This window comes from Gorillibacterium timonense (assembly GCF_001457415.1).
Lineage (GTDB): Bacteria > Bacillota > Bacilli > Paenibacillales > NBRC-103111 > Gorillibacterium > Gorillibacterium timonense.
In genome coordinates this window covers 57,672-288,357 of sequence record NZ_LN881724.1, presented here as the reverse complement: position 1 = coordinate 288,357, position 230,686 = coordinate 57,672, and the positions used below count along the sequence as shown (strand labels likewise).

General features: G+C 55.0%; 192 protein-coding genes, 1 tRNA gene, 2 pseudogenes, 1 CRISPR repeat array and 2 riboswitches (2 of these 198 only partly in view). Of the genes and pseudogenes, 40 read left to right on the top strand and 155 right to left on the bottom strand.

Annotated features, from left to right (window positions below):
- On the bottom strand, positions 1 to 247 hold the beginning of the coding sequence (locus BN2684_RS14040) for a polysaccharide deacetylase family protein (protein ID WP_058302803.1). The gene continues 956 nt to the left of window position 1, outside the view; only the first 247 of its 1,203 coding nucleotides appear in the window; the start codon lies at positions 245 to 247; its stop codon lies off the left edge, out of view.
- A 299-nt stretch (positions 248 to 546) separates the two neighbouring features.
- Between BN2684_RS14040 and BN2684_RS14035 the strand changes: the two are divergent.
- Positions 547 to 2,989, top strand: a pseudogene (locus tag BN2684_RS14035) (DNA topoisomerase 3).
- 209 nt (positions 2,990 to 3,198) lie between these two features.
- Here the strand turns inward: BN2684_RS14035 and BN2684_RS14030 are convergent.
- The 5 genes from BN2684_RS14030 to BN2684_RS14010 all read right to left on the bottom strand — a co-directional run bounded on the left by BN2684_RS14030 (position 3,199) and on the right by BN2684_RS14010 (position 8,056).
- A complete protein-coding gene (locus tag BN2684_RS14030; protein ID WP_058302802.1) occupies positions 3,199 to 3,414 on the bottom strand; it encodes an IS3 family transposase in 216 nt (71 codons plus the stop codon).
- 82 nt (positions 3,415 to 3,496) lie between these two features.
- Positions 3,497 to 4,627 (bottom strand): homocitrate synthase/isopropylmalate synthase family protein, encoded by a 1,131-nt coding sequence (locus tag BN2684_RS14025; RefSeq protein WP_058302801.1) that lies wholly within the window; start codon positions 4,625 to 4,627, stop codon positions 3,497 to 3,499.
- 267 nt (positions 4,628 to 4,894) lie between these two features.
- A complete protein-coding gene (locus BN2684_RS14020) occupies positions 4,895 to 5,419 on the bottom strand; it encodes an IucA/IucC family C-terminal-domain containing protein (RefSeq protein WP_148449973.1) in 525 nt (174 codons plus the stop codon).
- Between the two features lie 266 nt (positions 5,420 to 5,685).
- Positions 5,686 to 6,618 (bottom strand): ABC transporter ATP-binding protein, encoded by a 933-nt coding sequence (locus BN2684_RS14015; RefSeq protein ID WP_082651971.1) that lies wholly within the window; start codon positions 6,616 to 6,618, stop codon positions 5,686 to 5,688.
- A gap of 298 nt (positions 6,619 to 6,916) precedes the next feature.
- A complete protein-coding gene (locus BN2684_RS14010; RefSeq protein ID WP_058302799.1) occupies positions 6,917 to 8,056 on the bottom strand; it encodes a metallophosphoesterase in 1,140 nt (379 codons plus the stop codon).
- Positions 8,057 to 8,244: 188 nt separating this feature from the next.
- Here BN2684_RS14010 and BN2684_RS14005 point away from each other — a divergent pair, with 188 nt between their 5' ends.
- Both BN2684_RS14005 and BN2684_RS14000 read left to right on the top strand, forming a co-directional pair.
- Complete coding sequence (locus BN2684_RS14005) at positions 8,245 to 9,303, top strand: LacI family DNA-binding transcriptional regulator (protein ID WP_058302798.1); 1,059 nt, start codon at positions 8,245 to 8,247, stop codon at positions 9,301 to 9,303.
- Between the two features lie 139 nt (positions 9,304 to 9,442).
- Positions 9,443 to 11,878 carry a glycoside hydrolase family 94 protein gene (locus BN2684_RS14000; protein WP_058302797.1) on the top strand — a complete coding sequence of 812 codons (2,436 nt, stop codon included), beginning with the start codon at positions 9,443 to 9,445 and terminating at the stop codon, positions 11,876 to 11,878.
- Between the two features lie 65 nt (positions 11,879 to 11,943).
- On the opposite strand, the gene BN2684_RS13995 is transcribed toward BN2684_RS14000, so the two are convergent.
- From BN2684_RS13995 to BN2684_RS13955, 10 genes are all read right to left on the bottom strand, one after another.
- A complete protein-coding gene (locus BN2684_RS13995; RefSeq protein WP_058302796.1) occupies positions 11,944 to 12,480 on the bottom strand; it encodes an SMI1/KNR4 family protein in 537 nt (178 codons plus the stop codon).
- 192 nt (positions 12,481 to 12,672) lie between these two features.
- Positions 12,673 to 13,437: a class I SAM-dependent methyltransferase gene (locus BN2684_RS13990; protein ID WP_058302795.1), complete on the bottom strand. Its 765-nt coding sequence runs from the start codon at positions 13,435 to 13,437 to the stop codon at positions 12,673 to 12,675.
- Between the two features lie 242 nt (positions 13,438 to 13,679).
- Positions 13,680 to 15,659: direct repeats of the CRISPR family, unit length 33 nt; unit sequence ATTTCAATCCACGCACTCCATACGGAGTGCGAC.
- A gap of 647 nt (positions 15,660 to 16,306) precedes the next feature.
- Complete coding sequence (locus BN2684_RS23950) at positions 16,307 to 16,489, bottom strand: epoxyqueuosine reductase QueH (RefSeq protein ID WP_082651970.1); 183 nt, start codon at positions 16,487 to 16,489, stop codon at positions 16,307 to 16,309.
- A gap of 75 nt (positions 16,490 to 16,564) precedes the next feature.
- Positions 16,565 to 17,200 (bottom strand): LysE family translocator, encoded by a 636-nt coding sequence (locus BN2684_RS13985; protein WP_058302794.1) that lies wholly within the window; start codon positions 17,198 to 17,200, stop codon positions 16,565 to 16,567.
- A gap of 165 nt (positions 17,201 to 17,365) precedes the next feature.
- Positions 17,366 to 17,824: a chemotaxis protein CheX gene (locus tag BN2684_RS13980; protein ID WP_058302793.1), complete on the bottom strand. Its 459-nt coding sequence runs from the start codon at positions 17,822 to 17,824 to the stop codon at positions 17,366 to 17,368.
- Between the two features lie 84 nt (positions 17,825 to 17,908).
- A riboswitch (cyclic di-GMP riboswitch) is annotated at positions 17,909 to 17,994 on the bottom strand.
- A 240-nt stretch (positions 17,995 to 18,234) separates the two neighbouring features.
- Entirely contained in the window at positions 18,235 to 19,095 is an 861-nt protein-coding gene (locus BN2684_RS13975) for an inositol monophosphatase family protein (RefSeq protein WP_108722250.1), read from the bottom strand.
- A 296-nt stretch (positions 19,096 to 19,391) separates the two neighbouring features.
- Positions 19,392 to 20,366: a UV DNA damage repair endonuclease UvsE gene (uvsE, locus tag BN2684_RS13970; protein WP_058302791.1), complete on the bottom strand. Its 975-nt coding sequence runs from the start codon at positions 20,364 to 20,366 to the stop codon at positions 19,392 to 19,394.
- A 67-nt stretch (positions 20,367 to 20,433) separates the two neighbouring features.
- Positions 20,434 to 20,757: a hypothetical protein gene (locus BN2684_RS13965; protein ID WP_058302790.1), complete on the bottom strand. Its 324-nt coding sequence runs from the start codon at positions 20,755 to 20,757 to the stop codon at positions 20,434 to 20,436.
- Positions 20,758 to 20,761: 4 nt separating this feature from the next.
- A complete protein-coding gene (locus BN2684_RS13960; protein WP_058302789.1) occupies positions 20,762 to 21,943 on the bottom strand; it encodes a D-alanine--D-alanine ligase in 1,182 nt (393 codons plus the stop codon).
- A gap of 22 nt (positions 21,944 to 21,965) precedes the next feature.
- Positions 21,966 to 23,147, bottom strand: a complete 1,182-nt coding sequence (locus BN2684_RS13955; RefSeq protein WP_058302788.1) for an amidase domain-containing protein — start codon at positions 23,145 to 23,147, stop codon at positions 21,966 to 21,968.
- Positions 23,148 to 23,321: 174 nt separating this feature from the next.
- Between BN2684_RS13955 and acnA the strand changes: the two genes are divergently transcribed.
- Entirely contained in the window at positions 23,322 to 26,033 is a 2,712-nt protein-coding gene (gene acnA, locus BN2684_RS13950) for an aconitate hydratase AcnA (RefSeq protein ID WP_058302787.1), read from the top strand.
- Between the two features lie 120 nt (positions 26,034 to 26,153).
- Here acnA and BN2684_RS13945 read toward each other — a convergent pair whose 3' ends face one another.
- From BN2684_RS13945 to BN2684_RS13910, 8 genes are all read right to left on the bottom strand, one after another.
- Positions 26,154 to 26,903, bottom strand: coding sequence for a metallophosphoesterase family protein (locus BN2684_RS13945; protein ID WP_058302786.1), 750 nt, complete (start codon positions 26,901 to 26,903; stop codon positions 26,154 to 26,156).
- Between the two features lie 334 nt (positions 26,904 to 27,237).
- Positions 27,238 to 31,428 (bottom strand): cadherin-like beta sandwich domain-containing protein, encoded by a 4,191-nt coding sequence (locus BN2684_RS13940; RefSeq protein ID WP_058302785.1) that lies wholly within the window; start codon positions 31,426 to 31,428, stop codon positions 27,238 to 27,240.
- A 320-nt stretch (positions 31,429 to 31,748) separates the two neighbouring features.
- Positions 31,749 to 39,374, bottom strand: coding sequence for an S-layer homology domain-containing protein (locus BN2684_RS13935; protein ID WP_058302784.1), 7,626 nt, complete (start codon positions 39,372 to 39,374; stop codon positions 31,749 to 31,751).
- A 112-nt stretch (positions 39,375 to 39,486) separates the two neighbouring features.
- The gene (locus BN2684_RS13930) at positions 39,487 to 44,406 is read right to left on the bottom strand and encodes an S-layer homology domain-containing protein (RefSeq protein WP_159065803.1); all 4,920 of its coding nucleotides are present in this window, start codon (positions 44,404 to 44,406) and stop codon (positions 39,487 to 39,489) included.
- Positions 44,407 to 44,548: 142 nt separating this feature from the next.
- A complete protein-coding gene (locus BN2684_RS13925) occupies positions 44,549 to 45,613 on the bottom strand; it encodes a glycoside hydrolase family 130 protein (protein WP_058302782.1) in 1,065 nt (354 codons plus the stop codon).
- 82 nt (positions 45,614 to 45,695) lie between these two features.
- Positions 45,696 to 47,246: an extracellular solute-binding protein gene (locus BN2684_RS13920; protein WP_058302781.1), complete on the bottom strand. Its 1,551-nt coding sequence runs from the start codon at positions 47,244 to 47,246 to the stop codon at positions 45,696 to 45,698.
- Positions 47,247 to 47,318: 72 nt separating this feature from the next.
- A complete protein-coding gene (locus BN2684_RS13915; RefSeq protein WP_058302780.1) occupies positions 47,319 to 48,197 on the bottom strand; it encodes a carbohydrate ABC transporter permease in 879 nt (292 codons plus the stop codon).
- Positions 48,198 to 48,207: 10 nt separating this feature from the next.
- Positions 48,208 to 49,146: an ABC transporter permease gene (locus tag BN2684_RS13910; RefSeq protein ID WP_058302779.1), complete on the bottom strand. Its 939-nt coding sequence runs from the start codon at positions 49,144 to 49,146 to the stop codon at positions 48,208 to 48,210.
- Between the two features lie 238 nt (positions 49,147 to 49,384).
- On the opposite strand from BN2684_RS13910, the gene BN2684_RS13905 reads away from it, so the two are divergent.
- Positions 49,385 to 51,721 (top strand): helix-turn-helix domain-containing protein, encoded by a 2,337-nt coding sequence (locus BN2684_RS13905; protein ID WP_082651968.1) that lies wholly within the window; start codon positions 49,385 to 49,387, stop codon positions 51,719 to 51,721.
- A 179-nt stretch (positions 51,722 to 51,900) separates the two neighbouring features.
- Here BN2684_RS13905 and BN2684_RS13900 read toward each other — a convergent pair whose 3' ends face one another.
- The 4 genes from BN2684_RS13900 to BN2684_RS13885 form a co-directional block, all read right to left on the bottom strand.
- Positions 51,901 to 52,623 (bottom strand): amino acid ABC transporter ATP-binding protein, encoded by a 723-nt coding sequence (locus tag BN2684_RS13900; RefSeq protein ID WP_058304551.1) that lies wholly within the window; start codon positions 52,621 to 52,623, stop codon positions 51,901 to 51,903.
- A gap of 15 nt (positions 52,624 to 52,638) precedes the next feature.
- Positions 52,639 to 53,292: an amino acid ABC transporter permease gene (locus BN2684_RS13895; protein ID WP_058302777.1), complete on the bottom strand. Its 654-nt coding sequence runs from the start codon at positions 53,290 to 53,292 to the stop codon at positions 52,639 to 52,641.
- A 103-nt stretch (positions 53,293 to 53,395) separates the two neighbouring features.
- A complete protein-coding gene (locus BN2684_RS13890) occupies positions 53,396 to 54,178 on the bottom strand; it encodes a basic amino acid ABC transporter substrate-binding protein (protein ID WP_058302776.1) in 783 nt (260 codons plus the stop codon).
- A gap of 326 nt (positions 54,179 to 54,504) precedes the next feature.
- On the bottom strand, positions 54,505 to 55,257 hold the full coding sequence (locus BN2684_RS13885) for an IclR family transcriptional regulator (RefSeq protein ID WP_058302775.1): 753 nt from the start codon (positions 55,255 to 55,257) through the stop codon (positions 54,505 to 54,507).
- 165 nt (positions 55,258 to 55,422) lie between these two features.
- Between BN2684_RS13885 and BN2684_RS13880 the strand changes: the two genes are divergently transcribed.
- A complete protein-coding gene (locus BN2684_RS13880) occupies positions 55,423 to 56,637 on the top strand; it encodes a superoxide dismutase (RefSeq protein ID WP_058302774.1) in 1,215 nt (404 codons plus the stop codon).
- Between the two features lie 65 nt (positions 56,638 to 56,702).
- Here the strand turns inward: BN2684_RS13880 and BN2684_RS13875 are convergent, their stop codons facing one another.
- The 10 genes from BN2684_RS13875 to BN2684_RS13830 form a co-directional block, all read right to left on the bottom strand.
- Positions 56,703 to 58,979, bottom strand: coding sequence for an ABC transporter permease (locus BN2684_RS13875; RefSeq protein ID WP_058302773.1), 2,277 nt, complete (start codon positions 58,977 to 58,979; stop codon positions 56,703 to 56,705).
- A complete protein-coding gene (locus BN2684_RS13870; protein WP_058302772.1) occupies positions 58,979 to 59,683 on the bottom strand; it encodes an ABC transporter ATP-binding protein in 705 nt (234 codons plus the stop codon). The genes BN2684_RS13875 and BN2684_RS13870 overlap by 1 nt, the downstream gene beginning before the upstream one ends.
- 363 nt (positions 59,684 to 60,046) lie before the next feature.
- The gene (folE, locus tag BN2684_RS13865; protein ID WP_392389014.1) at positions 60,047 to 60,610 is read right to left on the bottom strand and encodes a GTP cyclohydrolase I FolE; all 564 of its coding nucleotides are present in this window, start codon (positions 60,608 to 60,610) and stop codon (positions 60,047 to 60,049) included.
- A gap of 64 nt (positions 60,611 to 60,674) precedes the next feature.
- The gene (locus tag BN2684_RS13860) at positions 60,675 to 60,932 is read right to left on the bottom strand and encodes a YneF family protein (protein ID WP_058304550.1); all 258 of its coding nucleotides are present in this window, start codon (positions 60,930 to 60,932) and stop codon (positions 60,675 to 60,677) included.
- Positions 60,933 to 61,169: 237 nt separating this feature from the next.
- Positions 61,170 to 62,198 (bottom strand): HD-GYP domain-containing protein, encoded by a 1,029-nt coding sequence (locus BN2684_RS13855; RefSeq protein ID WP_058302770.1) that lies wholly within the window; start codon positions 62,196 to 62,198, stop codon positions 61,170 to 61,172.
- 50 nt (positions 62,199 to 62,248) lie between these two features.
- Entirely contained in the window at positions 62,249 to 63,589 is a 1,341-nt protein-coding gene (gene queG, locus BN2684_RS13850; protein WP_234340242.1) for a tRNA epoxyqueuosine(34) reductase QueG, read from the bottom strand.
- A gap of 174 nt (positions 63,590 to 63,763) precedes the next feature.
- Positions 63,764 to 64,009: a hypothetical protein gene (locus BN2684_RS24545; RefSeq protein WP_058302769.1), complete on the bottom strand. Its 246-nt coding sequence runs from the start codon at positions 64,007 to 64,009 to the stop codon at positions 63,764 to 63,766.
- An 18-nt stretch (positions 64,010 to 64,027) separates the two neighbouring features.
- Complete coding sequence (gene rnhA / locus BN2684_RS13840; RefSeq protein WP_058302768.1) at positions 64,028 to 64,471, bottom strand: ribonuclease HI; 444 nt, start codon at positions 64,469 to 64,471, stop codon at positions 64,028 to 64,030.
- Positions 64,468 to 65,022 (bottom strand): DUF402 domain-containing protein, encoded by a 555-nt coding sequence (locus tag BN2684_RS13835; protein ID WP_058302767.1) that lies wholly within the window; start codon positions 65,020 to 65,022, stop codon positions 64,468 to 64,470. The genes rnhA and BN2684_RS13835 overlap by 4 nt, the downstream gene beginning before the upstream one ends.
- Positions 65,023 to 65,120: 98 nt before the next feature.
- A complete protein-coding gene (locus tag BN2684_RS13830; RefSeq protein ID WP_058302766.1) occupies positions 65,121 to 65,549 on the bottom strand; it encodes a GNAT family N-acetyltransferase in 429 nt (142 codons plus the stop codon).
- 450 nt (positions 65,550 to 65,999) lie between these two features.
- Here BN2684_RS13830 and BN2684_RS13825 point away from each other — a divergent pair, with 450 nt between their 5' ends.
- Positions 66,000 to 66,611 (top strand): superoxide dismutase, encoded by a 612-nt coding sequence (locus BN2684_RS13825; protein ID WP_058302765.1) that lies wholly within the window; start codon positions 66,000 to 66,002, stop codon positions 66,609 to 66,611.
- 91 nt (positions 66,612 to 66,702) lie between these two features.
- Here BN2684_RS13825 and BN2684_RS13820 read toward each other — a convergent pair whose 3' ends face one another.
- The 5 genes and pseudogenes from BN2684_RS13820 to mutY all read right to left on the bottom strand — a co-directional run.
- The gene (locus BN2684_RS13820; RefSeq protein ID WP_058302764.1) at positions 66,703 to 68,106 is read right to left on the bottom strand and encodes a zinc ribbon domain-containing protein; all 1,404 of its coding nucleotides are present in this window, start codon (positions 68,104 to 68,106) and stop codon (positions 66,703 to 66,705) included.
- Positions 68,107 to 68,120: 14 nt separating this feature from the next.
- Positions 68,121 to 68,840, bottom strand: a complete 720-nt coding sequence (locus BN2684_RS13815) for a hypothetical protein (protein WP_058302763.1) — start codon at positions 68,838 to 68,840, stop codon at positions 68,121 to 68,123.
- A gap of 219 nt (positions 68,841 to 69,059) precedes the next feature.
- Complete coding sequence (locus BN2684_RS13810; RefSeq protein WP_148449971.1) at positions 69,060 to 69,770, bottom strand: hypothetical protein; 711 nt, start codon at positions 69,768 to 69,770, stop codon at positions 69,060 to 69,062.
- Positions 69,771 to 69,884: 114 nt separating this feature from the next.
- Positions 69,885 to 70,262 (bottom strand): NUDIX domain-containing protein, encoded by a 378-nt coding sequence (locus BN2684_RS25000; RefSeq protein ID WP_234340315.1) that lies wholly within the window; start codon positions 70,260 to 70,262, stop codon positions 69,885 to 69,887.
- Positions 70,249 to 71,247, bottom strand: a pseudogene (mutY, locus tag BN2684_RS13805) (A/G-specific adenine glycosylase); the annotation flags it as partial. The pseudogene mutY and the gene BN2684_RS25000, both read right to left, overlap by 14 nt.
- A gap of 181 nt (positions 71,248 to 71,428) precedes the next feature.
- On the opposite strand from mutY, the gene BN2684_RS13800 reads away from it, so the two are divergent.
- Positions 71,429 to 71,959 carry a hypothetical protein gene (locus BN2684_RS13800; RefSeq protein ID WP_058302761.1) on the top strand — a complete coding sequence of 177 codons (531 nt, stop codon included), beginning with the start codon at positions 71,429 to 71,431 and terminating at the stop codon, positions 71,957 to 71,959.
- Between the two features lie 482 nt (positions 71,960 to 72,441).
- The gene (locus BN2684_RS24995; RefSeq protein WP_234340241.1) at positions 72,442 to 72,621 is read left to right on the top strand and encodes a RidA family protein; all 180 of its coding nucleotides are present in this window, start codon (positions 72,442 to 72,444) and stop codon (positions 72,619 to 72,621) included.
- 212 nt (positions 72,622 to 72,833) lie between these two features.
- Here the strand turns inward: BN2684_RS24995 and glpK are convergent, their stop codons facing one another.
- From glpK to BN2684_RS13770, 4 genes are all read right to left on the bottom strand, one after another.
- A complete protein-coding gene (gene glpK, locus BN2684_RS13785) occupies positions 72,834 to 74,312 on the bottom strand; it encodes a glycerol kinase GlpK (protein WP_058302759.1) in 1,479 nt (492 codons plus the stop codon).
- Between the two features lie 138 nt (positions 74,313 to 74,450).
- Positions 74,451 to 74,894 (bottom strand): holo-ACP synthase, encoded by a 444-nt coding sequence (acpS, locus tag BN2684_RS13780; protein WP_058302758.1) that lies wholly within the window; start codon positions 74,892 to 74,894, stop codon positions 74,451 to 74,453.
- A gap of 62 nt (positions 74,895 to 74,956) precedes the next feature.
- Positions 74,957 to 75,208 carry a hypothetical protein gene (locus BN2684_RS13775; protein WP_058302757.1) on the bottom strand — a complete coding sequence of 84 codons (252 nt, stop codon included), beginning with the start codon at positions 75,206 to 75,208 and terminating at the stop codon, positions 74,957 to 74,959.
- Positions 75,209 to 75,511: 303 nt separating this feature from the next.
- On the bottom strand, positions 75,512 to 75,949 hold the full coding sequence (locus BN2684_RS13770; RefSeq protein ID WP_058304548.1) for a BrxA/BrxB family bacilliredoxin: 438 nt from the start codon (positions 75,947 to 75,949) through the stop codon (positions 75,512 to 75,514).
- A 472-nt stretch (positions 75,950 to 76,421) separates the two neighbouring features.
- Between BN2684_RS13770 and BN2684_RS13765 the strand changes: the two genes are divergently transcribed.
- The gene (locus BN2684_RS13765; RefSeq protein WP_058302756.1) at positions 76,422 to 77,765 is read left to right on the top strand and encodes a BaiN/RdsA family NAD(P)/FAD-dependent oxidoreductase; all 1,344 of its coding nucleotides are present in this window, start codon (positions 76,422 to 76,424) and stop codon (positions 77,763 to 77,765) included.
- 5 nt (positions 77,766 to 77,770) lie between these two features.
- On the opposite strand, the gene BN2684_RS13760 is transcribed toward BN2684_RS13765, so the two are convergent.
- The 11 genes from BN2684_RS13760 to BN2684_RS13710 form a co-directional block, all read right to left on the bottom strand.
- Positions 77,771 to 78,190 carry a hypothetical protein gene (locus BN2684_RS13760; protein ID WP_058302755.1) on the bottom strand — a complete coding sequence of 140 codons (420 nt, stop codon included), beginning with the start codon at positions 78,188 to 78,190 and terminating at the stop codon, positions 77,771 to 77,773.
- A gap of 206 nt (positions 78,191 to 78,396) precedes the next feature.
- Positions 78,397 to 78,822 (bottom strand): HIT family protein, encoded by a 426-nt coding sequence (locus tag BN2684_RS13755; protein WP_058302754.1) that lies wholly within the window; start codon positions 78,820 to 78,822, stop codon positions 78,397 to 78,399.
- Positions 78,823 to 78,884: 62 nt separating this feature from the next.
- Positions 78,885 to 80,153 carry an ABC transporter permease gene (locus BN2684_RS13750; protein WP_058302753.1) on the bottom strand — a complete coding sequence of 423 codons (1,269 nt, stop codon included), beginning with the start codon at positions 80,151 to 80,153 and terminating at the stop codon, positions 78,885 to 78,887.
- A gap of 5 nt (positions 80,154 to 80,158) precedes the next feature.
- Positions 80,159 to 80,866: an ABC transporter ATP-binding protein gene (locus BN2684_RS13745; protein ID WP_058302752.1), complete on the bottom strand. Its 708-nt coding sequence runs from the start codon at positions 80,864 to 80,866 to the stop codon at positions 80,159 to 80,161.
- 72 nt (positions 80,867 to 80,938) lie between these two features.
- Positions 80,939 to 81,751: a phosphotransferase family protein gene (locus BN2684_RS13740; protein ID WP_058302751.1), complete on the bottom strand. Its 813-nt coding sequence runs from the start codon at positions 81,749 to 81,751 to the stop codon at positions 80,939 to 80,941.
- Between the two features lie 131 nt (positions 81,752 to 81,882).
- Positions 81,883 to 82,551, bottom strand: coding sequence for an HD-GYP domain-containing protein (locus BN2684_RS13735; protein ID WP_082651964.1), 669 nt, complete (start codon positions 82,549 to 82,551; stop codon positions 81,883 to 81,885).
- 344 nt (positions 82,552 to 82,895) lie between these two features.
- Positions 82,896 to 83,111, bottom strand: a complete 216-nt coding sequence (locus BN2684_RS13730; protein WP_058302749.1) for a hypothetical protein — start codon at positions 83,109 to 83,111, stop codon at positions 82,896 to 82,898.
- Complete coding sequence (locus BN2684_RS13725) at positions 83,108 to 84,130, bottom strand: TIR domain-containing protein (RefSeq protein WP_058302748.1); 1,023 nt, start codon at positions 84,128 to 84,130, stop codon at positions 83,108 to 83,110. Before BN2684_RS13725 ends, BN2684_RS13730 begins: the two co-directional genes overlap by 4 nt.
- Before the next feature lie 139 nt (positions 84,131 to 84,269).
- Positions 84,270 to 86,438 (bottom strand): LuxR C-terminal-related transcriptional regulator, encoded by a 2,169-nt coding sequence (locus BN2684_RS24990; protein WP_058302747.1) that lies wholly within the window; start codon positions 86,436 to 86,438, stop codon positions 84,270 to 84,272.
- Positions 86,423 to 86,680: a hypothetical protein gene (locus BN2684_RS13715; protein WP_058302746.1), complete on the bottom strand. Its 258-nt coding sequence runs from the start codon at positions 86,678 to 86,680 to the stop codon at positions 86,423 to 86,425. Before BN2684_RS13715 ends, BN2684_RS24990 begins: the two co-directional genes overlap by 16 nt.
- A gap of 221 nt (positions 86,681 to 86,901) precedes the next feature.
- Positions 86,902 to 87,903 (bottom strand): inorganic phosphate transporter, encoded by a 1,002-nt coding sequence (locus tag BN2684_RS13710; protein ID WP_082651963.1) that lies wholly within the window; start codon positions 87,901 to 87,903, stop codon positions 86,902 to 86,904.
- A gap of 316 nt (positions 87,904 to 88,219) precedes the next feature.
- On the opposite strand from BN2684_RS13710, the gene BN2684_RS13705 reads away from it, so the two are divergent.
- The gene (locus BN2684_RS13705; protein ID WP_058302744.1) at positions 88,220 to 89,320 is read left to right on the top strand and encodes an NAD(P)H-dependent flavin oxidoreductase; all 1,101 of its coding nucleotides are present in this window, start codon (positions 88,220 to 88,222) and stop codon (positions 89,318 to 89,320) included.
- A 227-nt stretch (positions 89,321 to 89,547) separates the two neighbouring features.
- On the opposite strand, the gene BN2684_RS13700 is transcribed toward BN2684_RS13705, so the two are convergent.
- Complete coding sequence (locus tag BN2684_RS13700) at positions 89,548 to 90,942, bottom strand: NAD-dependent malic enzyme (protein ID WP_082652167.1); 1,395 nt, start codon at positions 90,940 to 90,942, stop codon at positions 89,548 to 89,550.
- Positions 90,943 to 91,109: 167 nt separating this feature from the next.
- On the bottom strand, positions 91,110 to 91,688 hold the full coding sequence (locus BN2684_RS13695; RefSeq protein ID WP_058302743.1) for a thymidine kinase: 579 nt from the start codon (positions 91,686 to 91,688) through the stop codon (positions 91,110 to 91,112).
- Positions 91,689 to 92,324: 636 nt separating this feature from the next.
- Here BN2684_RS13695 and BN2684_RS13685 point away from each other — a divergent pair.
- Complete coding sequence (locus BN2684_RS13685) at positions 92,325 to 93,245, top strand: cation diffusion facilitator family transporter (RefSeq protein WP_058302741.1); 921 nt, start codon at positions 92,325 to 92,327, stop codon at positions 93,243 to 93,245.
- Positions 93,246 to 93,380: 135 nt separating this feature from the next.
- Here the strand turns inward: BN2684_RS13685 and BN2684_RS13680 are convergent, their stop codons facing one another.
- The 9 genes from BN2684_RS13680 to BN2684_RS13645 all read right to left on the bottom strand — a co-directional run bounded on the left by BN2684_RS13680 (position 93,381) and on the right by BN2684_RS13645 (position 101,351).
- The gene (locus tag BN2684_RS13680) at positions 93,381 to 94,367 is read right to left on the bottom strand and encodes an ABC transporter ATP-binding protein (protein ID WP_058302740.1); all 987 of its coding nucleotides are present in this window, start codon (positions 94,365 to 94,367) and stop codon (positions 93,381 to 93,383) included.
- 27 nt (positions 94,368 to 94,394) lie between these two features.
- Complete coding sequence (locus BN2684_RS13675; RefSeq protein WP_058302739.1) at positions 94,395 to 95,186, bottom strand: ABC transporter permease; 792 nt, start codon at positions 95,184 to 95,186, stop codon at positions 94,395 to 94,397.
- Positions 95,183 to 95,959, bottom strand: coding sequence for an ABC transporter permease (locus BN2684_RS13670; RefSeq protein ID WP_058302738.1), 777 nt, complete (start codon positions 95,957 to 95,959; stop codon positions 95,183 to 95,185). The genes BN2684_RS13675 and BN2684_RS13670 overlap by 4 nt, the downstream gene beginning before the upstream one ends.
- Before the next feature lie 271 nt (positions 95,960 to 96,230).
- On the bottom strand, positions 96,231 to 96,401 hold the full coding sequence (locus BN2684_RS24540; protein WP_159065802.1) for a hypothetical protein: 171 nt from the start codon (positions 96,399 to 96,401) through the stop codon (positions 96,231 to 96,233).
- A gap of 135 nt (positions 96,402 to 96,536) precedes the next feature.
- A complete protein-coding gene (locus BN2684_RS13665; RefSeq protein WP_058304546.1) occupies positions 96,537 to 97,799 on the bottom strand; it encodes a voltage-gated chloride channel family protein in 1,263 nt (420 codons plus the stop codon).
- 125 nt (positions 97,800 to 97,924) lie between these two features.
- A riboswitch (Fluoride riboswitch) is annotated at positions 97,925 to 97,989 on the bottom strand.
- Positions 97,990 to 98,106: 117 nt separating this feature from the next.
- Positions 98,107 to 98,553, bottom strand: a complete 447-nt coding sequence (locus BN2684_RS13660) for a DinB family protein (protein WP_058302737.1) — start codon at positions 98,551 to 98,553, stop codon at positions 98,107 to 98,109.
- Between the two features lie 28 nt (positions 98,554 to 98,581).
- On the bottom strand, positions 98,582 to 99,199 hold the full coding sequence (locus BN2684_RS13655; RefSeq protein ID WP_058302736.1) for a TetR/AcrR family transcriptional regulator: 618 nt from the start codon (positions 99,197 to 99,199) through the stop codon (positions 98,582 to 98,584).
- Positions 99,200 to 99,215: 16 nt separating this feature from the next.
- The gene (locus tag BN2684_RS13650; protein ID WP_058302735.1) at positions 99,216 to 100,331 is read right to left on the bottom strand and encodes an aminopeptidase; all 1,116 of its coding nucleotides are present in this window, start codon (positions 100,329 to 100,331) and stop codon (positions 99,216 to 99,218) included.
- Between the two features lie 318 nt (positions 100,332 to 100,649).
- Positions 100,650 to 101,351 carry a pirin family protein gene (locus BN2684_RS13645; protein ID WP_058302734.1) on the bottom strand — a complete coding sequence of 234 codons (702 nt, stop codon included), beginning with the start codon at positions 101,349 to 101,351 and terminating at the stop codon, positions 100,650 to 100,652.
- Between the two features lie 112 nt (positions 101,352 to 101,463).
- On the opposite strand from BN2684_RS13645, the gene BN2684_RS13640 reads away from it, so the two are divergent.
- Both BN2684_RS13640 and BN2684_RS13635 read left to right on the top strand, forming a co-directional pair.
- Positions 101,464 to 101,811, top strand: a complete 348-nt coding sequence (locus tag BN2684_RS13640) for a winged helix-turn-helix transcriptional regulator (protein WP_058304545.1) — start codon at positions 101,464 to 101,466, stop codon at positions 101,809 to 101,811.
- Positions 101,812 to 102,000: 189 nt separating this feature from the next.
- Complete coding sequence (locus BN2684_RS13635; RefSeq protein WP_058302733.1) at positions 102,001 to 102,636, top strand: FMN-dependent NADH-azoreductase; 636 nt, start codon at positions 102,001 to 102,003, stop codon at positions 102,634 to 102,636.
- Positions 102,637 to 102,792: 156 nt separating this feature from the next.
- Here the strand turns inward: BN2684_RS13635 and BN2684_RS13630 are convergent, their stop codons facing one another.
- The 3 genes from BN2684_RS13630 to BN2684_RS13620 form a co-directional block, all read right to left on the bottom strand.
- Positions 102,793 to 103,221 (bottom strand): PH domain-containing protein, encoded by a 429-nt coding sequence (locus BN2684_RS13630; protein ID WP_058302732.1) that lies wholly within the window; start codon positions 103,219 to 103,221, stop codon positions 102,793 to 102,795.
- A gap of 164 nt (positions 103,222 to 103,385) precedes the next feature.
- Positions 103,386 to 104,120, bottom strand: coding sequence for a polymer-forming cytoskeletal protein (locus BN2684_RS13625; protein WP_058302731.1), 735 nt, complete (start codon positions 104,118 to 104,120; stop codon positions 103,386 to 103,388).
- Positions 104,113 to 104,751, bottom strand: a complete 639-nt coding sequence (locus BN2684_RS13620) for a YhbD family protein (protein ID WP_392389013.1) — start codon at positions 104,749 to 104,751, stop codon at positions 104,113 to 104,115. The genes BN2684_RS13625 and BN2684_RS13620 overlap by 8 nt, the downstream gene beginning before the upstream one ends.
- A 146-nt stretch (positions 104,752 to 104,897) precedes the next feature.
- Between BN2684_RS13620 and BN2684_RS13615 the strand changes: the two genes are divergently transcribed.
- The gene (locus BN2684_RS13615) at positions 104,898 to 106,121 is read left to right on the top strand and encodes a multidrug effflux MFS transporter (protein WP_058302729.1); all 1,224 of its coding nucleotides are present in this window, start codon (positions 104,898 to 104,900) and stop codon (positions 106,119 to 106,121) included.
- A gap of 77 nt (positions 106,122 to 106,198) precedes the next feature.
- Here BN2684_RS13615 and mscL read toward each other — a convergent pair whose 3' ends face one another.
- The 6 genes from mscL to BN2684_RS13585 all read right to left on the bottom strand — a co-directional run bounded on the left by mscL (position 106,199) and on the right by BN2684_RS13585 (position 110,890).
- Positions 106,199 to 106,603: a large conductance mechanosensitive channel protein MscL gene (gene mscL / locus BN2684_RS13610; RefSeq protein ID WP_058302728.1), complete on the bottom strand. Its 405-nt coding sequence runs from the start codon at positions 106,601 to 106,603 to the stop codon at positions 106,199 to 106,201.
- 56 nt (positions 106,604 to 106,659) lie between these two features.
- Complete coding sequence (locus tag BN2684_RS13605; protein WP_058302727.1) at positions 106,660 to 106,968, bottom strand: hypothetical protein; 309 nt, start codon at positions 106,966 to 106,968, stop codon at positions 106,660 to 106,662.
- Between the two features lie 48 nt (positions 106,969 to 107,016).
- Positions 107,017 to 108,192 (bottom strand): cation:proton antiporter, encoded by a 1,176-nt coding sequence (locus BN2684_RS13600; protein WP_058302726.1) that lies wholly within the window; start codon positions 108,190 to 108,192, stop codon positions 107,017 to 107,019.
- Positions 108,193 to 108,328: 136 nt separating this feature from the next.
- A complete protein-coding gene (locus tag BN2684_RS13595; protein ID WP_058302725.1) occupies positions 108,329 to 108,652 on the bottom strand; it encodes a hypothetical protein in 324 nt (107 codons plus the stop codon).
- Between the two features lie 13 nt (positions 108,653 to 108,665).
- On the bottom strand, positions 108,666 to 109,946 hold the full coding sequence (locus BN2684_RS13590; protein WP_058302724.1) for an ArsB/NhaD family transporter: 1,281 nt from the start codon (positions 109,944 to 109,946) through the stop codon (positions 108,666 to 108,668).
- 173 nt (positions 109,947 to 110,119) lie between these two features.
- Positions 110,120 to 110,890: an SDR family NAD(P)-dependent oxidoreductase gene (locus BN2684_RS13585; RefSeq protein WP_058302723.1), complete on the bottom strand. Its 771-nt coding sequence runs from the start codon at positions 110,888 to 110,890 to the stop codon at positions 110,120 to 110,122.
- A 173-nt stretch (positions 110,891 to 111,063) separates the two neighbouring features.
- Between BN2684_RS13585 and BN2684_RS13580 the strand changes: the two genes are divergently transcribed.
- Positions 111,064 to 111,666, top strand: a complete 603-nt coding sequence (locus BN2684_RS13580) for a TetR/AcrR family transcriptional regulator (protein WP_058302722.1) — start codon at positions 111,064 to 111,066, stop codon at positions 111,664 to 111,666.
- Positions 111,667 to 111,715: 49 nt separating this feature from the next.
- Complete coding sequence (locus BN2684_RS13575; protein ID WP_058302721.1) at positions 111,716 to 112,891, top strand: serine hydrolase domain-containing protein; 1,176 nt, start codon at positions 111,716 to 111,718, stop codon at positions 112,889 to 112,891.
- 102 nt (positions 112,892 to 112,993) lie between these two features.
- On the opposite strand, the gene BN2684_RS13570 is transcribed toward BN2684_RS13575, so the two are convergent.
- The 14 genes from BN2684_RS13570 to BN2684_RS13510 all read right to left on the bottom strand — a co-directional run bounded on the left by BN2684_RS13570 (position 112,994) and on the right by BN2684_RS13510 (position 133,850).
- The gene (locus BN2684_RS13570; RefSeq protein WP_058302720.1) at positions 112,994 to 113,707 is read right to left on the bottom strand and encodes a dihydrofolate reductase family protein; all 714 of its coding nucleotides are present in this window, start codon (positions 113,705 to 113,707) and stop codon (positions 112,994 to 112,996) included.
- 201 nt (positions 113,708 to 113,908) lie between these two features.
- The gene (locus BN2684_RS13565; RefSeq protein ID WP_058302719.1) at positions 113,909 to 115,378 is read right to left on the bottom strand and encodes an MFS transporter; all 1,470 of its coding nucleotides are present in this window, start codon (positions 115,376 to 115,378) and stop codon (positions 113,909 to 113,911) included.
- A 295-nt stretch (positions 115,379 to 115,673) separates the two neighbouring features.
- Entirely contained in the window at positions 115,674 to 116,246 is a 573-nt protein-coding gene (locus BN2684_RS13560) for an HAD-IIIA family hydrolase (RefSeq protein ID WP_058304544.1), read from the bottom strand.
- Positions 116,247 to 116,353: 107 nt separating this feature from the next.
- Positions 116,354 to 116,578, bottom strand: a complete 225-nt coding sequence (locus BN2684_RS23935; RefSeq protein ID WP_234340240.1) for a DUF3732 domain-containing protein — start codon at positions 116,576 to 116,578, stop codon at positions 116,354 to 116,356.
- A 19-nt stretch (positions 116,579 to 116,597) separates the two neighbouring features.
- Positions 116,598 to 117,509 carry an RHS repeat protein gene (locus tag BN2684_RS13555; RefSeq protein WP_058302718.1) on the bottom strand — a complete coding sequence of 304 codons (912 nt, stop codon included), beginning with the start codon at positions 117,507 to 117,509 and terminating at the stop codon, positions 116,598 to 116,600.
- A gap of 382 nt (positions 117,510 to 117,891) precedes the next feature.
- On the bottom strand, positions 117,892 to 118,527 hold the full coding sequence (locus tag BN2684_RS13550; RefSeq protein ID WP_058302717.1) for a hypothetical protein: 636 nt from the start codon (positions 118,525 to 118,527) through the stop codon (positions 117,892 to 117,894).
- 13 nt (positions 118,528 to 118,540) lie between these two features.
- On the bottom strand, positions 118,541 to 125,335 hold the full coding sequence (locus BN2684_RS13545; protein ID WP_159065800.1) for an RHS repeat-associated core domain-containing protein: 6,795 nt from the start codon (positions 125,333 to 125,335) through the stop codon (positions 118,541 to 118,543).
- A gap of 75 nt (positions 125,336 to 125,410) precedes the next feature.
- Entirely contained in the window at positions 125,411 to 127,498 is a 2,088-nt protein-coding gene (locus tag BN2684_RS13540; protein WP_159065799.1) for an S-layer homology domain-containing protein, read from the bottom strand.
- A 626-nt stretch (positions 127,499 to 128,124) separates the two neighbouring features.
- The gene (locus tag BN2684_RS13535) at positions 128,125 to 129,438 is read right to left on the bottom strand and encodes an ABC transporter permease (RefSeq protein WP_058302714.1); all 1,314 of its coding nucleotides are present in this window, start codon (positions 129,436 to 129,438) and stop codon (positions 128,125 to 128,127) included.
- Positions 129,435 to 130,334 carry an ABC transporter ATP-binding protein gene (locus tag BN2684_RS13530; protein ID WP_058302713.1) on the bottom strand — a complete coding sequence of 300 codons (900 nt, stop codon included), beginning with the start codon at positions 130,332 to 130,334 and terminating at the stop codon, positions 129,435 to 129,437. The genes BN2684_RS13535 and BN2684_RS13530 overlap by 4 nt, the downstream gene beginning before the upstream one ends.
- 442 nt (positions 130,335 to 130,776) lie before the next feature.
- Entirely contained in the window at positions 130,777 to 130,959 is a 183-nt protein-coding gene (locus BN2684_RS13525) for an anti-repressor SinI family protein (RefSeq protein ID WP_058302712.1), read from the bottom strand.
- A gap of 289 nt (positions 130,960 to 131,248) precedes the next feature.
- The gene (locus BN2684_RS13520; RefSeq protein WP_058302711.1) at positions 131,249 to 131,596 is read right to left on the bottom strand and encodes a helix-turn-helix domain-containing protein; all 348 of its coding nucleotides are present in this window, start codon (positions 131,594 to 131,596) and stop codon (positions 131,249 to 131,251) included.
- Positions 131,597 to 131,818: 222 nt separating this feature from the next.
- The gene (locus BN2684_RS13515; RefSeq protein ID WP_058302710.1) at positions 131,819 to 133,258 is read right to left on the bottom strand and encodes a nicotinate phosphoribosyltransferase; all 1,440 of its coding nucleotides are present in this window, start codon (positions 133,256 to 133,258) and stop codon (positions 131,819 to 131,821) included.
- 55 nt (positions 133,259 to 133,313) lie between these two features.
- Positions 133,314 to 133,850 carry a cysteine hydrolase family protein gene (locus BN2684_RS13510; protein ID WP_058302709.1) on the bottom strand — a complete coding sequence of 179 codons (537 nt, stop codon included), beginning with the start codon at positions 133,848 to 133,850 and terminating at the stop codon, positions 133,314 to 133,316.
- 278 nt (positions 133,851 to 134,128) lie between these two features.
- Here BN2684_RS13510 and BN2684_RS13505 point away from each other — a divergent pair, with 278 nt between their 5' ends.
- The 3 genes from BN2684_RS13505 to BN2684_RS24980 all read left to right on the top strand — a co-directional run bounded on the left by BN2684_RS13505 (position 134,129) and on the right by BN2684_RS24980 (position 136,489).
- Positions 134,129 to 134,770, top strand: a complete 642-nt coding sequence (locus BN2684_RS13505; RefSeq protein WP_058302708.1) for a TetR/AcrR family transcriptional regulator — start codon at positions 134,129 to 134,131, stop codon at positions 134,768 to 134,770.
- A gap of 160 nt (positions 134,771 to 134,930) precedes the next feature.
- Positions 134,931 to 135,611 carry a helix-turn-helix domain-containing protein gene (locus BN2684_RS24985; RefSeq protein WP_058302707.1) on the top strand — a complete coding sequence of 227 codons (681 nt, stop codon included), beginning with the start codon at positions 134,931 to 134,933 and terminating at the stop codon, positions 135,609 to 135,611.
- Between the two features lie 20 nt (positions 135,612 to 135,631).
- On the top strand, positions 135,632 to 136,489 hold the full coding sequence (locus tag BN2684_RS24980; RefSeq protein ID WP_082651959.1) for an IS3 family transposase: 858 nt from the start codon (positions 135,632 to 135,634) through the stop codon (positions 136,487 to 136,489).
- A 108-nt stretch (positions 136,490 to 136,597) separates the two neighbouring features.
- Here the strand turns inward: BN2684_RS24980 and BN2684_RS13490 are convergent, their stop codons facing one another.
- The gene (locus tag BN2684_RS13490; protein ID WP_148449969.1) at positions 136,598 to 139,510 is read right to left on the bottom strand and encodes a response regulator; all 2,913 of its coding nucleotides are present in this window, start codon (positions 139,508 to 139,510) and stop codon (positions 136,598 to 136,600) included.
- Positions 139,511 to 139,618: 108 nt separating this feature from the next.
- Entirely contained in the window at positions 139,619 to 140,494 is an 876-nt protein-coding gene (locus BN2684_RS13485; RefSeq protein WP_058302705.1) for an aldose epimerase family protein, read from the bottom strand.
- Between the two features lie 482 nt (positions 140,495 to 140,976).
- Between BN2684_RS13485 and BN2684_RS13480 the strand changes: the two genes are divergently transcribed.
- The 4 genes from BN2684_RS13480 to BN2684_RS13465 all read left to right on the top strand — a co-directional run bounded on the left by BN2684_RS13480 (position 140,977) and on the right by BN2684_RS13465 (position 145,403).
- Positions 140,977 to 142,707: a proline--tRNA ligase gene (locus BN2684_RS13480; protein WP_058304542.1), complete on the top strand. Its 1,731-nt coding sequence runs from the start codon at positions 140,977 to 140,979 to the stop codon at positions 142,705 to 142,707.
- Between the two features lie 107 nt (positions 142,708 to 142,814).
- Positions 142,815 to 143,771, top strand: coding sequence for a helix-turn-helix transcriptional regulator (locus BN2684_RS13475; RefSeq protein ID WP_058302704.1), 957 nt, complete (start codon positions 142,815 to 142,817; stop codon positions 143,769 to 143,771).
- A 1-nt stretch (position 143,772) separates the two neighbouring features.
- The gene (locus BN2684_RS13470; protein WP_058302703.1) at positions 143,773 to 144,459 is read left to right on the top strand and encodes an AlkZ-related protein; all 687 of its coding nucleotides are present in this window, start codon (positions 143,773 to 143,775) and stop codon (positions 144,457 to 144,459) included.
- 56 nt (positions 144,460 to 144,515) lie between these two features.
- Positions 144,516 to 145,403 carry a hypothetical protein gene (locus BN2684_RS13465; RefSeq protein WP_058302702.1) on the top strand — a complete coding sequence of 296 codons (888 nt, stop codon included), beginning with the start codon at positions 144,516 to 144,518 and terminating at the stop codon, positions 145,401 to 145,403.
- Positions 145,404 to 145,483: 80 nt separating this feature from the next.
- On the opposite strand, the gene BN2684_RS13460 is transcribed toward BN2684_RS13465, so the two are convergent.
- The 16 genes from BN2684_RS13460 to BN2684_RS13385 all read right to left on the bottom strand — a co-directional run bounded on the left by BN2684_RS13460 (position 145,484) and on the right by BN2684_RS13385 (position 158,700).
- A complete protein-coding gene (locus BN2684_RS13460; RefSeq protein WP_058302701.1) occupies positions 145,484 to 145,801 on the bottom strand; it encodes a rhodanese-like domain-containing protein in 318 nt (105 codons plus the stop codon).
- A 189-nt stretch (positions 145,802 to 145,990) separates the two neighbouring features.
- Positions 145,991 to 146,560: a peroxiredoxin gene (locus BN2684_RS13455; RefSeq protein WP_058302700.1), complete on the bottom strand. Its 570-nt coding sequence runs from the start codon at positions 146,558 to 146,560 to the stop codon at positions 145,991 to 145,993.
- Between the two features lie 59 nt (positions 146,561 to 146,619).
- Positions 146,620 to 146,874, bottom strand: a complete 255-nt coding sequence (locus BN2684_RS13450; protein ID WP_058302699.1) for a glutaredoxin family protein — start codon at positions 146,872 to 146,874, stop codon at positions 146,620 to 146,622.
- 122 nt (positions 146,875 to 146,996) lie between these two features.
- Entirely contained in the window at positions 146,997 to 147,938 is a 942-nt protein-coding gene (trxB, locus tag BN2684_RS13445) for a thioredoxin-disulfide reductase (protein ID WP_058302698.1), read from the bottom strand.
- A gap of 328 nt (positions 147,939 to 148,266) precedes the next feature.
- Complete coding sequence (locus BN2684_RS13440) at positions 148,267 to 148,980, bottom strand: winged helix-turn-helix transcriptional regulator (protein ID WP_058302697.1); 714 nt, start codon at positions 148,978 to 148,980, stop codon at positions 148,267 to 148,269.
- A complete protein-coding gene (locus tag BN2684_RS13435) occupies positions 148,950 to 149,354 on the bottom strand; it encodes a Fur family transcriptional regulator (protein ID WP_058302696.1) in 405 nt (134 codons plus the stop codon). Before BN2684_RS13435 ends, BN2684_RS13440 begins: the two co-directional genes overlap by 31 nt.
- A 320-nt stretch (positions 149,355 to 149,674) precedes the next feature.
- Entirely contained in the window at positions 149,675 to 150,439 is a 765-nt protein-coding gene (locus BN2684_RS13430) for an adenosylcobinamide amidohydrolase (protein ID WP_058302695.1), read from the bottom strand.
- Positions 150,436 to 151,848: a pyridoxal phosphate-dependent aminotransferase gene (locus tag BN2684_RS13425; protein WP_058302694.1), complete on the bottom strand. Its 1,413-nt coding sequence runs from the start codon at positions 151,846 to 151,848 to the stop codon at positions 150,436 to 150,438. The genes BN2684_RS13430 and BN2684_RS13425 overlap by 4 nt, the downstream gene beginning before the upstream one ends.
- 146 nt (positions 151,849 to 151,994) lie before the next feature.
- A complete protein-coding gene (cbiB, locus tag BN2684_RS13420; protein WP_058302693.1) occupies positions 151,995 to 153,080 on the bottom strand; it encodes an adenosylcobinamide-phosphate synthase CbiB in 1,086 nt (361 codons plus the stop codon).
- Positions 153,081 to 153,141: 61 nt separating this feature from the next.
- Entirely contained in the window at positions 153,142 to 154,212 is a 1,071-nt protein-coding gene (locus BN2684_RS13415) for an ABC transporter substrate-binding protein (RefSeq protein ID WP_058302692.1), read from the bottom strand.
- Positions 154,209 to 155,015, bottom strand: coding sequence for an ABC transporter permease (locus BN2684_RS13410; RefSeq protein WP_058302691.1), 807 nt, complete (start codon positions 155,013 to 155,015; stop codon positions 154,209 to 154,211). Before BN2684_RS13410 ends, BN2684_RS13415 begins: the two co-directional genes overlap by 4 nt.
- Entirely contained in the window at positions 154,990 to 155,817 is an 828-nt protein-coding gene (locus BN2684_RS13405) for an ABC transporter permease (protein WP_058302690.1), read from the bottom strand. The genes BN2684_RS13410 and BN2684_RS13405 overlap by 26 nt, the downstream gene beginning before the upstream one ends.
- A complete protein-coding gene (locus BN2684_RS13400; protein ID WP_058302689.1) occupies positions 155,807 to 156,916 on the bottom strand; it encodes an ABC transporter ATP-binding protein in 1,110 nt (369 codons plus the stop codon). The genes BN2684_RS13405 and BN2684_RS13400 overlap by 11 nt, the downstream gene beginning before the upstream one ends.
- Positions 156,917 to 156,973: 57 nt before the next feature.
- On the bottom strand, positions 156,974 to 157,516 hold the full coding sequence (locus BN2684_RS13395; RefSeq protein WP_058302688.1) for a helix-turn-helix domain-containing protein: 543 nt from the start codon (positions 157,514 to 157,516) through the stop codon (positions 156,974 to 156,976).
- Positions 157,517 to 157,733: 217 nt separating this feature from the next.
- The gene (gene murI, locus BN2684_RS13390) at positions 157,734 to 158,522 is read right to left on the bottom strand and encodes a glutamate racemase (RefSeq protein WP_058302687.1); all 789 of its coding nucleotides are present in this window, start codon (positions 158,520 to 158,522) and stop codon (positions 157,734 to 157,736) included.
- 105 nt (positions 158,523 to 158,627) lie between these two features.
- Positions 158,628 to 158,700 (bottom strand) — tRNA-Lys (locus tag BN2684_RS13385).
- Positions 158,701 to 158,910: 210 nt separating this feature from the next.
- On the opposite strand from BN2684_RS13385, the gene BN2684_RS13380 reads away from it, so the two are divergent.
- Both BN2684_RS13380 and BN2684_RS13375 read left to right on the top strand, forming a co-directional pair.
- On the top strand, positions 158,911 to 159,684 hold the full coding sequence (locus BN2684_RS13380; RefSeq protein ID WP_058302686.1) for an AAA family ATPase: 774 nt from the start codon (positions 158,911 to 158,913) through the stop codon (positions 159,682 to 159,684).
- Positions 159,685 to 159,915: 231 nt separating this feature from the next.
- A complete protein-coding gene (locus BN2684_RS13375; RefSeq protein ID WP_058302685.1) occupies positions 159,916 to 160,659 on the top strand; it encodes an MBL fold metallo-hydrolase in 744 nt (247 codons plus the stop codon).
- A gap of 114 nt (positions 160,660 to 160,773) precedes the next feature.
- Here the strand turns inward: BN2684_RS13375 and BN2684_RS13370 are convergent, their stop codons facing one another.
- Together BN2684_RS13370 and BN2684_RS13365 are read right to left on the bottom strand one after the other, a co-directional pair.
- Positions 160,774 to 161,664, bottom strand: coding sequence for an apurinic/apyrimidinic endonuclease family protein (locus BN2684_RS13370; RefSeq protein WP_058302684.1), 891 nt, complete (start codon positions 161,662 to 161,664; stop codon positions 160,774 to 160,776).
- Positions 161,665 to 161,700: 36 nt separating this feature from the next.
- Positions 161,701 to 162,498 (bottom strand): nitroreductase family protein, encoded by a 798-nt coding sequence (locus BN2684_RS13365; RefSeq protein ID WP_058302683.1) that lies wholly within the window; start codon positions 162,496 to 162,498, stop codon positions 161,701 to 161,703.
- A gap of 85 nt (positions 162,499 to 162,583) precedes the next feature.
- On the opposite strand from BN2684_RS13365, the gene BN2684_RS13360 reads away from it, so the two are divergent.
- A complete protein-coding gene (locus tag BN2684_RS13360) occupies positions 162,584 to 164,050 on the top strand; it encodes a sensor domain-containing diguanylate cyclase (RefSeq protein ID WP_058302682.1) in 1,467 nt (488 codons plus the stop codon).
- A 256-nt stretch (positions 164,051 to 164,306) separates the two neighbouring features.
- Here BN2684_RS13360 and BN2684_RS13355 read toward each other — a convergent pair whose 3' ends face one another.
- The 11 genes from BN2684_RS13355 to BN2684_RS13305 form a co-directional block, all read right to left on the bottom strand.
- A complete protein-coding gene (locus BN2684_RS13355; protein ID WP_058302681.1) occupies positions 164,307 to 165,233 on the bottom strand; it encodes an ABC transporter ATP-binding protein in 927 nt (308 codons plus the stop codon).
- On the bottom strand, positions 165,206 to 166,300 hold the full coding sequence (locus tag BN2684_RS13350) for an ABC transporter ATP-binding protein (RefSeq protein ID WP_058302680.1): 1,095 nt from the start codon (positions 166,298 to 166,300) through the stop codon (positions 165,206 to 165,208). The genes BN2684_RS13355 and BN2684_RS13350 overlap by 28 nt, the downstream gene beginning before the upstream one ends.
- Before the next feature lie 12 nt (positions 166,301 to 166,312).
- Entirely contained in the window at positions 166,313 to 167,332 is a 1,020-nt protein-coding gene (gene opp3C, locus BN2684_RS13345; RefSeq protein ID WP_058302679.1) for an oligopeptide ABC transporter permease, read from the bottom strand.
- Entirely contained in the window at positions 167,325 to 168,266 is a 942-nt protein-coding gene (locus BN2684_RS13340; protein ID WP_058304541.1) for an ABC transporter permease, read from the bottom strand. The genes opp3C and BN2684_RS13340 overlap by 8 nt, the downstream gene beginning before the upstream one ends.
- A gap of 120 nt (positions 168,267 to 168,386) precedes the next feature.
- The gene (locus BN2684_RS13335; RefSeq protein ID WP_058302678.1) at positions 168,387 to 170,066 is read right to left on the bottom strand and encodes a peptide ABC transporter substrate-binding protein; all 1,680 of its coding nucleotides are present in this window, start codon (positions 170,064 to 170,066) and stop codon (positions 168,387 to 168,389) included.
- Positions 170,067 to 170,313: 247 nt separating this feature from the next.
- The gene (locus tag BN2684_RS13330; protein ID WP_058302677.1) at positions 170,314 to 171,096 is read right to left on the bottom strand and encodes a DUF1361 domain-containing protein; all 783 of its coding nucleotides are present in this window, start codon (positions 171,094 to 171,096) and stop codon (positions 170,314 to 170,316) included.
- Positions 171,097 to 171,158: 62 nt separating this feature from the next.
- Positions 171,159 to 171,755 carry a TVP38/TMEM64 family protein gene (locus BN2684_RS13325; RefSeq protein WP_058302676.1) on the bottom strand — a complete coding sequence of 199 codons (597 nt, stop codon included), beginning with the start codon at positions 171,753 to 171,755 and terminating at the stop codon, positions 171,159 to 171,161.
- A gap of 80 nt (positions 171,756 to 171,835) precedes the next feature.
- Positions 171,836 to 172,681 carry a formamidopyrimidine-DNA glycosylase gene (locus BN2684_RS13320; RefSeq protein WP_058302675.1) on the bottom strand — a complete coding sequence of 282 codons (846 nt, stop codon included), beginning with the start codon at positions 172,679 to 172,681 and terminating at the stop codon, positions 171,836 to 171,838.
- A 66-nt stretch (positions 172,682 to 172,747) separates the two neighbouring features.
- Positions 172,748 to 172,888 carry a hypothetical protein gene (locus tag BN2684_RS13315; RefSeq protein WP_159065798.1) on the bottom strand — a complete coding sequence of 47 codons (141 nt, stop codon included), beginning with the start codon at positions 172,886 to 172,888 and terminating at the stop codon, positions 172,748 to 172,750.
- Between the two features lie 102 nt (positions 172,889 to 172,990).
- Positions 172,991 to 174,742 carry an aminodeoxychorismate synthase component I gene (gene pabB / locus BN2684_RS13310; protein WP_058302673.1) on the bottom strand — a complete coding sequence of 584 codons (1,752 nt, stop codon included), beginning with the start codon at positions 174,740 to 174,742 and terminating at the stop codon, positions 172,991 to 172,993.
- Positions 174,743 to 174,784: 42 nt separating this feature from the next.
- The gene (locus BN2684_RS13305) at positions 174,785 to 175,633 is read right to left on the bottom strand and encodes an AraC family transcriptional regulator (protein WP_058302672.1); all 849 of its coding nucleotides are present in this window, start codon (positions 175,631 to 175,633) and stop codon (positions 174,785 to 174,787) included.
- 398 nt (positions 175,634 to 176,031) lie between these two features.
- Between BN2684_RS13305 and BN2684_RS13300 the strand changes: the two genes are divergently transcribed.
- Positions 176,032 to 177,348 (top strand): deoxyguanosinetriphosphate triphosphohydrolase family protein, encoded by a 1,317-nt coding sequence (locus BN2684_RS13300; protein ID WP_058304540.1) that lies wholly within the window; start codon positions 176,032 to 176,034, stop codon positions 177,346 to 177,348.
- Between the two features lie 248 nt (positions 177,349 to 177,596).
- On the opposite strand, the gene BN2684_RS13295 is transcribed toward BN2684_RS13300, so the two are convergent.
- From BN2684_RS13295 to BN2684_RS13165, 27 genes are all read right to left on the bottom strand, one after another.
- On the bottom strand, positions 177,597 to 180,152 hold the full coding sequence (locus BN2684_RS13295) for a glycoside hydrolase family 2 protein (RefSeq protein ID WP_058302671.1): 2,556 nt from the start codon (positions 180,150 to 180,152) through the stop codon (positions 177,597 to 177,599).
- A gap of 172 nt (positions 180,153 to 180,324) precedes the next feature.
- The gene (locus BN2684_RS13290; protein ID WP_058302670.1) at positions 180,325 to 181,434 is read right to left on the bottom strand and encodes an SGNH/GDSL hydrolase family protein; all 1,110 of its coding nucleotides are present in this window, start codon (positions 181,432 to 181,434) and stop codon (positions 180,325 to 180,327) included.
- A 20-nt stretch (positions 181,435 to 181,454) separates the two neighbouring features.
- Entirely contained in the window at positions 181,455 to 182,495 is a 1,041-nt protein-coding gene (locus BN2684_RS13285; protein ID WP_058302669.1) for a glycosyl hydrolase, read from the bottom strand.
- Positions 182,496 to 182,571: 76 nt separating this feature from the next.
- Positions 182,572 to 184,833 (bottom strand): DUF5060 domain-containing protein, encoded by a 2,262-nt coding sequence (locus BN2684_RS13280; RefSeq protein ID WP_058302668.1) that lies wholly within the window; start codon positions 184,831 to 184,833, stop codon positions 182,572 to 182,574.
- 141 nt (positions 184,834 to 184,974) lie between these two features.
- A complete protein-coding gene (locus tag BN2684_RS13275) occupies positions 184,975 to 185,970 on the bottom strand; it encodes a carbohydrate ABC transporter permease (RefSeq protein WP_058302667.1) in 996 nt (331 codons plus the stop codon).
- A 24-nt stretch (positions 185,971 to 185,994) separates the two neighbouring features.
- On the bottom strand, positions 185,995 to 186,891 hold the full coding sequence (locus BN2684_RS13270; protein WP_058302666.1) for a carbohydrate ABC transporter permease: 897 nt from the start codon (positions 186,889 to 186,891) through the stop codon (positions 185,995 to 185,997).
- On the bottom strand, positions 186,888 to 189,461 hold the full coding sequence (locus BN2684_RS13265) for a DUF5696 domain-containing protein (RefSeq protein ID WP_058302665.1): 2,574 nt from the start codon (positions 189,459 to 189,461) through the stop codon (positions 186,888 to 186,890). Before BN2684_RS13265 ends, BN2684_RS13270 begins: the two co-directional genes overlap by 4 nt.
- Before the next feature lie 15 nt (positions 189,462 to 189,476).
- Entirely contained in the window at positions 189,477 to 190,097 is a 621-nt protein-coding gene (locus tag BN2684_RS13260; RefSeq protein ID WP_058302664.1) for a YIP1 family protein, read from the bottom strand.
- The gene (locus tag BN2684_RS13255) at positions 190,087 to 191,550 is read right to left on the bottom strand and encodes an NHL repeat-containing protein (protein WP_058302663.1); all 1,464 of its coding nucleotides are present in this window, start codon (positions 191,548 to 191,550) and stop codon (positions 190,087 to 190,089) included. Before BN2684_RS13255 ends, BN2684_RS13260 begins: the two co-directional genes overlap by 11 nt.
- Positions 191,551 to 191,556: 6 nt before the next feature.
- On the bottom strand, positions 191,557 to 192,432 hold the full coding sequence (locus BN2684_RS13250) for a carbohydrate ABC transporter permease (protein WP_058302662.1): 876 nt from the start codon (positions 192,430 to 192,432) through the stop codon (positions 191,557 to 191,559).
- Between the two features lie 3 nt (positions 192,433 to 192,435).
- On the bottom strand, positions 192,436 to 193,308 hold the full coding sequence (locus tag BN2684_RS13245; RefSeq protein WP_234340314.1) for a carbohydrate ABC transporter permease: 873 nt from the start codon (positions 193,306 to 193,308) through the stop codon (positions 192,436 to 192,438).
- Between the two features lie 107 nt (positions 193,309 to 193,415).
- Complete coding sequence (locus tag BN2684_RS13240) at positions 193,416 to 196,355, bottom strand: extracellular solute-binding protein (protein ID WP_058302660.1); 2,940 nt, start codon at positions 196,353 to 196,355, stop codon at positions 193,416 to 193,418.
- Between the two features lie 116 nt (positions 196,356 to 196,471).
- Complete coding sequence (locus BN2684_RS13235; protein WP_058302659.1) at positions 196,472 to 197,827, bottom strand: ABC transporter substrate-binding protein; 1,356 nt, start codon at positions 197,825 to 197,827, stop codon at positions 196,472 to 196,474.
- 433 nt (positions 197,828 to 198,260) lie between these two features.
- Positions 198,261 to 199,292, bottom strand: a complete 1,032-nt coding sequence (locus BN2684_RS13230; RefSeq protein ID WP_058302658.1) for a LacI family DNA-binding transcriptional regulator — start codon at positions 199,290 to 199,292, stop codon at positions 198,261 to 198,263.
- Positions 199,293 to 199,656: 364 nt separating this feature from the next.
- Complete coding sequence (locus tag BN2684_RS13225) at positions 199,657 to 200,685, bottom strand: LacI family DNA-binding transcriptional regulator (RefSeq protein WP_058302657.1); 1,029 nt, start codon at positions 200,683 to 200,685, stop codon at positions 199,657 to 199,659.
- 187 nt (positions 200,686 to 200,872) lie between these two features.
- Positions 200,873 to 201,805 (bottom strand): manganese-dependent inorganic pyrophosphatase, encoded by a 933-nt coding sequence (locus BN2684_RS13220; protein WP_058302656.1) that lies wholly within the window; start codon positions 201,803 to 201,805, stop codon positions 200,873 to 200,875.
- Between the two features lie 150 nt (positions 201,806 to 201,955).
- Positions 201,956 to 202,834, bottom strand: coding sequence for a sugar phosphate isomerase/epimerase family protein (locus BN2684_RS13215; protein ID WP_058302655.1), 879 nt, complete (start codon positions 202,832 to 202,834; stop codon positions 201,956 to 201,958).
- Between the two features lie 162 nt (positions 202,835 to 202,996).
- Positions 202,997 to 203,371: a hypothetical protein gene (locus tag BN2684_RS25265; protein ID WP_058302654.1), complete on the bottom strand. Its 375-nt coding sequence runs from the start codon at positions 203,369 to 203,371 to the stop codon at positions 202,997 to 202,999.
- A gap of 59 nt (positions 203,372 to 203,430) precedes the next feature.
- Positions 203,431 to 204,261 (bottom strand): 1,4-dihydroxy-6-naphthoate synthase, encoded by an 831-nt coding sequence (locus BN2684_RS13205; protein ID WP_058304539.1) that lies wholly within the window; start codon positions 204,259 to 204,261, stop codon positions 203,431 to 203,433.
- Between the two features lie 2 nt (positions 204,262 to 204,263).
- The gene (locus BN2684_RS13200) at positions 204,264 to 204,941 is read right to left on the bottom strand and encodes a futalosine hydrolase (protein WP_058302653.1); all 678 of its coding nucleotides are present in this window, start codon (positions 204,939 to 204,941) and stop codon (positions 204,264 to 204,266) included.
- Positions 204,941 to 206,002: a LacI family DNA-binding transcriptional regulator gene (locus BN2684_RS13195; RefSeq protein WP_058302652.1), complete on the bottom strand. Its 1,062-nt coding sequence runs from the start codon at positions 206,000 to 206,002 to the stop codon at positions 204,941 to 204,943. The genes BN2684_RS13200 and BN2684_RS13195 overlap by 1 nt, the downstream gene beginning before the upstream one ends.
- A 311-nt stretch (positions 206,003 to 206,313) precedes the next feature.
- On the bottom strand, positions 206,314 to 207,393 hold the full coding sequence (locus tag BN2684_RS13190; RefSeq protein ID WP_058302651.1) for a M42 family metallopeptidase: 1,080 nt from the start codon (positions 207,391 to 207,393) through the stop codon (positions 206,314 to 206,316).
- Positions 207,394 to 207,443: 50 nt separating this feature from the next.
- Entirely contained in the window at positions 207,444 to 208,328 is an 885-nt protein-coding gene (locus BN2684_RS13185) for a GNAT family N-acetyltransferase (protein WP_082651956.1), read from the bottom strand.
- A gap of 156 nt (positions 208,329 to 208,484) precedes the next feature.
- Positions 208,485 to 209,111, bottom strand: coding sequence for a TetR/AcrR family transcriptional regulator (locus BN2684_RS13180; RefSeq protein WP_058302649.1), 627 nt, complete (start codon positions 209,109 to 209,111; stop codon positions 208,485 to 208,487).
- Between the two features lie 273 nt (positions 209,112 to 209,384).
- Positions 209,385 to 209,843 (bottom strand): MarR family winged helix-turn-helix transcriptional regulator, encoded by a 459-nt coding sequence (locus BN2684_RS13175; RefSeq protein ID WP_058302648.1) that lies wholly within the window; start codon positions 209,841 to 209,843, stop codon positions 209,385 to 209,387.
- A gap of 17 nt (positions 209,844 to 209,860) precedes the next feature.
- On the bottom strand, positions 209,861 to 210,895 hold the full coding sequence (locus BN2684_RS13170) for an NADH:flavin oxidoreductase/NADH oxidase (protein ID WP_058302647.1): 1,035 nt from the start codon (positions 210,893 to 210,895) through the stop codon (positions 209,861 to 209,863).
- A 448-nt stretch (positions 210,896 to 211,343) separates the two neighbouring features.
- Complete coding sequence (locus BN2684_RS13165; RefSeq protein WP_058302646.1) at positions 211,344 to 212,108, bottom strand: MerR family transcriptional regulator; 765 nt, start codon at positions 212,106 to 212,108, stop codon at positions 211,344 to 211,346.
- A 304-nt stretch (positions 212,109 to 212,412) separates the two neighbouring features.
- Here BN2684_RS13165 and BN2684_RS13160 point away from each other — a divergent pair, with 304 nt between their 5' ends.
- The 7 genes from BN2684_RS13160 to BN2684_RS13130 all read left to right on the top strand — a co-directional run bounded on the left by BN2684_RS13160 (position 212,413) and on the right by BN2684_RS13130 (position 218,848).
- Entirely contained in the window at positions 212,413 to 212,841 is a 429-nt protein-coding gene (locus tag BN2684_RS13160) for a MarR family winged helix-turn-helix transcriptional regulator (protein ID WP_058302645.1), read from the top strand.
- A gap of 5 nt (positions 212,842 to 212,846) precedes the next feature.
- A complete protein-coding gene (locus BN2684_RS13155) occupies positions 212,847 to 214,049 on the top strand; it encodes an MFS transporter (protein ID WP_234340239.1) in 1,203 nt (400 codons plus the stop codon).
- Positions 214,050 to 214,263: 214 nt separating this feature from the next.
- On the top strand, positions 214,264 to 214,992 hold the full coding sequence (locus BN2684_RS13150; RefSeq protein ID WP_058302643.1) for an ABC transporter ATP-binding protein: 729 nt from the start codon (positions 214,264 to 214,266) through the stop codon (positions 214,990 to 214,992).
- Positions 214,989 to 215,816 (top strand): ABC transporter permease, encoded by an 828-nt coding sequence (locus tag BN2684_RS13145; protein ID WP_058302642.1) that lies wholly within the window; start codon positions 214,989 to 214,991, stop codon positions 215,814 to 215,816. Before BN2684_RS13150 ends, BN2684_RS13145 begins: the two co-directional genes overlap by 4 nt.
- 34 nt (positions 215,817 to 215,850) lie before the next feature.
- Entirely contained in the window at positions 215,851 to 216,618 is a 768-nt protein-coding gene (locus BN2684_RS13140) for an ABC transporter permease (RefSeq protein WP_058302641.1), read from the top strand.
- 32 nt (positions 216,619 to 216,650) lie between these two features.
- A complete protein-coding gene (locus tag BN2684_RS13135; protein WP_262360925.1) occupies positions 216,651 to 217,346 on the top strand; it encodes a response regulator transcription factor in 696 nt (231 codons plus the stop codon).
- Positions 217,325 to 218,848 (top strand): sensor histidine kinase, encoded by a 1,524-nt coding sequence (locus BN2684_RS13130; protein ID WP_058302639.1) that lies wholly within the window; start codon positions 217,325 to 217,327, stop codon positions 218,846 to 218,848. The genes BN2684_RS13135 and BN2684_RS13130 overlap by 22 nt, the downstream gene beginning before the upstream one ends.
- Before the next feature lie 200 nt (positions 218,849 to 219,048).
- Here the strand turns inward: BN2684_RS13130 and BN2684_RS13125 are convergent, their stop codons facing one another.
- Positions 219,049 to 219,687, bottom strand: a complete 639-nt coding sequence (locus BN2684_RS13125; RefSeq protein WP_058302638.1) for a bifunctional 2-keto-4-hydroxyglutarate aldolase/2-keto-3-deoxy-6-phosphogluconate aldolase — start codon at positions 219,685 to 219,687, stop codon at positions 219,049 to 219,051.
- Positions 219,688 to 219,945: 258 nt separating this feature from the next.
- Between BN2684_RS13125 and BN2684_RS13120 the strand changes: the two genes are divergently transcribed.
- Together BN2684_RS13120 and BN2684_RS13115 are read left to right on the top strand one after the other, a co-directional pair.
- Positions 219,946 to 220,896, top strand: a complete 951-nt coding sequence (locus tag BN2684_RS13120; protein WP_058302637.1) for a sugar kinase — start codon at positions 219,946 to 219,948, stop codon at positions 220,894 to 220,896.
- Positions 220,897 to 221,032: 136 nt separating this feature from the next.
- Complete coding sequence (locus BN2684_RS13115; RefSeq protein WP_058302636.1) at positions 221,033 to 221,416, top strand: RidA family protein; 384 nt, start codon at positions 221,033 to 221,035, stop codon at positions 221,414 to 221,416.
- A 224-nt stretch (positions 221,417 to 221,640) separates the two neighbouring features.
- Here BN2684_RS13115 and BN2684_RS13110 read toward each other — a convergent pair whose 3' ends face one another.
- The gene (locus BN2684_RS13110; RefSeq protein WP_058302635.1) at positions 221,641 to 222,687 is read right to left on the bottom strand and encodes a LacI family DNA-binding transcriptional regulator; all 1,047 of its coding nucleotides are present in this window, start codon (positions 222,685 to 222,687) and stop codon (positions 221,641 to 221,643) included.
- Positions 222,688 to 223,035: 348 nt separating this feature from the next.
- Complete coding sequence (locus BN2684_RS13105) at positions 223,036 to 224,952, bottom strand: hypothetical protein (protein ID WP_058302634.1); 1,917 nt, start codon at positions 224,950 to 224,952, stop codon at positions 223,036 to 223,038.
- Between the two features lie 122 nt (positions 224,953 to 225,074).
- Between BN2684_RS13105 and kduI the strand changes: the two genes are divergently transcribed.
- The 3 genes from kduI (at position 225,075) to kduD (ending at position 227,585) form a co-directional block, all read left to right on the top strand.
- On the top strand, positions 225,075 to 225,908 hold the full coding sequence (kduI, locus tag BN2684_RS13100) for a 5-dehydro-4-deoxy-D-glucuronate isomerase (protein ID WP_058302633.1): 834 nt from the start codon (positions 225,075 to 225,077) through the stop codon (positions 225,906 to 225,908).
- Positions 225,909 to 225,941: 33 nt separating this feature from the next.
- A complete protein-coding gene (locus BN2684_RS13095; protein WP_058302632.1) occupies positions 225,942 to 226,700 on the top strand; it encodes a DeoR/GlpR family DNA-binding transcription regulator in 759 nt (252 codons plus the stop codon).
- Between the two features lie 129 nt (positions 226,701 to 226,829).
- Positions 226,830 to 227,585: a 2-dehydro-3-deoxy-D-gluconate 5-dehydrogenase KduD gene (kduD, locus tag BN2684_RS13090; protein ID WP_058302631.1), complete on the top strand. Its 756-nt coding sequence runs from the start codon at positions 226,830 to 226,832 to the stop codon at positions 227,583 to 227,585.
- A 134-nt stretch (positions 227,586 to 227,719) separates the two neighbouring features.
- On the opposite strand, the gene BN2684_RS13085 is transcribed toward kduD, so the two are convergent.
- Both BN2684_RS13085 and BN2684_RS13080 read right to left on the bottom strand, forming a co-directional pair.
- Entirely contained in the window at positions 227,720 to 228,877 is a 1,158-nt protein-coding gene (locus tag BN2684_RS13085; protein WP_058302630.1) for a glycoside hydrolase family 88 protein, read from the bottom strand.
- A 15-nt stretch (positions 228,878 to 228,892) separates the two neighbouring features.
- On the bottom strand, positions 228,893 to 230,686 hold the 3' portion of the coding sequence (locus tag BN2684_RS13080) for a heparinase II/III family protein (protein ID WP_234340238.1). It continues 27 nt past the right edge of the window; only the last 1,794 of its 1,821 coding nucleotides appear in the window; its start codon lies off the right edge, out of view — the gene reads right to left on this strand; it ends in the stop codon at positions 228,893 to 228,895.

Sequence of the window (230,686 nt, the reverse complement as noted above, 5' to 3'; positions counted from 1 at the left end):
CGCCGTCAGCGGAATGCTCCTGCTGCTTGGCGACAGGGGTCCAGGATACATCCAGACCAAGGGTCTGCTTCAGGAACGATGCCGGGACATACAGCTCGCCATGCTCGGTTTCAAGCTTCGGCTTGGCAATGTCGACTCCATCCACGGAAAACTGATAGGAACGGGACGTAATCCCGCATGAGCCCAGAAGCAAGGAAACCGCGAGAAGGGCAATGAGCGATGAAAGCGGCGATTTACGAAATTTCACTTGCATGATCCTCCCTTATTCCAAAAGACAAGTATACGAGATTCCCCGATTTCCGTAAAGAACGAAAACGGCGATAATCGAGCACAGAGCAGTGGGCCATGCGCTCATTGAGAATCTCCGTATAAAGGACGTTCAACGCCGGAGAAAGGTTGCTGCATTCACCTCCTTGTTTGACGGTTTACTTGTGCCTCATCCCTGCGGTTTGGTTTATTTCGGTCTGGTTTACTCCCCGATCCTCCCATTCCGGGATATCCCCCGCTGCCTCAAATCTGCTATACTTTCGGATGGGAGGTTCGTACATGAAAACCCTCGTGATCGCCGAAAAGCCCGACATGGGCCGAAATATCGCATCCGCCATCGAGCCGAAGGCCGTGAACAAACGGACGCATCTGGAAGGCGAAACCTACATCATTACCTGGGCAATCGGCCACCTCATCACGTTGGCCGAGCCCGATAAATACGACGACAAATACAAGAAGTGGAAGATGGCCGATCTACCGATCATTCCCGAGCGGTTCAAGCTGATTCCCGTCTATCGGACGAAGGATCAGCTTAAAGTGATCGGCGAGCTTGCCAAGCAATGCGACCGGATCGTCAACGCTTGCGATGCCGGTCGCGAAGGCCAGCTCATCTTCGCTTACATCCAGCAGCATCTTCGGCTCATTCAGCCCGTCGATCGCCTGTGGATCTCCGACCTCACCGCCGAGACGATTCGCCGCGGCTTCCGCGAGCTGAAGAGCGGCGCGGACTACGAGAATCTGACCCGAGCGGCGCGCGCCCGCAGCGAGGCCGACTGGCTCGTCGGCATGAACGGCTCACGGGCATTCACCGTGAAGCATAACGTTCTTCTGTCGGTCGGCCGCGTTCAGACGCCGGTTCTCGCTCTGATCTATGATCGGCAGAAGCAGATCGAGGCGTTCGCTTCTAGCAAGTTCTACGAAGTGGAGGCTTTCTTCCGGCAACAGGATACCCGTTACCGAGGGCTTTGGCAGGGCGACCGCCTCACGGATGCGCAGAAGGCGCAAGAGCTCGCCGCAAAGGTGAACGGGAAGCCCGCCGCCATCGCCTCTTATGAGGTGAAGGAAACGAAGGAATACCCGTACAAGCTGTACGATCTTACCCTCCTGCAGCGCGAGGCGAACGCGAAGCTTGGCTTCTCCGCGAAAAAGACGCTTGATGTGGCTCAAGCCCTTTACGAGAAACACAAAGTCATCTCCTACCCCCGTACCAACTCCAATTACGTGACGGAGGAGAACATTCCGGAGATGCACAAATCGCTCGAGATGCTGAAGGGAACGTCATATACCGATCTGGCGCAAGGGGCCGATCCGGGGCGCGTTCACAAGAACAACAAAGCGGTGTGCAACCCCGCCAAGGTCGAGGATCACCACGCGATTCTTCCGACGCGCAAGAAGCCGGGAGCCCTCTCTGCCGATGAGCAAAAGGTCTATGACCTCGTCGTTCGCCGCTTCATTGCCCAGTTCTATCCTCCGGCGGAGTACAAGGTCCATACCGTGCTGACGGAGGTAGAGGGCGAACGCTTCAAGACCACCGTCAAGGAAAGGCTGGCGGAGGGCTGGAAGGCGGTCTATGCCGGTGAGGAGACCGCGAAAGCCAAGGCGCGGAAAGGCGCAAAGGGCAAGGACGCGGAGCAGGAACAGGAGGATGAAGAAGAAACCTCCTCCCCATTCGTCCTGAACCGGGAAGCCCCCGTGCGCTGTGAGGAAGCGAATGCCTTGGAAAAGGAAACGCAACCGCCGAAGGCGTACACAGAGGGAACTCTGCTGCGGGCGATGGAAAGCGCAGGCAAGCAAGTCGAGGACGAAGAATTGCGAGACGCGATGAAGGACTCGGGGCTCGGAACGCCTGCCACCCGGGCGGCAACCATCGAGCGGCTGAAGCAGGTCGGCTACATCGACATGCAGGGCAAGAAGATTCTGATCACGGCGAAGGGCCGCATGGCGGTGGAATTGATCCGGGGAGCGGGCGTCGATCTCCTCGCTTCCCCGGAAATGACCGGCCACTGGGAGCGCCGCCTCAATGATATCGCGCGCGGGCAAGCCGACGGTGACGCGTTCATGGAGAAGGTCAAGCAGTTCGCGCGGCTGATCGTCGACAAGGTCAGCGGACAGGCGGCAGCCGACAAGTCCCTCTTCGGCGAGACAGCGGAAGCGGGCCGCCCGGGCGGACGCGGACGAGCCGGCCGAGCTGCCGCTGGCAGCAGAAGCGCCGCTGGAAAGCGCGCGGGAGCGAGCGCTGCTGCGGACGGCGGCAGCGGGCGGACGGCGGCGGCAACCGCAGACGACAAAATCACCGCCCGGACGCGCAGCAATCCAAGCGGTGGGCGGGCACCGCGATGGAGCCGCCTCCGCACGAAGCAGCGCGCCAAGCGCCGATGTCCCTGGCGGCGGAACGGCGCACGGCGCGGCGCAATCGGCAGCGAAGCCGCCCGCTCCGGAAGGACGGGCGTTCGTCGCCCGTTGTCCGCGTCCCGGCTGCGGCGGACAGCTTTTCATGGGCCGCAAGGGATATGGCTGCAGCCATTACAAGGAAGGCTGCGGCTTCGTCATCTGGAAGGACAGCTACGGCAAGAAGCTGTCCGACAGCATGGTGCGCCAACTGGCCGAGAAGGGACAGACCGGCAGGCTCAAATTCGCCGACCCGGACGGCAGCTCCTATGAAGCACGCTTGGTGCTTCTTGATCCCGTCAAAGGTTCGCTCGGCTTAGAGAGAAACAGCTAGTACGCCACCAGCTTAGTAACCGTGGTCTCTGCACCCTCTTGCATACCCATGGATGAGGTTCCATATCCATACGTTTTCATTCCCCGCTAAGAGCGGGCGAAGAACGTTCAATCCCAACATTCGCTGCTCTCGCTTGAAACAACGAAAAGGGCTCCAAACCGGGTGCTACCCGTTTGGAGCCCTTTTTAGCAGGGTGCGAAAACGCTCGCTCATGCCTCTTCCGCTCGCCTCCATAGCCCGCGGCCGTCCTCGAAGGAGAGGCCGCTCTCATGCCGCTTCACCCAGCCGATGATCTGAGTATCGCTGCGGATGTTCAGCCGCAGACGAATTTCTCGCAGAGACGCCTTTTCCTCGATGCGGAGACGAACCGCCTCCGCCTTGATCTCGGGCGAATAGCTTGCGAACGATTGTCCTCTTCGCGCCACGGCGTCTCTCTCCTCTCCTATCCGATTTGAATCTTTCTCTCTATAGGTTTGAATCTGTTTGACTCTGCTGGGTATCGATTAATTAGTTCCCCACTTCCAGCCTGCGGGCCATGTCGGCCACCTCGTGCGGGGCGATCGGCCGCTTGAGCTTCTCGGCTTCCTTGCGCACTTGACTCAGCAGGTTCATCCCACCGACGCGATTCATGTCGAGCCCTTCTAGGCTGAGCACATGCTCCAAGGAATGAAGGCCGGAATGCTTGCCGAGCAGGAAACGATGCTCGCGGCATAGCTCTTCCGGCTCAAAGCATTGGTAGACCGAACGATTCTTGATCAGACCGTCCACATGGATACCGGATTCATGCGCATAGACCATGCTGCCGACGATCGGCTTCGCTTCCGGGGTTTTCCGGCCTGAGGCCTGGCTAACGTAGTCAGCCAGAGGCTGGAACCATTCTGCCCTCAACCAGTCGCAGCCTTGATACAGATGGCGCCAAGCCATCGAGACCTCCTCCATGGCGGCGTTCCCCGCTCGTTCACCGAGGCCGGTGATCGTCGTGCTGGCAATGGCCGCACCCGCGGACAATGCGGCGAGCGTATTGGCTGTCGCCAAGCCAAAGTCGTTGTGGCCGTGGAATTCCAGTTCCACGTCGGTAGGCACCGAATCCATCAGCGTGCGAATCCGTTCCTCGGCCGTCACGGGATTCAGCGCGGACACCGTATCCGCATATCGGAAACGGCGAATTCCGTCCTCGTACAGCGTATTGATCACAACGGCCAAAAAGGAGGTGTCTGCGCGCGAAGCATCTTCTAGCCCGACCGAAACCTGAAGCCCCCGCTTCATGCCGTATTCGGCGGCGCGCCGGATCAGGGAAAGCGCACCGGTCTTCGTGAGGCCCAGTTTGTCGCGGATATGGAGCTCCGAAGCGGGAAGCGTGACATGGGCCCATTTCGCCCCTGTCCGCAGAGTAGCGTCGATATCTTTGGCAAGCGCCCGATTCCAGGTAGAGACAACGACGGGCAGATCGAGTTCGACAATGCTGCGAATGGCAGCCTCCTCGTCCGGCCCCATAGCCGGGGTTCCGACTTCGATCTGTTCAACTCCGGCCTGAGCCAGCAGTTGGGCGATCTTTCTCTTCTCCTCTGCCGTAAAGGCTACTCCGGCCGCCTGTTCCCCGTCCCTCAACGTCGTATCGCAATACCCGATCCGTTTCATCGCGCATCCCCGTTCCCGTTCGATATAATGTCAATATTCTTAACAATGATCTTATTATACGGTTAAAACCGTTCTTTTCCATACGTATTTTTCGATGCGATTAATCTAATTTCAAGATCATTCGGCCATCTTTTCGTCACATTATTCGATAAATCACGGAGTGAATCACATCATCTTTACATCATCATCTATGCATCGAAGTATTCGACAATTTAATTAGGTATAGCATCATCAGCATTGCATCGGAAATTGGTAAATCGCCCGTTACTATGCATGGGCTTTTGCACGAATTTTACGATAGTGCTCTGCGCGTTCCGCCTGACTCAGCTTCGGGCAGTTATAGCAGTAGCCGTACTCCGTATCCGTCTTGTATGCCAGACAGCACGTTGCGCGGATAAGGACTTTTTTTCCCGGCTCATAAGGGCTATCCGCGTAACGAAACCGAACATCGAACGGATTTCGCTCCCCCGTACCAGTCACGGTCCCGGGCATTTCCTTCATCAGATAGGCGAAATCACGAGCAAAATTATTACGAAGCAGGCTTGGCAGCTCTTGTTCGTCCAAGCGGTCTTGTGCATACTTCAGGTTGGTCGCAAGAGTTGCCCAGAGCGTCCGGGCGGGAACACCTGCTGCGGCGGCAACTGCCTCCAGCACCGGACGGATGATCTCACCATAGAACGAGTCCATCGCTAGTCGAACGGCTCGATTCCGCTCTTCCCCTTCCGGCAAAGGCAGCAAGTCGGCTTCCCCGATGACAAAGGCAAGCTCGAACCATTCGCCGCTTTCTCCCATCTGCAGAGAAATAAGCTCTTGCCGCAAAACCAACAAACAGGAATATAGGCCAAGCGCCTCCTGAAACGCTCCGCACAAGCGAGACAGCCAGGAAGCGAAATAGGTTCCGGTGACATCCAGCGAGAGAGCCTTGATGCGCGGAGCGAAGGCTTGCGTGAATGCAGCAGCCTCATCCGGATGCGTTAGCCCCTCAAAGGATGCACGATAGAAGCCCGAGGGCAGATCTTCGCGAATAACGCCATACTTGGCGGCGAGCGACGATCGGATTATTTCCGTATCGATGCCAATCCCCCCTCAGCCGTATCCTTATCGGCAAGTGATTCGCGGTTACGAGCGGACAAGCTCCGAGAATCCGTCCCCGGCGCGGCATGTGAATCGCGATTGTCGCTCTGCCCTATGCCGCTTCCGTCATCGTTGCCCACCAATTCATACGGCAGGCAGAGCGGCACTCCCGTACGCGGGTCCGCTACGAGATCCGCTTCTATGCCGAATACCTTGCGCAGCACATCTCGGGTTACCACTTCAGTAGGCGTTCCCTCGGCAATCACCTTCCCTTGCCGTATCGCCACCATATGCTGCGCATAACGGGTGGCATGATTGAGGTCGTGGACGACCATGACGACAGTGCGCCCCTCTTCCTCGTTCAGCTTTTGCAGCAGCTTCAACACCTCTAGCTGATGAGCCATATCCAGATACGTGGTCGGCTCGTCCAGGAACAGAATATCCGTCTCCTGGGCAATCGCCATCGCAATCCAGGCGCGCTGCCGCTGACCGCCGGACAATTCGTCTAAGGCGCGAACGGCAAAATCAGCCATTCCGGTGACGTCGAGCGCCCAGCGAATCGCGTCGGTATCCTTCTTGGTCAAGGTACCGAAGCCGCGCTGATGGGGGAATCGGCCGAAGGATACCAGTTCGCTGACGGTAAGCCCCTCAGGCGCAACCGGATTTTGCGGCAAAATCGCCAGCTGGCGGGCGACCTCTACGGTCGATTGGGAATGGATCGACTTCCCATCTAAGTAGACTCCGCCTCTCAACGGCTTTAAGATCCGAGCCATCGTCTTGAGCAGGGTTGATTTGCCTGACCCATTGGCTCCGACCAAAGCCGTTATTTTTCCTTCGGGTATCGAGAGATTCAATCCTTCCACGATCAGCCGATCCGCATACGCGATGTCGAGCGCTTTTGTCTCCAAGGTATTCATCGGGTTCCCTCCATCTGTCTTCTTATCTCCGGCCTGGATCACCGGCAGCTTCTATCGGCCTTTAATCCCGTCATCCATATCGATAAACGGCTCTTCATCCGATCTTCATCTTTGTTCTCAATGATAATCGTTATCAATTAGATTCGTCAATGTGTTTTCTCCGCCTGAATTCTCAGCCTGAGTTCTCACCGCCTCCTCCGAGCGGCTTCGTCTCTCTCAGGAACGTGACGGCTTCCTTTCGCCGAATGAACCGTTAAAAAAGCTCCCGGCTCTCCTCGTGGGAGAACCGGAAGCTCGATTACGGCTTAAAGCGGATATTCAGCTCGATGATCTCCGAGCGGCTGGCCAGCCGGATCGCTGGCCCCCAAGTACCAAACCCGGACGAGACTACCACATGCATTTTGTCCTTCTGCATATAGCCCCAGTCCAGCTCGAACAACCGCTTCGTCACCCAGTGGTTTGGAGCGAACTGCCCGCGGTGGGTATGCCCGCACAGCAGAACATCCGCCCCCGCTTGAGCCGCCGCCTCGAAGCGGTAAGGCTGATGGTCCATGAGCAGGACTGGACGCTTCGCGTCAAGCCCTGCCAGGAGCTCCGATACGGGCAGCCTCCCCTCGGACTCCATCGTTTCAGCGGTCTTATCCTTGCGTCCGACAACATAGAACGAACGATCGACGAGGACGGCTTCGTCCCGCAGCACCGGAATCCCGATTTCATTCATGCGCTTGACGTATTCCTCGATATGTCCGCCGTAATACTCGTGGTTCCCCAGAACCGCGTATGTTCCGAGCGTCGTCTTCAGCCTCTGGAGGGTCTCGTCCATTCGATTGCGGATGAACGGTTCAATGTCTTCGTCGATCACGTCTCCTGGCAGCAGCACCACATCCGGCTTAAGCTCATTCATCCGGCTCACCATCCGCCCGAGATGGCGGTTGCCGACGATGTTGCCCAGGTGGATATCGGACGCCATGACAACCTTGAGCTGTTCTCGATCCCCGGCCCGTTTGTCCACTTCAAGATCGTACGTGCGAACGACCGGAGACCACGCGTTCCAAGAGCCGTAGGCCAGAATGAAGGCCAGAACAAGCAGAACGGCCAAGCCGAGAAGCGTAATCGACTTTGTCGTATCGAACCCGGCCTCTACGAGCAAGTACGCGAGCAGATCGGCGATGGGAAGCAAAATCAGCAAATACTCCAGGATGCCGAAATAATACGACCCGACCACTTTAAGAAACCGGGTAACCCTACCCTGCCAAAAAGGCATTCTTCCGATCACATAGGAGATGCTAATAACGGCTAGCGCGATCCAGTAAGCCCAGCCGTTCACCGTTATCCCCACGGCATCGAGTAAGACAAGCCCGTTCCAGCCAATATAATAGGTAAGTCCCGCATACACGCACAAAGCGAGCAAAGCCAATCCAACCATGCGCAGTTTCACTTGAAGGAACTCCTTTGTCCGAAAAAATGCCGAGCTTGAACCCGATTATACCACATTCGCCGCCCACTTCTCTCGGAACGAGGCGATGCGGCGAAGCTCTGGTTTGTTGGCGCTTTCTTTTCCCATTGCCAATTGGGCTCCCATGCACTACAATAAGTGTGAACACGCGTTTACAAGAGGAGTCCACTATGCGCAGCGAAGACATTGCCAAGCTCGCGGGAGTATCCCGCAGCACCGTTTCCCGCGTTATCAACCAGTACCCCAACGTACCGGAGGAGACGCGGCGGAAGGTCATGAAGGTGATCGAGGAGCATCATTACGAACCGAACACCAATGCCCGGGTTCTAGCGGGCAAGGGCACCGACACCATCGGCCTCTTTGTCATCAGCACTGCCGAACAGACGCGAAGCAACCGGATCTACCAGAACAGTTACTTTGCCCCGTTCGTAGACGCCTTGGTCGATACAGCCAATGCACTCGGTTACTATGTGTTGATTCATACCGTGTACTCCGAAGAAGATTTTCAGAAGATCCGCCAAGCCTTTTCCCAGAAGCGGATCGACGGTGGAGTTATCGTCGGCACACAGAAGAATCTTGAGGAAATCCGCAGTATCGCGCAGCTCGGTGAGCCGCTCGTTCTGATCGATTACGATCCCGCAGAGCTTGCCTTGCATCACATGGACAGCAACACCGTCTCCGTGATCAACTCCAAGGACTACGCCGGAAGCTGCGAGGCGGTCCGGCATCTGATCGGACTCGGCCACCGCGACATCGCCTTTATCAGCGGCAGGCTCAATACGCATTCCGGCCGGGAGCGGTTCCGTGCCTACGAGAACACCCTGAAGGAGCACGGCATCCCGTACCGGGAAGAGCTCGTCATCGACGGAGATTTTCGGCGCAAGCCCTCCTACGAGGCCATCTCCGCCTTTCTCGCAAGTGGAGCCAGGCCCAGCGCCTTCTTCGCAGCCAACGACGAGATGGCGCTCGGCGCACTTGACGCCTTCCGCGAATTCGGCCTCCGGGTCCCCGAGGACGTCTCGCTTATCGGATTTGACGACTCGCAGATCGCATCGCGGCTCACCCCGGCGCTCACGTCGGTCCGGGTGCCCATCGCGGATATGTCGCGGACAGCGGCGGAGACCATCGTGACCATGTGCCGCAAGCCGAATTCCGCCTTCAGCGCAGTGAGCTTCCCAACCGAGCTCGTCGTCCGCGAGTCCTGCAGCGACGCGCCGAACGGCCGCTGATCCCGGGACCTATTCGCCCCCAGCCGTTCATCGGCTCACTATTTCCCGCAAATGCCCCCATTCGGGGTTCATTTGACGCGTTGTGAACGCGCGTTTATACATGGGCTTATGCTTTTCATTATGAGAGGAGTTGGATTCGTTGAAATTCGGACATTTTGATGACGCCCGCAAGGAATATGTCATCACAACCCCGCAAACGCCTTATCCCTGGATCAACTACTTGGGCAACGAAAACTTTTTCGGACTGATCTCCAATACGTCCGGTGGCTACTGCTTCTATCGCGACGCTCGGATGCGCCGCCTCACCCGCTACCGCTACAACAACATCCCGGTAGACAACGGAGGCCGCTATTTCTACGTTCATGACGAAGGCGACTTCTGGACCCCGGGCTGGATGCCGGTGAAGCGCGACCTCGACTTCTACGAGTGCCGCCACGGCCTTGGCTATACCTCCATCACGGGCGAACGGAATGGCGTCCGCGTCAACCAGCTCGCCTTCATTCCGCTCAACTACAACGGTGAAGTCTACAAAGTTACCGTGAAGAACACCTCCGACAAGAAGAAGAGCGTGAAGCTGTTCTCGTTCGTGGAGTTTTGTCTGTGGAATGCGCAAGATGACATGACGAACTTCCAACGCAACCTGAGCATCGGCGAAGTGGAACTTAAGGACTCCGTCATCTACCACAAAACCGAATACCGCGAGCGCCGCGACCACTATTCCTTCTTCTCCGTCAACCGTGCCATCGACGGCTTCGACACCGACCGCGAATCCTTCCTCGGCCTCTACAACGGTCTGGATAACCCGCAGGTCGTGGCCAAGGGCGAACCTTCGAACTCCGTAGCAAGCGGCTGGTCCCCGATCGCTTCGCACCACCTGAAGCTCGACCTCGCACCAGGCGAAGAGCAAACCCTCGTCTTCGTTCTCGGCTATGTGGAAAACCCGCAGGAAGAGAAATGGGAAGCGCTCGACGTCATCAATAAGACCCGCGCTGAAGCCATGATCGCCAAGTTTGCCGAACCGGCTCAAGTCGATGCTTCCCTGGCTGAGCTCGCCGCTTACTGGAACAACCTGCTGTCCAAGTACATGATCGAGACAGGCGACGAGAAGCTCGGCCGCATGGTCAACATCTGGAACCCGTATCAATGTATGGTTACATTCAACATGTCCCGTTCGGCTTCCTACTTCGAATCCGGCATCGGCCGCGGCATGGGCTTCCGCGACTCCAACCAAGACTTGCTCGGCTTCGTGCATCAGATTCCGGGGCGCGCCCGCGAACGGATTATCGATATTGCCTCCACGCAATTCGATGACGGCAGCGCTTATCACCAATACCAACCGCTCACCAAGCGTGGGAACACCGAAGTCGGCATCGGCTTCAACGATGACCCGTTGTGGCTGATCAGCGGTACGGCAGCTTACGTGAAGGAAACTGGCGACTTCAGCATTCTGGATGAAGACGTTCCGTTCGATAACGACACGAACAACTCCGCCACGCTGTTCGAGCACTTGAAGCGCTCCTTCTACCACGTTCCGAACAACCTCGGTCCGCACGGGCTGCCGCTCATCGGCCGCGCCGACTGGAACGACTGCCTCAACCTGAACTGCTTCTCCAACACGCCGGGCGAATCGTTCCAAACGACGGAGAACATCGAAGGCAAAGTTGCGGAATCCGTCTTTATCGCTGGTCTGTTCGTCTTCGTAGGTCCGGACTATGTGGAAATCTGCCGCCGTCGCGGCCTGGAAAAGGAAGCGGCCGAAGCCGAAGCCCTCATCCAAGGCATGAAGGAAACGACGATGAAGCATGGCTTCGACGGAGACTGGTTCCTCCGCGCGTATGACCACTTCGGCGACAAGATCGGTTCGAAGGAATGCGCCGAAGGCCAGATCTTCATCGAGCCGCAAGGCATGTGCGTCATGGCGGGCATCGGGGTAGAATCCGGCGATGCCGAGAAGGCCCTCGACTCCGTTATCGAGAAGTTGGAAACGAAGCACGGCATCGTGCTGCAGCAGCCGCCTTACTCCAAGTACTACATCAACCTGGGCGAAATCTCTTCCTACCCGCCGGGCTACAAGGAAAACGCCGGGATCTTCTGCCACAACAACCCGTGGATCATGATCGCTGAAGCCGAAATCGGCCGCGGCGACCGCGCGTTCGAGGTGTACAGCCGCATTGCTCCGGCTTACCGCGAAGACATCAGCGACCTGCACCGCATGGAACCGTACGTCTACTCGCAAATGATCGCAGGCCGCGACGCCGTCCGCCACGGGGAAGCCAAGAACTCCTGGCTGACCGGTACGGCTTCCTGGAACTTCGTCGCCATCACCCAAGCGATCCTCGGCATCAAGCCGGACTTCGACGGGCTGAAGGTGGATCCTTGCATTCCGAAGGCATGGGACGGCTACACGATCACCCGCGTCTTCCGCGGAGACACGTACCGCATCAAGATTACGAACCCGAACCATGTCTCGAAGGGCGTGGCCAAGCTGACCCTGGACGGCCAAGAAATCACCGGCCAAGTAATCCCGGTTGTCGGCGACGGCAAGACGCACGAAGTCGAAGTGGTTCTCGGCTAATCGGATTCAAAGGAAACACCCGAGCGGATTTCTCCCGCTCGGGTGTTTTTGCGTTGATTAGTTGGTTAGGATTCGTCCTCTTCCTTCAGGCACAGCTCCACAAATTCAAACAAGCCGGAGGCTTCCGGTACCCGATACCCCCAGTCATGATAGAACATAAGCACCTGCCCAAACTTGCCGGATTCGGCCGGATCCGTATCAATGCAGAGGTGGTCCCCTCCCCCATTGCTGGCGATCGGAACCCACTTGGGATTCCACAGAAGAGGCTTCACCTGCGGAGCAATCTTCTCGACCTCCATGTCATCCGGGTCAAACTCCTCATTTAAAAACTCCCAATCTTCCACTATTTGTTCAATGGGAGAAAGCGTCAAGTTACGGAGAAAGCATGTGCTGCCCAGATCCCACACTTGTCCATTATGAACGCTGTAGAAGTCTTTTAGCTCTCCGGGAAGTTCCACCGCCAGATGGTTCTCCAGCTCCTCCAGCTCTTCCTTCGTAGCACCGGGCTGCACATAGAGCTTTTCTCGAAAGTCAGGATGTTCCAGGCTTCCTTTTTCAAAGATTCGCTGCCACAATTGTTGGGCTATGGTGCATTCGCTCATGGGGTATACTCCTTTCGTATGAAGAGACTGCTGTACTCGCACACCACGCGATGGCTGTAAAGATCAACTTGCTAGGAATCGACCAACCTGCATCCCGCTAGTACGCTGTCAGCCCTAATCGTATGGATATGAATCGGCGTCAATGGGTATGGAAAGTTGTGCGAAGACCACGGCTTTTATGCTGACAGCGTACTAGAACCACTTTTGCGCCACAATCAAATAACGGTGGATCGTTCCCTCCATAAAGCCGTTAGCCTCCACGATTTGATGTGCTTGTAGCAGCCTTTCGAAACAAGCATCAACCGAAAAGCCAGGAAACTCCCATTCGATAATTCTAGCAAACCAAACCAATGCCCCAACATCAAAAAAACGGATCGGACGAAAAGCTTCCTCTGCTTTCAAAAGAGTGAACCCCGCTTCGTGAAATCTCGCTCTCTGCTCAGACAGGTTTAGCCCGTGAAATGGCTTAGGGGCCTCGGGCAGCAACAAGTCAACAAACTCACGATCGTTATTCTCCCCCACTTGTTGGGTAATGAATAGCCCGCCTGGCTTCAAAATGCGATCCAATTCGGGAATCGCGTAGCTTCCATGCCGATTGATGACCACATCAAATTCCTCATCGTCAAAAGGCAAATCCGCATCGCTACAAGCTTCTCGAAAGTCAATCCCAAGCGGAAGCAGCACATCTCTGCACAGCTGCACGTTGGGCGGATAAGCCTCCGTAGCATGGGTTCTCTGATGGGGATGATTCAAAGACAGCAGGAATTCACCGCCCCCGGTGTCCATATCCAGCAGAGCATCGGTTTCTTTCAAGTAAGAGCGGAGGATGCTTTCGTAGTCCCAAGGCAAGTCCGATTCCTCGGTATATCTTCCATTAATAGGAGAAAAATCCCAGCCGCGAATGTGAGCCTGGGTTTCTTCCGCTTTCCAGTATTCATTTAGGTTTTCGATGTTCATGTACCCTGCTCCCCTTTCAAAACAAAATGATGATTGGTTTTGAACGGCGCAGTTTACTGACAACACAACTACGAGTCCCCCCGATGCAATCTGTTGCCAGATTCAAAACTGCACCGAGTCGTTACCCCGAATATACCCCGTCATGAGTACACCGCCTTTCATAATAACCACGGCCCAGAGGTTAATAAGGTAGCCTGATGAGCTCCCAGGGAGTGCGACGACTAATGTTGTCCCCTATTTGGATTAATATCTACGCGCTCCGTACGGAGTGCGACGCAAAGCGGGACGCGCTCAAAGCCGAGCTGGACGAATTTCAATCCACGCACTCCATACGGAGTGCGACTCCCTTCTATACATTTTCTTTTTAGCCCGTGTTACATTTCAATCCACGCACTCCATACGGAGTGCGACGAGCAATACGAGCGCGGCCGACGCAAACAAGTGGACATTTCAATCCACGCACTCCATACGGAGTGCGACTGAGGACTTTGGATTTTACCTGGATCACATGCTATTTCAATCCACGCACTCCATGCGGAGTGCGACAAGATCCACTTAGTGCCATAACATCCAGCATGACATTTCAATCCACGCACTCCATGCGGAGTGCGACATATAGATAAAAAGTATCTTCAAACCGGAGTTAATATTTCAATCCACGCACTCCATGCGGAGTGCGACGCCCGTTCCCGGTATTTTGTACCCCCGTGTTACTATTTCAATCCACGCACTCCATACGGAGTGCGACCGGTAGCGAGCCATCTTTTTGTGAGTCGCCAGCCATTTCAATCCACGCACTCCATACGGAGTGCGACAACCTTGGGCGTCTGCTTCAAACCATACCCAATATTTCAATCCACGCACTCCATACGGAGTGCGACTCGTCAACATACGTCCAATCCGGTTGCGACTTGGTATTTCAATCCACGCACTCCATACGGAGTGCGACGTTTTTGTGGTTCTGCCCGAAGCACCATTTGCAATTTCAATCCACGCACTCCATACGGAGTGCGACCCGCTTCCTGATCGACCTTCCGGTTTCGCTCAACATTTCAATCCACGCACTCCATACGGAGTGCGACATATTTCTTATCTATATCAGCCCAGGGGATAGTAATTTCAATCCACGCACTCCATACGGAGTGCGACTTCCAAACGATCATCGTAATCAATTTTATCTTTAATTTCAATCCACGCACTCCATACGGAGTGCGACTTTGGCCAGAAGGACAACCGGGGCAATGGTTCGCATTTCAATCCACGCACTCCATACGGAGTGCGACTACTGCCGACAACGTTGGGTTAGCTCGTCGAAATATTTCAATCCACGCACTCCATACGGAGTGCGACGTAACTATTACAATGTCAGTTAGTTATGTCAATGATTTCAATCCACGCACTCCATACGGAGTGCGACCCCCAGCGCCACCGAATTACCTTGGATCGCTGACATTTCAATCCACGCACTCCATACGGAGTGCGACTTGGTAACATAAAAATGCCCGTTTATTGTGAGCTATTTCAATCCACGCACTCCATACGGAGTGCGACCCGCCGCCGAATCATACACGCTCATGCCAACGTCGATTTCAATCCACGCACTCCATACGGAGTGCGACTAACAAACATCAGGGGTGCTGCGCTATCGAAAACATTTCAATCCACGCACTCCATACGGAGTGCGACACCATGTAATCTTCAAGAGTGCTATGGGGAAAGATTTCAATCCACGCACTCCATACGGAGTGCGACGGCATGGCTTACGAGGTAATGACGGCTGCCGATATCATTTCAATCCACGCACTCCATACGGAGTGCGACTCTACCTTTTTCTCAACTTTCGGAGGATTCCATTATTTCAATCCACGCACTCCATACGGAGTGCGACCGTGTAAATATCCAATTGCCCCGGCAAATCATCCATTTCAATCCACGCACTCCATACGGAGTGCGACCTCCGGGATATGTACAAATAAATTCAAATGGTACATTTCAATCCACGCACTCCATACGGAGTGCGACTGGTCAAGATCCACCCGACAAACCCGGATATGCAATTTCAATCCACGCACTCCATACGGAGTGCGACGTTAACGCCTGAAGAGCATGATCAACTGGTAGAATTTCAATCCACGCACTCCATACGGAGTGCGACGTTCCAGCCCACCGATTGAGGTCAATCCCGCAATATTTCAATCCACGCACTCCATACGGAGTGCGACAGCGGATAAGCGCAAAACCCATGCTAACAAAGCATAAGTTTATCGCTTTTCTAATTATTCCAATCTCTTCTCGGCATGATGAATAGCTTGACAAAAAAGCATCTACTGATTTTCCTTCTGATTTCGACAAACTTTGAGGTGCGAAGGAGCCGGGGTTTTTATGGGAGCTTGGCATTCGCACTAGTCGATAATTTAACTCGCGCCTTTATTTCTTTATCCCTAGCATTGACTATCGACCTATCCTTGTCAAGTTAATCCAGCTAACAAATGGGACACCCCCATAACTTCGGATTGTAAAAAGAAATTCAAGGAGTAGCACTTTGCTTATCTTACATAGAAAAAAAGCGCTTGAAATTGACGTTTAATCCACGGACTTTTCCTGTACTCTTTGATTTGCCTTTTCTCTCCCTTTTCCTAGTTGTCCAACGCGATCCCTCTATCCTATATAGTAGGCAGTCATTCCATAAAACCGTATAACCGTTTCCATTTAAAATGCACCCGCTAGAATGGTCATCGGAGTTTCCCATAAGGGTTTTCCAATGATTATTCCATGGGTGCACGTGAGCTTTTAATTACCCGTTCGGGTGTATTAACTATTTGAATTCCATGCTTGAAGGCCGTTCGTTCTGCTATATCGCTACCAAGTCTTACTTTTGATACGGACTGACAAGCAGGGTTGTACAGAAGTTGCCGAAGCCGTTTTGAACGGCACAACGTGCAGCGGCTTCCATTCGAACCGTATAACAATATCCACAGTGGTTTTCAATATCTTCCGCAACCTTTTGAACAAATGGACGAAGTCCGTATTCATCCTCCATGATCACTTGCATCCCGATGAGTTGGGCATTAAACGAGCGTATTCTTCCGATTTCTGTACTCCGTACATGGGTGATCGTTCATTGGTTTTACAAAAAAAGAACTTGTATATCGAGAATAAACTTGAACAGGAAATAGACGGCAAACCCGATCAACGTCACCCCAGCTCCGACTGATACCCATTTGATAGCGGTTCGGTTCATTACTTTCCTGGTTGTCGCGACTATTGACATCAGGCCAAGATCATGGATAAGAATACCGCATATAATTCCTAACCCGACGATCAAGAAAGCGCTCGGATTGGACTTATCGAATGAACTTGAGAGCACCGTACCAAACACACTGACCCAAAATACCAGATTGCCCGGAGAAACGGCTACGAGAAGTCCATTTTTGTAGGAGGATACTAGTGACTTTTTCTTTTTTTCACCGGCTAAAGCAATGTCATGATCGGCATTCTTGATGCTGTCATAGCCCACATAGAATAAAAACAATGCCCCAAACAACCACATGAAAACTTGGACGACAGGCATCGATAAAACGGAAGCAAGCCCCAGATATAAACTGATGATGAGCAGGAAATCAATGGTCATTCCCCCGAGGCCAACGGCCCATCCATACATAAACCCATTTTTCAATCCTTGCTTCGTCATTTCGATCGTAACGGTTCCAACAGGCAGTGCGATGGATAAACCGAGTAAAACATAGGTAAAAACCAAGCCCATTTTGAAACTCCTATTTTTCCATTGAATTTTGTACACGAATTCTCATTCTATACGAGGAAAAATCAGAAATCAATTCATATCAAGCATGGACCACTGGCAGCCAATAACAGGGTATTGCGGCCAACAAAAAAAGCCCTTGCTCTAAGGGCTCTCTCTCCACATTATTTATTTCGTAATTACGTAGATATCGAATGCTCCGTAGGATTGCAAATTCAGCGGGATGGACAAAGCCTTCAGGCCTGCATTCCCCACTTGCTTGCCAAGGTCCATAAAGGATGGCGGGGTGATGTCCACACAGATGCCCTGGTTATACAAGAGCGTGCTGGCGTTGCCGCTGATCATATTAGCCAGCTCCGATATGGCGCTTCGGCTGATTTCGTCAAATTCGGTGAGGGAGAACCCTCCCATCATGGCTGAAGCAATCTTCAGGGCGACGGGCTCGGGAAATCCGAATACGACCTCACCAGTCATCCCACCGACGATACCGATCTTCAACCAGACATGATTATCCTCAATCTCGATCTGCTTGATGGTCAATTCGCCTAGTGTCGGCTTGACTTGAATCAAAGACTCGATCACCGTACAGGAGGACATCAGGAATGGATTGATATAAGCTGCTTGCATTTTTTCGCCTCACTCACGTAGCTAGAATCGTGCGAAACCAAGCAATAGCGGTTTTCCCTCATGTGGCGAAAGCAACCTCTTTTGTTCGGCAACCCGGCCGCCGTGGGAGTTGGTCCTTTAGGCCCGAGGCTTTGCGTCCCTGCCTTTCGACAGGTTTGCCTTTTCGCATCATGCTGCTAGGACCACAGTCCTGCTGTTACGTTAAGTATAGCGGGAGTAAGCCTAATTATCAATACAAACCTACGTTCTTGAAGGGGACTGCAGCCCCCTTCGCGCGCTTGAAGCCGGTTTCTGTCTGGCGTTGTCAGGTCCTCTCGCATTCGCCGGTTGGCCCCATACGAAAGAAGGAACAAGCGAACGCATCGCTTGTTCCTTCGAATTGGCAGGATTCATTTTTTGCGATTCAAGGCTCAGAGCCCAACCGCATCCGCTTCTTTCAGGACATCAATGAATTCCTGATGAACGTGCCCATTGGTCGCGGCAACATTTCGGACGCCGAGATGATAAGGTTGTCCGGCCGTATCCGTGACCTTCCCCCCCGCTTCCTGAACGAGAAGCGAGCCAGCCGCCAAATCCCAGGCGTTGAGGTTGATTTCCCAGAAGCCGCTCAACCGTCCGGCAGCAACGTAGGCGAGATGAAGCGCAGCCGACCCGCCGTTGCGAATGTTGCGAACCTTGGGCAGAACCGCAGTCAGTCCTCTCATGTTCGTGGGCAGGGCCGTGACTGGATCGATGGGAAAGCCGGTTGCGAACAGGCTTTCAGCGAGCACTGGCTCGGGAGATACATGAATCGGCTTCCCGCGCAGATACGCCCCTTTTCCCTTTTCCGCTACAAACAGCTCATCTCGGGACGGGTCATAGACGACGCCCACTATCACTTCTCCCTTAAAGGCGAGAGCGATCGACACGGAGAAAAACGGAAAGCCGTGCACGAAATTCGTGGTCCCGTCAATCGGATCGACAATCCACAGGTAATCCGCATCCTTGACGTTTTCGAGCGCTTGCGCCGATGCCAAAGGCCCCGGCTCTACTCCTTCCTCACCCAGGAAGGAATGCTCGGGAAAATGGGTCATGATGAGGTTCTTGATCAGCTTCTCCGACCCTTTATCGATTTCAGTCACCAGATCGCCAGGCGACGTCTTTTGATTTAATGAGGTATAGGCCCCCAGCTTGCTCTTAATCCATTCTCCAGCCTTGGCTGCCGTGTTGATCGCAACTGCCGTAAAGCTCTTTCCACTCGCGGAATAATGGACATTAATTGGCTCAGCCATGTCATCACTCATTTCGTTGATCTCATAGTTTTAAGTATAGTAGAGTTGCCTCCCAAAAACCACCGGAGCTTCCCCCAAAAATCATCGTAGGTTCTGACAAACCCTCCTGAACCCCAACCGCATCCGTAGATTTGTAGTAAAAAACCCACCGGCTAGAGGTGGGAAAACGGGGCTCCCGAAAAATCGTGTATTCAAACCGTTGAGAGAAACGAAACGGACGAACATGACGATTGAAAATAAGCCGCAGAAAGCTTCATGTCCAACCATTCGGAATCGGATTCTGATAAGACGACCGATTATATCCGCCTAACCACTTCAAGCGTCGCCCCATCGATACGACGAATTCCCTTCTCCCGGGCTAGATCGTCCACAAGCTTGAACAGCGCTGCATCCTTCTGCTTGGCTTCGATCATGATGTCGAGCTGCGGAGCAAAGCCTGCGATGGAATGCAAAAAATGCAGGAGCGGCGCTGGCTCCACGTAATCGGCATGTGCCCGGATGTCGCGCTCGCTCCTTGGGCTCGAAACATGGATTTTCGGTGGAAGGGAAGTCCCTTCCCACGTTCGTTGTACTCGAGGCCACAGCTCCTCTGGAGGTTCACCTTCTCCCGGATTCACCTGGTGATGATGCAGATCAAGCACCATCGGTACCCCCAGCTCTTCGGCGAACTGCAAGGTCTCCAGAGCGGTATAGGTCTTGTCGTCGTTCTCCAGGGTGAGCCTGCTCCGAACGGCGCTCGGCAGCTCCGGAAACCGGGAGCGGAAGCGTGCAAGTGCGGTTACCTTGTCCCCATAGGTCCCACCGATGTGAATGTTGCATTTGGACCGATCATCCAGTCCCATCGCTTCCAGCATTCGCGTCTGTTGGGACAAATCGAACAGAGACGCGCGCAGCACTTCCTCGCGCGGCGTCGTCAGCACAGTAAAGTGATCGGGATGAAAGCTGGTCCGCATCGCATGCTTGATCGCGTAATCACCCAGCTCCGTGAAGCTTGGCGATAGATGTGGGAACGGGTCCCACCCCTCCGTCGCCGGATGGGTGAGGAGCGGGATCAGCTTGGAGGAGAACCGAAAAACATGGATATCATGCGCCCGGTTGTGCTTAAGCAAGCGCAGCGTGTTATGAATATTCTCCTCCGCAATCCGCTCCAACTTCCGCAGAGCCGCCTCCCGGTCCGCAAGCTTGGCAAACTGGGTGGCGGTCATCGTCTTGGAAGGGGATGCGTTCGCCACGTTCACAGACATGGCCACGTAACCGAAACGGACAAGCATCGGGAATCATCTCCGGCAGTTAGGCTCTAACCTATCTCCAGTATTCCCCAGTGCCGAGCAGGTCCAATCACTGTCCCGCATGATCGCGGAAAAACATCTCGTCGGCAAGCGCCGTTTCAACCTCCGACTCCTGCGGCGTCAAGCGGCGGACCAGATCCATCTCGACGAGCGTGATTTCCCGGTCTTGAAAGTCGATCTCGGCGATGGAAGCCTTGATCTTCACGATGGCCACCGCCTGGTTGTCGGGATCGAACGCGATCACCTTCATCCCGGTCGGATAGATGCGGAAGCCGCTTTTGCGCATCTTGGTCTTGCCGTATTCGAACAGATCCTCCAGCTCACGGGCGGATTTGAATTTGCAGACCGAATTGAATTCCGTTGAGAACCCCATCTAATCACCTTCCGGCGTCAAAAGTGAATTGCAGTTTTTGTTTCTCCGCATGCCGTTCGACGGCGAGCGCGATCAGGTCATCGAGCAATTCGCTGTAGGATTTGCCGCTTTCCTTCCACAGCAGCGGGTACATGCTGAATGGAGTAAAGCCGGGCATCGTATTGATTTCGTTGATCATGACAGAGCTATCCTTGCGGCTCACGAAAAAGTCGACCCGCGACAGGCCGCTGCCGTCAATGGCACAGAAGGCCCGCACCGCCAACTCCCGAATGCTATCGGCCAACTCCGGGTCCAAGTCAGCCGGAATGACCATCGACGACTTGCCATCCAGATATTTGGCCTGGTAGTCATAGAAATCCGCGGATGCGACGATTTCTCCCGCCACAGATGCTTGCGGATCGTCATTGCCAAGGACGGCCACTTCGATTTCGCGAGCGTCCACGAACTCCTCGACAATCACCTTGCGGTCATATTTAAAGGCGGTCTTGATGCCGTCAATCAGCTCATCCCGGTTGTTCGCTTTCGAAATCCCTACACTCGATCCGAGGTTCGCGGGTTTAATGAAGCAGGGGTATCCGAGGGCGATCTCGATCTCCATCAGAAAAAAGACTTGGTCCTTCTCCCACTGGGCGCGGGTAAAATGGCGATACATACACTGCGGAAGCCCCTCTTGGGCAAACAGCTTCTTCATGGTCACCTTATCCATCCCAGCCGCGGATGCCAGCACCCCTCCGCCCACGTAAGGGACGTCCGCCATTTCCAAGAGGCCTTGAATGGTCCCGTCCTCCCCGAAGGTTCCGTGCAGCAGCGGGAACACCACATCCAGCCCGCGCTCTCCGCTATCTGATGCGAACATGTGAGCAAGCGGCAGCGGTTTCACGGATTCATTCGCATGAGCAACTACCTGTGTCCCAGTCTGAGCAGCACCCGTATCGTCCCCGGCACTGACCTTTTCCGCGAGCCGTGCCTGCACCTCGGAGTCAAACTTAAGCTCTGCGATAGAATTCACCGGCCCTGCCAAAACGGGGCCTGACTTCCACCCTCCCCTGCGATCGATATAAAAGGGATGAATTTCGTATTTGGTGTGATCAAACGCCCGTATTACGGCAAGAGCCGTCTGCAGGGAAACATCATGCTCCCCGGAACGACCTCCGTATACAAGCCCTACCCGAACTTTGTTCGCCATGGAAACCTCCTGCAATATGGAATCAGAACCGATCCGTAATATGAAAAAAGAGATACTGGGTATTCTCCGTCCAAGCATAGGAATCCCGGTAATCCCAATACCGGTGCTTGCTGCTCACCGTATGGGCATTGACGAGAGGCATCCCGTTCTTATCCCGGGCTGCAACGACCGTGCTGTGCCCGTACCGGCCGTCACCCTTCCAGCAATAGCTGATGACGTCGCCCGGCTCCAGCTCCTGCGGGGTTTCGACGATCTTCGCCCGAAGCCCGTGCGATCGGCCGACTGACAAGTATCGGCGCAGGCTGTCGGCAACGGCCCAGCTGTAGCTCCAATTCTCGCGATTGCCGCTCATTCCGCGGTACCACCAGCCGGAATCTCTTCTATCAGTATAGTTCATCGGCGCTCCGCCTGCAAAGATGCACTGGGAGACATAATTCGAGCAATCCACTTCAAATTCAAGATAGGCGGGATTCGCCGACTCCCAATACCGGTCAGCGTACTCTGCGGCGCGTTCCCGGTCGTAGAAGGGGGTTTTGCGAATGTCAGCGCGGGGATCGAGCATCGGCTCCGGTCGGCTCTCGATTCTTGCATCCGGAGTAAGAAATCGTGTTGGATATTCCCTAGATCCCTGAAGAAGCGACAGCTCCTCGCGCATATCCGGCTCAACCCCGGCGATCATCCAGTCCCTCTTGCGGGCCGAGAGGAAGAGGCATTCCTGCTCCATCCGCTCTTCCACATGCAGTTCACCTTGAATGCGATAAGCGAAACGGCTGTGGAGGCGAACATCGGCAAGCATCCCGTCCCGGACTGGCCGCAGGGCAAGCAGTCTCATGCGGACTTCCCGATTGATGGGCTCAAGCCCGCGCTCCCGATGCTGGACGTTCAACCGGTCGATTTTGCCTTTTTGCCTATCCCAATAGTGAGTGTCGTCTACCAGCGATTCCAACACGGCCGGATCGTAATCCGCTTCCATCCGGTTGCGCCCATAGGCATATTCGTAGATGAGTGCTTTCCAATCCATCGCCATCCCCCCATCCGTTCCACTATATGAAAAATCAGCTTGGCTCATGTTAGCTTCCAGCTTGCCGAGGGACCGTGTATGACGGACGAGCGCTCCCTGTCGGATCATAACGGGACTGCAAACCGCCTTCCCTTCTTGGGTATCGGGAGCTGCCTTTTGGCCAATTCTTTTGAGTAAGCCCATTTTCTCCCTGCTGTCGGAAGCGGTTGCGACTCCATTTGTTGTGTGAAAAAGCAGTTTACTCACGGGAGCAGAATCGGTATACTTACCATGATAGCATAATGAAATCGGGTTTCAACCTGTGAAACTACCAGTTTTGCCCCGATCTATTTCCGACTGGGACAGGAGGCTTGTAGGATGGCGAGAAAGGATCATTTCAATGTAAAGAGCACGCTGCAGTCCGGCGGGCAGGAGTATGTGTATTACAGCTTGCAAAAGCTGGAGGAACGGGGTCTCGGCCAGATCGACCGCTTGCCCTATTCGATCAAGGTGCTGCTGGAGGCAGCGGTAAGGCAATTCGACGGACGGGCGATCACGAACGAGCATGTGAAGCAGATTGCCGGATGGGCGGATAACCGGGATGCAAGCAAGGAGATCCCCTTTATTCCAGCGCGGATCGTCCTTCAGGACTTTACCGGCGTGCCCGTCGTCGCCGACCTTGCGGCGATGCGCTCCACCATGAAGCGGATGGGAGGCGATCCGAAGAAGATCAACCCGCTCGTTCCCGTCGATCTGGTCATCGACCATTCGGTTATGGTCGATCAATTCGGAACGAAGGAGGCTCTCGCGTACAACGAGGCGATCGAATTCGAGCGCAATGAAGAACGCTACCGCTTCCTCCGCTGGGCACAGACCGCGTTCGATAATTTCCGCGCGGTGCCGCCCGACACAGGCATCGTGCACCAAGTCAACCTGGAATACCTCGCATCGGTGGCGGCGACCCGCACCGTGGACGGCGAAGTCGAGGTGTTCCCCGATTCTCTCGTCGGGACCGATTCCCACACCACCATGATCAACGGACTCGGCGTCGTCGGCTGGGGCGTAGGCGGGATCGAGGCGGAAGCCGGAATGCTCGGCCAACCGCTCTATTTTGTTACGCCGGAGGTGATCGGCTTCAAGCTGACCGGCAGTCTGGTTGAAGGCGTCACAGCGACCGACTTGGCTCTTACCATCACCGAAATTTTGCGCAAGAAGGGTGTCGTCGGCAAGTTCGTCGAGTATTACGGCCCCGGTCTCGACTCGATCAACCTATCCGACCGAGCTACCGTGGCCAATATGTCTCCGGAATACGGGGCAACCATCGGCTTTTTTCCTGTCGACAAGGAGACACTGAAGTACTTGCGCAGCACCGGACGCAGTGAGGAGCAGGTCGCTCTGGTGGAAGCCTATTACAAGGCTCAAGGGCTGTTCCGCGAGGAAGATAGCTCCGATCCGATCTACAGCGATACGATTGAACTCGACCTCTCCACCGTAATGCCGAGCCTCGCCGGCCCCAAGCGCCCGCAGGACCGGGTGGAGCTGACCAACATGAAGAGCGCCTTCGACTCCATCATCCGCACTCCGATCGACAAGGGCGGCTACGGCCTCAGCGACGAGAAGATCGAGCAGGCAGTGGACGTCGCCCATCCGAATGGCAAGACGACCTCTCTGAAGACGGGAGCCGTCGTCATCGCAGCGATCACGAGCTGCACGAATACGTCCAACCCGAGCGTGATGCTCGGTGCGGGGCTGGTCGCGAAGAAAGCGGTGGAGCTCGGCCTGACGGTGCCGGAATACGTGAAAACCAGCCTGACACCCGGCTCTCTGGTCGTCACGGAGTACCTCATGAAAGCGGATCTGCTCGCACCGCTTGAAGCTCTCGGTTTCCACGTTGCTGGTTACGGCTGCGCCACCTGTATCGGCAACAGCGGACCGCTTCCGCAGGAAGTGGCGGAGGCCATCGCCGAGCACGATATGACCGTGGCGGCGGTGCTCTCCGGAAACCGCAACTTCGAGGGACGCATTCACGCACAGGTGAAGGCCAACTATCTTGCTTCCCCCCCGCTCGTCGTTGCTTATGCTCTTGCCGGAACCGTCAACATCGACTTGACGCAGGAGCCGATCGGTTACGACAAGGAAGGAGCACCTGTCTATCTGAAGGACATTTGGCCGACCTCTCAGGAGATCGCCGAAACCATCCGAATGGCCGTAAACCCCGGCATGTTCCACGAAAAGTACAAAAATGTCTTCACCGCCAACAAGCATTGGAACGGTCTCACGGTTCCTCTCGGAGAGCTCTATGAATGGGAGGATTCCTCCACCTACATTCAGGAGCCCCCCTTCTTCACCGGCTTGTCCGAGGAAGCGGGCGATATCGTCAGCTTCTCCGGCATGAAGGCTTTGGCCATGCTTGGCGATTCGGTGACGACCGACCATATCTCCCCGGCAGGCAACATCAAAGCCGACAGCCCCGCCGGACTCTACCTGCAGGAACATGGCGTGGAGCGGAAGGACTTCAACTCCTACGGTTCCCGCCGCGGCAATCATGAAGTGATGATGCGCGGTACCTTCGCCAACATCCGCATCCGCAACGCCGTTGCTCCCGGAACCGAAGGCGGCGTGACCAAATACCTCCCAACCGACGAGGTCATGCCGATCTATGACGCATCTATGAAATACCAGGAGCAAGGAACCCCGCTCATCGTGCTTGCCGGCAAGGAATACGGCACCGGCAGCTCCCGAGACTGGGCCGCAAAGGGGACCTACCTGCTCGGCGTCAAAGCGGTCATCGCCGAAAGCTACGAACGCATCCACCGCTCCAATCTGGTGGGTATGGGCGTGCTGCCGCTGCAGTTCCCGGAAGGCTTCGGCTGGCGAACGCTTGGGATTACCGGCACGGAGACGTTTGAAATCTCCGGCCTCGACAATGCCGTACAGCCGGGGCAAAAGCTCCATATCTCGGTAACCCGCGAGGATGGCTCCGACTTCTCCTTCGAAGCGGTCGTTCGCCTCGACAGCATGGTCGAAGTCGATTATTACCGCAATGGCGGCATCCTTCAGACGGTTCTGAGGCAGATCACCGCGGGATAAGCTAACGGACCCTCGGTGTAAGCCGAAACGTACAAAAAGGACCTTCATCTCCACTTTTCCAGTGGTTTTGAAGGTCCTTTTGTGTGATTCGTTAGGCTTGCTCGTTCGTGCGAATCCGGATTACCTCACCCGTCCGGGATATCCATGAAACACCTGAAGGATGAACTCGCGATCAGGAACCTTTAGCCGTTCGTACGAACGCAGAAAATCCGCCTTATCGTAATCGGCCTCTTCCAAGCGGATATCCACGGAACCCTTCCCCACCTCAACGATCGCATAAGGAGCGGACGGCTTCTCTCCGCAGCCCAACGAGCCGGGATTGAGGTAAACGGCTTTGCCGCCTCTCAAACAAAGAAGCGGATGATCGTGCCCAAAGCAGATCACGTCCTCCCGGCTGTCTTTGAACAGCGCTTCCAGGTTCTCGCGGGTCGGCTTCACAATCGGCGCAAACGGTTCGCCGGCAATGGGAGCCCGTTCCTTTCCCTTTACCAGTGAATAATGGGTAAACCGGAACGAGGTGCCCTCAAGCGTTCGCAAGATCGTCCGCGGCAGCTGTTCCAATCGTCTTCGAAAAGAAGGGTCCATCCGATCGGCAATCCATTTGTGATGCACTCTCACGTGGGAATGACTCTCCGGATATCCTTCTCCGCGGATCAGGGCCAGGACCGCCTCATCATGATTTCCTGTTACGAGAGAAACGTCGTTTCTCGAGAACAGCGCGTCCAAGACTTCATTGGTGTCAGGACCAATCCCGACCATATCTCCTAGCACATAAATGTGCTCCACATCCCGCCTTCGGTCCACCTCCCGAAGAAAAGCGCGCAGAGCGGGAGCGTTTCCGTGAATATCCGCAATCACTGCCAGTTTCATGTTATCTCACACATCCCCGACGCCTAATTTCTTATGACATACTTAGTACGCTGTAAACTCACAAACCGTGGTTATCGCACCACTTCTCATACCGATTGACGCCGCTTCGTATCCACACGATCAAGGTTGACAGCGTACTAACATCTTCATACGATGAATTCCCCCATCGGATCCATAGGGAGCAACGCTGTTCCGTATCCCCTCGTTCAAGGATGCACCGTACTAGTTTAGCCTCATGGGGGGATAGAGTCCATCCCTATCCATAAAAGAACCGGCTCCCGGGCAATCCGGGAACCGGTCTTCAGCTGCTTGATTTCTCGATTGTTCCTCAGCTTCAGATGAGGTTGGACTTTTGCAGCAGCCGCTGTACGATTACGGCCACTTCGGCGCGGGTGATGCTGGAGGCCGGAGCCAGCTTGCCAGCTCCCCGACCCGAGACCACTCCACTCTCGACACAGGCTGCAATGCTGCTATACGCCCATGAGGCGATGGCGGAACGATCCTGATAAGCGGAGAGGACCGCGTCCGTACCGCTCAGCTTCTCGGTCAAACCCGTGATTTTCATCGCCTTGGCGATGATCGTCATCGCTTCCTGGCGGCTGATCTTTACCGTGGGCCGGAAGCTGCCGTCTTCATAGCCGGTGATCAGACCGTAGCTGTAGGCGGTCTGAACCGCTCCGCTGTACCATGCATCCGCCGACACATCGGTGAACGGCGCGGTGTCATAGGCTTGCGGTCGAAGTCCCAATCCTTTGACGAGGATAGCTGCGAACTCTGCCCGCGTGATGTCCCGGTCCGGCTCGAACAATCCGCCGCCTACTCCCTCCACGATCATCCGCGAGCCCATGTCGTTCACCGCGTTTTTGCTCCAATGGCTGGCTACGTCGATAAACTCCACCGGATTCCCTATTACGGAATAGGTACTGTTGGTCAAACTGTTGATCGTAGCGTAGCTGTTTCCATCTGTTTGTGTTACCTGAGTCGGCACATGACGCACCGTTCCGTCCGCTTCCACGACTACACCTGTCGTGATCCTGCTCGGATCTACACCTGCGGGAATGGCGATTGTCCGCTGCACGTATGCCGAATACGAGGTGATTTCCACCACATTCGTTCCATAAAACGCACTCACACGGAAGTCATAGGACGGTGCGGTCAAGGTAAAGCCCTTGTTTTGCGCAGCCGCTTCGAGGAGGTTCTGCATGGTGATTCCGGTCTTGGATATTTCGATTCGCAATTTGACCTGCTCGGGGTTCACGCCAAGCTCACTCGCAAGCTTCTGGATATCGATCTGCGGGGCAGGCACCCTGTAAGAAGCCTGGCTCGTCTTCAGCTCCAACGAAGCGTTCTGCCGCTCCATCTTCCGCACGAGATCGCCGTTCAATTCACCTACCAAGACATCGGCATCTCTCGTGAACAGGACCGTGATGACGGCATTCGGACCAGCGGCTGCCAAACGAGCATCCAGCTTTTGCGGATCGACGTCGATGGTGACCGTCCTTCGGTTATCCACCATCGTGGTGGTAGCCGTACCCGCGCTCTCCGCTTTGCCGTTCACGTATACTTCGACTCCACTGTCCGCAGGCGGCGTTGTGGTCGAGCCCCCCGTCGGAGCCGTTTCCCGTGTTACTGTGATCGTGTACGGCTGCGTCGTCGTGCCGTCCTCCGCTGTCACGACCACCGTCACGGTGTTCGCGCCTTCGCTCAGCGTGATCGCGCCGGACGCAGAGCCGCTCGCCACGGGCGTTCCGTTCACCGTGACCGTCGCATGCGCTTCGTTCACCGTCGGCGTCACCGTCAGCGATGTTACCGCGTTGCCCACGCTCGCCGTGTAGCCCGTCGTACCCGACGCGAATGCCGGGGCCAACGTACCTTCGCTTAGCGTCAGCCCGCTCAGCGTTGCGTCGTTCGACGCTACAGGCGGCGCCGAATCACGAGTTACCGTGATCGTGTACGTCTGCGTCGTCGTGCCGTCCTCCGCTGTCACGACCACCGTCACGGTGTTCGCACCTTCGCTCAGCGTGATCGCGCCGGACGCAGAGCCGCTCGCCACCGGCGTTCCGTTCACCGTGACCGTCGCATGCGCTTCGTTCACCGTCGGCGTCACCGTCAGCGACGTTACCGCGTTGCCCACGCTCGCCGTGTAGCCCGTCGTGCCCGACGCAAACGCCGGGGCCAACGTGCCTTCGCTCAGCCTCAGCTCGCTCAGCGTTGAGTCGTTCGACTTAGCAGGTGTGCTGTCGCCAATCGACACCGTCAGCGTCGGATTCACTCCACCGCTCATGCCCAATGTGAAACTATGCGTGCCCACTGCCAATCCAGTCAGGTACTCCTTTTTCAAGATGAGCATGCCTGTTTGAGCATCAAACGAATACGCACTGCTGCTGATGGCAGCTCCGTCGAGCTCCAAGCCAGACAATGAGTTGCCTTTCAGCGTTACGGTCACCGCGACATCGGCATAGTGGCCCGCGCTCGGATCAGCCGTATTTTTGTCGAAGGTGGCGCCAGTCGGATTAACCGTACTGTTTTGTACCACCGGTGCAACTGAAGATATAACGAGTTTGGACGACCCCGCGAGAAGAATGGCTCCGTTCGCCTCCAGAAGATCACCGACCTCCGAGTTCGCCACGTTTCCTGGAACCTCCTGCCAGGTGTTCCCTTCATCTGCAGAATAATAGAGAGCCGGCGCATTGCTGGAATTCGTCCCTAGCAAATAGAGAACGCCATTTTTCTGTTGCAAGGATTGGAGAGAGGAATAAGACAATGAGGCCCCCGTCACGAACGAAGGTGCGCTCCAGGATGCCAAGTCGGCGCTGCTTCTTGTAAAAAGTTGATAGCTGCTGTCGCTGCCGCTCGCGATGTATTTCGTTCCATCGTAGAGGATATTGGCCAGCGTGTCGGTTTGATTCGAATAAGCTGCGGATCGATCGGTCCACACCAAGCCATCCGGCGAAGTCCATAGGCTCACCGTATCGACCTCATAGGTAGCGTCGTCATACCCATAACCGATGACAATGAATTGATTGTTAGCATACGTCACCGAAAAGAGGGCTTCCGCATTCGACGCAGGAAGCGTCGGCTTGTTCCAAAGGACCCCATCAGAGGAGGTCGCTAAGAAAGGATTGTTCGCACTCCCGGAATACTTCGAGCCGACCGCGACAAAGGTGCCGTTGCCGAAGGCCACATCCCCCAACGATTCCGATTGAGTAAATGGAGACTGAATCGTCCAAGATGCTCCGTCAGCGGAGGTCAGCAGCGCCGGTTTGGATTGATAGACGTCTCCCACCGCTACATAAGCGCCATTGCCGTATGCCGCTGCTTTCAGGGAGCGCACATGCGGAGAGATCGTCCTTAACGTCCAATCGGACAGATCGGGAGAGGTCCAGACCGTCCCGTCGTTTCCTTGCGCTCCCACAGCCACGTACTGAGAACCGTCATAAAGGATATCCCGGAACGTCCCACTCCATTTATACTCCCAATTCGAGCCGTCCGTGGATACCTGCAGTCCCTCATTCCCTACCCGGATGTATTTTCCATTCAGGTAAGCAGACTTCTGCGCAACGAATTCGCTCTTGAACGGCTGCATCGTCCAGGAGGTTCCCGTCGTCGACATATATACAGCGCCATATCCATACGGGCTTTGATTGCCGAACAAATAGAAGAACGTCCCGTCGTAAAATCCATTGAACATCTGATTGTCGGTTTGGCTCAAGCTTTGCTTAAACGGACTGCCTGCAAGGGTGAACGACGACAGGTCCGTTGACATCCAGATATACCCGTAAGCGTCAGAGATAAAATAGCGATCCTTCATCCAGCTCAGCATGTTGATCGACAATGAACCCATGTGATCCGGGTTCTGGGGCTGAGAGGCAGACCAAGTCGTTCCGTTGACCGTGGAGTAGATCTTGCCGTCTCCTCCGCCAAAGGCCAGTCGGGTGCCTCCGTTCCCTACCGTCACGGTAGTGAGGCCATAGATTCCCGGGAAACCCGCCGGGTTATGCTGGGTCCAGGTAATGCCGTCGGGAGAGGTAAGGTAAGTGCCCTGAGTCAGAGCATAAAAAGCGGAGTTTCCATTTAACGTCAAGTAGCGAACCGAGCTAATGTCGCTTGTCACACCGGATGCTTGCTGCGTCCAGGTGATGCCGTCGGGAGAAGTGAGAATGACTCCCTTCGACCCCGTAACAACAAAGACTCCATTGCCGAAGGATGCCCCATAAAACATAAACTGGTTCGGGTCGGTGACGCCGTTGTAATGAGAGTCAGCGGAGGTTTTCACAGCCTGCCAGTGGTCTGCATCCGTTGATCTCACTATAGTGCCGTAATATCCTACTGCCACGTATGTACCGTTCCCGTAAGTCACATCGGTCATGGGTTTATTGGGTATAGAGTCGTAGCTCTTGGTCGTGAACGTTTCCGGTCCAGATGCTGCGTATGTAGCAGCCATCCATTCTCCCGGAATGAACTGTAGCAGCATAGCCAAAATGACCAGATGCGCGATTCGAAGCTTGCGGACTGCTTTCTGCATTTTGTTGCCTCCCCAAAGTCGGTAATCTCCTCGATGCTGTCGAGTGCTTGTTCATAAATTCGACAAATAAACTGAGAATTCCTCTCAGCAAATAATAATTTTTGTTTAATAATGATAAAGACTTTTCCTATAGGTGACGCAAGAGATGGAGAGGCTAGACAGGTGTTACTTGAAGGTGCTGTTAAATAAGAGGTGTTAATCAAGAGTTTAAAAAGAACTTCTCGAAGAATCCTTCCTCTAGGAACAAGCCAAACTCTCCTTCCGCACGCAAAAAAACCGGCCCTCCCCATCTGGGAGAACCGGTTTACAAGAATCGTTATTTACTTCGTCGTTTCTATATTTTCCAGCACTCGCATCAGCATGGTGACGGCTTCCGCTCGGGTTGCCGTATCGTTCGGAACGAACTTGTCACTGCTACGGCCATTCACGATGCCCAACTGGTACATGGCTTCGACCGCAGCCTTCGCCCACTGTGGAATGGCTGCGTCATCCGCGAAGCTGGTTGCGACTTGCGCTTCCAGCGGCAGCTTGAGCGCTCTCGCGATCATCGTCGCCATCTCTGCGCGTGTGATGCGCTCGTTCGGACGGAAGCTGCCGTCCTTGTAGCCGCTGACGATTCCGGCTTCCATCGCCTGCGCCACCGCTTCCTTCGCCCACGCGCCGATCTTCGCTTCATCCGCGAAGGAGAGCGTCGAGCCCGATGCCTTCAGCCCAAGCGCCTTCGCCAACATCACCGTGAACTCCTCACGGGTGATCGCGCCGTTCGGCTTGAATGTGCCATCCGGGTATCCGGTGATCAGCTTCTTGCCTGCCGCGTTCCGAATGGCATTCTCGCCCCAATGTCCGGCAATGTCCGTGAATGTTACAACAGGCTGCTCCGGCTCCGGTTCAACGGTCTTCTCACCGACCGCCAACACCGCAAACTTCGTAAAGTGATTCACCACAGCCGTAATCCACTCTCCGTTCACCACTCCGCCTACTTCTACCCACTCTTTCTTCTCTTCGTCATAGTAGAAGATGGCGGCTCTCTGATCCGCACCCACCCGGGTCGGATCAAACTTCATCGTGATGGTGACCGATTTGCGGAACAGCCCCGGAACGTTCTTCGTCATCTCATAGACGGAGCTGACGAAGGCTCCCTGATCGGCTTGCGGTACGGCTTCCGCCGCGAGCCTCTCGATGATCACACGCAGCTCACCATTTGCTGCTCCAATCGGAAGCGAAACCGTGACTTCACTACCGAGGCTCACCTCGCCAGATTTGCCGTTCGGGATGACAATGCTTCCGTTCGTAGAGGTAACCGTAGACGATTCGCTGCTTCCCGTACCTGTGCCGCCGGTATTGCCTCCATTATCCGGCGTTACCGGAGCTGCTGGAGCCACGACCGCCATGTTCGAGAGCACGCTCTCCCCAGCCGCATTTACGGCAGTCACGGCGAACGCGTAGCTCGTGCCGTTCGTCAGTCCGGTTACGGTGTAGCCGGTGGCGGTAATACCCGCCTGGATAAGCTCCCATGATCCGGGATCAGCCGGAACTCCCCCCTTGTAGCGGTAAACGGAATAGTGATCCGCCCCCGCGATGGCATTCCAAGTCAACGCCGCGCTTCCGTTCCCCGCCGTACCGGTCAGGTTCTGCGGCGCTGCCGGTGCTTCCGGTTGTACAGCCGCTTCCGGCACGGCAACCGTCACATTGGAGAAGTCGCTCTCCCCGGCCGCATTCACGGCTTTCACCGCGAACGCATAGCTCGTGCCGTTCGTCAGTCCGGTTACCGTATAGGTAGCCGCTGTTACGCTGGAAGTCAGCAGCGTCCAGTCGGCTGGATCAGCCGGAGCCGCTGTGCCTTCGTACTGGTAGACAGCGTAAGATACTGCATCCGCCGAGGAATCCCAGCTCAGCTTCACTTCGCCGTCCCCTGCCGCTCCCGTCAAGTTCACCGGAGCCGCCGGAACCGGCGGTAGATCGGCTGACGGAGTCACTTCGTTCGACGGAGCGGACGCAGGCGACTCACCCTGTGCGTTGACTGCCGTCACGGTGAAGGTGTACACTTCTCCGTTCGTGAGACCGGTGAAGGCGATCGGACTCGCCGTCCCCTCCACTTTTCCAACCTCGGCACCGTCGTGCCAAGCGGTTACGACGTACTTCACAATCTCGCTGCCCCCGTTATCTTCCGGAGCCGCAAAACCGATCATCGCCATTCCGTCTCCACCCGCCGCATGAACGCCGATCGGCGCTTGCGGAACGGTCGGCTGAGGCTCTTCATCCAGCACAACCGCAGGCAGCGCGGTCAGCTCGCTGATGGAGAAGCCTTTGCCTTGGCCTCCGGCTGCATACAGCATGAAGGAGAAGGTGCGTTGCCCCTTCCAGCCGCTGATCTTACGCAAATCGAAGCTCAGTTCTCCGGACTGATCGGTATCCGCCTGAAGGACGATGTCTTTATTGAAGCTGTAGCCGGTGTTCAACTTGATCGCCCATTTCGCCCCGCTGTCCACGGAATCGACCTTGACTCGAATGATCGGATAATCCGTGACATTGTAGGACATGAGCTTGCCCACATATCCATAATCACTTCCGGTCACCGTGACTCGACCCGCGCCGTCCGCCGTCTCCACCTTCGCATTTTTTTCCGTCCAGTCCGACAGTTGGGTCCAATCGGTTAGCGGAATTGGCTGTAGACCTGGCCCCGGCAGCTCATCCTCGACATACGCCAAAGATTCGAACCCTTTGGTTCTCGAGTAGGCCAGAATGCCGACAGCTCCATCGGGTATCGGGGTTTCCGGCAACTCGATGCTGACAGCGCCATCTGCTCCCGGAATAACCGCGACCGGAGGCAGTTCAGTCAGCCGGCCTGCAGGTCCACCCCAGTACAGAACGTAGTCTTCCACATAGGTCAAGTTTTGGGGAGGCGTGACGGTAACCTTACCCTTCATCCACCCTTTGCCCGATACGCCGACACGCAGTTCCACTTGGCTGGGTGCATTCGGTTCAAACAGCTTGAACGGCGCCGTTGCAACCACCGCATAGCTGTTGCCCTCCAGCAGGACCACTCGATAATCTCCCGGCGGCAGATCGACGGTAAAGCGAACCGTTCCGCTCAGGAGGTTCCCCGCGTTCTCGACGACGAGCGGTTCATTGCTCTCACTCGGGTCGATTCCGTCGTCCTTCATAATGCCAATTCGGTATTGCCCTTCTGCAGCCACTTTGTAAGAAATCTGAATCGGCTGCCCCAGAACATACCCTTGTTTATCCGGGATGAGCTCGGATGTGGGCAGCTTATCAGTCGCCAGATAGTCGATCTGGAACGACTTGCCCTTTCCGCCGGCCGCAAACAGCCTGACGGTGAACAGCTTGCTGCCGCTCCATCCGGTCAACGCCTTCAGGTCGTAGGTGAACTCTCCAGACTGGTTCGTATCACCCTGCACCGTGATGTCGTCGCCTCCATCCGACACCTTGAGCGCCCATTTACCACCGTCGCTCACTTTCGTTACTTTCACCGTGAGGGTCGGATGGTCGCTGACATTGTAGCTCAACCTCTTCGCCACATGGCCCCAGTCTTCCGTAGCATTCGGCAAGACCGTAATAGTGCCGATTCCATCTTCAACGGTGAGGGAAGCATTCTTCCCCATCGTCCAATCGCTTCCGTATGTGAAATCCTCGACGTCCGGCAATGCCGTCTCGCCCCACGATGTCCCGAGGTCAATCGCACGCGGTTCACCAGTGTAGGTTTCCAACTGGTTCGCCATCAAGGTGAAGTCGATCATGGCCGCTGCGGTGAACGTACTGGGGCTAACCCCTTCGACGTTTCCGCCCGCTTGGATATTTTCCGAGAAGTTTCCTGCCTTGATCGTATCGCGAATCGCCGTATAGACGATCTGCCGCGCGTCACCCTTGAGTCCCTTGTTCAACATGGTGTACACGTTGACCGACATGACCCCGTACTTGAACAGCTGTCCGTTGACCGGAGCATTCGCATTTGCCATGCCTCTCCAGAAGTCCATCAGCATGCGGGTCTCCGCCGTTGTCAGGCTGTTCGAATAGAGCGCATTGAGAATCGATTCGTTCTCGCCAAGCCAAAAGCTCTTGCTGTTCAGGAAATAGTATTGGTTGAGCTTGTTCGGATTGGTCAGGAACCATTCGCGGATATCCTTTTCCACGTGGGTTTTGTGCGCTTCCCACATGGCGATCTCGGAATCCGGCATTCCGATCTCCCGCGCGATCCGGATCGCGAAGTCGGCATCGAACAGGAAGGATGCCATGAATTCGACGTCCTTCTCATCGGAATTGTCATGGCCGATATAGATCCAGCGCGGATTCTGCTCCAGCCAGAGCAGGTTGCGCCGAATAGCGGGATACTCCTGGGCCAGCTCTTCCTTCGCAGCGCCGCCGTTCTGATAGATCACCCAAGCGGCTTGCGCCTTCCGAGCGGGCAGCACCTCTCCCGGAATGTAGCCGTCTTCGCCTACCAAGGACATCGTCCCGACATAGGCTTCCCATGCTTGCCGCGGCATCATATAAGACAGCCACTGCTGACCGAGGAAGCTCTCCCAGGCGACGGACCCCTTGTTGTAAGGAGCGCCGAAGCCCCAGGTCGAAGCCTTGCCCAGCACCACTTGAGGATAGTTAAAGTAAGCCGTATTCTCCGGAAGAACATTCATGTAGTTGTTCAGGAAGAAGGCAAAGGCTCCATAATAGAACATCCGATGCTGAGCAGCCGTCACGCCTCTGCTGTCGATACCGGCGGGAATGCCGAAGGTTTGCGGCGCCGGAACCTTGCGCAGGTACGTATCGAACACCTGCTTCGTATCAGCAAGCGAACTTTTCACGCTCCGCTCGAAATTCCTCGCGGATCGGGTTACCGCCGTATCCGTCCCTTCCTCGACAGGAGCGAAGCCGAAGCCGACGGCAAACGTGCGGCCGCTAACGGTTCCGACCGGAATGCGCAACGACCATGTATTCCCACTGACAACGGGGGCAAGGCCAAGGGGGGAAGCCGTCAGGTCTTCGCCTGTCAGTTCAGCGAACGTGAGCGCATAAGCGTAGCTCGGACCAGTAACGACGAGCGCTTGCTTCGCTGCATCCCAGCTTGCCGTTCCGTTGTTATCGACGGTTCCGCCGAGAATCAAATCCATGTCCCCGGTTCCGTTTACCTGCAGGACCCGAACGACCGAGGAATCGGCGTCGGTAAAATAATCGTAGCCCTGCACCTTCACGCCGGAAGGCGTGGAATAAGAAGCGTTGAAATCGATCTTGTACGGGTACCACGTCGTGCTGACCGAAGCCGCTGCGCTGCCGGATTGCCCGCTCGCAGCGATTTGGGCATTCATCAGACCAAAATACTGAATCTGCTCCGGTCCGAGGAAGCCGCCGATGTTGAACGCAAGGTCCTTCGACATCGGAGCTTTATTGGCATCGATACCAACGCCGCTTTGGTTCGGATTGAGCGAGAAACGTGCGCCAGGATAGCTGAGCCATCTCCACTGGTTGCTCAAGCTGTTGGCGATGCTGTCGCTGTCAAACATCGGGTCGCCGGATAGATTAACCGTGCCGATCACCTTGTCCGTCTCCCGCAGCATGATCGCAGCCGCATTGGAGAGCGCACTGCTTCCGTTTGCATTCACAGCCTTCACCGCGAAGAAATAAGGCTTTCCGTATTCCAGCCCCTCGACGGTGCTGGAGGTGCCCGTTACCCCCGATTGAACTTGAGTCCATGCAGTGGGATCGGTCGGCGCCGATTCACCTTGATATCGATAGATTTCGTACGTCTCTGCGGAAAGTACAGCGTTCCATTTGAGCTGAACCCGACCGTTATCGGCCGACGCGGTCAGCCCCGACGGAGCCGAAGGCGCCACCGCCTGCGGACCGTATACCTCAAACTCGTAAAGCGAATACCCGTAGTTGGTGCCTCTCTTCGTTCCCAACATTCTTACATACTTCGCTTGTACGGGATCAAAGGAAAGGTCGTCGATGCCGCCGTTGCCATTCTCAACGGTATAGACATCCTTCCAGGTTGCGGCGTCGTCCGAAACTTGAATTTTGTACATCTTCCCGTAGGCCGCCTCCCACTTCAACCGCACGCGATCGATCGTGTAGGTTCCGCCAAGATCGACACTTATCCATTCCGAATCGGTTCCCTTGGAGGCCCAGCGGGTCGAGTCGTTGCCGTCCACCGCATTGCTGGCGGTAAAGCCATCGTTTGAGGAGACGGAGGCCGTCTTCCCAAGGGCAAGATTCGTATCCAGATCGGCATAGGCGACTACCTTGTCATTGATGAGCGTTTTGCTGCCGTCATAGCGGAGGCTGCTAGCAGCCGGTGCTACGACCAGCACGACGGAATGCCCCGCCGAAACGGTAAAGCTCTGCGTTCCGTTCACTCCCTTGGCGACATACTGACCGGAAATGACATCGAACAGGTCCGAGCTAGAATCAAGAGCAATCTCTACGCTCTTGTTCTCGCCATAAGGATTGTAATAGAGATAGGTCGGATAGCTTTCTTTCTTGTAAAAGTCGAGTGTGTTCAAGTCGATCTGCAGAATCTTCTCGACATTCGTCTTTTCAAACAGGGCTCCGAAGAAACCGGCCCAACCGCTGCCGTATAGCCCCAAATTCGTTGTGGTATCGCTTACACCCCATTGCTGCCAAAACTTTTCCGGATCTCCCGTCGCGCGCGGGGACTGGCCGTTTTCGGATTTCCGGAGCCCCTCGTAGGCGATGACATGCTCGGGAGCATTTTGGTATTGAGTGCCGTAATATTGCTTGTCTTGCGGCATCTGGTCCGCATAGAAGAAGCGGGCGGCATTGCTGACGTTCAGAAGCCACTTCCCAACGGTATCCGCATATCGCGGATCATATTTGACCGTGGGCGCAAAGAAGGCCGTCGCGAAGGTGTTCATCAAAAACGCATACCCTCCGCCGTCATTTCGGCTTCCCTGAAGGCCATAGACATCATAGCCGTTCCATGACTCCTGGAGGGTTCCCCAGCCGCCGCGCACATTGGAGCCGGACAGGATCCATTGAAAGAGGTGGTTCAGGTCATAGTCGGTACCTTGCTCCGCATTCATCCGCGCGGCGATATAGGGAGCAAAGACGGCCCCTACCTCGTAATAAGGGTTGCTTCCGATATCATTGAAGTAGTTCATGCCCCATTTGGCGGCATCCAAGTATTTGGAGTCTCCTGTTCGCATGTACTCCCAGTACTGAACGAGCGAGCTGATCACGCCGCCTTCGGGAACCGTCCAGCTGCTGTCGACAGGAGTTTGCTTGTCATGGTCGAAGGATTGATGCCAGAAATTCGCATTCTCTCCTCCCAGACTGACCGTCATTTTGTACAAGGCATCGGCGATCTTGGTGCGGTATTCATCGGCATGCGGTTCATTCGGATACTGTTCTGCAATGATGTAATAGAGCAGGTTGGGGGCGAGGTCATACCACCAGTCGGTCTGGTTGCGGGTATGATCGGACTTGGCCCAATTGAAGAACAGGTTGCGGTTGTTATCCGTCTGCATAAATGTGCGAATAAGATCGACGTAATTGTTGCCGTCTTGATTGGATTTGTCCACGCCGACGAGTGTCGCCCCCGCCACGCTCCCCATCAGGTTCACTGCTTCCTGATCCCCATCCAGCTCCAGCCGGTCATCCCCGTAATACGAGGGCAGCTTGAACGTGTTGTAAGGAAGATTGTAATGGGTGGTATCCCATTTGATAGTGGGAAACTCGCTGGTTTTGTTCCAATCGTAGACGAAGGCGTCGTAATCGCGCGCTCTCTGCTTCCAGTCCATGTACTGATAGGGAGCGGGTTGATTCGGAAATGCACTTATACCTGGAATGCTGATTTGGGAGATAGTCCTGGCCGGAATGGATACCGGCTCTGCTGCCGCTCTCTCTGGCATAACGGGAACAAGAGAGCCAGCCAATGCGGTGACGCATACGAGTGAAAGCCACTTTTTGCGCATAAGATCTCCTTTCGAAATGTCATTCCTGTAATCCTAACTTAAGCTCCCCCTAATCTCGATTCTCGGAAAGTGGAAAAGGATCGCGATCAGGGGGAACGTCAGCCTCAACTTCTTACAGATTGCTTGGTTCCATGGCTCTCAACAGCATCGTCACAGCTTCCGCGCGGGTTGCCGTGTCGTTCGGAACAAACTTGTCACTGCTGCGGCCATTCACGATCCCCAACTGGTACATGGCTTCGACCGCAGCCTTCGCCCACTTCGGAATGACTGCGTCATCTGCGAAGCTGGTGGCCGATTCCGCATCCAGCGGCAGCTTAAGCGCTCTCGCGATCATCGCCGCCATCTCTGCGCGCGTGATGTGTTCGTTCGGACGGAAGCTGTCGTCCGTGTAGCCGCTGACAATTCTGGCTTCCACCGCCTGCGCTACCGCTTCCTTCGCCCACGCGCCGATCTTCGCATCATCCGTGAAGGAGAGCGTCGAGCCCGTTCCTTTAAGCCCAAATGCCTTCGCCAGCATCACCGTGAACTCCGCCCGGGTGATTGCCCCATTCGGCTTGAATGTTCCATCCGGGTATCCGGTGATCAGCTTCTTGCTCGCCGCGTTCCGGATGGCATTCTCGCCCCAATGTCCGGCGATATCCGTGAACGTGACAGCAGGCTGCTCCGGTTCTGCTTCGGTAGTCTTCTCATCAACCGCCAATACCGCAAATTTCGTAAAATGGTTCACCACGGCGGCGATCCAATCGCCGGTCACGACACCGCCTACTTCCACCCAGGTCTTCTTCGCTTCGTCATAGTAGAAGATCGCAACCCGTTGATCGGCCCCTACCTTAGCCGGATCGAACTTCATCGTGATCGTAACCGGCTTGCGGAACAGCCCCGGAACATTCTTCGTCATCTCGTATGCGGAGCTGACGAAGGCTCCCTGATCGGCTTGAGGTACCGCTGCCGCTGCGAGCTTCTCAATGATCACGCGCAACTCGCCGTCTGCTGTACCAGCCGGAAGCGAAACCGAAACGTCTCCGTTCAAGCTCACCTCGCCAGATTTGCCGTTCGGGATGACAATGCTTCCGTTCGTAGAGGTAACCGTAGACGATTCGCTGCTTCCCGTACCTGTGCCGCCGGTATTGCCTCCGTTATCCGGCGTTACCGGAGCTGCTGGAGCCACGACCGCCATGTTCGAAAGCACGCTCTCCCCAGCCGCATTTACGGCCTTCACGGCGAACGCGTAGCTCGTTCCATTTGTCAGCCCGGTTACAGTGTAACCGGTGACGGTAACACCCGCCTGGACAAGCTCCCATGATCCGGGATCAGCCGGAGCTCCTCCCTTGTAGCGGTAGACGGAATAGTGATCGGCACCAGTGGCCGCGCTCCAGTTCAGAGCCGCGGTTCCATCCCCTGCCGTACCGGTCAGGTTCTGCGGCGCTGCCGGAAGCTCTGGCGCTTTCGCAACCGGCACCGTGATCGTCACATTAGAGAAATCGCTCTCTCCGATCGCATTCGCGGCCTTCACGGCGAACGCATAGCTCGTGCCGTTCGTCAGTCCGGATACCGTATAGGTAGCCGCTGTTACGCTGGAAGTCAGCAGCCTCCAGTCGGCTGGATCAGCCGGAGCCGCTGTGCCTTCGTACTGGTAGACAGCGTAAGATACTGCATCCGCCGAGGAATCCCAGCTCAGCGTCCCTTCGCCGCCCCCCGCCGATGCCGTCAGGTTCACCGGAGTCGATGGAACCGCGAGTACTTCTCCAGTCGGGGTCGCAATCTCGGCGGGGGAGAAGTCGCTTTCCCCAACCAGATTTACCGCTTTGACTGCAAAGGCGTAGTGCGTACCATTCGTCAGACCCGCAGCCGTAAAAGTCGTCGCTTTAATGTTCGCTTCTACAAGCTGCCAAGCGCTCGGATCGGTTGGAGCCGCGCCGCCTTCGAAGCGATACACCTGGTAGCTGTCCGCATTCGGAACGGCATCCCAGCGAAGCGTAACCTTTCCATCTCCCGCAAGCGTTGACAGATTTGCAGGCGCTGCCGGAACAGCCGGTTCCTCATAATTCGTTCCCCATTGAACGGTCACGCCGGTCTGAGCCGTAATCTTGGAATAAGCGCCGGGAAGCTCCGTCGCTTCTCCGGTCATCCGGATGGTCGAACCGTCAATGTCCGCATCGAAGCCTTTGCCCATCCAGGTGAGTCCCTTGATTCCACCGGTCGATTCGGGCAGCCGGACGAATGCGGGAGCGCCCAGGTCCATCCGATAGCCATTGGCTATCCACAGGTTATCGATCAGATGAATGTTGCCGAAGATGGATGGATAGATGCTCGTTGCAATAGGAATCGCCGTGATATCCTCCGAGGACTTTTGGTAAACCTCTGCGAAGGTCTTCGTCCGCACGATATCGCGGGTGAACGAATGGATCAGCACGGTGGCCTCTTCAACCTTGCCCTGATCCAGAAGTCCGTAAGTCATGAATTGAGCGTCAGGCGCTTTGAGCGATTCATTACCCAAGCCCGCCAACTGCATGGCCGGATTGTATTCGGAGTGGAAGCGATCGACCAGTTCGTTGACGTAATATTCGGGAAGCTCAGGCACATGAAGCCCCGTTGTCACATACATGGTCAACCCGGTATCGTCTGGTCGGCTGCCGTCCAGCCAATGTTTATAGAGAGTGGTGCCTTTCTTCGGGAAAAACCAGTTCTTGTAGTCTTCCTTCAGCTTCAGCGCCGAGTCTACCCACTCTGCTGCATCCGCCGTTTTGCCAAGCAGCTCGGAAATTTGACGCGCATACCCGTAATCGATGATGAGGGAGATGACGAACTCTCCGTCCCGTTCATTCGGGCCGCCGTCGCCGAAGCTCCAGCGCAGATTTTTGGCTGCCCACCGCAAATGCTTGACCAGATTGTCGTAAATTCCAGCAAGTCGTTCTTTGTCTCCGGTTACCTCATAGAGAATCCAAGCGGTTTGCGCCTTCCGGGCGGGGAGCGACTCGCCTCCAAGTTTCCCGTCCGACTCGACTCCCGCCATCATGCCCTCGAAGGTCTCCCATGCGATATCCGGCTCGACATAAGCCATGAACTGCATGCCGAAGAGTGAATCCCAGCTTGCCGAAGCTTCCGCTCCGCGCGGTCCGGACGTGTACATCGAAGGTTTCCCGGTCGCGATCTGCCGATGCGATCCCCCGCGCTCGGGCGTTGGCGGCAGGATGTTCTGAGAAAGCCCGATCCATGCCATATAGTACATTTGCTTCACATCTTCCGGGGTAACGCCGACCTGATTGACATGAAGGATATTGAAATCCTCCACAACCGGAACCTTGGCGAGGAAGTTATCCCAATACTCAGCATAGTGAGCTCGGCTGGTCGCCGCTCCCTCAAGCGTTGCCGCCGCTCTTGCTCTCTCGACAGCTGTGTTGGCGGCGTTCGCATCTCCACCGACGGCATAACCGACGCCGACGGCATAGTCCCCTTTGCCAGGCAAGGTCGCAACCCAGTAACCCGAGCCCGAAGAAGGCGTCTCCATCGCGTTGCGACCCAGACGCACGTCATTGGCCGAAGAGAAATAGAGCGGAGTCGTTCCTTCCGGCAAAGCAATCGCAAACGTGTAATCCCGATCCTTGTCAACGACCGTCAGAACGCTCCGATCGGCTGCAAAGGCTGCGGAGCCGGTGTACTCGCCAGCGACCGCGACAGCTCCAGAAGACAAGTCGGAGTGGATCGTCCGCGTCGCCGATTCGGTGTCATAGAAGAGATCGGAGCCCGTAACCGTGCCTGCCGCATAGGTCCCGCTGTAATCGATCGCTTCGGGGCGCCACGTCGTCTGCGACGTAGATGCCGTGTTCAGCCAACGGTCATCGGCGTGAATCGTTAAGCGGTCGAGCTTCGTCCAGGAGCCCTGAGCGCCAACCTGGAAAATCTTGATCTTGAAGGTTTTGACTCCCGACCAGCCCGTGATTCCGGCAAGGTCGTATGTAAAGACGCCCGTTGCCGAAGTGTCGTTCTGAAGGACATACGGTTCATACGATCCTCCGGTATTGAGCTTGATGGCCCACTTCCCGGTGGTCTCCGGAACTTTGATGCTGAGCGACGGAGTCTCGCTGAGATTGACCGTCACTTGACGCTCGATAGCGCCGTAGCCGGCATTCGAGCCGATCGTCATTTTGCTGAGCCCGTCCTCGAAGGTCATAACGGTATCGTTGCCGGCGCTTTCTGCCGTTTTCCACAGCTTATACGTAAAGGAATCGAATTCATCCAGGAAGCCGATCTCCTTGCCCTCATCGGGGTTTGCAGATCCCCCCGTTGCCGGGGCCCCTTGAAATTGCAAGGAATCGAATTCGGCCGTGTTCCCGCTTCCTCCGCTGACAAAGAGCATGACCTTGAAGGTCTGGTCTCCCGTCAGCTCCTTCGTCTCAGACAAGGTCCTGAGGTCAAACAGAAAGGAGCCTGTATCGGTCGTGTCCGACTGGACCATCCGCTGATAGCCTTTGTCGATTTTGAGCGCCCATTTGCCGGTCGCTTTCGGCACCGTCACCACCAGGTAAGGCGATTCGGTAAGGTTCAGTGTGATCTCCTTGGAGGTGATGCTCCCCCAGTCACCTGTTGTCGTGACCACAGCACGGCCATCCACTGCGGAGGCGGTTACACCGGAAGTCTTCCAGTCATTGGTCGAGAGATTGTCGAACGGCTCATCAAACTTGACAGGTCTTTGTTCACCGCCCTTGGGAGGTACCATCCCACTTGCCTGGAAGGTCTCCAGCAGCCGATCCTGCCCCTTGGCTTTTCCTTGAACATAATAACCGCTTCCGAGCGGAAAATGAGCGCCGCTATCCGGATGATTGCCCGGGTTTAGCACAATGCGGGAATCTGGAACAGACAGCCATCGCTGCTGAGTGGCCGTGCTGTCCGCAAGCTGAGCCGAGGTCATCGCAACCGCTGCATTCGTCCCTCCATCCTGCGGCGGTGACGCGTAAGCGCTGTCAACATGATTTACAGAAAATACAGATGCGACCAAAGACAAGATTAATGAGGCACATATCCATTTTTTCATTCGATTCATCGTCCTCCAATGCTTAGAGTCTTAACGTTGAAGCAAGTCTTCTATCTACACTTTTCACATAGGGAAACTGCGATAATTTGCAGGGGCAAGCCATTTCGTGTGAAATGGCTCCCCTCTTGTCTGACACAGAAACTTAAACCAACGGTTCTTCGTAGGACAACGTATCGAAAATCTCGGCCAGCGGAATATCCGCCACTGCCATCACTTCGTCGGCAGCTCCATAATACATACGGATGGTATCTCCGATCAGCAGAGCGCCGCAGGAGAACACGACTCCACCGAAGAAGCCGTTCACCTCATAATCCGCTTCCGGCTCCATGAAGGGACGCGTCGACCGCGCCACCACCTTGCCCGGATCGTCAAGATCGAGCAGTACGGCTCCCATGCAGTAGCGGTGCTTGGTATCCGCCCCGTGGTACAGGGCGAGCCAGCCGCGATCTGTACGAATCGGCACCGCGCCTCCGCCCATCCGTCCGCCATCCCAGGACTGTTGACGGAGCCCCATCAGGAAGCGGTGATTACCCCAATGCTTGAGATCCGGTGATTCGGCGATCCACATCTCCGGAGCTCCGAAGGAATGGGGAACCGGACGAGTGAGAGCAAAGTAGTTGTCCCCGATCTTCTCCGGGAACAGCATGACATCCTTGTTCTCGGGCGCCATCATGATCCCGTGCCGCTTGAACGTGCGGAAGTCGCTCGTCTCCGCTAGGCCGACGCCGACTCCACGGACCGATGCCGCACTGTAGGTGATGTAATACTTGTCTCCGATCTGAGTGACGCGCGGGTCTTCGATTCCCCAGGCTTCCAGGGCGGTCTGCGGGAAGAGGGCGGGAGTATCCTCCACCGTAAAATGATAGCCGTCCTTGCTCCGCGCGACACGAAGATGGGACATCGAGGTGAGCATAACCATTTGCCCATTCTCCGCGACAAAGCGGGAATCCGCAAAGCTGTATCTCGGATCATTCAACGATACCCGGACGAGCTCGACTTCGCCCGTCCCTTCATTCAGCTTGGGAATGAGGATTTCGTCATCGCGATCGGATACCGGCGCTTCGGCTACCCGAAGCAGAAGAATGGTTTCATCCCCGTAAGTAGCTACTCCGGCATTGAAGGCTCCGAGCACTTTGAAATCGGGGCGGGACGGCTTAACGTCGGCGGTCTTCACCACCGGATTGCATTCACTGCGTACGACTGGCATGCTATCTCCTCTTTCCTCTTGTTGTCAGGAAAAAACAGGGCCGGCAGTGCTTCTTGAACCGGCCCATGCTTCTGCCAAATGGTTAGTTTCCGGCTACAATCGCGTCGATTTGCTTTTGAATCTCGTCGATGACCTTTTGGCCGCCGACTCCCATGACCTTGTCTTTCAGCGTTTTCTTGCCGGTGTCAGCCGGAAGGACGCCTTGAACGAGCGGCAGGAAGACGGAGTCGAAGAACGGCGTGGTCTTGGCGTATTCCGTCTTCACCTGCTCCGCATTGAAGCTGAAGCCGGCGATCGGGCTGAGCGTAAAGCTATCGGATTTGCTCGCTTTTTCAAAGAATGCTTTGTCGTCCGGCAGCATGTTGTCGGGGGTGCGCACGAGGCCCGGACGCCAGGTCAGCACGTAACCCGGGAAGGAATAGTTGGATAGCGCCTTGTAGCTGGTATCGCCAACAGCTTCCCAATCCTTTCCTTCGATGCCGTATTCCAGAAGGTCATGATTTTCTTTGATCGAAAGCCAGTTGGCTACGTCCATGACCAGATCGGCATGCTTAGAAGCTTTGGGGATCGAAAGGAAGTTCCATTGTTGGAATGTGGAATACGGTTTGGCGGCATCATCACTGTTCGGAATTACGGCTTCCAGCTGAACGCCTTCGTTTTTCATGGCATCCAGGTACTTCAGCCCTTCCACTCCGTCAGCCGTATAGTACGTAGCTGCATACTTCCCTTGGTTGAACAAAGTTTGAGCATTTTGCTCCTGGGCGATATTCTTGGACAGGATGCCGTCCTTGTAATACTTCGTCACCCGTTCCAGTGGCTGGTTCAGAGACGCATTATCCCAGGCCCCAACTACCTTCTTATCCGTCAAGGAATAGTAGAACATCGAGACGGTGGTTTCCAGGTCGCTGTCCTTGCTCGTGTTTACGTTATCGTTAAAGATAAGGGCCAGTTTATCCGCTTTGCGACCGTCGATAACAAAGGGCTTGATCGTCGTTTCCTTTTCCTTCACGGTATAAAGGAACTTCTCGACATCGGCAACCGTCTTCAGCTCCGACATGCCGTATTTCTCACGCAGGTCCTTGCGGATCAGGAAACCGTTCATCGGTCCCTGGGTCGTTCCGAGCGGAATCCCCATGATCTTGCCGCCGAATTTGTTGGATTCCCACATTTGATCCGGAATCGATTCCTTCAGTTCCTTACGCGCTGCAACCAAGTCGTCCAGCGGAATGATGGAACCGCTCGCAATCATCTGCGACATCGAGAGCCACGGAGCGTCCAGGTACATATCGAAGGCTTCGCCTGCCGACATCTTGACCGATACCGAGTTGCCGTAGTCCGACCAGGGGAGGAAGTTGATGTTTAAGGAAGCGCCTACGTTATCTGCTTTTAATTTGTCATTAACCGCTTTCAGAACATCTTCGAAACCGGAAGGCTTATCTCCCGGGAAATACGCCTTCAGCTCCACAACTTCCTTCGGTGCCGTCGATGTGGCGGCGGGACTCGCACTGTTCGTCGCGTTAGCGTCCGAGGCGCTCGGGGAAGCGCTGCTTCCGCCTCCCCCGCATCCCGTCAGCAGCAAAGACATCGATAGTCCTCCGGCCAAAACGGTGCTGATCATTTTGTTTCGAGCCATTTCATAACCCTCCTCAAATGTGTAAGGCTTCTATGCGATAACCGGTTTCCCGGATATAGCTGCAATTGGCATTCATCCTTTTACTGCGCCGACCGTCAAGCCTTTGACAAAATATTTCTGCAACATCGGATACAGCAGAATGATCGGTCCGATCGTGAGCACAGTGGTTGCCATCCTCACGCCATAGGTGGGAGCCTGCGTCGAGATCGCCGCAGAAGCCGGAATCAGATTCTTCGCCGCTTCCATGTTGGAGACCATCCGGCGCAGGATCAGCTGCAGCGGGAACAGCTTTTCGTTGTCGACGAACATGAGTCCCATAAACCAGTCGTTCCAATAGTTTAGCGCGTAGAACAAGCCTACGGAAGCGAGAATCGGCTTGGAGATCGGGAGGATGATCTGGAAGAACACCCTCATCTCATTGGCGCCGTCGATCCGCGCCGCTTCTTCCAGTTCCTCCGGTACCGTCCGGAAGAAGCTGACCAGAAGGAAAACCAGGAACGGCTGGCAGAGCAGCGGCAGGATCAGTGCCCAGATGCTGTTCTGCAGGTGCAGCCACTGGCTGACCACGATGTAGAAGGGAATGATCCCTCCCGAGAATAGCATGGGCAGGTAGCAGAAGAGCAGAAGCGGCGTTTTCAGCACATTGCGCTTGTTGGAGATCGAATAAGCAAGCATCGCCGAAATCGTCAGTGCAGAGAGCGTACCGATAATCGTGATGAGAATCGTAATTTGATACCCCTGCGACAGCGCGCTGGAATGGAGCAGAGCTTCATAAGCCGCCGTGGAGAAGTGCTTCGGGAACAAGCTGTATCCGTTCACGATGAGTTCGCTCTCTTGAGTGAAGGAGCCGATGATCATGAGCAGAAAAGGAACGATGCAGAACAGCGTGAACAAGCTCAGAATCACATAAGCCATCGCGGTAAAGGCCCGGTCAGACGTAGTCTCTCTCATGGTTTCCCTCCTAGAACAAAGCAGATTCTTTGGACATCTTGCGGGTAATCGCGTTGGCGCCGATGACGAAGATCAATCCCATCACCGATTGGAACAAGCCTACCGCTGAGGACATCCCGAAGTCGTGAAGCTGTCTCATCGAGCGGAAGACGAAGGTGTCGATGACATCCGTTGTCGGATACAAGAGTGAGTTATCTCCGATAATGGCATAGATCATCGCGAAGTCTCCGTTAAAGATCCGGCCTACCGAGAGAAGCGTCATGATTGAAATGGTAGGAACGAGCAGCGGCAGGGTGATCTTCATCATGATCTGCATCTTAGAGGCCCCGTCAATGCGCGCCGCTTCATATAGCTCTTCGGAGATGCCCGTTATCGCAGCCAGGAAGATGATCGACAGATAGCCGGCTCCCTGCCATACCCGGATGACGGTCAGCAGCCATGGCCAGATGTGAGGCTCAAACATCCAGTTCACCGGCGCAATGCCCAGGTTCTGCAGCCAGGTGTTCACCGGAGGCTGCTCGCCGCCGAAGAACGACTGGACCAGCATCCCGATGACAATCCAGGACATAAAGTAGGGGAGAAAGATGAGCGATTGCGAGATGCGCTTGAAGTATTTGTTGCGGATTTCATTAAACATGAGCGCGATCAGAACAGCTGCCGCCGTTGTAAACACGATGAACAAAACGTTCAGAAGCAGCGTGTTGCGCAGGATCACCCAGAAATCGTTCGACGTAAAGAAATAATTGAAGTTTTTGAATCCCACCCATTTGCTTCCCGTGATGCCGAGCGAATAGTCGTAATCCTTAAACGCGATCATAATGCCGTAGATCGGAAAATAACTGAATACAAGAAAAAACAGCAGCCCCGGTAACGCCATCCCATATAGAAAAGGACTCCGCGCAATCTGTTTCAGCTTGTAGCGCATCCCCCTTCTTTGGACCTGTTGCATGTCTTGCTACCCCCTCGTCAATTGATTTCGTGATGGCCTTTCGTCTGACAACACCATAGCAAGCTCCAGCTTCCCCCGCAATTTCAGCATGTAACGATGCTTCCTACATGCATAAATCCGCCGATTTCCCAAAAGCATCACACTTGCAGGAACCATCAAAGTGGCTTTACGGAAAGCGCTTCTATGCTACAATGAGTTCTGCAAACACACGTATATAGACAATCGGGGGACCTCCACAATGGCATTACTTAAACAATCCCGGTGGAAAACGATGAAGCAGCGCACGACCTTCATGAAGCTCATCATTTATTTTGTCAGCGCCAATGTCTTTGTGTTGGCCATTTCTTTCGTTGCCCTGTACGGGTTGTACGCCAAGACCTTGCTGGGCGAGATTGGGGATCATTCGGAATCCCAACTGATCAATGGCGCCAAAAACACGACACAGCTCATGGAATGGTCCATGAATTACGCTTACTCTTCCAGCTCGGACGGTCAAATGGAATCCTACGCCTTGTCCGAGGAGCACTCCGATTTCGAAACTTATACGGTATGGACCCGGTTAATGAATGTGAAGAACGGCAATCCCTCCATCGATTCGGTTTATTTGATCAACGACTATACCCGCAGCGTCATCGATTCCCGGCTCGGCTTAACGACCTTTGATGACTTTTACGATCAGGAAGTGCTTGATCGGCTTCGCAGCCGCAAGATAACGGACGGGGTGTTCCTGATTCCCCGGACCATTCATCTTCCATTGAGCTCCGCAAAAGACAAGAGGGTCATTACTGCCATCGTCCCTTACGAAACCGGCAAATCGATCTCGGCCTTTGTGCTGAATGTGGATGCCGACAGCATCATGACCCTTCTCGAAAATAACGGAAGCTCTCCGGAGACCGACCTTTTCGTCCTTAACGACAAGAATGAGCTGGTCTTCAGCACGGTTCGATTGAATGACGAGCAGATCCGGGAAATCAGCGGCGCGGGCAAGGACGGCACAAGCACAAGCGGCTGGCGGTTATACAAGCCGAGTAACGGCCCAGAGCAAATGATGGTCTATACCCACACGTCCATCAGCGGCATTCAAACCTGGCGTTTTTTTGAAACGACACCGAAATCACTGATCTTGGGCAAGGTCGACTTTCTGAGGAACTTGACTCTCCTCCTGTTTGTCTGCCTCTTCTTCGTCTCGCTCGGGGTCATCGTTCTCCTGTCCAGAAGGGTCTATTCTCCGATCCAGGAGCTCGTGCAGAACGTCATGCGGCAGCATCATGCGGAAAAGCAAGACGAACAGAGAGAATCCGATGAGCTCGCTTATTTGTCCAACGTGTTCGTCTCCCAGTATGAAAAGATCAATGAACTGACCGAATTTGGAAGAGAGCACAAGTTCATCGCACGGGAGCGAATTTTACGCGAGCTTTTGGGAGGGCTTACACAATCGATTGCGGAAGCGCGTGAGTCCTACCGCAAGCTCGAAATCAACATTCCGGAGGAGAACTTGTCCATCGCGATCTTCCGGATCGATCGGTTTCCCGCTTTCGTGCAAAACTACTCCGAGAAAGACCGGCGCTTGTTGCGGTTCGCGATGTCCAATATTATCGAAGAATCGCTTGTCCCTCTCTTCCCGAAGGGCATTCTGGCCGTGGACATGGGAACGGATCATGTCGCCGTTTTGCTGCCGGTGGAGAAGGGTGAATCAGCGGCCCGCTATGCCGATAACCTGAAGGAGTCTCAACAGCTTGTCCGGCAGTACTTGTCCATCGGGACGACGGTCGCATGCGGCGGATCCATCGAAAGCTTGGCGGAGCTTCATGAGGGCTATCTGACGGCCTATGAAATGACTCAGGAGAGGTTCCGGCTGGGCCATGGAGCTTTGGTGAAGGAAGACCAAATCAACCGGAACCCGGATCAGCTCTATAACCTGCCAATCGAGTTGGAAAGGCAAATCATCCAAGCCATTCAAAAAGAGGATGCCGAAGCGCTCATGAAGCTGATCGTTTCCTCGCTCGCTCTGCTTGGCGAAAGACCTTATTTTGAATCGAAGATGTCCTTCATCACCTTTTTCATGCTCGTTCGCCGCTCCTTCCAAGTCGCCATTCCGCAGGTGATCCTGTCCAGCTCATGGGGGCTGACCTCGGTGGAGAATCAAATCATCAAGCTGGAAACTCTGGAAACGGTCGGAGACTGGATGAAGACCACGACTCTCCAAACCTTGGAGGCCATATCCGCCGCACACAGCGGCTCCAAGAAAGCCAGCCTGGTGAAGGAAGTCGACAACATGATCGATGCCCAGTTGACCGATCCCAATCTGACCACGAAGATGCTTGCGGATGAGCTCGGGCTCTCGATCAACTATTTGCGAAACCTGTATAAGCTGGAGACCAATCGCTCCATCACGGAGACGATCTCCGAGAAGCGTCTGCATATCATCTGCGCAGAGCTGCTGTCGAGCGATGATCCGATCGAGCCCATCATCCAGAAGTACGGCTTCACTTCCTTAAACACGTTCTATGTCGCGTTCAAGAAGAGATATGGCGTGACTCCGGCGATGTATAGAAAGATGAATAAAGTGGTTTAAAGATAAGTTCAGTTGAAATGAAAAACGAAGCCATCTGCTCGGTTGCAGATGGCTTCGTCGAACATGTGCCCCCTCCTCCGGAAAGAGAGTGGTTCTGGAGGGCTGATTTCGGCCTGACCATAAAAAAGCTGCCGATTCGAGTCCCTCACTTCTGGACTCGAATCGGCAGCTTTATTCTGTTATAGCACCTTCGACAGGAAGGCGCGAGTGCGTTCTTGCTTCGGGCTTCCAAACACTGCGTCGGGCGGCCCCTCCTCCACAACGAAGCCCTGCTCCATGAACAAGACGCGGTCGCCCACTTCGCGGGCGAAGCCCATTTCATGGGTGACAACGACCATTGTCATGCCCTCGCGGGCAAGCTGCTGCATGACGCCGAGCACCTCGCCGACCATCTCAGGGTCGAGCGCCGAGGTTGGTTCGTCGAAGAGCATGATCTTCGGCTCCATGGCGAGTGCGCGAGCGATGGCGACCCGTTGCGCTTGTCCGCCAGAGAGCGAAGGCGGATAAGCATCGGCCTTGTCCGCCAAGCCTACCTTGTCGAGCAGCTCTAACGCCTTGGCGCGGGCTTTATCCTCCGGCCATTTGCGAACGAGCATCGGGGCCAGGATGATGTTGTCGATGACTTTCTTATGAGGGAACAGGTTGAACTGCTGGAACACCATGCCGACCTCGGAACGGATCTCGGTGATGCTGGTCTTCTTGTCCATCAGGGACTGGCCGTCGATGATGATCTCTCCGCTGTTCGGCTGCTCCAGCAGGTTCAAGCAGCGCAGGAACGTCGATTTGCCGGACCCGGAAGGGCCGATGACGACAACGACTTCGCTCGGCTTGACGTTCACGTTGATATCCTGCAGCACTACATTGCTCCCAAAGGCCTTTGCCAGGTTGCGCACTTGAATGATCGCTTCTTCCATCACTCACACCCTCCTTTCGATAAAGCCAAGCAGCTTATTGAGGGAGTAAGTGAGGATGAAATAGATCAGCGAAGCCGCGAGATACGGCTCCCAGATGCGCATGTACTGACCGCGCATGGCATTGGCCCAATACATGATCTCCGGCGCAGCCACGATGGCGATGAGCGAGGAATCCTTCACCAGCATGATGAACTCGTTGCCGAAGGCGGGAATCATCCGCTTGATCGCCTGCGGCAGAATGATATGCCGCATCGTTTGTCTCGGGTTCAAGCCGAGGGACAAAGCCGCCTCCGTCTGCCCTTTGTCGATCGACTGGATGCCAGCGCGGAAAATTTCCGCCGAATAGGCCGCCGAATTAAGGGAAAGGGCTGCGATCGCCGCGACGATCGAGTTCGTCGAGCCAAGGAAGAAGGGGACGAGACCGAAGTGGACCATCAGAATCTGAACGTACAACGGAGTCCCCCGGAAGAAGTTCACATAGCATAGGGCTGGCCAGCGCAGGAACCACCTTCGGGACATCTTGGCGAAGCCCACTCCGAGCCCGAGGATCGAACCGAGCAGAATGGATGCCGCTGATAAGCCGATGGTGAGCAGCGCGCCTTTGAGCAGCAGAGGCGCATAATCAAGGATGATGTCAAAGCGGAAATCGCTGAACATGATGCTCTTCCTTCCTTTGCAAAAGCCCCGCTTCCGAGGCGGGGCTTTATCTGATCGATGGCCGGAGAATCGGTTCTCCGTGGGCTAGCAGCGGACGACCTGCTTACTTGGCATTCAGGAGGACTGCCGTATTCGGCTCTTCACCGAACCACTTCTTGTAGATTTCCGCGTACTTGCCATTCTCGATAACCGCCTTGATCGCCGGATCGAGCTTCGCCTTCAGCTCGCTGCCCTTCGGGTAGAGGATGCCGTAGAATTCCGCTCCAAAGTTCGCCTTGTCTTCAATGGTAACGAACTTCTTGTTCGGGTTGTTCTTGGCGTATTCCTTCACGATGGCGATGTCCGCAACCGCGGCGTCCACTCCGCCTTTGTCCAGCTCCAGGAATGCGAGCGTGTTGGATTCGAATTTCTTCAAATCCAAGTTCGTCGCTCCCATGATGTCGCTCATCAGCGTATCGGCCGTGGTCGAGCTTTGTACGGCGACCTTCTTGCCCTTCAGGTCGAGCGCGCTCTTGATGTCGCTGCCTTCTTTGACGAGGATCATGTTCGTCGATTCAAAATAAGGAACAGAAAAATCATAGGTCTCCTTGCGTTCGTCCGTGATCGATACGGAGGAAAGACCCGCGTCATAGTCCCCCTTGCTCACGGTATCGAGCATCGGATCCCATCCGGTATTGGTCAATTTGTACTTGAGTCCGGCTTGCTTCATGACCGCGTCGAAAAAATCAACGTCAAAGCCGACGATCTTGTCCTTGTCCATGCTCTCCATCGGAGCATAGTTGGCATCGGTCGCGATTTTGTACACATCTCCCGATCCACTCTTCCCACAAGCCGTAACCGATAGTGCCATCAAACCTGCAAAAGCTAACATGACTACCTTTTTCATTGTCTTCGGCTCCCCTCCGCGCTTATCATAGCGAAATCATTATTGTGATTTTACCAGCATTACGGAGAAAGGACAATGGAAAATTTCATGAATTGTCAGGTAAGATGACGTCATTTCACTACCGAATTGAAGAATAAAAGGTGCATTTCTTCTAACACTTGGTTCTATTAGAGGCGCAACACCACTTGTTCGAGCAGGATTTTATATAAATCGAAACGAGCAAGTCACAATCGATGACATTTGTTTGTCCGATCTTGTGACTTGCCCGCTAATCGTCGCGAAGCTTATTCTGATTCGATTGCGCTGTCGCGGCGCTCACCGCTTGACTAGGGCTTAAGCATCTTGCCCATCCGCTTGGCTGCTTCCATGATGAACGCCGCATCCTCGCCCATCTTGTCCGCCGACAGCCGATTAATTGGCCCCGATACGGCGAGAGCCGCCACCATGCGGTGGGCTCGATTGAAGATCGGAGCCGCAACCGCTGCAGCACCTGTTTCGCGTTCCTCCAGGCTGGTCGCATAGCCCGCCCGCTTCGTCTCCTCCAGCTGCCGCTCGAAGGCCTCGCGCTGTCCCGCATCGGACCAAACCTCCGATGCCAGAAGCTCCTGCCGCAGCTCGGCCGCTCCGAAAGCGACGAGAACCTTCCCCGATGCTCCCACATGAAGCGGCAGCCGCGCTCCGACCGGCGCAACCCTGCGAATCGCCTGGCTGCTCTGAACCGCTTGAACGCGGATTCGCTCCAGACCATCCCGGACATAGAGGCTTACCGTCTCTCCCAAGAGATCGCGCAGCCGCTCCATCTCCGGCAGGAGAATCACGGCCGGCTCATCATCCTGCGACAGATTGGCGGACAATTCCCACATTCGATACCCGAGCCGATATCTCTCCGATGCCGGGTCCCGCCGAACGAAGCCCTTCCCCTCCAGGGAAGCCAGTAGACGATGGACGGTGCTCTTATGTAGACCAACTCGCCCAGACAGCTCCGTCAAGCTGAGATCGCTGTCGTCTGTAAAGCACAGCAAAAGATCGAGAGCCCGCTCCACTGCCCGCACGGTCAATTTGGAATCTTCCGTAGCCATTTCGGCATCCCGCCTCTCGTTTCAAAGAGTGAAACCTTGTTACGCTTAGTATAAACCAGAACGATCGGCACCGCCAAGGAAATTTCCTCGTTTTTCATAGGATTGGAAGACATCGAATAAAGTTAAAAGGATGAATCCTATCGATCTGGAGAGGAGTTGTATCTGATGTCGGAGAGCTACGGGGTGCTTCCCCCGCTCTACTTGCTGGAAACGATTCGTACCTGGAAGGCCCGGGAGAAGGAGCATGTCCGAATCGTGCGGTCACTTGCAGCCGAACCTGCTCCGGAAGTTACCGAATGGCTGGACCATTGGGAGAAAGTGCTCGAACGGACGGAGCTGGCGGCGGCTCAACTCATCAAGAGGGAACAGCTCCCCCCCACTCAAGAATTGCGGCCCTCACCATCTGATTACCTGTTGCCCATCTCAGACCTGTTATCCATCTCCTTGCTTCAATCCCGCGAGTTAATATCCCATCTCGAGCAGGCGTCCGGCATCGACCGGGAGGAAAGCGACCGGCCCTCTTATTCCGCCGAGAATCCGGCTGTCTTGACGATCCGCCAGATCGTGAACGAGTCCGCATTGTATGCCGACGCTTTGGAGCCCTACCTCCCCGCGCTCTTGGAGGAATCGGAGCGGGAGGAAACCGGCTTCCGCAGCGCCGTGGACCGGAACGGGATTTCACAAGAAGTGCTGGATGCCGCTATCGCCACCAATGAAGGGCTCTGGTCGCGTCCGCCCATCCCGGATCAGCCTCCTGTCCCCATCGGCGGCCATACCCTTCCCCCGCTTCCGTATCCATACAACGCTCTCGAACCACATATCGATACGAAAACGATGCAGCTGCATCACGACATCCATCACAAAGCCTACGTGGATGGACTTAACAAAGCCGAGCTGGAGATGAAGAAAGCCCGCGAATCGGGAGACTTCTCCCTCATTAAGCATTGGGAACGGGAAGCCGCCTTCAACGGGGCGGGGCATTACCTTCACACCCTCTTCTGGAACATCATGAGTCCGAAGGGCGGCGGCAAGCCGAGCGGGCCGATCGCCGCGCAGATCGATCGGGATTTCGGCAGCTTCGATGCCTTCAAGAAGCATTTCACCCAAGCGGCGGAAAAGGTGGAAGGCGGCGGGTGGGCCATCCTCGTCTGGAGTCCTCGAAGCCACCGGTTGGAAATCCTGCAGGCGGAGAAGCATCAGAATCTATCCCAATGGGACGTCATCCCCCTACTCGCCCTCGATGTCTGGGAGCACGCTTATTACTTGAAGTACCAGAACGAACGGGCCAAATACGTTCAGGCGTGGTGGAATCTCGTAAATTGGCCGCATGTGAACGAGCGGTTCATCGCTGCTCGCCAAGTCAAATGGTATCCGTATTGAATAGAAGGAAAGAGAGGAAGCTCCCCCTCCCGGGCCGGCTTCCTCTTTGCTTCTCCTAGGGTGTGTTAATCAACGCCCTTCAGCGATCCGACCATGTCCACACTCCGGATTTTCCTGGAAAACATCCGGTTAACCGTCACCGAGACGATCAGGGTAAGGAGTATGCTGAGCAAATAGGTTTTCCCCTGAATGACGATCATCATATCGAAGGAGTCTCCCGCTGTATGGATCATCAAGGCCAACAAGCCGATACCCGCTGGAATGCCGAGCAGAATGCCAAGAACGGACAACCAGATATTCTGGGTCAGCAGCAAGCCGCGAATCCATCTGGAGGAAAAGCCAATCACCTTCAGCGTAGCCAGCTCTCGTTCCTTCTCCGTGAAGGACAACAAACCTAGATTATAGAGGACGACTATCGCAAGCAGCACCGCGAAGAAAATCAGCAGAACCACCATGATGTTTATGGAATCGGTCATCTGATCCCAACCATCGATCAAATCGGACTTTGACCATACGGAAGCGATGCCCAGATAGGCTCTATCGACCTGTTCGGCCGTAAGCAGGGCGGTAGGACGAAAATCACTGCCCTGCTGCTCATAAAAGGCGCGGGACATCGTGATACCTTGCGCGACAGGCGTTCGGTAGATTGCTGCGATCTTTGCGGTATTCCATTTTTCCTGGCCGTACAAATGCCATTCAATCTCATCGCCCATCCGGACATTCAACTTCTTGGCCAGCTTATAGCTAATGGATATCCCGTCCGCAGGGAGCTTCATTTCGTTTCGGGAAGGATCGGTCGCTCCGAGAAGAGTCACCTGATCGGTGATCGATGCGAGTCCGGAGCTTTTGACTCCCTTCACTCTCAGTTCGACCGGACTCTCCATGATCGCTTCCCCGCTCACCGCCGTTTGCACTGCCGCAATCTGCTCCGGCGTCGCTTTCTCTTCGACGGTCAATTGCGCCGTGAAGCGGTTGATCTCATCGTATTGCCATGTCTTCACATCGTTCATGCTGTCCCGCATGCCGAAGGCACAGACGAGCAGCGCCATGCAGCTGAGGACTCCGACAACCGCCATCAACGAGCGTATGCGGCTGCGGCTCATGTCGCGGATGTTCCACCGGGTGTTAAAGCCGACTTTCCCCCATACAGCAGCCTTCTCAAGCCATCCTCGCTTCACAGGGAGCGGAGCCTTCGGCCGCAGCGCTTCCGCTGTCGTGCCTTGAAGGAGCTCCCGGCAAGCGAAATAGGTCGTTAGCGTGCTGACCAGCACGGTCATCAACGCCATACCGTAGAAGAGCGGAGATTGTGCCGGCTCCCAGCGTGGGAGGGTGTAAAAGGCCGACATGGAGGGATAAAACAAACGCGGTAAGGTCAAGGGACCCAATAAAGCACCAAGAAGAGAACCGATAAGGGATAACCAGAACCCATAGGAAACATAATGCAGCAGAATGGATCGCTTGGAGAAGCCGATCGCCTTGAGCGTCCCGATTTGAATACGCTGGATGCTGACCATGCGGGTCATCGTGGTGAGAATCGTGAGGAGAGCAATGGCGAGGAAAGCAATGGGTAACACCGAGCCCATCGCTTGATGCTGTTTGATTTCATTCTGGAACTGGGCGTAGCTCTCCAAGCTTGTTCGTGGCAGGTATACGCTATACTTCCCTCCGAGAGCGTCGGCGATTTCCTTCTCCAGCGCTGCGTCATCCGTTCGCTTCGTGTCCACAAGCAGCTCCGTTGCGGGCAGCTCTCCTTCATGCGGGAGCGAATTCGCTGGCAGATAGGCGTAACCGAAATTGCCGAAATTCGGGGACAGGTCTCCATTGCCCGACGAGTATACCGACTCCGGACTCATGACCGTTCCCTTGATGATCTTCGTCAGGGTCGTCCCCTCATACGACAAGGTCAGGGAGTCGCCCGGCTGCAGGCCTTTCGCCTCGGCAAACCGGTCGCTTAGCCAAACCCCATCTTCGGCAGTTGAAAAGGCAACTCCCCGGATTCGTTCCGGCTTTGAAATCGTATTGTCCCGAATCACGATCAGAGCGATCACGGGTTTGTTGTCAAACTGCTCTCCTACCGTCTTCACGGAAAGCCGCGGTTCGACCTCGGTGACGCCGCCGACTGCCTTCACCGCTTCCGCATCCTTCCGAGAGAATCCTTGACCATAGAGCCATACATCCGCCAGATTGGTATCGCGGTAGAAGTCGTCCGACGCCATCTTCAACCCGTACCATTCTCCTCCGATGCCGGTAAAAATGAATACCCCGAGAAAGGACATGAGAAAGATGGAGACGAACTGCATCTTGCCGCGGTGCATATCACGCAGCATTTTCCGCAGAAGCATCATTCCTTCACCTCGCTGACGTTCAGAGGCGTTTCATTGATCTCGACAGCCTGCACTTTCCCATTGCGGATTCGGATCACTTTATCGGCCGCTTTAGCCAGAGAAGTGTTGTGCGTCACGATAATGACGGTTTTCCTCCCTTCCCGGCTCAGCTTCTGCAGCAGGGTGAGGATGATCGTCCCCGTCTCAGAATCTAGCGCTCCCGTCGGTTCATCGCAGAGGAGCATCGTCGGATTTTTGCAGATGGCTCGGGCGATCGCTACGCGCTGCTGCTGCCCTCCCGAGAGCTGGGAAGGAAATTGATCGCGATGCGACGCAAGCCCTACCGAGCCCAGCACTTCGTCTGCATCGAGCGCATTCCTGATGACCTCCTTGGTCAAGGCGACATTTTCCCATGCGGTCAAGGTCGGAATCAAGTTGTAAAACTGAAAGACAAAACCGACGTTCTCCGCCCGGTACCTGGTCAATTGTTGCTCCGAATACCCCGCAATGTTCTGTCCCTTGATCCGGATCTCTCCGCTTGATGCTCGATCCATCCCCCCGAGCAAGTTGAGAACGGTCGATTTGCCCGCTCCGCTCGGGCCGAGAATGACGACAAAATCCCCTTCTTGGATGGAAAAGCTCACATCATCGACAGCGCGAAGCGTCTCTTCTCCCAGACGATACTCCCTCGTGACGTGAAGGAACTCAATGATCGGTTGCAAGAGGAATCCCCTCTCTTTTCTTGAAATATGATTGATTATTCATATGTTCATGCTATCAAGAAACAACAGCGACCGTCAATAAGTACATGAACTTTTTTTCACATTCCTTGTTCCCATCAAGCGGACTACCTATTAGAACAGATTCCGATTTGGATTACAGCGTGGTGAAGAAGCCGATCATCTTAATGATTGTTGATTTGTCCGCCGAAGATTTACCCAAACCAAACCGCATCCATCAACGACAAAAACACCCTTGCGACGGGTCTGATCAGGTTGAGGCGAATGCCTTCCTGCTTCCCGTACAAGGGTATTCTTGGTCTATTGGCCGTTACCGGTCCTATCTTCGATTAGCGAAGATTTCGTTTATTCCTTAATCAGCGACATGAATTCCGTTCGAAGCGCGACATCCCGCCGGAAAATCCCACGGACCCCGGATGTGACGGTTTTGCTGCCGTACTTCTTGACGCCTCGCGAGCACATGCACAGATGCTCGCCCTCCACGACGACGATCACGCCTTGAGGCTTGAGCACCTGCATGATGATATCGGCGAGCTCGGACGTAATCCGCTCCTGCACTTGCAAACGGCTCGTCACCGCATCGACGAGACGGGCGAATTTGCTAAGTCCCGCGATCTTGCCGCTCGGAATATAACCGATGTGAACCTTCCCGAAGAACGGCGCCATATGATGCTCGCATTGACTGTAATAGACGATGTCCTTCACCACGACCAGCTCTTCATGCCGCTCGTCGAAGGTCACACCGAGGATGTCCTCGTAATTTTTGCCGTAGCCAGCGAAAATTTCCTCATACATTCGGGTGACGCGGGCCGGCGTCTCCCGCAGCCCTTCTCGATCCGGATCTTCCCCGATAAGCCGGAGGATCTCGCGGACATGCTCCTCAATCTTCTCCCGGTTCTCTTCCACCAATTCGTTGCGAAGCTGCTTCGAAAGAATGACGCTCTCCCCCTCAACTTCCGGGTCTAACCCGAATTTATCTGAATTTGCCGTTTTTGCCCGGCGGCTTCATGCCCGGATTTTTCCCTTGCTGCTTCATCATCTGCTGAGCCTTCGCAAGCTGCTGGCGGTTCATGTTATACCCCATCTGCTTGGCCATCTTTTGCAGCATGTCCGGATCGCTCTGCATCTTTTCCATCTGTCTCTTCAGGTAATAGACCCCGATGACGAAGCCGGCGATCAGGCCGACGATCAGGGTGAGGGTGGGAATCAGCCAATCCCATACATTGTTCATACGTTCTGCTTTCACCTCGTTCAAATAATCAAAATCTTCTCCATGATACCATGTCCTTGAGAGGCGTACAAACCGCTTTTGCTAGTTCGATGCCAACTCAAAACCCGTGGTTATCGCACCACTTCTCATCCCGATTAACGCCGCATCGGATCCGCACGATCCAGGCTGACGGCGTGCTAGACCGTGTGTGCAAATCCAAACCACGGCTGACAAGCGGGTTAACCCCACCTGATGAAGTCACTGCTGAACCGATTCGACGAACAAGGTGGTGTGCTTCGCCAGGTCCACTTCCTTGACCTCCACTTCGCCGTCAAATTCCTGACGGATGACGCGTACGACTGGACGTCCGGGCAAGCCGCGGTGCTGCCCGACCACTACGCCGACCTCCTTCGAGGACAGGCGAACCGAGATACCGGTCGGATAGATGGACACGATGCGTGTGAACTGGACGAGCGCTTCATGATCGAGCTCGCTTCCCGCCATGGCCATCATCTGCTCGCACGCTTCATGTGGAAGCATGCGCTCTCCGCTTTCATTGTAGAGCAGATTGTCATAAGTGTTGGCGACTTTGACAATCTTGGCATAGGGGTGAATCTGGTCATCGGTCAAGCTGCGCGGAATCCCGAGACCGTCCGGACGTTCGTGATGCTGGAAGGCGACATGCGCGATCAGCAAACTGAACTCCCGCTTGCTCTTGAGCAGCTCAAAACCGCGCCACGTATGATGCCGCTTCGGATCGGCGGAGGCATCGTCGGTGATGGACTCCACCTTGCCGATATCATGGAGAAGCGCGCCGATCGTGAGCTCCTTCAGTTGAACCTGACTGTAGCCCAGATTCACCCCGATCAGCGCGCTGATGGTCGCAACATTTAACGCGTGGACGAATTGGGCATTGTCGTGGGTGCGAATGTCCGAGAGCTGGAGCAGGACCTCCTGGTTGTGGGAGATATCCTCCAGAAGCCGGTCGATGCTGATGCTGACGGCTTTGCTGGAGAAATCCTTGCCGGAGCGGATCGCTTCCAGCGCTTCCCCCATCCGGTGCATGACGAGACGCTTGTTCTCCTCGGATACAGGGTCTTCCGAAACCGCATCCTCGAAGAGAGGATCATGGATGTACAGCATGGATACGCCGATACGGCGTAAAGTATTGATCATAAAAACGGTCAGTTGGACCCCTTCCGCGAGGAGCACGGCGCCGCTGCCGGCGAAAATCGTTTTCCCCAAAAACTGACCGGGTTCAACGGTATCGAGACTTACATATTTCATGAGGCACCACCCGGATCAAAGGTTGACTGTCTGTCCCTGCCGTACAGGGTTTATACTATTGTATCGTCAGCTTGAGAGGAACGCATTACTTTCTCGCGAACCGCAGCTAGAACTTCTGCAGCTTTCACACGCACCGCCCCCTCGGGATCGCCGAGGCTGGCCGCGGACAGCGCTTCGGCAGCTTCCTCTCCGCCGATTTGTCCGAGCGCCCATGCGGCGGTCGAACGAATGTCGGGCCGAGGATCCTCGGCCAATACGCGCTCAAGGAGCGGAACGGCCTCCTTGTCGCGGAATTTACCCAAGCCGATGATCGCGTTGCGTTGAATCGGCTTCTTCCCGCGCCAAGCGGCGGCTCCCGAGCCGAACCGTTCCTTGAACTCACGGTTGCCAATGGTGAGAAGCGGCGCGAGCAGCGGCTTCACCGTCTCCGGGTCGGGCTTGAACTCCTCGTGATGGGTCCAATTCATCCCTTTGTTCTTCGGACAGACGACCTGACAAGTATCGCAGCCGTAGAGCCGGTTGCCCATCTTCTCCTTAAGCTCGTCGGGAATCTCCTCCTTCGACTGGGTGAGGAAGGAGATGCAGCGATTGGCGTCAAGCACGAAGGGAGCGGCGAATGCGGATGTCGGACAAGCGTCGAGGCATAGGGTGCAATCGCCGCATCCCTCCGTTACCGGCACATCCGGCTCGAAAGGCAGGTTGCTGATCATCTCGCCCAAGTACACGTACGATCCGAACTCCGGCGTGATGACCGAGCCATTCTTGCCGCTGAAGCCGATACCGGCGCGCACGGCTACCTCCCGATCGACGAGAGCCCCGGTGTCGACCATGCTCTCCATCCGGGCCTCGGGCACCCGCTCCCGGATGAAGGCCTCCAGCTTGCGCAGCCGATCGCGCAGCACGGTATGGTAATCGTCGCCCCAGGCGGATCGGGCCATGATGCCGCGGGTCACACCGGGAGCCGATCGGGGCGGGTCGGACAGCTTGGACGGATAAGCTACGGCGATGGCCAGGATCGACCGCGGGCCATCGAACAGCAGCTCCGGATGCGTGCGCTTGTCGATGTCCTTCTCCTCGAAGCCGCACTCGAAGCTCCGCTCGCGCCGCTTCACCAGCCGATCCTTCAGCGTGAGAAAAGGATCGGCTGAGGCGAAGCCGATTTTGTCGATGCCCATACCGGGGGCAGCAGCCTTGATCTCTTGCTTGAGGCGAAGCCAATCTCCGGCAGGCGCGTCTAAGGTGAGCTGGTCGGCGATTGGTCTCGCCTCCTTTCCTATAATAAGCAGCCGTCCGGAACAAGGACGGTACTGCAGCATGCTTGTCCAGCAGCAGGTGATACGTCGCGCGGATGCTGCCAATCCGTAGGCGATAAGCCGCCCGGGTGTTGCCAATCCGCAGGCGATACGCCGCGCGGGTGCTGACCGGACGGATCTTATCCCTATCACTCGAAAATGTTGCATTTTGTGCATCATTTTCCTACTCTAGCAAGGCTAAAACGTTTAAATGTTGCATAAAAGGCAACATTTTCGTTCAATAAAGCCAAAATCAGCCAGAAATCATGCATTTTATGCAAGATTTCTCGATCGCTTACCCATTTTCACCCGAAATGTTGCATTTTCTGCAACATTTTCGCGCAACCACTCAACCGCAAGCTTAAGTAGCAAGCTTTTGGTCGCGGAAGCAACTGAGTTCAAGGCTTTCAAGGCTTTCAAGGCTTTCAAGGCTTTCAAGGCTTTCAAGGCTTTCAAGGCTTTCAAGGCTTTCAAGGCTTTCAAGGCTTTCAAGGCTTTCAAGGCTTTCAAGGCTTTCAAGGCTTTCAGCGCCGTTCGCTACCGAGCGGCAGCGCTCTTTGCGGCGGCGCGGGCCAGCTCGTCACATCGGTTGTTCCACCGATCGTCGGCGTGGCCCTTCACCTTCGCGAACTCGAGCTGATGGATCTCTTTTAGCGCAAGCAGCCGTTTCCACAAATCCTGGTTTTCCACGGGCTGCTTTTTGCTGTTCAGCCAGCCGTTCTTCTGCCAACCGCGGTACCAGCCCTGCTGGAAGCAGTTGACCAGGTAGGCCGAGTCGCTGTGCACCTTCACCTTGCACGGCTCCTTTAGCTTGGACAGCGCTTCAATGACAGAGAGCAGCTCCATGCGATTGTTGGTCGTATGAGCCTCTCCTCCGGACATCTCCAGCTGATGCTCGCCGTAAAACAAAATTGCCCCCCAGCCGCCGGGACCCGGATTGCCGGAGCATGCTCCATCGGTATAGACGATGATCTCTTTCATGCTTCGTCTCCCCACTCTTTCCGCCACCAGTCGTAATAAGCCAGCACCTGCTCGCTGTCGAAGGGAGCCCGCTTCTTGTCCGCCCTCTCGGTGAGCTGCTTGAGCCCTTCTCGGACTTTCTTTTCCACGATAGAAGAATAATGATAGCTCTGCTTGTGGCGCTCGTATTCATCCTGATCCACGAGAATGCGTTCGCCGCTAGGCGTTACGATCAAATCCAGGTCATAGTCGATATAGGTGATGACATTGCCGTACATATAAGGCGGAGAGGCGACGTTGCAGTAATACCGGACTCCTCCGTTCTCAATGAGCGCCACGATGTTATACCACATCCCGGGAATGAAAAAGGTAACGCCGGGACTGCGGCTGAACCACTCGCTTCCCGCCGCTTCGACGATCTTGGTGCGGCAGTTGACGGTGACGACCATATTCTGAGCCGCATGTTCGGGATGCAGCAAGTGATCCGGAACCCGGCGATTCTCCAGCCACATGCGGTGAAGATGGCCGTTATGTTTAAAGCTTTTGATGACAACAACGTCGGTATCGTTCATCGCAACCGTCCTCTTTCTCTCTCTTTGCTCCAGTATACAAGAAAAGCACACCGACACGCCAACGGGCGTCCGATATGCTTTAAAGGGTAACAAGCCGGTCAATTCATGCTTGCGATGCTGAGCGCCATTCTTCCCTTCGGCAAGAAGCGGTTAAAGTACCTTACCGCATCGAATACGAACAACTCCTGTTCTTCACCGTGCTCGTCCACCGCGATCAGAATATCGCTTACATTTCGGTGAATGAAGCGTTTTTCCAAGGTGCGGATCAGTTCTTTGCCGATACCTTTGCGGCGGTGAAGCGGGTCGACAGCCAGGCGGTAATAATAGCCTTGGTTGTTGTCGATCGTGCCGATGATAATTCCCAGGAGGTCTTCGCCTTCCTCTGCCACCAGAACGAGCTCGCTGTCATAGGACAATTGCCGGGCAAGCGCGTGGTTTGTTTCTTCATAGCAGGCTTCGGTCAGGGCTTCAGCCAGCAGTCGGTTTACAACAAGATAGTCCGACAGCCGAAAAGAACGAATGATCATGAAGGTCTCTCCCTAGAAGATTTGAGATACGGTACCTCCTATATATTACGACAAAAATGCGCAAATTACTTCTGTTTTGGGATGAAATTTTTAAATTTCATTAACTTTTCACCGTTTTTCTTCTGAAAACGCTTTATTTAAACCGCTTTCATCATTTTTCTTACTTTTTCCAGATTGTCCTGGATTCTGTATAATGATTCCTTGTCCTGTAAAAACACAGCTTCGTGCATTCCCAATAAACCGCCTACCTACGGGCTTCCGTCCATCCTGTCCTCTCTTATTATTGAGCAAGATCCCCTTCTCATCAAGCAAAAAAACGATTGCAATTCGACAAGGAATTTAACGGCTTTCCTACTTGTCAATGATTTTTGCAACACTCCGTAAAATTGTTTATAATAAAGCCATGGATAGATTCAATTCCAAATTTTACATACCTGGAGGGATACTCAAATGGCACATCAATTACCGTCGCTTCCTTATTCGAACAACGCACTGGAACCGCATTTCGATGAAAAGACCATGGAAATCCACCATGACCGCCATCACGCTACGTATGTCAACAACCTGAATGCCGCTCTCGAAAGCGCACCGGAGCTGCAAAATAAAACCGTGGAAGAGCTGGTTGCCGATCTGGATTCCGTTCCGGAAGCCATTCGCACCGCTGTCCGCAACAACGGCGGCGGCCACGCCAACCACTCCCTGTTCTGGCAAGTCCTCAGCCCGAATGGCGGCGGCGAACCGACTGGAGCCATCGCGGCAGCCATCGACGCCGAGCTGGGCGGCTACGCCAAGTTCAAGGAAGACTTCGCCAAAGCAGCTACGACGCGTTTCGGCAGCGGTTGGGCATGGCTCGTCGTGGACAAAGCCGGTAAGCTGTCGATTACGAGCACGCCGAACCAAGATACTCCGCTGAGCGAAGGCAAAACTCCGGTTCTCGGCCTTGACGTATGGGAACATGCTTACTACTTGAAATACCAAAACAAACGCCCGGACTACATCGGCGCGTTCTGGAATCTCGTCAACTGGGACGAAGTCAACAAACGCTACGCCGCAACGAAATAAGCTTACGAGACAGCAAGAAGCGCGAACCGTTCATTCGGTTCGCGCTTTTCTTATGCATGATTTCGGTTTATGAGGACGAACGTTTCCCGGGTCAGGTGGAGGTCCCGGCTTGATCCTTGGAGATGGCATGGCTGTCATCAAACCAAGTGGAGCTGTAAGAATCGAGCCACCACCCGGTTCCGTCTCCTGCCTTTTTCATCGTATAGGAATAATCTTTGGTGACTTCCTGAGTCCCAAACCAGGAGTCGGGAGGATTATCGAAACGGTACATCTCTCTGACGCTGATCTGCAAGGTATCTCCGTCCCATTCGATGCTGTCTGGATCTACCAGGACCTTCACCAGATGAATCGCATTTTCTGCAGGTTGGGAAATGTCACCCGCGGCATTTTTCGAATAAGAGGATGCGGGATCCGCCGCTTTCAAGAGAGACGGATTGCCGCGATTGAAGGCTTCGGTCCAGGATAACGCCCCCTGATAAGCCGTCTCCAGGGCGATTTCAGCCATCTGCCCATTTAGGAGTCCGTTCAAATCGACATCCGGCTTCTCCTTCGTATTCACCTCCAGGCTCTCCTGAAAATCGGTACCGAGAACGGTCGCCTTCACCATGAAGGCCGCCTTTTCGGGAGCGGGAGATAGACGGACATAACCGTTGTCGGAGGGCAGTTCCTTGCCGTTCAACGTTACGGTAACCCCCTCTTCTTCAGGCATTCGCAGATTGAGCGAGGTCTTCATGTCGTAAGCCGGATTTATCTCCCTGTTTAATCTAATTAGCAGGTTGGCGGAGCCTTTTACCTCTTCCTTGGCATAGTGATTGCTGACAACGGCCGTATACCCATAGATCGAGGGCCACAACCCTTTGAATGCGCCATCGACAGGCTTTACATCCCCAACGTCTAGCTGCCCTTCTACTTGGAGTCCCTCTTGTCCGACAAAAGACAGCTCAGCCGGTTGGACCGTGAAGTACCATCGGGTGCCTCTCCAGGATTTCTGCTTATCGAAAGAGATGTCTCCAGCCCCATCGATCAGTCCACCAAAAAGGCTGATTTTGCTTTTAGCGGCTTCAGCGGCATCCTCAAGCTCATCTAAATAGTAGTCCTTCACATCCGATTCACCCAGCGTTTTTTGAAAAGCGGCGAGCGCGCCCGCTGTCCTCAGCTCCGATTGGTCCGGATCCAGCAAGGCTGAAAGAGCGTTCGCATCTCCCGCTTTAACGGCTTTACTGGCCTTTACCAGCAGCTTTTGGGGTGTGGAGGGTCCATAGGTGAAATGAGCGATTCCATAAGAAGCTCCCGCCAGGAGCAAAACGCCTGCTGCCGAGGCTAAGATGATTTGAGCTCTGCGTGACAGGGGCTTGCGAGGCTCTTGCCGCTTTGCTGCTTTCGAACCGAAAGGCGATGCCGCAGCAGGAACAGCGCGGCTTGCCAGAGCCGTCCCGCAACTCGCGCAGTACTTATCGCCTTTCTGAGCGGGGTGCCCGCAATTTCCACAAAACATGATTTTCCCTCCGTTTACAGCAGGACATTTCCAAAGTCCTTGATGAGCAGATTGATCGAAATTAAAATTACGATTGCATACACGGCGGCAAACCCGCCGAGCACGACCAGACGTTTATCGGAAGGGACCGCAAACAAATCGAGTGCGGCGGCGGTCGTCATCAGCAAGGTCAGAAGCAGGAAAATACCGACAATGACCGAGGAACCCGGAACCCAAACCAGAGCGACAACTCCAGCAACGACGAACCCTGCGCCGGACAGCAGCTGCATGGCCCCCAGATAAATGGCCGCATCCATCAAGCTTCGCTTCGCCGTTCCCTTCCCATTACCGAAAAACCAGAGAAGGACGATAAACGCAGCAAGCGAGAGAATTCCAAGCAGGAGCAGATGGGACGCAATCGGCATCTTTTTCACCGTGTTTCCGAGGAAATCACCCAGCAGCCCGTCTTGATCATCGTACGCCCAAATGAGCTTAAGCTTCAGCATCAAGCCCCACAGGAAAAAGCCGAGCAGCGATGCTCCGAGTCCGATGATTCCGTAAATCTTGTCCTTGGCAGGATCAAGCGATAATGCGGCTTGCGGGTTCTTTACTAGCAAGAGCAGAGCGTTCTTGTCGATTTGAATCGACTGCCGGGAAAAACCGCTTTGTAAAACCTCAGGCTGATTCTGAGCTGCCGGGCAATCATGCTGCACGCCCTCCTCAAGAGCAATGCCGCATTGGGTGCAAAAAGCCATTATCATTCTCCTCCTTTGATCATTCGTACGAAATGCCTATGTCATTTCGCCTACTCTATTCGACATAATCCTGGCACATCCTTCCTTATCTTCTAATGTTTTCATTTCTTCACAAATGGAGATTCATTCCCCTCCTCCCCAGTCGAAGTGGCGATTCTTGTGCAAAAAAACAGCCCTTGCTTGTGGCAAGGGCTGTTCGTCATTGAACAGAGGCGGATCTCATCGATTTTCTTGGCGGGGAGAGCTGGACGCCGCAGGAGGCCCAGAGGGCATCTGCTTGTGGTCGATGAGCTTTTCCAGCGTTGGAGTCAGCTGCTCCTTAAGCATAGCGATCAGCTGCTCGCGGGACATTCCGTGCTTGGCGGCGATCTCAGCGAGAGATTTACCGGAGGCCAGCTCCATTTGCAGGCCTTCCTTGGTCATCCCAAGAGCGGCAGCCAGCTCGGGGAGACGAGCGGTGAGCAAGCCGCGAGGAGCGGAATGCGGCCCTCCTTCCCTTCCCGGGAAGGCAAGTCCCTTCACATCGACAAACCAGGGCAGCTTCTCGCCCACCCGCTCCTTGATCCGTTCGGCGGCTTGCTTGGTCAACTCTCCGCTCTTCACTTCCTTGTCCAGAAAGGCGGAAGTTCTGGCCGACAGATCGGCGATGAGCTGCTCGCGGGATTTCCCCTTCGCTTGGGCGACGTCGGCTAGACTTTTGCCTGCGGTCAGCTCTTTTTTGAGGTCCTCCTTGCTCATGCCGAGCACGGAAGCCGCTTCCGAGTAGATGCGCTCCGCGCCGTAGCCCGGATAAGTTCGCCGATTTTCATGCGATGGTTCCGATTTGCCGGGAGTGGCCGAAGCCGCAACCCCCGTGCCTGTTCCGAATGCGGCTCCTACGAGCAGCAGGGTCAACCAGCAGATCATCCATCGGTTACTTGGATGCTTCATCTCGTCTTCATTCCCTTCAAGGTTAGGTTGGAACAGAGCTTCGCTCAAGGAAACTCCTGTTTAGAATGCCCCAACCGGAAGGAAATGATTACCTTTGGTTGCCAACTTGTGATATCAATTCGGCTCAGCTGCAGACAGCTTGCCGAAATCGCGGATCAGCCGAACGAACAAATTCGGGAACGGATAGCGGCTCTCCTCGTCCGCCGCCATCCAGGCGTAGCCCGGCGGAAGCTGCTCCCCCGCGCCGGGAGCGAGGCGGCAGCGGAACACGCGCATGTCCCAGCGCAGGTGGCTGAACGTATGCTCCGCATCGGTCAGCCACTCCTCCGGGACGATGCGCAGCCCGTCCGCTGCCGCGAGCTCCGCCGCGAGCGCCTCCGCATCCGCCGCCGGATAGCCGCCGGCGCCTGCCGGGACGGGCAAGGAAGCGGCGGAGACCGCTTCCTTGCCTCCGGCCGGCAGGAGCGCGTGCGGCAGCTCCCAGAGGGCCATCCGCCGGGCGGCGGCGGATGAGCAGGCGGCCGGACTCGTCCGCCACGAGCGCGGCGGCGCGAGCCTCCGGCCTCGGCGGCTTCGCCTTCGCCTTGATGGGGAGCTCGTCCACCCGGCCCTCCAGCCGGGCGCCGCAGCGTTCCATCACCGGGCAGGTGAGGCACTGCGGCGACTTCGGCGTGCAGACCGTCGCACCGAGCTCCATCAGCGCCTGGTTGAAATCGCCAGCCGCGCCTTCTGGGATGAGCGAGCGTGCCAGCCGCTCGATGGTGACGCGGGTTCCCGGCTTCGCGATATCCTCCGTAAGGAGGAAGAACCGCGACAGCACCCGCATGACATTGCCGTCCACCGCAGGCTCCGACCGCTCATAGGCGATGCTCAGGATGGCTCCCGACGTGTAAGGCCCGACCCCCTTCAGCGACCTCACCGCTTCGGGATCGTCCGGGACAATACCGCCGTATTCCTCCTTCACCTCCCGGGCTGCCGCCTGCAGGTTGCGGGCGCGGGAATAATACCCGAGCCCTTCCCAAGCCTTCAGCACCTGCTCCTCGGGGGCATCGGCCAAAGCCTCGATCGTCGGAAACTGCTCCATAAACCGGTGGTAATACGGAATCACGGTCTCCACCCGGGTCTGCTGGAGCATGATCTCCGACACCCAGATGCGGTACGGATCCCGGCTCCGCCGCCAGGGCAAATCCCGCTTGCAGCGGCGGTACCAGGCAAGGAGCTCCCGGGCGTAAAAGGCTTTACGCTCCCCTTCAGCGTCCGAGCCGTGAGAACCGCCAGAGGAACTTGCTTCTTTTTCTGATGCTCCAGCTTTTGTTTTACCAACTGTTTCGCTTTTTGCTACATCTATCGCTTTCGCCGTTGCCCCAGCTTTTGTTTTACCGACTGTTTCGCTTTTTGCTTCATCGACCGCTTTCGCCGTTCCTTCATCTATTGCTTTTACATTCGCCTCGTCATGTTTCGCATTATCTATCGTCATCGCATCCCGTACTGCTCTCTTGCGGCTCATCTTCTGCCCCTTCCTGCCCTGCGGTCTTGCCGAAGGAAAAAATCTGATATAATGAGAGTTGGTGTTTCTCATTATACGGATATTGCACCGAAGAGCAAAAGCAATCCTTACCTGCTCTCTCGTCCAATCGACAACTGACCGGAGGTTCGCTATGTCTTCTTTGACCAATCGAGCATCCCGCCTGCAAGCCGGAGACCGCTCAAGCTCCCTCTTTTGGCGTTTCGCTCTCCTCATCTGGGGCTTACAGTGGATTCTCTCCTCGGCGTTCGGCCAGCTTGAGCTTTTTGGCGCGCCTGCGTGGCTCGTCCCCGCTTCCTTCTGGGCGGCGATGCTCGCCACCGCCTTCTGCTTGCTGCCCCTTCGCAAGAACCGGTTTTCGCTGCCCCTCCGTTCGACAGCGCAAGGTTGGCGCATGTGGGTTCTGCTCCTGCTGCTTCTATTCGCGGCCCTTCTTCCCTTCATCATACCGGGGATCTACCTTGCGGAATTCTACCGAACGACGGCGCTGGCCGCTTTCTATTTGATGCTGGGCGAGCCTGCCTCTTCTAAAGCCGGAAAGCTCGGTCTTTGGCTCATCCTGCTGATGGCCGCTACTCTCGTGTTCTATTTAGGCTTCGCCCCGTTTCTACTCGGTGTGCTCGGTGGCTGCAGCCTGATCGCATGTGCTGTCATCATTTTGTAACAAAACAGTAATCCAATTTTCAGGTTCAATTAAGGTTCAGCGGGTAATCTATAACTAGCCCCCCTAATGATATAGATTCGGAACAAAACCTTCCGGGTTGACCGCCGGAAGGTTTTTTCCTGTCTTCGGACAACCCTAGCACCGTTAAGGTCAAAGTCACATTCCCGCCGAACCTGAGCGAAGAGTCCCTCCGCCAAAGAAGAGAAGCCCGCCATCGAGTAGTACCGGGCACCCCATTGAGGCACAACATAAATCTGGAGCTTGATGATCACGAACATTTGTTCCATTATGATGAGTAGTGTTAATCATATCCATTTTTCTTGAGGAGATGAAATGCCCATGAGTGAGATCATTCGATATGAAGTTAACGAAGATAATGCTTATTCTGGTTTTGTCGAAGCAGGAGATTTTATTTTTTAAGTTTCTGCGTTGGAAATGTTGGAGGCTCAATTGAGGAACAAGTAGAAGGCGCTCTCCATAACATGAGCGAGAGATTAGAACAAGTTAATCTGACTCTGGACTCCGTAGTTAAAGTAGATGTACTGCTCAGAGATGTTTGGGATATCCCTGTAATGGAGAAGGTTTTCCAGCAACGATTTAAAGGAAATTATCCTGCGAGAAAGACGATTTCCACGGAATTTTGGATACAAAGGCGGTCCTAATGGGCTTAAAGTTCAAATGGATGCGATAGCATATAAGGGAAAATAATAGAATCCAGCAAGTTAAAAAAGACAGCGATCGCTGTCTTTTTTGATCAATAACGCCCAACCTTTGTGTCAATTACATGGTCCATTTAGTTGTTGCACCCGAAAGGAGAACCCGTTACATCGAGTAGGCGGGGCATCTCTCTATCACAATCGCTGCTGGCAGCAGTTCAGCGCAGCTGCCGCTTGACGGCCCGCTCCCATTCCGCGTACAGCCGCTCCCGCTCGCTCGCTTCCATGCGGGGCGTGTAGCGCTCGCGCTCCGTCCAGCGCTGGCGGATCTCTTCCCGCCCGCTCCAGAATCCGGCATGAAGGCCGGCCAAGTAAGCGGCGCCAAGCGCCGTCGTTTCAGCCTCCTCCGGCAGGCTGACGGAGCGGTTCAGAATATCGGCCTGGAACTGCATGAGGAAACGGTTCCGGACCATGCCTCCGTCCGCCCGGAGCTCGTTTAGGGCGATGCCGGATTCGCGTTCCATCACGCGGATGACATCCGCCGTCTGATAGGCGACTGCTTCGAGGGCGGCGCGGACGATATGCTCCTTCCGCGTTCCCCGGGAGATGCCGGTGATCATGCCCCGCGCGTCGGGGTTCCAGTAGGGAGTGCCGAGTCCGTTGAAGGCCGGGACAAAATAGATGCCGTCCGTATCCGGAACCGACAACGCCAGCGCTTCCGTTTCACCGGCCTCGCGAATGAGCGACAGGCCGTCCCGCAGCCACTGGACTACGGCTCCCGCCGTAAACACACTGCCCTCCAAGGCATATTCTGTCCGCCCCTCCACCTGCCAGGCTACCGTCGTGAGCAAGCCGTGACGGGAGTCTGCAGGCCGCTCTCCCGTATTCATCAGCAGGAAGCAGCCCGTTCCGTAGGTGTTCTTCAGCATGCCTTCCTCGTGGCAGGCTTGTCCGAACAGAGCTGCCTGCTGGTCTCCGGCTGCCCCCGCGATGGGGATTCCTTCGCATTCCGGGATGCCGGTTACCACGCCGAAATCTCCCGATGAAGGCCGTACCTCCGGCAGCATCGCGGCGGGAACGCCAAACAGGCGGCACAGCTCCTCGTCCCACTCCAGCTTATGGATGTTGAACAGCATCGTCCGGGAAGCGTTGCTGACGTCTGTGGCATGCACCCTGCCGCAAGTCAAATTCCAGATCAGCCAGCTGTCCACGGTTCCGAATAACGCCTCTCCCCGCTCCGCTTTCTCACGCAGACCAGGAACCTCCCGGAGCAGCCAAGCGAGCTTCGTCCCCGAAAAATACGGATCGATCAGAAGCCCGGTCTTGGCCCGGATCATGTCCTCCAAGCCATTCGCCTTTAATTCGGCGCATTGCTCCGCTGTCCGGCGGCACTGCCAGCCGATGGCCGGATGCAGCGGCTTACCGGTGAGCTTGTCCCAGACGATTACCGTCTCACGCTGGTTCGTGATACCGATCGCCGCAATGGCTCCGTCCGCCCGGGAAGCGGCCTCCCGCATCACCTCGCGCTGAAGGCTCCAAATCTCCGCAGCATCCTGCTCCACCCAGCCGCTTCTCGGATAGCTCTGGGCATACTCTCGCTGGACCGTTCCCGCCGCCTGCCCTTCCTGATTGAACCATATCGCCCGGCAGCTCGTCGTTCCCTGATCCAGTGCGAGAATATACTGCGGTCTTTCCATTCCGACCCCTCCATCAATAACCTAAAATGACCCTGTTCTTCGTCCGCGAGCCCACTGCTAGAGCTCGGAACCGTTTTGGAGCGTTAAATCAAGTTTGGGCATTTGTCGAGGCTTGAAGATTCGCTCGAATTAGCCGCATCAACCACGCGAAGCAGAAATGCCATTCTCGCGCTCCACAACCGCAAAGGCCCCCGCGGTCGTCTCGGTGTGTGTGATGCTGATATGAACCCGAATGGCCGCCGGCTCCAGCCCAAGCCGAAGCAGAGCTTCCTCCGACACCCGGCAGACCGGACGCCCCGAAGGCTCCGATAAAACCCGGATGTCATGAAAGCCGATGCAGCCTCCAATTCCGCTTCCGAAGGCTTTGGACACCGCTTCCTTGACCGCGAAACGACCTGCGGCATGCTCCGCTGCGCGCTTGTTCCAAGCCGGGTCTCCCTCCCCCCAGCCATGCTTTGCATAGAAGCCTTCCCTTTCGCTCTCGGACAAGATCTTCTCAAGAAATCGCTTCCCGATTGCCCTGCTCAGAATGGCTTCCATTCGCCCAATCTCCGTCATGTCTGTGCCGATTCCAATAATCACCGATTCAACCGCCTGCGCTTTCGTTTTCTACGGATTCGCAAATCCGTTCTATTCATATCGTATTATTTTTTGAACAAATCGATGTAACAGAACACTCCGTCCATGGAGTTGTCATAGCCGATGCTGCGGATCGAGCTGAGCGGGATGAAGTGATAGCTTCCGCCTTCACTCATGTCCTTGTAGGTAATCACCTGTTGCGCCTGATCGAACGCAGTGATCATGCCGTGCAGCTCGCTGCCGCTCGTCCCAACCGTGACAAAGGTGCGTTCGTCGATCAATCGAGCCACCAGATTCGTAAACGTTAAGCCTTCCATTCGGGTCCGCCTCCCTGAACCTGCCTAGAAATCATCCGTGTATCCCGCAGCTCTTCTCCATACGCTGAGAGCGTTGCTCATGCTGCCTATTATACCAAAAAACTCCGTCGTTAGCTTTCCGACACAGGCATGCATGAAGCTGCGACTACAGGCGACTCCGGGAAACAACCAGAGCATACGAAGGGGGAAATTCACCCTCACGCAAAAAACGGCTGGCCGCAGCGTCAGCCGGGCCAGCCGTTCCCTATTCGCGATACTCGTTATCGAGTGTCTGCAAAGTTCTGTACAGCGACAGCTGTATTTTCAATCGCAAAAGGTTTGGAAAGCGGTGGTCAGGTCGTTCGCGATCATATCCGCGCTGCGATCTTCGATCTGGTAGCGTTGGATAAAATGCACGAGCTTGCCGTCCTTGAACAGCGCGATGGAAGGCGAGGATGGCGGATATTCCGCGAGGAATTGCTCGCGAGCTGCAGCCGTCGCTTCTTTGTCTTGCCCGGCAAAAACCGTGAAGAGATGGTCCGGCGTGACCTCTCCCTCCAGAGCTTTGGCTACTCCGGGGCGACATTGCCCGGCGGCGCAGCCGCAGACGGAGTTAATGACGAGCAGCGCCGTGCCTTCCGCACTTCCGAGCTTTTCCGCTACCTCTTCGGGAGTTCTCAGCTCCTTCACTCCGATTCGAGTCAGTTCGTCCCGCATCGGCTGGACCGTATCCCGCATGTATTGGTCAAAGGACATGATCATGATCATCCACTCCTCTTATCACATTTTCTTAGATATGTCTGTGATCTATTATACACATGAATCGATCATTCGAAAAGAAAAGTCATCCGATATAAAATGAAAACCGGCTGCGGCATGTACTATCCGGCAACCGGTTCGATTTTGTTAGGTCATGAATAGACGAGATTCCTTCTCCGCCTTATTCAACTTTGGCATTGTCCGTACGGCTCTCCGTATTGGCAACGGAAGCCGTCGTTTTGTTCGCCTTCTGCTGCTTACGGTTTTGATCCTTGTTTTTTGCCATGATTCCCACTCCTTTCCGTGGAATGACCTTAGCTTATCCCGCCGCCGCAATTCCTATACGCTTGGTGACGTTTTTTTCGTCGCTTCATAATCGATGCGCTTACGGGAGCTTTTTCATTTGATCGGGGAATCGGGTACAATCAATTCATCAATAGCTACCCATCACGCGACATGGAACAGGAGCAGGATAATGGCAGGCAAAAACCACTATGATATCGTGATTGTCGGAGCAGGACCCGCCGGCCTCATGGCGGCGATCGCAGCCTCCGAGGCAGGAGCCCGCACCCTCGTCATCGACAAAGGAAACAAACCCGGACGAAAGCTCGGCATCTCGGGAGGCGGACGCTGCAACGTCACTAACGCAGCGGATCTCGACACGCTCATTCGCCACCTGCCCGGCAACGGCCGCTTTCTATACAGCGCGCTGTCCCGCTTTGGCAGCCGGGAAATCATCGCGTTCTTCGAAGGGCTCGGCATCCGCCTGAAGGAGGAGGATCGCGGCCGGATGTTCCCCGTAACCGATAAGGCGAAGACGGTTGTCGATGCGCTCGTCGCCGAGGTGAAGCGACGGGGAGCGGAGCTGAGGCTTCAGACTCCCGTCCGCCGCATCCTCTATGAGAATGGCGCCGCAGTTGGAGTCGAGCTGACCACAGACGAAGTCATCCGAAGCCGCGCCGTCATCCTCGCTACCGGCGGCAAGTCCGTTCCGCAAACCGGCTCCACCGGCGACGGCTATCCTTGGGCGAAGCAAGCGGGCCACACCGTCACGGAGCTGTTCCCGACCGAGGTTCCCTTGCTTTCGGAGGAGCCATATATCAAGAGCAGGGAGCTGCAAGGCTTGTCACTGAGAGACGTCGGGCTCACGGTATGGAATGGCAAAGGGAAGCCTGCAATCACACATGTCGGTGACCTCTTGTTCACCCACTTCGGCCTATCCGGCCCTATCGCGCTTAGATGCAGTCAGTTCGTGGTCAAGGAGCTTCGAGGCTCCCGTAAGGCCGAAAGCGGCCGGACAAGTCCTAACGAGGGGGCTGGCGAGGCATCCGGCAGCACTCCTTCCGTCCGCCTGACGTTGGACCTGTTCCCGAACAAAACCCGCGACGAGGTCAATCGGGAATTCCTGAAGCTATCAGAAGCCGAGCCGAAAAAGGCGATCAAGAACGTGCTGCGCGGCTCTCTTCCCGAGCGCCTCATCCCCCTGCTGCTCGGACAGACGGGTTTAGCAGGAGACACGACATATGCGAACCTGCCTCGTCAAACGCTCAGCGATCTCGCCACTCTCGCCAAAGCTTTTCCGATTGCGGTCACAGGGACTCTCTCCCTTGAGGAAGCCTTCGTCACCGGCGGCGGAATCCACCTCAAGGAGATCAACCCCTCCACCATGGAGTCGAAGCTCACGGCAGGCCTCTATTTTTGCGGGGAAATTCTTGATGTTCACGGCTACACCGGAGGTTATAACATCACGGCGGCATTCTCTAGCGGATTCGCAGCCGGCTCTGCAGCCGCCGAACGTTCCTGCGAAGACCGGACCTAATCGATTTACAGATGGACACCCGGATCCACGTGGTCAAAATCATCTCCCGAAGGATCGAAGGAAGCCTGCGCCTGCAATGAATCCACTGCATCGGCCGCATCAGCTGCGGGCGGATGAAGGTAGGTCTCCGGCATATCCTCCGTCACGATATGGGCAGGAACCGACAGCTCCGCCACATTCTCAAGAGTATTCAATGGATAAGCCTCATCAAACGCCGCCTGCTCGGATACCGGCATGCGAACAGGCGGTTCTTCGTGTTCAAGCGAACCGCCGTAGGCTTGGGCGATCTCCAGCGCGCTGGTCAGATCCCCCCGTTCAAAAGCCACATGCAGCACCGGTTTGACCCGAAACCCAAGCTCGATCAGCATCTCCATCGCAAGCTTGGCGGATCGGGAATCGGGAAAGCGGAAGTCTAGGCTATTCATGAGCGAGTTCCTCCTTTATTACGCCGAAGCACACGGTCGTGAGCGAAGAACATAACCGCATGCTTGTTCCTTTAGAGTCTCCAGCCCGCATGCAGATCATGCTCACGCACATGTCCATAGGCCCGCACTTCGACGAGACAAGCTGACCGATAGGAAAGAAGACTCCCCAAAAGGGAGTCTCTCTTTATGGATGCCGCTATTTGATTTCAGGGCAGCTCCAGGTACTTGATCAGCTTCTCGATCATGGCCTGGTACTGCTCATCTTGGAAATAAGTCCGATTCGGGTTGAAGTCGAAGGCGTTGCCCCAGTTCTCTCCGTCTTTGTATTTGGGCACCACATGGAAGTGAATGTGGGGCATCGTGTCCCCGTACATGGCATAGTTGATCTTATCCGGCAAAAATGCCTTTTCGATCGCCGCCGCCACCCGGACGATATCCTCCATCAGCTTCGCCCGCGTCTCTTCCGGGAGATGGAACAGCTCCCGCTGATGGTCGTTCAGCGCAACCACACAGCGTCCGAAATAGGATTGCTCTTTGTACAGATACAAGGTCGAGACGCTGAGCTCGCAAATCTCGATCATCAAATGGTCCAACCGCTCATCACGGCTGCAAAACACACACTCGCGTTGCATGTCTTTCTAGCCCCTCCTTGCCGCATGTCTTGCTTCTCTGTTGGTCATACCGTCTTCTTATCTTAGCGATTTGCCGCCTGCCTGTCCATTCTCATCGCCGCTACCGAGCTGTAGACGGTTGAGATGACATAGGCCACTCCAACAGCGACAGGCAGCAGCAAAACCGCTTTTCCGACGGAAAGGACAGGCAGCCAAATCGCCGCTCCGATCACGAGAAAACCGGGCAGCATGGCCGTAAACACATAGGTTCGAAGAGCATTGTACCAAGAGCCGAACGTCCAGGAAAAGAGGCCAAGGAACGCATTCTTCTGGAATTCCCCCCATTGCAGCCGAACATAGTACGAAAGAATGAAGCCGGAGATCAACCATATGATGGTGAATAAGGCCTGATCCTGGGCTCCAATCCGGGTCAAAAGACTCCCGAAAGCGAAGATGCCGGTAAGCATCAGGTAGGACTTGACCTGTTGTCCATTCCGAAACAGGCTCTTCAGTCCGGATTCGGCCAGTACATTCGCAGCGGTTCTCTTCCGAAAAATCCGCCCGGATTTTCGAAAAAGTATCGGCTTGCGGCGCGGATAGGCCGGTTTTTTCACCACTTGGTCACGCAGGATAAAGGCGACGAACTTATACTTCTCCTTGCTGTCGCGTCTGACATCCTGGAGGAACGCGGCTTTCGCCTGGAGTCGCAAACGGAACAGACAGCCGACAAGGACAGCCGCGATCACGCAGCATAACGCCCCCATCCACCAGCCTTCCCGAAACAAGCGGGTGGTGACGGCGAATCCGGCGCCTAAGGTGGCGACCAGCAGCGTCTTTGCTCCATACAGCCTCCATCCAGCGAGCCGGATATCCGCAAATTGCAGGATCAGTTGAACAGCCAGTTTATACAGCCAAATATAGACGAACAGGAGAAGAAATCCGGCGAGCGTCAGGCGATGGTTCAGAAGCAGAACCGGCGTGAGGAGAATAGCCACCGCCCCGACGGAAACCGCGCATGCAACAGCCGAATAGATGGAACCGGATCGGCGGAAGCGATCCGCCCAGCGCTCCCCCTGCAAAAAGTGAAGCTGATCCGCCTCCTCCAGAAAGTACCGCACGGTTCCCTGCAGGATGAAGAGGAACAAAGCCGCCCGAACAAGATCAAAGCTCACGTAAAAGAACCAATCGGGCGGCTCGATCCACCATTTTACATAGTTGTACCCGACAACCCCCGCAACCGGCAGGATGACGTAGACGGCAATCGTCCAATCGACGATGAGCCGGAATACTCTCCATTGAAAAGCCCAATTGGCACGGAGCCTTCCGCGAAAATAATCTCCAGCCTCCCTCATCCCGCTCACTCTCCTTCCGTCAGCGCGGTGAAGCATTCAAAAAGAGAAGCTCCCGGAATCCCACATGCCTGGCGGATATCCTCCAGCGTTCCCGAGGCTACAATGCCGCCCTCGGACACAAGCAGGAAGGAACTGCAGATCTTCTCCGCCGTATCGAGGACGTGCGTGCTCATCAGGACGCCCGCGCCGCGCTCCCTTTCCCGGTCCAGCATCGCCAAAAAGTCGCGGATCGCCTTGGGATCAAGGCCGATGAACGGCTCATCGACGATATAGAGCTCAGCCCGGTGGAGAAAGCCAAGGACGAGCATGATCTTCTGTTGCATGCCCTTGGAGAAGCTCGAAGTCAGATGATGCCGGACCTCCGTCAGGCGATATCGGACGAGCAGCTCCTCCGCCCGTTCGCGGAAATCCTCATCGGACAGCCCCATCGCGCTTGCCGCCAGCTCCAGATGCTCCCACAGGGTCAGATTCTCATAGAGGACGGGGTGTTCCGGTATGTAGGCATAATGCGCCGCCCCTTCTCCGAATGAGATGTCCCCCTTCACTTCGGGCAGAAGTCCGAGCAGAGCCTTGATTGTCGTGCTCTTGCCCGCTCCGTTCGGCCCGATCAACCCCACGAGCTCGCCCGGCTCGACTTCAAAATGAATGTCATGGATCACATCGGCCCTGCCCTTATACCCCGCCGATTCAATGCTTGCTTTCACAACCGCCATTTCCGCATGCCCCCGATGTTCTCTTGGTATTGCTGTCCCGCTATGTACGTACGTCTGGGCCGCTTATCCGTTTCAGCTTAACGAGCTGTCGACACGCTCGCGGATCAAACCGAGCAGCCATTCGCGCTCTCCCGGCACCTGCTCTCTCAGCCTGGCCGCAGCTACCGGCAGCATCCATGCCTCGATATCGGCAAGAGGCATTCCGCTTATTCTCAGATACTCGTTCAAATAGACGCTTTCCAATCGGCTCTTGAACGCTTTCGAGAGCTTTCCGGTCAGCCAATTCGTTCCCGGAGGCATGTAAGGAGAACGCAGCATGATCAAAGTTCGAGCGACGTCCCCCGCCGGATTCCCCGATTCCGCATTCGTCCAGTCGAGAACCATCCAATTCCCGTGATCCTCCATCAGATTGCCGGGATGAAAGTCGCCATGGCAGACCGAATCCCCTTGCGGTAGCTTGTCCAGGTAACGGATGATGCTCTCGGCATGCTCCCCAAGGAATTCGGCGCCGTGCCGGATTCGTTCGGGAAGATCCTCCTTTTGCAGCGGAAGATGTTCCGTATGCGAAGCGTGCATCTGGGCGTGCAGCCGCGCCAGCGTTCGAGCCGATTGCTTCAGCTTCCATGGAGCTTTCTGCATGAGATCGAACATGCTCTCCCCCGAAACCTTGGCAAAGACGATGCCTACTCCCTCTTCCGTCTCTACAAGCTCGTAGACTTCCGGGGATGAAACTCCAACCTCATGAACGTTTTTGGCCATCCGGTATTCCCGTTCTATCCAATCTTTGTTGAAGCCTTCGTGAAAAAGCTTGATTACCTTGCCCTCTTCCCAATCGAAGACATTTGCCGTCCGGCCTTGGCCGATCATCTTGTCCGGGTGACTCATCCGTTTAACCCGCCTTCACCTCAAACTAAAATACCCCCCACCTCGACAGGTGCGGGGTTATTCGGTTCTTTAATCCTATCACAGGTTTCCTGAAAAAGGTAGAAAGGAGCGGGAGGAGTTCGGATACCCGGTTAATGGTTGATGAGCTTAATGACGCGGGTTTTGACCGAATCCTCTTTCCTGCCAAAGTCGTTCCCGTAATAATGACAGAGCAGTTCCACAAGGTCTGCATCATAGTGGATGTCGCTCCAGCGATATAATTCTCCCAGAGCGTTGTCAATACCAGTCAATGAACGGCTGCGCGCATCATGTGCGGTCAGAGAGGCGAAGCTGTCAGCAACGCGGAGGATCCGGGCGTGAAGGGAGATGTCCTCCCACATGAGCCCATAGGGATACCCGGTACCGTCCAGATTCTCGTGATGGGCGAGAATCGCATCTCGATCCACAAGACCGGCTTTGGCCATGGCGGATATAGCCTGAACCGTCAGTCTCGGGTGATCCAGCACGGAATGTCCATCCGGTTCAGATTGTCCCTTTCTCTTGTTGGAGGGAACGATTTGCAGCTTCCCGAAGTCCATTAGCAAGGCGGAGCGGTATACGATCTCCTGTTCCCGCGCCGAGAGCCCGAGACCTTGGGCCAGCAGAAGACTGAAATAAGCGGCGCGAAGCGAATGCTCATATAGAAATTTGTCATGGGCCTTCAGCCGCTTCAACAAAAAAGAAGTTTCCCCGTTCTCCAAGCAAAAGCTCCAGGCCAGATCATGGTGCTCGCTCGGATTCATTCTTGTGCGATTTATCATTTGAATCCACCCTTCCGTATCCTCCCGCCCCTCATGGCGAGCGATCCCTTATACGGAGTATTTTCTTATTATTTGGACAAAAAATCGATCACCGAAGCTTCTTATTTTCCCTTTTTTATGCAAGTGCGAAGAATCACACTTTCTTCCTACTCCCTTATTCGACAGGATCCTCTATGTTTCGCAATGGCTTCTTCGAAGCGCCTATAAAACCTCGTTTGCCGACAGCTCGCCGGGAAAGCATCCCTATAGCCGGAGAGCCTCATTCTTTCCGCATCCGATACCCGGACGACCTCTCCTAACAGAAAAAACCGCCCTAGGGCGGTTTCTTACGCGAAAATAGGCGATTAAGCGAATGAGGGCTTGCGGTCAGTTACCCTTCCGCTCACGACCTTCACATACTCTTTATCGTCGCCTTCCAGAGAAGGGCCGATATAGACATGAGCGGGACCTTCCGGGTTCCCCCATGGGGAGGGCCTATAGGAAGGGACTGCCTCCTTGCCTTTTCGGCGATCTGCGGATCCGGCGGATTCCGACGCACGCCTTGTTGAACGTTTGATCATCTCGAATCCCCTCCGATCAGATTGCGGATCGTATTCAAGAGCTCGTCGTTTGCTGCGACAATCTCTTCAAGCCGGTCGTCGTGGAGAGTTTCATCTCCGGATATATGCACGGAAAGCACATGTTCTTTTCCTAAAGGATAGCACAGGATATACACTTCCTCAATCTCTCGCCGGTTAAAAAACGACCAGACCTTGCTGTTCAGAGCCTCCAGCACATAAATCTGCTCACTCGTTCCTTCGCCTGCCCCATCCAACGGAAAACTGCGCCCTCGCCCCACGTTGCCTCCAACCTGGCGAATGCTCCCGTCGGAGGCTCTCCAGATGGCAGCTCCCGTCGTGCGGAATCCCGGCGGTGGGAGAATGGAGTTGCGGATTGCTTCGGCATAAGCCGAATAACGTTCCGTTGGGTCGGGCTCGGAGACATTCTTGATATAACTCCAAAAAAACCGAAGAATGCTCTGCTTGCGTTCCAGCAGCTCAGCCTTCTCCCTAAGCAGATAAGCGGGATCGGAAAAGGCTTTCTCGCGGCGGATGACCGCTGCGATCTCTCCGCACGGGACGTCCATCGCGGCGGAATAACGCCCGTCGCTCCTGCTTCCATAACGCAGAAGCGTCAGCCCATCCAGATCGGAGGGAAGATGGAATTCGGCGGCAGGCTTGCCGGGTATGAAAGGACTGGCTTCGGGGAGGTCGCGTGGGACCAGGCAGAAAACTCGCCCTCTCCTCAACCTTCCCCAGAACAGCCCCATCTCAAACAACGTGTTATCGCGAGTGATGAAGACCGGCTTCTCCCGGATCAAGGCCAGATCTTCGGCGGCAAAGACGAACACGCCGAAGTCATTCGTGTCAAGCTCCCGCTCCAGTGCCTCCATGGTATAATCGTTCGATCCGAAAGTGCCGGCGTACCAGGGATTTACCTGTGCCACCCGCTCCAGATGGGAGACGGCGGCACGAGCGTAGTCAATTGCTTCCCGGGAACACCCGAGAAAGACATTCGGTTTCCGTTCCGTGGCAGTCATGGGCAGAGTGTCACGCTCTTTTCGGCGGTCGGCTTCAATGCTCCGATCAGTTTCTTATGATTCAGTATACCTTCATTTTCCATATCAGGGAAGGGCTGATTACCGATGAGCCGCTCGCTTTTTTTCAGAAAGGCAAAGATTACTCGGGGTCATACGCATGGTTATACCCAAGCTGGTAGACCATCGCGATCAGCTGCGAGCGGTCGTTTACTCCAAGTTTATGAAAGATATTCGTCATGTGATTCTTCACGGTATGCTCGGAGATAAATAACGTCTCCGCCACATCCCGGTTGCTTGCTCCGGTCGCCACGAGGCTGAGCACCTCCTGTTCGCGGGAAGACAGGGAATGCATATCCCGGATGGCTTGAAGCGGATCTCCGCGAAACGCCAGATCATCCCGAGCAGCCGCTGTCTCTCCCAAGGTGACCTCCAGATCGACCGTTTCCTTGCGGGTGAGGAAGGCCGTGAATGCCGCGAGCAGATCGGCCCGGATGCGGGCGGTCCCAAGCTTCGGCTCGGCCTGCACGCTCCCGAGCGCCAGAGCGGCGATCTGGCTCGTTTCCTTGCGTGGCTGAGTTTGCTCCGGCTGAGGCGGCTCCGGAAGATCGAGCTCTCCATCCGCCGCGGTGAGGCCGCTGAGCTCGTCCAGTATGACGGCAAGCTCCGGCTCCACCTCATTCTTCACGAGCTCGGGATCATAGCCCGAGAGCATGCAGGCCTCTCCGGTCAGCCGTTCCTCCCGCTCCGTCAAACCGCGGCTGCGTGCGAATTCCGCAGCCAGATCGCGGGCTTTGAGCGTCCGCTCGTAGGCATCCGCATCCCACTGCTTCATGGCGAGATGCAGCAGCGCCGGTGAATCATAGCCGCGCGGCCGTTCATCCTCCCGAATCCGGTGGATGGCGCCGCTGACCGCGATCGAAAGAGCCATCATGAAGTCGCGGTATTCCTCGAAATGCCCCCGATGGCGGAGAGCCACCAGAAGAACGCCGAGAAGCTCGTAGCGGTAGACCAATGGGCATTCCAGAACCGGGACTCCTTGAATTTCCGTAAGTACAGCTCTGCCGTAAAAAGGATCCTCCGGCTCAAAGGTCTCATAGCGTTCCGATAGCTCCAGGATGGAAGCCTCCACCTGCGAATGGGACAAGCCGCGCGATACCATCTGAGCCTTCCCGCCCGTTCGCGTTAGAAGAGCCGCCGCAAACGGTCCTTCAACCAGGCTCAGGCTCATGTCAATCAAGATGAATAGCACGCGCTTGAGGTCCTGCACCATCGTCACGGTGCGGCTGATCTCCATCAGCATCGACAGCCGCATAAAGTGCGCGTTGCGATCCTCCCGGAGGCTGCGCAAAACAAACTGGGAGCTGAGAATCGAGCACAGCGTCTGTCCGAAATCGTACATGGCGTCGGGAATGTCCGTCAGGCTGCGGCTGCCCCCGAACAGAATGCCGATGATTTCCCCCTCCCTGACCAGCGGGTAGCTGAACAAGGCTTTTACCTGTACGTTGTTTTGCCGAAAAAAGAGGATGCGCGGATCCCGGGAGACATTGCCCCACCTGCCGGCTTGGCGCGTCGCCGCCGTCTGCCCGAGAAAGCCTTCGCCAAGCGAAAAACTTGAACCGGACAGGCTAAAGCCTTCGCCAAGCACTTCGACAACCTGAAAGCGGGTTTCATCCTGCTTGAATGCAAGCCCCAGGAAATCGAGCCCGTCGCCGAGCGCAAAGAACGGCTGCAGGCTATCCTTCAGCCGGTTCTCCGGACGGTCCAAGCCCGCCGATATTTCTCTTATTGCAGCAAGCTGCCGCTTCCCGGTCGTTTGCTCCGTGTCGGTTTGCATGAGCCTACCTGTAATGGAGGCCATTGCGCCGAGCTTTGCAGACAGTTGGCGTTTGCGCTCGCCGTTCAGCTCCGGTACGGAATCCCTGAGCTCCCGGTATAGCGCTCCCTCGCTCTCTTCGCCTTCATAATAGCTCTGCAGGAGGAGCCGGGCCCGTGAATCGGTGAAGAACGCCGCCCACAGGTAGAAGCGGCGGGGAGCTCGTCCCGGTATCGGCATCGCCATGAGCTTGATGCCTGGACGGAACTCATACTCGATCGGGCGACTCAAGCCTTCAAACGAGCCGGTCAGGGCCATCGCCTCCGGTGACAGCCTGCCCGCTTCATTTCGGTCTTCCAGTGGACGGAGCCACTCCGCTTTTCCCGAGGGCCGCGTTAACCCCCGTCCTTCTCCGTCCGTGACCAGGAGGCAAATTCCCGTGTCCGATGCATAAGTATCCTGGAGCTGCTGAAGCAGCGCTATGTATTCGTCCATGACGATTCGTCCCGTGTCGTCAGTTTGGGGAGCTTGTAACGGTAGACGGAACGCGGACCGTCCTCCACCAGCTCCAAAATATTCAGCTCAATGAGTCTGTCAAGAATCGCGGTCAGATGCTCGGGTCGGCTTCTCAGCAACAAAGCCAGCCCTTCGCAGGTTTCCTCGGCATGAGGATGATCGCGGAAGTAATTCGCGCATTCGATCTGCAGCTTCATCTCAAGCTTGTCGGCCTCGCCCATATCGATTCTCCCCCTCACCTCTCGTTCATGGGCTTCCTCGCCCCTTTACCCTTTTATACCCACTCTCGAACCAATTGCACCCGAAAAATAAATAATTTTATAACAGGTGAAGAAACCATTGTTTTTAAGTTAGCAATGCACACCACCAAACAAAAAAGCCTCCGCTGATGGCGGAAGCCTTTTCATCCGGTATACCCGATTTTATCCCAAGGAAGCCTCGATTAAAGAATGAGGGTGAAGATCAAATGGTACATCAGGAATCCGATCACCATGGAGATCGGGATCGTGATCACCCAGGTCATGATCATGGTGCCGACGACTCCCCAGTTGATCGATTTCGCTCGGATTGCCGTCCCCGTCCCGATGATAGCCGACGTCACCACATGGGTCGTGGAGAGCGGCAGACCGAAATGGGTGCCGACAGACAGGACGGTCGCCGAGGTGAGGTCGGAAGCGAAGCCGTTCATCGGCTCGATCTTGATGATCTTGCTGCCGACGGTCTGAATGATCTTCCACCCGCCGACGGAGGTTCCGAGCCCCATCGCTGTAGCGGCGGCCAGCTTGACCCACAACGGAATGTGGGCGTCTGCGCTCAGATAGTTCCCTGAGACTAACGCGAAGAAGATGATCCCCATCGCCTTCTGGGCGTCATTCATGCCATGAGACAGCGCTTGCCAGCCGGCGGACAAAATCTGCAGGCTGCGGAAGCCCTTGTTGATCGTGCCGGGAGAAGTCTTACCGAACCAGCTGAGCAGCTGGCGAATGATCTTCAGGATGATGAAGCCGGCCACGAAGGCGATGACCGGAGAGATCAGAAGTCCGCTCAAAATTTTGCTGAAGCCCCCCCAATGCACTTCATTCATTCCCGCTCCGGCGATGACCGCCCCAACCAAGGAACCAATCAGCGTATGAGAAGAAGAGGACGGGATACCGAAATACCAGGTCAGCAGATTCCAGACAATCATCGAGACGAGAGCGGCGATGACAATGCTTAACCCGTTATCCAACGCAGCGGGGTCCGCAATGCCCTTGCCGATGCTGTGGGCGACCCCTTCGGCGATGATGGCACCCAGGAAATTCAGAATAGCCGCATAAAAGATAGCGACCCGGGGCTTCAGCGCCTTGGTGGAGACGGAGGTGGCGATGGCGTTGGCTGTATCATGAAAGCCGTTGATGAAGTCGAATAGCAGCGCCAGAATGACAATGATGACGATCGATGTCACGAAGATCCTCCTAGATGGGTATTAGAAATGATGTAGCCCCGCCAAATGGACAGCTGTCCGTCAGGCATAAACCTTCCATTCGAAGGAATGTTATAGGCAGTTGGCAACATGAAAAATAATATCACAATCCCCGACAAATGTTGAGGAATTTTTAAGACGAACGCCTAAAGAAAACGCTTTAAAGATTGAACAAATCGTTTGAAATTTTCCCTTGCTTTTCTTAGCATCCCCAACTTTCGCAGCCGCACCCTGATATACGCAAAGGTGAAACCGACGTGTTGTGCCATCGGATGGATCCCATAAGGAGGATTTCTGAATGTGGACGAAGACAGCCGTAACCGAGCTTCTCGGGATTCGCTACCCGCTCTTGCAGGCGGGGATGATCGGTGCCGCGCGAGCGGATTTGGCAGCGGCCGTCTCGATGGCCGGAGGACTCGGCACCCTAGGCGCTGCAGGAATGAATGCCGATGAGCTTCATCGGGAGATGAAAGCGATCCGTCTTAAAACGAACTGTCCCTATTCGGTGAATCTCCATATTCCCATGAAGGAAGTACTACCGGATGAGGGCCGACTTGAGGAAGTCTGCGAGCTTCTCCAGCCCTATTGGGAGGAGCTGGGGCTGCAACCGCTGAACGCCCTCGCATCCGTCCGCAGGGAGGCTGCTTACAAACAGGCGTTGTTTGAAGAACAGCTCGCCGTCATTCTTGAAGAGTCGGTGCCGATCGTCTCCTTCTCCTACGGAGTTCTGGACAATGACTGGATTGACCGGCTCAAGCATCGCGGAATCAAGCTCATCGGCACCGCGACGACGGTGTCCGAGGGAGCCCATCTCGAGCATCAGGGCGTCGATCTCGTCGTCGGCCAAGGCAGCGAAGCAGGCGGCGAGCGAGCTACCTTCCTCGGGGCAGCCGAGCAGGCGGCCGTCGGCACGATCGCCCTCACCCCTCTCCTCGCGGATGCCCTGCATGTCCCTGTCATCGCCGCCGGGGGCGTGATGGACGGCCGTGGAATCGCCGCGGCGCTCGCTCTCGGAGCTGCGGGCGTCCAGCTCGGCACCGCCTTTCTTACCTGTCCGGAAAGCGACGCTTCCCGCCGCACGAAGGAAGCGCTGCTCACCAGCATGGAGGAGAGCACCGTGCTCACCCGCTCTTATACCGGACGGTATGCCCGGACCATCCGCAACAAATTCATCGCGGACTTGTCCGATGAGGATCACCGCTTGCTTCCTTATCCATATCAGGAAGCCTTGACCCGGCCCATCCGGGAAGCGGCAGAGGAGCAGGAACGGGTAAGCTGCATGGCAGTTTGGTCGGGCCAGGCTTCCCGTCTTTTGACACGCGAGCTGCCCGCAGGCGATTTGGTGCGGAGGCTCGTAAAGGAAACCGATGTGGCCTTGGATCGGCTGCGACGGCTTTGATGATGGAACAGATGCGCGGCTACTCGCGTAGAAGGGACGGCGAGCAGGCGGCTCCCCTGCCCGCAACGAAAAAGGAGCCTCTCCTTCGGCCGCTAGTTGCTACCTTCGGATTGGCTCCAGCTCATTTATCGATTGATGACCGCAGCAGCAGCGAACGGATCATTCAACTTCGCGCTTGTGGCTTGCCGATGCCTGCAGGTGCTCCCGCTTCCCTGAACGCTATAGTTCTAATCGAGATAGCTTCTGCGACGGGCGACGCCTTCCTCATAAGCCGCGTACAAGACGGCCTGGCGTACTTTCTCGGCTACGGACGTATCAAATACGCTCGGAATGATGCAGGTTTCGGAAAGCTCGCTGTCCTTGACGGAGGAAGCGATCGCGCGGGCGGCAGCCAGCTTCATCCCTTCCGTGACCCGTTCCGCCCGGCAGTCCAGAACTCCACGGAACAGACCGGGGAAGCATAGCACATTGTTGATCTGATTCGGATAATCGGATCGCCCGGTCGCCATGACACGGACGCAGCCCTCAGCCTCCTCCGGCGTAATCTCCGGATTCGGATTGGCCATGGCGAAGACGATCGCATCCTTCGCCATCCGGCATACGTCCTCCCGCTTCAGCAGCCCCGGGGCGGATACGCCCACGAAGATGTCGGCTCCCTCGATGACCTCGGAGAGAACTCCTTCCACTAGCTGAGGATTCGTTCGAGCGGCATACTCGTTCCAGGCATCCCGGTCGTACGACCGGGTGCGGACAAGCGCCCCCTCGCGGTCCACCCCAATGATGTTCGTAACGCCAGCCGACAGGAGAATGTTCGTACACGCCGTTCCGGCCGCCCCGACTCCTGAGATGACCACCTTGCAATCGGCCAGCCGCTTGCCGACAAGCTTAACGGCGTTTAGAATTCCCGCCAGCATGACGACCGCCGTTCCGTGTTGATCGTCGTGAAAGACGGGAATGTCCAATTCCTCCACGAGCCGGCGCTCAATTTCGAAGCAGCGGGGAGCCGAGATGTCCTCCAAGTTGATCCCGCCGAAGGACGGAGCAATCTGTTTGACGGCCTTAATGATCTCTTCGGTGTCCTGGGTGTCCAGGCAGATGGGGAAAGCATCGACGCCGCCGAGCTGCTTGAACAGCACCGCCTTGCCCTCCATGACCGGCATCGCCGCGAGCGGCCCGATATTCCCGAGTCCCAGGACAGCGGAGCCGTCGGAGACGACCGCAACGGTATTGCGTTTGATGGTCAGATTATGCGCCCGTTTCGGGTCCTCATGAATGGCCATGCATACCTTCGCAACGCCCGGCGTATACACACGCGACAGATCGTCGCGGTTGCGGATCGGCAGCTTCGGCGTCGTCTCCAGCTTGCCTCCCAGATGCATCAGGAAGGTCCGGTCAAACACATCCAGCATATGAACGCCCGTCAGCTTCCGAACCGCTGACGCCACGCGATCGGCCACCGCCGGATCGGTCACGCTGACGGTGAGCTCGCGAACCGTGGCGTCGGCTTGGTAGCGGGCTGCTTCGACGCTGACGATATCGCCGCCGGCCTCGCCGATAGCAGTAGCCAATCGGCCGAAGCTCCCTGTATCCTTCGCCATCTCTACGCGAAGCATCACGGTCATTTGCCCGGAAGGAGCCGACGCAGTCTTCACTTCCATCTGCAGAAGGCCGATTCCCGGTTTCCCCTCCTGCTCCTTACCCCCAACCGGCTGCTCGCTGTCCAACCGGTTTCGATCCTCCATCTCCAGCCACTCGCTTGATCTCTTCGCCATCTCCCTGTCCTTCCCGACTATCCGTTCAAACGCTCGGATTTCTCTTTTTCCTTGCGATAGCACTTCCGGCAGAGAGGCCGATACTTGTCGTTTCCGCCGATATCCAGCTGCTCGCCCGTAAAGACGGCCCTCTCCCCTTGAAAACGGGTATTAAAACGCGCCTTGCTGTTGCAGTACCAGCAAACCGTCTTGATCTCCTCGATCCGGTCGGCCAGCTCCAGGAGGCGCTTGCTTCCTTCGAACATCTTTCCTTGAAAATCCGTCATGAGCCCATATGCGATCACGGGGATATGAAGCCGATCAACGATCTCCGCCATGGCGTCGATCTGCTCGGGACTCGCAAACTGCGCCTCGTCCACGACCACGCAATCGGGCCTATTTTTCTCCACAATGTCCATCATATGTTCATCCAGAAGCAGAGCTTCTCTTTGAAAACCGACCCTGGAGGTCACCTTGCCGATTCCGTGCCGGGTGTCCAGAAGGGATGTGAAAATTAAAACCGACTTGCCTTGTTCCTCATAATTGTTGGCGATCTTGAGGATATCCATCGATTTGCCGCTGTTCATGGTTCCGTATCGGTAATAGAGCTTAGCCAAGGTGTTCTAGGTTCCTTTCCCTTAGGTTGCCTTTGCATCGTTACGCAAAGCATGTCCCCCCAAAATTTCCTCCCTATTGTACTCCGAGCCTGCCGGAAAAGAAATACACTTTGTCTCGATTTGAATATGGAAATTCATTGTCGCTTTGATAAATTGCCCCATGAAAGGGCTTGAGCATGCTTTCAAACCGGATCCCAGACGGCTTACCCTGTAGATTGCGCTTGTATTTCGCTCATCAGGCTCGTATTTAGCAGGTATATACCATCCCTTTCGTTCGTCACGGGGGCTTGAAACCATACTCTTCCCGTTCTTGCCCGTTCGAATGTTCGAAAAATGTCATCGCATTCGTTTGCCCATTTGTGGTATGGTAATACTGCTGTTTTGAAAACTGCGGCCCGTTTCGGGGCCGTTTCTTGCGGAAGCGTGCGGCCGAGGGTTCGGCGAACGCTTCCTTCTCTTGTCCCGTTACCTGCCCGGGGCGTACCCGAATAATCCGGCGGACAAGCCGATGAAATGTGGGGATTGGAATGAATCGATCGTTGCGGAATGTGAAAAAAATGGCATACCAATAAACCTTCAACCACCGTTGAAGGTTTTTGTTTCCTTATGGCAAGAAGTTTATAGGAGGGAAAAATTGTGTCCAGTCAGACCGCTAAGCCTGCGAAGAAGTTCAGCCCCGCGATATGGGGAGCATGGATCAGCCTGCTCAGCAACCTCGCCTTAACCGTCATGAAGCTCGGAGTTGGCATGCTCTTTGGCAGCCAGGTGCTTGTCGCCGATGGCGTGCACAATGCAGGAGATGTCATCGCCTCCGGCGCCACGTTAAGCTCCATGCGAATCTCCAACCGCCCGGCTGATGAGGATCATCCCTACGGACACGGGAAGGCCGAGGTGCTGGGTGCCGCCCTCGTCGCCATCATTTTGGCGCTGGCTTCGGTTTATATGGCCGTCCACTCCATTCAGATGCTTTTTCAAGAACCGGCCGCGCCTCATATTCTTCCGCTCGTCGCGGCTTTCGTCTCTCTATTCTGGAAGCTGATCCTGTACTTTTATACCATTCGCATCGGAAGAGAAGCCGGCAGCAAGGGCTTGATCGCGACGGCGAACGATCACCTGGCGGATGTGTACGCTTCGGCGGCTGCGGTGCTCGGCATCATGCTTTCGCTGATCGGCGAGCAAATTAGCTCGCCCTATCTGGCTTATGGAGACCCCATTGCCGGAATCATCGTCTCCCTGCTCGTCATGCGGCTCGCCTATACGATGGGCCGCGAATCCCTCGATGTCTTGATGGAGCACAGCGTCGACCTCGACATTCTGAAGGATTACGCCGCGCTGATCCGAACCATTCCGGAAGTGAAGCGGATCGATCGTCTGCGCGGGCGCAATCACGGACACTATATCATTGTGGACATTCGCGTCTCCATTCCGGGCTACCTGACCATTCAAGAAGGGCATGACATCGGCCGCGCCATCAAGAAGGTCATTACCAAGGCCCATCCGGATGTAGGGGAAGTGCTCGTCCATCTCAATCCCTGGTATGAAACCGATGTGACCTGACCACTGACCGAGGGATCAATCTCGCGACACGTTATACGCTCTGGAGCGGTTCCGTCAAACAGGATGGAACTCGAAACGAAACAACGCTCCAGAAAAAAAGTTGTCCCCGCCGAATAGGAGTCAGCGTGCAGCGTACTAATAGATCCGGCGAACGATCTCTTCAAAGTCAGGCTCCGCCATGTCGACGTCTTCGATCTCGCCCCATTCGCTTACGATGCGGAGCACGCCCATGGCGGTGATGTCGCTGCGGTTGCATTCGAGGGTCAGCTCCCGCTCCGAGGCTTCCCGGATACGGAAGAGCCGACCGCCGACTTCCCCGCTAACCGCATTCGCCGGGGCCTGAATTTCGCTGCGATAACGCACGCGGATGACGGTTGGCAGCCCGATCCGCTCGCGGAGGTCGGGGATGGAGCCGTCATACCGAAGGCTTCCGTCGTTGATGACCAGCACGCGGCTGCACAGCTGCTCGATATCGTCCATATCATGCGTCGTCAGCAGTACCGTCTTGCCGTACTCCTTGTTGAGCGTCCTGAGAAATCCGCGGATGCTCTCTTTGGCGTTGGCGTCAAGGCCGATGGTCGGCTCATCCAGGAACAGGATGTCCGGATCATGCAGCATCGCCGCCGCCAGGTCGGCCCTCATCCGTTGGCCGAGGGAGAGCTTCCGCACGGGGGTATCCAGAAACGATGCCAAGCCGAGCAGCTCGATCAGCTCCGACTCCCGCTTGCGCCTCACGGCATCCGGTATGCCGTACATGGCTCCCAGAATCTCGTACGATTCCTTCACCGGCAGGTCCCACCAGAGCTGGCTGCGCTGGCCGAAGACGACGCCGAGCCTCCTCGCTACCTTGCGCCGCTCCTTGTGCGGGTTAAGCCCGCCGATGCGGACCGTCCCAGAAGTCGGCCGAAGGATGCCGGTCAGCATCTTGATCGTCGTCGATTTGCCGGCCCCATTCGGCCCGATGTAGCCGGCGAATTCACCGTCCGGAAGGGTGAAGCTGATGTCCGTCACCGCTTCCTTTTCCCGATAATCCCGGGAGAACAGGCTGCGCACTCCCGAGAAGGCTCCCTCCCGCATGACCGGCGTTCGAAATACTTTGCGAATGTTCTCTACCTCTATCATGGACCTATCCCCGCTTTCGTCGTTTTATTAACTCCCCGTGCTCTGATAGCGCGACATGCCGACTCTCCAGAAGCCGAGAGCGGCCGTCAGGCAGAATACCGCGACGGCTGTCGTCGCGAAGAGAACCCACAGTCCGTACTGATGCCGAAGAACGTACAGAGCGGGAACATAGTTGGCGAAGGCGACCGGGATTACCGTGAAGAACAGCGACCGGAGCCACTTTGGATATAACGTAAGCGGATATTGGGCCGCGCTGCGCGAGGCGTCCTCGGTCAGCGTCTGAAGCACGTCGACCTTGGTGATCCAGAAGCCGATCGTCGAGGTGGCGAGCCCGATGGAGAACAGGATCATCGCTCCGGTGAGCACGATCCACAGCGTGAGCGGAACAGCGATCCAATCCATCTGACCGGAGCCGATCAACTTGTACAGGCAATAAAGGAGAATGCCCCCGCCCTGAAGAGCTTCTCCGAGCATGATGCGGAAGTTTTGAGACATGAGCGCAAGCAAGAGAGGAAGCGGCCGGATGAGCAGCTGATCGAGATCGCCGCTGACCAGGTAGCGGTCGAGGTTATGGACATCGCTCGCGAGACTGCGGTACACGACCCGCGACAGACTGATTACCGAATAGAGATAGCCCACCTCGTACAGAGACCAGCCCTGAATCCCTCCGAACTTGGCTAATACTACCGCAACCATGAGAAATTCGGAGACGTTGACCAAGGTAGCGAGCAAGGAGGACAGCCAGAAATTGAACTTGTATTGCATGCGGCTGCGAATGCTGGCACGAATCAACATGACGTATAAACGGAGCAGATTCATCCCCCCTGCACCTCCACCTTCTGCCTCGCAAGAACGGTGAGTCCCGCGCAGACGATCGTAAACAGGAGACACCACAAGAGACCTCCGCCCAATACCCGGAAGGATTCGTGTTCCATGTAGATTTTGACCGGATGGTATTGCAGGTAGGGATAAAAGGAGTTTAGGCTGAGCGGCCTCAACCAGGAGGGGAGCCATTCGATCGGGACGAAAAAGCCCGATAGCAGCATCGAGAACGCATAATGGACCCAATGAAACCAGGTGGATTCCGTTGTCCAGAGGGAGACGATACCGACGAGGTACTGAATGCAAATGGATAGATAAGCTCCCACGATGAGAGCAGCCAGTGTTCCGGCATACGTGCTGATCCGGGTCGGCAGCGGAAGAGAAAAGACGAAGAAGTAGATGAGGTAGATGGGGATCGTTTTGTAGACAAATTGATAGGCGACTTGCCCCCACTCGCGAATCGCCGTCTGGTAGAAGAGACTGACCGGCCGCATTAGATCGAGCGAGATTTGCCCGGTTCTCACCCGCTCAGGGATACCGAGCCCGAAGGTAGCGAAGGTCGTGACCCAGAGAGCCGCTTGGGTGAACCCGACGTAGCTGACCATTCCTTTGACGCCGTAGCCTTCCAGCTCATGATCGGCACCGATGCCCATCCAGATGAAGATGTACATAAACCCGAAGAGCGAGCTCGCCAAATTGTGAATCAGATGGGAGCTTCGGTACTGCAGATTGACCCGGTACGCTTTGCGTACCAGCACGGCAAATAACATGTTGCACCTCCATGATTTGAGTTACACGCAGCTTGAATCCATCCTTGCGATCCCGTCTTATGCCAGCCTATTTGGAGCTTGTCAAATCCGGCGGCGGAACCTTGCGTACACTTTCAAACCAACTTGCAGCGGAGAAAAATGCGAGAGCTATCAATCATAGCAAACACCGTAAATTGTGGCAATGATAAAATGCATCTGACCTCTTAGCAGGCGGCACCGCTTGGACAGACACAAAAAGAGCGCCTTCCGCTTCGGGAGGACGCCGCCTTCTTTACAAGTCTCTCTGATTACGGTCTTCCTTACGTCGAGCCTTCTCCCACTCCTCGTAGCCTTCCGTCTCAACTGCTTCCTTCCTATGAAAATGCAGAGACAGCTTGGCGTCGATTCGAATCAGTAAAATACTGTTCAAGAGAAGCAGCAGCACAATAACAATGGTAATCATGGACTCGGGTGTCCTCCCTGGCGGCACGAGGGATTGGAGGCGAATGTGCCGCATCAAGAGTTAGACGCATCAACTGGGAAAAAGTTCAAGTCCCATGCAGGTAGACACATCAACTGAAAGAGGATTCCACATCCATTACCGCTTCTTCTGGCGCACGAACGACAGAGTCGAATTCTCCGGAATGTCGATGCCGGTCGTCTTCGCGGTGCCGATGCGTTGGGAGAGATAAATGCCGGTGTGACCGGAGAAGAGGTAGCTGACCGCGCAGGCGATGAACAGGTACGGCAGAAATCCGGCGCCGAACAGCTCCACGCCCATGATGAAGCAGGCGATCGGGGTGTTGGCCGCTCCGCTGAACACGGCTACGAACCCGAGAGCTGCGAGAAAGGGAACAGATACCTGCAGCAGCCCGGCCAAGGTGCTCCCCAACGTGGAGCCGATGACGAACAGCGGAGTGACTTCCCCGCCCTGAAAGCCAGCTCCCAAGCTCAGAGAGGTGTATAAGCTCTTCCACAGGAAAGCGAAGGTTGGCGCGTCTCCCTTAAAAGCTTCCTCGATGAGCGGCAGACCGAGGCCAAGATAATCTCTCGTCCCGCCGATATAGACGAGCGCGATGATCACGAGGCCGCCCACGAAGCTTTTCAACGGGGCATACGGAATCAGCTTGGTGTAGAGCGCTTTGAGCCAGCGGGTCGATTCGCTGAATAATAGCCCGGCCAAACCGAACGCAACGGATGCGACCGCCACCTTGAGCATAACGGGTCCGGTGATGGCGGGGACCTCGCTCACTTGATAGAGGTGATGCTGAATGCCCCAGGCGCGGGTGACGATATCGCCGACAAGACTGGCGATGAGACAGGGGACAAGCCCTTCCGAGCGCAACAGGCCGATGGCCAGCACCTCCATGCCGAACATGGCTCCGGCGAGAGGCGTTCCGAAGACCGCCCCGAAGCCGCTGGCGATGCCGCACATCAGGATCAGCCTGCGATCCGCAGCGTTCAGCCGGACCACCGTGCCGAGGCCCTCCGCCAGGCTGCCGCCCATCTGAACGGCCGTCCCTTCGCGTCCCACCGAACCCCCGAAGAGGTGGGTTACCACCGTGCCGAACAGGACGAGTGGAGCCATACGCAGCGGAACCCTGCCCTCTCCGCCGTGAATTTGATCGAGAATCAGGTTGTTTCCCTTGGAGGAGTCCCCTCCGATCTTCCCATACAGATAGCTGACCACCGCGCCGCCGAGCGGCAAAAACAAGAGAAGCCAAGGGTGCGAAAGCCGCGCGTCCGTCGCCCGGTCCAGTGCGGCCAGAAACAGTGCAGCAGCCGATCCTGTCAGCATGCCGACAATGCCCCCCAGCACCAGCCACTTCAGCAGGAATCTCCCTGCCGCGATCGGCCCCATCTCCCTGATCTCTCGAATGCTGTCCCTCCCCAGCCTCATCTTCATCTGCCGTTTGTCCATGCTCATTCCATCCCCTGCCATAAAAGTCACTCCTGTAAAATAAACAGACCCCTACCAGCACATAGGTACTGGTAGGAGTCATCAGCCCGAGATTTAGGCGGTTGTGGCGAACTCCATCGCCGTCGTTGTCGAAATCTAATCTTGAGAATACGGTAGAACTTGAAGGTTGTCAAGCTCGTGAAATGAGCTTGTAACGGTGGGTATGTCGTAACGGTGGGTAGTGAAGACCTGCTCCCATTTCCACACATCACACGCCGAACTGCCGCAGATGATGATCAAAATGCTTGTACAGCAATCGCCCATATTCGCGCGCAGAGAGCGGACCGAAGGCGGGATGCTCACCTTCGCTAATCGTCAGGCTGTCGAACAGAGCGAGGAGCTCCTCCTTGTCCTGCAGAAAGGCCGACGGTTTCGTCCCTGCTCGCATCGCGTCAAACTCGGGAGCCGTCGGCAGAAACCCACCCGGCCAGCGAGGCAACAGGTAAAAGGCGACCGGTTTAGCAGCCCGCTCCATGAAGAAGCTCCTCTTCCCCGGTACGGGACGGATGCCCGCCACATCCCTCAGTTGATCGCTCAGATGGCAGAGCATCTGACCTACGGTCATCTTTCCGAAGCGGCGGGCCGAATCCGGCGCAAGCCGTTCGATCCGCGCACGAATCTCCCCGCGCACTTCCGGATCGTTCAAGCGTTTCACCTTCGATTCCCCCCGTCTTCCCGCCGGATTATTTACCGCTTTGGAGCAGGCTGCCGAGCAGCGTCCGCTCCATCGCCTCCATCCGCTTCCGGTAATCGGCATCTTCCCCGCCTCCGACAAACTGCAGGGCGATGCCATCGCGGGTTGCCCAGAACAACGCGGAGAAATCGGCGGGATCGGCATCTGGACGGAACTCTCCCGAACGGATGCCTTCCTCGACTATACTCGCGATGAAGTCTTCCGCATACGTGCTTTGCCGGTCCATAACTGCCTTCAAATCCTCGCGGCGGGACGATTCCAGCCAAAACTCCAAGTAGAAGGCGAGCAGCCGCTTCAGCTCCGGGAGAGACTGATTTCGGAACGCATGGAAAACCTGCCGCAGCTTGTTCTCCGCTCCGTCTTCCGGCCGAAATCGTTTTTTCATTCCGGTGATCGACTGCTGCATGCGCTCTTCCATCACCTGCTTGTACAGCTCTTCTTTCCCAGCAAAGTAGAGGTAGACGACTCCCTTGCTCACCCCGAGCCCGGCTGCGATATCGTCGACGGTGGTGGAGCCGTAGCCTTTTTCGGCAAAACAGCGAAGAGCGACGTCCAGAATGGACTGCCTTCTCTCTTCCTTATAGGCGTCGGATACTTTCGGCGACATCCTTACCTCCTTCTGCTTACTTCAGGTTTTCTGGGTTGAGGATTTCAAGCTCCGGAACGACGAAACGGCCGTCCTTGCGGATGAGTCGGTCATCGAACCAGATTTCCCCTCCGCCGTATTCAGGGCGTTGAATGCAGACCATATCCCAGTGAATGGCCGATTTGTTGCCGTTGTACGCCGCGTCATAACATTGCCCCGGGGTAAAGTGGAAGCTGCCATCGATCTTCTCATCGAACAGCGTATCCTTCATCGGATCCTTGATGTACGGGTGGAAGCCGAAGGAGAATTCACCGATGTAGCGCGCGCCTTCGTCCGTGTCGAAGATCTTGTTGATCCGTTCGTTGTCGTTCGCTTCCGCCTTCACGATCTTGCCGTTCTCAAAGGTCAGCTTGACATTCTCGAAGGTGAAGCCCTGGTACGGAGAAGGGGTATTGTAACTGAGCACGCCGTTTACCGAATCTCGCACGGGAGCGCTGTAGACTTCGCCGTCGGGAATGTTCCGCTTGCCGCAGCATTTGACTGCGCCGATGTCTTTGATCGAGAAGGACAGATCAGTGCCGGGTCCGACGATGCGTACCTTGTCCGTCTTCTTCATGAGCTCTTCCAGCGGGTCCATAGCCTTTTCCATCTTGCGGTAGTCCAGCGTACAGACGTCGAAGTAGAAGTCTTCGAACTCTTCGGTGCTCTTGCCGGCGAGTTGGGCCATGGCCGGGGTCGGGTAGCGGAGAATGACCCATTTGGTCCGCTTCACGCGGTTCTCGCTGTGAACTTTATGGTTGTACAAGGCTTGATAGCTCTTCATCTGCTCGGCCGGAACGTCCGCCATCTCGTAGCTGTTGCTTCCGCCGCGAATGCCGATGTACGCCTGCATTTGGTTCATCATGTAGTTGTCGATGTCCGACCAGGTGCTGATTTGCTCCTCGGTCGAATCCAGGACGAGCGTGCGGGTAATCTGCGGATCGCGGATGGCTACAAAGGGATTGCCCTTCGCCGCATGGACGGCTTTCACGATTTCCTGAACGAGAGGGTTCTCGATGCCGATCGCTTCGATCAGAACGTTTTCACCCGGTTGAATAGAGGTGGAGTAGTTGACCAGGATGTCGGCGAGCTTGGCTAGACGCGGATCTTTCATGAGTGGTTTCGCTCCTTCTGTTTTGTGGTTCCGTAGAGGACAGTCTTCCTTGTGAAAATGACCGTCCGGTCACCTTCGATTGTCGCACAACAGCCTTAGTATTTCAAGCGGAGCGTTCGTTACATCCATCTCCTTCCCGAAGCTTCTCTAGTCGTCCCGAGTCATCCGAACAATCTCGAATCCTTCCGAATAACCTCATACTGTCCCACGTTTTCCGAATCATCTTCATCATTTCACCCATAAAAAATCCCTTCTGAGTCAACGTAAGAAGCCAATACCTTACGCAAGCTCAAAAGGGATGGACATCGGGAGTTAGGGTTAGGGCAGGTCGATGAGCATGAACAGAGTGTCATCGGACAGGCCCGTTACGGTCAACTCGGGCGTGTCGGTGATGCGAGCATCGTCCCGGCGTCCCATCCTCTCGCTCCCGTTCAAATCGATAGCTCCCTCCATGACGAACAGGTAGATCCGGCGGCCAGCCGCTTGGGTGAAATCGACCGATTGGCCGCTCTCCAAACGAGACAGGTAGATGGTCATGTCTTGATGAATCGCGGCAACGCCGGGAGCGGGACGATTGGAAACAACCGGCAGCAATGCGCCCGCAAGCTTTGAGGGATCATAGGTAGTGGCCTCATAGGAAGGCGTAAGGCCGGGAGTGTCCGGCATAAACCAAAGCTGCAGCAGGTTGACCGGTTCATTGCCCGGATTCGTCTCCGAATGCTGGACGCCGGTTCCCGCGCTCATCCGCTGCACCTCGCCGAAGCCGGTGATGGCGGTTTGCCCGGTGCTATCCGTATGCTTCAGCTTCCCTGTCAGAACAATCGAGACGATCTCCATCTCCCGGTGCGGATGAGTGGCAAAGCCGCGGTGACCTGCGACAATGTCGTCATTCAAAACCCTCATCGGCCCAAACTGCATGTTATCCGGGTCATAATAATCGGCAAAGGAAAAGCTGTGGTACGTGTCTAGCCAACCATGATTGGCATGGTACCGAGAATCGGCAGGTCGAATCGTAATCATACAAGCAGCCTCCTTCGATAAAATTAAGTTACTTACTATTAATAAGTATTTTATCAATAAGCACTTACTTTTGTCAAGTAACTGTGATATGATGAAGATGGAGATGATGAACATGCAAAACTTACATCCTCTGTGCCCCAAATTTGAGGCGGCCTTTGAACTGTTCGGGAAACGTTGGACCGGATTAATCATTCAAGTCCTGCTCACCGGCAGCAAGCGCTTTGGCGAGATCGTCGATCGCATTCCGAATATGAGCGACCGAATGTTGGCCGAGCGTCTGAAGCAGTTGGAGGAAGCGGGGATCGTTACCCGCCAAGTGTATCCCGAGACTCCGGTGCGAATCGAATACCTGTTGACGGAGAAGGGGCGGGAATTGAACCCCATCATGCAGGAAGTCCAGAATTGGGCGGACAAATGGATGGCCTTAACTCCATGCGCTCCGGAAGAGGCCTGCGAATGACCGTATTCCTCATGATTTCGGAATACATTTGAAGCAGCTGCGGATACTAACCGCGGTTGCTTTTCTTTTTCAAAAAAGCTTCATAACTTATCAATAGTAATCAACTTGACATTCTTTAGTTTATCAGCTAGGATGGCATTAGTGACTTATATCACTTCCCGTTCGATGACAAAAAGGAGAGATACCCTTATGACGAAAGTATTGTACATTACCGCTCATCCGCATGATGAGCAAGCCTCCTACAGCATGGCCGTAGGCAGCGCATTCGTGAAAGCTTACCGCGAAGCTCATCCCGAGAATGAAGTGGTTCATCTGGACTTGTACCGACTCGACATTCCCCAAATCGATAACGACGTATTCAGCGGCTGGGGCAAGCTTGCCAGCGGCCAAGACTTCAAGGAATTGACGGCAGACGAGCAGCACAAGGTCAGCCGCCTTGGCGAATTGGTTGACCAATTCGTAAGTGCAGACCAATATGTCTTCGTTACCCCCTTGTGGAACCTGAGCTTCCCTCCGGTCCTGAAGGCGTACATTGATGCCGTCAGCGTTGCAGGCAAGACGTTCAAATACACGGCAGAAGGTCCGGTTGGTCTGCTCAGCGGCCGCAAGGCTCTGCACATTCAAGCGACCGGCGGCTTCTATTCGAACGGCCCCGCCGCCGAGCTGGAAATGGGCGATCGTTATCTCCGCACCATCACCCGCTTCTACGGCATTGAAGATTACAGCCTGCTTCGTGTCGAAGGCATGGCCTACGCGCCAGAAAAAGCCGCTGAAATCAAAGCGGAAGCCATTGAACGCGCCAAGGGATTGGCCAAAACGTTCTGATTTATCCAAGCCCGCTAACGAAAGAACGAAAGAAGCTTCCTTCCACCGCAACCTGCGATGGAAGGAAGCTTCTTCTGTTTAGCGGCTTTCTCTTGTCCGATGAGAATCGTCGCGGAGCAAGAGGGATCGTTTCATTTACTCGTTAGTACCGATTTTTTACCCGTTCAAGCGGGAATGGTTTTGATGAGCGAGCGTCACAAATGCTACATAAAGCGGTTGGAGGTTGAACTTCTTGCCGAACTCAAATTTATAGGAGGCCATGCTCACGTTATTTGCTTTGTAATACGGCGAATTGATGTAATGGATGGTCATTTCGCTGTCATCGAAGCCGGTTCCGGCCGTTTCCATCGTAACCTCCATGATGGAGTTCAGCGGAATCGATGCAACCCGAGTCTTCTTGCCGGTGACTCCTTGATGGTCGATCAAGATCAGCCGCTCACTGGTGATGATGAAAGCGTCGCGAACAAGCTTGAAACCGTTTTGTACTTCTTCCTGAGGCATGAGGTATATTCCGTATTGCTGCTTAAGCTCCTGAACGGAGACTTCCGAGAAATTGCCGAGCAGACCGTTTAAAAGTTTGGACATGAGTGCCACTCCCCCACAGAAGGTAAAGCCTTTTTTAGCTTCCCATTTCTTGTAATTCGACCAAAAGTTGATGTTTCCTTGTATATCCACCTCCAAAATACAAATTTTCACAAAAAAACCGCAAACGAAGTCCAAAATTCTTCGTTTGCGGTATGTGCCGACGATTAGATACGCCGCTCTTCATTTATGGTAGAGTTTCTATCTCTGTGCAGCTCTGTTTTATACTCGACCAATCCAATCTCACATTCGGGTCCGATGGTCACATGATTACCTCGAACGATGCGAGCCCGGGTTCCTTCGAGAATGACATGATCCCCTTCGATGACGTCCGCCGTGAGATATTCATTTATTCCAAAAAGCCCCTTCACGAGTTTCCCGATAGTGTTGGTAACGCCTGAACGCTTAACCCGAATGGACTCCCCGCCGATTTCCCGCGCTTCGCTGGCCCCGTGCAGGGTGATCTCCAGCTTACCGGCGTTCAGCAAGCCCGCCACCTTGAAGCTGCCCTTGCAGTCGAATTCCTCCGTATCCAGGTTTGCGTCCACCGTTAGATCGCCGCGCGTCTTGATTTTTTCAGCCGAGAGCGGACCTTCGATTTTGGTCTGGCCATCGCATTTGATCTCCCGACCTTGAAAAGAACCGACCAGCTTGAATGATCCGTTCACATCCAATTTGTCAGCCAGAACGTTCCCCTCGATCGTCGAGCTTCCGTTCACCCGGCAATACTCCGTCCGCAAATCGCCGACCAACTTGGATCGACCGTTCGTATAGAAGCTCTGGCACTGAACGTCTCCATCTACGCGGCCCTGCCCGTTGATTTTCACCTCATCGAAGGTGCCGCCGCCTGAGCTGCCGGTACCGTTAATGATCAGGTTACTCCCTTGTTCCGCATCACTCATAGGTTTTTCCTCCCGCTCCTAGTTTTATTTTTAACTCTTCGCTGTTTACTGCGACAGAACCGCGCGCCACCAACCGAACCCCCTCTTCAAACCACAGGGATTCCCGACTTGCTGCAAGCATGACCATAGAGACACCCAGCTTGCGCACCAGCAGTACTTCGCCGCTGATTCCGCCTAACTCCCGGTAATGGTTCTGCAGAATGCGGAGAAGCTGCTTGCCTTCATCCAGGACCATGTCTCCCCGATCCAGAAAACCATGCAGCAAATAAATGAAGAGAAGCTGTTCAAAGGGAAGCACCGCACCGGAAGTCGGCGCAAAAACTTCTTCGAATAAGGCGAGAGCTTCTTTGGAGACGATACCTCGCCGAACCAGTTCCCATCCGTCCATCTGCATCGGAGCCGGATCGGGAGAGAAGACATCCGCCAACTCATCCAGGGACAAGTCTTCCTTCATGTTCATGATTTTTCCGATTCGCTGGAGTATTTTCTCTCTAGGAAAAAAGGTCTCTTGTCCGGTAAAAGTCGACTTGCGAACAAACCATTCTTCCGGGATCAAGTTTTTCCGCTTCCATCGGTAGAGCTGTCCGTAGGAGATGCCCGCGAGCTCAAGCAGGTCTTTTTTGGAAATCAAGTTTTCGTCCAGGAAAAAAACCTCCTTTCATATTCATCGTAACATAACACTGTTACGCTTGTAAAGCACAGCTGCGCCTGTTTGTGTTATGATCGTCTTTACAGACTCTGCTCGCTATACTTGGCTATCAGAAAGGAAGTTTTCGAATGAACGCATCTGCTCCGCCATCCAAATCCATTTCGAACGAAGCAAAGGCCAAGCGCAGCGCCGGGTTCATTGTGATCCTGGGCATTTTGTCCGCCTTCGGTCCTTTGTCTCTGGATATGTATCTGCCGGCTCTGCCTCTCATCACCCAGGAGCTGAACACGAGCGCTTCCTTGGCCCAGCTCAGCATCACCGCCTGCCTGCTCGGGCTTGCGCTCGGTCAACTGCTGGCGGGACCGCTCAGCGACAAGTTAGGTCGCCGCAAGCCCCTCATCGTCTCGCTCGCTATCTATGCGGTCGCTTCCTTCATCTGCACCTTCGCGCCGAACATCTCGGTGCTTCTGTTCTTCCGCCTGCTCCAAGGTCTCGCCGGCTCAGCCGGCATCGTGATCTCGCGTGCGATGGCCCGCGATCTCTACTCCGGTTATGAGCTGACGAAATTCTTCGCCCTGCTCATGCTGGTGAACGGTACGGCGCCGATTCTCGCCCCCGTCCTAGGTGGAGCGCTGCTCACCTTGATTCCTTGGCGCGGCGTATTCGTGGTGCTCGGGTTTATCGGCATTGCCATGCTCTTTGCCGTAACCTTGCGCCTCGGCGAAACCTTGCCGGAGGAACGCCGATCCTCTGGTGGCGTCGGACAAACCTTGTCGACCTTTGGAGACTTGTTCAAGGACCGGTCGTTCATGGGCTACGCCCTCACGCAGTCGGCAACCGCGATCGCTCTGTTCAGCTACATTTCCGGTTCCTCGTTCGTGCTGCAAAATCTGTACCACGTCACTCCCCAGACGTTCAGCCTGATCTTCGCTCTGAACGGATTCGGTATGGTGCTCGCCAGCCAGACGACCGGCCGCCTAGCGGGACGGATGTCCGCGGAGCGCTTGCTCGCCGGTGCTCTTGCGCTGATCGTGCTCGGCACAGGGGCCTTGCTCGCCGCTATTCTCGCTGAAGCCCGGCTCCTCTTCCTGATGATTCCCCTGTTCATCGCCGTCGCTTCCATCGGCGGAGTGAACATCACCTGCAATTCACTCGCTCTGCAAAATCAGAAGAAGCACGCAGGGAGTGCATCCGCCATCCTCGGCCTCCTTCCCTACCTGGCCGGAGCGGCCGCTTCTCCTCTCGTCGGCATCGCCGGAGAGAACTCCGCTCTTCCGATGGGCTTCCTGATGGCAGGCGCGTCCGTCCTCGCGGTCCTCTTCTTCTTTCTGCTGGCTCGCAGAAAAGGGTGATCCCACCGATCGTCGAACAGCCAAACAGGCCGCACTCCCTTTACTGGGAATGCGGCCTGCTGTTTTCTCGAAAGCGATTATTCGGCGCTTCTGCCCGTTTGCTTCTGTTGCTTCAACAAGTCGCGAATTTCCGTGAGGAGCACTTCCTCCTTGGAAGGAACAGGAGGCTCCGCCGGTTTCGGCGCTTCTTCTTTCTTGCGCGTCAGCTTGCCTAGCAGCTTGATGAAGAGGAAGATGGAAAAGGCAATGATAAAGAAATTAAGCGTCGTTTGAAGGAATTCACCGTACGTGATCTTAGCATCCCCGACCGTAATCGCCAGCGATTTGAAATCGTATCCTCCGATGAGAATGCCCACCAACGGCATAATAATATCCTTTACGAGCGAACTGACGATACTACCAAATGCGCCGCCGATGATAACCCCGACAGCCAAATCCAGCACGTTCCCCTTCAGGGCAAAAGCTTTGAACTCCTTCCACATAAAAACAGCAGCCTCCCTCTCAACAATTAATCTCATTCTCATTCTATCACAATTATTCAGGACAGAACTCTCGATTGCACGATGGCAAGTGTAACAAGAAAGGCTGAAACTACCAGCAGCAATAGAGATGCCCCGAACCACAAGAGCTTCTGCCTGCCCTTCACGTCCTTAAGCATAAAAACGTTCGCGAGCAGCCAGATCAGCAGGTAGATGACGGCCATTGCCACAGCCGCGGTCTGTCCCCTGCGGGTTGGTGGCCCCATAAAGCCATCGAGTCCGATGACGGTAAAGATGAAGACGAACCCTCCCGGCGCTCCGATGAGCAGATTGATAACCGTCCATACCCCTTTTTGGTTACGGGTCATGGCCGACAGCCCCTTTCCTGAAGGACTAAATGGCTATTCTCACGCCCATTATAGCCCATCCTCCCGGGTCTGAACAGGAGAAAGCTTGGGTTCTGTAGAATCGCCGAAAAACACCTTCATGAGGAGCGGGGTGACAATGGTCGTTACGAGAACCACCACGACGAGAACCGTGAGTAGAAGGTCCGGCAGCAAGCCCGCTTCCTGCCCGATTCCCGCCAGAATGAGCGCCACTTCCCCGCGCGAAACCATCGCCGCTCCAATCCCAAGCGAGCTTCTCCAGCCGAAGCCGGCGGCTTTCGCGCCGAAGGCAGCTCCCGCCAGCTTAGTGGCGATGGCAAGCACGCTGAGTCCAATAATAAGCCCAATTTGAGAAGCAATCCCGTCAAAGCTGACCTTGACACCGATCAGGGTGAAGAAGACGGGTACGAAGACGGCATAGCCGATCGTCTCTACCTTCTCGGTGACTTCGTGCTTAAATGAGGTGAGGCTGATGGCGATCCCTGCCGCATACGCGCCGATGATGGCCGCAACTCCGGTATATTCAGCGAAATAAGCAAGGCCGAAGCAGATGATGAGCGCCGCCGAGACGACGCTTTCTGTGACACGCAGGTTGACAAAGCGTTTGAGCAGCCAAGGAACCACCTTCCAGCCGACGAGGATCGCAATGCCGAAGAAGGCGACCTTCTTGAACACGATCATCCCAAGATTGACGTCGCCTCCGGATAGGCTCATGAGGAAGGCGAGCGCGATGATGACGAGCACATCGTCGATGACGGCAGCCCCCATGATCGTAGCCCCCTCTCTCGTCTTTAGTTGCCCAAGCTCCTTCAGCGATTGAACCGAGATGCTCACGCTCGTCGCCGAGAGCAGGAGACCGAGGAAGGCTGCCTCCATTCCGCTTAGCCCCATAAACCAAATCCCGCTCCCGTATCCGAGTGCGAAAGGAAACGCAATGCCTGCCAACCCGACGTAGGTTGAGCTTTTGCCGGAGCGTTTGAATTTGTCTATGTCGGTTTCAAGCCCCGCGATAAACATGAGCAGGATGACCCCGATCTGACTGAGTTCCGCCAGAACATCGGTATGTTGAATAAGTCCAAATACAGCGGGCCCGAGTACGATCCCGATGAGCAGCTTGCCGAGCACGGCAGGCTGACGCAATTTCACACTGAGCTCTCCCGCTAGCTTGGAGGCGAGCAGGATGATCGCGAGTTGCATGATTAGCATGTGATCTCCACCTTTCCTTGTGTTGTCTTTCTCTTTTGTATAATCAAAGAAGAGCCCGCACACCCAAGCTTGCTGCATGAAGACACAGCAATCCCTTGGTGACAGGCTCCGCCTAAAATTCCCTACCGATATGAATTTATCCCTGGCCCTTGCTCTCCGCGGTAAAAGCTTCGTCTGCATCCAGGGTCCATTCCAGCTTCCGAAGAAGGTGGGCTTTGAACAGCTCCGCCAGGAAGGAAGCATAATAATCGGGACGGACCATCACCCGATACTTTCCTCCCGGGTACTTGTAGAACAGAACGTCCGTGTAATCCCGATTGCGATCGAAAAACTGCTCTACCTTTCTCAGCCAAGCCGCATAAGGAGCGACCTCTCGGAAAGTGATGAGAAACTCGATGCTGTCCTCGTCGCGATGTTCTTCCATCTCCAGCAAGCGGTTGTCATATTCATAGACAAGCATAGCGATCTCCTCCTTACAGGAAATAACGCAGGTAAATGTACCCGCTGCACAGCACAATCGAGAGCAGCATGAGCGGGAACCCCAGCTTCAGATAGTGCACGAATTTGATCGGATGCCCCTCCTTGGCCGACAAGCCGGCTACGATCAGATTGGCACTCGCTCCGATCAGGGTGCCATTACCTCCGAGACAAGCCCCGAGGGCAAGGCTCCACCAGAGCGGCTCGATATTCTGCACCCCCATCTGTCCCATCTCCTGAATGAGCGGGATCATGGTCGCCACGAAGGGGATGTTGTCCAGAAAGGCCGACGCCAGCGCGCTCATCCAGAGGATGAGCATGGACGCAGTGAGCGAATCGCCCCCCGTCCACTCCATTGCTTTCTTCGCCAGTTCGCCGATCACACCGGTCTCCACGAGGCCTGCTACAAGGACGAACAACCCGATAAAGAAGAAGATCGTCATCCACTCCACCCGGGTGAACGCCTCCTCCATGACCTTTTCCCCCGTGAGAAGGAGCAGCAGAAACGCCCCGCCAAGCGCAACGGTCGCCGACTCCAGATGCAGCGCCTGATGGAGGAAGAAGCCGAGAATCGTCAGACCGAGAATGATGAGACTCTTCACGAGCAGCCGCCGATCTGTGATCAAGCCGCTCATTTCCATCTCCATGATGGCCTGTTTCCGCTCCGGGGTCGTATGCAGTTGCCTGCGGAAGAGCAGGTAAAACAGGAGCATATTCACCGCCAGAACCAGCAGGACAATCGGAGTAAGATTCTGGATAAAAGCAAGGAAGGTCAATTCCTTAACCGCGCTACCGATCATGATGTTCGGAGGATCTCCAATCAAGGTCGCAGTTCCTCCGATGTTGGATGCCATAATCTGCGCCAAGAGGTAGGGAACCGGGTTCACCTTTAACTGCCGCGTGATGCTGAACGTAACCGGAACGAGCAGCATGACCGTCGTCACGTTATCCAGGAAGGCGGAAGCGAAGGCGGTGATCGCTGTAAGCAGGAGCAAAATCCGCATTGGCTCTCCCTTTGCCTTCTGTGCGGCCCAGACCGCCACATACCGGAACACTCCCGTTTCGGAAGTCACGCTGACCAGAATCATCATGCCGACCAGAAGGCCGAGCGTGTTGAAGTCGATGTGATGCAGTGCCGTTTCCTGACTGACGATGCCCGTCACGAGGACGAGGACTCCTCCCAGCATCGCCACGATCGTGCGGTGAACCTTCTCCGAAATAATCCATGCATACGTCACCAGAAAAATACCGATTGCCCAATAAGCCTGTTGTTCCATGCTTCTTCTCCTTTATGCTGACTGTCGCTTCCCCCAGCTTTCCCGAACGAAAGTCCGAAAAAACGCATAAAGAGCCCGCTTTTGGCAGGCTCCTCCGTCGTTCCATGTATTTAACTCTATTTAGTATACGAAATTCCAAGGAGAATGTAAATCCAAGAGTATCTGACGGCTCCTTAGTTGGTCGTCCAACCGCCGTCCACAACCAGCTCGATGCCCGTGACGAACTTCGATTCATCAGAAGCCAGGTACAGGTAGGCATTGGCAATGTCCATCGACTCGCCGGCATAAGGCGGCAACGGTGCCAACCCCTTGTAATGGCTTCCCATTTCCTCCTGGGACTTGATGCCGGCTTTCTCTACCATTCCCGTAAAGATCGCACCCGGATGGACCGAATTGACGCGGATATGGTCCTTGCCGAACCATTGCGCCGCATGCTTGGTCAAGGAGCGTACCGCTCCTTTGGATGCGCTGTAGGCCGCACCTTGCGCGTCGGAGACGCCGCCGATGATGCCCGCGATCGAGGACGTATTGATGATGGCGCCTTTGCCGTTCTTTTGCATGTGGGGGATTACGGATTTCATGCCCAGCCACACACCCGTGCAGTTGATGGACATGACCTTTTCCCAGTCCGCGAGCTCGGCTTCGAGAATGCCCTTCGCGATATGAATACCGGCATTATTCACGAGAATATCGATTTTGCCGTATTTCGCGAGGGTTTGTTCAATGACGGCATCCCAAGATTCCTTCTTGGAGACATCCAGCTCGATTGCGATCGCATCGCCGCCGTCTTTGATAATCTCCTCTACTTGTTCCCGTAATACATCGACCGTAATATCCGTCGCGACGACCTGTGCTCCTTCTTTTGCGAACAGTTGCGCGCCGGCCAAGCCCATGCCGCTTGCCGCACCCGTAATAATAGCCACTTTACCCGAAAGTCTGCCCATCTGGATCACCCTTTTCATTTTGTAGAAGCAGTAAACGCTATATCGTTTATAGTATAATTAGGGTGATTAATCGCTTTCAATCGACAATCATAGGCCGCATTGTTTACTAATCAACGTTAGGGAACCTTTTTGTTTACGGACTTCTAGTTAATCAACAAAGGGGCTTGAGAAATTTGGCACATTTGGAGCGAGTGGATCGGAGAATTGTGAAATCGAAGGCGCTGTTAAAGGAAGCGCTGCTGTCCTTGATGCAAGAAAACCATTTTCGAGACATCACGATCATGAAAATTGTCGAGAAGGCCGACTTGAACCGGGGTACGTTCTATAAGAATTATCAATACAAAGAAGACATTTTGGATGAAATCATCGAGGACGTGACGACCGATCTGATCGCCTCTTTCCGCGCGCCTTACCAGCAGCAGCAGGTGTTGATCGTCAATAGCCTGCAAGCCTCCGCTATCAAAATCTTCGATCATGTCGCCCGGCATTCCCTGTTCTACAAGCTTTTGGCTCAAGGGGAGGCCTTCCCCGGCTTCCAAAAGAAGCTGTGCCAGCTGTTTAAGGTTCTGCTCCTGCAGGATTTCGCCGATATTACGAACAATTCGCAGATTAATCGGGAGCTTCTGGCCAGCTATCGCGCTTACGCTTCTCTAGGGGTAATGATGGATTGGGTGGAAGGCGGCTTTACGTACAGCACGACCTATATGGCGGAACAGCTCGTGGCGATCCTCCAATCCAGCCATGAGAATTACACGTACCAGGTATTGTCTAGCTAAAAAGTTATAATGATTTTTCACACATACACACGAAGGAGATCCGATAGACATGCTGGATTCAAACCTAATCAACCAACTAAAAAAAACATTGAAGGCGAGTATCGAAAGACAGGAGATCGCAGGAGCTACCTTCATGGTGATCAAGGACGGCAATGAAATCTTTTACCATGAGGATGGCTGGGCAGATCTCGAGTCCAAACGCCCTATGACAAGAGATTCCATCTTCCGTTTATATTCAATGACCAAACCGATTACAGCCGCTGCGGTTATGATGTTGTTAGAACGTGGGGATATCGATTTGTTTGATCCTGTAAGTCATTTTATTCCCGGTTTTAAAAACCAACTCGTTGAGAAAAACGGTGAGCTAGTGCCTGTCTGTCGTGAAGTCAATATTCAAGATTTACTGAACATGACTTCTGGATTATTGTATGACGGAACCGGCGCAACGGGTCAACAATCCTACGCATTGTTTCAAGAACTGGACAGACGCTTGTTCAGCGAAAATCCAATGAGTACTATGGAATTTGCAAATCGTCAGGGCCAAGGCCCTCTTTCATTTGAGCCCGGATCAAATTGGCAATACGGAACCTCGGCGGACATTCTGGGCGCAGTTGTGGAAGCGGTTAGCGGTATGCGGTATGGGCAATTTTTGCGTAATGAAATTTTTGAGCCGCTCGAAATGGACGATACCGGATTCTGGTTGCCTGAAGAAAAAAGATGTCGCCTTACGAAAACCTATCAGGATGATGGTGAGGGCGGGTTGAAGCTATACAGTGGCAACCATCTTGGCATCAACCATCAAATGGATCGAGATCCGGCATTTGAGTCAGGAGGAGCAGGACTTGCCTCTTCAATCGATGATGCTGCCAAATTTACTACGATGTTGATGAACCAAGGCAGCATTAATGGTGTTCAGCTCTTGAAGCCAAGGACGGTTCAATATATGACGTCAGCTGCCTTAACCGATTGCCAACAAAAGGGCTTCGATACATGGCATACATTACGTGGTCATAGCTATGGCAATCAAATGCGCATTATGACCGATAACACAAAAGCCGGATTTATCGGCAGCCAAGGAGAATACGGCTGGGACGGCTGGCTTGGGGCCTACTTCACGAACAGTCCGCAAAACGATCTGACCATCTTATTTATGGTTCAGAAAAAAGATGCCGGCACATTGCCGATTACACGCAAACTGCGCAATATCGTATTCAGCTCCTTATAGGTGAGCCTGGTTTGGTTACGTGCGGCATTAGCCTTACGGATCAGCTTCGTAAACGTTTCCTTTCGTTTCCATTTCATCAAGTGCGGACAGCACCCCAATTATTTATGGCTTAGTGATAAAACATAGCCATACGCCATCGCCCTTAAGTTTCTCGACACTTTTGAGTGAAAATGCAGTGGGAACTTTTAAAGGCAGGTAATCCGTTTTCTCGAATAAGGTCACGGTATTGGTTTCTCCGTCTACCACAGGGGTCAGAACAAGGCTCAGCTCGTCAATTAGGCCTGCTTGTAAAAATGACCAGTTTATAACCCCGCCTCCGGATACCATCAATGTCTGAATATCAAAAAGCTCTTTCAGCTTTTCGACTGCCCATGCAGGGTCCAACTCATCTTTTCCCGCGATGATATACGAAATACCAAGCTTCCTCAGAAAAACGCGGTATGCGTTGGATGCCCGCTCCGTAAGCACTTCAATAATATGTGCCGCCGGCCGGTCAGCATAGTGCAGGGTATTGGAAGACCATCCGATTTTTCCAGACGCATCAACGGATACATAATACATTTTCGCATTCTTTACCGCCACATGGTCACCTTCCGGTACGGCAGGCGCATTATCATCCAGCTCCGGCTTCTTGTAGAACGTGAAGTTCTCGTCGGTTGTAACACGTCCGCAAAGCCATGCCTGGGGATGGTAACCACCATTTATACGCTCGTATTCCTCTCCGGCAGCAACTGCGGCTTCTGTCTCCATAAAGGGGCCGGTGATCCTGCCGTCAAGGCTGCTCATCATGTGACAAACCGTATATGGGCGACTCATTGCAGCATTTTCCTCCTATTTGTTGGAATTCCGATAGATAGCATCACAATCTTCGGCAGACAGCGAGATGGGACCAGCTGCAAACAGGCCGCCCATGTATCCAAAGTTGTTGAAGCACAGATTGCCCAGCTTCAAGATACTCCTGAAGGATGATGGAGTCCCTCAAGAGATTCGCCCTTTGAAATCCAGCTTTCAATTGGGTTAGACTGCTTTTCTTTTTATTACTAGCTGGATTCCAACATTAAAAATCAAAGCAATCATCAATAAAAGGAGCGCCGTTATCATGATTCCGTGTAGACCACGATACATAATTTCTTGCATAAGTGGTATTAATCTTTGAGGTAAGTCACCTGCACTTTTGGAATCACTTAATTGATTTAGCATATCCATTGTGATTTTCCCATTCGATTCAGCAACACCTTTCATTAAGGCATGAGTTAGGATTACTCCATATATGGATGACATAAAGGTTTGACTTAAAATACGGATAAGGTACGCAAATGATGTTGCAATGGGAACATCTCGCTTTTCCGCATCTTCCTGTACACTGATTTGTAAAATATTAAAGCATACCCCTAGCCCAAACCCTTCAAATGCCCCAGCAAGTAATAATAACCACATTGGTGTAGATACTCCGGCTAATACCATACCGCCAAAGGAAATGATAAATGCCAAGTTTCCCAAAGCAAGCACACGATATTTACCCAATTGTGGGGAGATCGATGGTCCCGTCATAGAACCGGCAAAGTTTGTAATAGCACCCGGAATCTGAGTCATACCTCCAAGCAAGGCACTTAGTCCTAACAATCCTTGTACCCACATGGGTACATAGATGTTAAAAGCAATAAACGCCCCCCATAATAGGGCAAATAAAATAAAATCAACAACCAAGGAACCATTCTTAAAAAGTCTATTGGGGATGATGGGGTCTGCCGCTTTTTCTTCCACTTTATAAAATACGACTAATAAAAGTAACCCTCCACTAATTAAGGTACTAATTAAGCTTAGCGAACCCGTCTCAACCATCTGGATTCCTGTTAAAAGTGTGATTAAACCGGCTATCAAAACACCAGCACCTACATAATCCATTTTTTCATCTGAAGGAATGCGTCCGGGCTCTTTAAAGAAAAATTGAATAACGAGTATGGAAATCATCGCAATTGGAATATTAATATTGAATACCCAATGCCAACTCAAGACTTCGATAATCCAACCACCAAGGAGCGGTCCCAGAATCGAAGCTACACTAAAGCTTGCTGTGGCATATCCAACTATTTTTGCTCTCTTCTTGGAGTCTGGATACAAATCTGCATATATGATAAAAGGTATCGTGTTCATTCCACCTGCACCTATTCCCATAGCAGCTCTTGCAATCAAGAAAAATACAATATTACTTGATGATGCTTGAAAAATGGAACCAACTGCAAATAGCAATGTTGCAAGTTGATAGGTTCTTCGGTTTCCGATCCGTTCTCCCAATTTACTCCAAAGCGGAGTGGATACGGCCATTCCCAACAAGAAAACAGATACGATCCACCCCATGTATTGAATGGCATGTAAATCACTTACAATCGCTGGCAGAGCCGTGTTGATGATGGTTCCATCTAAGCCCGCCATTGCATTTGATAGTAACAGCGCCAGTGTTACGATCATGGTTTCCTTCTTACTCATCCTAGTAAATCCTCCTAAACGAAAACCGTTTTACTTTTTAGCTACCGTTATATTCAAGCAAATTAAATAAAGGACTGATGCAAACCCGAGTTTTAGCTTAGGTTTACATCAGGCCCATTTCGTGCGATAACTCCATTATTTCTTCGGAAACTCATTAACAGTATAATCGTACCCTGGGCTATGTCCATTGCCGATATCAAGCAATTCGTACATTAGTGAACACCACGACGGAAAATGTAAAATAAATAACAAGATAATCCACTCAGAGTGTCAATAGATGCACACTTCAAGTGGATTATTTTATACGCCACGGAGCATCCGTTCTCAACTCATAAATTATATCGATATTATTTACCAACCAATTACAAGCATCCCCAAAATTATCCGCAACATGGTCAGGTTTGGCTTTATCATACCATGTATGTCGATAAGCATTTAGTGATTCCATTCCCCACCCTGTTCTAACCAAGATTTTTATTGCTCCTACAGTTTGTGCTGCCAACATATCAGTAGACCCTACGTCACCAATTACTGCACAATTGTGTAGGTCTAAACTATGTTCTTCGGCAGCTTTTAATAATAGTCCAGGTTTGGGTTTATGACATTTACATTCATCTTTTTGATCGTGTGGACAAATGTATGCTCCATCAAAACCAAAAGTTTCGAATTGCACATTAAAATCTTCCATCTTTGCTTCACCACGTGCAATACGATGTTGATTAGTAAAAGCGAATACTTTAAGTCCTTTCTCCTTTAAGAGTTTTATGGCCTTTTGTGAAAACGGGAATAGCTCAAAACTGTTAGGATGTATAAAATGACCGTTTCCACCAATAGTTCCGTCTCGGTCAACAAAAACCGCTTGCAACATATTTTTCTGAACCTTTGTATTATTCAATTATTATGCTCCCCCATCATTTACAGGTTTATAACCTCATTCTCGAGTATGTATTACTACACCAACAGTGTAATAAGGGATTAATCTATCCACTCATGAGGAATTAGTGCATTATCTCCTGTTGAAGTGCCACCTCTCCATCTCTTTACAACATGAACAATATCCGTATTTGAATCCCAAGTAATCTCATCAGCGTGATCATTAAGGTTTATTTGAGTTGGATTTTCACACCGTAAACTCAAATGATTATGAAATGTAGCAAATATCTTTTGTACCATTACGATATCCTCCGGTGTATACTCCACTTCTGACTGCCTTTGTAGTTTATCCGGGAAATACACCTGACTCGGTTGATCTAGTCTCCCAGCGGTCTCGCATGCCTGCCGGGTTGCTTGCCGGGTATCCGTCTTGGCGGATGGTATTGCCGAGCGTCACTCCCATATAGACGCGGCTTCCGTTCCCGTCATAGCGGTAGACCGTTTGGTCGCCCCATTCGTTTGTATGTGCGGTCAACCGGTTAGCGGCATCCCAGCTGTAGGCTTCCAGGATGCGCGGTCCTGCCAGTGTTGCTTGCAGCGAATTATTTCCGTCCGGTGCGGTGCCATCTCCATAGACTTCATTCGTTACAGAACCGCCGTCCTGTGCATACACGCTGCCTGGAACCGTCATGTCGGCGGACAGGCTTTGCGCGCGCAGCAGGGATGTGCTGTCCGTGCCCGTCACCGTCAGGAGATTGCCGCGCAGGTCATATGCGTAATCCCGATAGTCGCTCCCCTTTTGCCAGTGCGTCAGTTTGTTCTCCGGGTCATAGGCATAGGTTTCGGTTCCGGCTGACCCGCCGCCTGCTACCGTCTTGTTCAACCGATTGCCTGCGACATCGTAGGTATAGCTCGTCTGCGTTCCGTTTCGCTTCTGCACCTGAGTGAGTTGGTTCAGCGCATCATACACATAATCCGCGATATCGGCTTGCTGTGTCGCTCCGCTCGGATTGTCTTCGTCGCTGCCGCCTTTTTGCCGCTCCCGATGGACTAGATTGCCCGCTGGATCGTACGTATAGCTGAGCTGCTCTAGCAAAGCCCCTCCCGGTCCAAGATGACGAATGTCCGTCACTTGCCCCGCATCGTTGTACTGGTAGGTGCTTGTTCCGCCATTCTGCAAGGCTTTGTCCGTCATCCGCCCATTGGCATCATACGTATATGCGGTCTCTTGGCCTTGTCCATCGGTGACTCTCGTCATTCGGATATAACTATCCCTCAAAAAATCGTATCTTGACATTGGGGAGCATTACTCTTGTCATTGAACCAACAGTTAAAAACTCTTTCGCCCAACAAGTACAGCAAACCTCTCTATTGCAACAACCTGAAGAGTCATTGTTTACATTCTTTGAATAGCACCGTCCTAGGAAACAAAAGGCCCACGTTGGTTTCGTGTAAAATGGAAGTTACCACACCACCATCATTTACAGGCGAACCCAACATGAGCCACTTCAGCTTAGCATAATCGAACGCGGGCAGCTTCTATTGGGAAAACTCAATGGCAGCTGCTGCCTTCAAGACTAGAAAAACTTGATGAGGATAGGGATTAAAGTGAAGATCACTAATCACATTACATGATTTACCTATTCCTTGAGTTTATCTCTAACATAGTATATTTTCTTCGTAGTTGTCTCAAAGCGAAATGTCACATCCTCACCCATACTTTCTAATGAAGGGTATAAAGCAACTTCCCACATCTCTTCATTTGTTCTCACAACAAGTGAAGGATTATCATATCTATTAAGAAGTTCAAGAATCCCTTCTTTTTCAATTCCATCAAACATACTCTTGATGTCAATATTCCACCTTGATATGTCTATTGGGTCACCGTATAATCTTGCACCCCCAAAAGCTCTGAATTCAACAATCGAACGCTTATCCATATCAATAGTAACCCAACAAACTGCATCCGGAAGTCCAAATATAGAGTTGTTTTTTGCGTAATAATGATAATCAATAGTTCCCCTTCGGTTATTAATATTTTCTTTTCCTTGAAATCCAATAACAATGTTCGTCAAATATGCATCTTTTCTCCATTGTTTGGCCCTTTCAGTAGCAAAAGGCAAACCATCTTTATAGGAATTTATCTCATGGTTAAGTGGAATTTCGGTTCTATCTTGTATGTCCTTCATACTCCAATTTGTAAAATGAAGGTATGCAAATAATGATAACAAAACTACTATGGATGCTGCTGATATGACAGCAATTTTCTTAATCATTTTTTTCCCTTTCCTAATATACACCTATGGTATTGTAATATTTGCGGAAAGCAAGTGAATATTGATAAGTCTGCTCCCCGTATTTCTTTGCAGCATTGCCTTTTCCATTATAAAGAGCAAGTATAGGAACAGAAGCGACACTTGAATCTTCTTTTAAAATAATACTGTTAGCTTTTAAGACAATACCTATATAGTAGATACTAGTTTGCTCATCTAAAAGCCGCTTAGCCATTTGTTTATCCGAGTACTCAGGGGCATCTTTTCTAGCCAATTTCTCGCTTCTTTGAGCCGTTTTTACAAATATTTGCCCGAGTCCAATTGAAGCGTCACCCCTGATTTTTAGTTTTAGTGTGTCAAAGTTATCACTAGGACCAAAACACCTAATTTCCCTAAACATTACTGCTGCAATCATTGAATTATCAACACCTAATGCGTAACTTACTATATCAATTCGATTAGTATACTTTAAAATTTTGTTAACAGCCGCAACTGTGGTATTTTGACCGAATTTGGCCTTTCTACCAAACTCATCACTGAACAGCTTATCAAGCGTTCTAAGTAGTTCAGCCTCAGCATGAATTCTATTACGTTCATGAGTACTTGTTGCACTATCCCATTCACTGGTTAAAATACTAATTTGAAATTGTACATCAGACGATAGTTTCTCGTCCCCTTCTTGCCAATGTCCCGTTGGGTCTGTATAAATCAACGGATTATTCTCCACATACGCATACAAATTCAAACTCTGCGGATTCTCTATTTCACCCTCATACGTATCCTCGCTCACAAACCGTCCGAGGGTCGGATCAAAATACCGCGCTTCCGCATGGGACAAGCCGCTGGTGAAATCATATCCCAGCCCGGTGTACCCGAACAAGTTGTCCGGTCCCGGATAGTTCAGATCGAATTTCTCCGGATTCTCGGGTGTGCCAAATTCGTCGTAATCATAACGCGCCGAGATGCTGCCGTCCTGCCCTTCCAGTGCAAGCACGCTACCCAACATATCGGTCAGGTAATACAGCGTCTTGGGCGACGCATTGCTTGTCGCGCCTGCTCCCGCCGTCGGTTCCCAACCGCTGTTCGGGTCGGCGGACGAAACGTAGCTCATGCTGATCCGTTCTTCATTCGCTCCATAGGTGTAGTTCTGCTTCCAGGCCGAGCCCTCCTCACCCGTCGCTTCCAGCGGTTCCGGCAAGCTTAAAGTGACGTCGTTAGTGAAATAGGTGTCGCTTTGCTGCTTCTTGTACTGCGTCTCCCAGCCGTCCCGTAGGCCTGCCGGGTTGCTTGCCGGGTATCCGTCTTGACGGGCGGTGCTTCCGAGCGTCACTCCCATATAGACGCGGCTTCCGTTCCCGTCATAGCGGTAGACCGTTTGGTCGCCCCATTCGTTTGTATGTGCGGTCAACCGGTTAGCGGCATCCCAGCTGTAGGCTTCTAGGATGCGCGGTCCTGCCAGTGCTGCTTGCAGCGAATGAATTCCGTCCGGTGCGGTGCCATCTCCATAGACTTCATTCGTTACAGAACCGCCGTCCTGTGCATACACGCTGCCAGGAACCGTCATGTCGGCGGACGGGCTTTGTGCGCGCAGCAGGGATGTGCTGTCCGTGCCCGTCACCGTCAGGAGATTGCCGCGCAGGTCATATGCGTAATCCCGGTAGTCGCTCCCTTTTTCCCAGTGCGTCAGCTTGTTCGCCGGGTCATAGGCATAGGTTTCGGTTCCGGCTGACCCGCCGCCCGCTACCGTCTTGCTGAGCCGATTGCCTGCGGCATCGTAGGTATAGCTCGTCTGCGTTCCGTTCCGCTTCTGCACCTGAGTGAGTTGGTTCAGCGCATCGTACACATAATCCGCGATGTCGGCTTGCTGTGTCGCGCCGCTCGGATTGTCTTCGTCGCTGCCGCCTTTTTGCCGCTCCCAATGGACTAGATTGCCCGCTGGATCGTACGTATAGCTGAGCTGCTCCAGCAAAGCCCCTCCCGGTCCAAGATGACGAATGCCCGTCACTTGCCCCGCATCGTTGTATTGGTAGGCGCTTGTTCCGCCATTCTGCAAGGCTTTGCCCTTGATCCGCCCACCCGCATCATACGTATATGCGGTCTCTTGGCCTTGTCCATCGGTGACTCTCGTCATTCGGCCCGCTTTGTCGTATTCATAGCTGACCGTAGTGTTGTCCGGGTAGATGACCCGGCTGCGCTGGTTTAACGAGTTCCACTCGTAGCGCACGTTGCGTCCCCGGTAGTCGATCGCTTCCGTCAATCTCCCCAGTGCATCGTACGTATAGCGGGTGTCGCCATTGCTATCCTTCATAGCAATCCGGCGACCTGCCAGGTCATAGCCGTAAGCAACTTCCTGTCCATCGCTGTACTGGATCGATATCACATGATTCGCATCGTCGTAGCCATACGTTGTCTTGGTTTTATCCGGTGCCAGTTGCGATTGCAAATTACCTGCTGCATCGTACGAGTACTGTGTCGCTTCCTTCAATGGATTACCTTTCTCCACGACTCGATTCAACACATCGTATTGATACTCAGTGACGGCACCCCTTGCATTCGTCTTGCTCAGCAGGTTACCCAGCGCGTCATAGGCATAAGCGGTCTCGTGGCCGCCAGCGTCTGTCACGCCTGTCAGTTGACCAAGAACATCGTAGCGGAACGAGGTTACTCCGTGATTGGCATCGGTCGTGCGAATGACGCGACCGAGCGCGTCGTACTCGTAGCCGGTTGTGGAACCGAGCGGGTTGATGATCTTCGTCGTGCGGTCCAGGCTGTCATATTCATATCTCGTTACGCCACCAGCCGCGTTGCGAGATTCCGTCACCCGGCCGCGATCATCGCGAATCAGGGTCGTTTCCTGACCGAGCGGATTGATTGTCCCGCTATCCAGCCCTCTCTTGTCATACTTCGTTTGCCAGACGGAGCCTTCTGCATCAATCGTGGAGATCTGCCTACCGCTTGCATCGTACTGATAGGTAGTTGTGTTGCCTAGGGCATCTGTAGATTCAGTAAGCTGCCCCGCCGCATTGTAAGTAAACCATGTGCTGTTTCCGAGCGGGTCCGTCACTTTGGTCTGATGACCTGCCGCATCGTAACGGTACGAGATGACGGCACCGAGTGGGTCTGTGATGCTCAGAAGACTATTGTTTCGGTCATACGTATGGCGGGTAAGTTGCCCGTTCGCGTCCTGTTCGGTCAGCAGGTTGCCATTGGCGTCATACGTATAGACGGTCGTCTGCCCGGCTGCATCGGTGGTCTGCTGCAAACGATTCAGCGCATCATAGGTGTACGCCGTCCGATTACCATTCGCGTCCGTCTCTTCCTTCACATTGCCGTTCGCATCATACGAAGTACTGCTTGTTTTCCCGGCAGCATCCGTCGTTCCGATCGACCGATAGACATCGTATTGATAGGATGTCTCTTGGCCTTGCTCATCCGTTTCTTTCGTGAGGTTTCCGTTCGCGTCGTACGTGCTGCTTAGGCTTAGCTGGGCAGCATTACGGCGCTCCACTGCCCGGTCTTTGGCATCGTACACCGTTTGCTCAAGGAGGCCCTGATCATCCCTTACCTCCATAACCCGGTGCAGCGCATCGCGGACTATCGTTTTGACGTACCCGCTCGGGTCTTGCACCGTCTTGACAAAACCGTATTCGTCATTAACAAATTCGGTCGTTTGGCCAAGTGCATCCGTCACTCGAACCGGAACTCCGGTTGCGTCGCGTTCGATGGTGGATTGGTTCCCCAGCGCGTCAGTCGTAGCGAGCAAGTTGCCCGAGGCATCATAGCTATACCGAATGATTGCTCCCAGTGCGTCGATCTGTTGAACCGGGCGATTCTCCTTGTTGTAGCGGATCACCGACGACTCTCCATTGCCGTCAATCGCTTGAATTTCATTGCCGCGCTCGTCGTGAATCAAGCGCTGAACGCCGCCGTTGCCATCGGTCAGGTCCGCAAGTCGGTCGGCATTGTCGTATCCGTACCGGACCGTCGTGCCGTCCGGGTTCACTACGGCCGCCAGCAGGAACCGGTCGTTCCATGTATAGGCCATCGAATGGCCGAGCCTATCGGTTTGCGTTGATTTGGCCTGTGCCGCAAGGGTGGCGGACAGCCTATATGCAGCTACCGGGGCCGCACTGCCGCTCTTCGGGTAGGTCAGAATCGTCTTGCCAGAGCCGACGCCGGTTTGAACCTTCGGCGTCTGGTTAGGCGTCATGTCGCCGCCGATGGCAAACACGCCTCCCGTCTGTATCGACAGGTTGTTGTTGACGCTCACGTTGTCGCGAACAAACAGATCGCCGCCGCTCACGTTCAGCTCCGCCACTTCATTGTTCGAAACAATGCCGCCGAGCAGCATTTCCTGAGCGATGGACATCTTCACCTTCGTGTTGATGGACAGATCGCCCTTTACGAGAATGCGGTCCGCATTCACGGTGAGCTGGCCGCTGTTATAGGTCAGACTGCCGCCATAGAGCGTGCTCTCCACCTGAACCTGCGAATCATTATTCAAGTGAATCGCTCCGCCGGACCAGAGATTGCCATAATCGCCGCCAACCCGATAAGCATGAACCTTCAGCTTGGTGTTGGCGTTCAGGCCCTGCTTCAAAATCAAGGTCCCATACACCGTCACCGTAATGTCCTGGTTCGTGTTCATGCCTTCAGCAATGAGAACAACCGGATGCTCGGGGCTGCCGAAGGTCACGCTGCTCTCCACATTCAGATACCCTGTGCGGACAATCGCGACACCGGAGCCGCCAATGGAGGCGATGGTCTTCTGGATGCTGGCAATCTCGTTGGAATCTGCTGCTACGGCAGATGCCTCATACTGTCCTTGCTGGCGTAATATGGCTTCCACCGAGCTGTCCAGGTAGCTCTTGATCACCGGCAAGAGTCCCGGCACTTTGCGATATGCCGGAGCATGAGCCAGATTGTTCATGTTCCCGGAGAGCAGAACCTCATCGCCAGCCGGAATGTCTCGCCCTTGACCCGGATGGATGCCCACCTCGTCATCCGGCTCCTGTTCTTCGTCTTCCCCGCGAATGACTGGAGAAACCTTACCCTCGTAAGCCGTCGTACTCGTCTTTCCATAAAAGTCAGTATAGGAGGTAACCCGTCCATGCTCATCATAATGAACGGTCATCGTCGCGCTTTGCTTCGGATCGGATACGGAAATCACGCGGTGCCGATTATCGTAGCCGAATTTAGTTGAAGCGCCATCCACATCGGCGAAAGACACCATATCTCCGTTCGAATCATAGGAGAGCGAAAGGCTGCGCCCCGAGTGATCGCTAACACCGGCGAGCTTGCCCGCATGATCGTAGGTCAACGCGAGCTCCGCGCCGCGGGTTGCCACTTTCATCAGCTGTTTGCCGCTGTAGGACAGCATCACCTGATTACCAGTAAGGTCGGTGATCGATGCGAGCAGCCCTTCGCTGTCAAAGCGATAAGCGGTACCTTGGGGAGTCTTCAGCAGATGCCCGCTTCCGGTATCGTCCTGCAGCGTCCAATCCGTGCCGCGCGGCGTCAAATACCTGCCCCCGCTCAGCGGAACATATTCAAATCGTGAACCATCCGGCCTCATCAGCTCAAGCTTGCCGTCTACCGGAGTAAGCCGCCATTCATAGCTGTGATGCCAGCCAAGACCGGTTGCACCGATGTTGGCCTCACGGCTGAGATAGGACAAACCGAATTGCAGCTGCATAAGAGCCTGGAGAGTCAGCCGGTCGGTTTGGTAGTTGAAATCCCCGCGCGCTGGCTCTACCGGACCTTGCCCGGAGGGATTCACGATGCGGAGCCGGTCAGCTACTGCCTGCTCTGTAAACTGCGCGAGGTCGCTCTGTGCAAGCGGCTCGCTGACTTCCGGGTCTTGAATCAACAGAGCATTCAATCCCGTCACCGTTCCAGAGCCGTTCGTGCTGCCATTCAGGTCAGCTAGTTGCTTGGTCATGGTCTTGACCGTGACCGTAGAATTGGCTTTATAGTAATAAGCCGCCAACTGTTCCCAAGTAACGGGAAAGGAAGGGATCGGCGTGCGCAGAATGCTCAACTGCTGCGAATAGCTCGATTGGAGTCCATCCCGTTCAGCACGTGCTCCGATTCTCGCAATTCGGTTTAAGTCGAGACTAACCTTTTGCTGCCATTGCCCTTGAGAATTAACTTGTATAGGGCTGTAGGTTTTCTCTGCATCACTGCCTGAATAGAAAACCTCCAGGGAGACCGTGGAACCCGCCTCAGCCGTACCCGAAATCATTGTGCCGTCTCCCGAAGCTGCCGCTTTGGCGTTCAGAGACTGCGGCGGAGCGGGTTGAACCGAGTTGCGGATTTCGAAGCTGGCCATTTGGCCGTAATAGACGCCGATTCCATTGTAATCCATCGGAGATACCGCAATGGTATACTTGCCTTCCTTGAGCGGAACTCCATTGATCTTGCCGTCCCATTCCACCTCATGAACGAGATAATGGCCATTCGAATCCTTCGTATCATAAGTGCCGCTGGCGATCAACTCCTTTAGAGCCGGCGGGCCCCCATTCGGGTTCGGGGTGCATAAGTTAATTTTGACCTCATGTTTGGCTTGGCCGTTGTCGTCCGCATTAAAGCTGAATATGATTTTTGCCTTTTCTTGTTTGTCCGTGTTGATCTCGCTTGGCTCGATTCGCATATTGGTCGAGGCGTAGGCTTTTTCTGTGAAGCTTGGCCACAAGCCTACAGGAAGGCTCCATGTCGTGGTGAATATAACCACAAACGCAAGGAACGCGCAAACTGCCGCCCTTTTCTTCTTACGGGCATAATCCTTCAAGGCGTTATAGAGATGATTCATCGCTTTTCTCCCTTTCAATGAATCCATGATATCGTTCATTAAGATAATTCCGCTTCCCAGCAATTGATCTGCTGATTATAGCAAGCCCAACTTCCCAAGCAATCGGTAGATGACGGCTGCCGCTTCCGCCCGGTTTGCCGTTCGCTGAGGGTATAGCTTACCGTTATCTCCGTTCAGCAGCTCCTGCTGAAGGGCCTCCAGCATAGCCGCTTCCGCCCAACCACTCACCTTGAAACCGTCCGTATAGGAGGAAAGCTCCGATTTCGGACGAACGGCTGATTCAGCCGGATTCTTATTAGAATTGTTGGCGCGCTGCTCGGCATAAGCTTTGGCCCGCATGAGCATGGTCACCATTTGCTCACGTGTGATGGCGCTTGCCGGTTGAAATCTACCATTGTCTCCTTGAACAATGCCTACAGCCGAGGCAGCCTCAATCCATCCGCTGCTCCAACGGTTGGCTGGCACGTCACGGAATGTCGGATGACCAGAAGAAAGCGGCTCAAGCCCGATTGCTACCGCCAGCATCTTGGTGAATTCTTCGCGAGTAACCGCAGCATTTGGGGCAAACCGACCGGTTTCGTCTCCTTCAAGAACACCCCGGGCCGCAAGCACGCCAATGGGCTCTTCCGCCCAAAACCCTTTCGTAACATCGGCAAAATTCAGATTTCGCAGCATGACGGCGTATACGCCCGACTCTCGAATATCCGAACGAACATACCCTTCGTGGGCCCCTGTACTTCCGCCTACGTAGATCCAATAGGAGTTATGGGAATCAAACCGGTAGATACCTAGTTTCTCTTTGCCGGTTGAGAGAACATCTTCCGAATCATACTTCAACTCAAGCAGGGCCGCTTTGCGAAAGGCTGCATCTGTTGCCACACGCCAATCGGAAGACCCTCGCGTCAACACACGACCCTTATCGTCATGCGGAATAGCTGTGGACGATTGATTCTTGAGAAGGCTGATCGTTGTATTCGCCTGGAACGTTTCTGGCGCAATCTCTAATCGTGCGCGGCCATCGGCCGACTCGATAGTTCCGCCATCCGGTCCGATCCGTGTTCCTTCTGTGCTGCCCGTCGGATTGCCGCCCGTTGATCCCCCGGATGTTCCTCCATCTCCATTTCCAGCGTTGCCGCCGCCATTACTTCCACCAGTACTTCCTCCATTATCACTTCCATTCCCTCCGGTCTCGCCCTTAGCGAGGTCAAGAGAGTGAATAGATTGATCGGACAGGCTATACAGGAGTCGGTCACCGCTGAACCCAATCCATGACCCTATAGTAGAAGGAACGGGTACCGAATAGATCGTTCCGTTCGTAAGATTAACTCCACGCAGTACGGCAGAGCCGCTGTCCGAATCCAGAAATACAGCCTGCGTATCGCCAATCGACATGAACGCGTATTCCACCGATTTCGCGGATAATGACGTCAAATCACGAGGCTCCGCCGCTGGGTCTTGGCTGTTTATCAGCACATACTTGCTTTCACCGAGCCCGTTTTTTTGCTTCCACAATACATCAGTGCCATTGAAGACAAACCAGTCTACGTAATTGGAGTTGCCTAGGCTTACCAAACTACGCCTCGCACCGCTGCTCAAATCGAGCAGGCTCAACCCACCATCTCTCGCATTCTTGTATACGATGACCCCGTTGTTCAAGATCGGGAAACGGCCTTCGCCAACATCGGTCTCCTTGTCCGTCGCCAGCTCGTGGTAAACCATGCGTCCGTAGCCTGATCGATCCGACCATACGACGCCAACGCCGTCCACCGTGGGATTCCCGTATTCCCCTGTCGTGCTATTCAGCTTCTTATGTATGCCGGTGCGAGTGTCCGCCAGATAAATGTCCCAGTTGACGGAAGCGGCGGGATGATCGCCTTTGTCAGCCCAGACGACGAAGTCTCCGGACAGATAAGGAGCGTCCTTGGCGGAGGTGCTGTTAGTTACCGCTTGTGGGGAACCGCTGGTTCCATTCTGGTAAAGCAATTGCCGGTTTCCGTTCGTGTCGGTTTCAAACCAAACCAGACCCTGCCCGCTTGCGCTGTAATCCGTTCTCTGTTTGACCGTAGTAGAATCCGCTGCCTCTACTCCCGCTGCGAACGGCATCGTTCCGACAAGTAAGAAAACGGTCATCAGGATCGTGGCAACTTTCGACCTAATCTTCACCCCGTCTCTCGTCCTGATCGATTTTCTGTTGCTGAACATAATCTCATCCTTTCTCTCCTTCTAATTAACCCCCTATTTTTCTGGAATAAGGAGTATTATCCTATCTATATCGGAAAAATTACCCAGTTAATTGAGTGCGATTTCAAGTCATTCGATGGGTTAGTATGGACGAGGTGTGATAACGGACGTTTACTAGATTATTAGAAGCATGTGCTTGATGATTTTATGGATATAAATAGGGTAAAGGATAAACTGTTCCTCTATGCCCCGTTATTTTCCTTAAAAATGACTAATGGCTTCACCCTTTATTATCAAAGAGCGAAGCCATTGAAAATCATATTGCTTCAAATTCAAATTTTATTCAAAAGCAACCATATACCTTCAGACACCAACTGTAATATCAAGACGCTACATTAATGTCACAAGACACTAGCAAAGGATTTAGGCAATGGCACAAAAGCTCAGAAAACAAGCGAAATATAACAACACACTATAAATAATCTTGTCGTTCTTTACTATCCACAGTTCACTCTAGATTCTAAATCACAAATCATCTTGCTCTTCGTGACATTCGTACGTCCTTCGTGTGACAACCGTTAGTATTACCCACACAGCTGCTACCTAGATTACAGTTTATATGCCTTCATTGCCTTGCGGATCTCCTTGATGGAGGGCCGCTTGCCATACATCAGGACGCCGGTGCGGTAGATCTTCGCCGACAGCCAGCCGAAGAACAGGATCGAGGCAATCAGGATGGCGATGGACAGCCAGATCTCCCAAGCGGGAACGTTCGATAGCATCCCGATCCGCAGGAACATGATGTTCGGAGTGAAGAACGGAATGAACGAGCAGACGCGGATGAAGGTTCCCATAGGCGCATTAATTCCATAGATACCGATGTAAAAGCCAGCCAGCGACAGCAGCGTAATCGGCATGACGGCCTGCCCCAGCTCTTCCGTGCGGCTTACGATCGAGCCCATCGCCGCGTACAGGATGACGTAGAGGAAGAAGCCGAGCAGATAGAACAGGACGAAGTAGACATAGAGCATCGGATCGATGCTGCTGAAGTCGAGATCGTTGCTGGCGAAGAAATCGCGGTTGTTCGGCAGATTCAGGTTGATGACGGCAACGGCGATGAAGAGGGCGATCTGGGCCACGCCGAGCAGGAACATGCCGAACACCTTGCCGAACATCTGCTTGAGCGGCGACACGCTCGTGATCAGCACCTCCATGACACGCGAGCTTTTCTCCGCCGTGATCTCCGAAGCGGTCATGTTCCCGTACATGGAGAGAGCCATAAAGAGCAGGATCATCAGCGCATAGACGAGGATGTACGACATGAGCTGCTCAGAAGGAGTCTTCCCTTCCGCTCCCGGCCCGTCAACGTTCCCCGTGCCGCCTCCGGATGATCCGGAAGTGATCTGGATGGACTCCAGCGATACGGGCGTATTCAGCTTGGTGACCTGTTCGTCGGTCAGGTTAAATTCCTTTACGACCTCGTTTGCTTTGATGATCTGCAGAGCGCTCTGCAGCTTCGAGCTGGGTCCAGTTTGCGTGAACGTCCCCTCCGACAGATAACGGAACGCGGGAAATTCGCCCTCTTTGGCAGGCTGCTTCACCAGAAAGCCCTTCACTTCCTTGTTCAGAACCGCCGTCTTAGCGAACTCTTCATTGGCGGAGAGTGAACCCTTGTCCGGGTACTCGATCAGCACCAGCTTGGGATCATCCTTCTTGAAATGTTCAATGAGCGCAGGTGATATGGTGGAATCCGCAAACACCCCGACGTTCGTCGTTTTGTCTCCCGAGAAATGGGAGATGACGCTCGGTGCATTGACGCCCGCTGCGATGAGAAGGGCAAAGATGATCGTGGTGGAGATAAAGGACTTCGCCTTAACCCGGTTCATAAACGTAAATTTCAATACCGTCCAGAAGCCCCTCATTCTCCATCCCCCACTTTCTTGATAAAGATTTCGGTGAGCGTAGGCTCCAGAATCTGAAACCGGTTGATGTCGGTTTGAGACATGGCCTGCTGAAGAATCCTCTGGGCGGCGGCCGGTTCGGTGACGCGGAATTCGTAACGGCCTCCCTCGCTTTTCACTTGAGTTACACCGGGCAATCCCTCAAGACCCGTTACTGGAACCGCTGTTTCCAACAGCACCCGTTCCTTCGGATAAGAATTCTTAATATCGCGAAGGCTTCCTTTCAACACCGTATTCGACTTATGTAAAATGCAAATATTGCGGCAAAGCTCCTCCACATGATCCATGCGGTGGCTCGAGAACAGAATCGTCTTCCCTTCATCGCGCAGTTGAAGCACCGTAGCCTTCAGCAGCTCGACATTGACCGGATCGAGTCCGCTGAACGCTTCATCCAGGATGAGAATGTCCGGATTGTGAATGATGGCTGCGATGAACTGGATTTTCTGTTGGTTGCCCTTGGAGAGCTCCTCCACCTTCTTGCCGTAATAGTCCGGCACTCCGAATTTCTCCAGCCAGCCCTTCAGCGCCTTGTCCGCATCGTGCTTATGCACGCCGCGCAGCTCGGCGAGGTAAAGAATCTGTTCGCTGACCTTGATCTTCGGATAGAGCCCCCGCTCCTCCGGCAAATACCCCAATTTGCGCAGCAGCTCGCCGGAATACGGCTTACCGTTGTATAGAATCTTGCCGTCATCCGGGTAGATCAAGCCAAGCACCATTCGCATGGTCGTCGTCTTCCCTGCCCCGTTGCCGCCGAGGAGCCCGAAGATCTCTCCCCTCTCCACCTGCAGCGAAATGCCGTTTACTGCCGTTTTGTCCCCGTACCGCTTGGTGACTTCTTCAAGCTGCAAAACACTCATTCGTTGCCCTCCTTCTGATTGTGCTTCCGGTCCATACGTTTCGAAGCGAAAAAAGATTCATCCGTGCTCCAGAGTAATCGGTTTCATGAAGTCGCCCGCTCGTCGATTGGGCATCTTTCCCTTCCACTATAAGATGATCGTATCATGTAGAGTACGCCCAGTCCATGACCGCTTTGCTTACTCTAGTGAGGGAAGAGCCCTCGAGAATCCACAGGAAGGGACGCCCGCCTATGCAATCAGGCTATCGCAGAAACAACGGCTCAGCTGCCGGAGCTGCTCCCGTTCAAGGCGCTTAGAGACACGCCCTCGAAGCAAGAAAAATGCCCTTGCCAAGCCGTCCGGAACGGCTGCAAAGGCTTAAGACCAATCATGTTTAGAATGAATGCCGCAAGCTTCCTTTAGGAGCAAGGCTTGAGCTCAATGGCTTTCTGACGTTTTGTTCTTAAGCCCTGTGCTGGGCATGGTTCGTATGTAAGCGCACAACCGGATCTGCAATGGCACCCGGATGCGGGCATGTCAAGAAAAGCCGCACCTGCTCAACGGACAGCCCGATCCGCCGCGCCGTCACCATGAGCTCTTGCCATTCTTCGTCCAGTTCCTCCATGCGCTCCGTCATTCCATTCATCGTTCCAGCCTCCAATGGCAATATTTGGCCTTCGTTTTGGTAACCTTAAGAGCAATCGGCCTTACCCGCTTTCTGCATTATAGCGGATAAGCTTCGTGCGAGAATGTCGCAATCCGTTGTCGGATAGGAAAATATTCCTACACGAACGGAACGTTTCCATCAGGTTCCGACAGCTTACCCGCAGAACCGCAGAGAGGTGCCTGCCCGATTCCGCGCACGGGCTTCATCGCAAATGAAAAACGCCCCCGTCCCCGCCTAAGCGGAGATAGGAGCGTGATTCGATGTATGCCTATTCGTCCTTGTCCTTGTTCAAACGCCACTTGTTGTATTCCAGAAAATCGCGGAACTGTTCCTTGCTGATGCCCGATGCCATTGCATCTCGTACCAACAACCGCCATTCCTCGTCGAGATCCTCCGTGCGCTTCGGTGATTGCGCCTCTTGATCCGGATGGATCAGGGATTCCACCGAGACGTTTAACACAGAAGCGATCTTTTCCAGAAATTGAATCGACGGATTGGACTGAATGTCCCTCTCCATCGTACTGAGGTAGGATTTGGCCACTCCGGCCCGTTCGGCTAACTCCGATAAAGTCAGCCCCTTCTTCATGCGAAGCTCTTGAACACGTTTCCCGATCATTGAAGTCTCCTTAAACCAGGGAATGCTTACGGACCCATTATAACAAAAAAAGTGGAAATAGGGGAGACGAGGATAGGGAGTTCGCCGTTCCATTTTATGCCAATGGAACGTCTCATCACGCCCACTATTCGACTATGGCCTGCACAGCGGTGAGTGTGCCGAGCGACCGGCATAACAAGGCCCGCGGCAGGTTGGCCCAGCGATCCTTGGCGATGCTTCCCCTTATTCCATATGCTCCTGAATCAACTGCATCTTCATGTCCCATGCTTTGCGGCTCAGGTCGACGGGATAGATTTCCGGGTTCAGACGCCGCAAATATTGCGGCCAAAACAGCTTGAGCCGCTCCGAGTGAAACCTGCGGCTTTCCTCAAGAGGCGGGATGCTGTACACCTGCTTGCCATCCCGGAAGATCGACTTAAGCAGCGGAATGACCTCGTAATCCGTTACCTTTTTCTGGATGAAGGTGTGGGTCGGGTTGAACAGGCGAACGGGGCTTCCGTCCGGAACATCCCCCTCCGCCAGCGTGATCAGGTCGCCCTCCGCTCGTCCGGATACCTTGCTGACGATCCGGTAGATGTCTTTGATGCCCGGGTTTGTGATTTTTTCCGGATTGGCTGATATCTTGATCGTCGGGACGAATTCGCCATCCTTTTCCCGGGCTACCAGCTTGTAGACTCCGCCCAGAGCAGGCTGATTGCCGCCGGTGATCAGCTTCGTGCCGACCCCCCAGATGTCGATCTTCGCTCCCTGCGCCTTGATTTCAAAGATCGTATCCTCATCGAGGTCATTGGAAGCCGTGATCTTGGCATCCGTCAGCCCCGCTTCGTCCAGCATTCTCCTCGCTTCGATCGACAGATACGCCAAGTCCCCGCTGTCCAGCCGGATTCCTTTCAGCCGCTTGCCCTTCTTCTCCAGCTCCCTCGCCGTCTTGATGGCATTAGGGACGCCGCTTTTCAGCACATCATAGGTGTCCACCAAGAGCGTCACCTGATCGGGAAGAGCTTCGGCAAAGCGGAGAAACGCCTCTTCCTCGCTATCGTGATCCTGCACCCAGGAATGCGCATGCGTCCCTTTGGTCGGAATGCCGAAGCGGTAGCCGGCCAGCATATTGGAGGTGGCGTCGAAGCCCGCCAGATAGGTTGCCCGAGCTCCCCACACCGCGGCATCCTGCTCCTGCGCCCGACGGGTTCCAAACTCGAGCAATACATCCTCTTTGGCAACATGCCGGACACGGGCTGCCTTGGTCGCGATCAAGGTTTGAAAGTTAACGAAGTTAAGCAGTGCGGTCTCGATCAGCTGGGCCTCGAACATCCGGGCCTCGACTCGCATGATTGGCTCTCCCGCGAATACAATCTCTCCCTCTTCTACGGAATGAATGCTTCCGTTGAAACGGAAATGACGCAGCTCCTCGAGAAAGCGCGGATCGTAATTCTCCTCCTGCTCCGCCAAGTAGCGGAGGGATTCTTCATCAAAGTGAAGCTCGTTTATATAGTGAATCACCCTCTCCAGACCTGCAAAAACGGCAAAGCCACCTCCGAAGGGCTGCTTGCGGAAATAGACATCGAAGACCGCCTTGCGGTCCATCGTCTTGTTCATCCAATGGGCGTACAGCATGTTGATCTGGTACTTATCCGTATGTAAAGCGAGACCGACGTTCGACATGTGCAGGTTCTCCTTTGTTGGAATGATAGTTTTTGATTAAGCGGGCATACGGGTACTAGTCGCGGACATCGGCTCCAAGCGACCCGCGGAAATGCTGAAGCGCCCATTCGTGTCCGGCCGCATTAAAGCTGGCGACGGCAGACGGATGGATCACCATGCGGAAGCCCCGGTTATAGGCGTCCACCGCCGTGTGAAGCACGCAGATATCCGTGCATACCCCGACCAGATGAAGGGTGTCAATCCCCCGACTCCTCAGTTCGTCCTCAAGCGGCGTGCCGTGGAAGGAGCTGTAGCGGGTTTTGTCCATCCAGAGGATGTGGTCTCGGTTCCGGTCGTACACCTCTCGGAGCTTGCCGAACAGCTCGCGCCCTTCGGTTCCGCGGATATTGTGAGGCGGAAATAGCTTCGACTCCGGATGATCCGGGTCATTCTCTTCATGCAGGTCAACCGCCATAACCACGAGATCGCCGCGGCGAACGTGCGCTTCCGTCAGCTCGGCGATGCGATCCTCGATCAAGAGTGCAGGCTCCCCCACCGGCAGCTTGCCATTCACAAAGTCAACCGTATAATCGATCACGATCAAAGCTTCCATGGAGATCTCCCCTCTCGAAATGAAAAATTAACTTTTCCTTTTCTTGGTCCTATTATATACTATAGAACAATCCAGCCCAAACGCTTGTTTCGCCTGTTGAAAATGAGTTTTTGTTGATCTGAATGGAATTTTTTATCGCGTTAAAGTATTAATTCGCTAAAATTTTCATTGACACTCTTTTCGATCTCCCTTTATGATTAAACGAAGCAACCATTGGTTAGACTTGTTCGGCGGTTGCCTGTATTCGTTGAAGGGATTCTGGAGAAGAGAGCGAGTGGATGCGAATGCGGGTTTCGAAAGGAATTGTCGCCAAAAAGAACATCGAAGACGCTGCAGCCAAGCTCTTTTCCACTCAGGGCTTCAATCGGGTGACGATGAGGGAGATCGCCAAGGAAGCGGGCTGCTCCCATACCCTCATTTACATGTATTACAAGGACAAGGAAGACCTTCTGCGGCAAATGGCTTGTCCGTTGCTGGAGCGTCTGGAATCGATTCTGGAGGAATTAGCGCACGATCCCGTCATCAGCCCGACAGAACGTCTTCGACTGGCAAGCAAAGAGGTCATCTCCTTCTGCCTCTTCCAGCGCAGCACGACGATGATTCTCTTCCAGGGAGCTCCCACGATCCGCGTAACAGACGAACCGGAAGAATGCGACCGACTGCGCAGCCGCATCTTCACTCGTTTGCGGGAAGCGGTCATCTCCTGCCTACCGGCCAAAAAGATGGATTCCGCCCAAACGTTATACCGCATTTACCTGTTCATGCTTCACGGCATGATCATGAATTTCCTCGATCCGCCCGGCGATCCAGCGGAGCAACTCCATAGAGCCTCCCGTCTTATCGACCGCTGCGTCGATATCCTGCTCGGGGATTCGGAGAGCTGGTTGCCTTCTCCCATGGAGAAACCGCTGCTCTTCTGAGAAAGAACAATCCGAAAGCCCGCATCGGAGTGTGCGTGTGGACTTCGGATTTTTTAATGCCCTCTGATTGAAAAGGATAAGCCGCCTTCAAATCTGATATGCTCCCCTTAAAGTAGACAGGTGAAATAAACAAACCTGTTGCTTAAGGGGAGTTTTGTCTATGTCCACAACGAAACGGATTCCAGCCGTAGAGCGGTTGGCGATCGTGAAGGCGATCGAAAGTGGCGAAATAAGTGTAATTGCATCGAGTCAACGTATTGGTGTTGCGATCAGCACAATTAAGGATTGGCGGCGCAACTACCAAAGGTTCGGCTATGCGGGGCTGGAACGTCGATCCGGCAATCGTACGTACTCGGAAGAGTTGAAGCTTCAAGCGGTTCAGGCGTACTTGAACGCGGAGGGATCCGGGAATGACATCATCGAAAAATATGGAATCGCTAGCCGGACCCAACTACGCGACTGGATTACGAAGTATAATCGTCATAGCAGCCTAAAAACCCATAAAGGGAGAGCAACCGCTATGACGAAGGGACGCACAACGACCTGGCAAGAACGAATCGAAATGGTTCATTACTGCCTGGCCAATCGGCACGACTACCGCAAAACATCCGAGCAGTATCAGGTTTCGTATTATCAAATCTACCAGTGGGTGAAGAAGTTTGAAGCCGGTGGGCCAGAAGCGTTGGCAGATGGACGAGGGCGAACGAAAGCGCCGGAGGAACTGACCGAGGCTGATCTTCACAAGCTTGCAATGAAGAAGCTCGAATACGAGAATGAACGCTTGCGAGCGGAGAATGCACTCCTAAAAAAATTACAGGAACTCGAAAGGAGGCGACGCTAAGCCAAGCCTGTCAGGAGAACATGTATCTCGCCATACAACAGGTGCAACAGAAAGAGGGATTTCGCATTCAGCTTCTGTGTACGATTGCAAGTATCCCACGTTCCAGCTACTACAAATGGTTGAGGCGGACGCCCAACTGTCGGGAAAGGGAAAATGCCCAACTGACAGAAACGATGGTTGAGCTGTATGAGAAGGTAGGTCGAATCTATGGGTATCGCCGCTTAACCCTGAATCTGCGAAGGCAAACCGGTCAAGCCATAAACCGCAAGCGAATCCTGCGCTTGATGCGCATTGCGGGAATCCAATCGGTTATCCGGAGAAAGAGGAAGAAGTATCCCCATTCCACGCCGCAGCATGTGGCAGAGAACTTGCTGAATCGGAAGTTCCAAGCGGATGCACCTAACCAAAAATGGGTGACGGACGTGACGGAATTCAAATACGGAAATGGACAAAAAGCGTACTTAAGTGCGATCCTGGATCTGCATGACAATAGCATTGTGTCCTACGTCATCGGACATGCCAACAACAACGAGCTGGTCTTCGAGACGCTTCGTCAAGCTTTGCGAGCCGTACCTGCAAGTACCCCCTTGCTTCACAGTGACCGGGGGTTCCAGTACACGTCCCTCCCGTTTAAAACGATGCTGAAGCAGGGGAATCTTATTCAGAGCATGTCTCGTGTTGGTAGATGTATCGATAACGGGCCTATGGAGTCCTTCTGGGGAGCATTGAAGAGCGAAAAGTATTATTTGAACACGTACGGGACCTTCGAGCTATTGAAAAGGGATATCGAGGCGTACATCGCCTTTTACAATAACGTAAGACTACAAGAGAAATTAAACGGCCTCAGCCCCTTGGAATTCAGAGCTAAGGCCGCATAGTTTTTACTTTTTTCCACTGTCTACTTGACGGGGTGCAGTTCAATCCACGATGATCGGTGGGAATGAAGGCGGCTTTGTGCATGACGGAATCCGTTCTATTCAAGCGACTTAATTCGCCAGCCAAACCCTCATCAGCGAGAACAGTTGATCCAGATTGAGTGGTTTGCTGATATAATCCGACGCTCCCGCCTCCAAGCATTTCTCCCGATCATTCTTCATGGCCTTAGCCGTCAAAGCGATTACCGGAAGCTTCTCGAAGCCGAGCGGTCCACGGATCGTGCGCATGGTTTTGTACCCATCCATCTCCGGCATCATGATATCCATGAGAACCAGGTCGTAGCCGGAATCCTTCTCCAGCTCTTCAATGGCTTCTTTGCCGTTCATGGCCGAGCGGACGATCATTCCCTGGTTCTCCAATGCCACGGTGAGCGCGAACACATTGCGGACATCGTCGTCGACGATAAGCACCTTCTTGTCCCGGAACAGCTCGTTGTCCGGATGGACGAGAGTGGATGAGCTTTCAAGCAGTTGATCGGCGGACACCGGCTTCGGTCCGCTTTTCTCAAAGGCGGCGAAAAGCGACTCAATCCCGGGCCGGGTGCTCCCGGCTGACAGCACTTCGGCCGCAGCGGCAGCCATCCGTTCCGCCGTCGTGATCTCCGAGCTCCGGCTTGCACATGCAAACTTATCGGCCTGCTCTTCGGAATACTGCATGGGCAGGTACAGGACAAAGGTGCTTCCGCTGCCCTCCTCGCTATCCATGGCGATGAATCCTCCGAGAAGAGCGGCGAATTCCTTCGAAATCGACAGACCGAGCCCGGTCCCGCCATATTTGCGGCTGGTCGCCCCATCCGCTTGCTGGAAAGCCTCAAAGATCAGCGTCTGCTTGTCCTTGGGGACGCCAATGCCCGTATCCGTGACGGAGAAGGCGATATAGTCAGAACCCGCCTCCGCATGCACTTCGCCATTTGGCTCGTCGAACGGATTCGCGAGCAATCGGGCATCCTCCACGCTCGCGCGCACTCCACTCGGATAAACCCGGCACATTTCGGCTTCATCCGGACGGTAGACGTTCAGCTTGACCGACCCTTTTTCGGTAAACTTGATCGCATTGGACAAAAGATTCTTCAGAATCTGATGAAGCCGCTGCTCATCGGTCCGAATGACCTCTGGAAGCTCAGGAGACAGGACCGTGCTGAACTCGAGCCCCTTCTTAAGCGCCAGAGGCTCGAAGTTCCACTTAAATGTCGTAGGCAAATCCAGCAGGCTGACGTCGCCGATCTCCAGCTGGATCTTGCCGGCTTCCACCTTGGAGAGATCCAGAATATCATTGATCAAGGTAAGCAGATCCTGTCCGGAATGATGAATCGTTTGGGAGTATTCCTCCTCCTCCGGGTTCAAGTGGCCCTGCCGGTTCTCCATCAGCATCTGGGATAAAATCAGAATGCTGTTAAGCGGAGTCCTCAGCTCATGGGACATATTGGCGAGGAATTCCGATTTGTACCGGAAGCTGAGCTCCAATTCTCCGTTGCGGATCTCCAATTCCTTGCGGATATGATCGAGCTCCTGCGCTCTCTGCAGGATCAGGCCGTTCTGTTCTTCCAGCTGTTCATTGGAGATACGAAGCTCTTCCGATTGGGATTGCAGTTCCTCCGATTGGCTTTGCAATTCCTCGGATTGGGACTGCAGCTCCTCCGTCAAGGTTTGCGACTCCGCCAGCAGGCGTTCCACCTCCATCCGTCCTTCGACGTTGTCGAGGGTAATGCCCATCGTTTCGACGATTCGGGAGAGCAGCTCTTCCTCATCCTCTCCAAATTCGCCGAGTGTCGCGAATTCCAGTACGGCGACCGTCCGGCCTTCATAGACGATCGGCGCCACCAGAATCGAACGGGCGGGGGCGGAGCCGAGAGCCGACGATACCTGAATATAGGAGTCCGGCGTCTGGTCAAGCCGCAGGATCCTCTGCTCCAACGCCGCTTGCCCGGCCAAGCCCTGGCCAAAACGAATCTCCGCAGCGCCGACAGCTTCCCCTTGATCGGCATAAGCTGCAAGCTTCGTGAGCGTACTCTGCCGAGCTAGGTAGAGGACTCCATAGGACGCTTTCAGCATAGGGGTCACCGTTCGGATGAAGCTCTCTCCCAAAACGGTTACGTCCGACATTCCCAGATAGAGATCGGACACCTCCGCCAGACGGGCCTGCAGCAGATTCTCTCGTTCCATTTGGGAGTTATAGATCCGCTCATTCGTCCGGTATGTCTCAATATGAACAATCATCTGATTGAAGGCGGCGGATATGTCTCCGATCTCGTCCCTTATCGTGATGCTAAGGAGTGGAAGCGGAGCCGGATCGGCCACATCCACCTGGCGCATCGTCTCTTTCACCTTCCGGAGGCTGCCGATGGTGCTGCGAATGACCCACGTGGCGGCCAGGATGCCCAAGAGCAGGAACATGAAACCGGACGTAATGATGATCGTGAACGTCATCTTATGATTGCTTTGGTAATCCGTCATTCTCTGATCAACCAGGTTTTTCTGGAACGATTCGAACTCGTTCAGGGAGCTAAGAATGGGTTCGATCACCATCTGCTCTTTGGACATAAAGAGATTCCGGGCTTCCTCCTTGTCTCCGCTCGCCAAGCTGAGAGCAAAGGTTTGCTGAACGGCGAAATAATCATTCAAACGGCTTTCGAGAGCCGTCAGCAGCCCCTTGCCTTCCGACGTATTGACAATCTGCTGGAGAGTCGCCACTTCGCTAGAAATTTCCTGCCTTCCGGCGTTCACTTCGGCCAAATGCTCCGCTTCTTGATCGGAATAGAGAAGAGCATTCCCCATGTGGCTGTCGATGGCAAAAATGTTCGATCGAATATCCGTAATGATGTCCACCTTGCCATAACGGTCACCGGTGATCTCATCAAAATTCCCCTTCAAGGTATTGAGCATCACGATGATGAGGGTTAACAGCAAAAACAACATGGCTAATACAAGGCCGAAGCCTACATATTGCCTTCTCTTAAAACTCACGGCGCCTAGATCCCCTCCTTCCGCATAAGTGAATGCTTATCAAATTCAATTCTCGTAACGTTCAGTGCGGTTCAGCTACAAGCCCCACACTATCGGCGGCGGTTTCGGTTATTCGGCTGTTCTTCCGGCTGCGATCTCGACAAAAGCGTGTAGTCGGCTTCCCGGTTCGACGCTCACGAGCTCTTCCCCCCGAAGCATTTCTTCGTTCTTCGCCATCCACGGCTCGACGCATAAAAAAGGTTTGCCCGGTGCGGTCCACAGCACGATGTACTTGAAAACGGGACTGTAGGCCAGTTTGATCGCTCCGGCGCCGTTCGGGAGAAACGAGATCGACGGTTCCGAAGCATTCAGCAGAACAACCGATTCCTTCGCTTCGCTGATATCGAGGGTACCGGCGAAGGGCTTCTCTTCTCCATCGTTCAGGTCAAGCAGCCGGGTCGCGTCCGTTTGATAGGCGACCGGTCCTGGAGTCGCGTAAAAATACGGATGCAAGCCTGCGTAAAACGGGAGAGGACGATCCGAATGGTTGATGTACTCCTGTTCGATCCGCAGCTTTCCATCCTGCAAGCGGTAGGTAAAGAGCAGCTCGAAGGCAAACGGATACTCGGCTTCCGTTCCGGCATCGCTGACAAACCGGAGCGTCAGGGAAGCGGAGCCGTCCGTGCTGGTGCCGACCACTTGCCAGGGACGGTTGCGCACCACTCCGTGATTGCGAATGCGATAAGCAGCACCCTCCCATTCATACATGCCCTCCGGAAGCTGACCGGAAATCGGGAAGAGGATGGGAATTCCGCCGCGGATGTTCGCGTTCGGATCCAAAAAGGTGTCTCGGTCGAGGTACAAGAGCTCCTTGCCGCCGCTTGCGAAGCCGGTTACGATGCCGCCGCGCTCCGGGCATACCGTCACCCGCGAACCCGTGCTCTCCTCCGTCAATTCATAAACCTCATACGTATCTCGGTAAGCATTCACTTGATAATCTGCCATGGTTCCAGCTCCTTCGGTTGAGGCAGGACAGCCTGAGACGGATGTCCATGCGCTTATGCGAGTCTCGGTTTGTTCACTAAGTTTAATGATGCCTGAACAGAGGCCGATATGCAAACCCGGATTACCGGATTCGACTTCGTTTTCAAAGTGACGCTTGACCTCCGTATAGCGATCTGGTAACGTTATGGAAACTCCAATCCAATAACGACCATCATCCGGCACATAAGCTGACGTTTTACCCGGGCCTGCAGAGAGAAAACCCACTGGCTGCAAGGTTTTCACGCCCGTCCGTCCGCTTCCCCTCCGGTAGTCGCTGCGGGGAAATCAGTATCCGCGGCCGGGATTTAGCCCGTTACAGCGATCAAAGGACCAGTCGGCCGAGCATAGCCGGGAGGTCAAATTTGGGTGGTACCACGAACGCGCATTCGTCCCTTACGGACAGAAGCGCGTTTTTCTATTATTCCAAAGGAGGATGAATGCAAGTGAGACAGAGCGAATGGTTGATTCCGACTCTGAAGGAAGTTCCGGCCGATGCCGAAGCCTCCAGCCACCGCCTGCTTCTAAAGGCTGGCTATATCCGCCAATTGGCGGCGGGAATCTATACGTATCTGCCGCTGGGCAGAAGGGTCCTGCGCAAGATGGAGAGCATTGTTCGTGAGGAGATGGACGCGACAGGCGCTCAAGAGCTTCTTATGCCATCGCTGCAGCCGATGGAGCTGTGGGAGGAATCAGGCCGGGCATCCGCCTACGGGCCGGAGCTCATCCGGCTGACCGACCGGAATGGACGCGGGTTCGCGCTCGGTCCTACCCATGAAGAAGTCGTGACAGCGCTAGTTCGCCAGGACCTGTCCTCCTACAAGTCGCTTCCCATCACCTTATACCAAATCCAAACCAAATTCCGCGATGAGCGCCGTCCCCGCTTTGGACTCCTTCGCTGCCGGGAATTCCTCATGAAGGATGCCTATTCCTTTCATGCGGACGAGCAGAGCCTGGACCGGAGCTACCGCAGCATGCGGCAAGCTTACGAGCGCATTTTCCGCAGGGTCGGCCTGGAGTTCGTCTCTGTCGAAGCGGACTCGGGGGCGATCGGAGGGGAAGGCGGCTCTCATGAGTACATGGCTCTCGCCGCTTCCGGCGAAGATACCCTCCTCGTTTGCCCTTCTTGTGGATATGGGGCAAACGTAGAAGCGGCGACATCAGGTCCGGCGATGAACGCCGACTGTGAAACCACGATCACCGGCGAAGAGCTCGTACTCCGCAAGGTGCACACCCCGGAAATCCGCACCATCTCCGAGCTGTGCGATTTTCTGTCGATTGCCGCTGATCGAATCATCAAGACTCTGCTCTACTCTACCGATACCGGCGTGGTCGCCGTCCTTCTGTGCGGAGACCGGGAGGCCAATGAGATCAAGCTGCGCAAGCTGCTTGGCACCGAGCATCTTGAGCTTGCAGACGCGGCGACAGTCGAACGGGTGACCGGCGCGCCCTCCGGTTTTGCCGGGCCGGTCGGGCTATCCGTGCATGTGCTCGCCGATCCGGAGGTGATGGCGCTGAAGGAAGCGCTGACTGGCGCCAACGAACCGGATTGGCATTATGCCGGGGTAGTACCGGGGCGCGACTTCATCCCGGATCAAGTGGGTGAATGCCGGAACGCGGAAGCCGGAGATGCATGCCCTCACTGTGGAACGGCGCTCTCGGCTTGGCAGGGAATCGAGGTCGGCCATGTCTTCAAGCTCGGCACCAAATACAGCTCCAAGCTGGACGCGTCCTTCACCGGAGCCGACGGAGCGCGCCGACCGATGCTCATGGGCTGCTACGGAATCGGCGTCTCTCGGCTGCTCGCCGCCGTGGCCGAGCAGCATTCGGATGCAAGCGGCTTTCATTGGCCGACGGAGATCGCTCCGTTCCACATCCACCTGCTGCTCTTGTCGCCACGCGACGAGAGGCAGCGCGAGCTGGCGGAGGAAGCTTACGCCGCTCTGACGAAGGCCGGCTACGAGGTGCTCCTGGATGACCGGGAAGAACGCCCCGGAAGCAAATTCCACGATGCTGATCTCATCGGACTCCCGCTGCGCCTGATCGTAGGCAAGGCAGCAGGTGACGGATGGATCGAGGTTGCGGATCGCGGCGGCAAACGTCTCGTTGCCATGGCTTCGCTTCTGGAGGAAGTAGACGCGCAGCTTCGCAGCCCGTCCGCCTCCCGCCAGACCTAAAAGCAACGAGAAGAATTTTTTTGCTGAACCCAAAATGATTGGTGACATTCATCTTGTCACCGATACTGATTTATAATGAAGGCAGACAGCCCAAAGAAGGTGAATCCGTGAAACGGCAGGACCGATTGATCGCGCTGCTCCTTGCCTTGCAGCAGAGAAACGAAACAGCCGGAAGTCTGGCGGAGAAATTCGAGGTGTCCAACCGCACGATTATTCGTGACATTCAAGCGCTTTCCGAGATGGGCGTTCCGCTGTACTCCGAGAGCGGGCCTTCGGGAGGCTACCGTCTCATGAGCGGGTACCGGCTGCCTCCGCTAAACCTGGAATCGGGAGAAGCGCTGGCGCTCTTCTTTTCTCTGAAGGCGCTGCAGGGCTATAGCGATACCCCCTTCAACCAAGAGCGGTGGACTCTATTGGACAAGCTCGCCGCCATTCTTCCCGAGAACACGCTCGAACGTATGGAGCCTTTGCTGTCCAGGGTCGAGATGGAGGTTCCGAAACGCCATTACCGAACTCCGCTGCTCTCCGAGTTGATCCGGCATGCCGCCGAAGCTCAATGCCTGGAGGTTGCCTATCGCTCGCAATCCGGAGCGAAGACGGTTCTTTTACGCCCGGAACGGATTTATGCGGCGAACGGCTTTTGGTACTGCGATGCCTATTCCTGGACGCATGGAGAGAACCGACTTTTCCGAGTGGACCGGATGGACTCGCTTCACCCCGTCACGGCTCCGGCAATCGCACCCGAGCAAGAGCCGGAAGAGAAAAAACAAGCTCTCCCCCCGTTGCGCATTCGCGCTCGCTTGAGTTATCGGGGGATGCTCCAGATCGAGCGTGATCGCCATATCGGCGAATGCATCACCTTCCTAGGCGAAGACGTATGGGAAACAGATTTCAGCATTCCCTCCACCGAATGGGACTGGTTGATCCGGCTGTTCTATTCTCTCGGCCCGGATGCGGAGGTGCTCGAACCGGCTTCCCTGCGCGATGAAATTCGCGAGCGAGCCCTTCAGGTAGCCAACCGGTACGAGCAGCCTCCACAAGACGACGAACGAAAGGAACATTGACATGTCCACAGCTACAACCCCGATCACGACTTACGAAGAAGCTTTACAGCTCGTACAAACCTACGGAATCCTTCCGCTCGTTCCCTCTGTGCCGAACCATCCTTCCCTCTCCGCTTCCACGGCTGCGGAGGCTTGGCACACCGGACTCGAGAGCGATCCTTGGAAATGGCGGGTTCATTTTCCATCCTCCGGAGATGCGGCCTACGGAAAGTTTTTCCGAGGAAAATCGATCCTGATCGCTGCTGATCTGTTTCCCTTGCTGCGATTGGTGGCGAAGCGCGGAGGCTCTATTAAGGAACGATACCATGACGGCCTTCTCCCCAAGGAAGCCGTTGATCTGTACGAAATCATCCGCACCTCCGGGGGGATCGATACCCGCGAGCTGCGCGGAGCAGCCGGTATGAAGGCCAAGACGAGCAAAGCCGATTACGATCGCAGCATCAAGGCGCTTACCGAAGCGATGGATATCGTGGTCACCGGAGCCCACATCCGCCGAAATGCGGACGGCGAACCGAGCGGCTGGAGCAGCGTCTCTTATTCCACCGCGGAGGCCTGGATGGAGGCAAGCGACATCGAGCCGGAATCCTTGCAGCTGAAAGCGGCAGCCCGATTGGTCCGCGAACGTCTGGAGGAGGCCGCAAGCCCGGAGGCGATGAAATTCTTTGAGAAGCTCTACCCGCTTCGATAATGGTTAGGGATGGAAAGGCAATTCGATCAATCTTGGATCTTAGAGGAGAGGATTCGATGAAATCCAGCGAGAACGTACTCCCCTTGGCAAAAGAGTTTATTTATCGCAGTGCGCGGCTGCTTGACCGCAGACGATTTGAGTATCATTTTGAGGGAGGAAGTCGCGAAGCCGTGATCTCGGTGCTCCGCGCTTACCAAAACCTCGACGGGGGCTTCGGCAGCGCCTTCGAGCCCGATCTGCGCGGTCCTCACAGCCAGCCGGTGGCTACCGAAGAGGCTCTCTTGATCCTGGACGAGTTGGGCGGCGGAGAGCCAGACATGCTCGCGCGCATCACCGCGTTCGTCGGCGGCATCACCCGGGAGGGAGGCGGCGTGCCTCAAACCCTCATTCAGGTACAGGACTATCCCCATGCCCCCTGGTGGGAAACGGAGGAAGATTCGAAACCCGCCCTCAATCCGACAGGAAGGCTCATCGGCCTCCTGTTCAAGCTCGGAGCCTTTGCCGGCTCGTCCGCGCCGGACTGGCATGACCGGACCTTGGCCTTTCTCTGGAAGCAGACGGAGACCGTGCGGGATGTCGATTACCACGACTGGATTCAGGTACTCAGCTTTTTGGTGCATGTCCCGGACCGAGAGCGCGCGGTGCCCGAGCTGGAACGCGTCGGCGCTCTGATCCGTTCCTCTGGAGTCATCGAGCTCGATCCTTACGCTGCCGGATACGTTCATCCTATCCTGGAATGGGCGCCTGCTCCCGGTTCTCTCTGCCGCAGTTATTTCACGGACGAACAGGTCGAGCAGCACCTCGATGCGCTCATCGAAACGCAGAACGAGGACGGAGGTTGGTCCCTCTCCTTTCCCACCCTATCCACTGCGGCGGATGGCGAATGGCGCAGCTATCTGACCATGAAAAACCTGCTCATTCTGCGCGCGTATGGGCGAATCTAAAGAAGAGAAACGTCAAAACGCTGCTTCGTTCGGGCTACAGGCTCCCGAGCGAAGCAGCGTTTTCTTGTTAACCTCTCTCGTCAACGTCCCGTCTTGACCTTGCCCGGCCAAGCGAGCATTCCTCCAACCATATTGGTAACATCATACCCGATGGATTCCATGTATTCGCAAGCGAGGCCGCTTCGGTTACCGCTGCGGCAGACGAGGATCAACTCCTTGTCGCGGGGAAGCTCCCCCATCCGTTCTCCAAGCTCGCCGAGCGGGATATGTCGGGCACCTTCGATGTGGCCGTCTTCCCATTCATCCTGCTCCCGGACGTCGAGCAGGAACAGGGCTTCCTTTTCGAGCCGCTTATGAACCTCTACAGGCTGAATCTCCTTGGTATACACTCCTGCCATTCTCCTCCGTCCTTTCGACTCCTACTCTCACTTCGTCTATCCCTAAGCTTATCATAATGCCCGGATAAGCCAAAACCAGGAGAGGTGGGATCGTTTCATCCTTCCTCTCCCGCTGGATATCGATATCATTTGCGACTCCCGGACCCTCCAGCCTCGGTCGCTTCCCCCAAGTGGAGCTGCCGCTTTCGTTTAGCCGAGAGTCTTTTGCCCCGGGCGCCAGTTGACCGGACACAATCCGCCTGCTTGCAGCGCCTGCAGAATCCGCAAGGTTTCGTCCACGCTGCGGCCGACGTTCATGTCGGTTACCACCTGGTAGCGGAGAATCCCCTCCGGGTCGACGATGAACAAGCCGCGATGGGCGGCCCCGCTCGTCTGATCGAGAATGCCGTACGCGTCGGCGGTCTCCTTGTGGAAATCGGAGACGAGCGGGAACGAGATTTCGCCGATGCCGCCGTTCTCACGCGGAGTCTGGATCCAGGCACGATGCGTATAGACGCTGTCCACGGAAGCTCCGAGGATCTCGCAGTCCAGCTTCTTGAATTCATCGTAGCTGTCGCTGAACGCGGCGATCTCGGTCGGACAGACATAGGAGAAATCAAACGGCCAGAAGAAAAACACGAGCCATTTGCCGCGGTAGTCCTCGAGCGAAATCTTTTCCTCCAGCGAATCCAGGTTCTTGGTGGACAACAGCTCGAAAGCGGGTGCGGGCAACCCGACTTTGGCGTAGGGGTAAACATTCGTCTGTGCGTTAGCGGTCATGAGAAACCTCCTTGAATGTCATTTCTTTGAATACAAACGGTTGGACACAAGTTTCGGTATTAAAGCAAGCCTTCCGCGTCTGCCAAGGCTTTGTTCAGTGCGGTCTGATTGAAGCCGAGAATCTTCGTATCCCCGATCACAGTTACCGGGACGGAGCGCATGCCTGTGTTCCACAGCTCTTCGGCGAAGGCGTCATTGAGGTCGATGTTCCGTTCCTCGTAGGCAACTCCTTTGTCGGTGAGGAACTTCTTGACCCCTGCGCAGTATTGGCAATGAGTGCTGGAATAAACGATCGCTTTTACCTGCTCGGTCATGGTGATCTCTCCTTATCCGTGAAGCGGATGAAGTACGTTGGGATGAGTTTGAGTAAGCGGGCATAGATGATTGCATGAAGATATAGAAGGAAGTATGGCCTGATCAGTCCATCGTTAAAGCATTACAGCGATAATACTTCCGCGTTGATGCCTTCCAGGTACCGCTCGCAGTCGATGGCAGCCATGCAGCCGGTGCCTGCTGCGCTGATGGCTTGGCGGTAATGGCGATCCTGGACATCTCCGCAGGCAAATACGCCGGGGATGCCGGTTTCCGTCGTTCCGGGACGGACGACGAGGTACCCTTGTTCATCGGTGGTTAGCTGGCCGCCAAGGAAGCCGGTATTCGGCGTATGCCCGATGGCGATGAAGATGCCGTCCGTTTCGATCACTTCTTCTTGGCCGGTCTCGTTGTTCAAGACCTTCATACCTGTGACGCCCTTCTCTCCGGACAGCACCTCAAGAGGCGTGCGGTTCAGGCTCCAACTGATCTTGGCATTGCCGCGAGCGCGATCCTGCATGATCTTGGATGCCCGGAGCTCGCCGCGCCGGTTCACGAGAACGACTTCCGAAGCGAAGCGGGTCAGGAAATGCGCTTCTTCCATGGCAGAATCTCCGCCCCCGACAACAATGATCTTCTTGTTTCGGAAAAAGAAGCCGTCGCAGGTGGCGCAAGTGCTGACGCCGCGCCCGATGTTCTCCTGCTCGCCCGAAATGCCCAAGTATTTGGCGGAAGCTCCTGTAGAGATGACCAGCGTTTCGGTCACGAGCTCGCCATGCCCTTCCACCTTCAGGATGAACGGCCGCTTCGACAGATCGACGGAGGTGATCCAGCCGGTGCGGAATTCCGCTCCGAAGCGCTCCGCTTGATTGCGCATATTATCCATGAGCTCCGGACCGAGAATTCCTTCCGGGAAGCCGGGGAAATTCTCAATCTCCGTAGTGGTTGTTAGCTGCCCGCCCGGTTGAGGGCCCTCGATGACGAGAGGCTTCAGATTGGCTCGAGCCATATAGATGGCCGCCGTGAGTCCGGCAGGGCCGGTACCGACGATAATGGATTTGTACATGATGAATTCCTCCTGTCTTCCATACACTCTCTATTAAAATTAGACTAAGTTTAAACTTGGGGCATAACTTTATCCTATCATCCATGGCTTGCTCTTGCATGAAGCTCGGATGAAGGACGCGTGAACCTTTTATGAAGGTGAAATTCTCGAAATTTTCTGGGCTGACCTCATTCACGCGACGTTATACCGCATGGCGGAAACCGCTGGGGCGAAGGATCTGTTCGCTCTCAATCCGCGAGTCGAGGGCTGCATAGCAAGGGGCTACCCACTCTCCATTTGCTGCTGGCTGGTAGCGACGGGGAGCAACACCATGAAGGGCATCTCGCTCTCAATCCGCTAGCCGGTACCCCACTCCTCTGACGGTGGCGATGTAGCGGGGACATTTCGAGTCGTCACCGAGCTTTTGCCGCAAGCTTTTGACATGAACGTCGACGTAATTGCTGCCTCCGAAATATTCATCGCCCCACACCAGCTCCATGAAATCCTGACGAGAGCGCACCCCGCCCTCTGCTTCCAGAAGGACGCGCAGGAGATCAAACTCGGTTTTCGTAAGGTCGATCCTCTCTTCTCCCCGGGTGACGGTCATCCTCCGAAGATCGAGAACCAAATCCTTAACGCGCAGTTGGTAAGGATCATTCTGATTTACAGGATTCTTGTGACCGATCAGCTCTTCGACTCTCGCAAGGATAGCTCCGGGGTCGGCCGGCCATTCCTGCACAGGCTCGCTGCCAGGTTCTCCGGTCCGATTGCGGGGAACGAGCACCAGAACATCGGCAGGCTTCTTCGGATGAAAAGCTTGGAGCGGAGAGCTCAAGGTCCGATCAACGAGGAATAGATCCGCCTGAAGCAGCGTCAGCATCGGATCGCTTTCATTATGAAATACCATTACATCGTAGCAGTTAGCGGTCAGCTCGCGAATGAGCGGATTCAGGGCGGCGGGATACGGACTGATGATCACAATCCTATGCGTGGTGGTGCAATAGGCTCCTTCCGGCACGACAGTGACGGCGTTCAATGTTCCTGCGCTTTGGAATTCCGGCATTGCGGACAAACCCCCTTGAATAGAACTTGCTCCTGATCGATGCGATAGCCGGTTTCGCTGGTTACTTGCTCCAGCCATTTGTCCGGGACCTTCGCAAAAACTTCATCTACCCGACCGCATTCCGTGCAGACAATATGATGGTGGACATCCAAGCAACCGTCATAGCGGCTGGAATCCCCCTCCAGCTTCAGCTCGCGGATCAACCCTTCTTCCGTCAGGTAACGGAGGGAGTTGTAAACCGTGGCGTAAGCGAAGTGGGCTCCTTGTTCTTTGAGACGCTCCATAATCTCGGCAGCCGTCGGATGATTGTGCGAGGCAGCGATGACCTCTAGGATGGTTTTGCGCGGCGTGGTCAATTGTCCTTTCCTGGCCATCGTGCCGCACCTCCTTTATATTTAAACTTAATCTAAGTTTATAATTATTCTAATCTTCTGTCAAGAGGCTCTTCGCAAAGGGATACTCAATAGCATTCATGGCACTCAAGGGTTGCGGAATGCGGATGCTTGCTAGTCTTCACCGATTGATCTTTTGGTATAACAGGAGCAAGGGGCCGCGGCAGCAAGGGGATCCAGCATCCGATGTAAATGCCGCAGGATGCCTTGCATTTCTGCCCATTCAGGTCTCGAACGTTAAAAGAACCGGATCTCACCTTGCGCGAGTGCCGGTTCTTGCTTTTTGTTAAGGGGATATACTCTTAACGGTGTAAATGGTCAAAGCGATAGCCGTGGCTCTCCGCCTGCTCCTCGCGGCGGTCCGCTTCAATGGTCTCCAACAGCGTCCGGTACACGAGCCGCCCGATGGCATCCCCTACGGTCGTGGCCGTTCCGGCGTATCTGTGAATGGCACTCCAACCGGCGGATTGGCTGACGGCGAGGACGGTTGCATCAGTGGTCGTCCCCGTCGCCGACTTGCCGCTGACCGGATCAAGGATGCCCGCGTCTTGGAGTGCGGAGACTTTGGCTTCCGCTGCCGTCAGCAATGCATTGACCATCGCCGCCTCCCCTAACCGGCCATCGATAAAGATTGCCGTGTTGATCGTGCCGGGTTCGTAAGCGGAATACGTCGCACGCGAGTAACCGGCCCGGGCCGCATTGCGGGTGCCGCTCGTGGTACAAACGGCGATTCGGAAACAGTCGCCGTCCTCTTCCGCAATTGCGACCCGGCGAATCACGGCTGCCGTTTGCAGACCGACGGTCTCCTCCGCCGGGCAATCCCGGGAAGCCAGCAATTGCCGAAAATCCTCCTCCGGATCGAGTCCCCGGTAATCCTTGTGAACCATCCAGTTCACAATGCGGGACGCCCGCACCCGGCCTCCACGGAATACGGCGTTGCTGATGCAATCAAGCGGCGCAGGGACTTCCATGACGAGGCAATCCTCCGCGAGCCGGAAGGTTAAACCCGGCCAGACAGAGGAGGAATACACATCGGTCGAATCAATTCCGATAAAAGGAAGCGTCACGAGCGGTCCTCCCCTCTCGTCTTTTCAGTCTGACCAGGCCCAGCTTTGCGAGCATCGTCGTCATCTGCAACATCATCGGCGGATGCGAGCGCTGCAGGTCCGAGACGCAGACACTCCTCCAGGGCCGCAAGCAGGCGCTCGTGATCTCGCCGTGCTTTCACGGCGAGGCGTATGTAGGCGGAGGACAAATTTCCCATCCGCGACGCATCGCGGATCAACACGCCGCGACGCCCCATCGCCTCCTGCAGCAAAGCCGCTGTCCAGCCGGAGGAATCAGGGAGCCGGACGAGGAGATAGTTCACAACGCTTGGATAGACGGTCAGTCCGAGATGGCGCAGCCGCTGCGCAAGCCAGGGACCTTCCTCTCGCAGCCACGCTTCGGTGCGCCTGACAAAGTCGCGATCGTCGACAACCGCAGAGCCGATGGCTTGAGCGAGTGCGTTCACGCTCCAAGGAATTTGCAAGGCGCGAAGCTCGGCAATCCGGTCGGGATGCGAGACGATATAGCCGAGCCGGATGCCGGGGATGGAGTAGAATTTCGTCATCGAACGGAGAACGAGCAGATTCTTGTCCCGGGTAGCGGCTTGAACCTTCGATGCTCTGCCTTCCTCCTCTCGCTCTACGAAATCCATGAAAGCCTCGTCCAATAGAAGAATCCTGCCCGATTCCCGAATGGCTTCCAGGACGGAGTCATCGAGCAATTGCCCAGTCGGATTGTTGGGAGACCCAAGTATCCACAGGTCAGGGCCAGCGGCCGAATGGCTTACATCACTCTGATATAAAAGCGGATCTTCATCTGCCAATCCATTCCGAGCAGCTGCTAAAATAGCATCCTTCGCTCCATCTGCCTGTTCACTCCGGATAGCATCCGGAGCTTTTCCCCTCGCTTCATCCGACGGCCGAGTAGACTTCTCTCCTCGTTGTCCTTCGCGCCACGCTCCAGCCAGCGGTCTATCTCCCCCGGAGCTCCCCGCGTTCAAACGGGTCAGCATCTCCTCCACTTGCCCCTGCTCGAGCCGGAACCCGTTCGCTTCCTTAAGCGGAATGGAGTGGACATCCCCTCCCACTTTCACCACCGCTTCCTCGTATTCCCCGAAGCACGGCTTTGCCAGGATCGCCTGCCACGGCCGGATTAAGCGGACCGCCAAGTCGATCAGCTCAGCGGCTCCGTTGCCGACAAGGATCGACTCCTCCGGGATGCCATGGAGACGCGCCAGCTTGCTCCGCAGCTCGCGCACGGCCGGATCGGGATAGCGGACAATCCAGTCCATCCCGCCCTGCAGGATGTCCCTCACCGCCGGGGGAGGTCCGAGCGGATTCATATTGGAGCTGAAATCCACAAACTCGTCACGGCCATAGAGCTGCCGAGCGGTCTGCCAATCTCCACCGTGACCATAGGTTTCGAGCATTCGGGTTGTCCCCTTCCGATCTTCGATTGCCAATCAACCCTTCTATCGGTTCGTTCAACGTTCAACGCACTCATCATTCCCATGCTCAACATTCGCAAAGACGAGGCATCACAGCCCAGTTTTACAGCCGCATCCACCGAGCGCGATCATCCGCTCAGCCACCAGCCCACTCCCGCCAGCACGACCGCCGCACCGAACAGCAGGTAGCTGACGCGGTACAGCAGCTTTACGGCGGCCCCGATATCCGCCAAGCCGAGCGGCTTCAGCGGCCAGCCCATGCGGGCGCGCTCGCTCACGGCGCCAAAATACACGTTCACGCCGCCGAGTTCGACGCCGAGCGCTCCCGCCACCGCCGATTCCGGGATGCCGCTGTTCGGGCTCGGATGCAGCCGGGCGAACGTCCGGACGGAGCGCAGCGCTCGACCGGCCGATACCGGTAAGTCTCGGGACAGCCAGGTGATGCAGATCAGCAGCCATCCGGCGAGCCTCGCAGGCAAGTAGTTCAACACATCGTCGAATCGAGCCGAAGCCCAGCCGAATTGCAGGTAGCGCTCGTTCTTGTACCCGACCATGGAATCGAGGGTGTTCGCCGCCCGGTACAGGAAGGCGAGCGGCGCTCCCCCAAGAAGAGCATAGCAAAAGGGCGATACGAACGCATCCACCGTGTTCTCCGCCACCGTCTCCACAGTCGCGCGCACGATCTCCGGCTCTTCCAGCCGATCCGTATCCCGGCTTACGATCCAGCCGACATACTTCCGCGCCTCTGCCCTATCTCCGGCTGCAAGTGGAGCTGCCACTCGATCAGCCGCCTGCTTCAAGCCCTTCACGGCAAGCGTAGTGGAGATCAGCCAAGTATTCACCGCGTAGCCGAGCCAGGGATGGATCGCATCGGCAACAGAAACGGAAAGAACGGCGAACACCGCCGATCCTCCGACAATGGCCGCCGTTAAGACGATTCCTCTTCGCTTGAGAGATGCCGCCGATAGCTCCGGGCCTTCCGTTGCCATAGCAGCGGAGGATACCGTTTCACCGCCACCGCTCGTCAGCGCGTTCTCGTCGCCAGCTTTCACCCTTTTTCCATCTGACCGCCTCAGCCGCTTTTCCAGCCAAGTGATCGCTCTTCCCATCCAGATCACCGGATGCGTGGGCCAAGCCGGATCTCCGATCAGCCAATCCAGTGCGAGAGCCACCGCTGCCATCAGCATATTTTCCTGCCAGCTGTAGAACAACATTCGTGTCCACTCCGATCGATCCGCAAAACCTGATTTTACTCCATCGGGCTAACAAGTCCGCTTATTTCTTGTGCATCTTGAACTCCAGGAACAGCTCATTGTAGTGGGCGAGCATCTTCTTGCCCAGGTTTTCATAGACCTCGAGCTTCATGGAATTGAGATCCGGATAAAAGCGCTCGTCGCTTGAAATCTCCTCTGGGAGAAGCTTCATTGCTTTCTCGTTCGGCGTAGAGTAACCGACATATTCGGCGTTTTGCGCCGCGTTGGCCGGGTCCAGCATAAAGTTGATGAACTTATGCGCTCCTTCAATGTTTTTCGCCGTCTTCGGGATGACCATGTTGTCGCTCCACAGGTTGGTTCCTTCCTCCGGCAGCACGTAGGTGAGCTTGTCGTTGGCATCGATGATTTCGGAGGCATCGCCCGACCAGACGATCCCGACTGCGGCTTCCTCATTGGCAAGCAGCATCTTGATCTCATCGCCGACGATGGCCTTCACGTTCGGAGTCAATTTTTGCAGCTTGGCGAGAGCAGCCTGCAGATGCTCTTCATTCGTGTCATTGACGGAGTAGTTCATGCTGTTCAGGCTCATGCCGAGGATTTCCCGGGCTCCGTCTACGAACATGATTTTATTTTTCAGGCTGGGGTCCCACAGATCGTTCCAGCTTTTGAAGGTTAGATTGCCGGTCAGCTCGGGGTTGTAGACGATGCCCACCGTCCCCCAGAAATAGGGTACCGAATACTGGTTGCCCGGATCAAACGCCAGGTTCATGAACCGCGGGTTGATGTTGGAGATTCCCGGCAGCTTGCTGTGGTCGAGCGGAAGCAGCAGGTTTTCCTTGCGCATCTTGTCCACCGCATACTCGGAAGGAACCGCGACGTCAAAGGTCGTTCCGCCCTGCACGATTTTCGTCATCATCGCTTCATTCGAATCGAACGTTTGGTAGATGACCTTGATGCCGGTTTCTTCTTCGAACTTGGTGATGAGCTCGGGGTCAATGTAATCACCCCAGTTGTAGACGGTAAGCGTGTTGCCGCCGGTGAGTCCTTCCGAAGCGTTCATATAATGGGCCGTGTACATGAGGGCGAAGGCGATCACGAAAATCGCAAGAAACGTCTGCGCGAGCTGTTTCATTTGCGCACCTCCTGATGGGCCGGCTTATGCTGCTGGCGTTGGTTGATGAAGTAGTAGCCGATGACGAGCAGGATGGTGAACAGGAAGATCAGCGTAGACAAGGCGTTGATCGACAGCGAAATACCTTGGCGCGCGCGCGAGTAAATTTCGACAGATAAGGTCGAGTACCCATTCCCGGTTACGAAAAAGGTGACCGCAAAGTCATCCAGCGAATACGTCAGCGCCATGAAAAATCCGGCGAAAATCCCCGGCTTGATGTACGGAATGACGACCTTCGTCAGCACGTTCCAGCGGCTCGCTCCGAGGTCCCGTGCGGCGTCGATGAGAGTCGGGCTCATCTCCTGCAGACGCGGCAGGATCATCAGGACGGCAATCGGCACGCTGAAGGCGATATGCGATAGCAGCACCGAGATGAAGCCGAGTTTGACCCCGAGGATCGTAAACAGGATGAGGAACGAGGCGCCGATAATGACATCAGGGCTGACGATCAGCACATTATTTAAGGTCAACAGCGTGTTCTTCCTGCGTCCTTTGCGCACAGCGATGATCGCTAGCGCTCCGATGATCCCGAGGATGGTGGCCAGCGCCGAAGAGAGCAGCGCGATGACCAGCGTGTTCAGCACGATGATGATCAAACGGGTATCCTGGAACACTTCCTTATAATTATCGAGTGTGAAGCCTTCGAACCCATGCATCGTGCCGCCGCTGTTGAACGAGTAGTACATCAGATAGAAGATCGGCGAATACAGGACGATGAAGATGAAGACGAGATAGAGATTAGACAGCTTTAACGTCTTTGCCATTCTTCATCCCTCCCTTCCTTCCGCCGGTCACGATCATGGTGAGCGCCATGGCGATGATCAGGAACACCGCGATGGTCGAGCCCATCCCCCAGTCCTGGGTGACGAGAAAATGCTGTTCAATAGCCGTACCGAGCGTGATGACGCGATTTCCGGCAATGAGCCGGGTAATCATAAACAAGGACAGCGCCGGGATGAATACCGCTTGGCTTCCTGACTTCACGCCCTCGATGGTCAAAGGAAAGACCACGCGGCGGAAGGTAACCCAAGGTGAGGCTCCCAGATCGCGAGATGCGTCCACCAGCGTCGGATTGAGCTCCTCCAAGGAGTTGAAGATCGGCAGGATCATAAACGGGATGAAAATGTAGACGGACACGAAGATGAAGCTGAAGTCGGTGAACAGGATCTGCTTCGTGCCGATGCCGATGAACTCCAGAAACTGGTTAGCGGCTCCGTACGTCCCGAAGATGCCGAGGAAGGCATACGCCTTCAGCAGCAGGTTAATCCAGGTGGGCAGGATGATCAGCAGCAGCCAAAGCTGCTTGTGCTTGGTCTTCGTCAGCAGGTAAGCCGTCGGGTAAGCGACAAGCAGCGAAAAGAACGTGATGAGAAACGCATACCAGAACGAGCTGATCGTCATGCGCAAATAAACCGGTGTGAAAAATTTGGCGTAATTGGCCAGCGTGAAATCTCCTTCGATATTAAAGAAGGAATAGTAGAGAATCATCAGGATCGGCGCCACGACACAGAGCGCGATCCACAGCAAATAAGGGATCAGGTAGACGTTGCGGGATTTATTCTCCATAGCTGACCTCGCTGTAGGCCTCCAGCCGCTTATCGAATTCCTCTTCCGTCTCGCCGAAGCGCATGACGTGAATGGCTTCCGGGTCGAAGGCAAGCCCGATCCGATCGCCTACGGTCGCTCTCTTCGTGGAATGAACGAGCCACTCGTTGCCGGCGTCGTCATAGGTGCTGATCTCGAAATGCACGCCGCGGAACAGCTGCGTATCGACGCGCACCTGCAGCTTGCCGAGTTCCGGCTTCGTGATCTCCAGGTCCTCCGGACGGATGACGATCTCTACCGGCTCGTCCGCCTGCAGCCCTTGGTCGACGCATTCGAATTCCTTGCCTGCGAATTCCACGAGGAAGTCGCGCTTCATCCGGCCCGGAACGATGTTGGACTCGCCGATGAAATCCGCCACGAAGCGGTTGATCGGTTCGTCGTAGATATCCATCGGAGTTCCGCTCTGCTGGATGATGCCCCCGTTCAGGACGAAGATGACGTCGGACATCGCGAGCGCCTCCTCCTGGTCATGGGTGACGAAGATGAAGGTGATGCCGAGGCGGCGCTGCAGCTCGCGCAGCTCATACTGCATCTCGGTACGCAGCTTCAGGTCGAGCGCGGACAGCGGCTCATCGAGAAGGATGATCTCCGGTTCGTTGACGATGGCGCGGGCGATGGCGACGCGCTGGCGCTGACCGCCGGACATCTCGCTGATTTCCCGCTTCTCGTAGCCCACCAGGTTGACGAAGCGAAGGGCTTCCATTACCTTTTTCTCCACATCGGCATTTTTCAGCTTCTTGATGCGCAAGCCGAAGGCGACGTTCTCGAAGACGTTTAGATGAGGGAAAAGCGCGTAATCCTGAAAAACGGTATTAACCTGGCGCTCATTGGCAGGAATGCGGTTGATCACCTTGCCGTTCATGAAGATATTGCCCCGAGAAGGTTGAATGAATCCGGCGATCAGCCTCAGGATCGTCGTCTTGCCGCAGCCGGAAGGCCCGAGCAGCGTGTAAAATTTTCCCCGTTCGATTTCAAAGCTGACATCCTTCAACACCGCTTCATCGTCGTCAAACTGCTGGGTAACCCCTTCAAAGCGGATGATGATCTGGTCTTCCGTCATTTCCTTCTCTCCTTCATGATAAACTAGCAGCCGTCAAGCGGCGTCCGCTATGAGCGCTTACAGGTACGAATCCGTCGCGATGAGGATGAGTTCCGCCGGAACATCCCCGTCATTGACAATTTGATGCTCGTCCGAGGCATGAAAATACACGGTATCTCCCGCTGAAGCGGTGTAGACCCGCTTGCCCAGCCGAAGCTGAATGCGGCCCTTCAGGACGAGAGCGAAGGTTTCCGACAGGGAAGGCTCGAATTGCTTGAACTCCCCGCTGGCTTCCAAGGTCAGCCGGATCGGCTCCATGATCCGCTCGTTGGAATCGGGCACGAGCCATTGAATCTGGTAGCCCCGCTCCTCATCGCGAATCTCCGTCAAGTCCTCTCCGCCGAAAACCACCTTCTGCTCCCGTTCATCCTCGTCGAAGAAGTCCTTCGGCTTACAGCCGAGCACCTCCAGGATGCTGAAGAACGTTTCAATGGAGGGAGAACTCAAGTCCCGCTCCAATTGAGAGATGTAGCCCTTACTCAGGTTGGTCCTCTCACCCAGCTCTTCCTGGGTGAGCCCCTTTTTCAGCCGTAGATTTTTGATTTTCTTGCCGATTTCCATGGCATAACCTCATTCGCTTTTGTTTACATTAGCTAAACATGAGATAATTGTTGTTTGCAATCACGTTACTTTAAGTTTAATCAATCGACATTATTATACAACATTTGACCGGAAGCACAACTGCTATTTTTTGTCCAAATTGCGGCCTCTGTAAACAAAAAAAGACGGGCCTCTGGCCCGTCTTCTCACGCTCGTGCTTCCAATCGATTCATTCGATTCAATCGTGCGTCTGCCCGGAACGATCCCGGCGGTACCAGTCCAGTGCGTGCCGCATTTTGTCGGGATATCCGGCGTCCGAACCGGAATGGCGGAACTCGATGCTGCCTGGCGAATCCGCAACTGCTTCTCCGCTCCCGATCAGCTCCTGAAGCCTGCGAACCGTCCCTGCGCTTCCGTCGATCAGTTCGACATGAGGGGGAAGAAACGCGGCGAGTGCAGTTCGGAAAAATTGAAAATGCGTACAGCCCAAAACGATCGTTCCGTACTTCGTCCAATCGTAGCCGCCAAGCGTCTCATCCAGGTAAGCCTGTACTCGCGGTCCGGTAAAGACCAACTCCTCCGCCAAGGTCACGAGCCCGGGCATCGGCAGCGAATCGATCCGGCCGGAATCGCCCAAGCGATTCACCAGATCGTGGTACTTGGCCTCGCGCAACGTGAGCGCGGTCGCCAGTACCAGCACCCGTCTTCCTGTAGAGCGGCTCAGTTCGACCGCCGGCTTGACCGCCGGCTCCATCCCGATCACAGGAAAACCGTACCGTTTGCGAAGATCGCCAATGGCGATGCTGGTCGCCGTGTTGCAGGCCACGACGAGCGCGCGCGTCTCGTCCGTAATGGTTGCTTCCATCGAAGCGAGGATGCAAGAGCGCACTTCTTCCTTCGTCTTGGTACCGTAAGGGACATGACCGTCATCGGCAAAATAGATGTACTGTTCATAAGGAAGCACCTGCAGGGCTTTGTGCAGCACGGTCACCCCGCCCAGCCCCGAATCGAATACCACGATGCTCATTCTCTCACCGCCTCGTCTTCGGTTGCACTATGAATGTACCACGGAGAGAACAGAAAAAGAACAACCAGTCGCGGACATGGCTGCTCTCCTGTACTCGGTATGGAATGGGTCCGGTGGGGTTCGAACCCACGACCTGATGATTAAGAGTCACCTGCTCTGCCAGCTGAGCTACAGACCCGAGACAACGAAACTTATAATAGCACGGATGAATAGGTCGTGCAAGTTTTTTTACACCCATTTTTCGAAAGGGTCGCTCCCATTAGGAGATCTACCCCGGCTTGAACAGTCCTTCCTCCGTAGGAGAAGGAATGGTACGATAACCGTACGGGCCTACGCGCTGCTGCGCTATGGCCAGTCACCTAACGTTGTGGACTTGGGAGTGAAACTGATGACGCTTCAACCAACAGCCCCCTATTTGCGGAGAGCCCAGCTTCTGCGGGAGCGGATTCCCGACTTTGCCGTCTATCCCTATTCGCTGCCTGCTGTGTCCTGCTTGGAGAGCCTCGAATTTCATCCGAAGGTGACCTATCTGGTCGGCGAAAATGGAATGGGCAAATCGACTCTAATGGAGGCGCTGGCGGTCGCTTGGGGCTTCAACCCCGAAGGCGGCACACTGAACTTCAACTTTTCTACCGCGTCCACCCACTCCCCGCTCTATGAAGCCATTCGCCTCGTGCGCGGCATCCGTCGGCCTCGGGACGGCTTCTTTTTCCGGGCGGAGAGCTATTACAATTTCGCATCGAACATGGATACGTTGGACAAGGAATTCAGCTTCGGTCCGCCGATTCGGGAATCCTACGGCGGCAAATCGCTGCATGAACAATCGCATGGCGAGTCGTTCTTCGCCGCCTTCCTGCACCGCTTCTCCGGGAATGGGTTGTACTTACTGGACGAGCCTGAGGCGGCCCTCTCGCCTTTCCGTCAGATGGCGATGCTGTCGCGGATGCACCAGCTCATCCGTAAGGACTCTCAGTTTGTCATCGCCACCCACTCGCCGATCCTCATGGCGTACCCGGATGCAGTCATCTACCAGTTGACCGATACGGGCCTGGAAAGGAGGAAGCTGGAGGAGACCGACCATTATCTCATCACCCGAGAATTCCTGAATAACCCGCGGAAAATGCTGAACGAGCTTCTGGACGATGGCGAAGAGGGTGATTAATCCCCCCATTCCGTTTTCAACCTTATTCGAATGCATAGGAGTCAACGTCAATTGGTATGCCAATGAGGGTTGAAACCCCTTATTTTTGAGTCGAGACGCTTATGAGTTTCATGGAAAGTTCACCGTTTCACGATTGACAAATTAATTATTTTATGCTATAATTTTACTTTTATATTTACTCGGGTTATACTCCTTCTGCATTTCCCATTTCATGTACAAGGAGGAGTATAAATGAATCTGCCATTCCGCCTAATCCCCTTGGAATTGTCCCAATCCCTGCTTGGAGAAACACGAGAGATCTATCCCATGCTGCTCACAAACGGCAGCGAGTCCCACCTGATCGATGCGGGGTATCCCGGGCAAGCGCCCCTTCTCTCGCAAAAAATGAACGACGCCGGCGTGTCTCCGGATTCTCTCTCCAGCGTATTCTTAACTCATCAGGATATCGATCATATTGGCGGTCTCCCTGAGCTTATCCAGCGCTCAAGACGCCCTGTAGCCGTTATGACGAGCGCGCTGGAGAAGCCGCATGTGGAAGGAGATCGCCCGATCTTGAAATTCACACCAGCGGTTCGGGAGCAGCTAAAACACGCACCGGAGGAAATCGGAGGCCCGCTGCTTCGCTTGATGGACAACCCGCCGAAAGCGAAGGTGACAGTCCTTCTGGAGGATGGCGAGCCGCATCCTTATGCGCTTGAGTGGACGGTGATCGCGACTCCCGGACACACTCCGGGGCACATCAGCCTGTTCCACCGCGAGTCCCGCATCCTCATCGCAGGAGACGCGCTAGAAGCGAAGCGCGGTGTGCTGGCCGCACCCGATCCCACACTCTGCCACGATCCTGCGAATGCTTACGCTTCGCTAATAAAGCTGGCCGAGCTTAATCCGTCCGACATCTGGTGTTATCATGGCGGCTGCGTAAAGGATGCGAGCGGGCCGCTTGCCGAGCTTGCGAAACGAGGACTCCAGGCGTAGAAGGCAGCGTTCCTGTGTGAGCTGCTCCATCATCGAAGAGGAAGCAGCAGAGCTGCGATAAGCCGACCCACGGAGCCAGTGTCCGTCATTTCTCGGCCCAGGATTATCCTGCGATCAGCCGTTCAACAGCTCCTCGGCCCAAGCATAGCAGTTGTCCAATTCTTCGTCGCTAATCTCCTCCGAGCGATGCTCGAACAGCACCCTCACCTCAGGATTCTCCTTGCGAATGAGCGTCAGATACTCGGCGATGGGCGCCCAGCCTTCCTCTGTCTGCTGATCGGGCATGACCGGAACATGCCGGATCGGCGGATCCCCATCGTGCAGGTTGGACAGATGGATGAGGTGGGCATAGCGAGCAAATTTTTGGATGAGATCCGCTGCCGTAAATCCCGGATCGGTCCGCTCTTGCAGATAGAGGCGCGCCGTATCCAGGCAAAGCCGAATTCGCCGATGCTTATCCAGAAGCTCTTCCAGCAGATCGGTCTCATAGATGACCCGAGGAATCAGATCGAACTCCAAAACAGGGATCCATCCTTCCCGTGTGCTCCGTTCCGTCAGCCGGGCAAACAGCTCATCGCTAAGAGAACGGAACTCCTCCGGGCTGATGCTCGTTTGAGAGAGGAATTCCCGATTGTCTGCAAAGCGCCATTTCTCCGCATCCACCTCCTCCGCCACGAGCACCGGCTTCGGATAATGAAACAGAACATACTCCGGCCGCAAGGAGCGCATGCCCGCAATCTCGCAGTCTATGTATTTCCAAGCCTCGCAGCGAACCCTCGCATCCGGAGACAAGAAGAGCGCGTCGCGCAGCATTCCCGGTTCACCCCGCAGAGGAAAATGCACCCCGATCCGAAACCCGCGTTCTTCAGCCGCTTGCGCCAGCTTCCGCACATCCTCTTCCTCACGGAGAAGGCATGCTTCTACCCCATAAAACCACGCTCGATAATCGCGCCGGTCCTTCTCTTCGTTGAACCGGCCATGCTGCCCGATCAGAAAACGCCTCATTATCGCCATCCATTCCCAGCTGATCGCTGTCCCGGGTTACGCCCTGCGAAACGTCCAAGCGCCCGCCTCTTCCGACCATTCCCCTTGAACTCCCGCCTGAAGAGCGGCGATCTCGACATGCGCCATGGCGATGCCCAGATCGACTGGCTCCTTCTCGGCGCGGCCCTCCGCCTGCACGGTGAGCGCTTGCTCGGTAGGCGCGAGCGTGAACCTCCACGGCTGCAGGTTCACGGCCGAAGGCGCGATTCGGGCCGCTTCCAGCGCCGATCGCATCCAATCGGGAGCGGCCGCCAGCTCTTCGGGATTGCGGAGCAGCTGCTCCAGCGGCTTGCGTCTCCTTGCTGTGGAGAATCCCTTCACGACCTTTTCCCGCAAGCTGAAGCTGTCCGGCACGATCCCGAGCGGCACCACGCAGACGAGCTTTTCTCCTTCCTCGACGCCCGCGATCTTTTTCGCCATCCCCTTGTCAAAGGTTCCCGCTACCCAGCATGTTCCGAGCCCTCGCGCATTCGCCTTCAGGACGAATTGCTCTCCGTAATAGCCGCATAAAGCTTTGGCCTTTCTTTCATCTCCTTCCATCCGTCCGATAAATGCCGCAAAAGCCTGCACCCCGCTGAACATGCCGTAGCTGTTGGTCAAACCGCCGAATACCTCATCGGCACCTTCCGCCCAAACTCCGATCCGGACGGCTCCGTCCGCGGCCGTATTCAGCTCTTCCGAGTAGCGCTGCAGCTCCTCTAACCGTGCGCATTCGGGGGGCGCTGTGTATGTTCTCCGTGAAATCCGCGATTCCATGCTCGCATATAGCTGCGGGTCCATCCCGACAATCCTCATTCCTTGTCCCTCCCGGATAAATGTAAAATATTCCACTTTTTTGTGCTACAATTATACCATTGAATTTGCCAAAAGGATGAGTCCTGTGATCAAATCTCTCTCTTCAGCACCCAGGGCCGACGATACGTTGCTATTTACCCGATGGTATAACGAGCATTTGCTTTGGCGGATCAAGTGGATCTCCGTCTTCCTGCTGTTCGCCTATCCTTACTTTTTCGTTGTGGATTTCTATCAATTGAGCGAATCCGTCTCCGACCGCTACCGGACAGGCCTCCTTGTAACCCATCTTCTCTCTGCGGCGGTATCCGCTCTGTTTCTCATCCTTTACCGGCAGCTTCAATTCAGCTTCTCCGACCTTCAGGCGAAGAGGTCTTCCATGATCATTCAAGGCTATTCGGCCCTCTGCCTTGCGGTCGCCAGCTTCTCCTCTCTCAACAGCCAGCTCATGGACGGCAACGTTGACGCTTACATCATCATCGTGCTCGGCGTTTCGATTCTGCTGCCAATTCGTCCGAGGGTGTTTGGGTGTTTTGCCGGGCTCAATCATCTGATCTTTCTATTCCTCTTATATCGAACCGGCCAAGCTCCGAGCGCCTTGCTCACCAAGCAGATCAATACCACGGCAGCCGCAGCCATCGCCATCTTTATCGTGTTGATCTTCTATCACTACATGACCCGGCAATTCACCGTCCAGCGCCGCCTAAAAGAGAGCGAGCAAAGGCTTCGGAAGCTGTTCTCGGTGAATCCGTTCCCGCTTGTGCTGTCCCGCTTGAGCGATGATCGCATTGTGCTCATTAACCCCAAGGCTTCCCAGCTCTTCGATCTGTTCACCATGGGCTTTGAATCGGTCGACGCTTCGGTCACCTACCCCGATGCCGAGAGCAAGGAGAAAATCCTACAGGAGTTGGAACGGACGGGCAGTGCAAGGAACCGAGTATTTCAATTGGACGTCTCGCCAACCGCAAAAAAATGGGTGATGATCAATTACGAAGCGATCGAATTTGAGAATGAGGTCTGCGTCCTGGCCGGCATCACCGACATCTCGGAGTTGAAGAAGATCGAATACGAGCTGGAAAAGCATGCTACCACCGACCCGCTGACCGATGTTCCAAACCGAGGGTATGGTATGGCTCTTCTGGAGAAGAAGATCGCCGAGCAATCGTCCGAAAGCAGCTTAACGATATGCTTTGCCGATATCAACGACCTTAAGCTGGTCAATGACCGCTGGGGCCACGCGGTTGGCGATGAGCTCATCCTGGAAGCGAGCCGTGTGCTCAAAACTCATCTGGACCGCAATGACTTCCTGTTTCGGTATGGTGGAGACGAGTTCATCCTAGTCTTCAACAAAAGCAAAGCGGAGGCGCTGGCCGTCTGGGACCGCATCTCCATGGATCTGGAGGAGCTCAATACGGATACAGACCGGCTCTTCGCCCTTTCGATCAGCTACGGCATGTTCGTCCACGAGCCCGGAGAGGCGATCAGCGCCAAAGATATGATCGAGCGGGCCGACCATGAGATGTACAAGAACAAACGACGATCCAAGCAGCATTAATCGGGACAGGCACCATGATTAGTATCAGCTCTTGTGACTATAGCCGCAAATGGCTACTCTTCAGGTGGCACTCACCTGCTATTCGACCGTTTCATGGGTTTGCAAACACGCTCTAGGACAACATAACAAGAAGCCGCCTTCCCTTTCCTGGGGAGAGCGGCTTCTTCTCAGTTGAATGCTCCGGATTTTATCGGCGATCTCGATGGTACGGTTACTCCGGTAGCTCCGACGGCTACGATAACTCAACGGCGAACGATTACCCGTTCGTCCAGGCCGTCAGTTCCTCCGGTGTGGCAAGCACCTTGTGCGTGGAGGTAAGGTCGTGCTGGATTCCCTTGGAGTAATCGATTCCGCTTGTCGCATAATCGTACGGGATGGCGACGCGGTCTTTTTCCTTCACAGGGTTTGCGAGCGGAATCGCCGACAAGAGCGACTTCGTGTACGGATGGACCGGATTCTCGAAGATTTCATGGGTGGTTCCTGTCTCCACCAGATAACCGAGATGAAGCACGCCGATCCGGTCGGAGATGTACTTGACCATGGACAGATCGTGCGCGATGAACAGGAACGCCGTATTCGTCTCCTCTTGAATGTCCTTCATGAGGTTAACGACCTGCGCCTGAATCGACACATCGAGCGCGCTGATCGCTTCGTCGGCGATGATCAGCTTCGGCTCCATGATGAGCGCTCGGGCGATGCCGATGCGCTGGCGCTGTCCGCCTGAGAACTGATGGGCATACCGGTTGGCGTGTTCACGGGAGAGGCCCACCTTGTCCAGAATGCGATACACCTTCTCCTTGCGCTCTTCTTTGGTTTTGTAGAGCTTATGGATGTCGAGCCCCTGGGCGATGAGGTCGATGACCTTCTTCCGGGGGTTTAAGCTTGCCATCGGGTCCTGGAAGATCATCTGCATCTTGGTGCGCAGAAGGACTTGCTCCCTCTCCTTCAAAGGGCCCGAAATATCCACGCCTTCGAAGGTGACTTTGCCGGAAGTCGGCTTATAGAGACGAATGATCGAACGGCCGATCGTCGATTTGCCGCTGCCGGACTCGCCGACAAGCCCGTAGGTTTCACCCTCGCGGATATCGAACGATACGCCGTTTACGGCTTTCACCGTGAATCGCTTGTTCATTCGGAAATGCTGCTTCAAATCGGTTACTTGTAAGAGCGGCTGTCCGTCCATCTGCCTCCCGCCTCCTTCACCACGGTATCAATTCTTTTTCTCAGTGTCTCGGGCATCTCTACCTTCGGCGCATTCTCATGAAGCAGCCAAGTTGCCGCGTAATGGGTGTCGCTGACCTTGAACATCGGCGGCTCCTGCTTGAAATCGATGTTCAGCGCGAAGGCATTCCTTGGCGCAAAGGCATCGCCTTCCACCTTGTGCAGCAGGTTAGGCGGGCTGCCGGGAATCGAATACAGCTTCTCGTTCTCCGTACCGATGTCCGGCATGGAGGACAGGAGCCCCCACGTATAAGGATGCTTCGGGTCATAAAAGATCTCATTCACCGTGCCCCGCTCGACAATCTTGCCTGCATACATGACGGATACATAATCCGCCACCTTGGCGACCACTCCCAGGTCATGGGTGATATAGATGACCGAGATATTAGTCTTGGCCTGAATATCCTTAATCAATTCAAGGATCTTTGCCTGGACGGTCACGTCGAGAGCCGTGGTCGGCTCGTCGCAGATCAGCACCTCCGGGTTGCAGGCCAGCATGATGGCGATGACCACCCGCTGCCTCATTCCGCCGGACAGCTGATGGGGGTAGCTCTTCATCCGCTTCTCCGGGTCGGTGATGCCGACGAGTTGGAGAAGTTCAAGCGACCGTTCATAGGCCCGAGCTCGACTCAGCTTCAGATGGATGATCATGCCCTCCATGATCTGATTGCCGACGGTCATCGTCGGATTGAGCGAGGTCATCGGATCTTGAAACACCATGGCGATCCGCTTTCCGTTGATCCGCTTGCGCATTTCTTTCTTGGACAGCTTCAAGAGATCTTGGGTCACCTCTTCGCCATCACGGTCATAGCGGAACGTAATCGAGCCGGAATTGATCTCCTCGTTGCCGCTCAAGATGCCCATGATCGCCTTCACCGTCACCGATTTGCCGCTGCCGGATTCTCCAACAATGGCGATGGTTTCCCCTTTATTGAGCTCCAAATCCACGCCTCGGATCGCATTGACCACGCCGTTCGAGGTTTTGAAGGAAATGGACAAATCGTTTATGGTTAACACCGGTTCACTCATCAAGACGTCCTCCTACATTTCCTTCATTTTCGGATCGAGCGCGTCCTTGAGCCCATCCGCCAAGAGGTTGAAGCTCAGCATCAAGAGAGCGAGCACAACGACCGGGGCTACGATCATATAGGGATAGATCGTCATCGATTTGAAGCTCTCGCTGATGAGAGACCCGAGGGAGGCCATCGGTTGGGGGATGCCCAGACCGATAAACGCGAGGAATGCCTCGGTGAAGATCGCGCTCGGAATGGAAAACATCGACATGATGATGATTTGGCCGAAGATGTTCGGCAGAATATCCTTGAAGATGATGACGAAATTGCCGGCGCCGAGGGTTCGGGAGGCGAGTACGAACTCCTGCTCCTTCAGCTTGAGCATCTGCGCCCGCGCGACCCGGCTCATGCCGATCCAGCCGGTGATCATAAGCGCGAGCGTAATCGTGACAAGTCCCGGCTTGAGCACCACAATGAGCAGAGTCACGATGACCAGATTGGGGATCCCGCTCAGAATTTCGATGAACCGCTGCATCACATTGTCCACAGCTCCTCCGAAGTAGCCGGAGATCAAGCCGTAGCTCATGCCGATCACCATGTCAATCGCTACGGCGATGAGGGCGATGTAGAGTGAGATGCGGGTACCCTGCCAGGTGCGGGTCCACAGATCGCGGCCGAGCGTATCGGTTCCGAAGACATAGTAGACGTCGTCGAGCCCTTTTTCTTTGTAAGAGTTAATGCCGTTCGCAACCCCGTTAAAGATCGGCATCTTCTCGAAGCCTTCAATTCGGGGAGCGAGGCTCTTGTGCTTGATGTTGATCGACTTGTACGTATGCTCGCTCATCATCGGGCCGATGATCGCGAGAATTGTGATGATCAGGATGACGAAGAGTCCGAACACCGCACCCTTATTGGCGATGAAGCGACGGTAAGCATCCCTCCAATAGGATTGGCTGCTGTAGGTATGATCAATGTGCGCCCGGGCACCATTGTCTGCTAACTGAAAGTCGCCTGGCTCAAAGGCCGGGGTCTGCATCGGATCAGCCATGGTTATCCCCCTTTGCCAAACGGATTCGCGGATCGATGATTCCATACAAGATATCCACGGCCAGCATGATGGCGATGAACATGACGCTGTAGATGAAGGTGACGGCGATGATGACGTTGTAGTCGTTCACCTGAATGGCCGTGACAAGCAGGCTGCCGATCCCAGGGATGGAAAAGATCTGCTCGATGACCAGGCTGCCGGTCATGAGGCCGACGACCAGCGGTGCAAGCACCGTGATGATCGGAATGAGCGCGTTGCGCAGCGCATGAATGTAGATCAACCTTCTCCGGTTGACTCCTTTGCTTTCAGACAGAAGCAGATAATCCGAGCCCAGCACATCGATCATTTCCGAGCGGGCGAAGCGCGCCACCGTCGCGATCGTAAACATGGACAGGGCGATGGTCGGTAAGATCGTGGAGATGAACGGCTTGCTCGTGGTATACAGAATCGGGAACCATTTGAGCTTGGAGCCGAGGAAATAGGACAAGCCCAGAGCAAATACATAGGACGGAAAGCTGACCCCGATGACAGAGATGAAGGTCGTCAGGCTGTCGGCAAAGCTGTTGCGCTTCAAGGCAGCGACGATCCCAAGCAAGAGCCCGATGATGGTGCCGAGCACGACCGCTTGCAGACCGATCTGCATGGACACGGGCAGGCGTCCGCCGAGCATGGTGGAGATCGGCATGTTTTTCTGAATGACGTAGGAGACTCCGAAGTCTCCGCTCAGCATCGCCTTGATGTAATTCAAGAACCGGACGAAAATCGGCTGATCCAGGCCGTATTTGGCGTCCAAAAGCGCCCTTTGCGCTTGGGTAATTTTCTCGTCGTTAAAAGGAGAGCCCGGCATCATCTCGAGCATCATGAACAGCACCAGCAGGATCACCAAGAGGGTGACGGCCGCGATGGCCAATCGTTTGAGCACATACTTTTTCAGGTCCATTCACCTCTTAAAAATGCCGGATTGCAATCGCGGATAATCCGCCATTGCAATCCGGCTTCTCAACTATGAGCGCAAAGCTGCAAAGCAATATCGGTGAGGATTCTCCGCCGCCGATTATTTTTTATCGGCGTGCTTGTAGAAGACGTTTACGCCCACGGAATGGAATTCGATTCCGGTTACACTCGGCTTAATGAGGACGGCGTTGCCTTTTTGATAAACCGGGAAGATAACGGCTTGATCCATGACGATGCTTTCCGCCTTCTTCAAGGCTTCCCAGCGCTCTTCCGGCTTGCTGGCCAGGTCGCCCTTGCTGGCTCTCTGAATGAGATCGTCATAGGTTTTGTCGGACCAGAGGCCATAGTTGTTCGGGCTTCCCGTCGTCCACATGTCGAGGTAGGTCATCGGGTCGGCATAGTCGGGGCCCCAACGGGTGAGACCGACTTGATAGTCGCCGTTCTGCATCAGCTCGACGCGGTTTTTCTTCGGCTGCGATTTCAGGTCGAAGGTTACGCCCGGCAGCGTGCTTTCAATCTCGGATTGAAGGAACTGAGCGACGAGGGTGGCGGATTCCGTATCTTCGAACAGCAGCTCCAGCTTGATCGAGTCGATGCCAAGCTCGGATTTCGCCTTCTCCCAATACTTCTTCGCTTCTTCCTTGTTGGTGGACGAATAGGTTCCGGCGGTTTCCCGGTAGTCCTTGCCGTCCGGTCCGGTGGCAAGCAGCGTCGGAACCGCGAAGTCGGCGACGATGGAGCCGTCCTTCAGGATGTCGTCGACAATGGCTTTCTTGTCATAGGCGAGCGACAGAGCCTTGCGCAGGTTGACGTTCTCGAGGCCCTTGACCTTCTGATTCGGCGACAGGTACCAGAGGTAGCCTGCGACGATGCTGTGATATTCCGGGCTTTGCAGATACTTGACGATCTGTTCGCCGGACAGCATGACATAGTCGAGATCGCCGTTCTCATAAGCCAGAATGGATTGCTGGGTGTCCTTGATGATTTTGTAATTCAAGCCGTCCACTTTAATGCTGGCGGCATCGAAATAATCCGGATTCTTCTCCAGGTAGAAGGACGTTCCGCCGACTTCCCAGGTCTTCATCTTGAACGGTCCGTTGGCCAGAAGCCCGTCGGCCGTCAGGGCGTACTGGTCGCCCTTCTCTTTGTAGAAGGCTTCATTGATCGGATAAAACGAAGGGAAGGCCAGCAAGGAATTGAAGAAGGCGACCGGACGGTCCAACTCGACGACGAGCGTCTTGTCGTCCTTAGCCGTAACCCCGAGTTCGTCGATTCCTTTCTTCCCAGCGACGATGTCGTCGGCGTTCTTCACGCCGGCTACGCCCATGATGAAGCTGTACTCACTGGCGGTTGCCGGATCGACAAGGCGCTTCCAGGCAAATTCGAAGTCCTTCGCAGATACGGGGGTACCATTTGACCATTTGGCATCCCGGATGGTGAAGGTGTAGGTTTTGCCGTCGGCGCTCACATCGGCTTTCTCAGCCATTGCAAGCTGGGGAACCCCGTCCGCATCAATGGTATACAAACCTTCGATCGTGGCAGCAATGACTTCAAAGGACAAACCGTCAGTAGCGATAGCCGAGTCCATGGAGGCCAGCTCCACGTCCTTGCCCAAGTTGATGACCTTCGCTCCTCCCGTGCTCGCCTCGGGAGCGGTGCTGGCCGAAGGCGCTTGCGACTCCGAAGGTGCTGGCGAGCTCGAACCCGATTTCGAATTCGTGCAGCCTGCAAGCAAAGCGATGACCGAAATAATTGCCAAAAGCAGTTTCGCTCTTCTCAAGACGTTTCCTCCCCTATATGTTCTGATAAAAAAGATAGAAGTCCATTCCGAATGAGGACTTCTATCCTTTCAAAAAATTATAAAATGCTATCATGTAGGCGTCAATATATCTTCCATAATAGGTTTTTTTATGGGAGAAAGAAAAATATTATGATATTGATGTAAGCTTTCCCTTCCTCCTTGCGTCACTTGGAAATGAGTGGTTTTTTCTCTTTTTCGTACAGATGTCCCCCAATGGCAATTCGCCTTATTTGTCCTCTTTTCGAATCTCGGAGCCGTTTCTCCCCTCTTCACCCTGCCCTCTTTTTAGAAGCAAGGAGAACCCCGTATAGGCAAACAGCATGAGCAGAAACATCCCTTCGCAAAACGAAAACACAAAATGGAGGCGGGACGGAGCAAGAGCCGTTGTGATCTCTGACCACAGATAGCTCGGACTGGTCACAAGATCCCAGCTGTTGAGCCGCAGAAAACGGCCAAAGTAAACACCGAGCGAGCCGAGCGCGAGAACCGACAAAGCGAACGCCCAGCCGATCACTCGTCCGTAGCTCCTTCTAACAAGCTTATGGACGGACCACAAGGAATAGCAGCCGAGGACGAGGCCGATAAGAGCCGCCAGAAGCAGCGAGAAGAGATGGTTCCAGAATGGCAGCTCACGCCAGAAATACGTGTCTGGATCAACCGGATAATTGGCAAATACATGTAGAAGGTCGGTCACCAGGTAAGGGGCATTCGGGTAAAAAAAGAACCAGCCGGCTCCTGCCCCCGCCAGGACCAGCGTTCTCCCCCCGCTTTTGGGCCGTTCATACGCATGAGCGAAGATAAGCTGGAAGGCGATAGGAACCCAAGCCAGGAATAAATTCCAGACTATGAACGGGTAAGGGCGGAACTGCGTGCCGATGCGAATGTCATTTACCTGATGCATGCTGAGCAGCGTGAAGGCCAAGAGGATGACCAGATACAAGACCTCCCGCCTTTCCAACAACCGTTCTCGGACTATCATTTTCTCGATTTTTTTCGTCTTATGATTCACCGAACTCCTCCTTCTCTCCACAAAAAAACCCGCTCAACCGGCGGGTCGTTCCATCAGATTCGCTAGCGTTGTTGCCGGTAATGCGTGAAGTATCGATATAGAAAGACTGCGACAAGAATCAGCACGAACACGATATACGCACCGATCAGGATCCCCACATCCGTCTCGGGAAAAAGCACCGCCGCGCTCAAGATGCCAAAGAGCCAAATATGCGACAAGTTCCCTACCACATTGGACCAAAGGTAATCCTTGGGCTTCATCTTGATGATAGCCGCCGAGAACGAAATCAAGTTGTTCGGCATGATCGGAATGGTACGCAGAAACACCATCCCCCAGCCCCCATAGAGTCGCAGGGCATGCTCCCATTTCTTGTACCGCTTCATTTTCCCGAGCCATTTGCGTTCAAACCAGTCCGCGAAGGCGGATCTGCAGAGGAAATAGACGACAAGAGCCGAGACGGTCCCCACGATCCAACTGGCCAGTAGCCCTTCTGCAATACCAAGCGTAGAGACGTGAAGGAGAATGAGCGTGGCAAACGGAAACACCCCGAATAACCCCTGAATGATTCCGAGAGGGATCGTAACAGCGAGAATCGCGAACCCATCAAGCCCCGCCACCGCAAATAGCCATTCGATCCACTCGTTTATATCTGACGACATGATTGTTGCGCCACCCCAGTTGTATATCTGCATTAAGTACTCTTACTATATACACGGGGCAAAATCATTGTCAAACCGGGCTAAAGGGTTGATCCAACCGGTTCAAGGGCCTGGCAGGATACGCAAGAGTAGACGCTGCCGCCCAAATAGGCTTCCTTGCGAATGGTACCGCCGCATTCCGGACACGGATCCTTATAAGTTTTGGAGGACAGCAGGGTCATATAGCCGCCCTGACTCCCGAATAAATCTTTTTCGGTGTCGCGGCCGCCTTGATCGGTCATCAGGCGCAGCGTTTCTTTCACGCTTGCATAGAGGTTATCCAGCCGACTGGCGCCAAGCTGGCGAACCGGTGTGCGGGGATGGATACCGGAGCGAAAAAGGACATCCTGAAGCACCCCGTTGCCGAGGCCCGGAATGCGCTGCTCCGTGGCGAGAAACGCCTTCGCGGAGAGGCTGGGCTTGATCTCCCGGAGGAGGGACTCGAAATAAGCGGCGTCAAACGCCGCGGTTAAAGGCGACGGCTTCTCGGTCGCTGTTCGGTAATAAGGATCGTCCAGTAAGTCATCGGATGTCACTCTGAGAAAGCCATACATCTGCACCGATCCCGTGAGCCAGGAGCCGTCGTTGAATTCCATGTAGAGCTGATTTTTGCTGGGGGGCCGCTCATCCCGGCTTCCATGGCGAAGGTTAACTCCGTCGCTGACGACAAGCTGAGCAGGACCGACGGTCAGCTTCACATGGCCGCCATGCGCTTCGGCCTGCAGGATTGGAGAGCTGGTGAGCATATCGGGATACAAGTCGGGGTCTCCGTGGTAAAAGGCAAATTTATGCGGATGCGCGTTCATCTTCACATGGGCAACAACACGACCCGGCAAGGTCTCTTGGAGCTGCCTCGCTATGGTTTGGGCTTCCGGAAGTTCGAGCATGGACATCCTCCGTTCGGATTTTCTTCCATTATAACCCAAGAACCGGACAACTCTCTGTCCGGTTCATCACATAATTGCATCCAGTATGCTTCCTCGACATCCAGATAGGGTTCCAGTTCCCGCTCTCCCGGCCAGGCTAAGCGCCATCTCCAGCTTTTCCTCATTGCGATCCACGACCGCCAGCCTGCCGACACCTTCGTGCTTCAAGAGTACGCGCTCCATCCGGGTGGTCCCGAAATCGCATACCCGACCTGCCGCACCTTCCACTTCTTAACCATGGACGTGCCTCCTTCCGAGGTTCTTGTATCTTTATACCCCGGGAAGGACGACCTCGACCCATCCGCGCACACTGTTGATGAACCAGATCCGGTCAGCGCGCTTCAAATCGTCCGGCGTGAGCGTCTTCTCATTGACCTCTCCCCTTGCGAGCAGCTCGTCCCGGAACGTTCCGGCGAGCAATCCCGCTTCGATGGGCGGGGTCCATTTGAAGCCGCCTTGCTCCAGCACCAGATTGCCGCGGGTAAATTCGGTCAGCTCCCCGCGTTCGTTCGTAAGCAGCATGTCATAGGCGCCATTGCCCGTGGCAAATATGCGGGCGTATCGGTCGCGTTGGGTCGTCTTGTGGTAGAGGAAGGGGTCTGCGGAATCTACCCGCTCCGCGGCCAGTCCGATCCGCGGCCGCTCGTCACTAGGAGGCACAATTGGTGCAGCATCGCCTTCTACGAGCCCGTCTTCGGCAAGCAGCAGGCGAATCTTATAGGCTCCTTCGCCATGCTCCGCAGCCATTCTGTCGAGATTGGCGATCAACCTCTCCTCGGGATAGGGAAACCCAAAATAGGCAGCGGAAGCGCGCAGCCGGTCGAGATGACGCTCCATAAGCCAATACCGTCCATCTGTGAGCAGCAAACTCTCCAGCAAATGGAAAGGCTCAACAGGGTGACTGAGTACGGCCGCTTTGGCAAGCGCCTCTTCATATTCGCCATCCGCCGATGAATCCCAAGTCACCCCGCCGCCGACTGAGTATTCGGCGGTTTCGGCTTCCTTGTCGATCCAGACCGTGCGGATGGGTACGTTGAACGCAAGCTCCTTCCCGTAGGGAGAAGCATAGCCGATGGCTCCACAATAAATCTCGCGCGGCTCCTCCTCCAGCTCCGCGATCAGCTCCATCGTGCTGATCTTGGGCGCTCCCGTCACCGATCCGCAAGGAAACAGCGCGGCGAACAGCTCCTCCAAGCCTATGCCTTCTCTCAGGCGGCAGGTCACGGTCGAGGTCATCTGATAGACGGTCGGATATGCCTCGACCCGAAAAAGCTCGGGAACCTCCACAGATCCGGTCTCGGCTATTCTCCCAAGATCGTTGCGCAGCAGATCCGTGATCATCAGATTCTCGGCTCGGTCCTTGACGGAGGCCGTCAGCCGTTCGCGCTGCCTTACATCCTCATCTGGATAACGTCCGCGCCGGATCGTCCCTTTCATCGGCCTCGTCGTCAGCCGGCCTTCCTCCACGCGAAAGAAGAGCTCCGGGGATACGCTCAGAACCTCGTAGCCGCCGAAACGCAAATAAGCGCCGTATTCGGCCTTTTGGGCGCGAGCAAGCTGACGGTAATAGCCTTCGCCGCTTCCACGAAAGCTCGTCCTCAGACGCAGCGTGTGATTCACCTGATACGTCGCTCCTTGCGCGATCGCTTCCTTTATCCTTCCGATGCTGGCCGTATATCGTTCCCGGCTCTCCGCGGACTCCCAAACGCCAAGCTCGAAAAGCGCATCCTCTTCCAGTTGCGGCGAATTCCAGTCCTCCGGCTTCTCATAGATGCCGAACCAGAGGAGCGGCATCCGGCTCCCCGGTCTCACCTTCATGGCCGGATCGAATGCCGGCGCTGCCTCATAGCCGATGTAACCGGCGGCGTAGAAGCCTTGGTTCAACGCTTCCTGCACGCGCCCGAGCGCAGGCCGAACCTCTCCCAGATCGTTCGCCTCAATGACCTGGGCGGGATTCCGAAACGCCACCCTTCCTCCCGCATCCTCTGTAAACGCGAAACCGAGAAACGGCTCCTGATTCATGAGGCTCCCTCCTTCTCTTTCCGATAAGGCGCGCCGCGCCGGTTACCCCCGTCCTTTTTCCTGACGGAACTTTTGCGGAGACAGCCCGACCGCCGACTTGAACACCCGGCCAAAATGCGTCACACTCTGATAGCCCGTCCGCAATGCGACCTCTGTCACGCTGAGATCGGTTGAAGCGAGCAAGAGCCGCGCTTCCTCCACTCGCACATGATTGATGTAGGAAACGACCGGCAGGCCCGTCACTTGATGAAAGATGCGGCTGAGGTAAAACGGGCTGATGCGAAATTGGTCGGACAAGCCGTTCAGGGTGATCGGTTCTCCGTAGTGATCCCCGATATACCGCGCAACCTCGGAGACCTTATGATGGAGCGAGTTGGGGAATTCCGCCACTTCCGCATGCCGTCCTTCCGTCAACCGAAGCAAGAGAAGAACCATCTCCGCAAGCAGCAGGCGGGCGTAGCGCTCAGCTCCCGGCTTATCCGCCTCCATCTCGAACAGCATGCTGTCCAGAATGCGCCGAATGACCGCCTGCTCCTTACCGCTCAAGCGGATATGCGGAAATTCCGCAAACATCAAGGGAATCTGTGCCTCATATTCCGGCAGCAGGCCGTTCAGCGCCTCCCAGCGGAAGTTGATGAGGATCCGTTCATGGCCATCCTTGCGAGCGCTTGATGTCTTGTGAAGCACATGCGTCGGAATCAGAACGAGATCGCCCTTGTGCAGATGATAGGTTCGGTCTTTAATGAAAAAATACCTCTCCCCGGATACCAGATAATAAAGCTCATAAGCTTCATGATCATGGTGGGCATCCGCCTGCGCTGCTTCCTTGTATTTGACAGCCTCTATCCAAATCAATGGATCGGCCGGTTCCATTGGCCCTTCCGAATTCATGTCCGCACCTCCTTCCCTTGATTATGCAGGCGAACAGAATTTAACGCAAGTATTGTAGAAAATTCGGCCGATTCCCCCTTGTTTTCTTTAAAATAAATACAATTTTGCGATGACTCCCTCTTCAAATTCCGCTCTCTTCAAGTCCGATAACCCACGATCCCGCCCACTCACTCTAGCTCCCTACCGCTAGTACCAGTCGGTTGTCTGGATAGCTATTTGATGTGATTTGTGCTAGTCTCTGAATATTATATCGAGATCGTCCCACTCGGACGCTGTCAGCCTAATCGTGCGGATACGAAACGGCGCCAATTGGTATGAGTTGCGGTGTATGTACCACGGCTTTTAAGCTGACAGCGTGCTCGGAAGATGGAACGCGTTATGGAAGTGAGGGAATGACGATGGACCTGCGAAAAATGCGTCTGGATGAATCTTCAAGCGGCACGTTCAGCGAAGAACGTGAAGAATATGAACGGGATTACGCCCGGCTGATCCAATCCCCCGCCTTCCGGAGGCTGCAGGGGAAATCCCAGGTGTTCGGAGCTGGCTCCGGCGATTACTACCGAACGCGTCTGACCCATTCTCTCGAAGTTTCACAGATCGCGAGAGAAGCGGCCCGCCGGCTCGGCAAGCAGTATCCGTTCCTCAGCAAGAAAGAGCATCCTGCACTCATGCTGGAGCAGGCTGTCGTGGAATGCGCCGCTCTGGCGCACGACCTCGGCCATCCCCCCTTCGGCCACAAAGGCGAGGATGTGCTGAACCGGCTCCTTCAGGAGCAGTATGGTCTTAAATATGAAGGGAATGCGCAGAACTTCCGCATCCTGATGTTTCTCGAGAAGCGCGCCGAAAGCGGAAGCGGTCTCGATCTGACGGCTGCAGTCCTTCTCGCCACCAACAAATACCCCTTCCACCTGGAAGAGCCGGGCCGCCTGAAGGGCGTGTATTCCTCCGAATGGGCGGCCATTCGCGAGCTGCGCGAGAAATGGAACATCCCCGCAGGCTGCTCCACCCTGGAGACTCAGCTCATGGACCTGTGCGACGATATCGCCTACTCCACCCACGACATCGAGGACGGAATCCGCGCGGGTAAAATCCAAATGAACCGCACCTTCTTTGAGGATAGCTGGCTGAGAAAGCATCTCGTGGAAGAAATCGTGAACGACGAGGGGAATTCGGAGGTTGGCTGGGATCAAGTGGATGTCGAAGCGATGGTCGGCCGCGTGCTGGACGCCTACCTCGACCAATGGGAAGAGGTCTACGCTTTGAGCGGCAAAGAATCGTCGCGGGCGCGACGCGAGATGAAAGCCCGCTGGGTCAGCACCTTCGCCGGTCGGATCGGCATCATCGACAACCCGGCGCGCGGCTGGAAGAAGGTTACCTTCGTAAGAGACGGCGAGCAGGACTTTGAGCTTCTGCGCACGATGGAGATTCTCAAGAAGCTGGCCTGGGTTACCCTAATCAAAGACTTCCGTGTCCAGCGCCTACAGATGCGCAGCGAGATCATGATCAAGCGGCTGTGGGAGAGCTTCATCGACGAGGAGGCCGGGAAGCGGATCATCCCGCCTGATTGGTTGGCGAATTTCGAACGCCATAAGTCAGACTGGGCATGGCCGCGATTCATCGCCGATTATATCTCCGGGATGACCGATGCCTACGCGGAGAAGGTGTATTCCGAGCTGTTCGCGAGCAAATCGGGATCGATCTATGAGATGGACTAAGTCCAAGCGGTTCAAGGCGACAAAGCTGAGCAGTCCCGAAAAATGATAAGGCTCTTCTCCGAGGCAGGAGTTCAAGAAGAACTCGCTTCGAGGAAGAGCCTTTTTGTCGTTATGACCCAGCTGTCCGCTAATAACCGTGCTCTCTACACAACATTCCAGGGCTAATTGAGCCGCTTCACATCCATACGATTAGAGCTGACAGCGAACATGTTGGATGGATGGTTGGTCTTTGCAGTTCCAACCTTTCCCTACGTCAAAAGAATGAAGTCAGCCATGGAACGAACGGTGACTTGTCCAGCCTCCGCAGGAACGTAGCTGGTGGTCCCTTCCGTCCGGGCGAGGAAATCGACCGTGACTGGAACTCCCGGCACCAGATCGAAGAAGTTGTCCGAGAAGATGCCATCCGCTTCAGCCGACAACCAAATCTGTCTCGCCAGAACATCGGTCTCGAGAGTCAGGCGGGTACCCTTGCCGTCTTCCGTAACGGAAGAGACGACTCGGATGTTCGGCTCGCTCGCCAGCTTCAGTTCCTTGGAATGGACAAAGTAATGCAGCTTGGCGTCAACCGGTTCTTGTTCTTCGTTCGCCAATTCCAGCAGCAGGAAGACCTTATCCGCCCCAAGGCCGTTCAGCCATTCCGCTCGGTTCAAGGAGAGGACCGCTTTCGCTTCGTTCGGTTGGAGGCCGACTTCCGCACTTGCTTCCTTCTGGACCACTCCGTGGAAGTCAAGCAATCGGACGTGGAGTTTGCCCGAGAAGGGCTCCGTGAGATCCGAAACGATCTTTACGGTTACGATCCCTTCGTTCTCCTCCACCGAAGCCATCACTTCCCGGAAGCTGCGTTTCGCGTGGTATTGAACCGCCTTCCAGTTGCCGTAATAATCCACACTGGCCCAGGAAGCCACCGGCCAGCAGTCGTTCAGCTGCCAATACAGCGTTCCCATGCAATAGGGCTTACCGCGTCTGTGCGCTTCAATCCCCATCGCCATCGCATCCGCCTGAAGCACCTGGCTCAGATAGAGGAAGGAGTGGAAATCCTTCGGCTCATGCAGATATTGCTCCATGTAATCCTTGATCAGGAGGTTGCCATGGCCGTTCTTCTGATGGGTCTGCATGACATCCGATTCCAGCTCCATGTCCTTCTCTTCCGCGTACCGAAGAACCGCCTCATATTCGGGGAAGGACTGAAAGCCGTACTCGCTCATAAACCGTCCGACGTTCTTGTTGTAATTCTCGAACGGCTCGCGGTTATGCCAAACTCCCCAATAATGTACATCTCCGCTCGGAGAAGCGCCTGTCGTGTGCTGGCTCTTATCATCCGTCAGCTCGACAAGAGGAGACGAGGGCCAATAGGACATCCCCGGCATGAACCGCTCAACCGCTTCGGGCAGAATCCGGTGGAAGACCTCCTTGTAATCGTGCCAGATCCCTTCCCGCTGTTCCGAAGTAAATTGCTGCTTCCAGCCCCAGCCCGAGTTCTCGTTGAAATGGGCCCAAGCCGAATCGATCTCATTGTTGCCGCACCAAAGAGCGAGGCTCGGATGATTGCGCAGCCGCTTCAGGTTATCTTCGGCCTCTGCCCGAACGCTGAGCAGGAAGGCCTCATCTCCCGGGTACATGCTGCAGGCGAACATAAAGTCCTGCCAGACAAGAAGCCCCGACTCGTCGCATAGCTCGTAAAAGATATCTTCCTCGTAGATCCCGCCGCCCCAAACCCGCAGCATGTTCATACCCGATTCCACGGCAGTGGCGACCTCTTGGCGATACCGCTCGTCTGTCACCTCGGGAACGAAGCTGTCGTTCGGAATGTGGTTGGCGCCTTTGGCGAACACGGGAACTCCATTCAATTCCAGGTAAAAGGATGTGCCTCCCGCCTCCCGCTCGCGGACGAGACGAACGGAGCGCAGGCCGGTCCGCACCGATTTGGCGCTAACCTCACGACCATCCGCTAGGAGCGCTGCGCGGAACGTATAAAGCTTGGCTTCTCCCAATCCACGGCACCACCACAAAGCGGGAGCCTCGATCGTAAGAGGAATTTCCAGCTGGTTTCTTCCCTGCTGAACGATAACCGGCTGACCCCAGCTGTGGTCATCGGCCATCAAGTGGACGAGAACCGGTCCGGCATACTCCGCCTCTACCTCGACCACAGCCGTGAGCCGGGCGACTTCAGCCGTCACCTCATCCTGACGGATATACAGATCGGTAAGCCGATACCCCGACCAGCCTTCGAGCCGCACTTCCCGCCATATGCCGCTTGTGACAAAGCGCGGTCCCCAGTCCCATCCGTAATGATAGGGTGCCTTGCGCGCAAAGACGCTGATCCGATTCTCTCCGAGCCCGCCCAGCTCCGATAAGTCGTTAGGAGCGGGCAGCGAATAGCCGAGCCGCTCCAGCTTCGGCAGGTCCTCCTGGATCGGGGACCGGAAGTGCACCGTCAATGTGTTTGCTTCCGGTTTGAGCAGCCCCGTGACATCCACCCGCCAGGATCGGAACATGTTGTCTGCCGCAAGCACATGGCGTCCGTTCACATAGACATCCGCATACGTATCGAGTCCGTCAAAGACGAGCTCCTGATGCGTCTCCTTAAGCAGCTCGGCAGAAGCGTCGAAGGCGACTTCATAATCCCAATCCTTTTTATCGATCCATTGCAAATCCCGCTCGTTTGTTCCATAGAAGGGATCGGGAATTCGCCCGTTTCGCAGCAGATCGGTATGAACGCATCCGGGAACACGGGCCGGTTGCCATGCCGTATCATCGCTCGCCTTAAACAGCCAGCCATCCAAGTTTTGTACCGTATTGCTCATGATAACCTCCAAATGTTCACCTTTCTGATGCTAGAACGTGTTTGCAAACCCATGAAACGGTCGAATAGCAGGTGAGGGTCACCTGAAGATCAGCCATATGTGGCTATCGGCAGGAGAGACCCCTCAACGAATTCGACCGAAGGTCGGGTTTGCAAACACGCTTTATGACGCTCTAAGGTAGTATTCCGATGAGTCCCAGGCGAAAATTGGTTCCCTGACAATTCGGACCATTCCCATGGATGACTTCAATCTCACAGCTATGATCGCCGATTTCGAGGTCGAGCACAAGGTTGCTGAGGCGGAACCAGCCGTCGAGCCCAACCCAATCCTGCCGCTCGCGGCTTTCCGTCTGCCATTCTCCGCCGTCGATGCGGTAGCGGAATTCCGCAGAAGCCTTGCCAAAATCAAAACCGAGCGCGACTCCTCTTCCATGGAAGGAGAAGGACAACTCGGCACCGACTGCCGCCGTTTCCAGCGTGCGATCGATCCAAGGAATTCCATTCAGACGGCGGAGCACCCAAGGCCCGGTCGTCTTGACTTCTGTGAGATCCAGCAGTCGGGCCGACTGCCAGTTGCGCGGATCGAGCGGAGTTTCCATTGCTGTTTGACGACGTTCCACCCACGAAGCGGACTCCACGGTAAGTGAGCGCTCGCGTTCTGCATTCAGGAAACGGATGACGCTGGTTCCGTAGCTAAAGCTTCCCCGATTCGTCGGGTGAAGACCGTCCGGAAGCCACTCCTCCCAGCGCATATGCCCCCGCTTCACTTCGTCAAGCGCGTGAAGCCCCATCCAGACGGAACCGAGGCCATAGTACTCGGCGATGGCTTCGTATTGGGCGATAATCGGCGGCTTTTCATCCGCCATCATGTATTCATACATGGGTTGGCTATAGGTATAGACGAGCACCACTTGCCGTTTCGGGTCTGCAAGCAGCTTGCGAAGCAGCCCCTCCAGGGTGCGCCCTCTTTTCTCAACGGGCTCGTCGTAGTCATTGACGGCGAACTCCACAAAGACCAGCTCCGCCCCCCGATTGATCAAATCCCGCTCGGCTCGAAGCGCTGCAAGGTCGCTTCCGGTCGCTCCAATCCCTGCATTTTCCACGGCGATGCGCACTCCGGGAAGCTGCTCGACGAACCAAGCCGTCACCGGCTCCGGCCAGTTGTGGCGCGGGCGTCCGTCCGTGATGGAGCCTCCAATGAAGCCCAGTGTCAGCGTTTCACCTTGTTTTTTGGCCCATGGCCCGGTAACGGGACTTCTATGGTTCCAGATGGATAATGTCATGTCGATGTCGAACTCCTCTCTTACGGCAGCCTGTAGGTTTTTAAGTTGGGCAGCTGGTCTCGGGTTATGGAGAAGGGATGGCGGTAAAGCTTCTGCAGCATAGAATGCTCCGTGTATTCCTCCGAATAGGGAAGCTTGCCTTCCTCATCGCGGGTGTACAGAAATTCTCCATACCACGTGCAGTTCCATGCCCAGCGGACGTTCTCCGTGAGCATCTGATCCGGATCAGGCAGAATGCCGTTCTCAGACAAGGCGATGATCTTGCTCGAACTCGTATAAGCGAGCGCGGTGTCGAACCGGTCCGCTTGCGGAGAATAGTCTCGCTTCGGGGGATAGATGTCTTCCCCGATGATATCGACGGTCTCATCACCCGGATACCAATCCTTGTGCTGGCCGTTCCACACCCAGATCAAGTTATTCAGCTCATGATGATGCGTCAAGCGCTCATAGAGCAAGCCCCATAACGCCAAGTATGGCTTCGGTCCCTTCGCTCCCCACCAAAACCAGCCGCCGCTTGCTTCATGAAGCGGACGCCAGAGAACAGGCACGCCCGCCTTCATGAGGCGCTTCAATTGAAGGGCAATGGCATCGATATCTCGTACGAGAAGCTGATAGCCCTCAGACGAAGGGTCGCTCATCGCCTGCTCCACATCGAAAGTGGTCGCTTCCGTATAGAAGCCCTTCTCCCACTTCTTGTTGTTGGGCAGATCCATCATATCCCTAGGAGCTGTCCAATGCCAGCAAAAGGTGACGATCCCGCCTTCCTCCCACCAGCGAAGGGCGTGGTCCGTGTCGTGACAAACCGCTCCCTGATTCGCGCGGCCGGGCGAGTAGTCCATGAAGTCAAAGCCGCCGACAGCGGGGTAAAAGCCGGTTTCCCGATGGAGAATCTCCATCTCGGGCGTGGAGTGCACGCCGATTTGTTGGCCGGTCAGCATGTGCTTGCCGTAGGTATCGCATAGATAAGCCATCAGGCGTCGAGCCGTTTGATCCGCACGGGGGTTCACCAGCTTCGGCTCCACCTGATAGCGATCCCGGCGCAAATTCGTCGGTACATTCATGTGTTGAGGGGTCTCCTATCCTTGGTTTTCTCTTTAGTCTGCACTACTCTCTATATCGGTCTCCATACCATTCCTGTTAGGGATGCAGGGTAAAGACCAAATCCGCCTTCTCCGCAGCCGGTGCGATCAGCGTGAGCTTGCCGCCGGTTGCCATTGCCTCCGTTGTCGTCAGCTTTTGCCCCGTCCAGGGATCGCTCCAATCCACCGCGTAGCTGCCGTCCTGCATACCAGAGAACGTCACGCTCCTGCCTCCCAGCTTGCCCAGGTCCGTCACCATCCAGCCGTAGGACAGCGATGCTCCTTTCATCATCCAAGCTTCGGCGGTCTTCTTCTCGATGGTCGGAGCCTTCTTCGCCACCAGTCGCGGATTCCGAATCTGAATCGTTACAGGGTCGGCTTCATTCGGCGTGCTCGTCGCATAAACCTTGAGGCCCCAGCGCTCCATACGGGCGAGGTCCGCACGAGTCAGCTCGCGGTTTTTCCATTTGCCTCCGTCCAGCTTGACGCGAACCGTCGTCCACTTGCCGGCGGCAAGCGGTACATCGCCCGGATCGTCCGCTTCGTTCCATTCCCCTCCGGGGAAGAGAACCGGTCGGGCGATAAGCCCTTTTTGCGCAGCGGTGTCTACATGAACGTCGAAGACCAGCTCATCGTAACCGGACCAATCCTGCACGGTGGTTACCTGATCGATGACCCCTTGTGAATACTGGCCGGTCGCAAATCGAAGGTTGGCTTGAACCGTAGGCTTCTCGGCATTCGCCACCGGTTGAACGGTTGTCCGAATGCCGTCCTTATCCTTGTTGGCGTCCGCCCAATCGGGAATGCCCCAGTCCGCGTAATCCTTGCCATCCTCCATGGACAGCTCGGCCGGGAGCGGAACCTTCACGATGTCAGCCTCAGCCGTTAGCGGCTCGCGCGTCTCCGTAAAGCCAATCGGCTTGATGAAATCAGAGAACACCTTCATTTGCGCAAACATCGCATCGTCTATCTTGGAATAATCCCACCAAATGGGCGTGGAGGCAAGTCCATTTGCCCATGTCACCCAGAGGACGTTGTGGTAAGCCGTCTCATCGGTGACGTTGCCCGTTTCCCCAATCATGATCGGCTTACCATACTTCCACCGACTGGAAATATCCTCTGCATAGGACCGATAGTCAAGGCTGTAGTAGTTTTCCCGATCTGCCAAATCCAATGTCTGGTAGCCATGATCCCAGAAGTCCTCTGCGCCTCCCGCCATCGAACCCATCGTCGGGTGTCCGTAAGGGTCATGCTCCTTGAAGTACGTATGAATGCGCGTCAGCCATTCGTTGGCTTTCGCCGGATCGCCCAGCACCCAGCCATCGGTACCGTTCACCTCGCATATCAGGTCCCAGATGCCGATGGAGCGGCTATGGCCGTAGCGAGCGATGATGTATCGGTACAGCTTCTCCTGGTAGTTCCACATCTCTTCGCTGCTGTAGAATTTGGAGGCTTCGCCAAGCGCGGAATACGCATTCTTGGTCCAGGTGGTCGCCCACCCGCCTCCCAGCTTATCCGCCAGAGAATCATGCGGCCAGATGACGAAGCTCATGTTCAGGTCGCGCGCTTCAAACAAGCCGAGAAGCTCGTCGATCCGGGCGGCTTTGCGCATATCGTAGCTGCTGAGGCCGGAAGCGAGTGATTCCAGCTGCTCGTTCCCGCCGCCGCTTCCGGAGTTATCATAATTCCCGTTCCAGTAGGTGACGAGATTGCCCCCGCCCGCCTTGATGCGGTCGAGGCCCCATTCGTCGACGCCCCATGGATAAGCAACTCCTACCCCGTAGAAGGAAGTGCCGTTTCGGTACTCCAAAGCGTGCTTGTTTTTCTGGGAAGGCTGAATCCAGCCGTTCGACGAACCCTCCGTTACCTCAAAGGTCAAGGCGTCGCCCTTGCTCTCTCCTGTCTTGTCCTTTAAGCGAAACTGATAGTTCCACTTGCCGGTCTCGTCTGCGGAGAAACGCAGCTTCCACGCGGTTCCATCATAATACCCGTTGATGTTCCACTCCTTGCCAGAAGGAGCCGTCAGCACGGCCCCCAGATCCACTTGAGCGGGATCGTATGGATTCACATAGTCCGCCTTGAGCTCGACGGTCCACTCCAGCTTGTCGTAACGCCCCACGGACTCGCGTTCCGGCGTAATCTTCACCAACTGAGGGCCTGTATTTGCACTCGCTGTTGGCGAAGCCGAAGGGGTCGGCTGCTCGGAAGCGGCGGGCTTCGCCTCTTTGTCCCCACGGCCAATAAGAAACACAGCCACCAGGATAAGAACCACGACGGCACCAACCGCCGCGAGTAGTCCATTTCGTTTTCGTCTGTTCAAAGCATCGCTCTCCCTTCAAATGAATCCACCTGCAGCCCTTCAACTCTGCTTGTGTGAAGAGTTGAAGGGCTGACAGCGTACTAGAGCAGGCGACGGCAAAGCGCAGGCGCTTTGCCGTCGGCAGATCAAAGGAATGTTTGGTTACCCGACAACCCCGGTCCGCTCGACACTTTCAACGAAGTGGCGTTGAACGAATAGGTACAGGACGATCAGCGGGATAATCGCAAGCAGGATCCCGGTGTCCACAATGAGACCGACATAGTTGGGGTCCGCCTGGCCGTTCCTTCCGAGGCCCATTAGAATCGGCAGGAACTGGCTCGTATCGGCTGGCAGCGACGCGATCTTGAGCGGCATGAGGCTGCTCTCGCTCATGAAGAGCGAGGTGTAGAACGTGTCGTTATAGGTCCAGACGAACGAGAAGAGGATGACCGTAATCATCGGGGGAATCGCGTTCGGGAGCATGATCTGGAAGAAGGTGCGGATACCTCCGGCACCGTCGATCAACGCCGCCTCTTCGATTTCCTTCGGCAGACCGATGAAGAACTGGCGGAAGATGTAGATGAATAGACCGGATTTCAAGCCATTGGCCGTCGCCGACGTGATGATCGAGGGCCAGTAGCTGTTCAGCAGGTTGATGCCGTCCTTTCCGGTAAAAGCATGGACGAGACCCAACACGTCGAAGCTGCGGAAGTGCAGGTACATCGGAACCATCAAGGTGCTCATCGGGACAAGGATGGTCAAGATTACCAAGGCGAACAGAATGTTGCTCCCGGGGAACTTGAACCTGGCGAACCCGTATCCCGCAAGCGCGCAAGAGGCCGTCTGCAGCAGCATGACCACCGCAACATAGAACAACGTATTGCCCAGCAGCGGCCAGTAATTGAGCAGGTCCTTCGCCAGCTTCAGATTATCGAGCGTAAAATGCACGGGAATCATGTAGATCGTCGGGTTGTAAATGTCTTGCTTGTCTTTTAAGGCGTAAGAGATCTTGGTCAGGATCGGATAGAGAATGACAAAGGAGATCCCGATGATCAGCATATAGCGGAAGATGGAGAAAAGCAGATCCACCGTCTTGTTCCGCAGCTTGTGCCGGTTGATTTTTCTCGCCGTGTTCCCGGCTGTTTGAACGGTCGCCATGAACGAACCCTCCTATTCCGCTAGCTAGTTTTGATAGAACACTTTTCGAGAGATGGCGATACCGATCAGGACGAGCATGATACTGACCGCGAGGGTATACAGCCAGGACATGGCCGCGCTGAGCCCGAAATTTTGCGACGTGAACGCCGTTTGGTAGATGATCTGAGTCACGGAGCTGTCTGCAAAGGAGTCAATGATCGTGTAGATGATGTTCGTCAGAATGAGCGGGCTGACCATCGGAAAGGTGATCTTCCAGAAGGTTTCATAGCCGGTCGCCCCCTCCATCTTCGCAACCTCATACATGGAGGTCGGCACGGATTGGAGGGCTGCCAGGAAGATTAGGATTTGGACACCCGAGCTGCGAATGACCTCGTAAATCCGCATAACGGCTTCTACGACGTAATCAATAATGCCCCCCGGGAACCCCGCATGGAGAAGAAGCTCCACAATCGGCATAGCGTTAAACTGCGAAGCCTGGTTCATATCCTCGGCCACCGCCGCATTGCCGACGAGATTGATCAGGCCTGCGGACTCTGCCGCCGAGATGGCGCCGGAGGCCAGAATAACCGGAAGGAAGAAGATGGCGCGCGCCATTGCCCGTCCACGGAACTTCTGATTGAGCAGTACCGCGGAGAACAAACTGAAGAACAGAATAAGCGGAACATTGATCACCATGTCCAGAACGGACTCGGTGAGAATCCGGTTAAAATTCGCATCGACGAACAAAGCGTTATGAAAGTTACTCCAGCCTACGCTCACCAGCTTGAACCCGGTCGGATCGATGACCAGCTTGTTGAAGCTGTAGCGAATCGACTCGATAAGAGGCTTCAGGAAGAGAACCAGGAACCCTATGAGCCATGGCGAGATGAATAACAAGCCGAGCAGTGAGCGTTTGCGTGTTAAGGTTAGTCTCATTTTCATTTGCGATCACCGCCTACCGCATAATCGAGAGCGTTCACTTGGACTCCATCCACGGTAACGGGCTTCTCGGTGTAATTGACGAAGACGGAGGTTCCCCCCTCGTATTTCACTTCCACGACGCCTTCCTCGTGGCGAACGTGATCGACGATCTTCTTCGTTTGCAGCTTGCCGAGTACACCGTCCGCCTTCTTATACATCTCAATGGCCTGGTCGTACCAGTTCGTATACGTCGAGGCGAAACGATCGTCATAGCGGGTCAGCTTCAAATCCGAGGAATCCTTGTACGTCCACAGGAAGTGAGGCGCGGTTCCAAGCTCAATGGAGCGAAGAAGCTGTTTCGACAGGTCCTGCTCATCGGAAAGGTTGATCGCCTCGCCGGTGTAGTCGGCATAGCCGTGGATGACCATCTGATAGAACGGAACTTCCTCATCCGCCAGATTGAAGCTGCTCGTGGAAGTGGGGACGTCGATGAGATGACGGGCATATTCCCAAGCATAGGAATTAGCCCCGGATACCATCAGGTTCGGATAAGCCGTCTCCAGCTTGCCGAGCTGCTCCGACACGATTGCCTTCGAGGTTTCTCGGAACATAACGCGGCTGTTCCGGTAATCCGAGTTCAACGTGCTGCCGAGATCCCGGAGGCTCAAGTTGGAAAGTCCGAGCTTCTTGTACGAGGAAGAGAATCTCTCGGTAAAAGAAGGAAGCTTGGACGGGGAGAGCAAGTAATACGAACCGTAATAATCATTCATTCGGTTTGTCGCCCGGTCATATTTGGCGAGCATCGAGACATCCCGCGTCACAAAGCGAGAGGCGTCCGAAGCCGGAGTGAATTTCGAATCGTCGTGGTAGACCAGTTGAAGCGCGACGTCCGGATACAACGCGCCACCCATCGCCTTCAGCTTGTCGGAAAGCTCCACGAGCTCCTTCTTGCTTCCAGCGGCGCTGTCGATCTTGACTTTGGTCGGCGTTTTGTGGTTGATACCCTTGTTGAACCAGCCCGTCAGCCTCATTTGCAGGTTCGTGATGCCGTCTTTTCCCAACTGATCGGCGATCGTCCCCGCCTGATCGAAGGTGGTCATGGACTCGACCGATTGATAAGGAACGCCGAGGAAGAAGGAGCGCTTGTCGATCGTGCCAAGGATATCCAGATAGAACGGAAGCGAGTTTTCTTCAGTCAATGCTTGAAGCTTGTTCTCGCTAACCAGCAGATTTTGATAGTACCGCGCCATACCGGAATAACTGGCTTCCTCTCCCGAGAGAAAGCTGAAGTGGACGCGGATGTCACCGCTGTACAGCTTATTGCCGAGCATGTCGATCTGTTGGACCGTGTTGCCGGTATACAGCTCCAGTTCATCCTCCCCGCGGACCGCGAAGGTGCTGTAAGCATGATTGAAGGAATTAACCTTCCCGCTGACATCTGCCGCGATGCTTGCGAGCGCATCTCCTTGCTCGATCACGGCAAACCAGGCTCCGTCTCCCTTCTTCAAGCCGTACACAGGCATCTTGGCGCTTTCCGTAACCTGTCCGCGGTTGCGGCTGTTGTCGTTCAAGTCGGTGCCGTACACCTGCTGCACGTATTTCTCTTCCTTGATCTTGCCATTGTTCAGGTGGATGAGGCTTCCCATGCCATCGGGAACGAGCATGTACCCTTGATCCTGCAAGCCGGCGGCTCCGAAGTAGGGCAGCACGTCGATGGTGCGAATGCGATGGCTGCTGCTCTCTTCGATGCGCCCGACAGGAACGGTGGCCGTCAAGCCCGTATCATCCAGCTTGTATTCGAGCGGAACGGTGAACTTCGGCTTGGAGGAATCGGCTCCGGAGGCAGCGCCATGCGCTTCGTTGTCGGCAGCCAGATCCTCCTCGGTATAACCGGCCTTTGTGAAGGCATCCAGCATTTTGTTCAGAACGAGCTGTTTCTTGACTTGATCGTCGAGACGCTCAAGAACGTTCTCGTCCGCTTTACTCGGATAATACCGCTGTGAGACATAAGTGGAGAGCGATTTGTCGAGCTTGGACAGCACCTTCTCTTCCAATCGCTCCTTCGTAATGTACTTGGGCAAGGCATCGATACCGAGCGACATATCGCCGAGCGTGTATGTCACCCGAATGCCGCCCTCGATGCTCTCTACCTTGAATTGCTTCTTCTCAATGCTTTGAGCGTAATTGGAGTAGGTGTCCAGCGTTCCGAGCGTATCTCGAAAAGACAGGACGATTTGGGAGGACAAGACTCCCTTCTCGAACGGAGAGGCCTTCGCATCTTCGTTGCGATCCGGTGGGTTGCTGTACCAGATTTGTCCGCTCTTCTTGTCGAGAACGGCGATCTCCGTCGTTTCCGATTGGAAGTACAGGCTGTAGCTGGCATTGTCGGCTACGAGGTCCATGCCTGGTACGCCTGCCGTCGAGCTCGTAAGCTTCACAAGCTCCTTACCAGGAGCAAGCTCGGCGGAATCCTTCGTATAGGCGGATGCCGAAACAGCGGGAGCACCTACATTTTTGGTATAGATGATGCCGGCGATGACGAGGATGAGGGTGCAGGCCAGCACCAGCATTCCGATTTTTCGCTTGGTCACAGGGTGCGGCCTCCTTTAGGTCCGGAAGATTAGTTCACGGTAAATGTTCATGATAAACTCGTAAATCTGCTGAATCATACTGAATACCAGCGCACCTAGGAAGACGATGATAACCATGACGATTACACTCAGAATCATCGTGATGATCGTCTTGCTCGCGCTGTATTGATGGACCGTCATGATCCCGACAAACAGCAGCAGAACAAACCAGATGCCCGCTATCGAGTTCAGGAGATAGTAGAAGGCTGTCTCCTCCTGGGCCATAAAGCGGCTGACGAGGGTCATCGGAAAATAAATCAGCACGATCGGGACGAGGGAGTAAGAAGACGCCATCACGATCTCACTGAACTTGCCCTCCCCTTCCAGGAGAGTCGTCACCGACCAGTTGGCGATGCACCAAAGGAAGAACGGCAATACGAGGTAGATCAGTTCATTCAGGTTGTTCAATTGGCGCGGATCGTTGAAGTTTACCAAAAATCCCGCAAACTGCTTCTGGACGACGATGGCAAGGAAGGTCAGGAAGATCAGCGTCAGCGCGACCTTCAGCTTGCCCCTCTTTTCGAACTTCATATCCCAGAAGCCATCAAACGGATGAACGATCAAATGAAGCGGAAAAGATACAAAATCACGCAGCACGGTTCGTCACCCTCCTTCTTCTCCATTTCAACAACGGGCGGGCGATCAGGATGCCGACTACCAACACGATGAACACGGTCATGTACGTTCCGAAATTCTCTTTCAAGACTTCGGTGCGATACCGTTTGAAGGCAACGGAATAGTTTTTACGGTCCATCCCGAGCTTAAAGTACTCCATCGCTTTCTTGTTGTCTTTCTCAAGCAGCTTCGCCTTCCCGATCCCGTTATAAGCGATGTCGTAGTTCGCATTCAGCTTCAGCACCTCTTGCCAGCTGGCGACCGCTTCTCCGTCATCTCCAGCGTAGTGATGCTTGATCGCTTCATTGACGTGCTTCCCGAAGATCGTCGGCTCGTAAACGACCAGATTGGACTTGCCGCGGTCGAGTACGATCATGCTCTCGCCGGATTTCTCAACGGCCACCGGCGTCTTCAACGTCCCAAGCTGGTTGCCTTTGCCGCCGAACACATAGAGCAGGTCGCCTTCATTGTCATACGTGAAGACCCGGCCTTGCGTGGAGTCGAGGGCGCTGTACATGCCATCGCCAAGCACTTTGATATCGACAAATTTAGAAGGGCCAACCGCTCTTCGGTAATAAACGTCCCCCGCGACGGCGAAATAACCGTAGCGCTTTAGCACGTCAGCTCCCGAAGGGTTGAGCCGCTTGATCGGCTGCTCGGAGCCGGTATCGATGTTGGTCGCATACACGAAGCCCTTATGATCGATGTCCAGGTTGGAGAATTCCGTTGGAATGAAGAGCGTCATCTGAGCTTTCTGCGCCTTGGTGGACAGCCGCCTCCAGATGTAGTCGCCGTAATCGCGCTGAACCTTAATCGTTCCCGCATACCCGAGGAACTCGCCCTTCTCATCGAACTGCATGATGCCTTCGTAGACGCCTTGGGCGACGACGAATATCCGTTTCGCCTTGTCTACGGTAACTTTGAGTGGAACAAACTTGAAGCCCTCGGCCAAAATGTCCGATTTGGGCTCTTGGACAATCTTCACCAGTTTACCGTCTGGGTCCAGCACGACGACGCGCTGATTGTCGGTATCGGCGACGTAGAGATCGCCATCCTGGTCGACAAAGATGCCGGATGGTTTTTTAAAGCCGTCCGCTTTGCCGTTGTTGTCAAAGCCCGTGATCTCCTTGATCAGCTTCCAATCTGCGCCGATGATGACGATGCGGGCATTTCCGCTGTCGAGGAGGTACGTGACCCCCGCTTCGGTGGTATACAGATCATTCGGCTCGACAAAGCTGCCGATGCCGAGGTCATCTCCCGACAGGGAGAATGATGGAAGGTAGGCGGCAGGCGCCGGCAACGCTTCGATGTAATACCCGTAATTATAGCTCTCGTAGGGAGCCTTCGATGCTGCTTGCGCCGGCACCGCACCCGCTGTAAACAGCAGAGAAGCCGCTGCCATCGAGAGAAGCCATTTTTTCGCTGTCAACTGCATTCCCTCCTATTCCTTCATGCCGGATGTGGCCATCGTTTCGATGATTTGACTTTGCGAGAAGACGAACAGCGTGATCGGAACGCTCATCAGGATAAGCGCCACGGCAGCTCCCGCTCCCGCACGGGCAATGCCGCCCTGAATGATCTGGTTCGCGGCAAAGTGCAGCGTCTTCAGCTGCTCACTCTGGATAAAGCCGTTGCCATCGCTGCCCCACAGCATCTGGAACAGCAGGATGATGAGCGTCATCCACGCCGGCTTAACGTTTGGCATAACGATCTTCCAAAAGATCCGATATTCGCTCGCGCCGTCAATCTTGGCGGCTTCCAGGATCGCGTCGGGGATCTGCTCCATGAACTGCTTCATGAGGTAGAGGCCGAGCGAATAGGCGAAAGCCGGGATAATCACGGCCCAGTAAGTATCCACCATGCCGAGCCACGACATGATCATGTAGTTCGGCGTAGCGGTAACGGCTGGAGTGAACATCAGGGACAGGACGACGATCTGGAACAGGATCGCTTTGCCCGGAAATTGATGCTTGGCAAGCGGATACGCTGCGGCCGACGCCAGAACGACGTGGCCCAAGATGCCCATACCGGTAATGAACACCGTGTTGAAGATGTACCGAGAGAACGGAACCCAAGACTGGCTGAGCAGGTTCATCAGGTCCGAGAAGTTGTTCATCGTGGGGTTGCGGACGAACAGCCGGGGCGGGAACAGGAAGATCTCGTCCAGCGGCTTGAAAGCATTGTTAATCGCATAAACGAGCGGCAAAGCCATAAAGGAACCGACAGCAAGGAGCAGCACAAACAACGAAAAGCTGCCCATGAAGGACCGGTTCACCCGTTTTTGAGGAAGCAGCATCCGGATTGACAGGTTCTTCATGTGTTATTCACCCACCTTGCGAAGAAGTTTTTGGACTAGGATGTTGGTGCCGACCATGAGCAGGAAGAGCACCGTCGCGATCGCGGAGGCGTATCCCATTTCAAAGCGGGTCGTACCGAAGTCAATCAAGTGAGTAACGATGGTTTCCCCGGCGTAGTTTACGCTTGGGAAGCCGGCCAGCGCGATGGACACATCGGCTACGGCAAAGGATGCGGTCAGCTGAATGACAGCACCGAACATGAGCTGCGGCCGCATGGAAGGAAGGGTGATGAACCACAGCTCCTGCCAACGATTCTTGATGCCGTCCACCGCTCCCGCTTCATAGAGCGTACGGTCGACGGTTTGCAGACCTGCGATGAAGGCCAGGAAGCCCGTACCGAGACTGAGCCACAATTGAACGATGATGATGATCGGCAGGATGTAGCCTTCGGTCTTGAGCCACAGGATCGGCTCCAGAATGAAGCCGTATTTGATCAGAAATCCGTTCGCAATCCCGTATCGGTCACCCGAGAAGATGATTAACCAGATAAAGAAGACGTTACCGGAGATAGACGGGGCATAGAAAATCAACGTCATGAGCGCCCGAAGCTTCGGGGAGAGCTCATTGATGATCCATGCGAAGACAAAGCAAGCGATATAGCTGACCGGACCGGTAATGATGGCCAGCAGCAGCGTGTTCTTAAGAGCGATGATGAAGACATCGTCCTCAAGAAACAGCCTCGTATAGTTCTGCCAGCCGATAAACCGGGGGAACTCCAGCATATTAAAGTAGGTAAAGCTGAGAATGATCGAAATGATAACTGGCAGAACCGTAAAGATGCTGAACAGAATCATATACGGTGCCATGAGAGCGTACGAATGCTTGTTGACCTTCATTTCGTGCAGCTTTTGCTGCCACCAGGTGCGGGCTCCAAGCGAACGGCCGGCGGGCTGACCGCTCTTGCCTAACGGGGTATTGGTGGATGCCATCGTCGCGGTCCTCCTTACGGCGTAATGTTAAACTCTTCCCGCTTGTTGCGGATTTCGTCGTTGATGTACTGAATGTAGTCCATGAGTGTCTCTCGCGCCTCTTTTTGACCGACAACGGTTTTATAGAAGGCATTGAAGAGATGTCGGCCGGTAAAGTAACCGCCGGGAACTTCCGGAACGCCGCGAACCCATTCGAACTGGGCTTTCAGGTTGTTGTAGTCTTCCGTCGGCCAAGGCAGGCTGTCGAGCGCGTTGATGTTAGCGGTCGGATAACGAGCAGCCGCTCCCATAAGTCCTTCCATTTCGCGGCCGAACAAAGTCTGTGCTTCTTCGCTCGTCCACCACTTCATGAACTCCCAGGACGATTCCTTATCCTTGGCCTGCTCGAGCATGAGCGTGCCGCTGCCGCCGGCCGGGACATCCCGGCGAATCGATCCGTCCGCCTGGAGCGTTCCCGGCACAGGAGCAAAGCCCCACAGGCCGCGGATTTCCGGCGCGAAGACGACGAGCTGATTGTATACCGTATAGTCGGCTACGCCGATCGGCATCTGGCCGGTACGGAAGCGGTTCGCGAAGTCATATTCGCGCTCCAGCTTGTAATCGGTGTAATACTCCGTCCATTGCTTGAACGCCTCGATGCCGATCTTTGAATCCAGATCGGAGGCTTCCCCGTCGTTCTTGTAGAATTGACCGCCATTCTGGAACAGCAGCGTCGCAAGCATGGAGTTCGGCTGCAGGTTGGTCCATTGGTTCGGCGCCTGCGCGACGACGGGCAGCCCGAGATCCATATGGTTCTTGTTCAAAACCGCGAGCAGGTTGGCGACATCATCCCACGTCTGCGGAACGCTGAGGCCAAGCTCCTGAAGGACGTCCTTGCGGTAGAACAGCATGTTAAAGGTTTGGGTTTCCGGCAAGGCATACACCCCGTCGCGATACGTGTACGGAACCATCGCGCTATCCCGGAAGGCTTTGATTGTCTCTTGGAAATCCGGGAACTGGGTCAGATCCGCTGCGGCGTTTCGCATCGCATAGTTGACCGGAAGATCATTCCCGATCTGCATCGCGACATCCGGGCCTTTGCCGGCCAAGGTAGCGGGCAGCAACGTGCCCATATTGACCAGCTTCAGGTTTACGCTGATACCGGTCTTCGGAGTGAAGGATTCGTCGATCATCGCTTTGATCGTATTGGCTTGGTCACGACCGCTACCGATCCATACCGTGATCGATTTGGCATCCTCGCTGTTCTCCGAAACGTTCCCGATCTGGCTGTAATCGATGAAGAAGGAATAGAGGAACGTGCCTGCTTCATGCTTTAGCTTCGAGAAGAAGCTCATGCCCTTCGTAGGCGGCTTCTTATCCGTCGAAGTGATGTAGATCGAGTCGAACTCCAGCGGCATTTCCCGAGCTTGCTGGAGCCAGGTACCGAGCCCGCCGGTATTGGTCTTGTAGGCGGTCAGCCGGCGGGGAATCGTCTCCGGCTTCTTGATCATTTCATCCAGCTGCTGGACCATCGTCTTCAGGAGCGCATCCTGATCGCCGGTCTGCCCGGACAGCTCGACGAGCTTCTTGGCCGTCGTCTGGAGGCGTTCCTTTTCGGTCTCAAAGGTCGTCAAAAGGTCCGGAATTTGCATCTCCAGTCGGTAGTCCCGGACTTCATCGGGCGTGGACCCGGTGATCATCAGGATTTTCCGGTACATGGAGTTCAGGTTCAGAAGGCTGGTTTTGACATCATCGATCAGAGGGGCGAACTCGCCCAGCGTCGCTTCCATGCGGAGAACATGCTTGCCCTTCATGAGCGGGAACAGATAAGGCTCATCTCCGCCCAACTTGTCGAGGCGATAGCCGCTCTTGTACTTGAAGGCGACCTCTTTCACCTCTTCAAAGGGAACTTTGCCGTCGATGGTCAGCTTGCGGGTCGAGTAAATACCGCGGACGAAGTTCTGCTGCGTCTTGAACGACAAGTTGTACAGCCCGTCTTCTGTGACCTCGAATTCCCACTCGATCCATTGGCCCGGCAGACGCCAGTTGTAGCCGCCGATGGTGTTAATGCGTACCTTAGAGGCACTGTAGGGGGTGACAGCGGAGCTGGAGCGCTCGCTTTGCGGATACAAGGTTGGAGACGATTTGGCAATCGCCTTCTCCGCATCAATCACAATGGATTGACCGCTCGTTTCCGTCATTCCATTCGCTTTCGCCTGTTCGAGCACTTTCTCGTATGGCAGGGGCGAATCTTCCTGGTACAGCTTGATCTGGGAGATGACCATCGGCTCGCGTGTTGAGACGAGCGTCAAGGTATGCTGCCCTTTCGTGAAATAAAAGAGAAACGGTTCGACCTCATAACCATCCGAATCCTTGAGGAGTCCTTCCCTCCATTCGGGATGCTCCACCTGTCTCGGACGAAGGTCATTGCCTTGGTTGTCTTGCTCTACCGCATCCTTCTCATTGCCCCAGACACGATCAAATTGCAAATACTTGGCCTGCTCGAAGGGAGTAGCCCCATCGATCAGCAGGGAGCGTTCGATCGCCGAGCTTTTTCCCTCAACGGGGAAATAGAGAGCCGAGATATTGTAGAGACCCTCCTCATCAACCTGGAAGGTCCACTCCGCTTTTCCCGTCTCTCCTGTATAAAGAGAGGTTCCCGACTGGCCCTCATAGTTTTCCAGCTTCTTAAAATCGGTTCCTTCCACCACACCCGGTTCTCCCGCCTCCAGGACAATCTCCCGGTTGGGGCGTGGCATGGCGCTGTACTGCTTCAGATATTGACTATAGGCGATGCCCGTTTGCGCAACCGTCAGATCCGGCTCGCTTGCGGTGGTCGTCTGTCCGTTTGCTGCGGTTTTCGTCGATCCCTCTGCATAGAGAACGTGACCGCTGGTAGGCATCAGAAGTCCGATCGCCAGCCACACGGTCAAGAATTTTCCTGCTTTATGAAAACGCCGCTTCTTCCCGCTCATGCTAGTCCCCCTCTCACACACCGCTATTCTCCGCGGCTACTCATGATCCGAATTCTGATCAAACACAATGGGGAGGTCTCCACGACATCCCCATTGTGACATGACCTTTTTTTGGTTTATTGTCCCAGCTTGTCGATCGCCGCTTGCGCTTGTTGCTTGTATTTCTCAGCAGCAGCGGTTACCGATGTGTTCTTCACGAGAACATCTTCAATGAATGCGTACGTCGGATAGTCCGGATAAGCGTCATCCAAGGTAGTCACGCCGGTTTTCGCGATGTGCTGGCGGACCATGTCGATATCTTCTTGGTGTTTGTAAAGGCTTTCCAGATAATCTTGACCGGCGTATTCTTCCGTCGGAGGAATATCGAACGTTTCTTCAAAGATTTGATAGACAAGCTTCGGATCCTTCACGCCTTTCGGGATGAACTTACCGGATTGCGCGGTGTTGGCATAAGTAGCTTCCTTGCTTCCGCTCGGGCCTTGAGGCATCGGGACGACACCGAAGTCGAACTTGGTATCCGGAAGCATCCATTCAGCAGCGGTGAACATCGCTACGTCGCCATCTTTAAAGGTGTTGGATTCATTCCAATCCATTTTGTTACCGGTCTTTACCTTCACGACTTTGTCGACGTTATACATCTTGTTGACAAACTCAAGCGCTTGAATCGTCTTGGGATCCGAGAGGCCTTCCTTCTTGTTCGTAGCGTCTACGGTCACGCCGCCGTTAGCAACCGTCAGATGACGGACGATATCGAGAGACCAGCCGGAGAAGCCCCAAACGTCGATCTTGCCGTCGTTGTCGGTGTCCTTCGTTGCTTGCTTGGCGATTTCGAGGAATTTATCCCAGTTCCATTCGCCCTTGGCATACAGCTCTTGCAGGTCCGGAAGACCGAGCTTCTTGAACACGTCGCGGTTGTAGTGCATGCCGAGTCCGAGCACAACCGGATTGTCGAAAGCGTACTCTCCGCCTGCGATTGACGGCAGCTTTTCCAGCAGATTGTGTTCTTTGTTGATGTTGTTCTCCGGAGTGGTGAACTCGCTGACCGGGAGCAATTGGCCCTTTACGATTGCGGGAAGAGCAGATTTATATTCCATTTGCACGATGTCGGCGAATGGTTCGCCGGCCAGTACCGTGGTCGTGAACTTGTTCATGTATTCTTCGAACGGAACATTCACAAATTCAAATTTAACGTTGTATTTTTTCTCAACCTCAGCGATCTTTTCGAGACGGGCCTTCTCACCTGCCGTGTTGCCAGCCGGCTTCAGATCCCACCATGCGGATACCTTGATGACGCGACCGCCGAGATCCGGTACTTGTTCCGGAGTAGCCGTAGCGGACGGCGCAGTCGATGCGCTGGGGCTGGTAGCGTTTTCAGAAGGAGATGCACTTGGGGATGCTTCTTTGCCGCCGCAAGCCGAAAGCGAAAGCATCATGCCTGCAAGCAAAATTGTAAGCACTTTCATCTTTTTCATGAATAAACCTCCCGTTTGATTTTTGAACATCATTTGTACGATTTTACAATGACCCCGACGAAATCATTCGCTCTCGCCTCAAGAAAATTGACTTGAGACAAGTTTAAAAACAAAACCAATAACCACCACCGTTTGTTATTCTTTTTGTTTTGTTTTACATAAAAAATAATAACATCGGATGCTGGTTCCGTCAATAAAGATTTATTTTATTTCTTCTTTATTATTCTAGTTTTTTGAAACAAAGTGGAAATGCGATGCAATTCACTGCCGATTCAAGTGATTGGTATCGATTACATCCTCAAAGATATCGCTTTCAACGCTGCATTCGTCTTTCTCCCCCTCCTAATCTTATCCTGTTGTTCGCTTACACCTAACCTAACAAAAGAGAGCCTGCCCGTGGGCAAGCTCTCTTTTTCGATCGGACGATTCACTTTTAGGAAACGGTTTCACGTGTAAGCGAGTAAGCCTCTCTTACCATGACATCCGCCTGAATGAGCAGTTTCTCAAAGGAAGTCGTCCGGTTGCGATTTCTCCATAACAGGAGATCGACCGCGCGCCGTCCGAGAAGCTCTTCATTGACGTTCACCGTTGCGAGAATTGGCAAGCTCTCATACGTGTTGTCAAAGCCGGTGACCGCTACTTGCCCGGGAACATCGACACCGATCCACTTCATGATCTCGATGACGAAGGAAGCCACTGTATCGTTTACACAGACAAAGACTTCGGGCAGTCCGTGCTCTTCGATGATGCCAGGCAGCCGTTTATGAATATCTTCCATCTCGGGACTGATGAGCACCGGAATCTGCTTAAGGGGGATATCGAACTCTTCCAGCGTCGCCCGAAAGGTGATCCAGCGCTCGTAATAGCTCTGGGCATCGCGGATATTCCCGATGAATTGATAGTTTTTGTACCCTCGGCTGATCAGCTTGATCATCAGCTCTCTCATGCAGGAAAGGTTATCGGTAAACACCATGTCACAATGAAAAGCCGGATCCAGATGGTCGACCATCACCACTGGAATGTTAAGCCGTTTGATCTCCAGAAGAATCGGAGTGGAGATCGACCCCACCGTCACGATTCCCTGGATGGCTTCGGGATTGAGGAGAGTAAACAGACGGTCTCCCGAAGGCTCCGTCAGCGTCAGGATGTCGCGTCCCTTCTGGTTCAGTCTAGCGGAGATGCCGTCAAACAACGGCCCCCAGTAGAGAGAATCCTTGTTCTGGTAGCGGATATTCGGAAAGAGCACGAGGATCGTGCCTGTTCCTTCCCTTGATTCCGGCTGTACCCGTTCGGCTTCCTCGGACAAGGACCTCGTCTTGAAGTACCCGAGCTGACCGGCCGCTCGCAGGATCATTTCCCTCGTCTGGCTGCTGACGCCGGATTTCCCGGACAGTGCGCGCGAGACAGCAAATTTGGATACCCCGGTCAAGTCTGCAATTTGTTGAATGGTTACTTTGCCTCGCATCATCATCATCCTATTTTTCGCGCAATTTTGGGAAGACTGACAGCGACTCTTCGACTTATTGCTCCGATGAGAATGCCTGTGGGCAGATCACAGGGTTATGCCGTCATATTTGTTATTCTACAACATAACGTTTTGTTGTAAAACTGTTTTTTTTGGCATCATGAAAAAACGCAATAATTCCTTTTGAAATATAGGAATCCCTCGGATATCGCCATTTGAGTAAGCGCTATCTGAAAAACCCTCTCATTGACGCTGTGCAATCTGTTTGCACACGTTAGGAAACAGCTTGAATTCGTTTGGTTGATAACCAAACGAACCGGGACCCGCTACCGCGAGTCCCCATCCCATTCTCCTATTTCCTTCGTTACACCGATTCACAAAAGATCGGATCCGCATAGATTAAAGTCTTCTCCGGATGGGAATCGGGATGTCCCATTCTCCACAGGATTTTATCGGCGGCCCGGACCCCGAGATGCTCCAGGTTGACATGAACGGTGGTGAGCAGCGGCTTCACGTCGAGGCGCGAATGATCAAAGCCCGTGACGCCGACCTGTCCGGGAACCGCGATGCCGAGCTCCTGGCATGCTTCCAGGACGATGGCCGCCGTGTCGTCGTTGGAGCAGACGAATACATCGGGCAGCCGATCCTTGCGCAGGACGCGGGGGATGACCTGTTCCAACGAGTCTCGGCTGATCAAATCGGGATTTTGTTCGTAGGGGAGTCCATATTCCTCCAGCACAGAACGGAAGGCGAGCCTTCTCTCATGGAAGGAGGTTCCGTCTCCCGGATCGCCCACAAATTGAAAGCTGCGGCAGCCTTTGCTGATTAGTTTAACGACCAATTCGCGCATGGAGGCGAAATTATCGGTGGTGATGATATCGCAGGGGAAGGCAGGGTCTGCATGGCCCACCATAACGACGGGAATGCCAAGCCTGCGCATCTCCAACAGGTTGGAGGTTGAGACCGGTCCGAGGGCAATGATCCCCTTGAGTGCAACCGGATTGAACAGTTGAAACATGGAATCACCTGATGGCTCGGTAAGCGTCAGGACATTATAGCTGCCGGTACCGAGGCGTGAGGCGATTCCTTCAAACACCGAGCTCCAAGAGGTCGATGTCCGGGCCTGAACCCGTATGCTCGGAAACAGCACCAGGATCGCTCCAGAAACGAGCTGAGGCGAAGGCTCGGGCTTTACGCTCGCGACTTCCTTTGCCACAGCCTTCGCTTCCTTCGAATCCGGCTGCCGATAATACCCGAGCTCCCCTGCTGTGCGCACAATCAGGTCTCTCGTTTCATCGCTTACGCCCGGCTTGCCCGACAAGGCGCGGGAAACCGCGAATTTGGATTTGCCGGTCAGGTCGGCAATCTGTTGTATGGTGACTTTATTTTTCATCGTTACTCTCATCCTATCTCGACAGTCTGGGGTCTTCCCCTCTCTCCTCTCCAAAGAGTAGCATAACGCCCGGCTTCTGCACAATTTCAAGCGCTTTCTCTCTTCTTGCAATAAAAAAACCGCCTCTCCCGTGAGACTGGAGAAGCGGTGATTGGTATCATTTCGGCGGATGCAAATCCGCTCAGGCTTACGCCTTGATCAGAGTATCGGTGAGCACGGGAACGACTTGCAGCTTGCGGGAAACAACGCCCTTCAGGACGGCTTTGTTATCGGCAAGCGTTACGCCGAATGCCTTTTCCACCGCATGCGCGGCGCGTCCGAGCACCAGGGCGGTCGAGTCGTTCTTCAGAATATCGGTCACGACGAATACGAAGAGATCGAGATCCTTGTCCTGAATAGTCCGGCTCAGAGCATCCTCCAGCTCCGCTTGACGGGACAAAATATCGTTCGTGTCAACCGCATTGACTTGGGCGATTTCCACCTTGCTTGCACCCATGTTGAACTCCTTCGCATCGAGCGAGAGAAGCTCAGCGATCGTTTTCTTGCTGAGATCCGCTCCGGCCTTCAGCATCTGCAGACCATAAACCTCCGCGTCAACTCCGGCGATTTCGGCAAGCTCTTTGGCTGCTGCCCGGTCTTCGTCCGTGCACGTGGGAGATTTGAAGAGGAGCGAATCCGAGAGGATGGCGGAGAGCATGAGCCCGGCGATTTTGGCGGGAACGGCGACTCCCTTTTCCTTGTACAGCTTGAACAGGATCGTGGACGTGCAGCCGACCGGTTCGGCACGGTAGTAGAGCGGTCCGCTGGTCTCGAAGTTGGAGATGCGGTGATGGTCGATGACTTCCTTCACCTGTACGCTCTCGATGCCGTTCGCACTCTGTTGTCGTTCATTGTGATCAACGAGGATGACGCCGGAGGTTGCGCCTTCTACGGATTCGATCAGGCGGGGAGCTTCCACGCCGAAGGTATCCAGGGCGAATTGAGTTTCTCCATTGATGTTGCCGAGCCGCACGGGCTCGACGGCAAAGCCGAGGCTTGTTTTAAGATCGGCATAAGCTAAAGCAGAGCAAATGGAATCCGTATCCGGGTTTTTGTGTCCAAAGATCAAAATCTTTTCCATAATCCGACTCCTTGTTAGGTGAGATAAGTATTCTGTATCCGATTATACCGTGTGGGAAACGGAATTTCATCCCGTGTTTTGGTTTCCCCTTTCGACTGCGGTCCTTCAACTTCCCGTTTGCAGCAGCTTGTTATCCTTCGCAACAAACAATCAGCTTTTAAAGCGTTGCAGAAAGCGGACGGCATTTGCGATATCTTCTTCCGGACGAGCTCCAACTTCCCGTTCGATGGTCAAATAGCCGGTGTATCCGATGTCCTGAAGCGCCTGAATGTAAGCGGGCCAATCCACCTTACCTTCTCCAAGCGGAACTTCGCGAAAGCTCGGTCCGTTCGCGGCCATATCCGCTATGACCCCATGATCCATCTTGTCGTAGCCGAGCGCTCCGTATACCTGACGAGGATCGACCTCCCGAAGCCGAATCCCGTCCTTCGCGTGCGTGTGAACGATATACTCCTTCAAAGTATACACGCCTTGAACCGGATCATCACCGGTGACCATGACCATGTTGGCCGGGTCAAAGTTGACCGATAAGCCGTTGGTGCTGAGCGTATCGAGAAACTCCCGCAGATGCTGAGCAGGCTCCGGCCCGGTCTCAATGGCAAAATAGGCATTCAAGCTGCTCGCATATCGGCTCAACTCGTCGCAGGCTTGCTGCATAGCCGAATAGACCGCACCATTCCGGTCCTCCGGCACGATGCCGATATGCGTCGTGACGACATTCGCGCCGAGCTCGACGGCGAGGTCGAGAATGCGCTTGGATTTTTCGATCTTCCACGGGTTTTCATTCTGGTCCTGAAAGCCGTGTCCGCCGAGATCGCCGACCAGGGCGGAGATCTCCAAACCAAGCGAGGCGATGTAGTCGCGCAGCTCCTTGCGGGCCGCCGTATTCAGATTCGCAGGGTCCATCTCACCGGATACCGCATAGATCTGCACGCCGTCCGCGCCGACTTCCTTCGCTTTCAGCAAGCCGCCGCTGAGCCCCGCCTGGAAGCTGTCGACGATCACACCGATTTTATTGGGAATTCCCATTCGATTCACGCTCCTTACCCGTGTACACTACCTGAAATAAACTGCGCTCACCTAGAACGTATCATCAAACGGGATGAACGCACAGATGTACTCCGATTTTGCTCCAAACTAAGTTTGAAGACACGCTCTCGTTCAACCTGCCAAAGGCATCGACCTCTGAAGCTATACGGTCTCCTTGTTAAAGACAATCGTCCCACAAGCGCCGCAGGTTTTCGAGTCCGATCTCCACTCCATGCCGGCATTCCTCCATGCCTTCAAATTCAAGCGACAGCAATCCTTCATAGCCTGAATGCTTAATGGCCTGAAGGATTTCCCGCAAGGGCAGATCCCCGTGACCGGCAATCGCCCCTCGTAAAAATTTGCCCGATGCCGAGCGAAACCAGCCTCTACCCGGATCCCGATCAGCTCGAAGCCAAGAGGAACGATCTCGACATGCTCTCCTCCATGCTCCGCCGTCCATTTGATGATCTTCTCCACGGTCATCTCCCCCGCCTGCAAAGCAGGGAAAAAGCCATTCGTACCCACACCGATTTTCACGGGCATTTCCTCCTTACACCAGCATCATTCGCAACAAAATCGCCGAGCGGTGAGTGGCACTAACCTAACAGGCTGTCGTCCACCCGCGGCACCAGCCCTTCCTCCGCAGCTCGATGAAGGAGGGCACGAACGGCAAGCATCCCGTCTTCTCTCAAGTCCTCGGTGAACTCGTTGACGTAGAGCTTGATGTGAGCATCCGCCACCTGCGGGTCCATCTCTTGGGCATGGCTTATGACATAAGAACGAGATTCCTCCGGATGAGCCCAGGCATAGCGTACGGAAGCCCGAACCCAATCCGTGATGGCAGTTCGGTCCAAATCCCGGCGAGCCACAATGGCTCCGAGCGGAATCGGCAGACCGGTGTCCAGCTCCCACCAGGCCCCCATATCCGCGAGCATGGTGAGGCCGTAGGCCGGATAGGTGAACCTCGCCTCGTGAATGACGAGCCCGGCGTCGATGTCCCCATCCCTTACGGCCGACATGATTTGGTCGAAGGGCATGACCACGATCTCGCCGACGCCTCCCGGAACATGCCGCGCGGCCCACAGCCGAAACAGCAAGTACGCGGTGGAGAGGTCGCTCGGGACTGCGATTCGTTTGCCGGAGAGATAGGCGGGATCGGACGAGCCGTCCCGCGTCAGGACAAGCGGTCCGCAGCCGCGGCCCAGCGCTCCCCCGCAAGGGATGAGAGCATACTTGTCCAGCAGCCAAGGGAGTGCGGCATAGGACACCTTCAGCACTTCCGGTCCGTCATCTTGAGTGGCCAACCCATTTGTCACATCGATGTCCGCATAGGTCACCGAGAGCTCCGGCGCTCCGGCAATCCGCCCGTGAACCCAGGCATGAAAGACGAAGGTATCATTCGGACAAGGGGAAAAAGCAATCGTCAACATCAGTCAAATGCCTCCTTCATCGCCAAACTGGCCGCCCTCAAGGCGGCAAAAGCTTCCTTCATCTGCCAGGAGCTGCGATCACGGGGGCCGACCCGGTTGGAGATGGCGCGCAGCTCGGCATAAGGAAGGCCGAAACGTCCCGCCGCTTCCGCTACGCCAAACCCCTCCATCGCCTCCGCTATGGCTTCCGGGATGAGCCGCAGGCGCTTCTGGGCGGTCTCGGCCGTTCCCGTTATGGTGGATACCGTCAGAACAGGCCCGGCGACAACCGGCAGCCCGGCCTCCTTGAGCCGGCGGACGAGCAGCTCCGCCGTTCCTGGATCAGCCGGATACCGGCTTACGCCAAAGCCGAGCTCCTCCAGCGGGAGAAAACCCCCGCCATGCTCATCTCGCTCCGCTGTCTCGGCTCCCAGCTCCACAGCGGCCGTCTCCGTCGCCACGACCAGCTCTCCCGGCTCGGCTCGTCCGGGAAACCCACCCCCGATGCCGGCGCTCATCACGAGCGAGTAAGTACCGGGTGCTGACGCTGCCAGAATGGAGGCGGTAGCGGCCGCGGCCGCGATCGGCCCCACTCCGGCGAGCCGCACCTCGAACCGGTCCGAGCCGGAAAGCGCTCCGAGCGCTTCTCGTTCCGCCTCCACCGCCGTCATCACAAGAAGCTTCCCGCTCATCGTCATCAAGAGAGCGCTCCTTTCCCTTGAACCAAGCCAACAGAACCTCGCTGAATCAGTTGCGTTGCGAGAAGGACATGTTCGGCCGTAACCTCCGGATTCTCGATCCGCCGCAAAATAAGCTGCGCGGCGCGAGCGCCGATGTCATTCTTCGGAACGCGGATTGTCGTGAGCTTGGGACTCATTCGTTCGGCTAGCGTCAGGTCATCGAAGCCGATCAGCGAGATGTCCTCCGGGCAACGGATTCCCCACTCCGACAGCAGCTTCAGCGCTTCAAAAGCAGTGAGGTCGTTCGCGCAAAACAAACCGGTGGCGGGTTCAGCGCCGGATACGGCCTGCTTCAGGTTAGCGGCGAAATCATCGCTCACATACATGCCGTTGCCGCTTACCCCGATCCCCTCGATGATGCAGTAGGAAGCCCCGTTCGGTACCCGCCGGTTGTAATCGAATAGAGCCTCCCGAAATCCGCGGCTGCGCTCCCGGAAGCTCCACGACGTATCCTCATCTCCGACGAATCCGATCTTCCGGTGGCCGGATTGCAGGAGATGAGTCGCCGCTTGAAAGGCGCCCAGGAAATTGTTCGCGAGCACATGGTCCACCGAAGGCTCGGTCAGGTTGGCATCCAGCATCACATACGGGAATTGAAGAGCCTTTAGCACCTGGACGTAGCTTTCCGGAAGATGGCCCATGACGATGGCTCCGTCCACTTTTCGTTCATAGATGCTGGAGGGCAGCCCTTCCTTCGTTGGAAGCGATAGGTCGATGCTCGACAAGATCATGCTGAAGCTGTGATCCGACAGCTCCTTCTCGATGCCGTGCAGCACCTTGCCCCAATACTCCATGTCATCCAGATACGCGCGCGGCATAAGCACCGCTAAATTGCCTTTTAACGAGGCGGAGCCGGTTTTGCGGGCATTCTTGAAACGGTATCCCATCTCCTCCGCTGTCTTCCAAATCGTTTCCCTCGTTCCATCATTTACAGCCGGATCATTGGAGAGCGCCTTGGACACAAGTGCTTTGGACACCTGCAGATGATCCGCAATCATTTGCATCGTAATTTTTTTCATGAGGCGGCAGGTCCTCTCCCTTATTCCGCGAGCTTCTTCCCTTTAAGATATAACACCCCACCCCATAGATCAACTTTCGGAGAGCAATCGCGACCGGCTCGCTTTCCGTCTCCACCGTCTGCTTTCTCCGCTAATGATTCCTCCGCATAGCCTCATTCTCACATCTTCAATAAAAAAGGAACCCGAGTCCGCAGCCCAATCGGGCAATACGGAACGGGTCCAAATGTGGAAGGTGGTGCGATCCGCTCACCGCGGCGTGATCTCCACGCGGGTAGGCAGGCGGATATGGGAATAAAACCTCAGAAGAGCGTTCATCGAAGAATGGCCTCCACTGCGGTGCGATCCAGCTTGCGAATGACCGCCACCATCAGATCAGCTGCTTGCTCAAAGTCCTGTTTGGCCATAACCGAATTATGGCTGTGAAGGTACCGAACAGCAAAGCCGAGCGCAAGCGAAGGGCATCCAGCGCCATTGATGTGGAAGCGGCCTGCGTCCGTTCCCCCCGCCATGGACGTCTCGAACTGCAGCGGAATGCTCAATTCCTTCGCCGTGTCGGTGACCAGCTTGAGGAGTCCGCGATGGGCGATCATCGTAGAATCCAGAACAGAGAGGACAGGACCTTTGCCAATGCCGCAGGATCCCGCGTAGCTTTCCATTCCCGGTGTATCGTAGGAGGTGCAAACATCGAGGGCAAAGGCGATATCCGGTTCGATCATCCGGGCCGCCGTCGCCGCTCCGCGCAGCCCGACCTCCTCCTGCACCGTTCCCCCTGCGTAGACTTCATTCGGATGAGAAATACCTTCCTCGCTCAAGCGTCGGAGCACCTCGGCAGCGAGCAGACAGCCTGCCCGGTTGTCCAGGGCTTTCCCCATCCAGAGCTCTCCGTTTCGCAGAGTCGTAAACTCCGATACGGGGCTCACGGGATCTCCTACCCGCACTCCCATTTCTTCCGCCTCCGCCCGACTCGACGCCCCGATGTCTACAAACAGCTCCTTCAGCAGAATCACTTTTGCTCTTTCCTCGTTTGTAAGAAGATGAGGCGCTTTGGAGCCGATCAAGCCCAGAAGCTTCCCTTGCTCCGTCCGGACGGCAACCCTCTGGGAGAGCAGATTATGCGACCACCAGCCTCCGACCGGTGTAAAACGGAGATATCCGCCTTCCGTGATCTGCGTGACCATGAACCCTACTTCATCGAGGTGGCCTGCGAGCAAAATCTTCGGTCCCGACACCTTCCCCGCTTTCTTCCCGAACACGCTCCCAAGCCGATCCCGTACCACTTCATCGGCATGAGGAGCGAGCAGGTTTTCCAATTCCCGGCCTACTTCTCTCTCATCTCCTGAAATACCGTCCAATTCCGTCAGCTTCTTCATCTGTTCCGTTACTTTGTCCATAAGTCCCTCCCTCTGGATATCCCTCAACCGGCTTAACTCAAGCCGGATGATTAACCTGCCAAATCCTTCACCATCTGAACTTGTTCAGCCACCGTTTCAAATCCCATTTTTTTCAAAACCATTCCCGTCATGGCGGAAGCCTTCTTCGGCACATTCGGAATCACCCGGTTGATATCATCCTCAAATCGCCCGAATACCGCATCCAGTAAAATCCGGATGACCCGTTCCCCCTCCACATCCGTCAACGCCGTCTCACATTGGTGCATGACCGTCGATTCATGACGCCCTTCCGGCGTGTAGACTCGTTTGGAATAGGCATAACCGACAGGAGCTCCGGCTCCGTTGAAGACAACGATTGCTTCTCCCTCCCTTGCGCTTTGCCAATGGGTTTGCCAAGGGTTTCCCGATTTATAGAAAGGGATGGAGTCAATGCGATCGGGAGAAAGGCGCTCGATCCGGTATTCGAAGGACAACGGAGCTGAGATGGACAACTGGGCTTTTCCCTTCAGGCTGAGATGCTCCAGTTCGTCGATCACGCGATACCCGACCTTTTGATACAAAGAGATGGCCCGGTCATTGGCAAGAATCGCTTCCAGAGTGGCGGATTCCGCCCCTTCTTCGCGTAAAATGTCCAGATGAGCTTCCATCAGCAGCTTACCCGTCCCCTTGCCGCGCAGATCGGGAGCAACGCCTGTGCCCCCGTTCCAGCCGACCTTCCGATTGGTGATAAGGCGAACTCCCCCAAGCACAATTCCGACAGGCCGAGCTTCATGGTAGGCGATCAAGGACAAGTGCGGAGACAATTCCTCCTGAACCATTCTTCTCAGCATCGCATCCGCCGTGGTTGCCGCATTGAAATAATAACCGGTAAATCCCGCATTCCAAGCCTCAACAGCGTCGGCCAGCGAGCAGCCCTCCATTCGCCTGATCTCCATTGTGGATTCACCCCATGCCTTGATAATAAATACCGACTAGTCAGTTTATTTAGAGTTAACCACATTCCAATTCGTTTTGCAAGAGCTCGCCATGGAAAAGATCACTATAACAAAATAAGCCCCTCCTCCTTTCGGAAGAGGGGCGAGCCCATCGGTTTAGTTTGCCGCCGCAGGGGCAAGATCCATTAGAAACATAGACTTCATCTGCATAAGCGTTTCCTGATAAGGAAAACCATCATCGGTCACGATCGAGATCGAGGCACCGTCGATCAATGCCCAGAAGGTTTGAGCCGCTACCGTGGCATCCCGATCCCTGCGGATCTCCCCTTTTGTCTGGCCTCCTCGCACAATCTCCTCCACCAAAGGCAGCATCCGTCCCCCTCGCCGGTTGCGGAAATAACCTGCGATCGCTTCATCCCTGCACGACTGCAGGCGGAATTCGTAATAGACCTGAAACAAGTCCTTCACATCCGGGTCCAGATGGCTGTTGCTCAGATAGGTATCGAAGAGATGTGCCAGCTTATCGAGAGCGTTCGAAATCGGCTCCAACTCCTCCGCAAGCTTCGAGTTCAATCCGGCTGTATTCTCGTTTACGACCTCAAAATAGATTTCTTCCTTCGATCGGAAATAATGATAGATCGCGCCTTTGCTCAGCCCCGCTTGAGCGGCTATATCATCGATGGTGGTCTGCTGGTACCCCTTTCTTGCAAAGCAATAGAGGGCGTTCCGCAGAATCACCTGCTTCTTTTGTTTTTTATGGGAATCGGATACGACCGGCGACATCCTCCACACTCCGTTAGCGAATTTCATCCTTCTGCTGTCTCTGCTCACGATAACAGATTGACTTCATTCGTACAATGCCGCGGTTCCTTAGGGGTATTCAAGCAAGCCTGCACAAATCAACCGCGCTCATTCTCTCCCCGTCCGCGGCTTCTGGATCCTTCCACCCGCGGAGCAGGTAATTATATCCATTCCAAACAAAGGATGGCATCCCTGACGGGAGCCATCCTTTGTTATTCGTCCGGTATGCTAGTTGACGGAGCGGAGCTTCTCTTGTTAATCACCAGAAACATTAGCTTCGGATGCAGGAGCATTCACGGCCAGCATCGTCTCCACAGCCGCTTCAAGCTCGCGTTCCGGCAGCGACTCCCGGAGGACGCGGATAAAGGTATCATAGGCGGCAGCCACTTCCGCTTCCCCGATCTCTGTCAGAGCAGTGTACACGCTTCTGCGGTCTTCTTCGCAGACGTGGCGGCGCAGCGCTCCGCAGCCCCGCGCTTCGAAGCGGCTGACGAGCCGGGAGACGGCGCTCTGGCTGAGGCCGATCATGGTTTCGAGCTGCTGGAGACGCAGCTTTTTGTCCGGTGCGACAGACAGAAAATACAGCAGATAGAAGTCGTTTAACGACCAATTATGCTTGCTCTGCAGCTCCTGCTCCAGCTTTGCCGCCACACTCAGCTGAATCTGGGTTAGCGCCAGCCAGCCTTCCATCATCCCGTTCGTTTCTTGACTCATGGTACCTCCTGATGGCGTTACCTCTTGATGGCAAAGCCTCTTTCGTATGGTTTCGGAATGGCCGTCTCCTTGCGCAGCTCTTCCGCTGCTCTCAACGTCCAGTAAGCATCCTTCAGCATCCCCCGCCCGACGGCGACCATATCGGCGTCATCGTTGCCGATCAACGCATTGGCCAGAGCAGGATCTTCGAGACGGCCGACAGCGATAACCGGCACGCCAAGTCCTTCCTTGATCTGCCGAGCCAGCGGCACTTGATAGGCAGCATGGGTGCCGGGACGTCCGCCCGCACCGATGGGGCCTTCGCCGCCGGAGCTCACGTGAAAGATGTCGACACCCGCATCCCGGTAAGCCTTGCTGAATTCAACGCTCTCGCGGATGCCATATCCGCCATCAACATACTCCTGAGCGGAGATACGGAGGATAAGCGGCATATCGGCCGGAATTTCTTCCTTCGCCGCCCGAATGACCTCCACCCCGAACAAGGTACGATCCTTGCCGTATTCGTCGGTACGGCGGTTGGTGAGCGGCGAGTGGAATTGATGGATCAGATAGCCGTGAGCGCCGTGCAGCTCGATCGTATCGAACCCGGCTTTCACAGCGCGGCGTACGGCAAGGCGATACTTCTCCACCATCGCCTTTACCTCTTCGGTGGACAGCTCATGCGGTGTCTTGGAGTTCTCGTCGAACGGAACCGGCGACGGCGCAACCGGAACCGGCGCGTCTTCGGCCTTGCGCCCCGCGTGCCCGATCTGGATGCCGACCTTCGCACCATAGGAATGGCAAGCATCGACGATACGGGCGAGCGCCGGGATCTGTTCGTCGGACCACAGACCGAGATCATAATCAGAGATTCGGCCGTCCGGCTCGACATCGGTCATTTCAATGATGATCAGTCCCGTTCCGCCAATCGCGCGGCTGACATAATGCAGATAGTGCCATTCCGTGGCGATTCCGTCCTTAGCCGGCACCGAGTATTGGCACATCGGCGGCAGCACGACCCGATTTTTCAATTCCAATCCCTTCAGCTTATAAGGCGTAAACAAATCCAGCATGTACCTCTCTCCTTCTCTTTGTCAAGATTGAGCGTTCGAATTATTAAATGCATGCTCATGCATGTATTATAATTCACTCAACTACCGGAGTCAACTCCCGTTCGTTTATGACCCCAACTCTACGTTTGTTAGCCTTCCCGGATGAAGCTGCCCCCATTCTTATTCCATACCTTTAAGGGCTCGTCCACCCAAATCTGAGCCTCGATGTAGCGTTCCGGTCCCTTAACACCCCGCACTCGGCTCCGTCTCGAACATTTCACACAGGCTCGGCTGACCTAAACGTGAAATGAAAGAACGCCTGAAGCCAGAGCCTCGAAGCGTTCCTCATGCCTAACACCTATGTCACCGGTATCTGCGAGCGCGAATGCGCGATCGACCAAACACAGCTCCCTGTTTCTCAAGTACTCTCGTAAAACACAGCTCGCTGCTGCGATTACACCCCTTGGCGTTAGCCTTGGTTGGCCGTATAGACAAGAACCGCATCGCGCAGGAACTGGGCAAGCCCCGGCTTCCGCTTATCGTAATAGGCAGTAAAACGCTCGTCAGCCACATACATCTGGGCCACGCCGGCATGAGCTTCCGAGGAATAGTGGCCCCAGTGAGCCGTTATCCATTTGCGGTGCAGCTCCGCCGCCCGCTGCGCGGGTTCGCTTGCGGGATCACCGCTCGCCATTCCCTCCTCCAGAGCGTTAAACATCTCTTGCTCGATCTCCTGAAGCTCGGTATACTGCTGTTCGGTCATGTTCATCCACTGCCGATTCGATTTCTCAACCGCTTCTTCCCCGTATTTTTCACGGACTTCACGGCCGTACTTCCGTTCGTTCTCTTCCAGCTTCTCTTTTTTGAAGCCATCAAATTTATCCGAATCGTTCATCTTGATTCTCCCTTCCGCTGCTTTCAGCGTTTTCTCCACATTGGCGATAAGCCAATCGAGCTGCTGCCGCTTAACCAGCAGGTTGTCCCGATGCTCCCGCAGGGCGGACGGTCCGTCGAAGGACGGTGAATGCACGAGCTCGCGGATGGCTTCCAGGCTGAGCCCCAGCTCCCGGTAGAAGAGAATCTGCTGCAGCAGATCCACCTCTTCCCTCCCGTACATCCGGTAACCCGATGAGTTGATCCTCGCCGGCTTGAGGAGTCCGACTTCATCGTAATACCGCAAGGTTCTCGTGCTGATGCCCGCCATCCGGCCGAGCTTCTGAATCGTGTATTCCATAAGCATATCCCCCTGACAAAATCAGCATAAACCTTCACGTAACGGAAAGGTCAAGCAAAAAAAATAGGTTGCCCCTCTACTAAGGTCCCACTTTCGGTCATGCGCGATTTTCTATGTTGAGCCCTTACTCCATTTGGTTAAGTTTGTCCTCCTCGGCAAATGGAAAAAGGCCATTTCGCCACAAATAGTGCATGGCCATCGCATGTTCAGAAAATAAATCCTTGTTTGCCGCTGGACTTTCTTGCTTTAGCCAAGTATACTTTTGATTAGTTTCACTAACTAATAGTCGAAGGAGAATGCGAGCATGACACCGCAAAAGCAGCTGTTCACCTCGTTTCTTTCCCTCTATCGCCCTTATTTGAATGAGTTGAATACGTTGCTCGCTCCGATGAACCTCACCAGTCCTCTCTGGTCCATCCTCTACTTTCTTCACCGAACAGGTCCGCAAACCGCCGGCGATATCTCCGAGCACCAATATGTAGAGCGGCCTACCGTGACCAAGATGCTGCAAAGGCTCCATGAGCTCGGCTTCATCGAAGCAATCAGCGGAGACGACAAGCGTGTGAAAATCATTCAATTGACGGACAAAGGGAACGACATCTGCCAACAGGTGCAAGAAAAGTTGGATCTGTATCAGCAAGAGCTTGTTCGCGACATTCCCGAGGAAGAGCAACGGCTCGTTGCTCGAATTCTAAATACGATCACCAAGAACATCACAAACGGAAAAGGATGAACGAAATGGAAAAAGAACGTTTATGGACGAAAGATTTTCTCTCGATCACTATCGTTAACTTCGTCCTGTGGCTGTCCATGTATCTGCTGCTCGTCCAAATGGCTCCTTACGCCAAGCAACACTATCACGCATCGACCAGCATGGCGGGACTCGTCGCAAGCATCTTTGTCATCGGTTCGTTGATCGGCCGCCTGTTCGCCGGCAAGCAGATCAACGCCATCGGCAGCAAACGAATGCTGATCTGCAGCATTCTGTTGACCGTTGTCTTTATCTTCTTCTACCTGGTGCAAACGAACCTCGAACAGCTGATGATCATTCGGCTGCTGCACGGAATTGGTGTCGGCATGTCGACGACCGCCACCGGCACCATCGTGGCCCAGGTCATTCCGCGTGCTCGCAACGGGGAAGGAATCGGCTATTTCAGCTTGAGCAGCGTCCTGGCAACAGCCATCGGCCCGTTCATCGGGATCGCTCTCGCCCATGCTTACGGCTTCCGCAGCATCTTCCTCTTCTCTCTGGCGGTGGGAATCTTGAGTCTGGCTGCCGCCTTCCTGGTGAACTCCCCTTCTCCGCTCAAATCACAGGCCGAGGAAGGAGCCGAGAAGAGCAAATCTCGGTTTCGTCTGTCCGACTACCTAGAGGTACGGGCGCTGCCGATCGCCCTCGTTACGCTCGTGATCGGCTTTTGCTATTCGGGCGTGCTTTCCTTCCTTACGGTATATGCCGCCGAGATCGATCTGGTGGATGCCAGCAGCTTCTTCTTTCTCGTCTATGCCCTATCCGCCTTGCTGTCTCGTCCGGTAACCGGGAAGCTTCTTGACCGCAGGGGAGGCAATGTGATCACTTATCCCGCCTTCGCAGCGTTCGCTGTCGGCATGTTGCTGTTCAGCCAGGCCCATTCCGGCTTCGTCATTCTTGCCGCCGCGGTATTCATCGGGCTTGGCTACGGCAACCTTCAGTCCTGCACCCAATCGCTGGCGCTGAAAGTGACGCCTCACCATCGGATGGGACTTGCCAACTCGACCTATTTCATTTTCCTCGATCTGGGCATCGGTCTCGGTCCCTTCGTTCTTGGCTACTTGGTTCCGATTGTCGGGTACCGAGGACTCTTCTTGTCCATCGTGGCCGTCATTCTCTTGGGAGCGCTGCTCTACCACCCCTTACACGGCAAGCGCGACAAGGAGCTGCTTCGCTCTCAGACCGTGTAAAGCGCCTCAGACGCCGCGCTGCAAACCAAGGTTCAATGAATGCCGGCGGCTCAGCGTCTTCCGTCTCTTTCGATTGCCAACTAAGCTTTCTCGACTCCTGCATGGGAGATCGGGGAAGCTTTTTTTGCTTCCTCCTCCTTATGCGTAGATTCACTGACTTTATGGTTTCTTGAGAATTGCGCGTTATCCTCGTTTCAGAAGGAGATGAACCTGCATGATGAACCCCATACTGGACGTAAAAGGAGTCACAAAGGCGGTCCGCAGCCGCAAGCTGGTGAACGACATGAGCTTTACCGTGGAAAAAGGACAAATCTGCGGCTTGCTCGGCCCGAACGGGGCGGGCAAAACAACGCTCATCCGCATGATCACCGGATTGATCCACCCGACGGCCGGCTCGATCGCCATAGCTGGAACCGACGTTCGAACAAGACGACCTGAAGCGTTGGCGAAGCTCGGAGCCATCGTCGAATCGCCGATCTTCTTCCCTTACCTGACCGGAAGCGGCAACCTGCTTAATCTTGCCCGACTCGACCCGAGCCTGTCCCCAGCGAGGCAAAAGGAACGCGTCCGCGAAGTGATCGCGACGGTCGGACTGGAGGGGCGGGAGAACGACCGGGTCGGTACGTACTCGCTCGGCATGAAGCAGCGCCTCGGCATTGCCCAGGCGATTCTCGGCCAGCCCGAGCTGATCATCCTCGACGAGCCGGCGAACGGCCTCGACCCGATGGGCATCCGCGAGCTGAGGGAGCTGATCTTGAAGCTCCATGAGACCGAGGGGCTGACCTTCCTCATCTCCAGCCATCTGCTGGATGAGATTCAGAAAATTTGCCCGCATGTGGTGCTGATGAAGGAAGGCAAGCTGGTCTGGAAGGGCAAGACGCAGGAGCTGCGCCAAGGAAACGAAAGCCTGGAGGACGCCTTCGTGGAGCTGATGACGCGATGAGAAGACTCGTTCACAGCGAATGGATCCGACTCTGGCGACACCGGATCTTCCTGCTCATGCTCGCCGCTTTGCCGGTGGCCGCCTATGCCGCCGCAGGCTACATGCGAAAGGCGAACGCCGGAACCGATCCGGCGCTGCCGCAGTATGCCGTCGCCGGCAACTTCAGCGTGCTCGGCTTCGAGGAAATGCTGCTCACCGTGTTCAACCTGGCGATGATTGTCCTCGCCGCTTACGTGGTGACGGATGAATATCGCAGCGGGGCTCTTCGGATGGTGATGCAGCGGGCTTACACCTTCGGGCAGATCATCGCTGCCAAGGCGCTGACGCTTGCCGCTGCCGCCGCCGTCCTCTGCCTGTGGTACCTGCTGTGGAGCACGCTCTTTGGGTATCTGCTCCTCCCTCATGCCGATGCGTTTGCGCTCTTTTACCGCGAGGGGACGGTTCACTACGGCAAGGGGCTGCTCTACGCCCTGCAGTTCTACGGCATCGGGCTGCTTACCCTTCTAGCGATGACCGCCGTCCTGCTGTTCTTCGCAGTGATCAGCCGCTCGGTAACGGCCGCGATGGGGCTTGGCATCGGCTTCCTGCTGCTGTCGCTCCTCGGTCCTCAGCTGCTCAGCTATTTTGCCGCCGTCATCGACCAGACGTTGTTTTTCCGGCTGTATTTTGCTTCGCTGCCGATGATCCAGTGGCAAGGGATCGTCTTCTTGCTCGCCGATTCGCCGCGTTATGCGGGCTGGATGTGCACCGTCCTGGCAGGATATCTGCTGCTGTTCGGAACCGGCGCCTATCTGGTTTTTACCAAAAGGGATCGCTGGATTTAGTCCGGCTGTCCTCCCCTTGAAAGGAGACCTAATGATGCTCAGACTGATGAAATGCGAATGGCAGCGCATGATGGCCCGGACCAAAACGAAAACGGTGCTCGTGCTCTACCTGCTTGCGCTTGCCTTTGAATGCTTGTTCTTAAAATCGATGGGAGTGGCGATGTATGATCAAATTCGCTCCACCCCGATGAACGCCTTGAACGTGGCTCCCTTCCTGCTGCGGGAGCTGTCTCTCTTCCTGAACTTCATCCTCATCCCGATGCTTGCCGCAGACAGCTTTAACGGCGAGTATACGTCGGGCGCCTTGAGAATGACGCTGCTGCGTCCCGTCTCGCATCTGCGCCTGATCACTGCGAAATGGCTTGTTCAGGGTCTTCTGCTCGGCGGACTTACCGCCATCACCTTCATGGTTGGGACCCTCTTCGGCCGCATGGCTCTGCCGGAAGCCGACACCACATCATTCCTCGGTACTTCCGCCTTTGGACCCGGTGGTGCGCTCGCTTATTCCGCGCTATTCTATCTGATCGCATACTTGGTCTTTCTCGCTGTTCTCGGCCTTGCCGCCCTCATCTCGACGGTGATGCCGCATCCAATTCTCGCATACGCCGGGACGGTCTGCGTTCTGATCGGCGCGCTCTACCTGTCGGACTCGTTCGCTTTTCTGATGAGTTCCTCGGATGCCATCTTCCGCCTGCTCGGAGGGCTTGCGGGCAGCGGCATGCTCTGGATATCAGCAGCCTGTGTTATGATTGCCTATGGCGGCGTCCTGCTCGTCTGGCGCAGACGGGACTGGACGCATTAAGCCCATTCAAACGGATGAAGGAGGGGACAACCTTGCCAAAGGAACGTATCCTGCTTGTCGACGACGAGCCCGATATGATTGCGTTTATTCGCGACGCGCTGACCGATGACGGGTACGAGGTGATGACGGCGGATAACGGCGAGGCTGTCTTCGCCCTACTGGAAAAGAAGCCCGATCTTATCTTGCTCGACGTAATGATGCCCGGCTTGAACGGCCTGGACGTGTGCCGGGCCATCCGCGACCGCGCACTGTGCCCGATTCTGTTTCTGAGCGCCCGTCATACCGAAATTGACCGCATTCAAGGGCTTGCCGCTGGCGGAGATGATTATCTGGTGAAGCCGTTCAGCCTTCGCGAGCTGAAGGCGCGAATCATGGCTCATCTGCGCCGGGAGCAGCGAGCCCGCCGGGAGGAGAGCCGGACCCTGCTGCATGACGGCGATCTCACGGTGGATTTGAACAGCCTCGCGCTCTACTACCGAGACCGGGAGGTTCCGCTCACGCTCCGTGAGTTCGAGATCGTCCAGCTGTTGGCTCTACATGCCGGGCAGGTCTTCTCCCGGGAGCAAATCTATGAGAAGGTCTGGGGCTTCGAAGCCGAAGGCGACTCCGCCACCGTGACCGAGCATGTCAAGAACATCCGCGCCAAGCTGGTCAAGTGCGGCTCGGGCGTCGAATCCATCGCAACCGTCTGGGGAATCGGATACAAATGGCAAAATCATCGTACTTGAACCGCTGGCTGAACCGGCAATCGCTTCATCAACAATTTCGTTCCATCTCGCTCCTGACCCTCTTCTGCACCATCGCCGCCTCCCTCCTCACCTGGGTGCTAAGCGTGGTCTATGTCTTCGCGGCCGATTTGGGCTTCCCGCACCCGGCCAACTCCTATGAACAGCGTCTTCCTGCTATCTACTCATACGTGGACGGCCAGCGGGCCGAGCTGCTAAAGCCCGAATCCCGGCAAGGCTTAGAGCGTGTGATCCCGGAGGAGGGAATCCTCTATCAGGTGGTTTCTCTCTCGGGTGAGCCTCTCTATGGAACCTTGAAGGATCGACTCGTGCCGGATGGCGGTGTCCTGCTTAAAAAGATGAACACGGTGGAGCAGACGAGCAACGGGTCCTTTCTGCGCTACTATCCGATCCAGGACGGGGAGCATATGCTGAAAGCCGCTCTGCTGCTGAATTACCGACTCAGCCTCGCCTCCGCCAATGCGGACCGGCCTCTGCTCGTCCAACTGTTCATACTCGGCAACCTGACGGTGCCGTTCGTATGGTTGGCGTTCTTTACGATCCATTTCGGCCGAAAGCTGCGGCGGCGGATTCAGCCGGAGGTGGCCTATCTGATTGAAGCCGCCAGCCGGATCGAGCAGCAGGACCTCGATTTCACGCTCCGGCCCGTGAACGGCGCGAAGGAGCTGAGCGAGCTTGGAGCGGCCTTCGAGCGGATGCGCGGGGCCTTGATGGAGTCGCTCAGCCGCGAATGGCGCTCCAATCAGGAGCGGCATGATATGGCTGCGGCCATCGCCCACGATCTGCGGACGCCGCTCACCATCGTGCTCGGCCACGCGGACGGGCTGCTCGACAGCCTGGACGGCGGCAGAAGCGTTCCGTCGGAGCGGCTGGACCGCTATCTCCACGTCATTCGCCACAATACGGAACGGGCGATCCGACTCATTACGGAGATGAATCAAGCAACCGAGCTTCAGCGGGAAGGGTTTACTCTATCCCCGGAGCCCGTCCGCCTGGAGCCCTTCTTCGCCCAGAAGGCGGAGGAATATCGCCTGCTCGCAGCAGGCAAGCAGCAGAGCTTCCTCTACGCGTACAGTGATCTTCGCCGGAATCCAGAGGCGGATTTCCGGCTGGATGCCCGCCGCATGGAGCAGGTGCTCGACAACCTCGCAGCCAACGGCATTCGCTTCACGCCGGAAGGCGGGCAGTTGACTCTGCGCGTCCAGGTGAAGGAAGGGCTTGTGGAAGCGGCGCTGCGTGACAGCGGTCCCGGCTTCACTCCCGAGGATCTTCACAGCCTGTTTCGCCTGTTCTATCGGGGAGATCCGGCGCGGTCCGGCTCCGGTTCGGAGGAGAAAGGCCATTCGGGGCTCGGGCTCTACCTCGTCCGCACCCTTCTGCAGAAGCATGGCGGCGGCATTGAAGCCTCCAATCATCCGGAGGGCGGCGCCTGGCTGCGCTTTTGGGTTGCGGAGCTGCCGAATGACGGCGGAAGCCACCGCTAACAGGTCTTCGGGTCCGCGCCTACATGTCTCTGCAAGTCTCTGCAAGCCTGCAAGATGATGGCAAGTACAGCCGAAACGAAAAAACGGGAGTTGTCGCCTTCTTGCGACAGCTCCCGTTTCTGTTATTCGTTTGCTCTGGTATCTGGAGGACATAAGGGTAACTCACGCCGTTCTTCCTTACTGCAGCCATCCCCTACGCGTTAGCCGCGCAGTTCCTTGAACTTCGCCACATACTCGGCGGCGAGCCTGGTGATCTCATCGTAGCGCCCCTGCTTGGCCGGAGCAGTCAGATTGCCGCCGATTCCGACAGCCAGGCAGCCGGCCTTCAGCCATTGCTCCATGTTCGCCAAATCGACTCCACCGGTAGGCATGATGTTGAGATACGGCATCGGTCCCTTGATGGCCTTCACGAAGTCCGGTCCGAACGCGCTGCCGGGGAATAGCTTCAAGACATCCACACCCAGCTTGAGCGCTTCCTTGGCCTCGCCCAGAGTCAGTACCCCCGGCATGTAGGGAATTCCGTACAGGCTGCACATCTTCGCTGTCTCTTCGTCGAGAGAGGGGCTGACGACGAATTCGGCTCCCGCAAGCAGGGCAATCCGGGCCGTAACCGGATCGAGCACCGTACCGGCCCCGATCAGCGCACGGTCGCCATAATCAGCGACAAGGCGGCGGATCGCTTCATCCGCACCGGGAGTCGTAAAGGTGACTTCGATGGTCGTAAGCCCCCCTTCGATGCAGGCCTTGGACATTTTGTAAGCGTCCTCCGGATGATCCGCGCGTATGACGGCGACCACTCCGTTCGAGGTCAGGCTTTGCAACACTTTCAGCTTCTTCATGGGGATGATTCCTCCTGTACGGATCTATATGGCTTCTCTTCCTGAATGATATCCTCATTGCATTCATAAAGTTTAGTAAATATTTATGTTCTTCACGATCAAATAGTACTCATAAACGTTGCTTGGCGTCAATAACTTCTCACTGATTTCTTTGTTTTTTCTCATAAAAACCTTATCCATCAAAATGTTTATTGAACAAAACCGATTTATGTGTTACGTTCGATTTAGTTCCGGTTACCCCTAGAGGAGGAAATCATCATGTCCAAGACGTTGGCTGCCGTAACCTTCGGAGAGCCGATGGCGATGTTTTATGCGAATGAGGTTGGCGAGCTGCATGAAGTGACTTCGTTTACCCGGGCGATTGCGGGAGCGGAGAGCAATGTGGCCGTCGGACTTAGTCGTCTCGGTCATCGGACTGGCTATGTGACCAAGCTCGGCAAAGACCATCTGGCGACATTCATTCTGAACGCTCAGAACAAGGAGGCCATCGACACAAGCTGCGTAAGCTTCAGCGAGGAGCAGCCCACCGGCATCCTGATGAAATCGAAGGTGGTGAACGGAGACCCGAAGGTCGAATATTTCCGTAAAAATTCCGCCGCCTCCGCCTTGAGCGTCGCGGATTTCGACGAGGCTTATTTCGGCAGCGCTGGCCATCTGCATGCAACCAGCATATCGGCGGCCTTGTCCGCGTCTACTCGAGAATTCACATTCCATGCCATGGAATTTATGAAAAAGCAGGGCAAAACCGTCTCCTTCGACCCGAATCTCCGACCGGTGCTGTGGTCGGATAAGGACACGATGGTTCGCACCATCAACGAACTTGCGGCGCACTGCGACTGGTTCTTCCCGGGCATCAGCGAAGGCGCTGTTCTAACCGGCAGCGACAATCCGGAGAATATCGCCGATTTCTACCTGGAGTTAGGCGTTTCACTTGTCGTCGTCAAGCTTGGCCCTGAGGGGGCCTACTACAAAACGCGTACCGATGAAGGCGTTGTCCCCGGGTTCAAGGTCAAGCACGTTGTGGATACGGTCGGAGCGGGCGATGCCTTCGCAACCGGGGTTATCAGCGGCATGCTTGAGAATCTTGGCATCCCGGAAGCAGTCCGGCGCGGAAATGCAATGGGAGCCCTGGCTGTCATGTCCCCCGGAGACATGGACGGGCTGCCTACCCGGCCGCAACTGGAGCATTTTTTCGCAAAAGGAATCTGAGGCCCCATTCGTTAGGTGCGACGTTTCTCCCGTTTCTTGCAGCCTGTCTTTCCCCGACGCGACTCGTCTCTTATAATGGGTCTAGTACGCTGATAGCGTACTAGTAAATGCGGTGCACGGAAGGGGAGAGAGCCGCTTGACCAGAAAACAGGTATTCACCGGCTCGCCGTGGGAGTCCACGGTTGGCTATTGTCGAGCCATTCGTGTGGGGAATCGGATCGAAGTGGCCGGAACGACCGCCATGAAGGACGGAGAGGTTATCGGCCCCGGCGATCCCTATGAGCAGACGAAGTATATTTTGCAGGTGATTCGGCAGGCCCTGAACGAGCTGGGAGCGGACGTCACTCATGTCGTTCGGACCCGAATGTTCGTGACCGACATCAGCAAGTGGGAAGAAATCGGAAGAGCCCATGGAGAAGTATTCCGCGACATTCAACCGGTCGCGACAATGGTGGAGGTCAAAGCGCTCATCGATCCGCTGCTGCTGGTCGAAATCGAGGCAGAGGCTATCCTGGATTGATGAACAGGAACCAAATATGCTCCGACATCGGTATAATAGCGCCAATCTTGTAAGAGGTTCCTAAAGCACGGAACTCTATTCATGACAAAAGCGACGCTTCCATCCCCCGCTAAAGGGGATTGGAAGCGTCGCTTTTTTACGCAAGAATCATCATGATGAGATTTCATAAAACGTCGAGCATGAGAAAATCGGCCCCTTTTCCGTCAATCGAACGGAGGGTTTGCTCAATCGCGATCGATCGAAAGCGAGCCGTCCATTCGCCGATCCTTCACGGACCTGCCCCGTATGAGCTCGGGAGGAAATCGGTACGTGATCGGAACGCCGACGTCGGCTCCTTCTATGCTGGCAAGAATGGTTTTGACGGCTTGGGTTCCCATTTCGTTGGCCGGTTGGCGGATCGTCGTGATGGTCGGATTGTAGATCGCGGCAAAATCCGCTTCGTCGATCCCGATCAGCGACAGCTCCTCCGGGATGGCAAGCTTCAGCCGGTTCGCCGCCTTAAGGATTTCGGCCAGCACGAGGTCGTTGGAGGCGAGCATCGCGGTAGGCGGCTCAGGCAGGGAGAACATTCGCTCCAGCTCAGCACCGATTTCTTCCTTCGGAGCGCTGCCTAAATAGGCTTCTCGCACCGGAAGCCCCGCTTCTTCCATGGCCCTCTTGAAGCCGCTCAAGCGTTCCTTGCGCGGAGTGATGGCCTGAGATCCTTGCGGCAGAGACAGCATGCCGATCCGCGAATGCCCCATGCCGACCAGCTCGTCCACCGCAATTTTGGCGGCAAGCTCGTTGTCCAGCAGCAAGCTGTGAGCGGAGACACCCTCCACCAGGCGATCTAGAAAGACGAAGGGAATCTTCCATTCGAGAAGCCGCTTGTAGGTGCCGTGGCGGTGGCCGGTTGGGAACACGATCAGCCCATCCACCTTTCTTGCCAGCAGCGTCTCGATATACCGACTTTCGTTGTCCGGGTTCTCGTCGGCATTGCAGATCATCACCTGATTTCCGCGGCGCTGCAGCTCCCTCTCAATGGCGCGGATGCATTCGATGGACAAGGTATACCGGATATCGGCCACCAGGATGCCGATCGTGTGGGTGCGGTTCTGCTTCAGGCTGCGAGCAATCCCGTTCGGCTTGTAGTCCAGCTCGTCCACCACTTCGGCAATCCGCTTGCGGGTCGCTTCGCTCATGTACTCATAGCGCTGATTGAGGTATTGGGATACGGTGCTTTTGGAGACGCCTGCCTTCTTGGCGACGTCGTCGATGGTCCATTTTTTCATAGGCTTTGGTTCGCGTCTTCTTTCCGATGCCGCTTTCGCAGCGTCCTTGTTTAGGGTAAAGTATACCGGATATTTCGAAAATGAACCATTCCGCGAACGCACGCCCCTTTTTCGCTTGTTTAGACACCGCCCCCCTCCACTTGGACCGATCCTACAATCAAACCCCGTCCACCGTTTCGCGTTCCCCCTCCACTCCTTCCCATCACTCAAGCTTACCGCCGTCTTCCTTCACACGTCCTCCGTCTCTAAAACCTACCCGTTGTCTTCCTCCACTCGTGCTCCGTCTCCCAAGCCTAACTTTTCAAGTGCAATCCACCGTCTCCGGTGTCTAGGAATCGGTGCAGCAAGTCAAATTGAGTACCCTTCCCAGGTGAGCCGCTCGCCATTCAAGAAAGCGCCTGATTTATGGCAATTCTTCTCGGCATTAAAAGGAACATTCGCATATTCGCGGCTCTCGTTTTCCTCCCCATCCTTCCCGTCCTCCCCGTCTCCTGCTTTACCAACAGAGAGGACGATTTCCTCGCTCTGTAGATTGCGGTAACAGATCGTCTGGCAGGCGTCCGCCACAAATTCCGGTGCTTCCAATTCCATTTTCGCGGCAAAGGCGTCTAGACTCTCCATTCCTAGCGCTGCCGCTTCTCTAGTGGAAACGGCCTCCATGACGACTCCGCCCGGAAGCCCTTCGAGCTTAACTTCCAAGTATTCCTTCCGCTCCGTCAAGTCGTAGCTCCCGGACAGGTATACCGCAAAAAACACGGAGCCGCACAGTCCGAACAAAGCTTGCCGCCTCTGCAGCCATATCCCCTTGGGCAGGATGCCCACGGCATAATCGGGTCCCTCCGCCGCTTGCCCCAACACTGCTCTTGGAAACAACGCGGCAATCACGCTGCGGTGATAGAGTACCTCCATCCGCCCGCTCTGATGCCGCGGATCTCCTTCCCGATAACCGCCGCCCGGGTGGAAAAAGTACAACCGGTTCCCCCCTCCATCCTCCTGCACCGGCAGGGTGAAGGCCCAGCGGAGCTGCTCATTGTCGAATTCCTCCACCCGCTCCCATAACCCCCCCGCCGCATACTCTTCGGTAATATACGCATAAGAGTGCCAATCTTCTTGAGCACGCAGCGGGACAATGCGTTTCTTCACTTCTGTTGGATAGGTTCGGCGCAACGCCATCTCGACCGCATCCACAGGCGCCGCATAGAACAGGAAGCCGGCATATTCGGTCCGAGGCATCTCCTCCGGCAGGGGGAAGTCGCCAAACTGAACGTAGTCATGCAGCACATTCGCGTCCCGCGGCACATCATGGGGCCAGCCACGAGAATGGGCACCCACCCAGGCTCCGCGCAGATAGACCTCCGCTCGGATTCGCCACAGAAGGTCCAGCGTCTCCTTAAGGTCAGCTAGCAGCTCCTGAACCTCCGAATCAACTGTCCCGCCCCCGTCGTTTCCGGTAGAGGTGGGGGTTGGGGTCTTATCAATCGCACACCCCATTTGCCCAGAGGATGAAGCCTTCTTCTCGCACGATTCCTTGTTTATCATCACCTCGTCCGACTGCTTCCCGGAAGCCTCCCGTTCCCAAGCCTCCGTCAGCTCCAGCGCACAGGTGAAGGCTTGAACCCAATGCCAGAACCAGGGCAGCGCTCCGTACTCCTCCATGCCGTGGCTGCGGAGATGCTGGAGCTGACTCTTCAGGCTCTCGCGGCCATCCTTCATCAGCTCCCGATCCTGATAATAGCGCCCGAAGATGAGCTTCGCCGCCGTGTACTTGGCTTCATGGTGGTTGTAATTCGCAAGCGGCTTCCGGTAGAAGCCGCCCCGGTACACATGCCTGAGTGCAGCATCGAACCGCTCTCGCACATCGGAGTCCAGCCTTTCTCCGTACCGATGGCGGAAGTAAAGCATCAGACTGCCCATGATTTCGACTGGCAGCACGTGAGCCGGCGCTTCGCGGGGAGTGGCCTCAAGCCAGAGCGGCCAGTGGCTGTATAGCGGAGAGTCGGCGTCGGTATTTTGCAGCAGCAGAATTTCCCGAAGCACGCGCTGCGCCAGTTCCGCTGCCTTTTCCCGATCAAAAGAAACCGGTAGAGACGAATCTGCCGCAGCGGCAAATAGATAAGAGGCATAGTAAAAATTGTTGCGAATGTCATCGTGAAACCACAAGCCTCCCTCCAAGAGAGGAAGAGAATGCGCCTTTTCTGCTATTCTACGGACAATTTCAAGCTGTCTGCTGGCGGTTCCGGTTGATTTCGGATCGAATTGGTTCATGATTCACCCTCCGCTTTGATCAATTGCGAACATTGTTATGTTCATTTAAACTTGATATGAACTATATGAACGTTTATTATGTACGTATATGAACATACCACAGCCCAAAGGAGAATGTAATCATGGAAAGGCGCTTTGCTTCCCATCCAAATGAGGTCAAGCAGTTCGATACCGAGCGATTGTATAAGGAGTTTCACGTTCCGGTGATCTTCGCCAAAGACGAGCTGAAGCTCGTTCTCACCCACGAAGACCGGATGATCGTCGGCGGGGCTATGCCGGTTGCCGGAGAAGTGGTTCTGACCACCAATCTGAAGGAGCTTGGAGTCGGATCCTTCCTGGAGCGCCGCGAGCTTGGCATCATCAACGTAGGCGGGCCGGGGATGGTTGTCGCGGACGGAAATTCCTACGACCTCGGCTTGAAGGAATGCCTGTATGTCGGTAAAGGAACGAAGGAAGTGAAATTCCTCAGCACGAACAGCGCGAATCCAGCGAAATTTTATCTGAATTCTGCTCCTGCCCACAAAGAGTACCCGACGGTGAAAGCGACCCTGGAAACTTCTGAATCGGCGAAACTTGGATCGATTGTAAGCTCCAATGAACGATCCATTCACCGGTTGATCCACGCGAACGGTGTTCAGAGCTGCCAGCTCGTCATGGGACTCACCCAATTGAAGCCCGGAAATATGTGGAATACAATGCCCTCCCACACCCATCCCCGGCGGATGGAGGCGTATTTTTACTTTGAGCTTCCGGAAGACGCACTCGTCGTTCATCTCATGGGAGAGCCAACGGAAACCCGCCATCTTATCATGCATAACGAGCAAGCTGTCATTTCTCCGAGCTGGTCGATCCACAGCGGGGTCGGAACGAGCCATTATACCTTCATCTGGAGCATGGCAGGCGACAATATTCGCTACGACGATATGGACCCCGTTCCCATGAACTTGCTAAAATAGAGGGAAACTACGCCGCGAAAGCAGAGGTACCCGATGAATCCGATCCGACGACATGAGAAGATCATGGAAGTTCTTTTGAATCAGAAGGAGATTACAGTCAACGAACTGAGTGAAAAGCTGGGAGTCACAGGCAAAACCATCCGAGAAGATCTGAGCCAGCTCGAAGAGCGCGGGCTCATTCTCCGAGTGCATGGCGGAGCCGTGCTCGCCCAGAGCGATCAGCTCGGTATCCTTCCGACACAAGCGCAGCCGCTCGCCACCCATTCCGACGAAAAGGCGGAGATCGCCGTCCGTGCTTGTGCACTTCTGGAACCGGACGACATCATCGCCCTGGACGGAGGCAGTACCACGCTCGCCATCGCCCGAGCGATCGGCCATCTGCCGCTCACCGTTGTCACCAATGATCTGCACATCATCCGCGAGCTGATTCCAAAGAACAACATCCGTCTCGTTGTGCCGGGAGGTTATCGCGTACGCAACATCCTGACCGGACCGGAAGCTGTCGCTTACATCTCTCACTTGAACCTGAAGAAAGCCTTCGTCTCGGCCACTGCCATTCATCCCGAGCACGGACTATCTGTCTATACAACCGATTCTCTTGAATACAAGCAAGCGCTCGTCCGAACCGCGCGCCATGTCTACGCCGTTGCCGATCACCACAAATTCGGCCGGACGGCGCTTCGCACCTTCGCCAAGCTGTCCGATGTGGAGCTGATCCTGACGGACAGCGGACTTCCCACCGAAACGGCGGAAGCCTTCCGTGAAGCCGGAGCGGCGGTTGATTGCGGCTGATCGACTCTCCTGGCGAGCGGTAGAGCAGCAGAGCGACTAAACGGCAATTCAACATGCGTGGCGACTCCTGAAGTCTGCCATCGAAACCGCACTGGCTTGCCATTCCACTTACACAAAGGAGATTATTCCATGTCCCATATGTTCGATTTGAAAGGCAAAACCGCCCTAATCACCGGAAGCGCCCGTGGGCTCGGTCAAGGAATTGCACTTGCGCTCGCCGAAGCGGGAGCCGATGTCGTATCCGTTTCGCTCACTTCCAGCGATGAAACCGTTCATGAAGCGGAAGCCTTCGGAGTGAAGGCCCTTGGCATCGAGGCTGATTTGAGCGACCACAGCAAGCTGAAAGCCATCTTTGACGAGTCGCTCAAGTTGACCGGCCACATCGATATTCTCGTGAACAACGCAGGGATCATCCGCCGCGCCCCTGCCAAGGACCACAGCGCTCAGGATTGGTTTGACGTGATCAACCTGAACCTGAGCACCGCCTTCCTGCTGTCGCAGATCGCCGGGAGACACATGCTGGAACGCGGCTCAGGCAAAATGATCAACATCTGCTCGATGCTCTCCTATCAAGGCGGCATCAATGTGCCGGGGTATACCGCCAGCAAGCACGGAATCGCCGGGCTGACCAAAGCGTTTGCCAACGAATGGGCCGCTTCAGGAATCAACGTGAACGGCATCGCTCCGGGATATATGTCCACTGACAATACCGCACCGATCCGCTCCGACGAAGACCGCACCCGGTCCATCACCGATCGGATTCCAGCCGGCCGCTGGGGAACCCTCGAGGATGTCAAAGGACCGGCTGTCTTCCTGGCTTCGGCCGCATCGGATTATGTGAACGGCCACGTTCTCTGCGTGGATGGCGGCTGGATGGCGCGATAACAGGCAGTTGGGCAGTTTTGCGCGAACAGGCCAGACCGGAAATACCCGGTCTGGCCTGTTTTTCATTTATGAGAGCCGCTTGTCACCACTCCGTGCTTTTCGTTCCGGTTGATCGCCCTATTTTTAGTTACTCCTTATTCCCAGAAGAACGGCCCGCCGTTCTTCAAACGGGCAAGCCCCTCTACGAAAAAGTAATCGCCATAGATCAAGGGAACGTCCAGATTTCGCTGTTCGGGGTAGTGGCTGGTCCCGTGCAACACCAGTCCCTCCTCGTTCGGGTCCTCCCATGCGCCATACGATTCATACAGCGATTTTAAGATACGCTCGGCGCTCGTCCGGTAGACAGCCCCGTCTTCCGCTCCGACCTTCTCCGCGAGCAAGAGCAGCCCGCTTGCGGCGCAAGCACCGGCGGAAGAATCACGGAGGGCTTGCAGTTCGAGGGGTGCCCGGAAGTCCCAAGCGGGTACATGATCTTCCGACAAGCGGCTCAGGAAGAAATTCGCGACCCGCTGTGCGGCGTACAAATAGTCGGACTTGCCCGTATGATGATAAGCCAGCGTCAGCCCGTAGATCGCCCAGGACGTACCGCGCGACCATGCGGATTCTGGCGCATAGCCCTGCCCTCCAAGTCCCCCGATTCGTTCCCCCGTCACCGGATCGAAGGTAACGATGTGATACGCGGAACCGTCGCTGCGGACAAAATGCTTCACCACCGTGTCCATATGCGCTTCGGCTATATGGGCATAACGAGGATCGCCGCTCGTCCGGGAAGCCCAGAACAGCAGCGGAACGTTCATGCAGCAGTCGATGATGGCGAGCCCCGCATTGCTGTCCCCTTCGTACCAGGGATTCCACGCGCGGATGAATCCGCCCTTCAGGTTAAACCGAGCCGCCAAATAGTTGGCAGCCTTGAGCGCCCTCGTTCGAGAGGTCTCATCTCCCGTGAGCTTATACGAGGCCACGCTCGTCAGCGTCCACATAAAGCCGAGATCGTGATCCAGACGCACATACGCATCCAGCACGCGGTCGAGCTTCCTCTCGCATTCGCAGGCGAGCCGCTTCAGATCCTCTTCGCCGCTCCCCTGGTAAAGAAGCCACAGCATCCCCGGCCAAAAGCCCGCCGTCCACCACTCCGGCTCCGCGAGATCATAGACTCCTTCGCTGCTTGCATGCGGAAATCCCGAACCGATTCTCTTCGCATTCCGCAGCGTTTTGGCTAACGCCTGATTCCATGCTTCGTTCACCCATTCGCCTTTCCCAAACGGGGCGCTTGTCTGCTGTTGATCCGTCACGGCCGATCCTCCTTCTTATTGCTCGTGGTAGCGAAATCGGAAGCTGGCGCGGAAGCGAGCTTCCGGCCTCCGGGCATGGAAATCCAGCGTGTACCAAATCGCATCCTGTGCATGATGATCTCGGTAGGTCAGCTCGGTGACCTCGGGAAGGAAAGCCTCGGGATCGTATTGGATCGTCAGAGTCAACCCGTTCTTCCCGGCTAGGCGATAGACACCATCACCGCCGACAGGAAGCAGCCGCGACACAAACCGCTCTGTGATATTCTCCGGAACGTCCGTAAAGATGTATTCGTCCGTGAGCTCAAGCTGCGGCCACTCCGCTTTGGTCCAGACCCACTGCCTCTTGAGCGAGTCCAGTCCTTCGCAGGCGTACGCCTTCTTCAGCTCCACGGCAAACCGGTCTTCTTGCGGTCCGATCACTGCTTCCGTAACTTCGGCAGCATGCTCTGCTCCCGCCTTCTGGAAGCCGCCATTGAGTACAGGCACGGAATGTCCCTGCGATCCGTTGCACGCGTAGCTGTAGCGCCCTTCGCGGAAATAGTCCTTGGTGTACTCGCCGCTCCCGAGGTCCGATAAGAAAACCTCTCCGCGTGCTGTCAGGATAAACTGCCCCAAATCGTTGTGATTGTGCGGCTCGGCATTGTTTCCCCCCTTGGCGGCAAAGCCAACCATACCTGCTTCGCCATTTACCCGGGATATCAACCATCCTGCATCCTGCAGATAGAAGCTGCCTGGTCCCCAGTCTCGCCCGCCTGCGGCCCGATCCCGCCACAGAAGATTGCGGAAGGCGGACGCCCAGCGGCTGCAATGGTCCTCCCGGAAATCGGCCCGAAGAGCCGTTGGTGGAGCCTGCACATCCTCATATCGACTAGCCAGATAGCGGGAAAGACCAAGATGAACGCTGGCATGAGGCTTCGCGTCGGAGAAGTTTACTACAGCGTCTCCCCCGAGAAAGCACTTCTGTTGGAAGGTGGCGATGGCTCTCACCTTCTCTAGCCGGAACCAATCCAGCGCCCCGCCGCTGCGCTTCTGCAGCAGATCGGCGTAATATACGAAATAGCCGAAACCGTAATTCCAGTACCCCAATCCCTCGAGGCAAGCGCCGTCCGGCCCGAACCCGCGCAAGTAGGCTTCCATGCTGCTTTCGGTCTTCCGCAGGATCGCCGCGAGCCGTTCCTCGTCCTTCAGCAGCAGCAGGGCAGCCGCTCCGACGGAACCTGCGCATACCGCCGACCAATTGTGCTCGACCTGCTCCCAGAAGAACGGTCCGCTCATTAAGAACGGCCGGAACAGCCGCTCATCCACGAGCTCGGTCATGCGGCGGTGTAAGATCGGCGGAATCCGTGTGCCGAACAGCACGCTCATTTCGGCCAAGGTAAAGCCGGTTTCCGCCGCAAAGAGGTCGATGGAAGCGGATGCAGAATCATCCGGCCCGAGATGGGCGGGCAGGCACCAGGTCAATTCGCTGCAGACCGCCCATAGGCTGTCCATGAGCGCCGCTTCGTACTCAGCATGATCCGGCATCCAGAGGGAAAGGATGGCGAAGGTATTGAGCCTCCTCCTACGCTCGAAATAAGCTTGCTCATACTCGCGCCGCGATCCCTTCTTCGCAAAGATGGCGAAGAGCGAATAGGTCAGCTCCGGAATGGAGGAACCCAGCAGCCGTTTTCCTTCTGACAGCACCTCTTCCCTGTCGAGCCGATACGCCTCCTCCTGCCGGAAAGCGTTCCAGAAGGCTTCCCAATCCGACTCGGAGGCGTACAGATGAAGGCCCGGCGGTTCCATCCTCCCCACAATCTCTCCAATCAA

Coding starts and splice junctions, on each gene's coding strand:
- BN2684_RS14025 (WP_058302801.1), bottom strand. CDS start 4,627: ATGAAACGGATCGGGTATTGCGATACGACGTTGAGGGACGGGGAACAG.
- BN2684_RS14020 (WP_148449973.1), bottom strand. CDS start 5,419: ATGGGAGAAAGCGGCGAATGGTTCGAGCTTGCCTTTGTCATCGGGGAA.
- BN2684_RS14015 (WP_082651971.1), bottom strand. CDS start 6,618: ATGAATACCTTGGAGACAAAAGCGCTCGACATCGCGTATGCGGATCGG.
- BN2684_RS14005 (WP_058302798.1), top strand. CDS start 8,245: ATGCGCAGCGAAGACATTGCCAAGCTCGCGGGAGTATCCCGCAGCACC.
- BN2684_RS13995 (WP_058302796.1), bottom strand. CDS start 12,480: ATGAGCGAATGCACCATAGCCCAACAATTGTGGCAGCGAATCTTTGAA.
- BN2684_RS13990 (WP_058302795.1), bottom strand. CDS start 13,437: ATGAACATCGAAAACCTAAATGAATACTGGAAAGCGGAAGAAACCCAG.
- BN2684_RS23950 (WP_082651970.1), bottom strand. CDS start 16,489: ATGCAAGTGATCATGGAGGATGAATACGGACTTCGTCCATTTGTTCAA.
- BN2684_RS13985 (WP_058302794.1), bottom strand. CDS start 17,200: ATGGGCTTGGTTTTTACCTATGTTTTACTCGGTTTATCCATCGCACTG.
- BN2684_RS13980 (WP_058302793.1), bottom strand. CDS start 17,824: ATGCAAGCAGCTTATATCAATCCATTCCTGATGTCCTCCTGTACGGTG.
- BN2684_RS13975 (WP_108722250.1), bottom strand. CDS start 19,095: ATGGCTGAGCCAATTAATGTCCATTATTCCGCGAGTGGAAAGAGCTTT.
- uvsE (WP_058302791.1), bottom strand. CDS start 20,366: ATGCTTGTCCGTTTCGGTTACGTGGCCATGTCTGTGAACGTGGCGAAC.
- BN2684_RS13965 (WP_058302790.1), bottom strand. CDS start 20,757: ATGGGGTTCTCAACGGAATTCAATTCGGTCTGCAAATTCAAATCCGCC.
- BN2684_RS13960 (WP_058302789.1), bottom strand. CDS start 21,943: ATGGCGAACAAAGTTCGGGTAGGGCTTGTATACGGAGGTCGTTCCGGG.
- BN2684_RS13955 (WP_058302788.1), bottom strand. CDS start 23,147: ATGGGCTTACTCAAAAGAATTGGCCAAAAGGCAGCTCCCGATACCCAA.
- acnA (WP_058302787.1), top strand. CDS start 23,322: ATGGCGAGAAAGGATCATTTCAATGTAAAGAGCACGCTGCAGTCCGGC.
- BN2684_RS13945 (WP_058302786.1), bottom strand. CDS start 26,903: ATGAAACTGGCAGTGATTGCGGATATTCACGGAAACGCTCCCGCTCTG.
- BN2684_RS13940 (WP_058302785.1), bottom strand. CDS start 31,428: ATGCAGAAAGCAGTCCGCAAGCTTCGAATCGCGCATCTGGTCATTTTG.
- BN2684_RS13935 (WP_058302784.1), bottom strand. CDS start 39,374: ATGCGCAAAAAGTGGCTTTCACTCGTATGCGTCACCGCATTGGCTGGC.
- BN2684_RS13930 (WP_159065803.1), bottom strand. CDS start 44,406: ATGAAAAAATGGATATGTGCCTCATTAATCTTGTCTTTGGTCGCATCT.
- BN2684_RS13925 (WP_058302782.1), bottom strand. CDS start 45,613: ATGCCAGTCGTACGCAGTGAATGCAATCCGGTGGTGAAGACCGCCGAC.
- BN2684_RS13920 (WP_058302781.1), bottom strand. CDS start 47,246: ATGGCTCGAAACAAAATGATCAGCACCGTTTTGGCCGGAGGACTATCG.
- BN2684_RS13915 (WP_058302780.1), bottom strand. CDS start 48,197: ATGAGAGAGACTACGTCTGACCGGGCCTTTACCGCGATGGCTTATGTG.
- BN2684_RS13910 (WP_058302779.1), bottom strand. CDS start 49,146: ATGCAACAGGTCCAAAGAAGGGGGATGCGCTACAAGCTGAAACAGATT.
- BN2684_RS13905 (WP_082651968.1), top strand. CDS start 49,385: ATGGCATTACTTAAACAATCCCGGTGGAAAACGATGAAGCAGCGCACG.
- BN2684_RS13895 (WP_058302777.1), bottom strand. CDS start 53,292: ATGTTCAGCGATTTCCGCTTTGACATCATCCTTGATTATGCGCCTCTG.
- BN2684_RS13890 (WP_058302776.1), bottom strand. CDS start 54,178: ATGAAAAAGGTAGTCATGTTAGCTTTTGCAGGTTTGATGGCACTATCG.
- BN2684_RS13885 (WP_058302775.1), bottom strand. CDS start 55,257: ATGGCTACGGAAGATTCCAAATTGACCGTGCGGGCAGTGGAGCGGGCT.
- BN2684_RS13880 (WP_058302774.1), top strand. CDS start 55,423: ATGTCGGAGAGCTACGGGGTGCTTCCCCCGCTCTACTTGCTGGAAACG.
- BN2684_RS13875 (WP_058302773.1), bottom strand. CDS start 58,979: ATGCTTCTGCGGAAAATGCTGCGTGATATGCACCGCGGCAAGATGCAG.
- BN2684_RS13860 (WP_058304550.1), bottom strand. CDS start 60,932: ATGAACAATGTATGGGATTGGCTGATTCCCACCCTCACCCTGATCGTC.
- BN2684_RS13855 (WP_058302770.1), bottom strand. CDS start 62,198: ATGAAATATGTAAGTCTCGATACCGTTGAACCCGGTCAGTTTTTGGGG.
- rnhA (WP_058302768.1), bottom strand. CDS start 64,471: ATGAAAGAGATCATCGTCTATACCGATGGAGCATGCTCCGGCAATCCG.
- BN2684_RS13835 (WP_058302767.1), bottom strand. CDS start 65,022: ATGAACGATACCGACGTTGTTGTCATCAAAAGCTTTAAACATAACGGC.
- BN2684_RS13830 (WP_058302766.1), bottom strand. CDS start 65,549: ATGATCATTCGTTCTTTTCGGCTGTCGGACTATCTTGTTGTAAACCGA.
- BN2684_RS13825 (WP_058302765.1), top strand. CDS start 66,000: ATGGCACATCAATTACCGTCGCTTCCTTATTCGAACAACGCACTGGAA.
- BN2684_RS13820 (WP_058302764.1), bottom strand. CDS start 68,106: ATGTTTTGTGGAAATTGCGGGCACCCCGCTCAGAAAGGCGATAAGTAC.
- BN2684_RS13815 (WP_058302763.1), bottom strand. CDS start 68,840: ATGGCTTTTTGCACCCAATGCGGCATTGCTCTTGAGGAGGGCGTGCAG.
- BN2684_RS13810 (WP_148449971.1), bottom strand. CDS start 69,770: ATGAAGCATCCAAGTAACCGATGGATGATCTGCTGGTTGACCCTGCTG.
- BN2684_RS25000 (WP_234340315.1), bottom strand. CDS start 70,262: ATGGCCCTCTGGGAGCTGCCGCACGCGCTCCTGCCGGCCGGAGGCAAG.
- BN2684_RS13800 (WP_058302761.1), top strand. CDS start 71,429: ATGTCTTCTTTGACCAATCGAGCATCCCGCCTGCAAGCCGGAGACCGC.
- BN2684_RS24995 (WP_234340241.1), top strand. CDS start 72,442: ATGAGCGAGAGATTAGAACAAGTTAATCTGACTCTGGACTCCGTAGTT.
- glpK (WP_058302759.1), bottom strand. CDS start 74,312: ATGGAAAGACCGCAGTATATTCTCGCACTGGATCAGGGAACGACGAGC.
- BN2684_RS13775 (WP_058302757.1), bottom strand. CDS start 75,208: ATGGAAGGCTTAACGTTTACGAATCTGGTGGCTCGATTGATCGACGAA.
- BN2684_RS13770 (WP_058304548.1), bottom strand. CDS start 75,949: ATGATCATGTCCTTTGACCAATACATGCGGGATACGGTCCAGCCGATG.
- BN2684_RS13765 (WP_058302756.1), top strand. CDS start 76,422: ATGGCAGGCAAAAACCACTATGATATCGTGATTGTCGGAGCAGGACCC.
- BN2684_RS13760 (WP_058302755.1), bottom strand. CDS start 78,190: ATGAATAGCCTAGACTTCCGCTTTCCCGATTCCCGATCCGCCAAGCTT.
- BN2684_RS13755 (WP_058302754.1), bottom strand. CDS start 78,822: ATGCAACGCGAGTGTGTGTTTTGCAGCCGTGATGAGCGGTTGGACCAT.
- BN2684_RS13750 (WP_058302753.1), bottom strand. CDS start 80,153: ATGAGGGAGGCTGGAGATTATTTTCGCGGAAGGCTCCGTGCCAATTGG.
- BN2684_RS13745 (WP_058302752.1), bottom strand. CDS start 80,866: ATGGCGGTTGTGAAAGCAAGCATTGAATCGGCGGGGTATAAGGGCAGG.
- BN2684_RS13740 (WP_058302751.1), bottom strand. CDS start 81,751: ATGAGTCACCCGGACAAGATGATCGGCCAAGGCCGGACGGCAAATGTC.
- BN2684_RS13735 (WP_082651964.1), bottom strand. CDS start 82,551: ATGATAAATCGCACAAGAATGAATCCGAGCGAGCACCATGATCTGGCC.
- BN2684_RS13730 (WP_058302749.1), bottom strand. CDS start 83,111: ATGATCAAACGTTCAACAAGGCGTGCGTCGGAATCCGCCGGATCCGCA.
- BN2684_RS13725 (WP_058302748.1), bottom strand. CDS start 84,130: ATGACTGCCACGGAACGGAAACCGAATGTCTTTCTCGGGTGTTCCCGG.
- BN2684_RS24990 (WP_058302747.1), bottom strand. CDS start 86,438: ATGGACGAATACATAGCGCTGCTTCAGCAGCTCCAGGATACTTATGCA.
- BN2684_RS13715 (WP_058302746.1), bottom strand. CDS start 86,680: ATGGGCGAGGCCGACAAGCTTGAGATGAAGCTGCAGATCGAATGCGCG.
- BN2684_RS13705 (WP_058302744.1), top strand. CDS start 88,220: ATGTGGACGAAGACAGCCGTAACCGAGCTTCTCGGGATTCGCTACCCG.
- BN2684_RS13700 (WP_082652167.1), bottom strand. CDS start 90,942: ATGACCGTGATGCTTCGCGTAGAGATGGCGAAGGATACAGGGAGCTTC.
- BN2684_RS13680 (WP_058302740.1), bottom strand. CDS start 94,367: ATGATAGAGGTAGAGAACATTCGCAAAGTATTTCGAACGCCGGTCATG.
- BN2684_RS13675 (WP_058302739.1), bottom strand. CDS start 95,186: ATGAATCTGCTCCGTTTATACGTCATGTTGATTCGTGCCAGCATTCGC.
- BN2684_RS13670 (WP_058302738.1), bottom strand. CDS start 95,959: ATGTTATTTGCCGTGCTGGTACGCAAAGCGTACCGGGTCAATCTGCAG.
- BN2684_RS24540 (WP_159065802.1), bottom strand. CDS start 96,401: ATGATTACCATTGTTATTGTGCTGCTGCTTCTCTTGAACAGTATTTTA.
- BN2684_RS13665 (WP_058304546.1), bottom strand. CDS start 97,799: ATGGGGCCGATCGCGGCAGGGAGATTCCTGCTGAAGTGGCTGGTGCTG.
- BN2684_RS13655 (WP_058302736.1), bottom strand. CDS start 99,199: ATGTCGCCGAAAGTATCCGACGCCTATAAGGAAGAGAGAAGGCAGTCC.
- BN2684_RS13650 (WP_058302735.1), bottom strand. CDS start 100,331: ATGAAAGATCCGCGTCTAGCCAAGCTCGCCGACATCCTGGTCAACTAC.
- BN2684_RS13645 (WP_058302734.1), bottom strand. CDS start 101,351: ATGATTACGATTCGACCTGCCGATTCTCGGTACCATGCCAATCATGGT.
- BN2684_RS13640 (WP_058304545.1), top strand. CDS start 101,464: ATGCAAAACTTACATCCTCTGTGCCCCAAATTTGAGGCGGCCTTTGAA.
- BN2684_RS13635 (WP_058302733.1), top strand. CDS start 102,001: ATGACGAAAGTATTGTACATTACCGCTCATCCGCATGATGAGCAAGCC.
- BN2684_RS13630 (WP_058302732.1), bottom strand. CDS start 103,221: ATGTCCAAACTTTTAAACGGTCTGCTCGGCAATTTCTCGGAAGTCTCC.
- BN2684_RS13625 (WP_058302731.1), bottom strand. CDS start 104,120: ATGAGTGATGCGGAACAAGGGAGTAACCTGATCATTAACGGTACCGGC.
- BN2684_RS13615 (WP_058302729.1), top strand. CDS start 104,898: ATGAACGCATCTGCTCCGCCATCCAAATCCATTTCGAACGAAGCAAAG.
- mscL (WP_058302728.1), bottom strand. CDS start 106,603: ATGTGGAAGGAGTTCAAAGCTTTTGCCCTGAAGGGGAACGTGCTGGAT.
- BN2684_RS13605 (WP_058302727.1), bottom strand. CDS start 106,968: ATGACCCGTAACCAAAAAGGGGTATGGACGGTTATCAATCTGCTCATC.
- BN2684_RS13600 (WP_058302726.1), bottom strand. CDS start 108,192: ATGCTAATCATGCAACTCGCGATCATCCTGCTCGCCTCCAAGCTAGCG.
- BN2684_RS13595 (WP_058302725.1), bottom strand. CDS start 108,652: ATGCTTGTCTATGAATATGACAACCGCTTGCTGGAGATGGAAGAACAT.
- BN2684_RS13590 (WP_058302724.1), bottom strand. CDS start 109,946: ATGGAACAACAGGCTTATTGGGCAATCGGTATTTTTCTGGTGACGTAT.
- BN2684_RS13585 (WP_058302723.1), bottom strand. CDS start 110,890: ATGGGCAGACTTTCGGGTAAAGTGGCTATTATTACGGGTGCGGCAAGC.
- BN2684_RS13575 (WP_058302721.1), top strand. CDS start 111,716: ATGCTGGATTCAAACCTAATCAACCAACTAAAAAAAACATTGAAGGCG.
- BN2684_RS13570 (WP_058302720.1), bottom strand. CDS start 113,707: ATGAGTCGCCCATATACGGTTTGTCACATGATGAGCAGCCTTGACGGC.
- BN2684_RS13565 (WP_058302719.1), bottom strand. CDS start 115,378: ATGAGTAAGAAGGAAACCATGATCGTAACACTGGCGCTGTTACTATCA.
- BN2684_RS13560 (WP_058304544.1), bottom strand. CDS start 116,246: ATGTTGCAAGCGGTTTTTGTTGACCGAGACGGAACTATTGGTGGAAAC.
- BN2684_RS13555 (WP_058302718.1), bottom strand. CDS start 117,509: ATGACGAGAGTCACCGATGGACAAGGCCAAGAGACCGCATATACGTAT.
- BN2684_RS13550 (WP_058302717.1), bottom strand. CDS start 118,527: ATGATTAAGAAAATTGCTGTCATATCAGCAGCATCCATAGTAGTTTTG.
- BN2684_RS13545 (WP_159065800.1), bottom strand. CDS start 125,335: ATGAATCATCTCTATAACGCCTTGAAGGATTATGCCCGTAAGAAGAAA.
- BN2684_RS13535 (WP_058302714.1), bottom strand. CDS start 129,438: ATGAGGGGCTTCTGGACGGTATTGAAATTTACGTTTATGAACCGGGTT.
- BN2684_RS13530 (WP_058302713.1), bottom strand. CDS start 130,334: ATGAGTGTTTTGCAGCTTGAAGAAGTCACCAAGCGGTACGGGGACAAA.
- BN2684_RS13525 (WP_058302712.1), bottom strand. CDS start 130,959: ATGAATGGAATGACGGAGCGCATGGAGGAACTGGACGAAGAATGGCAA.
- BN2684_RS13520 (WP_058302711.1), bottom strand. CDS start 131,596: ATGATCGGGAAACGTGTTCAAGAGCTTCGCATGAAGAAGGGGCTGACT.
- BN2684_RS13515 (WP_058302710.1), bottom strand. CDS start 133,258: ATGTCGAACGTCGGTCTCGCTTTACATACGGATAAGTACCAGATCAAC.
- BN2684_RS13510 (WP_058302709.1), bottom strand. CDS start 133,850: ATGGAAGCTTTGATCGTGATCGATTATACGGTTGACTTTGTGAATGGC.
- BN2684_RS13505 (WP_058302708.1), top strand. CDS start 134,129: ATGCGAATGCGGGTTTCGAAAGGAATTGTCGCCAAAAAGAACATCGAA.
- BN2684_RS24985 (WP_058302707.1), top strand. CDS start 134,931: ATGTCCACAACGAAACGGATTCCAGCCGTAGAGCGGTTGGCGATCGTG.
- BN2684_RS24980 (WP_082651959.1), top strand. CDS start 135,632: ATGTATCTCGCCATACAACAGGTGCAACAGAAAGAGGGATTTCGCATT.
- BN2684_RS13485 (WP_058302705.1), bottom strand. CDS start 140,494: ATGGCAGATTATCAAGTGAATGCTTACCGAGATACGTATGAGGTTTAT.
- BN2684_RS13470 (WP_058302703.1), top strand. CDS start 143,773: ATGTCCACAGCTACAACCCCGATCACGACTTACGAAGAAGCTTTACAG.
- BN2684_RS13465 (WP_058302702.1), top strand. CDS start 144,516: ATGAAATCCAGCGAGAACGTACTCCCCTTGGCAAAAGAGTTTATTTAT.
- BN2684_RS13460 (WP_058302701.1), bottom strand. CDS start 145,801: ATGGCAGGAGTGTATACCAAGGAGATTCAGCCTGTAGAGGTTCATAAG.
- BN2684_RS13455 (WP_058302700.1), bottom strand. CDS start 146,560: ATGACCGCTAACGCACAGACGAATGTTTACCCCTACGCCAAAGTCGGG.
- BN2684_RS13450 (WP_058302699.1), bottom strand. CDS start 146,874: ATGACCGAGCAGGTAAAAGCGATCGTTTATTCCAGCACTCATTGCCAA.
- trxB (WP_058302698.1), bottom strand. CDS start 147,938: ATGTACAAATCCATTATCGTCGGTACCGGCCCTGCCGGACTCACGGCG.
- BN2684_RS13440 (WP_058302697.1), bottom strand. CDS start 148,980: ATGCCGGAATTCCAAAGCGCAGGAACATTGAACGCCGTCACTGTCGTG.
- BN2684_RS13435 (WP_058302696.1), bottom strand. CDS start 149,354: ATGGCCAGGAAAGGACAATTGACCACGCCGCGCAAAACCATCCTAGAG.
- BN2684_RS13425 (WP_058302694.1), bottom strand. CDS start 151,848: ATGCTCGAAACCTATGGTCACGGTGGAGATTGGCAGACCGCTCGGCAG.
- cbiB (WP_058302693.1), bottom strand. CDS start 153,080: ATGTTGTTCTACAGCTGGCAGGAAAATATGCTGATGGCAGCGGTGGCT.
- BN2684_RS13415 (WP_058302692.1), bottom strand. CDS start 154,212: ATGAAACAGCTCGCGCAGACGTTTCTTGCGATTTTCGTGATCGCCTTC.
- BN2684_RS13410 (WP_058302691.1), bottom strand. CDS start 155,015: ATGGCAAAGACGTTAAAGCTGTCTAATCTCTATCTCGTCTTCATCTTC.
- BN2684_RS13405 (WP_058302690.1), bottom strand. CDS start 155,817: ATGGAGAATAAATCCCGCAACGTCTACCTGATCCCTTATTTGCTGTGG.
- BN2684_RS13400 (WP_058302689.1), bottom strand. CDS start 156,916: ATGACGGAAGACCAGATCATCATCCGCTTTGAAGGGGTTACCCAGCAG.
- BN2684_RS13395 (WP_058302688.1), bottom strand. CDS start 157,516: ATGGAAATCGGCAAGAAAATCAAAAATCTACGGCTGAAAAAGGGGCTC.
- murI (WP_058302687.1), bottom strand. CDS start 158,522: ATGAGCATCGTGGTATTCGATTCGGGGCTGGGCGGGGTGACCGTGCTG.
- BN2684_RS13380 (WP_058302686.1), top strand. CDS start 158,911: ATGACGCTTCAACCAACAGCCCCCTATTTGCGGAGAGCCCAGCTTCTG.
- BN2684_RS13375 (WP_058302685.1), top strand. CDS start 159,916: ATGAATCTGCCATTCCGCCTAATCCCCTTGGAATTGTCCCAATCCCTG.
- BN2684_RS13370 (WP_058302684.1), bottom strand. CDS start 161,664: ATGAGGCGTTTTCTGATCGGGCAGCATGGCCGGTTCAACGAAGAGAAG.
- BN2684_RS13365 (WP_058302683.1), bottom strand. CDS start 162,498: ATGAGGATTGTCGGGATGGACCCGCAGCTATATGCGAGCATGGAATCG.
- BN2684_RS13355 (WP_058302681.1), bottom strand. CDS start 165,233: ATGGACGGACAGCCGCTCTTACAAGTAACCGATTTGAAGCAGCATTTC.
- BN2684_RS13350 (WP_058302680.1), bottom strand. CDS start 166,300: ATGAGTGAACCGGTGTTAACCATAAACGATTTGTCCATTTCCTTCAAA.
- opp3C (WP_058302679.1), bottom strand. CDS start 167,332: ATGGCTGATCCGATGCAGACCCCGGCCTTTGAGCCAGGCGACTTTCAG.
- BN2684_RS13325 (WP_058302676.1), bottom strand. CDS start 171,755: ATGTCGTCAGATATAAACGAGTGGATCGAATGGCTATTTGCGGTGGCG.
- BN2684_RS13320 (WP_058302675.1), bottom strand. CDS start 172,681: ATGCTCGAACTTCCGGAAGCCCAAACCATAGCGAGGCAGCTCCAAGAG.
- pabB (WP_058302673.1), bottom strand. CDS start 174,742: ATGAATCAGGAGCCGTTTCTCGGTTTCGCGTTTACAGAGGATGCGGGA.
- BN2684_RS13305 (WP_058302672.1), bottom strand. CDS start 175,633: ATGAATTCGGAAGGGCCAATGGAACCGGCCGATCCATTGATTTGGATA.
- BN2684_RS13300 (WP_058304540.1), top strand. CDS start 176,032: ATGGACCTGCGAAAAATGCGTCTGGATGAATCTTCAAGCGGCACGTTC.
- BN2684_RS13295 (WP_058302671.1), bottom strand. CDS start 180,152: ATGAGCAATACGGTACAAAACTTGGATGGCTGGCTGTTTAAGGCGAGC.
- BN2684_RS13290 (WP_058302670.1), bottom strand. CDS start 181,434: ATGACATTATCCATCTGGAACCATAGAAGTCCCGTTACCGGGCCATGG.
- BN2684_RS13285 (WP_058302669.1), bottom strand. CDS start 182,495: ATGAATGTACCGACGAATTTGCGCCGGGATCGCTATCAGGTGGAGCCG.
- BN2684_RS13275 (WP_058302667.1), bottom strand. CDS start 185,970: ATGGCGACCGTTCAAACAGCCGGGAACACGGCGAGAAAAATCAACCGG.
- BN2684_RS13270 (WP_058302666.1), bottom strand. CDS start 186,891: ATGAAAATGAGACTAACCTTAACACGCAAACGCTCACTGCTCGGCTTG.
- BN2684_RS13255 (WP_058302663.1), bottom strand. CDS start 191,550: ATGCAGTTGACAGCGAAAAAATGGCTTCTCTCGATGGCAGCGGCTTCT.
- BN2684_RS13250 (WP_058302662.1), bottom strand. CDS start 192,432: ATGAAGAACCTGTCAATCCGGATGCTGCTTCCTCAAAAACGGGTGAAC.
- BN2684_RS13245 (WP_234340314.1), bottom strand. CDS start 193,308: ATGAAGGTCAACAAGCATTCGTACGCTCTCATGGCACCGTATATGATT.
- BN2684_RS13240 (WP_058302660.1), bottom strand. CDS start 196,355: ATGAGCGGGAAGAAGCGGCGTTTTCATAAAGCAGGAAAATTCTTGACC.
- BN2684_RS13235 (WP_058302659.1), bottom strand. CDS start 197,827: ATGAAAAAGATGAAAGTGCTTACAATTTTGCTTGCAGGCATGATGCTT.
- BN2684_RS13230 (WP_058302658.1), bottom strand. CDS start 199,292: ATGCGAGGCAAAGTAACCATTCAACAAATTGCAGACTTGACCGGGGTA.
- BN2684_RS13225 (WP_058302657.1), bottom strand. CDS start 200,685: ATGAAAAATAAAGTCACCATACAACAGATTGCCGACCTGACCGGCAAA.
- BN2684_RS13220 (WP_058302656.1), bottom strand. CDS start 201,805: ATGGAAAAGATTTTGATCTTTGGACACAAAAACCCGGATACGGATTCC.
- BN2684_RS13215 (WP_058302655.1), bottom strand. CDS start 202,834: ATGGGAATTCCCAATAAAATCGGTGTGATCGTCGACAGCTTCCAGGCG.
- BN2684_RS13200 (WP_058302653.1), bottom strand. CDS start 204,941: ATGACGATGAGCGGGAAGCTTCTTGTGATGACGGCGGTGGAGGCGGAA.
- BN2684_RS13195 (WP_058302652.1), bottom strand. CDS start 206,002: ATGAAAAAAATTACGATGCAAATGATTGCGGATCATCTGCAGGTGTCC.
- BN2684_RS13190 (WP_058302651.1), bottom strand. CDS start 207,393: ATGGACAAAGTAACGGAACAGATGAAGAAGCTGACGGAATTGGACGGT.
- BN2684_RS13185 (WP_082651956.1), bottom strand. CDS start 208,328: ATGGAGATCAGGCGAATGGAGGGCTGCTCGCTGGCCGACGCTGTTGAG.
- BN2684_RS13180 (WP_058302649.1), bottom strand. CDS start 209,111: ATGTCGCCGGTCGTATCCGATTCCCATAAAAAACAAAAGAAGCAGGTG.
- BN2684_RS13175 (WP_058302648.1), bottom strand. CDS start 209,843: ATGAGTCAAGAAACGAACGGGATGATGGAAGGCTGGCTGGCGCTAACC.
- BN2684_RS13170 (WP_058302647.1), bottom strand. CDS start 210,895: ATGCTGGATTTGTTTACGCCTTATAAGCTGAAGGGATTGGAATTGAAA.
- BN2684_RS13165 (WP_058302646.1), bottom strand. CDS start 212,108: ATGGAATACACGATTCAGAAGCTCGGCCGGATGGCGGGCATCAGCACG.
- BN2684_RS13160 (WP_058302645.1), top strand. CDS start 212,413: ATGACACCGCAAAAGCAGCTGTTCACCTCGTTTCTTTCCCTCTATCGC.
- BN2684_RS13155 (WP_234340239.1), top strand. CDS start 212,847: ATGGAAAAAGAACGTTTATGGACGAAAGATTTTCTCTCGATCACTATC.
- BN2684_RS13150 (WP_058302643.1), top strand. CDS start 214,264: ATGATGAACCCCATACTGGACGTAAAAGGAGTCACAAAGGCGGTCCGC.
- BN2684_RS13145 (WP_058302642.1), top strand. CDS start 214,989: ATGAGAAGACTCGTTCACAGCGAATGGATCCGACTCTGGCGACACCGG.
- BN2684_RS13140 (WP_058302641.1), top strand. CDS start 215,851: ATGCTCAGACTGATGAAATGCGAATGGCAGCGCATGATGGCCCGGACC.
- BN2684_RS13130 (WP_058302639.1), top strand. CDS start 217,325: ATGGCAAAATCATCGTACTTGAACCGCTGGCTGAACCGGCAATCGCTT.
- BN2684_RS13125 (WP_058302638.1), bottom strand. CDS start 219,687: ATGAAGAAGCTGAAAGTGTTGCAAAGCCTGACCTCGAACGGAGTGGTC.
- BN2684_RS13120 (WP_058302637.1), top strand. CDS start 219,946: ATGTCCAAGACGTTGGCTGCCGTAACCTTCGGAGAGCCGATGGCGATG.
- BN2684_RS13110 (WP_058302635.1), bottom strand. CDS start 222,687: ATGAAAAAATGGACCATCGACGACGTCGCCAAGAAGGCAGGCGTCTCC.
- BN2684_RS13105 (WP_058302634.1), bottom strand. CDS start 224,952: ATGAACCAATTCGATCCGAAATCAACCGGAACCGCCAGCAGACAGCTT.
- kduI (WP_058302633.1), top strand. CDS start 225,075: ATGGAAAGGCGCTTTGCTTCCCATCCAAATGAGGTCAAGCAGTTCGAT.
- BN2684_RS13095 (WP_058302632.1), top strand. CDS start 225,942: ATGAATCCGATCCGACGACATGAGAAGATCATGGAAGTTCTTTTGAAT.
- kduD (WP_058302631.1), top strand. CDS start 226,830: ATGTCCCATATGTTCGATTTGAAAGGCAAAACCGCCCTAATCACCGGA.